196 protein-coding genes and 2 pseudogenes (2 of these 198 only partly in view) are annotated in these 230686 nt (G+C 42.7%); 105 read left to right on the top strand and 93 right to left on the bottom strand.

What is annotated here, in order from left to right; translation table 11 throughout:
• The 5 genes from PPIS_RS22330 to PPIS_RS22310 all read right to left on the bottom strand — a co-directional run.
• On the bottom strand, positions 1–2159 hold the 5' portion of the coding sequence (locus PPIS_RS22330; protein ID WP_010377938.1) for a TonB-dependent receptor domain-containing protein. 223 nt of this gene lie to the left of the window's left edge; the window shows 2159 of its 2382 coding nt (coding positions 1–2159); the start codon lies at positions 2157–2159; its stop codon lies beyond the left edge, outside the window.
• Between the two features lie 383 nt (positions 2160–2542).
• Positions 2543–4288, bottom strand: a complete 1746-nt coding sequence (locus PPIS_RS22325) for a methyl-accepting chemotaxis protein (RefSeq protein WP_010377936.1) — start codon at positions 4286–4288, stop codon at positions 2543–2545.
• A 394-nt stretch (positions 4289–4682) separates the two neighbouring features.
• Positions 4683–6059 (bottom strand): glycerophosphodiester phosphodiesterase family protein, encoded by a 1377-nt coding sequence (locus PPIS_RS22320; RefSeq protein WP_010377934.1) that lies wholly within the window; start codon positions 6057–6059, stop codon positions 4683–4685.
• A gap of 425 nt (positions 6060–6484) precedes the next feature.
• Positions 6485–7087: a CHRD domain-containing protein gene (locus tag PPIS_RS22315; RefSeq protein WP_338053376.1), complete on the bottom strand. Its 603-nt coding sequence runs from the start codon at positions 7085–7087 to the stop codon at positions 6485–6487.
• 15 nt (positions 7088–7102) lie between these two features.
• Complete coding sequence (locus tag PPIS_RS22310; RefSeq protein WP_010377931.1) at positions 7103–8764, bottom strand: CHRD domain-containing protein; 1662 nt, start codon at positions 8762–8764, stop codon at positions 7103–7105.
• Between the two features lie 318 nt (positions 8765–9082).
• Here PPIS_RS22310 and PPIS_RS22305 point away from each other — a divergent pair, with 318 nt between their 5' ends.
• Positions 9083–10921, top strand: a complete 1839-nt coding sequence (locus PPIS_RS22305) for a choice-of-anchor I family protein (RefSeq protein WP_010377930.1) — start codon at positions 9083–9085, stop codon at positions 10919–10921.
• Positions 10922–11604: 683 nt separating this feature from the next.
• Here PPIS_RS22305 and PPIS_RS25665 read toward each other — a convergent pair.
• Positions 11605–12903 (bottom strand): annotated as a pseudogene (locus PPIS_RS25665) (methyl-accepting chemotaxis protein).
• Positions 12904–13094: 191 nt separating this feature from the next.
• Positions 13095–15002: a M6 family metalloprotease domain-containing protein gene (locus tag PPIS_RS22290; protein ID WP_010377924.1), complete on the bottom strand. Its 1908-nt coding sequence runs from the start codon at positions 15000–15002 to the stop codon at positions 13095–13097.
• 508 nt (positions 15003–15510) lie between these two features.
• Between PPIS_RS22290 and nudB the strand changes: the two genes are divergently transcribed.
• The 16 genes from nudB (at position 15511) to PPIS_RS22195 (ending at position 36162) form a co-directional block, all read left to right on the top strand.
• Positions 15511–15951, top strand: coding sequence for a dihydroneopterin triphosphate diphosphatase (nudB, locus tag PPIS_RS22275; RefSeq protein WP_010377920.1), 441 nt, complete (start codon positions 15511–15513; stop codon positions 15949–15951).
• Between the two features lie 7 nt (positions 15952–15958).
• Positions 15959–17080 (top strand): alanine racemase, encoded by a 1122-nt coding sequence (locus PPIS_RS22270; protein ID WP_010377918.1) that lies wholly within the window; start codon positions 15959–15961, stop codon positions 17078–17080.
• A 142-nt stretch (positions 17081–17222) separates the two neighbouring features.
• The gene (locus tag PPIS_RS22265) at positions 17223–18173 is read left to right on the top strand and encodes an SPFH domain-containing protein (RefSeq protein ID WP_010377916.1); all 951 of its coding nucleotides are present in this window, start codon (positions 17223–17225) and stop codon (positions 18171–18173) included.
• Between the two features lie 5 nt (positions 18174–18178).
• Positions 18179–18631, top strand: a complete 453-nt coding sequence (locus PPIS_RS22260; RefSeq protein WP_017218224.1) for an NfeD family protein — start codon at positions 18179–18181, stop codon at positions 18629–18631.
• Positions 18632–18858: 227 nt separating this feature from the next.
• Positions 18859–19545, top strand: a complete 687-nt coding sequence (locus PPIS_RS22255; RefSeq protein ID WP_010377912.1) for an ABC transporter ATP-binding protein — start codon at positions 18859–18861, stop codon at positions 19543–19545.
• The gene (locus PPIS_RS22250; RefSeq protein ID WP_010377910.1) at positions 19527–20477 is read left to right on the top strand and encodes an HlyD family secretion protein; all 951 of its coding nucleotides are present in this window, start codon (positions 19527–19529) and stop codon (positions 20475–20477) included. Before PPIS_RS22255 ends, PPIS_RS22250 begins: the two co-directional genes overlap by 19 nt.
• A complete protein-coding gene (locus PPIS_RS22245) occupies positions 20467–21621 on the top strand; it encodes an efflux RND transporter periplasmic adaptor subunit (protein ID WP_010377908.1) in 1155 nt (384 codons plus the stop codon). Before PPIS_RS22250 ends, PPIS_RS22245 begins: the two co-directional genes overlap by 11 nt.
• Positions 21618–22808 carry an efflux RND transporter periplasmic adaptor subunit gene (locus PPIS_RS22240; protein ID WP_010377906.1) on the top strand — a complete coding sequence of 397 codons (1191 nt, stop codon included), beginning with the start codon at positions 21618–21620 and terminating at the stop codon, positions 22806–22808. The genes PPIS_RS22245 and PPIS_RS22240 overlap by 4 nt, the downstream gene beginning before the upstream one ends.
• A complete protein-coding gene (locus tag PPIS_RS22235) occupies positions 22808–24043 on the top strand; it encodes an ABC transporter permease (protein WP_010377904.1) in 1236 nt (411 codons plus the stop codon). The genes PPIS_RS22240 and PPIS_RS22235 overlap by 1 nt, the downstream gene beginning before the upstream one ends.
• Positions 24044–24549: 506 nt before the next feature.
• Positions 24550–25086, top strand: coding sequence for a hypothetical protein (locus PPIS_RS22230; protein WP_010377903.1), 537 nt, complete (start codon positions 24550–24552; stop codon positions 25084–25086).
• 507 nt (positions 25087–25593) lie between these two features.
• Positions 25594–29271 carry a PKD domain-containing protein gene (locus PPIS_RS22220; protein WP_010377899.1) on the top strand — a complete coding sequence of 1226 codons (3678 nt, stop codon included), beginning with the start codon at positions 25594–25596 and terminating at the stop codon, positions 29269–29271.
• 10 nt (positions 29272–29281) lie between these two features.
• Positions 29282–31228: a Hint domain-containing protein gene (locus tag PPIS_RS22215; protein WP_010377897.1), complete on the top strand. Its 1947-nt coding sequence runs from the start codon at positions 29282–29284 to the stop codon at positions 31226–31228.
• A 56-nt stretch (positions 31229–31284) separates the two neighbouring features.
• Positions 31285–32532 (top strand): hypothetical protein, encoded by a 1248-nt coding sequence (locus PPIS_RS22210; RefSeq protein ID WP_010377895.1) that lies wholly within the window; start codon positions 31285–31287, stop codon positions 32530–32532.
• A gap of 11 nt (positions 32533–32543) precedes the next feature.
• Entirely contained in the window at positions 32544–33383 is an 840-nt protein-coding gene (locus PPIS_RS22205; RefSeq protein ID WP_010377893.1) for a GEVED domain-containing protein, read from the top strand.
• A gap of 11 nt (positions 33384–33394) precedes the next feature.
• Positions 33395–34903 carry a hypothetical protein gene (locus tag PPIS_RS22200; protein ID WP_010377891.1) on the top strand — a complete coding sequence of 503 codons (1509 nt, stop codon included), beginning with the start codon at positions 33395–33397 and terminating at the stop codon, positions 34901–34903.
• Between the two features lie 122 nt (positions 34904–35025).
• A complete protein-coding gene (locus PPIS_RS22195) occupies positions 35026–36162 on the top strand; it encodes a hypothetical protein (protein WP_017218233.1) in 1137 nt (378 codons plus the stop codon).
• Between the two features lie 152 nt (positions 36163–36314).
• Here the strand turns inward: PPIS_RS22195 and PPIS_RS22190 are convergent, their stop codons facing one another.
• Both PPIS_RS22190 and PPIS_RS22185 read right to left on the bottom strand, forming a co-directional pair.
• Complete coding sequence (locus PPIS_RS22190) at positions 36315–37121, bottom strand: hypothetical protein (RefSeq protein WP_010377887.1); 807 nt, start codon at positions 37119–37121, stop codon at positions 36315–36317.
• Positions 37122–37306: 185 nt separating this feature from the next.
• Positions 37307–38200 carry a LysR family transcriptional regulator gene (locus PPIS_RS22185; protein ID WP_010377885.1) on the bottom strand — a complete coding sequence of 298 codons (894 nt, stop codon included), beginning with the start codon at positions 38198–38200 and terminating at the stop codon, positions 37307–37309.
• A 334-nt stretch (positions 38201–38534) separates the two neighbouring features.
• Here PPIS_RS22185 and PPIS_RS22180 point away from each other — a divergent pair, with 334 nt between their 5' ends.
• The 3 genes from PPIS_RS22180 to PPIS_RS22170 all read left to right on the top strand — a co-directional run bounded on the left by PPIS_RS22180 (position 38535) and on the right by PPIS_RS22170 (position 42293).
• Complete coding sequence (locus PPIS_RS22180) at positions 38535–41201, top strand: PKD domain-containing protein (RefSeq protein WP_010377883.1); 2667 nt, start codon at positions 38535–38537, stop codon at positions 41199–41201.
• 177 nt (positions 41202–41378) lie between these two features.
• Positions 41379–41915, top strand: coding sequence for a YaeQ family protein (locus PPIS_RS22175; RefSeq protein WP_010377881.1), 537 nt, complete (start codon positions 41379–41381; stop codon positions 41913–41915).
• 177 nt (positions 41916–42092) lie between these two features.
• Positions 42093–42293 (top strand): hypothetical protein, encoded by a 201-nt coding sequence (locus tag PPIS_RS22170; RefSeq protein WP_010377879.1) that lies wholly within the window; start codon positions 42093–42095, stop codon positions 42291–42293.
• 87 nt (positions 42294–42380) lie between these two features.
• Here PPIS_RS22170 and PPIS_RS22165 read toward each other — a convergent pair whose 3' ends face one another.
• From PPIS_RS22165 to PPIS_RS22145, 5 genes are all read right to left on the bottom strand, one after another.
• Positions 42381–43670: a hypothetical protein gene (locus PPIS_RS22165; RefSeq protein ID WP_010377877.1), complete on the bottom strand. Its 1290-nt coding sequence runs from the start codon at positions 43668–43670 to the stop codon at positions 42381–42383.
• Between the two features lie 12 nt (positions 43671–43682).
• Positions 43683–44177: a hypothetical protein gene (locus PPIS_RS22160; RefSeq protein WP_010377876.1), complete on the bottom strand. Its 495-nt coding sequence runs from the start codon at positions 44175–44177 to the stop codon at positions 43683–43685.
• A gap of 565 nt (positions 44178–44742) precedes the next feature.
• The gene (locus PPIS_RS22155) at positions 44743–47220 is read right to left on the bottom strand and encodes a M4 family metallopeptidase (protein ID WP_010377874.1); all 2478 of its coding nucleotides are present in this window, start codon (positions 47218–47220) and stop codon (positions 44743–44745) included.
• A 122-nt stretch (positions 47221–47342) separates the two neighbouring features.
• Positions 47343–49988, bottom strand: coding sequence for a glycosyl hydrolase family 18 protein (locus PPIS_RS22150; protein ID WP_010377871.1), 2646 nt, complete (start codon positions 49986–49988; stop codon positions 47343–47345).
• A gap of 18 nt (positions 49989–50006) precedes the next feature.
• Positions 50007–51581, bottom strand: coding sequence for a lytic polysaccharide monooxygenase (locus tag PPIS_RS22145; protein ID WP_010377869.1), 1575 nt, complete (start codon positions 51579–51581; stop codon positions 50007–50009).
• 640 nt (positions 51582–52221) lie between these two features.
• On the opposite strand from PPIS_RS22145, the gene PPIS_RS22140 reads away from it, so the two are divergent.
• The gene (locus PPIS_RS22140) at positions 52222–52710 is read left to right on the top strand and encodes a DM13 domain-containing protein (protein WP_019647569.1); all 489 of its coding nucleotides are present in this window, start codon (positions 52222–52224) and stop codon (positions 52708–52710) included.
• Between the two features lie 50 nt (positions 52711–52760).
• Here PPIS_RS22140 and PPIS_RS22135 read toward each other — a convergent pair whose 3' ends face one another.
• From PPIS_RS22135 to ahpC, 3 genes are all read right to left on the bottom strand, one after another.
• Positions 52761–53030 (bottom strand): DUF4177 domain-containing protein, encoded by a 270-nt coding sequence (locus PPIS_RS22135; RefSeq protein ID WP_248694216.1) that lies wholly within the window; start codon positions 53028–53030, stop codon positions 52761–52763.
• A 539-nt stretch (positions 53031–53569) separates the two neighbouring features.
• Complete coding sequence (gene ahpF, locus PPIS_RS22130; RefSeq protein WP_010377861.1) at positions 53570–55138, bottom strand: alkyl hydroperoxide reductase subunit F; 1569 nt, start codon at positions 55136–55138, stop codon at positions 53570–53572.
• A 105-nt stretch (positions 55139–55243) separates the two neighbouring features.
• Positions 55244–55813: an alkyl hydroperoxide reductase subunit C gene (ahpC, locus tag PPIS_RS22125; RefSeq protein ID WP_010377859.1), complete on the bottom strand. Its 570-nt coding sequence runs from the start codon at positions 55811–55813 to the stop codon at positions 55244–55246.
• Between the two features lie 229 nt (positions 55814–56042).
• Between ahpC and PPIS_RS22120 the strand changes: the two genes are divergently transcribed.
• The 3 genes from PPIS_RS22120 to PPIS_RS22110 all read left to right on the top strand — a co-directional run bounded on the left by PPIS_RS22120 (position 56043) and on the right by PPIS_RS22110 (position 58632).
• The gene (locus PPIS_RS22120) at positions 56043–56465 is read left to right on the top strand and encodes a DUF3429 domain-containing protein (protein WP_010377857.1); all 423 of its coding nucleotides are present in this window, start codon (positions 56043–56045) and stop codon (positions 56463–56465) included.
• A gap of 130 nt (positions 56466–56595) precedes the next feature.
• Complete coding sequence (locus PPIS_RS22115) at positions 56596–57375, top strand: GGDEF domain-containing protein (protein WP_017218245.1); 780 nt, start codon at positions 56596–56598, stop codon at positions 57373–57375.
• Between the two features lie 174 nt (positions 57376–57549).
• Positions 57550–58632 (top strand): methyl-accepting chemotaxis protein, encoded by a 1083-nt coding sequence (locus PPIS_RS22110; protein ID WP_010377853.1) that lies wholly within the window; start codon positions 57550–57552, stop codon positions 58630–58632.
• Positions 58633–58734: 102 nt separating this feature from the next.
• Here the strand turns inward: PPIS_RS22110 and PPIS_RS22105 are convergent, their stop codons facing one another.
• From PPIS_RS22105 to PPIS_RS22065, 9 genes are all read right to left on the bottom strand, one after another.
• Positions 58735–59199, bottom strand: coding sequence for a YrhA family protein (locus tag PPIS_RS22105; protein WP_169922905.1), 465 nt, complete (start codon positions 59197–59199; stop codon positions 58735–58737).
• A 172-nt stretch (positions 59200–59371) separates the two neighbouring features.
• Positions 59372–60058, bottom strand: a complete 687-nt coding sequence (locus tag PPIS_RS22100; protein WP_010377850.1) for a GAD-like domain-containing protein — start codon at positions 60056–60058, stop codon at positions 59372–59374.
• Positions 60059–60083: 25 nt separating this feature from the next.
• Entirely contained in the window at positions 60084–60764 is a 681-nt protein-coding gene (locus PPIS_RS22095; RefSeq protein ID WP_010377848.1) for a polymorphic toxin type 15 domain-containing protein, read from the bottom strand.
• A gap of 526 nt (positions 60765–61290) precedes the next feature.
• Positions 61291–62145 carry an immunity 49 family protein gene (locus PPIS_RS22090; protein WP_010377846.1) on the bottom strand — a complete coding sequence of 285 codons (855 nt, stop codon included), beginning with the start codon at positions 62143–62145 and terminating at the stop codon, positions 61291–61293.
• Between the two features lie 18 nt (positions 62146–62163).
• Positions 62164–64041 carry a hypothetical protein gene (locus PPIS_RS22085; protein ID WP_096040907.1) on the bottom strand — a complete coding sequence of 626 codons (1878 nt, stop codon included), beginning with the start codon at positions 64039–64041 and terminating at the stop codon, positions 62164–62166.
• Positions 64042–64156: 115 nt separating this feature from the next.
• The gene (locus PPIS_RS22080) at positions 64157–65908 is read right to left on the bottom strand and encodes a contractile injection system protein, VgrG/Pvc8 family (RefSeq protein WP_096040906.1); all 1752 of its coding nucleotides are present in this window, start codon (positions 65906–65908) and stop codon (positions 64157–64159) included.
• A 294-nt stretch (positions 65909–66202) separates the two neighbouring features.
• The gene (locus PPIS_RS22075; RefSeq protein WP_010379345.1) at positions 66203–66778 is read right to left on the bottom strand and encodes a hypothetical protein; all 576 of its coding nucleotides are present in this window, start codon (positions 66776–66778) and stop codon (positions 66203–66205) included.
• Positions 66775–67062, bottom strand: a complete 288-nt coding sequence (locus tag PPIS_RS22070; RefSeq protein WP_010379347.1) for a hypothetical protein — start codon at positions 67060–67062, stop codon at positions 66775–66777. The genes PPIS_RS22075 and PPIS_RS22070 overlap by 4 nt, the downstream gene beginning before the upstream one ends.
• Positions 67063–67166: 104 nt before the next feature.
• Positions 67167–67382, bottom strand: a complete 216-nt coding sequence (locus tag PPIS_RS22065; protein WP_010379348.1) for a helix-turn-helix transcriptional regulator — start codon at positions 67380–67382, stop codon at positions 67167–67169.
• Between the two features lie 255 nt (positions 67383–67637).
• Between PPIS_RS22065 and PPIS_RS22060 the strand changes: the two genes are divergently transcribed.
• From PPIS_RS22060 to PPIS_RS22045, 3 genes are all read left to right on the top strand, one after another.
• The gene (locus PPIS_RS22060; RefSeq protein WP_010379352.1) at positions 67638–67991 is read left to right on the top strand and encodes a hypothetical protein; all 354 of its coding nucleotides are present in this window, start codon (positions 67638–67640) and stop codon (positions 67989–67991) included.
• A 297-nt stretch (positions 67992–68288) separates the two neighbouring features.
• The gene (locus tag PPIS_RS22050) at positions 68289–69089 is read left to right on the top strand and encodes a Rossmann-like fold-containing protein (protein ID WP_010379355.1); all 801 of its coding nucleotides are present in this window, start codon (positions 68289–68291) and stop codon (positions 69087–69089) included.
• Between the two features lie 167 nt (positions 69090–69256).
• The gene (locus tag PPIS_RS22045) at positions 69257–70105 is read left to right on the top strand and encodes an EamA family transporter (protein ID WP_010379358.1); all 849 of its coding nucleotides are present in this window, start codon (positions 69257–69259) and stop codon (positions 70103–70105) included.
• Between the two features lie 81 nt (positions 70106–70186).
• On the opposite strand, the gene PPIS_RS22040 is transcribed toward PPIS_RS22045, so the two are convergent.
• Positions 70187–72670: a S9 family peptidase gene (locus PPIS_RS22040; protein ID WP_010379360.1), complete on the bottom strand. Its 2484-nt coding sequence runs from the start codon at positions 72668–72670 to the stop codon at positions 70187–70189.
• A 137-nt stretch (positions 72671–72807) separates the two neighbouring features.
• Between PPIS_RS22040 and PPIS_RS22035 the strand changes: the two genes are divergently transcribed.
• The 5 genes from PPIS_RS22035 to PPIS_RS22010 all read left to right on the top strand — a co-directional run bounded on the left by PPIS_RS22035 (position 72808) and on the right by PPIS_RS22010 (position 81082).
• Entirely contained in the window at positions 72808–73818 is a 1011-nt protein-coding gene (locus PPIS_RS22035; RefSeq protein ID WP_010379361.1) for a LacI family DNA-binding transcriptional regulator, read from the top strand.
• Positions 73819–74157: 339 nt separating this feature from the next.
• A complete protein-coding gene (locus tag PPIS_RS22030) occupies positions 74158–75384 on the top strand; it encodes a threonine/serine exporter family protein (RefSeq protein ID WP_010379364.1) in 1227 nt (408 codons plus the stop codon).
• 443 nt (positions 75385–75827) lie between these two features.
• Positions 75828–78404: a TonB-dependent receptor gene (locus tag PPIS_RS22020; protein WP_010379367.1), complete on the top strand. Its 2577-nt coding sequence runs from the start codon at positions 75828–75830 to the stop codon at positions 78402–78404.
• Between the two features lie 257 nt (positions 78405–78661).
• On the top strand, positions 78662–79990 hold the full coding sequence (locus PPIS_RS22015; protein ID WP_010379369.1) for a TonB family protein: 1329 nt from the start codon (positions 78662–78664) through the stop codon (positions 79988–79990).
• Positions 79991–80071: 81 nt separating this feature from the next.
• On the top strand, positions 80072–81082 hold the full coding sequence (locus PPIS_RS22010) for an IS110 family RNA-guided transposase (RefSeq protein WP_039956069.1): 1011 nt from the start codon (positions 80072–80074) through the stop codon (positions 81080–81082).
• Positions 81083–81559: 477 nt separating this feature from the next.
• On the opposite strand, the gene PPIS_RS22005 is transcribed toward PPIS_RS22010, so the two are convergent.
• Positions 81560–83665, bottom strand: a complete 2106-nt coding sequence (locus tag PPIS_RS22005) for a winged helix-turn-helix domain-containing protein (RefSeq protein WP_010379310.1) — start codon at positions 83663–83665, stop codon at positions 81560–81562.
• Positions 83666–83764: 99 nt separating this feature from the next.
• Between PPIS_RS22005 and PPIS_RS22000 the strand changes: the two genes are divergently transcribed.
• Entirely contained in the window at positions 83765–86365 is a 2601-nt protein-coding gene (locus PPIS_RS22000) for a TonB-dependent receptor (protein WP_010379312.1), read from the top strand.
• On the opposite strand, the gene PPIS_RS21995 is transcribed toward PPIS_RS22000, so the two are convergent.
• Positions 86348–87253, bottom strand: coding sequence for a LysR family transcriptional regulator (locus tag PPIS_RS21995; protein ID WP_010379313.1), 906 nt, complete (start codon positions 87251–87253; stop codon positions 86348–86350). The two genes, PPIS_RS22000 and PPIS_RS21995, sit on opposite strands and share 18 nt — an antisense overlap.
• A gap of 96 nt (positions 87254–87349) precedes the next feature.
• Between PPIS_RS21995 and PPIS_RS21990 the strand changes: the two genes are divergently transcribed.
• From PPIS_RS21990 to PPIS_RS21975, 4 genes are all read left to right on the top strand, one after another.
• Positions 87350–87655 carry a hypothetical protein gene (locus tag PPIS_RS21990; protein ID WP_010379315.1) on the top strand — a complete coding sequence of 102 codons (306 nt, stop codon included), beginning with the start codon at positions 87350–87352 and terminating at the stop codon, positions 87653–87655.
• 134 nt (positions 87656–87789) lie between these two features.
• Positions 87790–89844, top strand: a complete 2055-nt coding sequence (locus tag PPIS_RS21985; RefSeq protein WP_010379317.1) for a S9 family peptidase — start codon at positions 87790–87792, stop codon at positions 89842–89844.
• 55 nt (positions 89845–89899) lie between these two features.
• A complete protein-coding gene (locus PPIS_RS21980; RefSeq protein ID WP_010379320.1) occupies positions 89900–90445 on the top strand; it encodes a GNAT family N-acetyltransferase in 546 nt (181 codons plus the stop codon).
• A gap of 229 nt (positions 90446–90674) precedes the next feature.
• Positions 90675–91595: an acetoacetate decarboxylase family protein gene (locus PPIS_RS21975; RefSeq protein ID WP_010379321.1), complete on the top strand. Its 921-nt coding sequence runs from the start codon at positions 90675–90677 to the stop codon at positions 91593–91595.
• Positions 91596–91639: 44 nt separating this feature from the next.
• Here the strand turns inward: PPIS_RS21975 and PPIS_RS21970 are convergent, their stop codons facing one another.
• From PPIS_RS21970 to PPIS_RS21965, 3 genes are all read right to left on the bottom strand, one after another.
• Positions 91640–91891: a TIGR03643 family protein gene (locus PPIS_RS21970; protein WP_010379323.1), complete on the bottom strand. Its 252-nt coding sequence runs from the start codon at positions 91889–91891 to the stop codon at positions 91640–91642.
• A 60-nt stretch (positions 91892–91951) separates the two neighbouring features.
• Positions 91952–92110 (bottom strand): glycine zipper domain-containing protein, encoded by a 159-nt coding sequence (locus PPIS_RS25220; RefSeq protein WP_019647622.1) that lies wholly within the window; start codon positions 92108–92110, stop codon positions 91952–91954.
• 78 nt (positions 92111–92188) lie between these two features.
• Positions 92189–93070 carry a LysR family transcriptional regulator gene (locus PPIS_RS21965; protein WP_010379325.1) on the bottom strand — a complete coding sequence of 294 codons (882 nt, stop codon included), beginning with the start codon at positions 93068–93070 and terminating at the stop codon, positions 92189–92191.
• A gap of 124 nt (positions 93071–93194) precedes the next feature.
• Between PPIS_RS21965 and PPIS_RS21960 the strand changes: the two genes are divergently transcribed.
• The 4 genes from PPIS_RS21960 to PPIS_RS21945 all read left to right on the top strand — a co-directional run bounded on the left by PPIS_RS21960 (position 93195) and on the right by PPIS_RS21945 (position 95110).
• A complete protein-coding gene (locus PPIS_RS21960) occupies positions 93195–93809 on the top strand; it encodes a glutathione S-transferase family protein (RefSeq protein WP_010379327.1) in 615 nt (204 codons plus the stop codon).
• Positions 93810–93816: 7 nt separating this feature from the next.
• Positions 93817–94185, top strand: coding sequence for a nuclear transport factor 2 family protein (locus tag PPIS_RS21955; protein WP_010379328.1), 369 nt, complete (start codon positions 93817–93819; stop codon positions 94183–94185).
• A gap of 10 nt (positions 94186–94195) precedes the next feature.
• A complete protein-coding gene (locus tag PPIS_RS21950) occupies positions 94196–94408 on the top strand; it encodes a tautomerase family protein (protein ID WP_010379330.1) in 213 nt (70 codons plus the stop codon).
• Between the two features lie 255 nt (positions 94409–94663).
• A complete protein-coding gene (locus PPIS_RS21945) occupies positions 94664–95110 on the top strand; it encodes an Hsp20 family protein (RefSeq protein ID WP_010379331.1) in 447 nt (148 codons plus the stop codon).
• Between the two features lie 338 nt (positions 95111–95448).
• Here PPIS_RS21945 and PPIS_RS21940 read toward each other — a convergent pair whose 3' ends face one another.
• On the bottom strand, positions 95449–95877 hold the full coding sequence (locus tag PPIS_RS21940) for a MarR family winged helix-turn-helix transcriptional regulator (protein ID WP_010379333.1): 429 nt from the start codon (positions 95875–95877) through the stop codon (positions 95449–95451).
• Between the two features lie 94 nt (positions 95878–95971).
• On the opposite strand from PPIS_RS21940, the gene PPIS_RS21935 reads away from it, so the two are divergent.
• Both PPIS_RS21935 and PPIS_RS21930 read left to right on the top strand, forming a co-directional pair.
• Entirely contained in the window at positions 95972–96415 is a 444-nt protein-coding gene (locus PPIS_RS21935; RefSeq protein WP_010379335.1) for a DUF2798 domain-containing protein, read from the top strand.
• Positions 96416–96429: 14 nt separating this feature from the next.
• On the top strand, positions 96430–96867 hold the full coding sequence (locus tag PPIS_RS21930; protein WP_010379337.1) for a cupin domain-containing protein: 438 nt from the start codon (positions 96430–96432) through the stop codon (positions 96865–96867).
• Between the two features lie 304 nt (positions 96868–97171).
• Here the strand turns inward: PPIS_RS21930 and PPIS_RS21925 are convergent, their stop codons facing one another.
• From PPIS_RS21925 to PPIS_RS21895, 7 genes are all read right to left on the bottom strand, one after another.
• On the bottom strand, positions 97172–98518 hold the full coding sequence (locus PPIS_RS21925) for an IS1182 family transposase (protein WP_096040876.1): 1347 nt from the start codon (positions 98516–98518) through the stop codon (positions 97172–97174).
• Between the two features lie 406 nt (positions 98519–98924).
• Positions 98925–99146, bottom strand: coding sequence for an EF-hand domain-containing protein (locus tag PPIS_RS21920; protein ID WP_010369611.1), 222 nt, complete (start codon positions 99144–99146; stop codon positions 98925–98927).
• A 57-nt stretch (positions 99147–99203) separates the two neighbouring features.
• The gene (locus tag PPIS_RS21915; protein WP_010369614.1) at positions 99204–99425 is read right to left on the bottom strand and encodes an EF-hand domain-containing protein; all 222 of its coding nucleotides are present in this window, start codon (positions 99423–99425) and stop codon (positions 99204–99206) included.
• Between the two features lie 58 nt (positions 99426–99483).
• On the bottom strand, positions 99484–99705 hold the full coding sequence (locus tag PPIS_RS21910; protein ID WP_010369616.1) for an EF-hand domain-containing protein: 222 nt from the start codon (positions 99703–99705) through the stop codon (positions 99484–99486).
• Between the two features lie 57 nt (positions 99706–99762).
• Positions 99763–99984: an EF-hand domain-containing protein gene (locus tag PPIS_RS21905; protein WP_010369617.1), complete on the bottom strand. Its 222-nt coding sequence runs from the start codon at positions 99982–99984 to the stop codon at positions 99763–99765.
• Positions 99985–100049: 65 nt separating this feature from the next.
• Positions 100050–100271 (bottom strand): EF-hand domain-containing protein, encoded by a 222-nt coding sequence (locus tag PPIS_RS21900; protein WP_010369618.1) that lies wholly within the window; start codon positions 100269–100271, stop codon positions 100050–100052.
• A gap of 43 nt (positions 100272–100314) precedes the next feature.
• Entirely contained in the window at positions 100315–100536 is a 222-nt protein-coding gene (locus tag PPIS_RS21895; protein ID WP_010369619.1) for an EF-hand domain-containing protein, read from the bottom strand.
• 374 nt (positions 100537–100910) lie between these two features.
• Here PPIS_RS21895 and PPIS_RS21890 point away from each other — a divergent pair, with 374 nt between their 5' ends.
• The 9 genes from PPIS_RS21890 (at position 100911) to cspE (ending at position 111464) form a co-directional block, all read left to right on the top strand.
• Positions 100911–102281, top strand: a complete 1371-nt coding sequence (locus PPIS_RS21890; protein ID WP_010369620.1) for a sensor histidine kinase — start codon at positions 100911–100913, stop codon at positions 102279–102281.
• A complete protein-coding gene (locus PPIS_RS21885) occupies positions 102278–102814 on the top strand; it encodes a hypothetical protein (protein ID WP_010369621.1) in 537 nt (178 codons plus the stop codon). Before PPIS_RS21890 ends, PPIS_RS21885 begins: the two co-directional genes overlap by 4 nt.
• Positions 102811–104127 carry a sigma-54-dependent transcriptional regulator gene (locus PPIS_RS21880; protein WP_010369622.1) on the top strand — a complete coding sequence of 439 codons (1317 nt, stop codon included), beginning with the start codon at positions 102811–102813 and terminating at the stop codon, positions 104125–104127. The genes PPIS_RS21885 and PPIS_RS21880 overlap by 4 nt, the downstream gene beginning before the upstream one ends.
• Positions 104128–104322: 195 nt before the next feature.
• Complete coding sequence (locus PPIS_RS21875; RefSeq protein ID WP_010369623.1) at positions 104323–106275, top strand: methyl-accepting chemotaxis protein; 1953 nt, start codon at positions 104323–104325, stop codon at positions 106273–106275.
• A 115-nt stretch (positions 106276–106390) separates the two neighbouring features.
• Complete coding sequence (locus PPIS_RS21870; protein WP_010369624.1) at positions 106391–108559, top strand: S9 family peptidase; 2169 nt, start codon at positions 106391–106393, stop codon at positions 108557–108559.
• Positions 108560–108846: 287 nt separating this feature from the next.
• Positions 108847–109644 carry a substrate-binding periplasmic protein gene (locus tag PPIS_RS21865; protein WP_010369626.1) on the top strand — a complete coding sequence of 266 codons (798 nt, stop codon included), beginning with the start codon at positions 108847–108849 and terminating at the stop codon, positions 109642–109644.
• 182 nt (positions 109645–109826) lie between these two features.
• On the top strand, positions 109827–110195 hold the full coding sequence (locus PPIS_RS21860) for a hypothetical protein (RefSeq protein WP_019647290.1): 369 nt from the start codon (positions 109827–109829) through the stop codon (positions 110193–110195).
• Positions 110196–110254: 59 nt separating this feature from the next.
• The gene (locus PPIS_RS21855) at positions 110255–110836 is read left to right on the top strand and encodes a hypothetical protein (RefSeq protein WP_010369629.1); all 582 of its coding nucleotides are present in this window, start codon (positions 110255–110257) and stop codon (positions 110834–110836) included.
• Positions 110837–111251: 415 nt separating this feature from the next.
• A complete protein-coding gene (cspE, locus tag PPIS_RS21850; RefSeq protein WP_010369631.1) occupies positions 111252–111464 on the top strand; it encodes a transcription antiterminator/RNA stability regulator CspE in 213 nt (70 codons plus the stop codon).
• Between the two features lie 57 nt (positions 111465–111521).
• Here the strand turns inward: cspE and PPIS_RS21845 are convergent, their stop codons facing one another.
• The 6 genes from PPIS_RS21845 to PPIS_RS21820 form a co-directional block, all read right to left on the bottom strand.
• Positions 111522–112856 carry a magnesium transporter gene (locus PPIS_RS21845; protein ID WP_010369634.1) on the bottom strand — a complete coding sequence of 445 codons (1335 nt, stop codon included), beginning with the start codon at positions 112854–112856 and terminating at the stop codon, positions 111522–111524.
• A 3-nt stretch (positions 112857–112859) separates the two neighbouring features.
• Positions 112860–113681 carry a magnesium transporter MgtE N-terminal domain-containing protein gene (locus PPIS_RS21840; RefSeq protein ID WP_010369637.1) on the bottom strand — a complete coding sequence of 274 codons (822 nt, stop codon included), beginning with the start codon at positions 113679–113681 and terminating at the stop codon, positions 112860–112862.
• Between the two features lie 9 nt (positions 113682–113690).
• Positions 113691–114548, bottom strand: a complete 858-nt coding sequence (locus tag PPIS_RS21835) for a mechanosensitive ion channel family protein (protein WP_010369641.1) — start codon at positions 114546–114548, stop codon at positions 113691–113693.
• A gap of 216 nt (positions 114549–114764) precedes the next feature.
• Positions 114765–115229, bottom strand: a complete 465-nt coding sequence (locus tag PPIS_RS21830) for a pyridoxamine 5'-phosphate oxidase family protein (RefSeq protein ID WP_010369644.1) — start codon at positions 115227–115229, stop codon at positions 114765–114767.
• A 62-nt stretch (positions 115230–115291) separates the two neighbouring features.
• Positions 115292–115846, bottom strand: a complete 555-nt coding sequence (locus tag PPIS_RS21825; protein ID WP_010369647.1) for a type 1 glutamine amidotransferase domain-containing protein — start codon at positions 115844–115846, stop codon at positions 115292–115294.
• 179 nt (positions 115847–116025) lie between these two features.
• Positions 116026–118029 (bottom strand): alpha-amylase, encoded by a 2004-nt coding sequence (locus tag PPIS_RS21820; protein WP_010369650.1) that lies wholly within the window; start codon positions 118027–118029, stop codon positions 116026–116028.
• A 265-nt stretch (positions 118030–118294) separates the two neighbouring features.
• Between PPIS_RS21820 and PPIS_RS21815 the strand changes: the two genes are divergently transcribed.
• Together PPIS_RS21815 and PPIS_RS21810 are read left to right on the top strand one after the other, a co-directional pair.
• Positions 118295–119254, top strand: a complete 960-nt coding sequence (locus PPIS_RS21815; protein ID WP_010369653.1) for an MBL fold metallo-hydrolase — start codon at positions 118295–118297, stop codon at positions 119252–119254.
• 393 nt (positions 119255–119647) lie between these two features.
• Positions 119648–126802, top strand: a complete 7155-nt coding sequence (locus tag PPIS_RS21810) for an Ig-like domain-containing protein (protein WP_010369656.1) — start codon at positions 119648–119650, stop codon at positions 126800–126802.
• 102 nt (positions 126803–126904) lie between these two features.
• On the opposite strand, the gene PPIS_RS21805 is transcribed toward PPIS_RS21810, so the two are convergent.
• The gene (locus PPIS_RS21805; RefSeq protein ID WP_021032516.1) at positions 126905–127639 is read right to left on the bottom strand and encodes a substrate-binding periplasmic protein; all 735 of its coding nucleotides are present in this window, start codon (positions 127637–127639) and stop codon (positions 126905–126907) included.
• 297 nt (positions 127640–127936) lie between these two features.
• On the opposite strand from PPIS_RS21805, the gene PPIS_RS21800 reads away from it, so the two are divergent.
• The gene (locus tag PPIS_RS21800) at positions 127937–130543 is read left to right on the top strand and encodes an ExeM/NucH family extracellular endonuclease (RefSeq protein WP_010369663.1); all 2607 of its coding nucleotides are present in this window, start codon (positions 127937–127939) and stop codon (positions 130541–130543) included.
• A 253-nt stretch (positions 130544–130796) separates the two neighbouring features.
• On the opposite strand, the gene PPIS_RS21795 is transcribed toward PPIS_RS21800, so the two are convergent.
• From PPIS_RS21795 to PPIS_RS21785, 3 genes are all read right to left on the bottom strand, one after another.
• Positions 130797–130976 carry a hypothetical protein gene (locus tag PPIS_RS21795; RefSeq protein ID WP_019647291.1) on the bottom strand — a complete coding sequence of 60 codons (180 nt, stop codon included), beginning with the start codon at positions 130974–130976 and terminating at the stop codon, positions 130797–130799.
• Positions 130977–131106: 130 nt separating this feature from the next.
• A complete protein-coding gene (locus tag PPIS_RS21790; protein WP_276324804.1) occupies positions 131107–131655 on the bottom strand; it encodes a GrpB family protein in 549 nt (182 codons plus the stop codon).
• A gap of 650 nt (positions 131656–132305) precedes the next feature.
• Positions 132306–132731 (bottom strand): GNAT family N-acetyltransferase, encoded by a 426-nt coding sequence (locus tag PPIS_RS21785; RefSeq protein ID WP_010369669.1) that lies wholly within the window; start codon positions 132729–132731, stop codon positions 132306–132308.
• A gap of 360 nt (positions 132732–133091) precedes the next feature.
• Here PPIS_RS21785 and PPIS_RS21780 point away from each other — a divergent pair, with 360 nt between their 5' ends.
• A complete protein-coding gene (locus tag PPIS_RS21780) occupies positions 133092–134009 on the top strand; it encodes a DUF6236 family protein (RefSeq protein ID WP_010369671.1) in 918 nt (305 codons plus the stop codon).
• Positions 134010–134217: 208 nt separating this feature from the next.
• Here the strand turns inward: PPIS_RS21780 and PPIS_RS21775 are convergent, their stop codons facing one another.
• The 4 genes from PPIS_RS21775 to PPIS_RS21760 form a co-directional block, all read right to left on the bottom strand.
• Positions 134218–134682 carry a GNAT family N-acetyltransferase gene (locus PPIS_RS21775; RefSeq protein ID WP_010369675.1) on the bottom strand — a complete coding sequence of 155 codons (465 nt, stop codon included), beginning with the start codon at positions 134680–134682 and terminating at the stop codon, positions 134218–134220.
• 63 nt (positions 134683–134745) lie between these two features.
• Positions 134746–135216 (bottom strand): energy transducer TonB, encoded by a 471-nt coding sequence (locus PPIS_RS21770; RefSeq protein ID WP_010369678.1) that lies wholly within the window; start codon positions 135214–135216, stop codon positions 134746–134748.
• 152 nt (positions 135217–135368) lie between these two features.
• On the bottom strand, positions 135369–135896 hold the full coding sequence (locus tag PPIS_RS21765; RefSeq protein WP_081629140.1) for a GNAT family N-acetyltransferase: 528 nt from the start codon (positions 135894–135896) through the stop codon (positions 135369–135371).
• 83 nt (positions 135897–135979) lie between these two features.
• On the bottom strand, positions 135980–137146 hold the full coding sequence (locus PPIS_RS21760) for an MFS transporter (RefSeq protein ID WP_010369683.1): 1167 nt from the start codon (positions 137144–137146) through the stop codon (positions 135980–135982).
• A 100-nt stretch (positions 137147–137246) separates the two neighbouring features.
• Between PPIS_RS21760 and PPIS_RS21755 the strand changes: the two genes are divergently transcribed.
• Entirely contained in the window at positions 137247–138134 is an 888-nt protein-coding gene (locus PPIS_RS21755; protein WP_010369685.1) for a LysR family transcriptional regulator, read from the top strand.
• 166 nt (positions 138135–138300) lie between these two features.
• Positions 138301–140592 (top strand): InlB B-repeat-containing protein, encoded by a 2292-nt coding sequence (locus PPIS_RS21750; protein WP_010369688.1) that lies wholly within the window; start codon positions 138301–138303, stop codon positions 140590–140592.
• A 331-nt stretch (positions 140593–140923) separates the two neighbouring features.
• On the opposite strand, the gene PPIS_RS21745 is transcribed toward PPIS_RS21750, so the two are convergent.
• Positions 140924–141562, bottom strand: coding sequence for a LysE family translocator (locus PPIS_RS21745; RefSeq protein WP_010369690.1), 639 nt, complete (start codon positions 141560–141562; stop codon positions 140924–140926).
• A gap of 93 nt (positions 141563–141655) precedes the next feature.
• Between PPIS_RS21745 and PPIS_RS21740 the strand changes: the two genes are divergently transcribed.
• From PPIS_RS21740 to PPIS_RS21730, 3 genes are all read left to right on the top strand, one after another.
• Positions 141656–142522 (top strand): LysR family transcriptional regulator, encoded by an 867-nt coding sequence (locus PPIS_RS21740; RefSeq protein WP_010369692.1) that lies wholly within the window; start codon positions 141656–141658, stop codon positions 142520–142522.
• Between the two features lie 591 nt (positions 142523–143113).
• Positions 143114–144253 (top strand): S8 family serine peptidase, encoded by a 1140-nt coding sequence (locus tag PPIS_RS21735; RefSeq protein ID WP_010369694.1) that lies wholly within the window; start codon positions 143114–143116, stop codon positions 144251–144253.
• Between the two features lie 161 nt (positions 144254–144414).
• Entirely contained in the window at positions 144415–145104 is a 690-nt protein-coding gene (locus PPIS_RS21730; protein WP_010369698.1) for a DUF4386 family protein, read from the top strand.
• 59 nt (positions 145105–145163) lie between these two features.
• Here the strand turns inward: PPIS_RS21730 and PPIS_RS21725 are convergent, their stop codons facing one another.
• From PPIS_RS21725 to pdxR, 3 genes are read right to left on the bottom strand one after another with little or no spacing between them, the layout of a single operon-like run.
• Complete coding sequence (locus tag PPIS_RS21725) at positions 145164–145568, bottom strand: lysozyme inhibitor LprI family protein (RefSeq protein ID WP_010369699.1); 405 nt, start codon at positions 145566–145568, stop codon at positions 145164–145166.
• Positions 145569–145585: 17 nt separating this feature from the next.
• Positions 145586–145903, bottom strand: a complete 318-nt coding sequence (locus tag PPIS_RS21720) for an RNA-binding protein (protein ID WP_010369704.1) — start codon at positions 145901–145903, stop codon at positions 145586–145588.
• Positions 145896–147353 (bottom strand): MocR-like pyridoxine biosynthesis transcription factor PdxR, encoded by a 1458-nt coding sequence (pdxR, locus tag PPIS_RS21715; RefSeq protein WP_010369707.1) that lies wholly within the window; start codon positions 147351–147353, stop codon positions 145896–145898. The genes PPIS_RS21720 and pdxR overlap by 8 nt, the downstream gene beginning before the upstream one ends.
• A gap of 96 nt (positions 147354–147449) precedes the next feature.
• Between pdxR and PPIS_RS21710 the strand changes: the two genes are divergently transcribed.
• The 5 genes from PPIS_RS21710 (at position 147450) to PPIS_RS21690 (ending at position 151773) form a co-directional block, all read left to right on the top strand.
• Complete coding sequence (locus PPIS_RS21710) at positions 147450–148025, top strand: GNAT family N-acetyltransferase (protein ID WP_010369709.1); 576 nt, start codon at positions 147450–147452, stop codon at positions 148023–148025.
• The gene (locus PPIS_RS21705; RefSeq protein ID WP_010369711.1) at positions 148022–148603 is read left to right on the top strand and encodes an FMN-binding negative transcriptional regulator; all 582 of its coding nucleotides are present in this window, start codon (positions 148022–148024) and stop codon (positions 148601–148603) included. The genes PPIS_RS21710 and PPIS_RS21705 overlap by 4 nt, the downstream gene beginning before the upstream one ends.
• A 148-nt stretch (positions 148604–148751) precedes the next feature.
• Entirely contained in the window at positions 148752–149216 is a 465-nt protein-coding gene (locus PPIS_RS21700; RefSeq protein WP_010369714.1) for a hypothetical protein, read from the top strand.
• A 245-nt stretch (positions 149217–149461) separates the two neighbouring features.
• Positions 149462–150475 (top strand): DUF5924 family protein, encoded by a 1014-nt coding sequence (locus PPIS_RS21695; protein WP_021032517.1) that lies wholly within the window; start codon positions 149462–149464, stop codon positions 150473–150475.
• Positions 150476–150840: 365 nt separating this feature from the next.
• On the top strand, positions 150841–151773 hold the full coding sequence (locus PPIS_RS21690) for an alpha/beta fold hydrolase (protein WP_010369720.1): 933 nt from the start codon (positions 150841–150843) through the stop codon (positions 151771–151773).
• A 387-nt stretch (positions 151774–152160) separates the two neighbouring features.
• On the opposite strand, the gene PPIS_RS21685 is transcribed toward PPIS_RS21690, so the two are convergent.
• Positions 152161–152577 (bottom strand): VOC family protein, encoded by a 417-nt coding sequence (locus PPIS_RS21685; RefSeq protein ID WP_010369723.1) that lies wholly within the window; start codon positions 152575–152577, stop codon positions 152161–152163.
• A 279-nt stretch (positions 152578–152856) separates the two neighbouring features.
• On the opposite strand from PPIS_RS21685, the gene PPIS_RS21680 reads away from it, so the two are divergent.
• Positions 152857–153423, top strand: coding sequence for a CGNR zinc finger domain-containing protein (locus PPIS_RS21680; RefSeq protein ID WP_010369726.1), 567 nt, complete (start codon positions 152857–152859; stop codon positions 153421–153423).
• A gap of 172 nt (positions 153424–153595) precedes the next feature.
• On the opposite strand, the gene PPIS_RS21675 is transcribed toward PPIS_RS21680, so the two are convergent.
• Positions 153596–154177, bottom strand: a complete 582-nt coding sequence (locus PPIS_RS21675) for a TetR/AcrR family transcriptional regulator (RefSeq protein ID WP_010369729.1) — start codon at positions 154175–154177, stop codon at positions 153596–153598.
• A 168-nt stretch (positions 154178–154345) separates the two neighbouring features.
• On the opposite strand from PPIS_RS21675, the gene PPIS_RS21670 reads away from it, so the two are divergent.
• A complete protein-coding gene (locus PPIS_RS21670) occupies positions 154346–154750 on the top strand; it encodes a RidA family protein (RefSeq protein ID WP_010369732.1) in 405 nt (134 codons plus the stop codon).
• Between the two features lie 212 nt (positions 154751–154962).
• On the opposite strand, the gene PPIS_RS21665 is transcribed toward PPIS_RS21670, so the two are convergent.
• From PPIS_RS21665 to PPIS_RS21655, 3 genes are all read right to left on the bottom strand, one after another.
• Positions 154963–155262, bottom strand: coding sequence for an antibiotic biosynthesis monooxygenase family protein (locus PPIS_RS21665; protein ID WP_010369735.1), 300 nt, complete (start codon positions 155260–155262; stop codon positions 154963–154965).
• A 27-nt stretch (positions 155263–155289) separates the two neighbouring features.
• The gene (locus PPIS_RS21660) at positions 155290–156252 is read right to left on the bottom strand and encodes a zinc-dependent alcohol dehydrogenase family protein (RefSeq protein WP_010369737.1); all 963 of its coding nucleotides are present in this window, start codon (positions 156250–156252) and stop codon (positions 155290–155292) included.
• Between the two features lie 88 nt (positions 156253–156340).
• Positions 156341–156643, bottom strand: coding sequence for an ArsR/SmtB family transcription factor (locus PPIS_RS21655; RefSeq protein ID WP_010369740.1), 303 nt, complete (start codon positions 156641–156643; stop codon positions 156341–156343).
• Positions 156644–156907: 264 nt separating this feature from the next.
• On the opposite strand from PPIS_RS21655, the gene PPIS_RS21650 reads away from it, so the two are divergent.
• Complete coding sequence (locus PPIS_RS21650; protein WP_010369743.1) at positions 156908–157351, top strand: DUF2000 domain-containing protein; 444 nt, start codon at positions 156908–156910, stop codon at positions 157349–157351.
• A 538-nt stretch (positions 157352–157889) separates the two neighbouring features.
• Here PPIS_RS21650 and PPIS_RS21645 read toward each other — a convergent pair.
• Genes PPIS_RS21645 through PPIS_RS21635 form a run of 3 tightly spaced genes read right to left on the bottom strand, consistent with a single transcriptional unit; the run spans position 157890 to position 163276 of the window.
• Positions 157890–159659, bottom strand: coding sequence for an FAD-binding oxidoreductase (locus PPIS_RS21645; RefSeq protein ID WP_010369746.1), 1770 nt, complete (start codon positions 159657–159659; stop codon positions 157890–157892).
• Complete coding sequence (locus PPIS_RS21640) at positions 159652–161415, bottom strand: alpha-keto acid decarboxylase family protein (protein WP_010369749.1); 1764 nt, start codon at positions 161413–161415, stop codon at positions 159652–159654. Before PPIS_RS21640 ends, PPIS_RS21645 begins: the two co-directional genes overlap by 8 nt.
• Positions 161402–163276, bottom strand: a complete 1875-nt coding sequence (locus tag PPIS_RS21635) for a flavin monoamine oxidase family protein (protein ID WP_010369752.1) — start codon at positions 163274–163276, stop codon at positions 161402–161404. The genes PPIS_RS21640 and PPIS_RS21635 overlap by 14 nt, the downstream gene beginning before the upstream one ends.
• A 634-nt stretch (positions 163277–163910) precedes the next feature.
• Here PPIS_RS21635 and PPIS_RS21630 point away from each other — a divergent pair.
• The 3 genes from PPIS_RS21630 to PPIS_RS21620 are packed head-to-tail and all read left to right on the top strand — an operon-like array spanning position 163911 to position 167383.
• On the top strand, positions 163911–164771 hold the full coding sequence (locus PPIS_RS21630; protein WP_010369754.1) for a hypothetical protein: 861 nt from the start codon (positions 163911–163913) through the stop codon (positions 164769–164771).
• 58 nt (positions 164772–164829) lie between these two features.
• Positions 164830–166038, top strand: coding sequence for a cysteine desulfurase family protein (locus tag PPIS_RS21625; RefSeq protein WP_010369756.1), 1209 nt, complete (start codon positions 164830–164832; stop codon positions 166036–166038).
• 49 nt (positions 166039–166087) lie between these two features.
• The gene (locus PPIS_RS21620; RefSeq protein WP_010369758.1) at positions 166088–167383 is read left to right on the top strand and encodes a pyridoxal phosphate-dependent aminotransferase; all 1296 of its coding nucleotides are present in this window, start codon (positions 166088–166090) and stop codon (positions 167381–167383) included.
• Between the two features lie 78 nt (positions 167384–167461).
• Here the strand turns inward: PPIS_RS21620 and cueR are convergent, their stop codons facing one another.
• On the bottom strand, positions 167462–167872 hold the full coding sequence (cueR, locus tag PPIS_RS21615) for a Cu(I)-responsive transcriptional regulator (protein ID WP_010369762.1): 411 nt from the start codon (positions 167870–167872) through the stop codon (positions 167462–167464).
• Between the two features lie 5 nt (positions 167873–167877).
• Complete coding sequence (locus PPIS_RS21610; RefSeq protein WP_010369765.1) at positions 167878–170256, bottom strand: heavy metal translocating P-type ATPase; 2379 nt, start codon at positions 170254–170256, stop codon at positions 167878–167880.
• Between the two features lie 172 nt (positions 170257–170428).
• Between PPIS_RS21610 and PPIS_RS21605 the strand changes: the two genes are divergently transcribed.
• Positions 170429–170644: a heavy-metal-associated domain-containing protein gene (locus tag PPIS_RS21605; protein WP_223192138.1), complete on the top strand. Its 216-nt coding sequence runs from the start codon at positions 170429–170431 to the stop codon at positions 170642–170644.
• 91 nt (positions 170645–170735) lie between these two features.
• Here the strand turns inward: PPIS_RS21605 and PPIS_RS21600 are convergent, their stop codons facing one another.
• Complete coding sequence (locus PPIS_RS21600; RefSeq protein WP_010369771.1) at positions 170736–172682, bottom strand: diguanylate cyclase; 1947 nt, start codon at positions 172680–172682, stop codon at positions 170736–170738.
• 311 nt (positions 172683–172993) lie between these two features.
• Between PPIS_RS21600 and PPIS_RS21595 the strand changes: the two genes are divergently transcribed.
• The 5 genes from PPIS_RS21595 (at position 172994) to PPIS_RS21575 (ending at position 180504) form a co-directional block, all read left to right on the top strand.
• Positions 172994–174019 (top strand): DUF4150 domain-containing protein, encoded by a 1026-nt coding sequence (locus tag PPIS_RS21595; RefSeq protein WP_010369773.1) that lies wholly within the window; start codon positions 172994–172996, stop codon positions 174017–174019.
• Entirely contained in the window at positions 174016–177783 is a 3768-nt protein-coding gene (locus PPIS_RS21590) for a hypothetical protein (protein ID WP_010369775.1), read from the top strand. The genes PPIS_RS21595 and PPIS_RS21590 overlap by 4 nt, the downstream gene beginning before the upstream one ends.
• 152 nt (positions 177784–177935) lie before the next feature.
• Positions 177936–178883: a hypothetical protein gene (locus PPIS_RS21585; RefSeq protein ID WP_010369777.1), complete on the top strand. Its 948-nt coding sequence runs from the start codon at positions 177936–177938 to the stop codon at positions 178881–178883.
• A gap of 10 nt (positions 178884–178893) precedes the next feature.
• Positions 178894–179868, top strand: coding sequence for a hypothetical protein (locus PPIS_RS21580; protein ID WP_249031271.1), 975 nt, complete (start codon positions 178894–178896; stop codon positions 179866–179868).
• Between the two features lie 33 nt (positions 179869–179901).
• Positions 179902–180504 carry a hypothetical protein gene (locus tag PPIS_RS21575; protein ID WP_010369781.1) on the top strand — a complete coding sequence of 201 codons (603 nt, stop codon included), beginning with the start codon at positions 179902–179904 and terminating at the stop codon, positions 180502–180504.
• A 76-nt stretch (positions 180505–180580) separates the two neighbouring features.
• On the opposite strand, the gene PPIS_RS21570 is transcribed toward PPIS_RS21575, so the two are convergent.
• From PPIS_RS21570 to PPIS_RS21560, 3 genes are all read right to left on the bottom strand, one after another.
• Positions 180581–181987 carry a hypothetical protein gene (locus PPIS_RS21570; RefSeq protein WP_010369786.1) on the bottom strand — a complete coding sequence of 469 codons (1407 nt, stop codon included), beginning with the start codon at positions 181985–181987 and terminating at the stop codon, positions 180581–180583.
• 139 nt (positions 181988–182126) lie between these two features.
• Entirely contained in the window at positions 182127–183386 is a 1260-nt protein-coding gene (locus tag PPIS_RS21565; protein WP_019647294.1) for a metallophosphoesterase, read from the bottom strand.
• Between the two features lie 172 nt (positions 183387–183558).
• A complete protein-coding gene (locus PPIS_RS21560) occupies positions 183559–186348 on the bottom strand; it encodes a TonB-dependent receptor (protein WP_010369791.1) in 2790 nt (929 codons plus the stop codon).
• A gap of 349 nt (positions 186349–186697) precedes the next feature.
• On the opposite strand from PPIS_RS21560, the gene PPIS_RS21555 reads away from it, so the two are divergent.
• From PPIS_RS21555 to PPIS_RS21490, 14 genes are all read left to right on the top strand, one after another.
• Positions 186698–187606 (top strand): GGDEF domain-containing protein, encoded by a 909-nt coding sequence (locus PPIS_RS21555; protein WP_010369794.1) that lies wholly within the window; start codon positions 186698–186700, stop codon positions 187604–187606.
• Complete coding sequence (locus PPIS_RS21550) at positions 187606–188598, top strand: helix-turn-helix domain-containing protein (RefSeq protein ID WP_010369798.1); 993 nt, start codon at positions 187606–187608, stop codon at positions 188596–188598. The genes PPIS_RS21555 and PPIS_RS21550 overlap by 1 nt, the downstream gene beginning before the upstream one ends.
• A gap of 396 nt (positions 188599–188994) precedes the next feature.
• Positions 188995–189444 (top strand): BufA2 family periplasmic bufferin-type metallophore, encoded by a 450-nt coding sequence (gene bufA2 / locus PPIS_RS21545; RefSeq protein ID WP_010369800.1) that lies wholly within the window; start codon positions 188995–188997, stop codon positions 189442–189444.
• An 85-nt stretch (positions 189445–189529) separates the two neighbouring features.
• Entirely contained in the window at positions 189530–190360 is an 831-nt protein-coding gene (gene bufB / locus PPIS_RS21540) for an MNIO family bufferin maturase (RefSeq protein ID WP_010369803.1), read from the top strand.
• Complete coding sequence (locus PPIS_RS21535) at positions 190353–191138, top strand: HvfC/BufC N-terminal domain-containing protein (protein WP_010369805.1); 786 nt, start codon at positions 190353–190355, stop codon at positions 191136–191138. Before bufB ends, PPIS_RS21535 begins: the two co-directional genes overlap by 8 nt.
• 770 nt (positions 191139–191908) lie before the next feature.
• A complete protein-coding gene (locus tag PPIS_RS21530) occupies positions 191909–193774 on the top strand; it encodes a S8 family serine peptidase (RefSeq protein WP_010369807.1) in 1866 nt (621 codons plus the stop codon).
• 93 nt (positions 193775–193867) lie between these two features.
• A complete protein-coding gene (locus PPIS_RS21525) occupies positions 193868–194710 on the top strand; it encodes a helix-turn-helix transcriptional regulator (RefSeq protein WP_010369810.1) in 843 nt (280 codons plus the stop codon).
• Positions 194711–194774: 64 nt separating this feature from the next.
• On the top strand, positions 194775–196880 hold the full coding sequence (locus PPIS_RS21520) for a TonB-dependent siderophore receptor (RefSeq protein ID WP_010369812.1): 2106 nt from the start codon (positions 194775–194777) through the stop codon (positions 196878–196880).
• 151 nt (positions 196881–197031) lie between these two features.
• Entirely contained in the window at positions 197032–198165 is a 1134-nt protein-coding gene (locus tag PPIS_RS21515) for a PepSY-associated TM helix domain-containing protein (RefSeq protein WP_010369814.1), read from the top strand.
• A gap of 63 nt (positions 198166–198228) precedes the next feature.
• On the top strand, positions 198229–198945 hold the full coding sequence (locus PPIS_RS21510; RefSeq protein WP_010369817.1) for an aspartate/glutamate racemase family protein: 717 nt from the start codon (positions 198229–198231) through the stop codon (positions 198943–198945).
• A gap of 375 nt (positions 198946–199320) precedes the next feature.
• The gene (locus PPIS_RS21505; protein WP_010369821.1) at positions 199321–199545 is read left to right on the top strand and encodes a DUF4177 domain-containing protein; all 225 of its coding nucleotides are present in this window, start codon (positions 199321–199323) and stop codon (positions 199543–199545) included.
• Entirely contained in the window at positions 199538–199762 is a 225-nt protein-coding gene (yidD, locus tag PPIS_RS21500; protein WP_010369825.1) for a membrane protein insertion efficiency factor YidD, read from the top strand. The genes PPIS_RS21505 and yidD overlap by 8 nt, the downstream gene beginning before the upstream one ends.
• 19 nt (positions 199763–199781) lie before the next feature.
• On the top strand, positions 199782–200168 hold the full coding sequence (locus PPIS_RS21495; RefSeq protein WP_010369828.1) for a TM2 domain-containing protein: 387 nt from the start codon (positions 199782–199784) through the stop codon (positions 200166–200168).
• The gene (locus tag PPIS_RS21490) at positions 200131–200904 is read left to right on the top strand and encodes a M48 family metallopeptidase (RefSeq protein ID WP_010369831.1); all 774 of its coding nucleotides are present in this window, start codon (positions 200131–200133) and stop codon (positions 200902–200904) included. The genes PPIS_RS21495 and PPIS_RS21490 overlap by 38 nt, the downstream gene beginning before the upstream one ends.
• A gap of 12 nt (positions 200905–200916) precedes the next feature.
• On the opposite strand, the gene PPIS_RS21485 is transcribed toward PPIS_RS21490, so the two are convergent.
• Together PPIS_RS21485 and PPIS_RS21480 are read right to left on the bottom strand one after the other, a co-directional pair.
• On the bottom strand, positions 200917–201198 hold the full coding sequence (locus PPIS_RS21485; protein ID WP_276324805.1) for an NBR1-Ig-like domain-containing protein: 282 nt from the start codon (positions 201196–201198) through the stop codon (positions 200917–200919).
• A 3-nt stretch (positions 201199–201201) separates the two neighbouring features.
• The gene (locus PPIS_RS21480; RefSeq protein ID WP_010369836.1) at positions 201202–201624 is read right to left on the bottom strand and encodes a hypothetical protein; all 423 of its coding nucleotides are present in this window, start codon (positions 201622–201624) and stop codon (positions 201202–201204) included.
• Between the two features lie 249 nt (positions 201625–201873).
• Between PPIS_RS21480 and PPIS_RS21475 the strand changes: the two genes are divergently transcribed.
• The gene (locus PPIS_RS21475; RefSeq protein ID WP_010369837.1) at positions 201874–202749 is read left to right on the top strand and encodes a CHAP domain-containing protein; all 876 of its coding nucleotides are present in this window, start codon (positions 201874–201876) and stop codon (positions 202747–202749) included.
• A gap of 69 nt (positions 202750–202818) precedes the next feature.
• On the opposite strand, the gene PPIS_RS21470 is transcribed toward PPIS_RS21475, so the two are convergent.
• Together PPIS_RS21470 and PPIS_RS21465 are read right to left on the bottom strand one after the other, a co-directional pair.
• On the bottom strand, positions 202819–203973 hold the full coding sequence (locus tag PPIS_RS21470) for an iron-containing alcohol dehydrogenase (RefSeq protein ID WP_010369839.1): 1155 nt from the start codon (positions 203971–203973) through the stop codon (positions 202819–202821).
• Positions 203974–203983: 10 nt separating this feature from the next.
• Positions 203984–204847: a type 1 glutamine amidotransferase domain-containing protein gene (locus tag PPIS_RS21465; protein ID WP_010369840.1), complete on the bottom strand. Its 864-nt coding sequence runs from the start codon at positions 204845–204847 to the stop codon at positions 203984–203986.
• A gap of 110 nt (positions 204848–204957) precedes the next feature.
• Between PPIS_RS21465 and PPIS_RS21460 the strand changes: the two genes are divergently transcribed.
• Together PPIS_RS21460 and PPIS_RS21455 are read left to right on the top strand one after the other, a co-directional pair.
• On the top strand, positions 204958–205857 hold the full coding sequence (locus PPIS_RS21460; protein WP_010369842.1) for a LysR family transcriptional regulator: 900 nt from the start codon (positions 204958–204960) through the stop codon (positions 205855–205857).
• Positions 205858–205945: 88 nt separating this feature from the next.
• On the top strand, positions 205946–206179 hold the full coding sequence (locus PPIS_RS21455; protein ID WP_010369844.1) for a hypothetical protein: 234 nt from the start codon (positions 205946–205948) through the stop codon (positions 206177–206179).
• Between the two features lie 146 nt (positions 206180–206325).
• Here PPIS_RS21455 and PPIS_RS21450 read toward each other — a convergent pair whose 3' ends face one another.
• Positions 206326–206826 (bottom strand): DUF7000 family protein, encoded by a 501-nt coding sequence (locus PPIS_RS21450; protein ID WP_010369845.1) that lies wholly within the window; start codon positions 206824–206826, stop codon positions 206326–206328.
• A 212-nt stretch (positions 206827–207038) separates the two neighbouring features.
• Between PPIS_RS21450 and PPIS_RS25215 the strand changes: the two genes are divergently transcribed.
• Together PPIS_RS25215 and PPIS_RS21445 are read left to right on the top strand one after the other, a co-directional pair.
• Positions 207039–207194 (top strand): hypothetical protein, encoded by a 156-nt coding sequence (locus PPIS_RS25215; RefSeq protein ID WP_019647296.1) that lies wholly within the window; start codon positions 207039–207041, stop codon positions 207192–207194.
• Positions 207184–207771 carry a Fic/DOC family protein gene (locus PPIS_RS21445; protein ID WP_010369848.1) on the top strand — a complete coding sequence of 196 codons (588 nt, stop codon included), beginning with the start codon at positions 207184–207186 and terminating at the stop codon, positions 207769–207771. The genes PPIS_RS25215 and PPIS_RS21445 overlap by 11 nt, the downstream gene beginning before the upstream one ends.
• Before the next feature lie 71 nt (positions 207772–207842).
• Here the strand turns inward: PPIS_RS21445 and PPIS_RS21440 are convergent, their stop codons facing one another.
• From PPIS_RS21440 to PPIS_RS21415, 6 genes and pseudogenes are all read right to left on the bottom strand, one after another.
• Entirely contained in the window at positions 207843–208724 is an 882-nt protein-coding gene (locus tag PPIS_RS21440; protein ID WP_010369851.1) for a helix-turn-helix domain-containing protein, read from the bottom strand.
• A gap of 40 nt (positions 208725–208764) precedes the next feature.
• Positions 208765–209628, bottom strand: coding sequence for a helix-turn-helix domain-containing protein (locus tag PPIS_RS21435; protein ID WP_010369854.1), 864 nt, complete (start codon positions 209626–209628; stop codon positions 208765–208767).
• Between the two features lie 44 nt (positions 209629–209672).
• Positions 209673–210536, bottom strand: a complete 864-nt coding sequence (locus PPIS_RS21430) for a helix-turn-helix domain-containing protein (protein ID WP_010369857.1) — start codon at positions 210534–210536, stop codon at positions 209673–209675.
• 255 nt (positions 210537–210791) lie between these two features.
• On the bottom strand, positions 210792–211412 hold the full coding sequence (locus tag PPIS_RS21425) for a hypothetical protein (RefSeq protein WP_010369860.1): 621 nt from the start codon (positions 211410–211412) through the stop codon (positions 210792–210794).
• Between the two features lie 177 nt (positions 211413–211589).
• Positions 211590–211862: pseudogene (locus tag PPIS_RS21420) on the bottom strand (helix-turn-helix domain-containing protein); the annotation flags it as partial.
• A gap of 272 nt (positions 211863–212134) precedes the next feature.
• On the bottom strand, positions 212135–213010 hold the full coding sequence (locus tag PPIS_RS21415) for a helix-turn-helix domain-containing protein (RefSeq protein WP_010369864.1): 876 nt from the start codon (positions 213008–213010) through the stop codon (positions 212135–212137).
• A gap of 390 nt (positions 213011–213400) precedes the next feature.
• Between PPIS_RS21415 and PPIS_RS21410 the strand changes: the two genes are divergently transcribed.
• The 4 genes from PPIS_RS21410 to corA all read left to right on the top strand — a co-directional run bounded on the left by PPIS_RS21410 (position 213401) and on the right by corA (position 216418).
• Entirely contained in the window at positions 213401–214261 is an 861-nt protein-coding gene (locus PPIS_RS21410; RefSeq protein WP_010369867.1) for an alpha/beta fold hydrolase, read from the top strand.
• A gap of 3 nt (positions 214262–214264) precedes the next feature.
• Entirely contained in the window at positions 214265–214888 is a 624-nt protein-coding gene (locus tag PPIS_RS21405; RefSeq protein ID WP_010369870.1) for a TetR/AcrR family transcriptional regulator, read from the top strand.
• Positions 214885–215376, top strand: a complete 492-nt coding sequence (locus tag PPIS_RS21400; RefSeq protein WP_010369873.1) for a GNAT family N-acetyltransferase — start codon at positions 214885–214887, stop codon at positions 215374–215376. The genes PPIS_RS21405 and PPIS_RS21400 overlap by 4 nt, the downstream gene beginning before the upstream one ends.
• Before the next feature lie 85 nt (positions 215377–215461).
• A complete protein-coding gene (gene corA, locus PPIS_RS21395) occupies positions 215462–216418 on the top strand; it encodes a magnesium/cobalt transporter CorA (RefSeq protein WP_010369875.1) in 957 nt (318 codons plus the stop codon).
• 12 nt (positions 216419–216430) lie between these two features.
• On the opposite strand, the gene PPIS_RS21390 is transcribed toward corA, so the two are convergent.
• Both PPIS_RS21390 and PPIS_RS21385 read right to left on the bottom strand, forming a co-directional pair.
• The gene (locus PPIS_RS21390; protein ID WP_010369877.1) at positions 216431–216883 is read right to left on the bottom strand and encodes a GNAT family N-acetyltransferase; all 453 of its coding nucleotides are present in this window, start codon (positions 216881–216883) and stop codon (positions 216431–216433) included.
• Positions 216884–216983: 100 nt separating this feature from the next.
• Positions 216984–218315 carry a YncE family protein gene (locus PPIS_RS21385; RefSeq protein ID WP_249031270.1) on the bottom strand — a complete coding sequence of 444 codons (1332 nt, stop codon included), beginning with the start codon at positions 218313–218315 and terminating at the stop codon, positions 216984–216986.
• Positions 218316–218631: 316 nt separating this feature from the next.
• On the opposite strand from PPIS_RS21385, the gene PPIS_RS21380 reads away from it, so the two are divergent.
• Complete coding sequence (locus tag PPIS_RS21380; RefSeq protein ID WP_010369883.1) at positions 218632–219237, top strand: LysE family translocator; 606 nt, start codon at positions 218632–218634, stop codon at positions 219235–219237.
• A gap of 45 nt (positions 219238–219282) precedes the next feature.
• Here the strand turns inward: PPIS_RS21380 and PPIS_RS21375 are convergent, their stop codons facing one another.
• A complete protein-coding gene (locus PPIS_RS21375) occupies positions 219283–219441 on the bottom strand; it encodes a YqaE/Pmp3 family membrane protein (RefSeq protein WP_010369885.1) in 159 nt (52 codons plus the stop codon).
• 102 nt (positions 219442–219543) lie between these two features.
• Here PPIS_RS21375 and PPIS_RS21370 point away from each other — a divergent pair, with 102 nt between their 5' ends.
• Complete coding sequence (locus PPIS_RS21370) at positions 219544–219984, top strand: MgtC/SapB family protein (protein ID WP_010369887.1); 441 nt, start codon at positions 219544–219546, stop codon at positions 219982–219984.
• 2 nt (positions 219985–219986) lie between these two features.
• On the opposite strand, the gene PPIS_RS21365 is transcribed toward PPIS_RS21370, so the two are convergent.
• The 3 genes from PPIS_RS21365 to PPIS_RS21355 form a co-directional block, all read right to left on the bottom strand.
• Positions 219987–220223 (bottom strand): hypothetical protein, encoded by a 237-nt coding sequence (locus PPIS_RS21365; protein ID WP_010369889.1) that lies wholly within the window; start codon positions 220221–220223, stop codon positions 219987–219989.
• Positions 220224–220375: 152 nt separating this feature from the next.
• Complete coding sequence (locus PPIS_RS21360) at positions 220376–222082, bottom strand: alkaline phosphatase D family protein (RefSeq protein WP_010369890.1); 1707 nt, start codon at positions 222080–222082, stop codon at positions 220376–220378.
• 168 nt (positions 222083–222250) lie between these two features.
• The gene (locus tag PPIS_RS21355) at positions 222251–223153 is read right to left on the bottom strand and encodes a LysR substrate-binding domain-containing protein (RefSeq protein WP_010369893.1); all 903 of its coding nucleotides are present in this window, start codon (positions 223151–223153) and stop codon (positions 222251–222253) included.
• Positions 223154–223650: 497 nt separating this feature from the next.
• Between PPIS_RS21355 and PPIS_RS21350 the strand changes: the two genes are divergently transcribed.
• Both PPIS_RS21350 and PPIS_RS21345 read left to right on the top strand, forming a co-directional pair.
• Positions 223651–226239 carry a M1 family metallopeptidase gene (locus PPIS_RS21350; RefSeq protein ID WP_010369898.1) on the top strand — a complete coding sequence of 863 codons (2589 nt, stop codon included), beginning with the start codon at positions 223651–223653 and terminating at the stop codon, positions 226237–226239.
• Positions 226240–226302: 63 nt separating this feature from the next.
• Complete coding sequence (locus tag PPIS_RS21345) at positions 226303–227049, top strand: alpha/beta hydrolase (RefSeq protein WP_010369900.1); 747 nt, start codon at positions 226303–226305, stop codon at positions 227047–227049.
• A gap of 71 nt (positions 227050–227120) precedes the next feature.
• On the opposite strand, the gene PPIS_RS21340 is transcribed toward PPIS_RS21345, so the two are convergent.
• The 4 genes from PPIS_RS21340 to PPIS_RS21325 form a co-directional block, all read right to left on the bottom strand.
• Positions 227121–227603, bottom strand: coding sequence for a DoxX family protein (locus PPIS_RS21340; protein WP_010369905.1), 483 nt, complete (start codon positions 227601–227603; stop codon positions 227121–227123).
• A gap of 63 nt (positions 227604–227666) precedes the next feature.
• Entirely contained in the window at positions 227667–227864 is a 198-nt protein-coding gene (locus PPIS_RS25780) for a hypothetical protein (protein WP_010369908.1), read from the bottom strand.
• Positions 227865–228042: 178 nt separating this feature from the next.
• Complete coding sequence (locus tag PPIS_RS21330; RefSeq protein WP_010369911.1) at positions 228043–230055, bottom strand: methyl-accepting chemotaxis protein; 2013 nt, start codon at positions 230053–230055, stop codon at positions 228043–228045.
• A protein-coding gene (locus tag PPIS_RS21325; protein ID WP_010369914.1) for a HAMP domain-containing protein crosses the window boundary here: on the bottom strand, positions 230056–230686 show its 3' portion. 122 nt of this gene lie beyond the right edge of the window; only the last 631 of its 753 coding nucleotides appear in the window; the start codon falls outside the window, past its right edge; its stop codon occupies positions 230056–230058.

Raw genomic sequence — 230686 nt, 5'->3', positions numbered from 1 at the left:
GCACCTAAGTGCAGTAGGTTGTAGTTTTTGTAGTACATGGCTTTGTCTAGGTTATTGTCCCAGCCACGGTAACGATCGGAGCGCATTTCAGCATTTAGCGTTAGTGAGAACTCGTCTGTTACTTGCCAGTTTACCGTGGCATTTGCCATGTGCTCAGCGGTATTGGTTAGTGGTTGACCTTCTTGAGGGCCACTCTTTTGCTCGCTGTCAGTCCAGGTGTAGTTTGCGTAAAGTGAAACCGCATCCGTGAACTGGTAACGGCCTGCAAGCTCAATACCTTGGATCTCAACTTTGTCGATATTGATTTTTTGGCTATAAGTATCGTAACCAAGCTCGTCGTATACGCCCAAATTCACGCATGGTTTTGCACCATTGGTTGCAGAGCAGCTCTTGATGGTGTCACCACGGGCGATTTTATCGTCAAACTCCGTTGAGAAGTAAGTGATATTAAAATTGTGGTTCTCTGTTGGGTGTGTCCAATACAATGCAACTTCGTTGTTTACGCTGGTTTCTGGTTCAAGATCTGGGTTACCTGCAAACGGTGACGTACCTTGACCACCAAAGCCGGTGATACCGTTGTATAAGTCAGTCGTTTGTGGCGTTTTATAACCCGTGCTGATCCCGCCTTTTACTGTCCAATCGTCAGACAGCTCGTATACACCATATAGACGCGGAGAAAGTTGGCTACCAAATACATCGTGGTTATCGTGACGGACACCCACTGTAACTGTTAGCGGATCGCTTAAGTGCCAGTTATCTTCTACAAATAGCGAGTACATTTGGTGTTTCTGAACGCCTTGATCAACGCCAGACTCCATACCAAATACGCCATCTTGCAATTCACCGTCAACCCACTGGCCGCCCACAACAAAAACATGATCGCCAAGTAAGTCGTCAACTGGAATATCCACTCGCGCGTCTAGCGTATATTGGTTACTGTTCAGTGTACGCTTTGGACGTGGTAAGAATGTGCTTTCAGCAAGCGCTTTACGTTCTGCTTCTTCCATATCGGCATATTTACCACTGCCATCGTACATGGCTTGTAGTAGTTTACGCTCTGTAACAGAAAGCGGCATAGTACGGCCATTGTTATCGGTATCAACAAACGCCAATGACACAAAGGTTTCAATATCACCAAACGTACCTTGATGCGTTAGTGACCACCAGCTTCTATCAAATTCTTGATCCGCCGCATAACCTGCGCGTGGATTTACTACACCGCGACGGTCTTGCCAGATTGATTCGATGTTGTCTTTGGTGCCAAGCGGATAGGTAATTTTGCCCGACTCAACGTCGTAGTTTGGTGTATTATCGTACTCTTGATTTGAGATATCGTAGTCAAAAGTAACAGTGTGGTTGTCGTTTGGCGTAAATACAAACGTCGCACCAAGTTGCGTATTAGTGTTATCAACCGTTCTACCACCACTACCAAAACCAAGTTCACGATGATGCTGCTCACCATTTGGATCGATTGCAGGTGAAAACTCAGGGTTTGAAGCTTGACGCTCATAAATGCTACCGCGAGCAGAAAAGTTGAGTAAACCTTTAACTAAAGGCCCATAGATACTGAAGTCAGTGGTAATGTCATCACCAAACTGGTCGTTTGTTTGTAGGCTTCGGCCAAAATCGATGCTGCCGGTCCATTCATCTACTGACTTTTTAGTAATAATGTTGATTACGCCGCCCATCGCATCTGCGCCGTAAAGTGTAGAGGCTGGCCCCCTAATGACTTCAATACGCTCAATGGCACTTTTAGGTGGAATATGGTTAAACGCGTTACCACCAAAGTTATTTGGGTAGATATCACCGTGATTGTTTTGACGCTTACCGTCAATAAGTAGCAGCGTATATTCACCTGTTAAACCGCGCATACTCACGCTGCCTTGGCCGGTTTTATCTCGAGTTGTGCCAATGTCCACGCCTTCTTGGTACTTCACGGCATCAAGCAAAGTCGTATAGGACTGAGCTTGAATGTCTTCAGCAGTGATCACTGAAATACTCGCTGGTGCTTCTGGTATTTTTTGCTCAAAGCCGGTCGCAGTTACCACGATGCGCTCCATATCCGGCTGCGCTTTTACCGAATCAGCAAAAGCAACTGGACTAAGGGCAGAAAGCACCAAAGCAGAAAGTACACCACGTTTAAAAGGCGTGTTTGTCATTGTTAATATCCCAAAATTTATTGCATTAAAGTAAATTTTGGCGCGTACTCTAAATGGAAACTGAACAAAAGTCAAAAATATTGATAATTAATCTCATTTGTATTTTGATCTAAATGATATTTAAGGGAAGTTGTAGATTTATTGATTTTTCTTGGTTCTACTCATGGAGAGATCGCCGCGTAAAGCGGCGGTCATTAGAGATAGAAGTGCGGGTAAACCCACACCTACCAAATCCCCCCCTTGGTAGGAGCTGCTTTATGCAGCGATAATTAGAGATAAAATCGTGGAGTAAATCCGCTCCTACGACATATTCCCCCTTGGTGGGAGCCGCTTCACGCGGCGATCAGTAGAAAAAGATCACCGCGTGAAACACTTCCTACATGCTAAACAGTAAACTCCCTTGCATTGTCGTTGAGGCGATGACTGGTTTGCTCTAACTGCTCAACAATGGCCATAAACTCATTCATCCGCTTAATCGCTTCTTTAGAGATATCGCTCAGGCCATTGATATTAGTGTTAATGTCTTCTGTCACCGATAACTGCTCCTGTGAAGCGGTGGCAACACCTTGAGTCAAGTCTTTGATTTTGCTCACCGCTTCAAAGATGCTATCAAGCACTTCGGAAGATACCATCACCTGCTCTTCCGTCGCTTGCACTTGGTGCTGGCTTTGCTGAATGGCGGTATTCGCACTCCCCGCTTTGGTTTGCAGCTGGTTGATAATATCGCGAATTTCTTCGGTGGACTTTTGGGTTCTTTGTGCAAGGGTCCTTACTTCATCTGCAACAACAGCAAAACCGCGGCCTTGCTCTCCCGCCCTTGCCGCTTCGATGGCAGCATTTAATGCAAGCAGGTTAGTTTGCTCTGCAATAGCTTGGATCACGCTCACTACATTTGACACTTGATCACTTTGCTCAGTCAACTCAGAGATAATATTCGCGGTTTCGTCAAAGCGCACTGACAAATCACTAAATTGCTGGCTGGTTTGCGACATCACTTCCATCCCCCGCTGTGCTTCAAGTTCAACCTGATTTGCATAATCTGCTGTACTCACGGTACTGGACGTGACCTCATTGAGTGTTGCGGTCATTTCTTCCGCAGCCGTAGCGATGGTTTCAAGACGGGCGTTTTGTTCTTCGCTTATCTCCTTATTACTGCGAATAAAGTGCGCCACTTCTTTGGAAGATTGTGACATCGCGCCACCCGCTGAGCCGATATTCGTGACTGTATTTTTAAAGCTATTGAGCATACGGTTTACGATATTGGCCACCGCTTTAATCTCAGTTGCGCCGCTTTCGTCTACCGTTTTTCTAAGATCGTTTGAACTGCCTATCTCTTCAAAAGTTCTACCAAGTAACTCTATCGGTTTCACAATACGACGACGAACTAAATACACACCGAATAAACTAAAACATACGGTTATGACTAACATCACCATCGCCCACAAAACATAAGACTCTACAGCACTGTGAGCTTGCACAACATTTTGTTTGGTACGACTTTCAAGTTCCGTAAAAAACGATTCAACTGGTTTCATGATGTTGGCTTTATAGCGATGATAATCATCACTGTGAGTAAGCTTAACCGCTTTGTTCAAATCAGGCTCGCCTTGGATGGTGTAATTTCCTGAACTATCTTTAAACTTACCTTTTACGGCATTCATGGCTTCGACTTCTAATGCGACGAGGCCATCGGAATTGGCTTGCGCCTCACTTAAATAGTTGAGCTCCTTTTGGCTAAAGCCCGCCGCTTTCATGGCATCGAGTAATACTTCTCGCTGACCGTCTGGTTTTGGTTTCTCACCATAGTTAAGCACCAGATCCCAATAAATTTTATGGTAACCTTCAGGTCTTGGCTTTTCACCATTACGAATTGCTAATACATCCATATACATCTTTTCGTATTTATCGTTGCCAGTTACCGCATAGGTTCTGCCCAATCGCGTTAAATCGTCGGAGCTTTGTCTTAGTTCATCGGCCAGTTGATAGGCTTTATAACGGTTGTCCGCCATTTGTTCAAAATCAAGCAAAGCGTTGTACATGTTAACAACCAATAATGTAACGATGACGACAAAAACAATAATGCCACCAAAGATAGTGGTCATGAGGATACGGATAGAGTTTAACTTCATGATTCTAGCCTTTATTAAAGCGTTCACAATAAAGACTAGTGCAGAGGGTGAGATTCTTCTAGCATAGAATTAGGAACAAACGGAGTTGACATAATAACAGTGAAAACCAAATCAAAAGATCGCGGGGTGAACCCGCTCCTACCATATACTCAAACTCGTGGTGGGAGCCGCTTTAGGCGGCGATCATTAGAGACAAGATCGCGGGGGAAACCCGCTCCGACCATATACTCAAACCCTTGGTGGGAACCGCTTTACGCTGCGATCATTAGGAAAAAGATCGCGGAGTAAATCCGCTCCTACCATATACTCAAAATCGTGGTGGGAGCCGCTTTAGGCGGCGATTATTAGAAAAAAGATCGCGGGGTGAACCCGCTCCTACCACAATTAACACCGCTTAAATACTGGCAGGCATACCCATGCAACTTGCATAGTAGGTGGTCGTTGCTGGCCAATCAGAGAATACGCCAAGTACGCCAACTTCTTTGGCCAATACATCTAGCACTTTAAAGGTATCACCATCATTATCTATCATCGCCGCACCCGACAGACTGCCGTTGATGCTTTGATAGTACCAGCCACCACCGCTGGCTAAGTGACCAGAGCGCTCTAATGTCCAAGTGATGATCCCAAGCCCTGCTGCTTTTGCAGCTTTGGCATAAGGTGAAGGTACTATTTTCCCCCCTTCTTCGGTTAATAACATCCAAAGAGGCGGTGCGATAATGTTAACACCATCCGCTGCAAGCTCCTCCATTGTTGGCGACAATAGCTCCGGGTTATGCACGATTTGCTCTGCTGATACCATGGTTTCATTGTCTACTGCTTGCGCTTCGTATCTGTCGTCCAAATACACTGCCTGTGCGCCAAACTCTGGATTTTCTTTTATCCAATAGATGACATCGTCACGATTAAATGACTGTGCCCATACATTTTTTGGATCTACATTTGCGGCTTTGTATTCGTCGATCATTTTTTGTGCGTAGGCTTCTTGTGTAAAACCGTCGAAAGGCATCGCGACAGACGGAGTCTTCAGCTCTGGCGTCATTTTCACGCCTAAACTTTTAAATAACTCAATACTCTGGGCATGGGTCATTAAAGTGCCACGGCTCGCATATAAATCGGTGCGCCAATTTGCCGTGCCATCCATATATTCCTCTACGGTTGTCGCCATTGAGTTCGCGGCATCCATTTTACCTTTTAATGTCTTAAACTCAGCCAAAGTAATGTCGCTGGTACAACACTTAGCTTGGGCTGCAATTCCATTTTCAGGATCGCCTGGTACAAATGGTGTTGTACATTTTTGGCCTAAATCCGTTGCTAAAATATTTGTTGTTGTGTGTAAATCACATTGTGAGTGGCGACAAACCAGCTCTTTGTCTTTAGTAAAGGCAACGTCACACTCTAAAATCCCAGCACCCATTTTAGCGGCCGCAATATAAGATTCTTTGGTGTGTTCAGGAAACTGCATTGGCGCACCACGGTGTCCAATTGAAAAGTCTGTTTTATAAAAAGGTCCGTTAGCACACTGCTCAAGCTTGGTTTTGAGTGCACCTTCTTCCATATCTTGAATTAAGAAATCAGGACGTGTACCCACTTGCATGGCACTTGCGCTACCTGCAGGCACCTCCACAATTACCGGAACTTCAACGACTTTTACTTCAGTCTCCGTTGTGATCACCGGCTTTTCAACCTGTACAACCTCCACAGAGTCATCATCACATGCACACAGTAATAATGTAGCTATGATCGCAGAACAAACGCTTATCTTATTCATTGTAATACCATTATTATTTTAAAGAAGGCTTACGCTAGACGCTTTGCATTACGATTACAGGAACAAATCATGATTTTTTGGTTACATCTTTTTAACTAAATATAACTCCCCTGACTGAATAATGGTTGTGTAACTTGAATATAAAGAAAAAGAGTCTGCACTTAACAGACTCTTTGATGCGATATAATTATCTAAGCGATTAATTAATGCCTTTCTAGCAGCCAGTTTTAGCGCTAACTGCGTTGAATTCACTTCCAATAGCCAGCTATTGGTGCGTAAATTCGCCTTGCCTACAGGATGTAGGTACCTTAGCGAGAGCAGGACGCGGAAGCGGTGTTTTCCCTAAAACTCTCTGGCTAGAGAAGGGAAAACTAAGTTGTTCTTTAGAAACAATGAGTTGGAACATTCCTTATCCAAACCTCAGGTTAATTAACTATTTGGCCTCTTAACTCACCACTTGGATTTGCTGGTGTATGCACATTCACGTAGTGACCACCGCCTGCCAGAATCGCAAATATTTCCGCTGTCAATGCTGCATTGGCCGGAGCCATCCAGCGATTGGCATCACTACTATCTTGCATTAACGTTAGTAAAACAGGGCCGTTTTCACCAGCAATGCCTGTATGTATATGCGCAGCCGTTGCATCGGCAACACCTGAGGTGAGGACTTGTAATTCAAGGTTGAAGCCGTTTCGATTTACCAAAGCATATCCACTACCAGTGGCTGTGGTTGTAACGGCTGGGACTTCTTGCTCGCCACTCAATGGAAACGCAACCAAAGTGTAGTTGTCAGTGAGGATCTGACCACGAAGTTCACCACTCACATTTGCTGGTGTATGCACATTAACATAGTGACCACCCGATGCGAGCACTGCAAAAATCTCAGCGTTGATCATGGTGTTGTCTGGGGTCATCCACACATTCATATCATCGGTGCTTTGCTCAAGGCCAACTAAAACATCACCATTCATGCCGATCCGGCCAGTATGAATATGTGCCGCAGTTGCATCCTCAACACCCATTGTCACTACGCGAAGTTCAACTTAATAATCGTTCATGTTAACCAATGCGTAGCCATCCCCTGACGCCATTGTCGATACTGCAGGAACCTCTTGCTGACCTGAAAGCGCAAATGTAGCGAGCGCATATTTGCTGGTAAGAATTTGGCCACGTAGCTCACCATTGGGACTGCTAGGAGTATGGACATTAACATAGTGGCCACCCGATGCGAGCACTGCAAAAATCTCAGCATTGATCATGGTGTTGTCTGGCGTCATCCATACATTCATATTATCGGTGCTTTGCTCAAGGCCCACTAAAACATCACCATTCATGCCGATCCGGCCAGTATGAATATGTGCCGCCGTTGCATCTTCAACACCCATTGTCACAATACGAAGTTCAACTTCATAGTCGTTTGTGTTAACCAGTGCATAGCCGTCCCCTGACGCCATTGTCGATACTGCAGGAACCTCTTGCTGTCCTGATAGCGAAAATGTAGCGAGTGCATAATTGCTGGTAAGAATTTGGCCACGTAGCTCACCACTGGGATTGCTAGGTGTATGGACGTTAACATAGTGACCACCTGATGCGAGCACCGCAAAAATCTCGGCATTGATCATGGTGTTGTCTGGGGTCATCCACACATTCATATCATCGGTGCTTTGCTCAAGGCCAACTAAAACATCACCATTCATGCCGATCCGACCGGTATGAATATGTGCCGCCGTTGCATCTTCAACACCGTTAGTGACAACTCTGAGCTCTACTTCATAAGTATCAGTGTTAACAATGGCATAGCCATCACCAGATGCCATTGTTGCTACTGCTGGCACTTCCTGTTTGCCGGATAAGTCAAATGTAGCAACCGCGTAATTGTCCGCCAGAATTTGGCCGCGGATCTCACCATTTGGTAGCTCTGGCGTGTGTACATTGACGTAGTGTCCGCCCGAGAGCAAAACATTCAACGTCGCTTCGTCGATCATCGTGTCATCAGGCGTTACCCAGTCTGTCATTACTTCGTCGTCCTGCTCTAACACCACAAGTACATCGCCGTTCATACCAATGCGGCCAGTGTGAATATGTGCAGCAGTGGCATCATCAACGCCCATAGTGACCGCGCGAAGGTAGAGCTCGCCATCGGTGCTGTCGTATGACGCATAACCATACCCCATAGCACTACTTTCATTCATTGGCACCTGTTGTGAGCCATCTAATTTGAACGTGATCACGCTTACCGTGTCAGGCACAATCTGAGCGCGTAACTCGCCGCTTGGAAAGGCTTCGGTGTGTAGATTAATATACCAATCACCGTCCAGCATATCGTCAATTAGATCCTCAGACAGATCTGTGATTGGAATACTCACCTTATTGTCATCCGATGCTTCAAAGGCGAATGCCACATCGCCATTCGCACCTAAATCGCCATCGTGAATATGTGCAGCACTAAAACCTTCGACATTGCTGTAGTCGAGTGTTGCTCTAAATTGCATCAGATTTTCATCAAGCTCAACTGTTGCAAAAGCGGTTTGCATTGACGTATTCATCGGTACTTCTTGCTTTCCTGATAACATCAATTCAAAGGTCTTAGTCGCTGAAAACTCTTGGACTGGCGGCGGTGGCGGAGGTGTAACCGTATCGTTATCGTCGTTATCGCTACATGCCATAAGAAGCATGAGGCTGGCACTTACTATAAACTTTTTCATTATACTCATCCTGTAGACTCGGTTAAAAAGAATGACTTTTGTCACCCATAGCTAACCCTTACGAACAGGTTTGAATAAAAGTTCATCAAATTTGCAAAATTATTGTATATATTTTGTCTGTACCTAATTGCACCAATCGCAATTCCAATTTTTGCCTGAGCATCCATTTATACCGATGATACTAACGCTTGAATGGCATTACATTCAGCTCAGTGATATCAATGAATTTCTCACAATAATTGTGAAACCTCATTGCCATATAAGAGTCATATTTTTGTGATTAAGTAGCTGCTTTAACAATAATAATCAGGATATTTTATGTTTAAGCACTCACTTATCGCGCTCTCTTTGCTTTCTCTTCTCACTGGCTGTTCACTTGATGGTGACGATGGCGCCACGGGTTCGCAAGGGCAACAAGGCGTTGCCGGACAAGATGGTAACGATGGTCAAAATGGTACAAATGGCTCCGACGGCCAAGATGGAGCAAACGGAACCGATGGCACTAACGCCAATAGCGTGCTTGAAATAAGCCTTGTGGGACGCGCAGTGCTTAATGCAGAAAGCCCTGAAGGCGCCGCAGAAATTGTCGCTTACCAAGCATCCAAAAAATGGATATATGCCATTAATAGTTCAGGCAGTGCCGCTGTGGTTGAAGTTATTCCAGCAACCAGCTTTGATACGGCCGCTCTGGTCAAAAATAATGAAGGTGTTATTACCGCTACAAATTTAACATCAGCCATGACCATCAACTTAAACGACAATACACCCGGCGACGCAAACAGTATTGCAGTTGACGAAAACAACCAACTACTGGCAGTTGCAATGGCTGCCAAGACTACAGGTGACGCAGGACTAATCGCTTTTTATGATATCTCAGGTGCAACTCCGGCCTTTGTTAAAAATGTAACGGCGGGTGCACTACCTGATATGGTTACCTTTACTCATGATGGCAGCAAGGTCGTGGTCGCAAATGAAGGGGAACCCGCAGGTGACTACAGCGTTGATCCTGAAGGTAGCATCAGCATTATCAACATTACAAACGGCATAGTTGCAAATACAGCAACACAATTAAACTTTAGCGCATTTAACACCAAGCAAGCTGAGCTAGAAGCTCAAGGCATTGTCTTCGCCAATCCAACTGGTCGCACTATCAATGGCAAACTTATTAATACGACAGTTGCGATGGATTTAGAACCGGAATATGCCACCATCTCTAAAGACAACCGCTTCGCTTATGTTTCAATCCAAGAAAACAACGCACTCGCTATCGTAGATCTCAGTGACAATAGCCTTAATTTAGTCGGTTTGGGATTCAAAGACTGGGCTAATTACACCATGGATGCGTCGGATAAAGATAAAAAGATCAATTTTAAAAAGTACCCCGGTCTTTACGGCATGTATCAGCCTGACACTATCTCTAGCTACACGTGGAAAGGCGCGAACTTTATTGTCTCTGCCAATGAAGGTGATGGTAGAGAATACTTTTTTGATGCTGCCGATGAAGCTGACTGTACCGCGAAAGGTGGCCTAGATTACGATAAAGACGATGGTTGTTTAGCGTACATTGATGAGAGCCGTGCCGAAGATCTTACCTTAGCAAGCAACTTTACTTATCTTAATAATGACGATGACGACATTGGTCGCCTTAAAGTCACAACGGTGAAAGGCGATGAAAATAATGACGGCCAATATGAAGCGCTGTACACCTATGGTGCACGTTCATTCACCATTTGGGATAGCAACGGCCTTGTGGTGTTCGACTCTGGCGATCAAATCGAGCGGATCACAGCCTCCGTACATGGCGCACAATTTAACAATGATGAAGACACCAATGAAGGCGATACGCGATCTGATGCAAAAGGCCCAGAGCCGGAAGCACTAGCGCTAGGTCAAATTGGTGAACGCACTTTTGCATTCGTTGGCTTAGAGCGTATGGGTAGTATCGTGGTTTACGATATCACCAACCCTTACGATGTTAAGTTTGAAGATTATTTTTACAACCGCGGATTAGTTGAAGATGCCGAAATCAGTGGCGACTTAGCCCCAGAGGGCATGGCATTTATTCCTGCCGACAAAAGTGCAACTGGCGAAGCCTTATTGGTGATCGGTAATGAAATTTCCGGTTCAGTTGCGGTATGGCAAATCGCTGAAAAATAAAGCATTCACATTAGTCGCTGTGGGAGGCGCTCTATGCGCCGATCTTGATGAAAAGATCGCGGGGTGAACCCGCTCCTACCACATATTTAATCCCTTGGTGGGAGGCGCTTTTCGCGGTGATTATTGGGAAAAAGATCGCGGGGTGAACCCGCTTATATGGACTCCTCCAATTGTACAAGCCACTTTTAGCATTATTAGTGTGATTGCGTGCTTATATCCGGGCTCTTGATGAGGTGCTACCTCGGCCTCTTTGATGTATTCGCGCCCTTGTGCCTTCTCTCATAGGTTCGCGTTTCATTGACTTATTAAATTTGAGTTTATTGCCTTTCAGCTGTGCCACCTGGAAAATGTTTTTTGCCAAGTCGATAGCAATTAAATTAGACTGTGTCATGTATGGACTCCTTATTTGGTAAAAGTGTTTTGCAATATCTTTATACCGTACTCTCCCGTTAAGGGGGAGGAGTCCATACATCTCCCACAACATATTCAAGCCCTTGGTGGGAGGTGCTTTACGCGCGATTATTGGGGAAAGCTCGCGGGGTGAACCCGCTCCTACACCATATTCAAGCTCTGGGTGGGAGCCGCTTTATGCGGCGATTTTGATGAAATGATCGCGGGGTGAATCCGCTCCTACACCATATTCAAGCTCTGGGTGGGAGCCGCTTTACGCGGCGATCTTTAGGTTATTCTGACAATCCTTTAACCGTATTTGTGAGGTTTTCTGCGCCTTGCTTTATTTCATTCATCACTTTATTCACTTCATCGATTTATGCAAGACCAAGGGCGGTGCTTTCAGACACTGTATTCATCAGTGCGGTGGCTTCTTTAGTTAACACTTCGTTCTGATTGACCACATCATTGATTTCGTTAGTCGACTGCGAAGTACGTGCTGCCAAGCTTCTTACTTCATCGGCTACCACCGCAAACCCTCTTCCCTGCTCACCCGCTCTGGCGGCTTCTATCGCTGCATTTAACGCAAGTAAGTTAGTTTGCTCTGCAATCGCGCTGATGGTAGACACAATTGCCGAAATCCCTTTTGACTGTTCATTAAGCTGTGCTATTGCGGCCATTGCACTTTGCACTTGATTAGAAATAAGCCCTGAGGTACTAACAGACTCTTGCAACAGTAAACTCGCACGGGCCGCTATTTGCTCAGTTTGCTCTGATGTCACCTGCGCAACTTCGGCAGCTTGTGCGACTCGATGCGCTTTTTGCACCCGCGCCGTGATATTTGTTGCAAACTTTATCACTTTAACGACTTTGCCGTGTTCATCAAAAATAGGGTTATACGTGGCTTCAATCCAAATATCTTCGCCATGTTTACCTAAGCGATGAAAGCGACCACTTTTATGCTGTCCTTTTGCCAGCTCTTGCCAAAAATGTGGCTGCTCTTTATAAAAGCTATCGTCACAGAAAATTCGATGATGCTGATCTTTAATCTCACTGAGTTTATAGCCCACAGTTGCGGTGAAATTTGGATTCGCATCTAAAATAACGCCCTCAGGTGTAAACTCTATGGTTGCCATGGATTTATTGAGTGCGTTAGCTATCGCTTCTTGTGCCGTTATGGTGAGTTTTTCTGCTGTGATGTCATTCGCAATTTTAACAATACGGGTGACTTTGCCATTTTCTTCAACCGGAAAATAGGTAGCGTCAAGCCAAACCACGTCACCTGTTTTGGTAAAGCGCTCAAAATTACCAAACTGAGCTTGGCCACGCTTAAGGCTTGCCCAGAAACTGCGATATTCCGAAGAATTTACGTAGTCCTTGTGGCAAAAAATACGATGGTGCTGTCCTATCACTTCAGCCTCGGTGTAACCCACAACAGCAAGAAAATGTCGATTGACTGCTGCTATTTGACCATCGGGTGTAAATTCAATTTTTGCGACCGCTTCATCAATCGCAGAAAGTAATGCCCGAGCACGGTTGAGTTCAGCGGTCAAATTTTCAACTTCTTGATTTGGCTTTCGAAAAAAGTTCATAAGCTATTCCGTAACAAACAATATGCATGACTGCATTATTATCATAGTTTTGGTAATAAAGTATGAATTATAGATAAGAAAGTGGAGTTTGGCGTTCTAACATACGCACCAAAACAAGCCGCGCGCCTACCACACAAGCAACGCGACTTGGCATTATATCAATTATATTGACTAACCAGTGCTTTGGATAACTACTTCTGTAACGTTAGACGGTAGTCACCCGCACCGCTATATGAGTAAACCAAAATGCGGTAATAACCTGAATTTGCCGTATAGTTAATTGACTCTTGTGAGGTTGGCGTCTCCGAAATAGCAACTTGTTGCCATGTACCACCTTGCCAAGCTTCGAGTTTCAAGTCGAAGTCTGCGTTCGCTGGTCCCTCTAAAGTAAGTGCTATTGTGCCACCGCTGTACTGAAACCAACTGCCGTCAGGTTGTATGGCTTGTTGCTTGTCTGCTAAGTATCCAGTGTAAACATCTCCCGGTGGTGGTGGGGTTGTACTACCGCTTACGGTAAATTGGATCTCTGCAGCGGGATCAGAAATATTGCTGATGGACAAGCCAGAGTCGCTTCCATTCCACCATAGCGCATTCGTCCCTTTGCTACTCAACGCATTCGGCAGTGTGGCGCTAAACTCTCCTGCCACATCAAATAAATCGCCATTATCCCCACGGTTGCGACCATTTTCAGGATCTCGTTTGGCATCACCATGCTCCATTTGGATATATGGATACCATTCATTCGAGTTATTGCCGGCAGAATCAACGTGCCAAATAGCCAAACCTGAATCGAGTTGCTCTGAGTTTTGTCCCGATTGATGAATAGCCTCAATGTAAAATGCTTCATTTGTATTGCTTGGGTTGGTCCATTTATATGAGCTATTAGCGCCCGAAATATGACTGAGCCTTCCCGTTGGGGCATTGGCATTTACGGCTGGATTAAGTTCAGTTACCGTATCCCAACCAGCTATGGCCCTGAAGTGTGCGACAGGTGGCGTCGGCTTAAAACGGTTGGAAGCACCAATCGCGCCAAACCCCATAACGCCAAAACTTGCGACTGAGCCCTCTGAGCTTCCGTCATAATCATAAAGATCAGGCCAATTTGTGATTAAGTGACCAGACTCATGTACAAAGGTGCCAATTGCAAGGCTATTTCCCATATCAGTGATTTGATAGCGATCGGTACACACGCTGTCAGCACAAAAACGAGGACTGAGTCTTGCCATATGTGGCCACAGACCTTTAGACCATGCACTATCAGAGTTACCAGCATAAAAAATATTTAACCCACGGATCTGCCCACTACTATTTGTAGTAAGCGAACTAAAATCAAATCCCTGTTGAAATTCAAGCCAATTTAGCGCTTCTTTTATGAGTTCTTGCGAGCGTACTGTTGAGCTTAATGCGCTATCCGCATAATACGCTTTGTTTTTCTTTGCGGTGTAATAAGCCGTTACTGTATTGGTATAATCAAGCTTGCCTCCAGAGACCGACGAAAAATACCCTCTTACTGACTGCGCGTTACCAAATTCAGTGTAATTTTGGTCATTTAAAAAACGCTCAACTTGCGCTTTTGTGATAGTGCCGCGCTCATCAGGGAAATCAATGATGATAGTTAACCCTTTTACTTGCCCGCTGATCTCAGCATTCAACGCCATTGCATTATCACTACGCTCAAACTGATGCGTATGTATCAAGTCGACTGATGTTTGGTTTTGACCCAGCATTACCTGCTGCGCTGCTTTTACCTTTTTTGCAATAGCAGTAGAGGATAACCCTTGCTGCATAGCATCTACTGAGTGACGTTGAATGCCCCGCTTACTGCGTTTGGTCACAAGCTTACCTGTTGATATAAGCTGCTCCCCATCGACTGACACCTGTGCGTAAGCCATGCCTTTGAGCGAGGCATCATACACCACAAGCTCGCCGTCAGGGGTACGCTGCTGTGCAAAGTACGTATTACCATTAAGAATAAGAGTGATCACCTCACCACTTGGTTGAGTAAATTGATACTGTTCATTTTTATAAGGTATAGCCGCGTTTACTGCGACACTGGTTGCCAATAATGACGTTGCGATAATTGCTGATGTTAATTTCATTTTTCCTTTCCTAGGTTACATGTTATACAACTCATTAACATACAGAATGGATACAAAATTGCAACAACCATCAGACCATTAAAGGTACAAAACTTATCAACCAGATAAATAACAAATAGTTACACCGGTTGTAATTCCATCATTTTAGAAGCTTTATATTTCAAAGTGAGCAAAAAAAATCCGTTTAAACTATTTTTTTCAATTTTTAGTTTACAAGTACTAAACATTACATTAGCATTGGTCTCGTTCCTTTGGGGCTGCACCTTTTTACCTGCGTATCTAGGCGTGCCTAAAGTCACAATTGAACTCCCGAGAAGTAGAGCTTGCCGACTGGGATGTTGGCATTATTGGGATTTCCTTGGCACAGCTTGTTGCTATTGGAGTTTTTATGCAGGCCAGATGGCCTGCTTTTTTTTGTCCAAAATTCGCCATCTACGCTTTATACCAATTGCCGAGTGCAACTCAACTGGTTAAACTCAAAGCACATGTTCCTGATTTGATGTAATCCATGTCGGCACTACGTAAACCTGTTTCGGTATTGGTCGTAATATACAACGAGCATAATGAGTTTTTGCTATTACAAAGAGCAGACGATAAACACTTTTGGCAATCAGTCACTGGGGGAGTAGATCCCGGTGAAACTCCAATCACTACCGCGTATCGAGAGTTAAAAGAAGAGACCGGTATTGACGCCGCGGCGCTTGGGATCACCATCCACTCGCATAATAAAACAAATCAATACACTATAAGACCGCAGTGGCGCCATCGGTATGAGCCGGGTGTTACCATAAACACTGAGCATGTTTTTAGTATCCAAGTACCGTCAGGGATCAGTGTGGTACTTGCTGATGATGAACATACAGACTTTATTTGGCTTAACAAAACACACGCTTGTGAACGCGTCTGGTCCCCAAGCAATCGACAGGAAATAGAACTCATAGGAGTATGATTGAGCTATGTTTACGACATTAGGATCTTTACAAACACCATGTTTAGTTGTTGATAAAATTGCTTTTTTACATAACCTTTCGCGTATGGAAAAGCATCTTGATGCTTTTAATGTGGCCCTTCGCCCACATTTGAAAACGGTAAAATCCATTGCAGCCGCAAGCTATATTTTGGCCGACAAACAAGCGGGATGTACGGTTTCCACTCTAAAAGAGGCAGAAACATTTGCAGCACAAGGTTACACCAATATCACCTATGCGGTAGGGATCACAGAAGATAAGCTACAACGCGTTCTTGCCCTAATCAACCAAGGTGTCAATCTAACCATACTGCTAGACAGTATGGAACAAGCCATGCTTGTCTCTCAATTTTGCTCGGAAAATGAGTGCACGATTCCTTGCTTGATAGAAATAGACTGCGACGGACATCGCGCAGGACTGCACCCTAAAAACAAAGAAATCGTGACCATCGCAACCATACTGGAAAGCAGTGGTTTATATCGGGGTTTACTAACGCATGCCGGTGGCTCATACGCGTGTAGCACAGCTGAGCAACTAATACAGTTTGCTGAGAAAGAGCGCTTAGCCGTTGTGACTGCTGCATCCATGCTGGAAGAGGCTGGGATCACAACAACAATGCTGAGTATTGGCTCTACCCCAACGGCACTGTCAACGCAAAACCTCGATGGGATCACTGAAGTGCGAGCTGGGGTCTATACATTCTTCGACCTTGTGATGGCTGGTGTCGGCATATGTGACATCGAAGATATTGCACTAAGCGTGCTAACGCGTGTCACTGGTATCAAACGTAGTGAAAATAAGCTCTTTATAGATGCAGGCTGGATGGCGCTTTCAAGAGACAGAGGTACCGCGAGTCAAGCGTTTGATTGTGGCTATGGCCTCGTTTGTGACCAAGAAGGTAATTTGTTGCCTGGACTCAAAGTAACCTCAGCAAATCAAGAGCATGGCATTATTGAATGTGAACCCGGTTTCACCTTACCAGACATGAAACATGGTGACCTACTACGTATTTTACCGAATCATGCATGTGCAACAGCCGCTCAGCACTCGGGCTATCATGTGTTAAGTCATGATGACATCGAGTTTTGGCCAAGATTTGGGGGGTGGTAGTTTTTACCTTACAGCCTTCAACAATACAAACCCGACACTCTCAAGCATAAAGTAAATTTACCAATGGTAATTCACAAATCATTCATCTATATTGGGAACATGCATTTGATGCGAACAATTCTTATGTAGTAGGAGAGCTAACATGGATCCAGTCACACTTATTTTTGATTACCTTTTTACCATTCAAGCGTTTTTATTGATTTTCGTTATTGTGGTACTAAAAGGGAGTATCAAATTTGTCCCGCAGAACCGTGCGTGGATTATTGAACGCTTCGGTAAATATCAGTCCACTAAAGAAGCTGGCCTTAACTTTATTCTGCCATTTATCGACCGCGTAGCCTCCGATAGAAGCTTAAAGGAGCAAGCCGTTGATGTGCCATCTCAGTCAGCCATAACCAAAGACAATATTTCATTGATTGTTGATGGTGTACTTTATTTTAGAGTTTTAGATCCGTATAAAGCGACTTACGGTGTTGACGATTATATCTTCGCGGTAACTCAGCTCGCGCAAACCACCATGCGTAGCGAACTGGGAAAAATGGAGTTGGATAAGACCTTTGAAGAGCGAGATTTACTTAATACCAACATCGTCGCTGCGATCAACTCAGCTTCTGATCCGTGGGGCATTCAAGTACTGCGCTACGAGATTAAAGACATTGTACCACCAAACTCAGTAATGGAAGCAATGGAAGCACAAATGAAGGCTGAGCGTGTGAAACGAGCTCAAATATTAGAGTCGGAGGGTGACCGTCAAGCCGCAATCAATGTCGCGGAAGGTAAAAAGCAAGCACAAGTGCTTGCAGCTGAAGCCGAAAAAGCAGAGCAGATCCTAAGAGCTGAAGGTGAAGCGAAAGCGATTATTGCCGTTGCAGACGCACAAGCCGAAGCCCTTCGTAAAGTCGGTGAAGCTGCAAATACCGAAGAAGGTCAAAAAGCTATTCAGCTTGACTTAGCAACAAAAGCCATTGCAGCAAAAGAAGCTATAGCCAAAGAATCTTCTGTGGTATTACTACCAGACAATGGCACAGATGCAAGTTCGCTTGTGGCACAAGGCATGTCTATTATTAATACATTAAATAAAAAGCAAGGGTAATGCCTATGGCCTTTTTACTTGAGCATTTAGCACAAACCTTAGTAGTACTAGGAATTGCTTGCCTAATTGTTGAGGTTGCGGTGCTTGGTTTTGCGACCTTTGTACTGTTCTTTTTAGGTTTGTCGCTGGTGATCAGCGGCGGCCTAATGTACGCAGGTATGCTCGACCAAACTTGGCTGACCGCACTTTGGTTTAATGCGTTAGTCACGACATTACTGGCTGTGTTTTTATGGAAGCCACTAAGACGCATGCAAGACGTCACCGACAATAAAGAAGTAACCAGTGATTTTGCTGAGCTTACCTTTACGCTAGAAAAGGATTTGAATGCAGATAGTCGTATTTTTCATACCTATTCTGGTATTGCGTGGCAACTAAAAAGTAAACAACCTATTACAGCAGGAACACAAGTCAAAGTGGTTAAAAAAGAGGTTGGAGCGTTTTGGGTAGAGCCTAATTAAGCAAATTGGTATAACCTTGCGAACAAAGTGCCTAGCAGCCAATTTTGTTAGGCACTTTCAGTAATCCTCAGTATTCAGAAACAACTTTTTACCTTATTCGCTTTTCGTCTAATACCTTCTCGGTTTACTCTATCCTGCACAACAGTTACACTCAAATTTAGGTACAAGGTTAAACACCTCTAAACCAAAAATAAAATATAATAAAAAACAAGGGATTATAATCTACAATGATTCGGGTCGAAAACTTAAGCCGAGTATACGGAAGCGGAGAGACACAAGTGCATGCACTAAAATCAGTTTCTCTAGAAGTAATGGAAGGTGAATTTGTCGCAGTAATGGGGTCTTCTGGCTCTGGAAAGTCTACATTAATGAATATACTTGGCTGCTTAGACTCTCCAACCTCCGGCTCTTACTATCTTGCTAATCAAGAAATTCAGGCCGTTGAAGATGAGGCCTTATCACAAATTAGAAATCAAAAAATTGGCTTTATCTTTCAAACATTCCACCTACTTACTCGCCTGACCGCGCTGGAAAATGTCATCTTACCGCTAAGGTATACCGAGACTTCTCCATCAGAGGCAAAAAGTCGCGGACTTGCCATGCTAAAAAAAGTAGGTCTTGATAGCAGAGCACATCACAAACCCTTCGAAATGTCTGGCGGACAACGCCAACGTGTTGCCATTGCACGGGCACTCATTAATGAGCCAAAAGTCATTTTTGCCGATGAACCAACTGGTAACTTAGATAGTAAAACCTCGCATGAGATCATGGAATTACTATGTCAGCTACACCAACAAGGCCACACCATCGTAATGGTAACGCATGAAGACGATATTGCAGCATATGCCGAGCGTATCATCAGAATGAAAGATGGTGAGAAAGTGGAGGATAGCCAATGCGCAGCTATATTATAAGCATCGCCCTACTCACCTCTTTGCAGGCTTTTGCCAAACCAATTATCGTCTCGGGTGTTATTAAAGCAGGTGAAACTCAGATCTTTCACGCGCCGATGAGCGACTCGTGGAAAATTCAAATTCAATGGATGCTGCCCGAGGGTGAAGTTGCTAATGAGGGTGACATCGTCGTCGTCTATGATTCCGGCTCTATCGCGACCTCAATCGACCAAGATAAAGTGGCGCTCGATGCTGCAAAAGATGAGTACAAACGAATTGAGCAAGACGGCGCCCAAAAGATACTCGAAGCTCAGTTTCAGTTGAAAAAAACCATTTTGCTCGTCGAAAGAGCCAAAATAGATGCTAGCGTGCCAAAAGCCAATATCAGCACCTACGACTACGAGCAACACCAGCTGACGTTAGAAAAAGCGATTATCGAAAACCATAAAGCCGAAATCAGTTTAAGCAAGGCCGAAACTGAAGCAAAGGCAAATACTCAGAAACAGCAACTGGAGATAAGGCGGTTAGAAGCAAGTCTCACGCACAACCAAGAGCAGCTCGAGAAAATGAGTCTAACGGCTAGTAATAGCGGCCCTATTCTGTATGCTGATCACCCTTGGAATGGCAACAAGTTATTTGCTGGCGCAACTGTACAACCGGGTTGGAAAGTAGCAGAAATCCCTTCTACAGCGGGTCTGTATCTAGAAGCATGGATCCATGAAGTAGATGCTATTGGTATTAAGGAGGGTCAAACTGCCGATTTAAAGTTTGACGCCTTTCGCTCCTCATCAACGCCTAGTACGCTCACTGAGCTATCAACACAACCTGAAAAGCGCCAAGACTGGGGCCAAGGCATGTATTACCGAGCTAAGTTCACATTCAACACCGATTTGCCACTACTACCGGGCATGAGCGGAAGCATAACTTTGCCAGGAGAGAAAAATGAAAGTTAAGTTACTGGCAGTCATCATTCCACTCTATTTACTAGGCTGCAGTCAGGCCCCCAGCGATATACATATCGTTAAGGCACAGCCAATCACTATCACAGTAGAAGCGAATGGTGAATTGGAATCAAAAAGCCGAGCGTTGATAGCCCCTCCTTCAATCAAGCGTATGTGGCAATACAAAATAAAACAGTTAATGCCTGAAAATACCACGGTTCAAAAAGGCCAAACTGTTGTTTCATTTGACGATCAAACCGTTAGAGATCGCTTAATGGAATACAATTCGAAGCTAAGCCAAGCGCAAAAAGAACTGGAAAATAAGCAAGCTCAAGTCGAGAAGCAAGAAGAAGAATACAAACTCGCACTCGCTGAAGCGCAAATGAACTTCGATAAGGCAAAACGCCGCGCAGAGATCATAGATAACTCACGCTCAGACAATGACCGAAAGAAGGCGCAAATCGATTTCACCATTGCAACCAATGATTTAGAGCTTGCCCGCAGTAAACTCGCCTTTCACCTAAACAACAAAGAGCTGAGTATCCAAATGGCAAGAAGCAAGGTTGCGCGAACGGATGCTGAAGTAAAAGAGCTAAAACGTGATATAGAGCGTTTACAAGTAAAAGCGCCAATGGATGGGTTAGTTGCATATCGAGCAAACTGGGAAGGTGAAAAGCCCAGTGTTGGCGAGTCCATGCAATTTGGTCAACCTGTTGTTGAGCTATCAGTTATTGAGCAAATGCAAGTAAAAGCACAAATTAAAGAAGCCGATTTTGGACGGATTACATTGGGGCAAAAGGTCAAAGTTACCATAGACAGCGCCGACGGTTATGTTATCGGCGGAACACTCGTTGAAATAGGAAAAGCTTTTAGAGAAAAGTCGCATCAAGATAAAAGCCGCATTGTTGATGCTATTATTGAGCTGGACAAAGTCGATCCCGAAAAGCTGCGGCCAGGCTTGAGTGCTCGTGTAGAAATAATGACAGCACAACTTGATAACGCCTTAACCGTGCCATTGAGCGCCTTAAAACAAAGTGCGGGTAAAGTGCTTGTAAACACAAACAGCGGAGAGAAAGAGGTAACCGTCTCTTATACCACACCGACACTTGCCGTGATTTCTTCTGGAATTAGTCAAGGCGTGGAGGTAAAGCTATGAGAAAAACATTACTCGCAGTTATTGTCTCACTATGGTTACTTGGCTGCCAAGAAGCACCTGAGCAGCCAGCGCAACTCCTATATACCGTAGAGTCAAAGCCATTTTCGATTACTGTGGATGCAGAGGGAGAATTACAAGCCGCAAGTGAAACTGTTATATCCGCCCCAACCTCAGCAAGAGGGGCTCAGACCCTCGCATGGATCATGCCTGAGTACACTCAGGTGAAAAAAGGCGATATTATTGCACGCTTCGATGGTAGCCAATTAGAAAGACGAAAACGCTTTAGTGAATTCGACAAAGGCAAAGTCGCACAAGATATCACAGTCACCGATAGTGATTTAACCACGAGAAAGTCCCATTTGGATAGCGACAAAGTTATCGTCAGTGAAGAGAAACACTTTGCCGAGACCTTTTCAGTTGACGATGAACGGATCCGCTCAAAGCTCGACATTTTAGATCAAATGCAAAATGTTGAATATCTCAATGCAAAAGAGGCTTATTTTGGCTGGCAGACAGAGCAGTTTTCATCTTCAGCTCTTGGAGAAATGGAACTGTTAAAACTGCAATCAAAACAGCATGAAAGCAAAATTGCGATGTACAACGCAAACTTAGCAGGTCTTGAAGTAATCGCGCCACACGATGGCTTACTTACCCTCAGTGCCGATTGGCGTGGAGAGAAACCCAAATCAGGCCAAGCGCTATGGCCTGGGCAAAAGATCGGGGGGTTACCAGATATTTCATCTCTGCAAGCTAAGCTTTTCGTTCATGAAAAAGAAGCGCTTGGCCTTGCGATTGGCCAAAAGGTTATGTTTACCCTGCTCTCCAATAGCGATGAGCGCTTTGATGGTAAAGTCACAAAAGTATCACCTTACCCACAATCTATTCGCCGCGGAGATCCACAAAAATACTATGAGATCATAGCGAGCCTTGATGAGACTCCAGCCCACTTTAAACCTGGTAATAAGGTGCTTGCTACGGTATTTGTCCAAGAAAATAAACAAGCGTTACTCGTGCCTAAACATAGCGTGATCAATGATAACAACGCATTTTTTGTTCAAGTTAAAGACGGTAGCCAGTTTAAACGCGTAAAAGTGGAATTAGGCCAAAGCAACCTAAGCCATACTGAAGTACTGGCAGGCTTATCTCCCAAGCAACAAATTGCACTCGTCGCGAATAAGGAACTGTAATGAAATATTTGGATTTATTTACCGATGCCATTGTGCAATTAAAGCAGCATAAGCTCAGAACCTTATTGACCTTGCTCGGGATGATTTTTGGTGTGGGTGCCGTTATTGCCATGTTAAACATCGGTGAAGGTGCAGAACGCGAAGCGCTTAAAATGATCGATTCGATGGGGATCAATAATGTTATTGTCAGCGCCAAAGACATTGAAGAAAATGACCTAAAAGAACAACGAAAACACTCGCAAGGTCTTAATCTATTAGACGGCCAAGTGATTGTCGACGCCCTGCCATTTGTGACCGACTTTTCGGCTGAGCGACTGGTGGATACCTACCAGATATTTAGCGAATTCGGCAGCTTTGAAGGCGAAGCCGCAGGCGTAACAGCAAACTATTTTAGTCTTGCGCATTATGAACTCGCGGCTGGTCGCCTACTAAATACTGAAGATAGCAAGGAATATAGGCAGGTTGCATTACTCGGCGCAAATACCGCAAAAACCCTATTTCCCCTCGGGAGCGCTGTTGGGCAACAAGTAAAAATTAACCATTTATGGTTTGAGGTTGTTGGCATTTTGCAAGCACCGCACCTGAACAAAAAGGAGTTTCAAGGCGTTGCTCTAGGTGGTGAACAAAGCCGTATTTTTGTTCCGCTAACAACCGCCATCCATCGCTTTAATAAAGGACTACTTGAGCCAGAGGTTACCGAACTAAAACTTGCCATCGACAAATCTCAGAGTCCAATTTTGGCATCTCAAGCTATCACTAACATATTAACCAATCGCCATAGCGATATTGATGACTATAGGCTAACCATTCCCGCAGCTTTGCTTGCTCAGCAAAAACAAACACAGGCTATTTTTAATATGGTCATGTCTTGCGTTGCTGGTATATCGCTCCTTGTTGGTGGTATTGGTATTATGAATATCATGCTCGCAACCGTACTTGAACGAACCAAAGAAATTGGCTTATTACGCGCAATAGGCGCCACTCGGAAAAATATTCAAGTCCAGTTTATTACAGAGAGCTTTACCATCTCGATATTAGGCGGACTACTCGGTGTGGTGTTTGGTATTTTACTTTCAGAGATAATTGCATTTTACTCAAATTGGGCGGTATCTTGGTCTCTAAGTGCTATTTTCCTATCTTTTAGTATTTGTGCTTTAGTCGGTTTAACATTTGGGGTATATCCGGCCATTAAGGCTTCAAAGCTAGACCCAATCGAAGCACTGCAAAGTGACTAACCAATAAAGGAGGCACTAACACCTTCTTCATATTTCAAGTCTAATATACTTTTTCGCATGCTGTTCAATGACTAGAGTCATTAACTACCCAGAACTCGGGATAACAACTTGTTCTCTAGCAGCCGTTATCCCTTACTACTGCGTTAAATTTGCTTGCAATAGGCCAGCTATTGACGCACAAATTTGCCTTGTATTAAGAAATAACTCCTGGCTAGAGTGATATTATGCTTTTGAACTTAGTGATTTTAGTGGATTAACTTACTTCTTATCCCGAATTCAGGTTAACTAGCATGCTTTTTGTTGGACTTTTTTTCGCCACAAGGTAAACTTTTATGCGATTTAAATCAAAAATAACTGGAAGCATTGTATGAGCAAAGAATGCTCGTATTGCTTTGTGTTAGTTTTACAGCTTAGTAAGTCTTTGAATATGTTACTTACTAAGCATTGAAGAAAGCAGCTAACATTAAGTAAAAATGCTGATGCGAATGGAACTTCAAGGACAAATAATGAAAAAAGTAACACTTATCGCACTTTCACTTATCTCTCTTACCGCATGTAAAAGTAATGATATCAATCGTGTAGTTAACGACGGTGTAGACGGCGCCATTAATGGTATTTTTGGCAGTTCAGGGACCGTCGTTTCAGCAACTGGTAGTGGCTCAAGTAACGATTATTCAGTCGAAAAAGAAGACGTATGGCCTCATCAAGCAACGAAAACGGCTCGAGACTATGGCTCATTGGCATTTGTGAAAACGGCAAAGAATCCAAGTGGTAAAACCAGACTTAAGTTTAATGAATGCAAACATCCGCGAATTGGAAAAATAAGGTGTGAAGGCTATCTATACGAAGTTTCACCAGAGGGCTGGTTGGTCAAAGGCGATACAATTCACTTTGGCACACGCCATTACTCTGACATTGTTATTCCAGCTGGCCAATACTATATAAAGATAAAAGGTGAAGATGTAGGTAAAAAAGTCTATGCGACAGGAACTATTGAGATATCGCCCTTTGTTACTAACTACATTAATGTAACCGTTCAATAAAGATCACAAAAAGTACCTAGTGCTTATAAAACAGCTAGGTACTTTTTACCAGACCAATTTCCTCTTTAATCAAGCAACCCAAAACAACGCTTCTTATTCATTTTATTTCATCAATATTATGCAAAAGCTCCTAATAACGGAACAAACAGCAAAGCTGCCAGCATTAAAATTTACCTTACATTATAAAATGATGACTACCTCCCCTAGCGTATTAGCTGCTCTTAGTTTTTTATAAGCTCTAAAAAAATTTAGATTTATTCAACAATAATAATTAGTTAGATAAAAATAACAAAAAATAAAACCTCCTCCTAAATTCCCAACGAAAACATAAGGTTAGTAAATTGTTTATTTTTTGTTATTTATTTATTTAAAATTTTTTATTACTTTAGAGTTTGTGCTCAAAGTAATAGCACTAATAATCAGCCGCACTCATTCGCTCTTTTATCTCATGTATTGAGTAGTTGCGTTTTAGTGGGAAGGAATCTTCAAAATAATTATGGAGTTAACATGCAAGGGTTAAAGTCTCTGTGCGTTTTAGCATCAGCGATAAGTATGTATTGTCACGGCGCTGAACGCGTCTCTTTATTCAATGACACGCAGAAAATTGCGCCAGCTTTACAACAAAAACAATCCACATTTGGTGATGATTCTAATCAAAACTATCTACTCACGCTGAAAACATTTGCAGCGCAATACACAGGTCACACGCTTACATTTCACCAAAGCCAAGTAGGTCAAACGAAGCAAAGCCATACCATAACTCAAAAGTACCAGAATATTCCAATCTGGAATCATGACCTTGTTGTGCTGACAGACGAAAATGGCGCTGTTGAGCAAGTTTATGGTGATCTCATTATTGACGTCGCTAAAGATATACCCACGCTCGCTCCTGTTTCTGAAGCACAACTTAGCGCGACTTTAGACTCAGTCATTTCTCAGTTTACCAGTGAACGCCCTAGAATTTTTAGACGTTCATCAGCAGAAGAAGTAATTTATATAGATGCTCATGGCAAAGCCCGACACGCTGCCAAGCTTACTTTTTTCACCGATTTTAAGTCTGGTCCTTTTAAGCCACAAAGGATCCTTGCTTTTGTAGATTTAATAACAAACGAGCTTATCAGCCAATCAGATGTATTGCAGCGCGTTGTGTATGAAGGCGGAAGCGGACCATCTGGTAATGACAAGGTTTCACGCCCAGATTATCAACAAGCAGATTACGTTTCCTACCCACCAAAGACCTTTGTTGTCGCCATGGAAACTGATGCTCAGCAAACTAACTGCTTGTTTGATGCAAAAAACGTTGAGACCAGAAACTACAATCACGGTACCGCGCAAGTTAATACGCCTTATAGCTATAACTGCTCAGATTCAACTCGCAATGACTATAAAGAATATCACGGCGCTCGCTCTGCCTTAAATGATGCTCATCATCATGGACAAACAGCAAGCTTGATGTTCGAGGCTTATCTTGGACATAAACCCTACTTTAATAAAAAGATAATTCAAAATGTCCATTACGGTCTAAACATGGATCAGGCATTTTATGAAAATGGCGAGGTCTATTTTGGTGATGGTGACTACCTCTTCTACCCTATGGTTTCCTTGGATGTAGTCGCCCATGAAATCGCTCACGGTTTTACCGAAGAGTATGGCTCAAATACGCCAAAATCAATGCTGACAGGTCAAGCTCGTGCCATCAATGAAGCCTTTTCTGATATGGCGGGTGAAGCAGCTGAATTCTTCTACTCTGGCGCGAATGATTGGAAAAGTAATCACGAAACGTTCCGCCTTGATGATGCACTGCGTTATTTCAAAACTCCTACGCTAGATGGAAATTCGATTGATCATGTTGAGGACTATGACGACTCAGTCACTTCTCACCATGGCGCAGGCGTATTTAACAAAGCTTTTTATTACCTCACGACTGCTGATCTAGACAACGAAACCTCACCGTGGAATACAAAGTACGCCTTTATCTTGTTTGCTAACGCAAATAAAAACTGCTGGACCAGCAATAGTACTTATCTTACTGGTGCTGATTGTGTAATGAGACAAACTCACACGGTAACTGATCAGCTGACTCAAGATGGCGTTAAAAAGCAAGATGGTAGCAACTGGCAAGCTACTGATTTACAAAACCACGTACGTAAGGCATTTGCACAAGTCGGTATAGGTTTGAAGGTAGACCGTGGACTCGAGAGTGAACTTGGCTTTGATCGTCAATTCTTAGCTTTTGACTTTAAGAACTTAACCCGCCGTGACGGCCAGCAAGTTTCGGCTAGTAACAGCGAAGGCTGGCAATGGCAGTGGAATTTTGGTGATGGAAGTGCACAAAGTAGCGCCTTTGAGCCTACACACAACTATACTACTGCGGGCGAATACAATGTTGAACTGACCGCCATCGCCCCCTCTGGTCAGTCTGATACTTTTATGCTGCCTATTGAAGTTTTTGACGACTATTGCCCCGCGCAAGGCATCAATCATAGCAAGTACTACTTATCATCAGTTTCGTTGAACAGCTACAAAAACGATTCTACATCAAGCAATTATAGCGACTACTCACATGATGTAGTCGAAGTTAAGGATGGTAAAGCACTCAATGTAACGCTAACCGCAGCACCCCACCCAGATACTCAAGACAAGACAAAGAACTTTTATGTCTGGTTAGACAAAGATAATGATGGCTTATTTCATAAGACGGAAGAACTCGCACTTTTTGGCAGCAGTAAAACGCAATTGACTGGCGAGATCTCATTGAGTGGTGAGCTAAACCAAAGCTACCGCCTTCGAACTATGGTGTCATTTGGTTTAGTGAAATCCGCGTGTGGCGACATGTCTTGGGGTGAAGTTGAAGACTACACAGTGAAGCTCATTGAAAACACAGATCCTGTTGATTTAAGGATCAGCACAAGCCAAGGTGTCAATCAGATTAGCTTTGAAAACAATACTGTCGATGCACGTGTTAAACGTTGGCATTGGAAATTTGGCGATGGCACAACCAGTAGTGAAAAGTCGCCTATTCACCAATATGCGCAATCTGGCAACTATGCGGTCGAACTAAAAGCATATGACAGATTCAACAAGATAATTGGAAGCTGGAACAAACAAGTTCAGTTTAACACCACTATCACGGCAAGGTTCACACCTCGTAAATCCGGTAGTACTGTTTATGTAGATACAAATCAGAGTGTTATCCCTAAAGGTAGCACAATACAGTGGCAATTTGGAGATGGTGTCACGTCCTCGGTAAGAGACACTCAGCACACCTATCAAGCCGATGGCGAGTACACGATCACACTCACAATTAATCATGCTGATGGCACACAATCTACCACTGAAACAGTGAAAATTGGCGAGACGAGCTTTACGCCTGATGTGAGCTACACGGTAAGCGAACAAGCAGACGGTACGTTTAAGGTCAGCTTCAGTAATACCACCACAAAACCTGATAATGCTGCAAGATACCCAGATGTAACATTGGAATGGAACTTTGGAGATGGCTCAACACTTACGCAAACTGGTAATTTTGGCCAAGACACCGAACACACCTATCAAGCCGCAGGTAACTTTAGCGCAAGCCTAACTATTAGTTACAACAAACCTATTTGGGATGATTGGGGAAGCCGAGTTACAGGTACCAAAAATATGCTGCTAGAGCTTAAATCAACACAACCTGTTGAATATTGCACGGCTGTAGGTCTGACCGATTATGAACACATCAGTAACGTGACTTTCAATCAAGATGGTCCATTTAGCAATGCACAGCAACCTGGTGTCGTTAATCCTAACAATCCAATTAAGCTCTATGCCACACAGAATAATACTTATCGTATTGAGGCAGGTTATGCAGGCAATGAAGCCTTCGCTGAAAACTACCACATCTGGATAGATTTAAACGGCGACGGTCAATTTGGCGATGGCGATTGGAGAAACAACAAATCAGAGTTGCTGGTTATGGATTTTGACCAAACTAACCAAGACTACGGTAAAGGCTATGTTGAGGGTGAATTTAGCATTCCAAGCAATAAGCTGTCACAACCTGTCACAACGACTCGAATGAGAATTTTGCAGTATTACGGATTTAGCAGAGTGAATAGTATCGATCCTTGCTCTGACTATAGCAGTGCCGCGACCTCGGGGAGCGGAGAAATTGAAGACTACCTTGTAGAAATCTATAAGAATTAAGGAAAATAAAATGAAAAAACTAAACAAAAAGGTGCTCATGCCGCTTGCAATCGCGTTAGCAGTCAGCAATGCGGTTGCTGCTAGCAACAGTGTTAATGAACAACCAACTACCACGGCGTCGAAACAGAAGTCTGGGCCTGCTGCAACCCAGGGTATTGCAGTAACTCAGCCAGACCAATTCGGGATCCGTAAACTCGATATGTCCAATCCGCAGCACTATCAATTGGCGAAGTCACGCTTAATAAAAGCAAACCGTATTGAGAGCGAGTTCCCACAGCTACACAAAACGCTAGATGTAGCAAAAGGACAGCACTTATCAGCCAAAATGAATATGACCACCTCTGAAGTGCCGCCAGTTAGTGAAACTGAAGTGGATATCATTAAAGAAGCACATTTCTTCTTGGATATGAACTTAGCTATTTCGTCTGATACAAACGAGCCTTATCTCATTGTACGTGCAAAAAGCTCACGCTTTGGTGGTACAAAGGCGACCTACATCGACTTGTTGTTAGAAGATGCAAATGGTAATCAGCTTGCGCCTTTAGGTTCTACATTTAATGTACTAGATGGTAAAGACACACTTGCAACTTCGACTATTTCACTGAAGTCATTGAAAGCAAACTTTCCCAACCTAGATATCATTTACGCAAGTTCATACGTTGAACTAGAGCAAGAAGATGGCACTATCAGTACGACGATGAAGTACACTGAATACCCGTTCTCATGGGAGCACTTTGAAGCGCTGTATGGCTCTGCTACACCAGCTGCAAAAGGTGAGGCTTCTGCACTTAACGTAGGGATCAGCTCATCTTTGGATACACGTCCGAAGTATAATGCGACTGCGCCAATCGATAAAAACAACGACGCGGTTATTAAAATCTGTTTAAACCGTAGTCATACTGACTGTGATTACGCAGCAGATCAATACCGTGAACCGAATGAAATTACCGATGTAAATATCCCATTCAACGGCGAGTTACGTGTTCCTCACGAAATCACTGAAATCTATCCAACTGTAGGCGATTTGCCAAACGGTATAGATGAACCAACGAATATCTATCTACAAGAAGGTATCTATGGCGGCGCGACAAAGCAAAGCTATAAAGGGCTCGAAAACGCGGTTAAGCAATTTTCCGATTACTTGGAGTTCGAAGTTGATACAGTAAACCAAGAGTCGATTATCCGTTGGAATATTCCACGTTCTGAGGGCCGTTTTGGTAATGCCAAACTGTTCTCAAACATCGCTGAAGCAAACTGGTATATGACCTTTGCTGTTAAAGGTTATCCGTACTTTAAGAAAGGACGTGGTGGTGCCGTTGCATTCCAAGTTTCACTAACGTCAGAAACATCAACGCGTTTTGGTAACTTCTATAGTGAAGTATTACCTATGATGAAGTTAGGTTATAGCTGTCTAGCTACAGGCACAATGATCACCATGGCCGATGGCAAACAACTTGCTATTGAAGACATTGCGAAAGGCGATTTGGTATTAGGTGCACTTGCTTCGAATACCCAAGTTAAAGAACCAATGCAAGTTATTGATGTGTCGGTTGGGATTGAAGCTATCAAGATGTATCGCGTAAAAGGCGCAGATGGCTCTGATATCTTAACTACCGAGACTCACCCAATTTCGACCTCAAATAAAGGAATTATTTGGGCGAAAGAGCTAAAAGTTGGCGATCGTATCTTAACTGAGAATGGATCGGTGCTGGTAACAAGCGTGACTAAAGAGAAGTATCGCGACAAGATTTATAACCTAAAACTTGCTCCAACAGCAGATTCTAAACTAGCTGAGTCACGTAACTTTGCCATGTTTGCTAATGGTATGGCGGTAGGCGATCTTGCTACACAAGATGAGTTTAACTACAAAGATCAGGACGTACGCATGTCAGAAGAAGAGATCCTCCAACGTCTTCCTGAAAAGTGGAAAACAGACTACATCAACAGCCTGAACTAATCGCTGCTTCTGGCCTCTCCTATTGAGGGGCCATACTTCTCAGTAAGGAATTCAACATGAAATTTATATATTCTCCATTGGCACGTGCCATGGGGGTAATGGGACTTTTTGCCTGCAGTTTTTCAGCTACTGCTGATCAAATTGCTAATCCAGAGTTCACTACCCAAGCAAATAACTCTGATTTAGACTCAGTGACACTCGGTACTGCTTACCATAGTGAAAAAGAAGGTTTTTATGCACTGCAAAGTGTGCTTGGCCGAGTTGATGAAACCTATGGCAATACCGAAATGGATTTTGTCGTTGGTGTAGATATGAGCTATAGCCAACTATCTAGTATGCTAGATGGTAATTTAGGCGCTGCACTTGATGTTCCAGTCATAAAAGTTGGCGTTGGCGCAAGCTACGCAAAACAAAACGCCGCAGATAACTACACTGGCACTTACACCCTATTTCTCTCCTTAAAACCAAAAAAACGGCTGTTAGTTGCGGATCCTCAAACCGGGTTTAAACCTACACAAGCTGCGCTTGATTTGGTCAATGCTAACCCTGGAGATAAATTCAATAATATTGGTAATGAGTTTGTATCAGCGATTGAGTACGGCTCTCAAGTTATGATCAACCTCAAGTTCCAATATAAAAATGACGAAGACAAAGTCAAATGGGGGGGTCAGCTTGGTGTGGACTGGGCGGGTAAAGTCAGTGTCAGTGGTAAACTGCAAAAAGTAGACGAAAATGTGAAGCGTAACATCAAAATTACCGTTTCTGCGCTACAGCTTGGTGGTGATCCAACTGAACTATTGAAGGTGATCCCCAATCAGCTCGTCAACTGTACGATGGAAAACCCAACACCATGCTTTGATGTGTTTAAAAACAGTATCGATTACATCAAAACTAACTACGTTACTCAGTTTGATACCTTAGATAAATACAACGTTGGTCGAGTCTTAACACAAAGTTATACCGACTCTGGACCAAGCCTATCTCCCTTAGTACCTGATGATGTCTATCCTGCCAAAAGCATCTTGACTAAGTTGGCTTTGAAAAACATGAGTGATGATTGGGTACAGGCAATTCTCGACAATCGTCGTGCCGATAACCTACTCAATTACTACGCCAGTGAGCTGAATAACTCACATCGAACTGCATTAGAAACCATTCGCGATAATGCGCTCTTTAACTCATTTATTCTGGCAGACGCCGTTGATTATTGTAAGCGTAATCCAATTGGTAATTACTGTCGCGATAGAGAGCTACAGACTCGTGGCCGCGTTCATCAGTATGACCGTAAATGGCTAGAATTATAAGGAATAAGACTATGTTAAAAGTCATGCTAACCAGCACATTAATTGCCTCATTCGCTGCGACAGTAGCACCATCAGCGCAGGCAAATACGACTTTATTTGAATCTCGAGATGTACTTACGCCACAGCAAGCGTTAGGACGCTTTCAATGGTTGGAAAAGTGCTACCCAGGGTTGTTGGTTGAAGTCTCTGATAATATCTTTGATCCCACAACTCCCATTCCAAATGATGAGAAAATAGCAAATCTTAAAAAAGTAATGCTATACAAAAATAGTACCCTCAGGACTGATGCAAAATACCTTACCTTTGGAGATGAAGACAATGCGAATCCAAAGAACTGGTTTGCGGGTAAATCACCAACGACTTCTTGTTTGCAGATCCCATCAGATTATCGCATAAGCGCGGTGATGGTTACACCTGCAATGCCGAACTACTGCGCCACTAAGTCTCGTGAACGTGCCTATGAGTTTATCCAATCAGTCAAGTTTTCTAATCTTGAAAACACCAGTAGCAACACCTTTTACAGTAACTATGTTGGTGATACTGCGAAAATATATGCCGATAGAAGCTACCAGTTAACGTTAACCCCAGGATTTAGTAGTGCAGAAACATACCCGGAAACTTGGCATGTGTTTATTGACTGGAACCAAGATGGTGATTTTAACGATACAAAAGAAACCTTATTCGCAGGTGTTTCAGAACAAGCCGTTCAGGTAGAAATTACACCGCCAACGGGCGCTAAAAAGGGCATGACGAAAATGCGCGTTACCATGGATTACTTGGGTGGCAGCAATGACGCATGTAAAGAAGTAGACTCCGGAGAGGTAGAAGATTACCTCCTTTACGTGAAGTAATAGGTGGCAACATGAACTTATACAAACAGACTATCGCGGCACTTATTGCCGGCACTACACCTTTCGCATTCGCAGATTCCAATTTTGTCAACGAAGCGGAATTAATGCAAAAAGCACAAAATGTGAATACCTTTCAAAGCGAAATTCCTGGATTGATGAACGATCACATTGTACTAGGTACGGCTTATAACAGCGACCAAAAACGCTTTTTGAATGTTCAAACTGTCGCAGGGGAAACAATTGAGACTCTCGGTAATACCCGAGTGCAATTTGAACTAGTAAACAATGGCAGCTATGACGAAGTACTCCGTCAACTCAACGGTAATGTTGATGTTGATGTTGGTTTTCCAGTCATTCGTGTCAAAGCTGGCGGTCACTTAGCCAAAGAAATGTCCTCGACTGAGTTTTCTAATACTTATACTTTCCAAGCATCATTAACACCGAAAAAGCGTGTACTTATGCCAGCGGATGCCAACATTGGTTACACCTTGACCCCGTCAGGTAATACGTTAGCGAATGAATATCAAAGTAAACTAATGAGCATGGCAGGCGATGGATTTATCAGTGAGATTGAATACGGTGCACAGCTACTCATTAACATGAAAATTGAATACTTAAGTGAGCAGCACAAAAGTGAAATTGGCGGTTACTTAGGGGTAAGTTACGGTGCTGGTAATATTGGCATTAGCGTCGATGGTAAGCTTAATTATATCGACGAAGACCTTAAGAAAAGTGTGCGCATTACCGTCAGAGCTTTACAAAAAGGCGGTGATCCTAAACAGCTTCTCAGCATAATCCCTAACAATATTATCACCTGTTCACTCGATAACTACGAGCCTTGCTTTACTTTATTTGAGCAAGCGGTGAACTATGCGAAAAACGACTTTGGTAATCAGTTTAATGCGCTATCTGATTACAACGTAGTGCGTTACAAGGCAACGCCTTACGAGATCAGCTCACAAGATGTACGTCGTTTAGATTCAGGTAATAAAGATATTCGCTTTGAAACCACTTACCGTACTTTATGGCTTGAAGATCAATTCAAAAAGTCGGTTAATCATGAACACCGTGCGCGTGGTGTACTTGCGCAATACGCTAGTTGGATGACGGATGTACAACGTCAAAAAGCAGAAGGCGTACAAGAAGCCGCTTACAACAATGCATGGATTTATGAGCAATATGCTCGAGTTTGTCGCGATAATCCTTATGGTACAGCTTGTACAGATGCGTGGAACGATTATCTAAATACCTGTAGTGGTAGTGGTGTCGGCTGCATACAAAACTACACGCTTGCCGATCTGAATATACCAGCTGATAACATGACGCAATACTTCAAATGTGAAAATGCCCGAGAAGCAACAGCAAACTTTGGTGTTGAAGAAAATCATGTATCACTTGGGTTTAGACAGTTGGGCTGGGCGCCTTCCTTTGTTGATGCAAATGACCCAGCTGCGGGCGTGATGGTTTGGCTACCATGTAAATCAGCCCTACCAACCTATGGAACCGCTTTTGAAAATTAGTGAGTAGTAAAAACGCTAAGACTCAATTAGTCCAATTGAGGCGTGGCAAGTAATAAACAATCGCACATTGAATTATTACTTCTTCGCCTCTCCCACAGTAAACCATCTACAGGAATTTATGTATGCACTTAAGAACCATATTAATAGTGCTCTGTGGCCTGTTAAGCTTTTATGCAAATGCACATACCTATTACTCTTTAAATACTGAGCATGAACAACTCGGGCAGGGATTTGAACAGGAATTAGGCATACCGCTTGAATCGTGCCTCGATGGTCAGTGGCAATTTCAGGGTGGTAGCATGGGCGACTTGGCTTATCGTGGCGATTTTGACTCCGACACCATGATCAATACCATTACAGGTAGTGTAAAGGCTGGTATCAACTTAGTTATTTTTGGTGGCTCAGCCAAATTTTCCATGCGCAGGAAAGTAACCAAAAATAGAAATTCAGCAGCCTCGGCGGTCGAGTTAACCTATGAAAAAGGAAGTTATAACTTTGAAAATCGAACCACCAAACCCGCTTTTGTCGAGCTGCTCAGTACAGATCCGACTCAGGTAAGAAACCGCTGTGGTGACAGCTTCATCCACAATATCAAACTTGGTTCTCGTATCTATGTTACCGCTAAACTCCATTTTAAAGATCGCACAAAATACGAATGGTTTCAGACCAAAATCAAAGTGAAATTTCTTTTTTTCAGTAAAACTTTTACTAAAACCAAAGTATTTCAAGAGGCAACCAAAGATGCCGTCTATACGATTCAGGTGAATACCGATGGGGGTATGACGCCAGAACTCGCTAGACTCAGTAAAAATGGCACCATGCACTGCAAAACCGATAATCTAACTCCCTGTATTACTTACGCCGACAATTTATTTAGCTATTTACTAGACGGTGGAGAGTATGTCGACGACCTTAAAGACGAACATTTAAACGTTTTAAAGTACGAAGTCGAAAGCTATGAAGACTCTGGCCATTATGACCTCGCCTATGCTGGTCACACCGCACTATCTAACCGCTATATTGCACTGTCTGCCAGACTCAGAAGTTATCAAGATTTAGTTTATGACGAAATAGAAAGGTTGAGTGCATTTAAAGCTGTGTCTGAAGACCCGCTTGAAATCGAACAGCTTACAGCTCGTATTTCCGCCCGTAATACGCAGCGCATCGGACTCGAGCAAGCTGGCGAATACTGTGCGACACTGCCCGGTACTACCCTTTGTGAAAATCGTATAGAATCCGCAATCGCAAACGTTGACTAGGCGACTTCAGGAAAAGGAGCGCGCTAGCACACGCCCTTAACCCGTTGTCCTTACCACTCTATTCTCCAACCAATGAGGCTATATAGCCTCGCTTCTTTTATGGCGCAATTAAGCGTCACCTCAAAAAGCGCTGTGGAACCGCTGAGGTATTCTTAATCTAATAATGTTGGCGTCTCCGACGTAAAATCAATCCATGCATTAGTGCCTAAGAGTTCAGCACCCACCACACTCGGATCTTCATATCGCATGACGAAATTTTTTGGCCCGTGCGCGTAGGCCACTACTAAGCCATATTCAGAGTCCAAAAAGCCTCCGTGTGGAACAAGTCCTGGGTAGCTAATACGCCATGCATTACTGTGATTACTTACCTGTCCTAACGTTAGCTTACCGATCACGTTATCTGGTAGTAAAAAGAACCACGTCCATGGGCCACCTGATACAATCGTCATCACTTCATCGATGCCGACGCCATTTTCAGCGCTGTTGACATGTAGTTTCCCAAACTTTTCTTGTAGATATGACTTAACTTCGCTGCTCATCGCTTTCATGTCGTATATCTTAGGATAAGGTGCAACGCCTATCTCTGAAGTAGATAGAAATCCGCCACGATGCATTTCCGGTTGACGCCCGGCTTGCTTGATTTCGTTTAGTAGCTCACCTCGGTGTAAAGAAAATAACGACAGTAACTGCATGCTTTCTTGTTCGTTAATTGCCCTTTTCTTGGATACCTCCAGAATAGGCCGAGCCTCTTCTGGAATATTCACGGTGCTCACCCTCACTCCGACACGACGTAATACTTTATTTACCTGCGCAATCCCCTTCGACGCTGCTCTGCCATCACTATACGACAGTATAAGCTGCCCTTCGCTCTGGGTGGCATTGGCGACACAGCTTGATAGGGGCAATACCGAAACAAGCGCAACAAGCGCAACAAGCACCAAATTAGAAAACTTCTTCATATTAATTTCTCCTCAAACAATTAGACAAGTAAGGCAAAACCATCACTGTCGAGCCTATTTTCCAAGTCTAAATATTAATTATGAGTAGAAAAACATAGTTACAGTAAACAAATTAAACACTGTGAGTATACAATAAAACAGCAGCGTACGCGCATACTATGTGGCGTTTAGACTAAATATCTGAGTCATTCATATTTTAAGTAGGAAGTTAAGAAATCAATGAATACACGCACTTTTTGTGACTGCGCTTTATGATAGGGATAAACCGCGTAGAGCGCATGGGGACTGATTTTCCAATCCGGTAACAACGGTAGTAATTCACCAGAGTTTATTTCTTTGGCAACAAATACTTCTGGAAGGATCATGATTCCGATCCCAGCTAATGCAGCTTGTTTTAAAGCCAAACCGTTATTAACGGAATAGTTACTCTTTTGAATATTGACAACTTGCGTGTCGTCCTCACGCGAAAATGTCCACCTAGTTGCTGAAGAAGATAGACTATAAACCAAGCAATTATGCAATATCAGTTGTTGAGGACTTGTAGGTGTACCATATTGTGTTAAGTACGATGGAGAAGCGCAAAGAACGCGATCCATAGTACTTAGTTTTCTGGACCTAAGCGTGGAGTCTGTTAGTGCTTGTCCTCCACGTATTGCGATATCAATCCCTTGTTCAACCAAGTCGATATACTGGTCGTTCATGACAACTTCTACCGATATTTCGGGGTACTGTTTCATAAATTCACAAATGGCTGGATTTAACATTAATATGCTTACCGACATTGGAATATTGATCCTTAAAAGCCCTGAAAGTTGCTGCGAAGACTCTATGATAGAAAGATCAGCGCTAGCCCATTCATCCAAAATAGTCCTGACGTGGTCATAGTATTGCTGTCCGCTCTCAGTTACATGCATCTTACGCGTGGTTCTATGAATAAGAGGGCTTTTTAAATACGCCTCAAGTTCATTGATATTTTTACTTATCGCGGCCTTTGATAACGACAAATCATCGGCCGCCGCGCTAAAGCTTCCAAGCTCGACAACGCGCCTAAATACCGTAATTGCTTTTAGCTTATCCATATACTTATCCTAATTTTATGGCCTTCAGTTAGTGCGCTTCATGGCACTTTGACATAAGCCTATCGAGAGATAAAGCCGCCGATTCAAAAATAATAAGCACTATTCTCATTGGAGATCGACGACTTATTCGCACATCTTCAGGAATGCTAACTAGTAGCGATAAAAATTTAGCCGACGCTAAGTTTCACAGGTCTTAGTAATATATCTACTTAATAATTATCCACATGATAATCAAAAAAGACCTACTTATTTGTTAGTGTAATTATTGGAAACTAGTTTCTAAATAACGTACACTCCCACGCCCAATGATTATTCAATAAAATAAGATATCAAGATGATTAAAAGCGCTATATACAAAGGAATCGTAGCCTCATTACTCACCTCCACTTTAGCAGCTTGCGGCGGTAGTGGCGGTGACAAAGGCGATACACCAGTCACATCAAAAAATAAAGCACCAGTAATTGCGACTATAGCACCAATTACTGTGATGGAAAGAGACTCAATCACAGCCGTTGCGACCGTAACTGATGAAGATGGTGCGATTGAAACTTTGCTTTGGGAGCAGACAGCAGGTACAACTGTTGAGCTAACAAACAACACTAGCGAAACGCTCGAATTTCGTGCGCCTGACATCAATGAAGCGACCACGCTAACATTTAAGCTAACCGCGACAGACGACAAAGGGGCCTCAAGCTCACAAGAGTTAACTGTCAATCTAAGTGCGTACGCTCCACTCTCAAGCTTAACGATTTCAGACGCGGCGCTCGCGCAATGTTTATCCGATACACATCAAGATGTGGGTATTTCAGTTGTTGATTGTACAGACTACCCAGTCGCAACGTTAGAGGGGCTATCAGGTATTAGCGGCTTATCAACCGTGTCTATTAAAAACGCAGAATTGAATAATCTCGACGAGTTAGCTCAAATTTCTCCGCTCACCGTGTTAAAGCTCGATAACGCATTTGCCGCAGCTCAGAACAGCTCGAATAATGATGCACGTTTAGAACAAATTAATAAGCTCAACAAACTTGAGTCTTTGTCTATTATTGAAAACAAAGAAGATAGTTCAGGCAAACGCCTAGCGTTCCAGATACTAGATCTATCAGGCTTTACGCAGCTTCAGACGCTTGAAATAGAAAACTATAGTAGTCAATATGAAACTATGCAGCTCAGTGAACTTCCAAGTGATAAGCTCACCCGTTTGACCCTACGTTCTCTAAGCATTGATGATAAAAGTACCCTAAAACGCTTTAGTAACTTGCAGAGTTTATCTTTGACATACATACAAGATCTGGACTCGCTGTCATTTTTAAGCGCCATACCTAACCTCACAGCATTAACACTTAATAATATCGAAGCCGCTGATTCAACAGCAATAGAAGCCAAAACAAATCTGACAACACTCGTACTCAGCAGAACACGGATTGAAGATTTCTCATTCTTAGAAAAATTTAGTGAGTTGGAAAAACTAGGTCTTAGTACTTATTATAGCAATGTTGAGTTTGATATTGCGGACATCAGTAGTAATGCGAAGCTAACCTCTCTGTCATTAAACAATTTAAGTGTTGATAATGTCAGTGAGCTATCAACCTTTACGGAGCTGCAATCTTTGTCTTTGGAGGAATTAAACCTTTCTTCTCTGAGCTTTTTGCAATCGATGCCGCAGCTAACATCATTAAAGCTTAATAGCCTGTATAACATTAATGATTTAGGTTGGCTAAGTTTCACACCAAACCTAACCGAATTGTACATTCGTGAATTGGATAATAACGCGGATTTTAGCGCATTGTCTGAGCTTAAAAATATGCGCGACCTCACCGTCGACAGCGATTACTCAAACTTTGCACTAGATACGTTAAGTAAAATGCAAGCATTAGAAACACTTAACCTAGAAGTTAGTTTATTTGAAGCTTCAAGTGAAACAACATTTCCAAGCTTAAAAACACTAAACGTGAAGGGCAGCAGCTATTCAAACATGGTGAACTTGACTAACTTCCCCGCGCTCGAATCAGTTGAGTTATCAAAAGGTCACTATTATGATAATGAAGAGAAAATCACAACTCTCGATTCTCTAGGTTCAAACTCGAGCCTGAAATCGATCAAGCTCAGCGGCTTTAAAGAGCTAGAAGATATCACTCAGATATCTCAATTTGAAAACTTAGAAACTCTGTTTATTAACTACTCTCTAGCGGCTGACATCTCTGGCATCGCATCATTAAACAAATTGAAGTCATTAACATTAAGCAACTTTTCTACGTTTTTTAGAGCAGACATGCTTGCCAGTTTAAACAATCTGGAAAGACTTGAAATACAAAGTAGTGCCATTTATTGTGATGATCAGGAGCTATTAAAATCTCTCGATGGTGTAACAACAAATCTTTCTAACTCTAACTGTATTAAGAAGCCGGTCGATTTGAGCTTAATTACCGATGAAGCATTTAAGGAATGTATTGAAAATCGAAGATACCAAGATGCTGTGCGTAATACCTCACTCTCTTGCGATGCCTCAGCAATTGAATCATTAAATGGAATTACACAGTTTGAAGCAATTAAGACTTTAACACTGGATGGCTCAGTTAACAGTTCGTTGTTACGAGATCCTAGCTTAGCTCAGCTCCACACCTTACAGAATCTAGACATCTATAGACTCACAGGTGAACTAACGGCTAAAGCTACACTTCCTCAATCATTGACCTCCTTTGAGTTAAATACAAATAGCCAAACCGTATATGACTTCGCGCTTTTTGGCTTGCCTACTACCTTAATTTATTTGGACTTGGATAGAACCAAGCTGAAAAACTATGGTGCAATTAAAAATTACGCCGAACTTACCCGTTTAGAGTTGAACTATAGCAACATTTCAGATCTGTCACCGCTATTCGATTTGACCAATCTGGAATATTTAAGTTTATATGGAAACCCAAATATCGACTGTGCTCAAGTAAGCAAACTACAAGAGTCGTTACCCAATATTTGGCATATTTCGACTAGCTGTAATTAATATTAACGCTAAGCATTAAGTTACTCAAATAAACACAGTCTCATTGCGAGGCTGTGTTTTGTTTCTGGTTTATTCTTTCTACACCACATTTCTTTTACAATAGCATTCTGTAAATTTTTATCTCATTCCTAGGCTTAAAATCCGCTATACTAGCGCAAAAATTATTTAAGAAAATTTATGGCGCTCAAATCCACCATCATTAAAGCCCAACTATCACTCAGTGATATGGACAGACATGTTTACCAAGACTTTAATTTAACACTAGCTCAGCACCCCTCTGAAAACGAACAACGGTTAATGATCCGTTTACTTGCCTATGCACTAAATACCTGTGAAGGACTGGAGTTTACCAAAGGCTTATGCGCTGACGATGAACCTGAACTATGGGTTAAGAATTACAGCGAAGAGATTGAACTTTGGGTTGAACTAGGACTGCCTGATGAAAAACGCCTTAAAAAAGCGTGTAATAAATCAAAACAAGTGATCCTCTATACTTATGGCGAAAATAATCAGGCAATTTGGTGGCAAAAACACCAGCCTAAATTATACGACTTTAAAAATCTAAGTATTTTCGGCTTGGATTATAGCGCGACTCAGGCTTTAGCTCAGTTAGCAGAACGAAGTATCAAGCTCACTATTACCATTCAAGATGGCGAAGTATGGGTAAGTTCTGATAGCGCAAATATTGAAATCAAACCAAGACAGTTAATGTAAACCAAACGGCGACATTACTGAATAGCTTTACATCGACGTCACTAATGTCCTGACACGAGAAAGCATTCTATTGACTTAGATATCTTTTTGGGTAAATTATAGCGTTGAAGTTAGTTAATCATAATTACATTGATTTTTAACTTCTTATTTATAATTATAAAACTAAAGGAATTAGCAATGAAACTTAAGCTAAAAAAGCAACAGGTCAAAAATCTTTCTCTAAGTAACAAACATATCAACCTAGACATGACGCCAAAGATCCAAGGTGCAGGTAAAAATCCGACATTTTTTCCATGCGAAACAGGATTATGTGGTACACAAATGACTGTTGACTACGGTTTCACATGTCAATGGGACTGTGGTACAACGATTTGCTAATGTTGAAATCAAACCACAACAGTTAATGTAATTTGTGATTACGTAGTAAGTGTTGTAGCCAACCAAAGGTGGCTACAACGTATTTACCTACAACCGAGATGCGGCATCGTTTAGCAAATCAGAATAGGCAGAATCTGCACCTATTCGTTTGGCCTCTGCTCGCAAGTCATTGCTAATTCTTGCTCGGGTAAATTCATCAGTTAATAATTCATTTAGCTGATACGGTGAACGACTTATCAAAATCGCTTGCTCAAGTGGGCTTTTAGCTGCATTAATCTGTTGTGTATATATGCTCTCACTAGAGCGTTGAGCCGATGCACTCAATTTTGCCATCGCAATTGACAAATCTGAATACAGCTTTACAGCATCGTAATCAAATTCAGCACTGTCGATGTCCATCACGGGAAGATCTCGTGCCAAAAATGCATTCACCGTTTGCTTAAACTCATGCGGAGCCTCATTCATAAACTCATCTATTCTGATAATATTAAAGAGATCTTGCCTTAGCGACTCTCGCTCTACCTTTTGTGACGGCTCATTATTAAGAGTTTGAATATATTGCGGCAAAAATTCAGTCCTTGATTGAGGGTTAGCTAATGCGAGGCGATTATAAATTCCAGCTTTTGTTGCTCTGATAGCATCATTTGATACGTTATTAGATTTATTTTCTGATATCACAAACTGGTCATCTATCAGTAGTTTGGCTTTCTCAAAAGGAAGATGACCAACAACAGCCTCAAGAATTGAAAAGCCTAATGCAGGATCTTCCACATTGGCTAGCTGACCACTAATTACATCGAGTAATTGCTGCTTTACTTCTGATAAATGCATGGCAGAAACTTTCGCCTCTTCTCCATTAACCAGTAAGATAGTCTCAAGTACATTTAGTAAGCCAAATTTTGCCCGCTCTGATGCACTTTCGAATAGCGAAATTAACTCATTGGACAGCTCAATAGGAGCCAACGTACTCACATACTCAAGCACATACAAGCCTTGCTCTGATTCCACGCCTAACTGCTGTACCATATTCCACAATATACTTATTTTATCTTTTCTTGATATATTCGGATCTTTTAATAGCTCTATTAGCTCAGCTTCAAAATCAAGCATAGCCTTTGTACCAAAACTATTCTTCAATGTTAAAGTAAGCGTATCTGCTAACTCTAACATTTTATTATTTTCTTTATCTGTTAATTTAACATCCATATCATAAAAATCTGGAAGTGTAGCTATGAGCTCGGACTGGCTAATAAAAGGAACGGTCTCATTATTTTCTGCAGTTTTTTTTACTTCCTTTTCTGCTGTGGATACAAAATAAATGACAACCAAAAAAACAGCTAATAAAGATAATGCTACATATTTTGCAATTAGTTTCATATCCACCTCGAATTATCTAGTGCTTGGGAAGCTATTATAAAGATTTCTCGGAGTGAAAACGGTAACTAAATTCTCGCCAGTAACCTTTTTGTATGAGTAGTTCACAAAAGTATCACAACGGAACTTTACCTTCACTTTTACAAAACTACCATTTTTATATACCCATTTACCTTCTGTATATTGTGCAGTGATTGTATATTCTGGATCAAAGCTACGTTGTGCCCACCCAGCTTCAACGATTTCCCCATGCCTAGTACCCCGACCGTACTTTGCGCCCCAGTATGAGGAAGCACCTTTAAAGCTACTCAGCGTGTTTTTGTGAATGACAGTGTTATCATTCAATACTTCAAGTACTTTTGAACCGTCCCAGATCCCAACGTGCCCAGCCCAACCTAGGCCTGAAATTGATAGATCTCGAGCAACAACATCACCTACACTCGTTGGATTGCCAGCAAAAGCTGTTGTACTTATAGCGAATAATAATGCACCAGTAGATAAAACTTTCATGAAATTTCCTTTTAATTAAAAACCAACATAATAATAACATTAAAAACAGAAAATTCAACCAAACCTAAAAAATATAAAAACCACGAAAAGCACACAATAACCTACAAATGGCAAAAATGAAAATAACACAACAACAAATACAAAAACCAATAAAACTACAACATTGAATTATTGAATAAAACCAAAAAACATTAAAGATTGAAAAAATTAATCCACAATATAAATTTAAATAAAAACACTCAACATAGCTTCTTTCATCTGAGCTTGGTTAAAAGCTTAGGGACTGTTTATTCTGTGCGGTTGGACGGAATAACAACAGCTGAAGTGCAAGTTGTTATTCCGAATTCAAATTGTTTAGCTACTTATAACAGCCAATTTTAGCGCTCAATACGTTGAATTGCCTTCCTATAGCCAGCTATTGGTGTGTAAATCCACCTTGCTAGCATTAGAAGCCTTAGTAAGAGCAGATAGCGGTGTTCCCCCTAAAACTCATTGGTGAGACAAGGGGATGATAAAATCAACAAAGGACAAAAGGAGCTAGCTCACCGCTTATCTACGCTTCTGTTTAGTCGCACTTTTGAAGTTTTTTCCATACCGCCCATTGAGAGGAATACTGAGTTGGATTCTGGTTACGTGTCCACCACTTCGCTTCGAATAAAAAGCCTCCATAGTTTACTCTCTCACCTTTATGGTACACATTGGAAGCCTTCCAAGGCTCAGCTTTACAGTTTGGCTTAGGCTCTTTTACAGGATCTACAACTACAATACGCCTTGAAATATACTTTGACTTTGCTCCTCTATCGTCAGTCGCAACAGCACTAATTATGTAGCTCCCAGTTAAGTTAGGAACATAATTAAACGCGTATGGTGCACTATGGAGTTCGGTTAATAGCGTATCGTTCACTTTTACAGTGACTGTATCGATCTTACTATCTCTATCAGTGGCAGATAATTGTATGTCGATTGCCTTCCCAATCTCTATAACATACCCATCTGTAGGTTTGATAAAATCAAGCGTTGGTGGCTGATTTTCATTAACACTTCCATCATCAGATGTTCCACCACAGGCGACTCCTTTTTTCCAAACACCCCAAGTGCCCGACTTTAAAGGATTTTGATAACGGTTCCACCATCGAGCAGTATATTCGAAGCCCGCCAGTGCAACCTTATCACCTTTAACGTAAACGCTATTTTCTTGCCAAGCAGGTGTTGTGCAATCGTCAGGGTTGACGACGCTGAATTGACGAAGTTCAGTTTTAGCTGTCGCGCCCTCATTATCAGTAACCTGTGCTGAGAAAGTATATTTACCTGCTTGTTCTGCATTCCAAGTCAATTGCCATGGTGCTTGAGTCACACTACCAATAATTTGATCATTGACCTCAAAAGTAACTCGAGTAACCTCACCAAATTCGTCTTGTGCATTTGCACTTAATACAACTTCACTGCCAATTACATGCTGACTCTGATCAGCTGGTGCGCTGAGCTGAATGGTCGGTGTTTTGTTATTTAGACACGTGTAAACACCAACTTGTGAAAACGCTTCACCAATTGCCGCCGTGTCATACCCCAACGACCTAGCCGCTTTGGTTACACCACAGCCGAGTGCATCAAAGTCATCGTTGTAAACCCAGTAAAATCGATTGGCTTCTACCATCACAGCAAAGGCTTTACGCACATTCCAACCAGGGCTATTAGATAGTAGATAAAACGCACGGTTAAACACGCCTGAGCTATAGTGGACATCTAATCCTAATGTATATTGATCAGCATGATCAATTGAGCGACCATCTTTACTTGGTTTATCAAAATACCTCAATGCACCATGATGACGTTTAAGAATATCTTTACCTAGCTGCCAGTCAACGATGCATGAACCATCAGAGTTCTGATTTAAATAACACTCCAATGCTTCGCCCGCCATATCAGAAAATGACTCATTGACGCCACCTGAATGACCTTGGTACACCAATTTTGATGTGTTCCAAGTAAAGCCATGTGCTACCTCATGCGCAGTTACATTCGTCGATACTAGTGGATGCACAACGCTGTTACCATCCCCAAACGTGACTTCTCTGCCATTCCAAGAAGCATTGGCGTAGTTATCGCCATAATGGATTCGCATCACCAGCTTATGAGGAAGAATCTGGTTTATGCCGTACCAATTTGCGAACATCTCTTGTGTCATCCGACCCAAATATAAAGCATCATTGAGCGGCGCATAAGCCCCATTTATAAACTTATGATTGTTCTCGCCACAACGAAACTCATAAGCACTGGTATTGGTCGTTCCATGCTGCATATCAATGACTTTGATTTTGTCATCTTCCATCCGACATTGGCCGTTTGCCAGCGCCGCCACCTTAATTGCAGGGCGGTCAACGCCATACTCAACTCTACCAATCTTTTCATTCCCTCCTGGACCTGTCATCAGCGCAGTACTGTGATTAATGGTGTCGTGGTGTGACAATATATCCCCAGTGTGACCATCAATAATGTACTCTGGACGAGTGCTTCCGTGTCTATCTTCAATTAGCAAAGTAACCAAATACGCAAGCTTTACAGCACTTCCATGCGGATACACAATTAGCTCAATGTCCTGCTCCCTAGGCTCGATACTTTTACTTGTATGTGATTTAGCGATGCTCAATGCTGACGCTTCATCAAGCGAGGGGGTAACTTCTGTGAGTGTTAAGCCAGTGATAACTCGACCCGAAATATCGACAATCTTATGCGCAGGTTGCAGCCAGCCGAAAGTGGTTTGACTGGTATCGTGATGTGTAACTATTTCACCGCCATATACTCGAAGACCTTTGTAGTATTGGCTGCGGCGTTGATGTTTACCACCGGCAGCAACGCTATGTGTTTCAAATGCTAGACCAGTATCTGTTTGCGCCGTTCTAAACAAGCTATTGTCGTTATTTAATTGTTCTATCAATGCAGTCGATAGCATTTCGTTGTTATTTAATGAAACACTTTGTTGAGCAAACGCGCTCGTAGTAAAGCTTGCTACCATAGCAAGGGTAATTGGGGTTAGTCTTTTCATTTACTGCTTACTTCTTACTTCTTTAATGTTTATCACTTTGCTATATCTAATTTTCTGCGATAAGCGAAGGATGTGATCACTGGCAGCAATACCTGCCAGTAATTTGTTAGAGGAGCTTTGGATTACAGCTTACGCCACACAGAATTAGTGCTAGGTTGCTGGCCACGAGTCCACCAGCGCGCCTGATAAGTCTCACCAGCGAAGATGACTTTATCACCACCTGTGTATACTAGGTCACTGCGCCACGCTCGAATAGTACCGTCGTCAGGAATGATTTCTTGCCACACACCGCCTTTACTTGGCAAGGCTCCGCGCGTCCACCAACGAGCTTTGTATTGCACCCCTTGGTACCAAACCACATCACCACCAACGTAGACGGCATTTACATCCCACGTAGTTTTACCCGGCTCAGTCGGTGGCTCAACTGGGTCCGTCGAGGTGGTATCGTTCACTGTGATGTTAAATGGGCGTGTTACTTCATTTACGCCATCGCTCACCGTCACTTTACCTGTAATATGTTGCGTCTTTTCTACCTGAGATGCGGTAAGTGTTACACTAGCACCATTGCCAACCACAGTATGGCCGGGAACATTCCAAGTATAACTAAGCGGCTTACCTTCAGGATCACTAGCAGTCACGCGTAGCGTTACCTGCTGACCTTCGTCAAGTACCACATCGTTAATACCTGTAACTTCTGGGGCTTTATTCTCGGCAACCGCAGCTTTCACATTTACTTTGAGCTGACGATTGACCGTATGTTTGCCGTCCGTTACTGCAAGCGTTACCGTGTACACAGCGTCCTGCGTTACGCTAGGCGTCGCAATGGTAACGCGGTTTTGCTCTGTCGTTAACGTTAACGCCGCATCACCTGACCAAGTATAAGAAAGCGCTTTACCTTCAGGGTCAGTGGCTGTTGCCTCCACTAGCACTGATTCTCCTGCCACTACGTTTACTTCACTCGCAAGTGTCACCGTTGGCGCATTATTAACAGGCGGCGGTGGCATATCTCCCGCTAAACCTTCATGCATCGCATTGAGAATGTCACCGTTGTCTGCATCAATTTCCCACGCAAATATACCGCCAAGGTTATGCTGAAGAATATATTGGCCTTTTGCACGAACTGAGCGTGGGCTATCGTAGGTTACCAATGTGCCTTTACTCTTATTCCAAACGTACGCGGCCTGTGCTTGTTCATCGTAACCCACTTCAAATCCATTCACGCCTTGTTCGTTGTCACCAATCATATACTTTTTCAAGCCTTTATAATCAATAACGCCAGCTTCCCAGACACCCTGTGCGGTTGTACCTTTCAACTTGCCATTCGCAGGGGCCGTCATCGGGTTGCCTGCAACGGCTGCGTTTTGTGGATACACTCCTTCCCAGCCACGACCATACATGGCCGCGCCAACAACTAGCTTTTCACTAGGTACGCCTTGAGCCAGTAACAGCTGGATAGCGTTATCCATCGTATAAGCTGGGCCTTTGCGTGGCTTGCCATTTTCATCGACACCACTGCCATTACAGGCTTCATTGCTTAAATGCGAACCACAATAGATCCCAGTTTGGTGACCCGTGACATTGTTCCAACCACCGTGGAAGTCATACGTCATGGCAAAGATATAGTCCATGTACTCGGCAGCACGTTGGTAATCTACGTCTTCGATTTTGTCCCAACCTGTACCAATTGCTGAGGTCAATTCGTATTCTCGGCCTGTTTGCGCTTCAAGCTCATCTAGCATGGCGCGAAGTTCTTTCATTAAGGTGATATACACTTCACCATCGTTGGCTGAGCCAAGGTTTGGATTCGCACCATCTCCACCAGGGAACTCCCAGTCAATGTCAATACCGTCATAGAACTTCCAAGTAGTGAGGAATTCGCGCATTGAATTGACAAAGGTGTCGCGGTTGGCTTTGCTATCAAAATCAAAGAAAGGATCAGATAGCGTCCAGCCACCCACTGACGGTAAGATTTTCAAGTCTGGGTTACGCTGTTTCAATGCCATTAATTGCGCATAGGTACCACGGATAGGATCTTTGCTATCAACTCCCGGTAGCGCCTTCTGTACCGCTGCCCATGGGTCGTGGATCACCACTTCATAATCATTAGAGCCACCACAGGCTAACTTCAGCGCGCGTAGGCTATTGCCATTTTCGATTTCACCCAACGACTCATTCGGTCCACAAATCGGAATAAAACCATAAAGCAAGTGTGTCAGGTTATCCGCTGGGATTTGGGTCACATCGAATTGACGACCATAAATACCCCATTCCACAAAGTAAGCGCCAACCACCTTGTTTGGATCAGTATTAAATTGCTTATTGTTGGGGTTTACATTGAGTTTCAGTGGCGCTAAATGCCCACCATCGGTATCCGCGATTACAATCGGCTTTGCCGCTGATGTGGCGCATCCTGTTGCATCACAAAGTTGAATAGTTAACTGATGACGGCCTGAGCGCGTGTAAGGAAATCGGATCACGCCCGATTTAGAGCCTGCGGCAAGCACCCCTTCGTTAACCAAGTTATCATCGAAAAACACCTTGTAGTGGTCGCCGCCCTTGCCAGACCAAGCGTTCCATTCAATCTCTATATCAACCACCTCTTTGGCTTGAATTAACTGTTTGTATGAACCGCGGCCATAGATATTTACATCAACAAATGAATAGCTTTGCGGCTTCCAGGTAATGCTTGGTGTTGACGGCGCTGCTTGCACTGCACTTGACGCAATAGCTGCCGCGACAGCAAGAGATGATGAGAGTAATTTAAACATTGATACTTCCTCGTTTTATTATAATTTTTTCCACACTGAGTGCTTGTCTGGTTGTTGACCTTTGGTCCACCAGCGCGCTTGATATTCAACGCCTTGATAACTCACCCTGTCGCCGCCGGTATATGCCTTATTAGCATTCCATGTGTTACTTGCATCGGACTTGTCGACCAGCTCCCACGCATCACTTTGGTCGGGCTTTTGACCTTTTACCCACCATTTAGCACGATAGCTTTTGCCCTGATACACTGCGGTATCACCAGCGGTATAAACTTGATCGGCACGCCATGTATCACCATTTGGTGGTGCGGTTTGGTTAGTCACCGTGATGGTAAAACTAACGGTTTTCTCAAACGTGCCATCAGAAACGGTTACTTGCCCCTGATAGTCGGTATTTTGCTGAACCTCAGGCGCTGCCAACGTGATAGTTGCACCGCTACCGCTATAGCTCAATGGTGCAGGGATCTGCCATGCAAAGGTGAGTGGATCTTTGTCATCATCAAACGCATGAACATGAAGTGATGTGCTTGAGCCTTCTTTTAGCGTGATATTGGCGGGGGTATGAACCACAGGGGCACGGTTTTGAGGCTTAGCTAAAATTGAAAGGTTAAAAGTGTACTGAGGATCACTAACAAACAGCTGATTAGCAGCGAGTTGCGCAGCATCAAATACAATATTGCCGTCACTTTGTTGTACGCCAATTTGCAGCGTATTCGCATAATTATTGTTAAGTGTGCTGGCAAATTGCACAGCCCAATGATTGATATTACTTTGTGTTATCGACAGTTTTTCTTGTACCAACTCTTGGCCATCACCATCAAAAACACGTAGCCATACCGTATCGCCTACATTGGCCAGTTGACCCTGTTTGATAAAAAAGCCAGCAGACGTCCAACTTACTGGCTCAGTCGGTGTAGTATCTCGTACTATCGTGACGTCGCTACAATTGTAAAAACCTTCACCTACAACATCATCACGCTGCCAACGCGTATATAAGATAGCATCTCCGCTAAATTTACTCGGCACCGCAACCTGCATTTCATAATAGCGTTTACCGTCTGGTGCGACGAAGAAGTCTACATTGCCATACTCTTGTACTAGCTCTAAATCTTGCCACGCTAGAGGCGTTGACTGAATATCCGCTTCCGGTTTAGTAAGATAAAACTGCCAAAAGCTCGGGTTATGAGGCGTCGTTGCACGAAATCTAACTTTAATTTGGTTTTGAGCATCTGGCGTTATCGCGGTTCTTTGCCACTCACTCGATGCGATATTCATGCCCGCTTTGTTTCTGTCGCCACCCGCACAAAGTTGTCCATTAGGAACAGCAGCTTGTACCGCTTGCAGATTAAAATAATCAGGAACATTCGCTGCAAACTCATGCTTTTGAATAAACTGCACATGCTCAGATGCCAGGTAAGCTGCTCGACATGCCGCGTTTGGGATATTGCTTCCATCTTTTGGCCACCAAAATCCGCCCTGCTCCTCACAAATCGCTTGCCTTGCCTTTGGACTATCCATATAACCATGTGCAAATGCGTTCGATGCTGCCATGCCAAGTGCCATGGTAATACTGACTGTTAACATAGAGTTTTTCATTTTCTTCTACTCGTATTAGAGAAGTGACCGCCGCCACTTCGATTAAGATTAGAACGGGCGAGAATCTATTGTTGCTTGTCACACGAAATTCAGTCTTGCCCAGCGCACTAAGATTTTACTCGTTGATAAACACAACTTATCTTGGTCACGCCACTGTACTTCGGCAGTAAAAAACAACGCTGTCATTTTTTAACAACTAATAAGCTATTGCACGTCCATGGCATGCTCGCCTTTATTTTTGTAAAAAAAAAGTATCCAAGTTAATTTTATTGTGAGCATCAACTCGAATTCGAGGCATTTTACTCAAGCAAAAGTCAATAACAATAGATGAGATTATTAATTACATTCAGTACTTTATGATTGATTTAAAAAATACCTTTACGCCATAATTCAGGCCTAAACACCTGTTTAATTTGACTATTACAATAACCAAAACAATTGAAATACTTTATTCTCTAATAATTTACAATTAGAAGACGCTACTCTGTGTAAAGTTTTATCTACATTGGGTACTAAATTACATTTAATAAAAACACTTTATTCTTATCAAAAAAATTAAAAACAACCCTTTTTACTCAGTCTATTTTACTACTAGAGCCTTATAATTTGGCTATACTTTGACTTTACTGCTTACTTGGAAATGATTTTGCGAACGCTATTTACGTTACTGTTGCTCATTGTGGTGTTTATCACAGGGTTTATTATGGGTGTGTACACTTTGCCTATAATGACGCAACCTCCGGCGGCTAGTCACACAGAGATACTGGCGATCAGTAACGCCGCAACATACAAAGGCCAATTTAAGAAGGAGCTTAAAGATTCAGACGTATTACACTACGCTACCGGTGAGATTTATTTTACGGATAACCACATTGCATTTGTGGGTGAGATAGCCCCAGGACCAGACTATCGGCTTTACCTCGCCAAAACATTTATTGAGACAGAAGCCGACTTTAAAGCACAAAAACACACCATGGTGGAAATTGCTAACATAAACCAATTTTCGCAGTTCGTGCTGCCCAAGTATCGCCAAGTTGATCTGACCCAGTTTCAGAGCGTGATTATTTGGTGTGAGCATTTTGAGCAGTTTATATCGGCAGCGTCATTACAACGCATGGATAGTAACTAGATCTGAAGTGATGGTGCGACAGGTAAACAAACGAGCCAACACTAGCTCTGTTATGCTGTCTCTCGTTCCAAAATAACAACCATGGAATCAGATTCACCAAAGCCTGATGCAGGAATAACAACCTGTTTTAATTGCCAGCCATTTTGCCCTTCAGCATTTAATAGCGACTGCACGTCTGGTGTCCCTGATTTAAAAAAGCGCAATTTAAATGGTAATTCAACTGTTTTATATTCATATTTTTTCATCACTCCAGCCTCCTTAAGAGTAAGACTCGTATAATCTAAATTAAAAGTGGCAGCTAGTGCCTTCTGAGTTTCCATGGAAGCACTCGCCTCTCTTTCGACCCTCTGAATGGTTCTTTTGCTTAAACCAGAAGCACCAGCTAACTACTCTTGGGTCCACCCCTTGAGCATCCTTTGCCTGATTATCAAAGCGGCATCAATTTTCATTTTTTACACTTATATCTATTCCCTAGCGTTAACTAAGTAATACCCTAAAAACATGAAGTTTAAAACGCCAAATAAGTGAAAGCTTGGCGACAGAAAGGCGACAGCACAGACAATTCAAAGCTTTTTTTGCTTTATAGAGAGCCCAAAGACACACTACACTTTGGAGTAGAAGCTGCTTCACGCAGCGATCTTGTGTTTCTTCACCGGAAGATAATCCACTCTGCTAGGCTAGTAACCTCTCGCCGGATAAACCGCCATCCACAAGTCACTATACAATTTGGAGTAGGAGATGCTTTACGCAGCGATAAGTCTTAGAAACCTAAGCCAAAAAAAGCCACACTGTTGAAGTGTGGCTTGGGAGCATTGCATGGGTGTATTGTTGCAATGATTCTTTCCAGTAATGCGAGAAGTTAAGCAGCTTGCTCGTCGTCTTGTCCTAACCGAATTAGGTAATCAAAAGCGCCTAAACTTGCTGTCGCTCCACCACCCATCGCAATTATGATTTGCTTAAACGGTGTGGTGGTTGCATCGCCTGCGGCGTGAACGCCCGCTAGACTAGTCGCACCTTTGCTATCAATTTCGATTTCGCCAAAGCGGCTAAGTGCAACTTCACTCGACTTTAACCATTCAGTATTTGGTACAAGCCCAATTTGTACAAAAATGCCGGCCAATGGTAATGAATGCGATCCGCCGCTCACTCTATCTGTGTAGTTCAAACCCGTTACTTTATTGCCGTCACCAACTACTTCGGTGGTTTGTGCGTTTTTAATAATGGTAACGTTATCAAGACTTTTCGCCTTTTTGATCAGAACTTCGTCAGCTCTGAGCGTATCGGCAAATTCTAATACCGTGACGTGTTCAACGATATTTGCTAAGTCGATAGCCGCTTCAATACCCGAGTTACCGCCACCAATGACTGCAACAGGTTTCCCCTTAAATAATGGACCGTCACAGTGCGGGCAATATGCTACACCTCTACCCTTGTACTCGGTTTCGCCGGGTACATTCATGCTTCTCCATCGTGCACCTGTTGCCAAGACTAGAGATTTGGCCCTTAATACCGCACCGCTTTCAAGTGTGATATCAATGGTTTCACCTTTGTTAATTGCCGCTGCACGCTGGTTCTTCATCACATCAACGCCATACTGGTTAACATGCTCTTCTAACTGTGCAACCAACTTTGGACCTTCGGTTTTTTGCACTGAGATAAAGTTCTCAATGCCCAAAGTATCGGTAACTTGGCCGCCAAAACGCTCCGCAACTACCCCTGTATTTAGCCCTTTACGAGCAGCATAGATAGCAGCTGATGCACCAGCTGGGCCGCCACCTACAACGAGCACGTCAAACACGTCTTTCTCGTTAAGTAGAGCCGCTTGTTTTTCACCAGCTTTACTATCCAATTTGAGTAGTATATCGCTCAGGCTCACTGCGCCTTGGCTAAATTGTTCACCATTTAAGTACACGGTTGGCACGGCCATGATGTTGCGTGATCCCACTTCTTCTTGGAACAAAGCGCCATCAATCATAGTGGTGGTAATATTTGGGTTAACAGCCGCCATGAGATTCAAGGCCTGTACGACTTGCGGACAAGTTTGGCAACTCAGTGAAATGTAAACCTCAAAGTTCAATGCGTTATCTATATTCCCGATCAGTTCCAAATCGTCTGCCGATGCTTTAGTGGCATGGCCACCTGAATGCAATAATGCAAGTACCAAGCTGGTAAACTCATGTCCCATAGGCACACCGGCAAACGTAATTTCGCTCTTTGTTTCAACGCCACGCACCACCATTTGTGGGATACGTTCACCTTCACTTGATTCAGATAAAGTAATTTTATCGCTCAAGGACGCTAAGTCTTGTGCTAACCCTTTTAGCTCTTGCGATTTTTTACTGTCATCAACAGTAATGACGAGTTCAATCGGACGTTGTAGAGAGCTAAAGTGGCTTTGTAGTTGAGTTTTAATTTGGTTGTCTAACATATAAGGTAACCCTCTGCAGAAACTACAGTAAAAATTCGCAAAAACGATGAATTTGATTCATCTTGACGGTTGAGATGGGAGTGCATGCAGCACTCCCCTGACAAATTAGATTTTGCCAACTAGGTCTAGTGAAGGCGCTAGTGTTTCTTCACCTGGCTGCCAAGATGCCGGGCAGACTTCACCATCGTGAGATGCGATGTATTGAGCAGCTTGTACTTTACGTACTAGCTCTTTAGCACTACGACCAATACCTAGGTCATGCGTTTCGATAACTTTGATTTCGCCCTCTGGGTTGATAACAAAAGTACCGCGAAGTGCCAGACCTTCTTCCTCGATCATCACACCGAAGTTACGAGTAATACGGCCAGTTGGGTCACCAATCATTGGGAATTGAATTTTCTTAATGGTGTCTGACGCATCGTGCCATGCTTTGTGCGTGAAGTGCGTGTCTGTCGATACAGAGTAAACTTCTACACCCATTTCTTGTAGCTGTGCGTAGTAGTCAGCTAAGTCGCCAAGCTCTGTTGGACATACAAAAGTGAAATCCGCTGGGTAAAAGAATACGATTGACCATTTACCTAGTAGGTCTTGCTCAGAAACTTCTACGAAGTCGCCACCATGGTATGCAGTTGCGTTGAATGGTTGAATTTTAGTATTGATTAATGAAGTGCTCATCGCTTTCCTCACTGTTGTTTAGTTTAAAATAATGTTGGCGATTACTGTTCGCCTTGGCTTGAGTACAAAGATAAAGGGAAGTGATGATTAAATAAAATGGATTGTTTGAATCACTGTAATCGGAAAAACCGATAATTCACTTTTAAATGATCAACTAATTCAGCATAAGAGTATAAAAATAAGATAATTACGGTATGATCCCAGCAATTAACTACAGCAGAGCGTGACTATGCACCCGTACTTCAATCATATTCAACTTGGTTACTTTGGCTTCGTTCCCTTTTTGGCTTGTATCGCGTGGACGCTAATGACAGGTGTATCAAGTGACGTGCTTCATGCTTTTCAGTTTTACAGTCTGGGGATTCTAGCTTTTATGGCCGGAAGTTTATGGCGTGCAGGTGAGCAAACCAACAAACAAGCGATACTGGCCGTGATTGTCGTGATCCCATACCCCTTACTTAGTATTGCAGCACCACAATGGTTGCTTCTCTATCTAGCTATCGCATATTGGCTTGTATATTTTATAGAGCGCAGTTCGTCTCGCTGGAGTGACTATCATAAAGACTATCAAAAAATGCGAACAATACTGACTTCTCTCGTTTTTGTTAGTCATCTATTTATGATTGCTCAAGCACTTGAGTTAAACGCATAAGCGGCTTGCTTCTTAAGCTCAATTAACTATAACTAAAGATAACTGAAGCACCAGAAGCCAAAGTATTTTGATCAAAAGCGCGTTACCTCCCTTAGTTATATGGATAGCTATCATCTTTTTTGGTGGCTACATGTACTATATTGGTCACTACGAATACGAGAGCTACGAAGAGTTGTTCTGGTTCGGCATTTCTTTCACTTTATTCAATTTGATCACCAGAGAAATCGCTAATCCGTTCTTACGCCTTGCCCTACTTGTGTATTGTGCGGGCCTACTCCTTGATATTATTGATAATTTTACCGACGGTTTTTCCATTCCTTTACTTAATTTTGACACCTCTTTGAAAAATATCGGTTTTTTACTCATCAGCTTTGGTTTTTACTGCATGATCACCAATAAAAGAGCCAGCATTACAGAGCTAAAAAAAGAAGTAGAGAGAAGAAGGTTGTTAGAGGAGCGGATGCGCTATGAAGCTAACCATGATGCGATGACGGGTGTGGGCAGTCGTCGCGCATGTTTTGAAGGCTTGCAAACACATCGCTTTGATAATCAATGGCTACTCTACCTCGATTTGGATAATTTTAAGCAGGTGAATGACAACTATGGCCATCATATTGGCGACGAGGTTTTGATTAAGTTTACCCAGAATATGAAAGATTACTTTGGCTTAGACTACAGCTTTCGTATCGGGGGAGACGAATTTATTGCCTATATTAATGCGGTGCTTCCGGATACAGACGAAGTAAGAGCGGCATTATTAAAAGGATTACACGATTACAAAATTAACGTGAGTATTGGAATGGTCAAAGTTGACCCAGCTAAACAAGCTGATCTCATCATCCACGAAGCCGATGAGCATATGTATGGCGATAAACGCGGTAAATCACTCAGATCTAGTGCTAGAGGGTAACACCATAACACAGTTTTATTGATTCAATTTCAATGATGCTCAGCGCACCAAAATCCAACCACAATTCTACGCTAACTTCTCTAAATTTATAGCTTTTTTAAAACCTAAAGAGGTAGCACTATTTTCCAATGATTGCTAAGCTTGCGTTAATATCAAGTTACAAGGGAAAATAACGTGTTTGCAAAACTATTTACAAACAATGAAACCCAACAGGCCTTATTAGCCGCGCAACAAGAGATTGCCAGTTTAAAACATGCGAATGCGCAATTAATTGCTGAAAATGAGTCATTAAAACAAGAAGTTGTAAGCTCACAAGCTGCGCTCAATGATAATACTGACAATCAACTACTGCAGTGTGCATTGACCGGATTAAGCCAAGTGCAAGGGATCCGCGAAACTGTTCTTGCAAGCTTTATGAGTATTGAAGAAGAAAGCCATTCAATTGAGCAAGTAAACTCCGCCTTTTCTAAATCTGAAACCGCATTGCGTAAAATACTCGCGGGAATGGAGCAGCTCGGTGGCAATATGGACAGAATGACCACCAATATTTCCGGCCTATCACAAATGGCCGATAGCATTAATACCTTTGTTACAACGATTTCAAAAATTTCAGATCAAACTAATCTGTTAGCGCTTAATGCTGCTATTGAAGCAGCCCGAGCGGGTGAAGCTGGCCGTGGCTTTTCGGTTGTCGCCGATGAGGTACGTGCACTGGCAACCAACACCAACGAGTCCGCCAACGAAGTCTCCGATCTGGTCAAAAAGATCATCGATACGACTCATACAACCGTGAGTGCCGTGGAAGAAATTCAAGCGTCTAATATCACCCTATCTGACAGTATTGGACACTTAAACGATGAATACGAAGGGATTGTAAGTTGTTGTGATTCAATGAAAGACACCATTTTGGTTTCTACCACCCAAACTTTTATCCAGACAGTAAAGCTCGATCATGTCGTTTGGAAAGGAGACGTATACAACGTTATTATTGGCAATAGCCATAAAAATATCAGCGACTTTGCCGATCATACAATGTGCCGCTTAGGTAAGTGGTTTAGTGGCGATGGCGCCCAAAAGTTTGGCGGTCACAACGCGTTTAAACGCCTAGAAGCTCCGCATAAAGAAGTCCATAGAGCCGGTGTAGAAGCAATGAAAAAGTTTAAAGCAGGCGATTCTCAAGGCGCAGTAAAACAGCTTAACCAAATGGAACATGCCAGCGTTGAAGTAATGGACTTACTCGACCAACTAGGGCATTGATAAAAAGCACTACAGGGCTTCTCAATTTACCCGCTTAACACGTAGACTGGCAGTCACCGATTGAAGCGGGTAACTTTTCATGTAATCCTGAGTTGGTATGCATTATTCAAACACACAACTCTCCTCAATTAATGCAAGTAACGCTTCTTCAAACGTTTCATACTCATCAATTATTTCCCAAGTAACTCTATCTATGACAGCATAGAGTCGGGTGTTCAAATTGAAAACTACACGCCTCATGTTTTCATCAGCATATGCAATAAATTGCTTCAGGGAGCACTCTTCATAAAATGATTCATTGGCTTCAATTATACCTGGTAGATAAATTGGACTTTCGATGGTGTTTGCACCATACACGTTTAAACCATTTACAGAAAAACCATTTGAAATTTTTAATAATTCTATAAACTGGTCTGATATTTTCCTCTTAAACAATCTTAATGAGTTTTCTTGCAGCTTTATAAGTTGTTTCTCAGTTGCAGGAGGAAGTAAAAAACCTTCTTGGTATTGCGATTCTTCTATTTTGTTTTTCTGTTCGATCAAATTGATTAGTACGCTCATCATCATCTCACTTAGGATAAACCAAGCCTTCGGGAATTGGCCAATCGACGTTTATTGTTTCATAGTGCGTCATTTTTAAAACGAAAGCAGCAAAAGAAATTTGGTGAGGAGTGTAGGCTAGGAAGATGATTGAACCTAGCCTTGCAACATCTATGTATTTAACGGACTTAAAAAAGTGCTATTGGTTATGGGGTAATTGATTAGATAGCGCAACGATATCGGCCATAACACGCTTCTCTCCAAGGTCTGCTAAGAAAGCTAAATGTTCCGTGGCTTTTACCTTTTGGAGATTCTCAAGCTTAGGTTCGCCACCAAGGGCAAGAGCTGGCACAAAGCCATAGATTTCTCCATTTTCTAGAGGACCTAACTTCTCCAAAGCTCGTTCAAATAAAAGCCTATCATCAAGGTCTTTCTCATCAACAAGGTCCTTTGACATCGTAGCAAAAAATAACTCTATACATCGTTCAGAGCCAAACTTATTAAGGTCTTCAGTTTTGTTGGTAGGTAAAATCATTGCATAACCTGGGTTGATTTTAATACTTTGACCCGATGTTTCACCCCAAATAAACATTCGACCAAAAGCTCCAATTGCGATTACGTGGTACTTATCAACCCCTCGTAATTGTCTCTCTTCGAACTCAGTACCGCGCAACCAATACGCTAAAGCTTCTTCATACTCTTTTGGATTTACGGTCCAGAATATGCCTTTCCCCCAACTGGAAAAGCCATACTCTAGCCAGTAGTCGAGTAATTTTTTGGGTAATTTATCATGATAAAAGTCCAAAACCTCCTGTGAGGTTTCAATTGAGTGGGTAGCCGGCCCAAAACCTTTATAGTTATAAAAATTGTCAAAAAACTTATTCATTATTTGCACCTATGTAGGTTCATATTTAACTTTGTATCGGGACCAAGTGTAGAGAGTGCTTTTTTGCCTCAATATCCATTATTTCAACTCGACTCGATGTAGTCTTCATACCGTTGTCGTCAAAGCCGTTATTATTCCATTGCGCGCCAATAGATTGGTTCACACTTGCATCCCCTAATTCAACGACCTCATCTAATCCGCCCGCTATCATATCAGGGTTATGTAGCGCATGAAGGGTTTTCATATCTTTACTCGCGAGCTGCTTGGCTTGCTTGATGGCTTCATCTCCAAAATACTCACCGCTATTATTAAGCTTTTCCTCGTACTTTAAAATAAGTTCGTTCTTAAAGTCTTCTCTTGCTTTCTTTTGTGCTTTCCCAGTTCCTTTTCGTCCAATCTTTTTAAAAGCGTCGCGATTATCAAGGTATTCTTTTACTGTCATGTTATTAAGCCCTTTCATTTGGCCTTCTAACTGTCGGTCGTATTCTTGTACAGTGCCTTTATCGTTCTTCTTAAAGCAAGCTACTTTATGTTGCGGCATACGTTTTATTGCTGCCCCCGGCAACTCATTCCCTTTTGGTGGTTCCAATTCATCGGCTTTGGCTTTGGTGGGCTTGTCGGTGACGCCTCGAATTGGTGATTGGCCTTGATATTCATCCAGTGCTTTATTAACTCGCTGTCCGATTTCTTGGGCGGCTTGTTGCATATGCTGGTCGATTTTGGGGTGACGTCGTCTAGGCGTTTTACTGTGGCTTGCATGCCTTCGATGGCGGCGTCTGGAAGTAGTAGGTCGTAGTGCCAACTGGTAGACATGTCATCAAGTGAGTCGCGTAGGCCTTTGACGATGTTTTTTACTTCCGTGGCGGATTGTTTTCCTAGGTCTTGCCAGTTGATGTCTCTTAGGTATTTAACTGGGTCGCCTTTGCCGAGCTTGCGTAGTACGGCAAGCGCAGCCGAGAGGGATTCTCCAGTATTTTTTTAGATAACCTTACTTATGGTTGTGGTATGTCTTGGGCCTTTATTTGTGACTTCGTCTTACCATTACATACCATCTCAATAAAGCAGTTGAAAGTTAGCTACCTCAGCTTCTCTAATTAAAAATGTACATGAAAGCAACAGAAGAAATTTGATGAGAAATGTAGGCTAGGAGGATAATTGAACCTAGCCTTGCAACATCTATGTTGTTAAAGAGTGTGGTTTAGCAAATTAGACATCTTTTTAATTTAACTTAATCATTTTGGTGGGTTAGGGTTTACCAACCAATCAGGTATATAGCCATTTTCTGTGGTCAAGTCGTAACCTTTAATGTCTTTTGCTAATGAAGCCATGGCAGTGAGAGGTATTGAAATAGCTCCGTCTAACGAGTACCTTCGGTCATCAGTGTTATAGTATTCATTATGCAGGGCGCTAGCACTCTCTACTGCCTGGTTGTATTCCGTTCCACTATCATCGGTAAATATACCAAGAATCACAGACACTATTGGCCATTCTAAGCGACTTGAATAAAGGTATACGTCGTCTTCACTACAGTCATTTGGATCACTGGCGATTAACGCTTTTTCTATCGCTTGGTTTAAATCTGCACTGGGTGTAAAAATAGCTTTGAGCAAATCAACATATGCAAAATCAAAAGGCAAGAGCTGCTCTGAATATTTGGCTGATTTAAAAACTGAGTTATCTACAGTTATTAAGTAATCAATCGCAGTTTGATTTCGAGTGATAATGGCGCAGAACAGCGCTTTTTGCCAATTAAATATGTTTGCATATTGTGGAGATAGCTGCCCAGATAGTTCAATTACTTCGTTATCATAGGCAAATTTGAATATGCTATCAGGGCTTTCATTAAATTGGAAAATAGCAAGCTTCAGCTGTAAGGCTCTTGCAATGTAATGCCATGCTTTGTCGCTACCTGGACTTTCGAGAACTTCAAGAGGGAACATCTCTTCTAAATTTAACGACGCGAATGTAGATAACGTATGACAGCCATTTTTTTGAAGTGTTTCTAAAAAAATACTATTACTTTTCTCATATAGCTTATTCGCTCTGTCGTACGTTCGCTTTGCGTAACTATAGTGATTTTTAACCATTTATTTTAACGCTCCAACTTACCTTATAATATCAAACTCTGTTATGTCTATCACTTCGACAAGTCCGTTGTCTCGAACTCTTTGTTGCACACCTATATAATCTATGCTTTCTGTTAGCTTTGATGATTTATAAGCGTCTATCATATCTTCAAGTTGTTCAACTTGATTTGTAAATACTTCATGTTTGTCAGATCCAAAATTGGGGCTATCTAGATACTCTCTTAATTTATCTTCGTAATTCTTGAAAATAGAGTCCATGTATTCTCTTGAGCCCTGCTGAGCTCTACGCTTTCCGGCCATTCGACTCCCCCAAGTTGCGCTACCACCTTTGGCTTCAATAACTAGGAGTCTACCGTCTTCGGTTTGATATAATTGGTCAAATTGTCCTTGCTTACCATCTGTGAGTAACTTTGATCTCAGTGGTGTTGCTCCTGGGTAATTTTGTTCTACGAAGATCCGGGCGGCTTCTTCACCCAGCTCTTCACTGGCTGCACGCATATCTTTATATGCTGCTTTAAGGTGCTCTGCATTACCAGACTTTAATGCGGCATCGCGTTTGGCGATGGCTTGATTTCTTTGTGCTTCTAGCGTCCTAAGCTTTTGTTTTGCCGCTGGAGTGAGTGACTTGTGGTCAACCTTCAAGCGTTGCAAGACTTTATTAGGTGTATCAATTCTATTCGAGGCGAAAACAATTTGGCCGTCAACATACTGCAATTGGTCACTGACCGTTTGGTTTCGCCTTGTTATATACGGTTTTCCATCTCGTAATGCAACCCGGTAATTATTCTTTACATGCTCTGGTGCATCACTTAAAAAGTCATCCAATAATATTTGAACATGCGTCCTAGGGTTAACTTTTAATGCAACTGAGGCGGGTGCGACAGACTCAATTCTTTTAACGTCGTCAATGTCGGTTTCGACCTTTGGGAGCCGGTCTAGTTGTACTTTTTCAGTTGTACCCGAGCGAGTGTAATTTAAGCGTTTTAACTTGGTGGCTTGAGTGAGCTTTTCCAATGCGCGGGTTGCTTTAACAAAGTAATTGGATTTAGCGATAGCAGAAACCACTGCACCACTACCAAAGGTGGCAAGGGCAAGCAGTATTTCAAACGACAAGCGACCTGCCATTCTGGTACGTTCAACACTGGAATGGGCATTAAAGTAACGTGCTGGAAAGTTTGCAAGTAAAGTACGCGCTTCTTCATCTTCTGCAATTATAACTAATGTTTCAAACGCTTCAACGATGCCATTAATGGACTCTGAGGCAGTTGACATAATTTGCTGTAACTCTGCCCGCATAGCTTCCACATCGCCAGTTGCGAGGTGGCCCAAAATACGGAAAGTTGCTGCGCCAACATCATAAATTGCCCCTGCTGTGCCTTCGACTAAATCTGCAACTCCCGTTACAATGCTTTCTCCTTGCTGATAAAGCCCGTATAAGAAAGCACCGCTATAGATAAGTCCTTGCATCCCAAGATTTTCGTCATCAATCAGGCGCTCTTGAATGTCAGCTTGCTTGCGGATTTCTGCAACCATTTGGTCAAGGGCCGTGCGAAGCTCTTGGCGTAACGAGACAATCTTCTCTTCGTCCTCGCCGATGTAACTCACGGTATAATTCCCAGCAGGCACATCAATGATTTCTGCAGTACCGCGACTAAGCTGGCCGGTGTATTTTTTGCCGTTATCCATCACGACTTCGTAATCAATGTCTTCTACTGGTGTGCCGTCGCTATAAAAATACGAAAGGTCAATGGTTTTATCAGCAAGTGATGCCGTACCATCAGCGGTTAACGACAAGCGTTGATTTGCTGCTATCTGCGCTATTTGCGGTACACTCGGCATAGTGGCGCTTTGTTTACCACCAATATCTTGCTCCATGCTGCCGTCAAACACGGTCATGGCTTTGCCTTTTAAGGTCAGTAACTTGTCTGCAAAGATGTTGACGTTACCACTTGAGTCAATGCTGATTTCACTGCCGCCATTGGCAAGAGTGAGGTTGCCAGAGCCACTGCCTTTAATCGTGATATTGCCTTGGCTTTGAATGATTTGACTTCCCGCCGGGGCGGTGATGGTGAGGTTGTTGTCTGCCTTGAGGTTCTATTTGATTGGCGGTGACGTCTAGGTTGGTTGCTGCATCGGCAATGACTGACTTTTTACTCTCCAGTGCCAGTTGTTGTTTGGCGCTGGCAATAAAGGTTTTATTGGTGAGTAGTCGGATTGCACTTTTAACACTGCCAAGTTGGATGTCTTTGGCTGCAAAAATGTTCATCGCACCAAGTTGTGCAAGCCAGTGAATATAAGGCTGCTTTTTATCCCCATGTAACACCAAGTGCTGGTTGCCCGCTAAGGTTTGCAACACAATATGCGGGGTATTTGGGGTGTCATCAAACATCAACAGGTTTTGGCCGCGAGAGCACAACACGTTTTGGGCGTTATTGGCGCTGGTAACAACCGACGGTTGGGTGTCGTTAAGGGCAAAGCCTAACAGGTAACTTTGGTCTGGGTCGTTGTTCATGCAACCGATGAGCACATTACTGTCTGGCAGCAGTGGAAAATGTAACCCCGTCGGCTGCTTTTGGCCGCGACAGGCATATTGTGTGAGGCGCTTGACCGACTCGGTCACCTGACTATCAAAATGTACTTGCGTGGCATATTGCCCTTGTGTATCGACATGAGGATTGGCCTTTGACCCTGACAGCGAACGTACCGTGGCGGTAAACACCATCGGTTTTGGGCTATGCTCTGGGGGCGCGATACGTATTGGCTCACCCCGTGGTACACAAACCGACTCGCTATGATATGCAACTTGCTTAGGGTCATTGGCACTGCCTTGCTTATAAATCTGTTTACTGCGAATACAGGTATAATCGCCACCTTTCGCTGTGCCCAATTTACCATTTAACGAAAACGAATAACCAGCATTGGCTTCGGCTACGTTTCCTACCAGCGTGACTTCATTTTTACCTTGTTGATAGGCAAGCTCGAGATTGCCGGTGCGCTCAAATTGCTCAGCGGGATTTTGTGCCGCAGGCTCAAAATAGCTGCGCTGCGCCGAGCTGACCGAGGTTGGCGGATGGGCATTCATGTGCACTTGTGAGCCACCCATTTTAAAACGATGGCGGCTTTGGCACTGCGTAAACCCAACAAAGCCGGTTTCATGTTCGTGAACCAGACCATCTTTATCCGTTACCGACAGCAAGCCTCGCTCAATATAGGGGCTTGCAAGATTCCCCTCGGCAATCACTATCGACTCAATAAAATCATGGCATTCAAACCAATAAATTAAGCCGTACTTTGCTAAGAGTCGGGTGAAAAAGGTGTAGTCGTTTTCTAGCGCTTGTACGCACTGCGGTAGCGTGGGTAAATCTTTAGTGACTCGCCATTTTATCCGGTCTTGTGAATAGCCGGCTTTTTGTATCAGCTTATTGAGGACAGACTGAACATTGGCTTGTACAAAGATTTGGCTTTTTTCTGTTTGCTTAAGTAATTCAAGGCGAGGCTTTAAGACCACCTCTGCACCACAGGTGTGCTCAGACACAAAACCAGATTGGATATCAAACAAAGTCCCAGTGAAATATGTTGATATTGCATCTGGTGACTCAATTTCAAACGTGAGCATATTGCCGACGAGTAACTCATCAGCTAGGTCAAATTGGGATTCTAGGTTCGCTTTGAGTAAAAAGCCGCTATTGATACAGGTCGTGAGTTCAAAATCGACGACATGTACAGGATGGTTAGTATCATACACCACAATCCTTGTTTGCATTTTTTATGTCCACTGTTGTTGGTTAAAGCTGTTCCACCAATACGCGGTACTATTTCCTTAGTACTCGTGATCGGCTACTTCTAATACTTTATCATGTATATAAATCAATCTACACCCAAACTTTACTCTTTTCTCTCAGGTAGGTCAGGACTAGTTACTCCACCGCCTGCTGCTCCTGTTATTTTTTTAGCTATATCATTGGGTAACAATATCATGAGAATTCTCCAATTTTAATAAAAGTAACCTCTGCACGTTATGTGATAGTACAAAGCCAATTCACTCCGAGCCATGCTTTCACATTGAGCTGCTGCGACTTGTAGAGTCACGACGAGGATAAAAACCACGATAAGCATCAATGACTAGTGAAAATACAACCAGCACGGAAAGAATAGTGAGTATGTGCATCAAACTTGGATACGCGTTATAGATAAATATTGGGTTAAAGTCAGTTAGCTTTCTGAACCCTCGCTCTATAAGGGACGCAGTTTGAATGAGAGCTGCACTTGCTAAAATGAGTATGTAAGTGAGCTCATTTGGTGTTAGGGAAAAGTCTTTTGCGCTTTTTTGTGCAAAGCGACTGATAAAGCTTAAATTGAACTGCGCTATATAGTTTGCAATCTGTTTGCGTTTTATGATGAGCGCCATCAAAAGCAAATTTTGCGTCGCCATTATAAAGTAAAACCATCCGCCCAACTTTAAAGCAGGTTCATACAGTGCAATGTCTAATGTGCGTGCAAATAAAATATTGACTGCTAACCACTGAACATTAGGGCTGTCTTTACTTAGAAAGACTGAAATTATCAAAACCACCCAAATCGAAATATTGATTAGGTGGTTATTTTCCATTATGACTTGATATAACGTACTCATGTTTTCTCGTTGCTAGATTTAAAGTAAGGCGTTTGTATCGCACCTTCCACTTGTTGAGGATCAACTTGACCGCCTCCACCACCTGCTACACCGCCAGAGCCTGTAATTAGCCGCAAGTACTTGTGAGAAATGACTTGTACTACAGAAGTCGCTATATTGTCTCTTCCTTGTCTAGGGTTAATTTGAGCACCATCACCGACCACACCACTCGAACCGATAATACTGCCTAAGTGCTCGCCAGGAAGTAATTGTTTTGAAATGTAATTAGTTTCTTTTTTATACACTTTGTATTCCTTATGTTAATAACATTTGTATACATAGTGTAACAACCTTGATTGCAAATTGCGCTATTTAATCGAGGTTGGTATCGGTATCACCAAGTTCATCATTACTGCTTTTTTTTTCGCTTTGGTAGTAAAGACTTGGGGTTCAATCCACAAACAATGTACATTCTAATTACTTGGTTTAAATCCGGTGTTGTCAGGCCGCTCTCCCAGTTGTAGATGGTTTGTTTTGAAACGCCCATCTTCTTTGCAAACTGAATTACAGAGTATCCTGCGGCAAACCTCAGTTGCTGTACTAAACTGCTTGCTTTAATTGTCATTTATCTTTTCCTTAGGGTACTCCATTAATATTCTTTTACTAACAATGACAACGCTATAGTCCTGCCTGAGCCTTGTTTGTGTGTTTTGTGTTAAACAAATGAAACGGTCAAGTGTAAAAATCTGAAACAGTCTAAGCTTTTGGACTCATACCTTTGTAAGATCTGACACTTGAAGTAACGCACACTGAAAAAGCAATGCGTTACGCACATCACGTTCCTTTTTGGCATTTTCAGCATATTAAAAAGGACAGCAACATGAGAAAACGTAAGACTGAAACGTTTGAAACAAGCATGACGCAAATTGGTGAGATAGAAAGCTCAATTGATTTAAGCACCATGAAGCTACGCGTTGAGACTCAAAACGCAATCGAAATTACATCCTTCCGATTACTCATCTATATTTTATCTGGAAAGTGTTCTTTTTTTAGTCTCTCTGGACTGCATCAAGATACTAAGTGCCCATTATGTGCGTTAGCGTATCGCCAACGTGAGCAAAAAGGTACACAACGAAAACTTATTGCTGACAAGCAAAACGGACAGATAAACCAACGATCCAAACCGCACAAAATGCTATGGCAGGCACAAGACTGGGGGAAGTATTTAGAGTGACTTTGCGTACGTTTGACCGCCTACGCACTTTCGGCCCTCAAGTGGATCAAACCATTACCTATGCTTCGCCCCGCCATCTTTACAATTTCAACGTTATGTTTAGTAAGGGGAGCAATTACACTGCCGCTAGCCATAGTTTCCCCTGAAAAAACCACCAGTTTTGCAATTGTGGCTGGAGGAATTTGGTTTTTGGCTGGTGTATTCTGTCTAGTTGGTTTTAAACTAATAAAAGGGCCAATTGCTACAAGATAATAGCCGGATTTGATAAACTCCTCCTTTTACCGATTAGACAGCTCCATGATACTCGATAAAAACTGGCGTATTCTTACCGTTGGCGATGGCGATTTAAGCTTTTCATATTCATTAGCAAAACATTTTGCTCCAGCACATCTTACTGCCAGTGTGTACGATAGTGAAAGTGAACTTAAGCATAAATATCAAGATAATGCTTTTGATAAGCTGCATGATTTAGGAGTTAATGTAGTGACTCAATTTGATGTCACTGAGGCGTATTGTTGGCAAAATGTGCCGTCGCATGCCTTTGATGCAGTTATTTTTCAATTTCCTCTCATTCCTGCATTTGGTTCGTTTGAAAGCTTCCAAAACCAGACCTTGAGCGTTAACAGTCTCAATCGGAAATTGCTGCGAGAATTCTTAATAAACGCAGCGGCTTATGCACTTGACCCAAATGGCGCTCAGCTCGGGATCATTACCTCAAAGGACGTAAAGCCCTATATTGAGTGGAATCTAGAAGGCAGCCTTGTCAACGGACTTGAACAATATTACCTCGGCCAATCTCGATTTGAGATTTCACAGTTCCCAGAGTATCAAATTCGCAATGTCGACCGTGATAAACACGTAAAAGACACCAGCGGTATTAGCTATTACTGGTCTGTTAACCCAGCTCACGCCATCAAAGAAAAGCTCAAAGTACCTGATTATTTGGGTGATAATTACTGCACTATCTGTAGGGCAGGCCCTTTTATCAATGACAGCGATAAGCTCGCACACTTGGATTCGAAAAAGCATAAAAATATGCAAAGGCATGAAAGTGCTTGGCTTAACTACCTGAGTACACAAGCAAAATTGGAACGATAATAAAAAGAAAACATTGAAAATAAAAAGTAACCAAATCAATAAATAACCATTTCAAAAATCAAGAAAGGCATAAAATATACAAAAGTAATTGAGCCATTATTTAGACACGATTAGACTAGCCTTATATCGCCATTTTTAAGCTTGTTATTTATCTTATTGGGGTCTCAATGCCACTACTTAGCCGCGACTTTGTCATTGCGATTTTATGCCTACTTTGCGCTATGGTCACCATTCAATCCGGTGCCTCTATTGCCAAGCAGTTATTTCCATTTGTGGGGCCCGAGGGTACCACAGCATATCGCCTTGGATTTTCAGCTCTTATTTTATGCTTGGTGTTCAAACCTTGGCGTCATATACCGACAAACTGGCGACCACTCATCGTTTATGGCCTATGCTTGGGCGGCATGAACATCACCTTTTACTATGCCATTGAGCGTATCCCTATTGGCATTGGTGTGGCATTAGAGTTTACCGGGCCGCTCGCCGTAGCACTGTTTTCATCTAAACGGAAACGTGATTATTTGTGGGTTGCATTTGCTATTTTGGGGATCTTGCTATTGTTACCAGATCTTGGCGATGTCAATGGTTTAGACCCTGTCGGTGTTGCTTTAGCCTTGGTTGCTGGCGCTTGTTGGGCAGGATATATTCTCTACGGTAAACGCTCAGGCAATGAAAGCTCCGGCGGGGTGACTGTGGCAATCGGCATGACGGTTGCTGCCCTTGCTATCGTACCGTTTGGCGTGGTGTCACAAGGTGCTGCATTGCTTGATTGGTCACTGATCCCATTAGGTATCGCGATTGGTTTATTATCCAGCGCCCTGCCTTATAGCCTAGAAATGGTAGCGCTTCGAAAAATGCCCGCACAAGGATTTAGTATTTTAATGAGCGTTGAACCTGCGGTTGCGGCGTTGGCTGGCTTTTTAATTCTCGGAGAGTTGCTGACTGTTTGGCAATGGCTTGCCATTTTTATGGTAATTACCGCTTCCGTCGGCAGTTCAGTATCCAGTAAAGAGTAGGTAGCTTAAGTTTCGTCTAACTGAATATGGTAAATAGAGGGAGTAGATTTACTATACTCCCTCTACTGTATCGATTTATTGTTAGTTAACTGTCGCTTCCGTTGCAACCGGGATCATTTCATCTGTTGACGTGTCTTCAGGGATTGCTTCTTCTTTCTCAGGGAACAGATACTTTTCAAGCCACTGCTCTTGCTCCCAAAGTACATGTAAAATACTTTCTCGTGCTTTATAGCCATGGCCTTCTTCTGGCAGCATCACCAGCCTTGCATTGCCACCTAAGCCATTCATTGCAGCAAACATACGTTTAGATTGCATAGGAAAAGTACCTGAGTTTGGATCTTCCTCTCCATGGATCATCAACATAGGTTCGTTGATTTTTTCCGCGTGAAAGAAAGGAGACATAGAGGCATAGACGTTTTGCGCTTCCCAGAAATTACGCGGCTCCCCCTGAAAACCAAATGGCGTCAAGGTGCGATTATAAGCCCCGCTTCGCGCAATGCCAGTGGCAAATAAATCACTATGGGCAAGTAAGTTAGCCACCATAAACGCCCCATACGAATGCCCTGCAATCGCAATGCGCTTAGGATCTGCTATACCTTTTTCTACTAAGGTATCAACAGCTGCCTTTGCACTCGCGACCAATTGCTGCCTAAATGTATCATTAGGTTGCGTATCACCAGTCCCCACAATCGGCATCGTCGGATCATCAAAAACAGCAATACCTTTTGCTAAATACGGCATTGGTCCCCAATAGCCAATATATGGGAATTGATAAGGCGATTCACGTACCTGCGAGGCAACAGCTTTATCTTTAAATTCGAGCGGATAAGCCCACATCAACACAGGTATACGACCTTTTGATGGGTCATAATCAGTAGGAAGATAAAGATTACCGGATAGCTCAACGCCATCATCACGTTTGTACTTGATTTGCTCTTTTACAACGCCTTTAAATGCGGGATAAGGGTGCGCAAACTTAGTTAGCTGCTCCAATGTATCAAACTGTAAGTCTCGGACAAAAAAGTTAGGTTGCTCTTGGCGTGACTCACGCACGGTAATAAAGCGCATCCCTTCGTCATCTAACATCGCACGCACTCTTTCGTAATAAGGTTCGCTCGACTGCCAAATACGAGTTGAAGTATTGGTTTTTACGTCATAACGATCTAAAAAAGGAATGTTGCCTTTCTCAGATGCACCGTTGCCCGTTAAAAACAAATACCTGCCTCCAACTAGCTTCAATACTCTTGAACCTAAATCACTATTTTCATATACAAAGTTGCCAGGATCTTTGTATGCATCATTAGCACTGCGCTCTGAAAACACCACGCGATTTTGCTCTGGATTACGCGGAGAAAATACAGAAGAACGAACACTGCGATCGGCAAAGCGCCATTCATTCAAAATCGCAACATTGTTATCGGCCCACTCAACACTCGAAAAACGACGCTCTACTTTTGCGAAAAGTTCAGGTTCCTTTTTGAATGGCGAACTAATCGTGTAAAGGTGGTCATGATAGTCAACCTCCACACTCATATCCCCACCATCTTGCGCTTCGGCCCATATCAGTGTCGCACCATGGTCGTCACGCCATTGGATCTTTCGAGGCCCTTCTCTCACGCTATCAAAGCCCGCAGGCAGTGCGTCGGCTAGCGGTTGTCTTGCAACTTCAAATAATGGATAGCCACGCATTCCCCACACTTGCCATACCGCTGGAAAACGGCTGTAAGGCACTTGGAATGAGAAGGGATCTGCCATCATACCAACCACTAGATTGGTAGAGTCTGGCGAAACAGAGAAATGTTTAAGATACGTTGGATTACCAATTTGCTGCGCGCTGGCATTCAGATTTAGCTTAATTAACTGCCCCTCAGAATAAAACTTAAATAGCTGAATATCATAGGGACTAGACAATAAATTCTGATAAGTGCGTGTTGATGCTTTTTTGCCAGATGTGGTTTGTATTATTGGCGTTAGGCTAGATTTATCTTTTGCGCTTGGCTGTTTGCCATGATTAATAGCAATATTTGCGATAATTGCAGTACTGTCTGGCAACCACTGGTATGGCGTTGAAGTCACCACGCCATTTAAAGTTGATTGAGTGAGCTGTTTAAGGTTGCGCTGCTCAATATCGTAAGCCCAAAGCGTAGCACTATTTTCTTGTTCAAGAATAAACGCGAGATAGCGGCTATCTGCACTCCAACTTGGCGACTTGATCTTGCCTTTAGGTAGACCTGTCACCTTAATTAAGGCACCGGTTGCGACATGTTTAAACTCAATAGAGCTATATTGGCGGCTGGAGGTCCGCATAAAGGTTTGCGGGTTGAACTTTATCCCCGCAAGCGCTTGCTCTGGCTGCCCAAGCTCTTCGAGCGTAAGCACCCTATTGCGCTGTAACAATGCCAACCAATTGCCGTTTGCACTCAATTTAGATGTAGGGATCAATGGTGCATCAACAAGCTTTGCCAGCTCTGGAGAAGGTGTCATGTAGCCTTGCTCTTGTGCACATACCGTATATGATACGGTAGTCATTAATATGATAAATGTGATTTGTTTTAATAATTTCACTGTATTTACCTATCTTCGGCGTTTAACGAATGATCATATAACGATTATCGGGAAATGTGCAGAGATTTGCGATTTAATGCGATGAAAACTTGATGTACACTTAGTCACTTAACCAGCCATAATTGATACGAATTAGCATGAACAACGATAAAAAACTCGCTAAGGTTACCATTTTTGATGTTGCCGAAGAGGCACAAGTTTCTAAATCAACAGTATCCCTTGTCCTAACGCATAGCGATAAAGTCAGCGATAAAAGCAAAGAGAAAGTACTAAAAGCCATCGAAAAGCTGGGGTATGTTTATAATCGCGACGCAGCAGCGCTACGTAGTAAAAAGTCTAATCTTGTTGCGGTTGTTATCAACGACTTAACTAACCCGTACTCTGCTCAGCTTGCTGTTGGATTAGAAAAGCATATTTACGCATTAGGTATGGTGCCTATGCTGGTAAATACAGGCGAAGACTTTAATCGCCAACGCCAAGTGGTTAACACACTTAAAGAATACAACGTTTGTGCTTTTGTTATGGTGCCTGCACCAAGTACTCCACGAGAGTGGCTGGACCAATTGGCTGACTCTGGATTTCCAGTTATTACTATTATGCGTGAAGTGGCCTTCGCGAAAGCCCCCTGTATTCTACCTGACAATAAAAAAGGGACTCACCTAGCAACGACTCACCTCATTGAGCAAGGCATAAAAGACATTGCTTTTCTCGGTGGTACTCCCGAAATCTCAGATTACCATGAGCGACTGTCAGGTTTCCAAAGCGCTCTAAAACTCAACGGATTAAATGAAGCGCAACCCGCAATCGCAGCTCCAACCAATCGTCAAGGGGGCCGGGAAGCGTTTAATACACTCATCGCCGACCATAAAGAGATAAAAGCTATCGTTTGCTTTAGTGACGTCATTGCATACGGTGCAATTGAAGCCATGCGCGAACACGGGCTGGTACCTGGTGAAGACATCAAAGTTGTCGGTTTTGACGACTTGCAAGACTCCCAGCTGATGAAGCCCGCATTAACGAGTGTCAGAATTGATGCCGACGACATCGGTAAGCGGACATGCCATACACTGTCCGAAATTTTAAACAAATCACAACCTGCCGTTAGAACCTTGGTGGATGTTTCATTACAGATCAGAGAATCATCGTAACTCTTAGCATTTAGCAATGAATGTAGCGCTATGACCTGTTTATAAAAAATGCAAATATTTGCGGCCAAAACTATAGACATTACTGAGAATCTGGATAGAATTCGCAGCAATCTTGGCCGCCAAATTTACCTATGAAAATAGTCTGTTGCGAATATCAAATTCGTGTGTAAAAACATAACTAAAATCTAGTAAAAGCAATGATATGTACCTTACTAGCAGCGCGTACCCATGATGAGCTCAGTTTGATTTTTTTAATTTCAAACACCATACTTTTTTAACATTTTCGCCAATTTACTGCATTCAGTAGAATTGGTATTACATATTTAAGGTTCTCTTTCGTTGAATAACGCAACCTTTACAGAGAAACGCCGCTTTATTGTGAAGTTAGGCAAAATGCTTCACAAATACGGTACCCCTGCCTATCGACTCGAAGCACACTTAATGGAAGTAGCCACTCACTTAGGGTTAAAGTCTTCCTTTGTCATGTCTCCGACGTCTGTCACTTTTGTGATTTGGACCGAAGGTCATGAAGAAGAATATACCCATGTGGCACGTGTTGACCCTGGCGACCATGATTTAGGTTCATTGGCAGATACGGATGACGTCGCAACACGCGTGTTATCTGGTGAGCTTTCGATCCAAGAAGCCGAGCTATGCCTTGAAGCCATTTTGCACGCTAAGCCCCCTTATAATAAGTTAATGACGGGTCTCGCATTTGCAACTTCAGGCGGTGCGTTTGCAATGCTGATGGGGACTAGCTGGAATGACATATGGTGGTCGGCGCTATTATCGCTTGTGGTCTACTTATTCGTGCTTTGGGCTAGCATTTCCAAACGTGTAACACATATGCTTGAACCTTTGGTCGCCATCGTATCAGCGGTTGCTGCTTGTGCAGTATCTGTGTACATTGACCCACAGATCAACATCCGTTTGGTGGTACTTTCGGCCATAATCGTGTTTATACCGGGCTTGGCGCTGGCGCTTGGGTTTGCTGAATTATCGGCTCGTCATCTAGTGTCAGGCACCGCAAGAGTCATGGACTCTATTATGTTGCTTTTTAAGCTCTACTTCGGTGCATTTTTGGGGATCAGTTTAGGGTTTGCGTTTTTTGGTCAAGTTGATTTTATACAACCATCACCATTACCACGTTGGACGGCTTGGCTTGCAGTGCTATTACTTTGTAGCAGCCTAGTTATTATCTTTAGAACAAAGTTACGCCATGCAAGTTGGTCACTCGCATCAGGCTTTATCGCCTACGCAGCCAGTATCAGTTCTGCTGTTTACTTTGATTATGCGCTTGGTACTTTTGTGGGTGCATTTGCAGTGGGAGTTTTTAGTAATATATTTAACCGTGTGGTAAATGCCCCTGCGTCCATTGTGGCAATGCAAGGTTTAATTGTGTTAGTACCTGGTTCTAAAACCTATATTGGACTTAATTCACTGATCGAAGGCCAAAGCTTTGTTCATGCGGATCATATTGGCCAACAAACCTTCTTAATATTTATGTCTCTTATCGCTGGCCTTATCTTCTCAAACGTTGTGCTGCCACCCAAAAAGAGCTTATAACGCACAAAAAGAACTGGAAAGTCGCCTTTCCAGTTCTTTGCAGTTGTGAATGTTAACAAAAAACAAAGTGAAATCACTCCAGTAAACTTAACTTGAACCGAAAACCACCGAGAAAAAATTATTTTATATCTATAAATTTCAATAAAATAAGAAAATACAAAGTAAAAGACCTCCAAATTCATAACTATTCATTTCAATTCAAGATTTAACAAACCCCGCTGGTGTTTAATCTTTCTCGAGGTCAACCTCTCAATCACAAGTAATACCAATTGTCTTAATTAAGTGGTCTATTTTGAGGCGAGAAAATCTTGTCGATAACAAGGCAAAAATTTTGCTATTTAGTTGCTCTAAATAAGAAATTTTTAACGCTGTTAGCGTCAGATTTACTCCTTCAAACTGAGCAAGTATTAAGGCTAATTGGTATATGCACTCAAGGGGAATTTATGTTTCGCAATAATAAGAAAAAACTAACTGTATTAATCAGCCAATCTTTGCTCGGCTCGGTACTTTTTGCACCGGGTCTAGCACTCGCTGAAGAAAACAACAATCAAGAAGCAGCTAAAAATGGTGAAGTTGAAGTTATTCAAGTCAGAGGGATCCGTGGCAGCGTTGTTCAATCACTCAATACAAAAAGATACTCTGACGCCATTGTCGATGCAGTAACCGCCGAGGACATTGGTAAATTTCCAGATCAAAACGTTGCCGAATCACTACAACGAATTACCGGTGTTTCAATCACGCGTAGTTTTGGTGAAGGTGAGCGCGTTAGCATTCGAGGCACAGGTGAAAGCCAAAACCGGACCTTATTGAATGGTCAAGCCGTTGGCTCAGCGGATTGGTGGACTAACTCAGCCGCGAGCCGTGGTTTTAACTATACAATGTTACCCTCTGAAATCATTTCAGGGCTTGAAGTGTACAAATCACCAGAAGCCGATATTGACGAAGGCTCTATTGGTGGAACCGTGATTGTTAGAACACGTAAGCCGCTTGATTTAGAAGCAAATAAAATCGCAGGTTCAATTATCGCACAGCACAGCGAGGTGTCAGGTGAAACCGACCCGCAACTTTCCGCTATGTACAACTTTAAGACCGATGATGAATCTTTTGGCGCTTTAATTTCTGTCGTGCGCCAAGAACGTAACTTGCGTCGTGATGGTATTGAAGCATGGTCTTGGACCTATCGTGATATCACACTTGAAGACGGTACCGTCGTCGACAATGTCTACAGCCCTGGCGGTGGCGGCTCTGCAATGTTCTCACAGCAGCGCGTGCGCACGGGTATAAACCTCGCCTTGCAATATCGTCCAAGTGAAAATATGGACATTGTATTCAATGCGTTAGACTCTACGCTTGAAGCCGATAATGAAAACCAAAACTTCCTGTGGTTACCCGGTTACGGCGGCTCACAATATACTGACATTACCGTTATCGACCACCCCGTAGTTGGCAAGATGGCCGTCGGCGGTACACTTGGCTTATCACCAGATGGTAATAACATTCTGGATGAGACCAAAGTACGTAACTCTGAGCTCAAAACCAAATCGTACGACTTAAAAGTTGAACATCAAGGGCAACTTTGGGAATCTTCGTATCACTTAGGTTACACAGAAGGTTCGGGTGGTTCACAAGCGGATCGCTCCGTTGGTTGGGAAGGCAACTATGTTCACAGCTTTGATGCGTCACAAGAGGAAGACGTAAAAACCAGTTATGCCGCCGATCCAAACGATGGTGATAAATGGAATTTAGGCTTTTTACGTTATGACAGCAATGATGTGAAAGATGATGAAACTTATTTTCAAGCCGATTTTAAACGCCCAATTGATGTCGCTATCTTTAACCAAATCAAGATAGGCTTTAAATATCGTGATCACAGTCGTTTTAATACCAAACACACAACGGATAATCGTACCGACTTAAACTGGAGTCTGGCTGATTACTCCAAAGCCATGCCTTCTGATTACCTTTCAGGTATAGGCTCGGCAGGCACAACGCGCAGCTATGCAATCACTGATTCAGACAAAATACGCCAAGAAGGTGATGCGCTGGGTTGGAATTACCGAGTATTGAAGGCCAGTACTTTCGATATCAATGAAAAAATTACCGCAGGCTACATTAAAGCGAATCTGGATGCAGATGGTCTACGCGGTAATTTAGGTGTAAGACTTGTAAATACCAAACAAACCTCATCCGCGTTTGCAGGTGAGTCAGGTTCTGAGGTTTGGACAACGGAAGAAAAGGACTACTTCGACATTCTTCCAAGCATTAACTTGGCAATTGACTTAGATGACGATTTATTAATGCGTTTTTCTGCGGCACGAGTTATGTCTCGCCCAGATTACGCCGATATGACCGCATCAACCTCATACAACCTAGAAACACAAACCGGCACTGGCGGTAACCCTGACATCGACCCATATAGAGCGACGCAGTTTGATACCGGTATCGAGTGGTACTTTAGCGACGCAGGTCTGTTTTCTGCGGTATTTTTCTACAAAGATATTCAGTCGTTTATCGAGAGCCAACCGGCACTTGAAACTCACGAAGGTAAAGAGGTACTGATCAGCCGTCCAGTTAATGGTAAAGCGGGTCGTATTCAAGGTCTGGAAGTCGGTTATCAACAAGAATTGTACGAAGGTTTTGGCGTTGCCGCTAACTATACCTATGTAGATGGTGAAGCCAAAGATGATGAAGGTAACGACATCACCATCCCAGGCAACTCTGAGCATACCGTTAACTTGAGTTCTTATTATGAAAACGAATTCATTAGTGCCCGTATCTCATACAACTTCAGAACAGGGTATGATACAGGTCGCGACTGGCCAGGATACATTGACGATTATGGTCAAGTAGATGCCAACCTTACCTATAACTACAACGAGAATGTGGCATTTATTCTTGAGGCCATCAACTTGACGGATGAACATACATTTAGCTATCAGGAAAAGGGAGTTGAGCAAGCACTAACGGGTGTCTATGCCGATGGAAGGCGCTTTAGCGCGGGGGTTAGATTTAACTTCTAACACCGAATAGCGAATGAAACTTTTACCACTAAATCTGGTCTTATTAGTCGTAAAGACATAGTTTCAGACTCGAATTAAGTCGCTTCCAAGCTAACACAGGTTCGACTTAGTAAACTCCCTGCCCGGAGTTCCAAAAAGCTGATAGCGTTTGCTATCAGCTTTTATTATTTAAATTTCCCTTATATTGTGGTTATATAGCCTATTAAAAATGACCATAGCAACCCCAAAGAGCAGTCCGAGGATGAGTAATCAATAAAATGCGCAACAATCTCATTTCTGGGCTTATTTTTTCATTTTTTCTGAGTATAAGTTGGCAGACAAAAGCCGATCTTTATGATGCTACCCTCGCCTATCAGAATGAAGAATTCACTCTTGCATTTTCTGAATTCAATCGCCTAGCTCAGTTAGGTAATGCAGACGCCATGTATAATCTTGGGGTGATGTATTTGTACGGTCAAGGAACCGAACAAAGTGCCGCAAATGCCTTTGCTTGGTTTTCATTGGCTAAAGAATTCGGTATTGCTGAAGCCTTTCAAACTGCGCAACTCGTTTTGCAACAGTCCGACGACCAAAGTGGCTTAAAGGATTTCGTAACACTTCAAAAAAATCGTTTAGCAGACACCTACTTACTTGATTCAACCCTTGCCCGGCTCAAACAACCCAATATCGTTTCTACGCCGAGTAAAACTCATGATGTATTACCTGACTACCCTGATGAGGCCGTACGGCAAGGGGTTGAGGGCTGGGTTTGGTTAGAGTTTGATATCGACCAAAGCGGTAAGGCAACCAATATTGAGGTTGTTGATAGCTATCCCAAGCATATATTCACCGCTAGCCTGTTAAATGCGGTAGAGAAGTGGCGCTATAGTGGTCCAAAACAAGCACACACCTTGATTTACCATTTTGCGACATATAAAGGCGAGCAATATCGCGAAACCTTAGCCATTCAAAAGAAGGCCTACGAAAAACAGCTAAGGAAGAATATTGACGCTGCAGAGCGTGGTGTGGCGCAAGTACAATACTATATTGCTAACTGGTTGAGTATGAAAGATTACAACGCGTATCAGCTGCTGCGTTATCACTGGCGCTCTGAAGAGCCGGTAAATGAGCTGTATTTAGCCGCAGCCAAAAATGGCTTGGACTTGGCACAATATCGCTTAGCAACTCAGCTTATCAATGTGGGAGAGCATCAACTTAGTGTACTTTGGCTAGAACACGCAGCACAGACCATGGATATCGCAAAATATCGCTTAGCGCGATCACTGCTTACAAAGGGAGAGCAGCAGGATGCTCCACGTGCGCTACAAGTACTTATAGAGGCCTCGAATAATGGCCATTTGCGCTCCACTCTTTTATTAGCAAACACTTATTTAACTCGTCTCAACGACAAAACTCAGGCCAAGACTTGGCTCCGCCATGGTCTCACCATCGATCCCGAACACCCTGAACTGCTGCTACTGTCTGCCAAACTTACAGATAATCAAGTAGAGGCCAAGAAGCTTGCCTCACAAGCATTGAAGTCGGCATCACAGCGCAATTGGAGTAGTAAAGCAATACGCTTATTCCAGCAAAAACTAGCTAACTAACCTGATGTAATGGTCTCCTCCCACACTCGGCATCGGTGTGCCATGATTGAATTGCAAACAATCGAAATGGGAGAAGACCAAATGCAGATTACAACAATCAGTATCGACATCGCAAAAAATATTTTTCATTTTATTGGATGTAACCTATCCAATAAGATTGTAGTAAAGAAAGCTATTAAACGTCGTCAACTACTGACTTATTTGGCACAAATGCCAAATTGTAAATTAGTCATGGAAGCGTGTGGAACCTCTAATTATTGGGGTCGTGAAATTAGCCAATTAGGTTTTCAAGTTGAGCTCATACCACCACAACACGTGAAGCCATTTTTGACGGGGAATAAAAATGATTACAACGATGCGTATGCAATTTTAATTGCATCACAGCAGGCACATATTCGCTCAGTTCCAGTGAAAACATTAGAGCAGCAAGATAGTCAAACAATCCATAAAGTGAGAGAGCTTGCAATTGGTCAACGAACAGCACTGAGTAATCAAATTCGAGGTTTGCTACTTGAGTACGGCATTGCCATTACTAAAGGTATCGAAAATGTTCGCAAAGAAGTGGCTGCTTTGTTAGGTGAGGAGCGAGTATTGACCGCGAGCTTTAAACAAGTGCTTAGCCAACTCTATAAACTCCTACAAGTGCTTGATGAAAGTATTGAAACGTACAATCAACAGATAAAAGAGCAAGTTAAAAACAATGAGATATGCGTCAATTTACAGAGTATTCCGGGCATAGGGCCAATAGTTGCAAGTAGTTACTTTAACGAAGTGGGGAATGGTAGTGGTTATACAAAAGGGCGAGATGTTTCAGCCTCATTAGGTCTCGTGCCCAAGCAACGTAGTACGGGTGGAAAATCAGTTTTGCTCGGGATAAGTAAGCGTGGTAATCGATATTTGAGATGTTTACTTATTCAAGGGGCGAAATCGGTTGTATCGAGAGCAAAGTATAAAACAGACCAACTGAGTCTTTGGATAAATCGACTTGTACAAACGCGAGGGCATAATAAAGCCTGTGTCGCTTATGCCAATAAAATGGCTAGAGTGGCCTGGGCAATTACAGTATCAAAAGAGGCATATCAAGCAAGATAAGTAGATTTCTTTCACCGAATTGCGAAAGTGACTGAAGTAGATGACATAACAGGTCAAACCGGCATATTGAAAACCTGTCGAGCTCAGGGGTAGCTAAATACCGATAACCTGATTAGGGCAATATGCGCGATTTACATCTAGGTCAGAGTTTCAAATAAAACTCATTAACAGACCGTATATATGACAGCAATCCTGTCCCTGTTATTTACTAAAGAAACCTTGCAATAAGGGAGGAGACCATATATGAGCTGCGGATAATTAATGCCTTTCTAGCAGCCAGTTTTAGCGCTAACTGCGTTGAATTCACTTCCAATAGCCAGCTATTGGTGCGTAAATTCGCCTTGTTTTCCCTAAAACTCTCTGGCTAGACAAGGAAAAAACTAAGTTGTGCTTTAGCAACAATGAGTTGGAACATTCCTTATCCAAACCTCAGGTTAACTAACTGTACCCAACCTGAGCTTCGAAAAATTGATATCTTCATCGGTCACCGTACTCCAGTAATACTATGTCACTTTCATAGTTGTTGATCCGATTGAATATGACCTGACTGCCATCAAAGCTTGCTAGTACCTGTAACTCGGTAAACCCCGCATAAAGGTGTAACCCAATTGGTTGAATTTCTTCGACCTTGTTTTCACTACTTAAATAGCGATAAAGCACCAATTGGTGACCTCGTTTCAGTACAAAATAAACCCCGTCTCGGTATACTGCTGGCTGGTAAAGAGATAAAGACCCACGTAACTGCTCTACATCAATTGTTTCAGTCAGCGCAGCAACTAGGTATTCCCTAACTTGTTCTTTGTACCCCACAAAGCTTGAGTTCTTCTGGGTCAGGGATAAATCAGACGAATGAGTCACCAGAGGTTGTTGCTCACTGCGCCCTTGAGATACGGTAAATTGCCATGCCTGCCATTTGGCTTCTGTCGAGAGCTTCGCTCGATAATACAGGTTTCTTCCATCCTGTGACCAATGCAAGTCAGCAACTTCTGCAAAGTTATCAACTACTTTTTTCACTTCTTTAGTAAAAGAGCTTATTAAATACACTTTATGCGACTTTGATAATACGGCGAGATATTCGTTATTAGGCGACAGCAAGAGCAAAATAGGCACTTCTCCCAGCGGCATCGTACCAAGCAAACTCGATGTTGGCCGAAAAGCATGTTTATGCCACAGCTCAAATTGTGGCGCATCATTATTTTTGGCTGTCACCGAAGCATATACAAAATGTGCGCCATCATCAGACAAAGCGGCAAGTAGATCCATCCTTGCGGGCGACGTCAACTGCTTTTGCTGTGCTTCGCTATGTGCATCTACAGCGAGCTGATAAAAGTTAATTTCAGCCACGCCCTCAGTGTGTGCCGAAGCACGCAAATGCGTATTAACATCAATCTCAGATATCGAACCAAATCCGGAGTATATCAACTGCTGCTCACGACCTTTTAGTACACTCAAGTTTTGTTTGCCGATAATAACCGTATCGTCCTCATAACCATGACTCAATGCCGAAAAAGATTGCTTGGAAAGTGTGGTAGTTTGCCTTTCAGGGTCCCCAAGTTGCCCCAGATTAAGCCGATAAACGCCCTGCTCTTTTACCTGATACAACAGCGCTTGTTGGTTAACTTGATAATGAGTTACATCGCGAATAGGCAACGCCGTAGTGTTGAGCACTTTAGGATGATTATCCGCAAAAGTGACCGCTACAGATTGCAAATAGGTCCCACCTTTATCCCAAGACTTAGTGATAAAATGACCCGCTCGATATTCAAGCCAAGGCGCTGAGTCTTGTGCGCTATTACAGCTGCCAAGCACGCTATCGCGCGCTAGTCGCCACATTTCTATTGGACCTTTAACGTGTAACGCCCGTACTTCACATGAAACCGGATCCGAGCGCGAATAAATCAGCCAGTTACCATCTAAAGACCAACTTGCCGACTCTTCACTATAACCGCTGCTTTTTATCGTATGGGTTGTTTTGGTCTCAAGATCATAGACCGCCAAATCAAATTGATCGGCTCCCTCAGCTAAATAGCTGTAAGCTAAATAGTTACCATTTGGAGAAAAGCGCACAAAGACTTCTGCACCCGGCGAGGATGTGATCCGAGTTGCAGTGACGGGCAGCTGTTGCAATTCATTTTGCCACTGCTTAGCAATAAAAACGCCAAGCAAAGTCACCACAAAACCCATAAAAAACCCGAGCAGCGCAAATTGTGCGCCACGCCCACGAGACAGCTCCTCTACTTGCTCAAGTAGCGTCGGGGCTTTTTCAATTTGTGCAATACATTGATAACCTAGGCGTGGTACCGTTTTAATTATTTTTGGCTCGTTTGAACTGTCACCAAGCTGCTTACGTAGCTGTACCACCAGCTGGCTAACAGAGTTATCACTGACAATAGTACCGGGCCATACGATATCTAAGATGGCGTCTCTGGTAACAACCTGTCCCTTGTTAGCAATCAATAGACGCAATAATGCCGCATGCTTCGCTTCGATGCTTCTCCAAGAACCGTCAACACACACAGATAAATTACTCAGGTCGACAAGTATCTCATTGATTAAAAAACGTTTATCTAAGTTTTCAACCATCAACTACTAAAAATTTGTAAAACTATGGTTAGGCTCGTAATAAAAGCGTATTATGAGTATCAACTAAAGGTAACTTACTCGTATTATAAGTTGAGCACAATGTCAGAATTTCTCATCCGAACAGTTTCTTGTAGCGCATTCTTTATCACAGCTGCAAGTTATGCCGTTGAGCAAAATCAGACAGCTGAAAATACCATAGAACGCATCGAAATCCGTGCCTTCCATGACAGCGTTGTCAAGTCTCTCAGTAATAAACGCCACAATCAACAAGTTTCAGATACGATCAGTGCTGAAGACATAGGTAAGTTTCCAGATAAAAACGTGGCAGAGGCGCTGCAACGGATCACCGGTATCTCACTCTCTCGAGCACAAGGTGAAGGTGAACGGATTGGCGTGCGAGGCACAACCCCCGAGCAAAATAGGACCTATTTGAATGGTCAATATCTCGCCTCCGCTGACTGGTGGATCTCAAGTCAGCCAAGCCGTGGCTTTAATTTTACTTTATTACCCAGTGAAATAGTCTCTAGCCTTGAGGTGTTCAAAACACCACAAGCTATGCAGGATGAAGGGTCATTAGGTGGTGCAATCAATATAAAAACCCGCGATCCTCTGCTTACGTCTTCAGGCTATGGCGTTGTAACGGCCCAGTTCCAATACAGTGACTTGAGCGATAAACTCGACCCACAATTATCTGCAATTTATAACTACCATAGCGAAAGTGGCGACTATGCTGTGCTTTTTACTGCAACACGGCGAGATCGCAGTCTCAGACGCGACGGCTTAGAATCTTGGGGATGGCACGATAGGACGTTATACCAAGGTGATGATGATACTTGGTACGCCACCCAGCAGACCCCACAAGATAAAAGCCAGACGTTATGGTTTCCTGGAGGTGGGGGTTCGGCGATTTTTCAGCAGCAAAGAGAGTTGCAGGCTTATACAGTCAATGCCGCGTTTCAGCTTTCCCCACGACTTAGGTTAAATAGTCACTTACTTTATTCTCACCTAAACGCAGACAACAACAATCAAAACTTTCTCTGGCAAAGTGCAAAGTCTATTGACCTAGGCGGCGGGGTAACCGATTTACAAGTACAAGATGGTACTTTGGTGAGCGCCAACTATTTACCCACAGCAGCGCCGTTCAATACCAGCATGGAAGCCATTTGGCGAGACTCGCAGATCAGCACCAAAAGTGCCCATCTAGACTTGGTCTATGATGGCATTTATTGGTCGAGCCAGTTTCAAGTGGGCCTAAGCCACGGCTCAGGTGGCACCAAAGAAGACGTCACGTCACAGTTTTCTGCTAATACCCGTTTTCACGTTGATACGTCAATGCGAAAAAATATCGTCGCAAGTTATGGGACTTCACCGTTAGATGCGGCGAGTTGGTTTATCACCGAAGCTCGAAATGACAGCCAAGATGGCAAAGATAAATCATACTTCGCGCAAGCCGATTTTGCGTACGATATCGACTTTAAACAGGTCGACGCGATTAAATTTGGCATTAAACTCAAGGATCATCAACGGGACTTTTTGCGCTATCGCTCCAAAGATGGAGGGCTTGATGGTTTAGCCGGCGAGCTTGGCACTACACTGGCCGCCTATCCGAGCACTTTTGTGGATGATTATTTGCGCGGCGTAGGTAGTGCAAACACCTTAAAAAACTACAGTTATGCCGATATTACGCTGCTCGCCAAAGACTTCGGTACGCTCAATTTTGAACAAGAGATAGAAAAGGCCAGTCGTTTTCATATTACAGAAAAAACCGCCGCCGCTTACGGTCAAATGCAACTCGCTGGTGAATCCTATGCAGCCAACATTGGGGTACGGGTGGTCAAAACCTTTCAAGACTCTGCCGCATTTAAACGTGTCGCCTCCCCCATCGAAGCGCCCGACAGCTATGTTTGGCATGAAGAATCTCGGGATTACATCGATATTCTACCCAGCGCCAATATCAAGTTTGATTTAAGCGAGAGTCTAGTTGGCCGTTTTTCCGTTGCGCGCGTCATGTCACGAGCGCAATTTCACCACCTTATGCCCTCAACCAATTACAACGTGACCCAAGCTCAAGGACAAGGTGGTAACGCCAGCCTAGATCCATATAGAGCGGCGCAGTTTGATGCCAGCCTTGAGTGGTACTTTGACGATGCCGGACTCGCCTCAATCGCCTTATTTAATAAGGATGTGGAGTCTTTTATTGAGTTTGAGCGGAAACTTGAGCGTCACGAAGGCATTTTGATGTCTATCGATAGACCCAGTAATGGCGCTGGCGGCAGTATCCGTGGCGTTGAACTAAGCTACCAGCAGACACTTGCGTACGGATTTGGGTTAATCGCCAATTACACCTACGTTGATGGCGAACGTGACAACGCTGACGTTGGCTTACAGGACAAAGTGCCAGGCACCTCAAAACACAGCGCTAATCTCACCGCTTACTACGAGAACCACCAATTTAGCGCACGGCTTAGCTATAATTATCGAACCCAGTTTGCCACCGGTGTAGGAGAGACCATGATGGATAATTACGGCCAATTAGACGGCAGCCTCACGGTGAAATTAAGTGATAACCTTGATGCGCAATTTGAGTTTATTAATTTAACCGACGAACAAATCTATACCTATGATCGCAATGAGTACGCACCAACAGGGGTATATGTGAATGGTCGGCGCTACTACGCGGGGTTAAGATACCAATTCTGATTTGCATGATAATTGCGCCTGTACAAACCCTAAGAATAGGTCCAGCTTTGCAGAATGCTCTCGTTTCACTTTATATATGGCATGCAAAGTAACTTCGGGTCTATTTTGCTCGGGGAACAGTTCAACCAAAGCGCCCGAATCGATATCTCGTTGGCAGAAATAAGACGGTAGCATGGCAATCCCCAATCCTGCCAACACCGCCTCTCGAATGTGAAAGCGACTGTTCGCTATCAAATTACCTTGCAGAGCATAACTTCGAGCTCCGTCATGCCAACTATCTTCAACATGATTAAGTTTAGATAACAACATGTTATGCCGACTCAGTTCGCTCAATTGCTCGGGCTTCCCGTGCGTGGCCAAATAGCTCGGCGTGGCTACAAAAGTCGAGTTTATATTGATTAATTTCAAAACATAAAATTGACTGTCTTTGAGTGCAGCAGACAGCCTAAAAGCCACATCAATCTCATCTTCGATAAGATCCTGATTTGCTGCGGTAAACATCAGCTCTAACTTTATTTGCGGATAGCGCTTTTGAAAATCGATACAAATTTGGCTCAGTAGCATACGCCCTATCGTATTTGGAAAGGTTATTTTTAGGTGACCAGATTGATGCACTCCAACCTGTTCGACTTCTTCTTCCAAATCGCGTAGCGCGCGAAGGATCTTTTTCCCTTTTTCGTACACCAACTTACCGGCATCAGATAATGCGAGTTTACGGGTTGTTCGATTTAAAAGTACTTGTCCATAAGACGACTCTAGCTGAGCTATCGATTTACTCACCGCTGATGTCGTGGTACCGAGCTGCTCTGCAGCTCGGCTGAAGGAGTGCTGCTCAGCGACACAACATAATATTTTAAGTAAGTGAAGTTTATCGTATTCCTTTCTCATTATTTCCTCTTGGGAAAAAGTCTTTACACCAAATGAATATATATTAACTAAAAATAAAAAGTAAACTTAACTCAAAAGAAAATAAAGGACATCAACATGATCACCACGTCGTGCCACTGCGGCCAGATCCACTATCGTATTTTCACCACGACAACAGCCAACGAAATATGCGCTGGTGTGCAGTTTATTCAGGCTCATGGTCTTATCGAAAATCCCTGTAAATCTCTCGAACGATTTGTGGTGCCGCATTCGAAAGCTCAAACCATTCAAGAGCATGGTTTTTGCAAACACTGTGGTGCTTCTATCTACATCATGGATGACAAAGGCAACATTTCGTATGCACTTAATCACCTTATGCCGTTTCAGGCTGATTATTCAGGCGTGCTGAATTTTGGCCTATAAAAGATAGCTGCTTCACTTTATCAGGCTTAACCGACAATTAATCGCAAACATTGGTTTTTATTCTGGTGACAAGTAGAATGCCTAAAAACTTCATCTTGAAGTTACAACAAGTGAATGAAAATTTAGGATAAATAATGAAACTACTTAAGTCTGCTTTGGCTTTAGCAATGGGCTTCACCAGTGCTGCAAGCCTCGCAAGCGATACCATCACTATTGAAGACATCCCAAAGATCCAATCGGTAAGCTCAACGTCGGTGAGTCCTGACGGCGAACTCGTTGCTTTTACTCGCTCTGTACCGCGCGAGCTTTACGTTGACCAAAATGGTTCGAATTACAGTGAACTTTATGTGATTGACGACGAAGGTGTAGAGCGCCCATTTATCACCGGTAAAGTGAGCATCTCAAGCATCTCTTGGTCGGCCGACGGTCAGTTCATTTATTTCCTAACCAAGAAAAAAGAAGACAAGCAACGCGCCCTTTATCGCATCGCGGTAAACGGTGGGGAAGCACAGAAAGTGCTTTCACTAAAAGGAACTGGGATCTCGGCTTATAGCCTAAGTCCTGATGGCAAACAGGTTGCGATCCTTGCAATGCCAGCTGCCGATAAGTCAGAAAAAGAGCTGAAAAAGCTTGGTTTTATGGCTGAAGTGTATGAACTGGGTTTAAAAAACAAACAGCTTCATATCATTGATCTTACAGCATCAGAAAAACCGCTGACTCCAGCGGCACTGAACATCGAAGGCTATGTTAGTGAAATCAACTGGGCTGACGATGCCTCTAAATTACTGGTAAAAACCCAGCCAACAGCGCTTATTGATGACAAGTATATGAAGTCACAATGGCATGTACTTGATGCGAAAACACAACAAATTACCACGTCATTCAAAACAGAAGGTAAGCTTGGTACCGCAGAGTTTTCTCACGATGGTAAATACATCGCTATTTTAGGCGCTGAAGACAAGCACGACCCGGCAACTGGTCGCTTGTACCTTGCCGATGCACAAAGCGGCAAAGTAGAAGAGTGGATCCCAAACTTTATGGGTCACATCGGTGATTTTGAGTGGTCAAACCGTAAGAACCAGCTGACTTTTGTCGCAAACGTCGGCGCTGAAAGTTTTGTTGGCCAAATTAAAGTTGGCTCAAACAAATACAAGAAACTTATCAAAGAAGGTAAGTTTATCGCATCGAATCTATCAATCTCTGATTCAGACAAAACCATTGCCCTACGTGCGAATACAGCTAAGCACCCAAATGAAGTGTTTGTGATCCGCTCAAGCAAGGCAACTCGTCTATCAAACTCAAACCCGTGGTTAGACAACAAACGTTTTGCAAAACAAGAGGCTATTAACTTCAAAGCCCGCGATGGTGTTGAAATTGGTGGCGTATTAATTTATCCACTTGATTATCAAGAAGGTACGCGTTATCCACTGATCATGTCAGTGCACGGTGGTCCTGAAAGCCACGATAAGAATGGCTGGCTCACGAGCTATTCAGATCCAGGTCAAATGGGCGCAGCACGCGGCTATGCGGTATTCTATCCAAACTACCGTGGTTCGACAGGTAAAGGCGTTGATTACTCAAAACTTGGCCAAGGCGACTACGCAGGTAAAGAGTTTGACGACTTAGTAGATATGAAAGAATACCTAGTCAATACCGGTTTAGTAGACACCAAGCGTGTTGGTATTACTGGTGGCTCTTACGGCGGTTATGCCTCTGCTTGGGGTGCTACAAAACTAACTGAACACTTTGCGGCAAGCGTGATGTTTGTTGGGGTAACTAACCAACTATCTAAGTTTGGTACTACCGATATCTCAAACGAAATGTACCTAGTGCACGCTCGCTCTTACCCTTGGGATAAATGGCAGTGGTACCTAGAGCGCAGTCCGATTTACTGGGCTGGTCAATCAAAGACGCCATTACTAATTATGCATGGTAAAGATGACCCGCGTGTACACCCAGCACAATCTATGGAGCTATATCGCTATATGAAAGTGCAAGGTAAAGACGTACGTCTAGTTTACTATCCAGGCGAAGGTCACGGTAACCGCAAAGCAGCGGCTCAATATGACTACAGCTTGCGCTTGATGCGCTGGATGGACAACTACCTAATCGAAGGCAAAAAAGACATGCCAGATTATGAAATTGACCACGCGGCGAAGCTAAAAGCCGTTAAAGACGCGAATAAATAAGTAAGCAAGCTTAGGGGCGCTAATTTGCGCCCTTTTTTATCAAGGAAAAAAGATATTGCATTTAACTACAATCAAACTCGACACAGAGCGATTCACACTTAGACCCCTAACTTTACAAGATGCCGAAGCACTATTTGCCATATTCTCGGACGCAGGCGTCATGCGCTATTGGAACACGCCACCTTGGGAATGCCTTGACGATGCAACGCAATTTATCAAGCAATCACACGAAGACTTGACTACGCAACAAGCGATCACACTGGCCATTGTTTCAAAAATTGATGAAGCATTAATTGGCAAGTGTTTACTATTTAGCTGGGATAAAGAGTCACGTCGCGCCGAAATTGGCTTTGGTATTGCCAAATCTCACTGGGGACAAGGTGTCATTCAAGAAGCAGGCTCTGCACTCATTGACTATGCTTTTTCAACACTACAGTTAAGGCGTATTGAAGCAGAGATTGATCCCGCTAATACCGGCTCAGCCAAAGTACTGGCAAAACTTGGGTTTACTAAAGAAGGTCACTTACGTGCTCGCTGGGAAATTGCTGGCGAAGTTTCAGACTCTGCACTATATGGCTTACTTGCAAGCGATGTAAACTAACCAAACTAATAGCCTTTTCCCTAAATTAAATTAGCTACTTAATCACTTTAAATCAGCGACATACTTAATGTCGCTTTGAGAGCTAACCACCAATATACTCTATCAACTAAAGCACTTTGATTTTTCACACTCCGCTGTTAACATAACATCCCTAAAAAGGAAACAATTACTCAACTTGTCTTGAATTAGACAATCTACTTTGTTGATCTCACTACTTAAGGAAAGCAAAATGATAAAAAATGCAGTCGTGCTAGGACTCATCTTTAGCGCCCACACTCTCGCCTTTGACCTCGAAAATACATACCCAACCACTGAAATAAAATACTTGGATGACGGCACTGAAATCTCTGTCCCTTTTCATGTCAAGGGAGAAGCAACCAGTGCAGTCCTCGGTTTAGTTAATGCAAAACGAGCAAAACGATTTTTATGGAATGACGGTTGGAAAGTTGTTACGCCAAAATGTGATGGCAAAAGCTCCGGAAAAGGTATTGCGGCTTTTTACACTCAAAAAATCACAGAAAGTCCAGCAGGAGCATACAACGAAACGGTCGCGACGTTTTTTATTCAACGCAGAAATGCGCCAGATCTCGATTTACCTTGTCCAAGCGACCTGAACTCCCTTGAAGCACAGGTAAACTATGCAATGGCTGCATTTACAACTATCAATACTGCCAATGCTGAAAAGCAGTCGATGGGGCTCCCTCACGACTACGCCTCATTCAACTTTCATTTGATGCTGGACAATGCGAAAGCGGTTGAGGCCGGTGAAATATGGGGTTACCCCAAACAATTGGCCCAAGTTGACATCACCCTAAGTGAAAATACACATCGTCTTGAGCTGGCCAAGAAAAATGGTAAGCCTTTGCTCAGTGCTGAATATCAGCGCAAAATTGGCACAAACACGCCACTGTACTCAGTCGGTGACAATGTTGTGCCCAGCTTTAACCTTCCCGATGAGTCTAAGATCCCTCAACTCAGTGGCGTATTGACCTCAGCTAGCGGCTGGATCTTGCCTTTCGTTGGTAAGTTTACGATTCACTCACCAAAAAGTGTCACCACGCGATTTTTACGCAAAACGCAGTTTACTCCTATCGCGGTATTAGAATTCACTAACGTTGAAGGCGTTGCGCTACCACTTTACGATAGGTAACCTTCATTAGTATAGGCAGAGGCTTAACGGCCTCTGCATTTTAATTACCTTTGCTTGTATTGCGTTTTGCAGTATCCGCGATTTACCGCTTTGCTTCTAAGTTTAATATGCTTTGTATTACGGCCATTTACTCGTTGCCGCCATAGCCTAAAACTACTAGATTTTAGGCTACAACGCATCAACTTGATCACGTCAGGCTCGCTAAGCTCAAACTGTCGCTCGATAGCTTCAAATGGCGTCCTATCTTCCCACGCCATTTCAATGATCCTGGAAATTTCTGAGTCACTAAATTGCACTTGCTTAATCTTGTTGTGTTCTAATCAGAATCACACATACGCCCCGAGTGCCAAAATAGATTAAAAATACTTACGGCCAATCAATATTCCCATAGCAATACCGATAGGCAAGGTGTACATGATTTGCCCTGATGCAACGCCCACGGCTGTGCCTATTCCCGCGCCGATAGCGAGCCCCAGACCTATTTTTCGATTGGCATTTTGTTTATCACATTTCATTGATTGTTCCATCATCTAAACCAATAGTTAATGTGGCAAAGTAATGAAGTAATGTAAACCACCTTATTTGCTTAACAATCAGTGCCCTTCACGCTTAAACCAAGCCTGTAAAAACTCGATACATTGAAGTACTGCGGCTGGCACAAATTGGCGTGCGGGATACAGTGCATATAAGGCTAGAGTTGGCTTGTCAGCGTGCTGTAATATACTAACTACCTCGCCCTTTTCAAGTGCTTCTCTACAGGCAAATTCAGGTAAAATTCCTATTCCCAAATGGCTTTTAATTGCCTGTAACATAAAAAGGACATTGTTCACTTTAAGAGAGCCTTTTATTCGCACACCTTCGTCTAATGGCCATAAGTTCTTGCGTTTTGAATAGCTGTATTCAAAACAATTATGATAAATTAAATCTTGTGCTGATTCGATTGCAGGGTGACTAGCTAAATATTGTGGTGAGGCGCATACATGATAATTAAATTGAGTAATTTCTTTACCTATATAACTTGAGTCGAACGGGCGACTGGAAGCCCGAAAACCTAAATCGAACCCCTGTTCAACTAAGTCGATATCCTCATCCCCTAAATGTATTTCAAGATCGACATCGGGATACGCTTGCATAAAGTCGGCGAACATTGCTGCCAAGTCAGTGATCCCAAGCACCATTGGCACATTCACTTTTAGCTTGCCTTTTGGTGCTTGCTGCGACTCCTGTATGAAGGTATCTGCATCCTCTAACTTATTGAGAATATCCCTAGCACGTTGTAAATAGCCTTCTCCAACATGCGTGAGCTGTAAATTGCGCGTGGTGCGATGTATAAGCCGCGCACCAAGCTCAGCTTCTAGTCGGCTGATCTCCTTACTGATCATGGATTTGGACGTATTATATTGCTCTGCAACACGAGTAAAACTGCGTACTTCAGCCAGTTTTACAAACATTTCTATCGCTCGTAGCTTGTTCATACTTTCCTTGATTATTGTTTCCACTATGTGAACTCTCGGTTCTCATTGTAGCTATATATAAAACAGCATCTAATTTATACACTGAGCTTGTCTTTTAGCCAAGAAGCAAATAAGGAAAACCATTATGTATACGTTATATTACCTACCAGGTGCTTGTGCGCTAGCAACGCAAGTCATATTAAGAGAACTAAGACAACCCTTCGAACTGGTTGACAAACGCGGTGTTGATAACTTTTTAGCCATTAACCCAACAGGTAAAATCCCAGTTCTTAATGATGGCGAAAACAGCTTAGTAGAAGGAGCTGCAATCTTACTTTATCTACTCAATAAACACGAAAATAACCTTCTTCCTCAAGCTGATGTTTTTCAAAAGCAAAAAGCGATAGAAAACATTCTGTTTGCTAATGCTACGATGCACCCGGCTTACAATCGTCTGTTTTTTGCCACAGGTGCGATTGCTGACGAGCATGCACGCCAGCCATTTTTAGAAGCGGCAGCAGTTGCCATCAACGAATTATGGGTGTTAGTCGAGAAAAAATTAGCGCAGCAAGCATTTTTAGGCGGCGATCAGGTGTCCACTGCGGATATCATGCTGGCTGTATATGCGCGTTGGGGCGCCTATTTTCCAGTCGACATTGTCATTCCAGAAAAGGTCAGCAAAATGTTAGCTGAAGTTGAGGCAAGACCCAGCTTTATCGCCTCGATAGCAGCTGAACAAGCACACAGTACAGACGCATGAGCTTAATATGACTAAGCCTATTTTCAAACCACAGGATTTAGACAAAGTAACTGCAGTTATTCAACAATATTTTGAAGGGCTACACCAAGGAGATATTAAAAAGTTGGATCCGATTTTCCACGCTGACGCGGTGCTCAAAGCTCCAGGAATGAGGCGCACCAAATCACAGTGGCTAGATTTGGTCTCATCTCGACAAACGCCCGAAAGCCAAAGCGCTGCTTTTAATTACCGTATTTTGTCGGTGGATGTTGTAAACCATCAAGCAATGGTCAAGCTGTATTGCCCACTATTTGAACATCACTATATCGACTTTATCGGTTTACTTAAGGAAGATGAACAATGGCGTATCGTCAACAAAATGTATGATGATCTGTAGGAGATAATCGATGCCTATCATCAATATTAAAATCACAAAGGAAGGCGTTACACCTGCTCAGAAGCAAGCCTTAATAAAAGGTGCAACTCAGCTTATGGTGGATGTCCTTGATAAAGCGCCACAAGTTACTTTTGTTGTCATAGAGGAAGTTGAAACTGACGACTGGGGAATAGGGTTTGATCAAGTCTCTATGTTGCGGCAGCAAAACTTAAGTCCTAAATAACGCACTAAAAAGAGGCATCAAATGGTGCTTCTTCACCTGCAAAGACAATTTTCTTGAAAAAGAATCTTATAAAATTCAGGTAAATAAAAACTTTTTTAAAAAAGTTTCTTGAAAAGTATTTGCCTCGTCCATAGATAGTATTGTGAGGACGCCGACAGGGTCCCAACCCAAACTAAGTAAATGTTTTATATGCTATTTATTGGCTTTAATTGAAGCAATAAATAGCTTAATTATCGCTTTATGAGGATACAAATTATGCGTACAGTAGACCTATCTCCACTTTATCGTTCATTCATCGGTTTTGACCATTTAGCACAGTTAATGGATGCAGCATCACGCAACGAAAAGCAACCAAGCTTTCCGCCATATAACATCGAAGCTACCGGTGAAGACAAATACCAAATTACCATGGCTGTTGCCGGATTTACCGAGCAAGAGCTTAGCCTTGAGTCAGAAAACAATACTCTGACAGTCAAAGGCGAAAAGCAAAACAAAGAAGACAAAGCTGAGCGCAAATTTATCCATCAAGGCATCGCAGAGCGTAACTTTGAGCGTAAATTCCAACTTGGCGATCACGTCAAGGTGATTGGCGCAGGACTTGAAAACGGCCTGTTAGTCATTGACCTTGAGCGCGAGATTCCAGAAGCACTCAAGCCAAGAAAGATTGAAATTGGCAAAGGCAATCTCATCGAAAATAAATAATCGATTGAGGTCACTTCCCCCTGTTTTTACATGATGTCACGTTTCCAAGTCGCCCTCGGGCGACTTTTTTGTTTTGAGTTGCTAGTTTACCCATTTTATAGCGTTGAGTAGGTTTTAAGCTAGCAGCGTTAAACTCAGTTCCAACCGCCAGCTCAATTCGCCTTGCCTACAAAGTGTGGGCGCCTTAGTGCGAGCAAGAAGCGCAGTTATCTCCAAAGCGTTCTGAACAGCAAACTGGTATCTATAAGTAATTTGGGGTCGCTCCCACTGGCGTTCATCTCAAGACATCCAACATACAATTCATAATAAAACACCGATAACAACAGTTAAGCCAACATCTATGGTTCTCTTGTCAAATTAGCTGTCATGCTCACCGCAATATTGTTAAATACTTCTACTTGTTCGTGAGATAGGCCAGTACACATTTTTTGTATCAACTCAGCCTCTATGACAAGCATTCGTTTCAATATCGCTTTGCCATCCTTTGTTAAACCTAAAAAATGGCTTCGAGTATCATTTGGATTTTTTGTCTTTTCTATTAACCCCTTCTTTGACATCTCTTTAATCAATCTCGCTAATTGACTTTTATCTCTATCCATTAGTTCTGACATCAGAGCAGCTGTACAGTTTTCTGTTCTATTAATTAGATGAAGCGACTGAATTTCCATCGGTACCACATCAATCCCCTGCTCTCTAACTGCTTTTAAAACTAGAGATTTAAACTTAAAGGTTAATGCTAAAAAGCTATCTGGAAGTTCTCTGTTCAAAATCCACTCCTTTATTGGTTGACATTATCAACAATAACAGCTAACCTTCACAGAATCAATAGTTGACAATATCAACCTTAATTAAGAGGCGATTATGAATTTAGTTAAAAAGGTACTTGTTGCGGTCCCTATGGTAGTCACATTGGTGGGTATATTAACTTTCGTGATGACCTATCAAAATATAGGGTTTACCAACCGGTTTGTTGAGCAATGGCTGACCTCTACTTTATTGTCTGCCACAACTATTGCTCCAATTGGTTTTGTCATGGTTATGGTAATCTCAAAGGTTGCTGAATCACTGATGCCAAACACAGCAAAGATCATTAAAAATACTGTGATTGGTATATCAATGGCCATTATCATGGAAGGAATTATGGCCGCGGTTACAACTATTAATAATGTCCCTTACAGATCCATGAGTGAATTTATCAACACTTGGTTTCATGCATTTACCATCGCGCTGCCTGTCGGGTTGTTAATTTCAGTTTTTATGACATTGACTGTGAAGCCTCGCCTTGAACGATTTATGGCTAGCTGAAAAAGAAGCTTGTTATGAGATACAAATACATTAAAGCTAATAGCGCAGAAACTCATCGTCTTGTTGGTGGAGAAATAACATCACTACTTGTTACGGGAGAAGATACCAACAATAGAGTCTCAATATTTGATAGCCTGATACCACAAGGCAATGCCGCACCTTGGCACTACCATGAAATAGATGATGAAATTTTCTATATCATCCACGGCTCTATAGAATTTGGTGTTGAAAATGAGGTTATTACTGCAGATAAAGGTGACTTACTTGTGGCTGGTCCTAATGTTAAGAGGCGCTTTAAAGCGTTGACCGATAGCCATTTACTTGTCATAAATTTACCTTCAGGACCGTCGGAAAATTTTATTCGAGATATCGCAAGGTTGTCAGATGGAACAGCCTTGAGTAAACAAGACAGACTTAAGTTTGCCAAAAAGTACAAAATTCATTTTTGTTAGCTTGCGCTGCCACAACTAATGATTGAAAAATATCAACTTTAAGTGCTATCCACAGAGTTACATTTAACACCTTACAAAAATCAATACACTCAAAACAAAAAAAGCTTGGCTATCAAGCCAAGCTTTGCAGATTGATGATAAACCCCGCTTTTTTAAGCGGGGTTTATTTTTCCCAGTTGTTGGAGCAGTTTTCTCTGCCGTAAGTTTCAGCGTTGGTTTTTTGTGTTGGCTAGGATAATTATTGTGATTTGGTGTGTCCAAGATCGTTTTGAGGGCTTTTAGGGGGAGTTTTCGAGGTTTTTTGCTAGTGTGCAGCCATGAGCGCCATTTTCTTCATATTTTGACATGCCGCTGCTAACAAGCACTGCGCGGTCACTTTTGACAGACCTCTATATCTGCAGTAGCGATGTCCATGATGTTGTTTCGCATCAGCGAAGCTTCTTTCCACCGTTTCGGCTCGTCGTCGATAGAGCTTTTTACCCCAGTCGCTCAGCCTAATCGCATTGGCGTTTTCTACGCTCGATTGCCAAACATGCCGCGTTATAACTTTGGTTTGATTTTTACTGGCTGTACATTGATTTCTGACTGGACAGCGTCCACATTTGCTCGGGTCGGAATGATAGTGACGATAGCCTGTTCGGCTTGTTGTTTTGTAGATTAGAGTTTCACCTTGCGGGCACAGGTAAGTATCTGTATCGGCTTGATATTGATACTCACGTTTGGCGAAGTAGCCTTTCTTTTTATTTGGTCTTCGATACCCCAGCACGCCAACTAATTGCCTTTCTTCCAGATTGTGGCATACCGCGGCGGTAAAATAGCCTGCATCTAGCCCAACCGCGATAGGGTTGAGTGCAAAGGTATCGAGCGCTCTGTCGAGTCGACTGATAATAGGTTGTGAGTCATGGACATTGCCTGCGGTGGCGTGTGTATCAACAATAATGCCGTGTTTACCATCCACAATTCGATGGTCTAGATAGAAGAACCCTTTTGGCTTTTCATCCCGTACCATAAACCCGCTATCTGGGTCGGTGCGGCTGACTTTGGTTGGTTTTGTGCAAGTTGTTTCTTCCTTACACTTCAGGGGCTTTTTTCCTTCATCCTCCCGGTCTTGCAGTACTGCTTCGTTCAATTGCTCTACATACACTGAAGGACTGACTTTTAAGTCTTCTATGTCATAGCGCTTTTTATTGGCATTGGCTTTGAGGTGTGTACTGTCAGCAAATAAGCTATAGCCACCTATGAGTTTTTGTTTCATCGCTTGGCGGACAATGTTATCGAAGATGGATTGATAAATATTGCTGTCTTTAAAGCGCTTTATGCGGTTTTGGCTTAGCGTCGAGTGGTGGATGACATCTTCAGTTAGTCCCATACCTAAAAACCAACGATATGCGACATTGACTTGGATTTCCTTAATCAAGCGACGCTCGCTTTGAATGCCAAACAGGTATCCAAGAAATAAAATCTTGAACATTCGCACTGGGTCAACCGCTGGGCGACCATTGTTTTTACAGTAGAGATGGGCGACTTCATCGCGGATGAATTCGAAATCAATCGCAAGGTCAATCAGGCGAACTAAATGGTCTTTTGGAACCAATTGGTCGATAGCGACCATTTCTAGTTCATATTGCTGAGGGGTTTTGTCTTTAAGCATGGTGAACTCCCTAAACTCACTACGCTTATTAGATCAAAGGGCTAGATCTGTGTCCAGCCCTTTTTCAACAGTCTGAAAAGCTTGGCTATCAAGCCAAGCTTTGGGTGCGGTGCGAATAACCGCCTTACTCTTACCGACTATGATCCTTCACTTTACTTCCCTAATGACATCCAAACTCTCAATTTGGAGCTCAAAGATTCTGATAGCGATGCCTCGCTGTAAGTATTCCTTTATACCAGTTTGTTTAAACTTGCCCGAAAAAAGGCGCTTAGTTGAACAAATCAGTAATGTTGCCAAGTAACTCAACAATAATCATAATCTTTGAACTCTATTCCCTGCTCCCTGACATCAGTTCCTTTTCCTCTGTCACTCCTTTGCGCAGGTAAATTTACTTCTCCAGCTCTAATTAGCCTTTAAAGTTTGCGAATTCTGTTTCGCTTAGCTCGCCGTCTGCATCAACGTCTAGCTCTTTAAATTGCTCAGCAAGTGCAGTATGCGCTTGCGCTTCACTCATGCTGATTGTGCCGCTTTGATCTGTATCTAGCGCAGCGAAGTCTTCACCCGCCATTGCGTTAACAGAAGCAAAAGATAAACCGGTGATTGATAGTGCAATTAGTACATTTTTCATCATTTATTCCTCAAAAATTTAAATACGGTTCGTTTCGTGAAATTGGAGAGCTAATACTTAGCCTTTGAAATTTGCGAATTCTGTTTCGCTTAGCTCGCCATTTGCATCAACGTCTAGCGCTTTAAATTGCTCTGCAAGTGCAGTATGCGCTTGTGCTTCACTCATGCTGATTGTGCCGCTTTGATCTGTATCTAGCGCAGCGAAGTCTTCACTCGCCATTGCATTAACAGACGCGAAAGATAAACCTGAGATTGATAGTGCAATTAGTACGTTTTTCATCATTTATTCCTCAAAAAATGTAAATACTGTTCGTTTCGTGAAATTGGAGGGCTACTGTTTAGCCTTTAAAGTTTGCGAATTCTGTTTCGCTTAGCTCGCCATTTGCATCAGCGTCTAATTCTTTAAATTGCTCTGCAAGCGCCGTGTGTGCTTGTGCTTCGCTCATGCTGATTGTGCCGCTTTGATCTGTGTCTAGCGCCGCAAAGTCTTCACCCGCCATTGCATTAACAGACGCGAAAGATAAACCTGTGATTGATAGTGCAATTAGTACGTTTTTCATCATTTATTCCTCAAAAATTTAAATACTGCTCGTTTCATGAAACTGGAAGGCTATTACTTAGCCTTTGAAATTTGCGAATTCTGATCCACTTAACTCGCCGTCAGCGTTACCGTCTAGCTGAGTGAATTGCTCAACAAGATTTGGATTTACTTTCGCTTCGCTCATGCTAATTGTGCCACTACCATCGGCATCATATTTGGCAAAGTCGTCACCAGCCATTGCATTAACGGATGCCATTGACAGGCCAGCAAGGGATACTGCTACTAGTAGATTTTTCATCATATTCTCCTTAAAATTCAGTCTTGGCGGAGAGTCCGAAGACTCACCGATACCAAACTTTCAAATTAGCCTTCAAAGTGCTCGTACTCTGACTCGCTCAGCTCGCCGTTACCGTCAACGTCAAGTGTCTTAAATTGCTCAACTAACTTAGGGTTGACCTGCGCCTCACTCATACTGATTGTGCCGCTGCCATCAGTGTCGTACTTTTCGAAGTCGTCCATCGCCATTGCCGATGCTGAAACCAATGTCATACCTGTAATTGAAAGTGCTGCTAGTAAATTTTTCATGATCTTCTCCTTAACGATTAAAGTGATGTGATAACTCGGCAAATTAACCTTCGTAGTTATCAAATTCTGCTTGGCTTAGTTGACCATCTTGGTCAGCATCTAGCTCATTAAATTGAGCAAGAAGGCCTTCATCTGCTTTTGCTTCTTCAATAGAGATGTAACCGTCACCATTCATGTCTAATTTGTCGAAATCCGTGTTTGCGTGTGCACCTACTGATGCCAAAGTCATTACTGCTGCTGATACTGCGATTGCTAGATTTTTCATCGTGCTTTCCTCATAAGATTAAAAACTAAATTCTGTGTTAAACGTTTTGCTATTAAAGCAAAAAACTGATTTTGCATTTGTTTTTGCGTTTCGTTTTTCGCTTTCGAGATAACTATTCCAACTTTGATGCCAATATTGAAAAAACACCGTTTATCAACAAGTTAAGAAAAACCACTTAAAAAGATTAAGGTTGGATTAAGGCTGACTGTTGCTAAATGGCAACAGTTAAAAAAGCGAAAAATAAAAAGTCTTTATTTTTCTTAAAGTTAGATTGTCGCAGCTTTGCAACAGGTAAATTTTGGGGTAGAAAATTTTGCAAATCTCGCAACACCATTTGATTGAAATTTGTGCACCCTTTTAAAGGATTTAGCATCGTGAAAAAAATTTTTTCTCAGTCATTACAAAAACAGGCACTTATTGCCATGTTTATTGGTGTGCTTCCAATACTCACACTGACTTTGTGGTACGCCCAAGCACTGTCCAAAAACCAACAAAAAACACAGGATATTTATAATAAAAATCAAAAACTTATTCTTGAGTACAATTTTGTAAAAGCAGATATCAGCGCGCTTGAAAAAGCGCTGCAAAATAATCAGCTACTACAAAGTGAAACACTGCAAGAAAGCATCGAGCAGAAGTGGCAGAACACCAAAAAACGCATTCAATTATTAAAAATAAACCTACCCGATTCGCTGTTTGTTGCTAAATGGCGACAGTTCGCTCCTGATGAGATCAATGCCACTTCAAAAGCTGAAGAATTTCAACAATTGGTTAAGGTGCTTAATCAATTCGAGGAAAGCTTTCAACAAACACTTAATAAACGCTTATCTGATCAAGAAGCCCATTTCGTGCAGCTGCAAACATGGTTTATGTTTGGTCTCGTTATCTTGCTACCCACCCTTATCGTGATCAGTATCTTTTTGATCAACCGGATTTGTCAGCAGCTTAATCAGGTAGAATCTGCGGTATCTGAGGTAGGTAAAGGTAATTTCGATAAGTCGGTTGAACTCTCTGGCAGTCATGAATTGCAGCAATTGGGTGACAGGTTAAATTGGTTAAGGCTCGAACTTAAGCGTATTCAACAACAAAAGGAAACCTTCTTGCGCCATGTTACTCATGAGCTTAAAACCCCTTTGGCATCGCTAAACGAAGGAAGCAGCTTATTAAATAGTGGACTACTTGGAGATGTTAATCCAAAACAACAACGTATTCTCATCATTATGGAAAACTCTGTTGCAAAGCTTGGATCATTGATCGATGATTTGCTCAGCTATAGTGCGGCCAGTCACCCTGATAGCCTACATCACGACGCCGAAATGAACCTTATCCAAGAAGAAGTCTCAAAGCATCTTAGCGATAAGCTAGGAAAGACTGATGTGATAGTGAATTGGCAAAATCATGATGACCTAAAAGTACCTTATCTTCCGTGCAAATTAGTGTTAACTCAGTTAGTGAGCAATGCCATCGATCACGCTAAAAGCAATGTCACTATTTCAATTGAAGAAAAAAATGGCGAAGTATTGTTGATAGTCTGTGACGACGGTGATGGCATCGACATCAATGAAGCCGATTCATTATTCCAGCCATTTGTTCGTGGTGAGAAAAATAAAAATAATAATGGCAGTGGCTTAGGTTTAGCTATTGTCTCTGAGTGTGTGAAGCAATTAAAAGGCTATGTGAAATGGCTATCAGTAGAATCTGGCGCCAGTATTCAAGTCGCCTTTCCAAAAAGGGATCCAAAATGAAATACATCGCATTAAGTATCACGCTATTTTTGCTCGGTGGTTGTGCCACAACGGAGCAAAACGTCGAGCAAACAAAGCAGTTTATTGGCCCTGTAAAAACAGAAACCAGCGCTAAGTTTGTGCCTTTAGCTGAAGTGATCAAAGCCTTAGTCAGCCAATGCGCCAAAAAACATAACGTGACATTTAACGATTACTATAAAGGTGCGCTGCACTTACAGGGCTTTATTCACACCTATTGCGGTACAGACTCAACCACCAAGCAACTTAAAGCCATTGAAGAAGTAAAGCTACAAGATTATTGGCCAGACGATTACAACATTTGGTTTGAATCGCTGGCTTGGCATACTCAAAGCCTTCGTGAGCAAAAAATCAGTAATTATTACTCTGACAATAAGGCGCAACAACATCAAGAGCAATTATTACAAACCCAAAAACAGCTTGCCGAGCTAAAACAAAAGCTTGCCGACATAGAAAAACAACGTTTAGAAACCGATCTTTCTGAAAACCCATCACTTGAGGAGGATTCACTATGAGTCAAACACAACAAGGCGCAAAGTTACTTTTAGTGGATGACGATACGTCTTTAACTGAGCTACTGGCAATGCGTTTAGAAAGCCACGGCTACGAAGTTGAAGTAGCTCATCGTGGTACACAAGCGTTAAATATCCTCAAGCAAATGCCTATCGACTTGGTCATTACTGATTTGAAAATGGCGCACATGAATGGCTTTGAACTTAATGAGCAAATAAAAAAGTATTACACTGGCATGCCCGTTGTGATGATGACCGCTCACGGCTCAATTCCTGACGCTGTTGACGCCATGCAGCAAGGCTTTGTGAGCTTTTTAACCAAGCCCATTGACTCTCAGCAAATGCTCGATGTCATCAATGAGGCGCTTGCAGGAAAAGTGAGAACCGCACAAACTTCGGATCCAAATAACTTCCATGGGTTGTTATTCCAAAGTGCCGCCATGCGTCAATTGGTACAACAAATTCAAGCACTTGCCAGCAGTAATGCAAACATTCTCATCCAAGGCGAGAGTGGTACCGGTAAAGAAGTGACGGCAAAAGCAATCCATTTGGCCAGTAACCAAGCGCAAGGTCCGTTTATTGCGATTAACTGTGGCGCAATGCCCGCTCACCTGCTGGAGTCTGAGCTATTCGGCCATAAAAAAGGCGCGTTTACCGGCGCAGTGAGCGACAAAGAAGGTTTAGTACAAGCAGCGGATGGTGGCACCCTATTCCTCGACGAAATTGGTGATATGCCGCTTGATTTGCAAGTTAAGCTACTGCGTGTTTTACAAGAGCGAACCGTTCGTCCTGTGGGTGGCCAAACTGAGCATAAGGTCAATGTTCGTTTTGTCTCTGCAAGCCATAAGAACATTCAAAGCGCCGTTGCCGAAAAGCAATTTCGTGAAGATTTATACTATCGATTAAACGTAGTGTCTGTTGAAATCCCAAGCTTAAGAGAGCGATTGGAAGATATTCCACTACTTGCATCACGCTTCTTAAGTGCACTTAGCGATGGCGAAAAGCAATTTAACCAACAAAGTATTATGCATTTGTTGAATTATCATTGGCCGGGCAACATCCGTCAGCTCCATAATATTGTGGAGCACTGTGTTGCTATTACGCCAGGTAAAATGATCACTGAAGATATCGTACAAAAAGCCCTGCCTAAGGATAAAGAGCAGAATGCGTTTACAGGATTAAATGAGGCGAAACGCCAGTTCGAGTATGACTACATCCAAAAAGTACTGGCACTTTGCGAAGGGAATGTGTCGGAAGCTGCAAAACTTGCACAACGCAATCGCTCTGATTTTTACAAATTACTTAAAAAAACATGAGATCCAGTGCTAAACCTATTAGAGGGGTAACATTAGTTTTAATTTCTGAAGCACGTTGCTTGGTCAAATTTACCACGGCAAAGAGCTTGTTATACGGACTTGAACGAGCCACGCCCGTGGCTCAAGTTTGCCCCGAGAATATGCGCTCCTCCTAGGAGCATAATAAAAACACTCGGATAGTTAAGGGTTGTCTGTATGAAAATGCGCAAAAAGCTCATTATTAGCTTTGTTCTCACTGTGATCATTCCTATTTTAGCGATTTCTGTGGTCAGCATTTCTCAGACCAAAAGTGACTCTCTCGATAAATTCCTTGATGCTTCTGGCAATGAGATAAGACAAGCCGAACAGTCTTTTGTACTGTTTTTTGAGCAGATGAAGAAAAATGCTCGCTTCCTCGCCGAGTCCAAGGCCGTGCAACAAGTGGGTCAAGACACCACCACTTATTTTGGTGCAGAGAAACCAATGACTCCGCTACAGAACGGTCAAACAGAAGCCAATATTTTTGAGCTTTACCGCGCATTTGGACAAACCCACGAAGAATTATTGTTTGTATATCTTGGCACTGGATCTGGTGGTTTTATTCAGTATCCTGCGGAGCCCCTTGGCGATTACGATCCAAGAAAACGCCCTTGGTATCAAAATGCCTCTAAAGATCCCAGCAAAGTTATCCTTACTGAGCCTTATCAAGGAGTAACAGGACAAGCCATGGTTTCTGTTGCCACAGGTATAAAACGTGACGGCAAAGTAATTGGCGTACAATCATTAGACGTAACGCTTGCTACACTGACCGATATCGTTAGCAATATTCGTCTTGGGGAGTCAGGATATTTAATCCTTCTTGATGCCGAAGGCACTGTACTTGCCGATCCTAAAAATAAAAATCATAACTTTAAACACATTAAAGATCTCACCAGCCCACTTTACAAGGCCATTCGCAGCGCCACAAACGAACCCTACCTCACTATTGAAACTGATAACAAGACCTATGATGCTAAGATTTATCGCTCTGACACACTCGGTTGGCAATTTATCGCGGTGATCGATGAAGATGAAATCTTAGCTTCAGCTTACGATATGACGATTAGTATCACTATTATCGCAGTCATCATGGTGATTTTATTTATTATTATTGCAATCACACTTGCCAATAAAATAGTTGAACCTATTGAAATGGTGTCTGATGGTTTAAAAGAAATAGCACAAGGTGAAGGCAACCTTTCCAAACGTTTAAAAGTCATCACCAATGATGAAATTGGAGAGCTGGCCGCGTGGTTCAATAAATTCTTGGACTCAATTAACTCGCTCGTAAAAGATATTCAAAGCAATGCCTCAACATTGAATGATGCTGCATTAGGGTCACAAAAGAGTATCAATGATATCCGTAATCAATGCCATGCGCAGGCTGAAGACTCCGCCAGTGCTACCACAACCACTGAAACCGTAGAACAACTTGCCACTGAAATAAGTGAAAGCTGCGGTCATACTTTGGAGGATGTTGTCACTGCGGACGGACACGCACAGCGTGGTAACAGCACAATAGAAAGTACAGTATCGCAGGTTGCGAGGCTTAATCACTCGTTGGCTGAATCCGCCAACGCCATGAACCAGCTCGAAAGTGAAAGCCAAGATATCACTAATATTTTGGGCGTGATCCGTTCTATCGCAGAGCAAACTAACCTTTTAGCGTTAAATGCAGCGATTGAGGCTGCCCGTGCAGGTGAACAAGGTCGGGGCTTTGCGGTGGTTGCTGATGAAGTAAGAACCCTTGCGCAGCGCTCACATGACGCCACGCAGGAAATAGAGCAAGTGTTAACCAATCTTATCGCCCAAACGAGGACGGTATCAGCCCAAATGACGTCAAGCGTAAGCGAGTCAGAGACGACTATCAAACAATCACAAAGCGCGCAGCAAGCATTTACTGATATCGCGCAGGCAGTATCAAGAATTAAAACTTCGGTTTCAAATATAGCATCACAAGCTTCATTACAAGGAGAAAATGCAGGCCACACTAGACGTTTGATTGACTCGGTGGATGTTTCTGTACGACAAGTCGGAGAAGAAACAGCCGCATTAAATGCAGGCGCTGACCAATTAGTTAGCTTAGCCAAAGACTTAGAGCGTTTGGTTGGCCGCTTTGATATTGACTGAATAGAAAAATAATATCTTGTTTTTCGCAATTGTTACAAAATATCGTCTCAATTAGTTGTCCTCATAATAAGAACTAGTTAGACTCGATAAATTGATTTATTACAGAAGAATAAAAATGAAGAAATTTAAATTTACATTAGTAGCAGCATCTTTGCTTGCTGTACTCGGTTGTCAAGAAGCGCCGTCACAACACACAAAGTCTGAAGTCACAGCTGAGCAATCCACAGCGGTAACTGCACCTGTAGCTGAAAAGATCCCACACAAAACCACCATTCACGGTCAAGAACTTGTTGATAATTATCACTGGCTACGTGACGATACCAGAAGTGACGAAAAGGTGTTGTCACACTTAAACAAAGAAAATGCCTATACCGACAGTAAGCTCGTAAACACAGAGCAACTACAACAGACCTTATTTGACGAAATTAAAAACAGAGTGGTCAAAGATGACCGCAGCGTGCCAATATTAAACGGCAGTTATTATTATTTTAGTGCCACTGAAGGTGACAAAGAATACTTCACTTATTACCGCAGCGAACATCAAGATGGTAAAAATGCAGAAGCTATTTTTGATGCGAATATCCGCGCTGAAGGTCAAAACTATTATGGTGTCGGTGGTCTTTCCATTTCAACCAACGAAAACCTGTTAGCTTTTGCTGAAGATACATTAAGCCGTCGAATTTATACGATTCGAATCAAAGATTTAACGACAGGTAAGTTATTGGACGATACGATTGAAGGCGCTTCGGGTCCTATCGTTTGGGCAAATGACAACAAAACTATCTATTACATCAAAAAAGATCCGGTTACTTTGCTTGGTTATCAAGTGTTCCGCCATACTCTAGGCACAGCACAAAGCACAGATGAATTAATTTACGAAGAAAAAGATAACAGCTATTACACGTATATCTCAAAGAGTAAAGACAAGAGCAAAATATACATTCACCATTCAAGTACCGAGGCGTCAGGTGTATCTTTACTCGACGCTGATAATGTAAAAGCAACTCCTGAGCGCTTTATTCCAAGAGAAAGTGGTCACGAATATAGCATTGCTAAACTTGGCGACTGGTATTACATCCACACCAATAAAGATGCCGTAAACTTTAAGCTGATGCGCGTTAAAGCCAGTGATGCAAGTGACGTTTCAAAATGGCAAACCGTTGTACCACACAATGCCGATGCAAAACTAGATAGCTTTGAACTATTTAATCAGCACCTAGTTTACGAAACGCGTGAAAATGGCCTTAGCCAAATCACTGTATTAAATTTAGATAATAACGAAAGCAAGCGTTTAACCTTTAATGACCCGGCTTACGCCGTTTATTTAACTAGTAACGAAAACCTAGATGCAAATGCGGTAAGAATTGGTTATCAGAGTATGACGACCCCGGCTTCTGTGTATGATGTCGACCTTGCTAGTTTGGACAAAACATTATTAAAGCAAGACAAAGTATTGGGCGACTTTGCACCTGAAAACTACCAATCTGAACGTATTTTTATCACCGCACGTGACGGCATAAAAGTACCGGTTTCAATTGTTTATCGTAAAGATAAGTTTAAGCAAGATGGTTCAAACCCGTTATTACAATATGGTTATGGTTCATACGGTTCTAATGTTGAGCCAACCTTTTCAATAAGCCGATTAAGCCTTTTAGATCGTGGTTTTGTCTATGCTATTGCACACATTCGTGGTTCAGAAACGCTTGGCCGTCCTTGGTATGATAATGGCAAAAAGTTAAACAAAAAGAACACCTTTAACGACTTTGTTGATGTCACTAAAGCACTCGTTGAGCAAAAGTATGGGGATGCTTCACGTATTTATGCCAGAGGTGGCAGCGCAGGTGGCCTATTGATGGGTGCAGTCATTAACCAAGCGCCAGAGTTGTACGATGGTGTACATGCGGCAGTTCCATTTGTAGACGTGATCAATACCATGCTTGACGAAACGCTACCGCTAACTACAAATGAGTACGACGAATGGGGCAACCCAAATGAGAAGACGTATTTTGATTACATGCTGTCTTACTCACCTTACGACCAAGTTAAAGCCCAAGCATATCCAAACCTGCTTGTAACCACGGGTTTGCATGATTCTCAGGTGCAGTACTTCGAGCCTGCGAAATGGGTCGCTAAGCTACGCGAATATAAAACAGACGATAATCTACTGCTGCTAAAAACTGATATGGAAGCAGGCCACGGTGGTGCGTCTGGTCGCTTTAAGCGTATCCACGATGTCGCATTAAGTTATAGTTTCTTTATCGCACTCGCTGAAAATAAACTGTAGTCATCGGTCGTATCATACAAGGAGGCTTCAGCCTCCTTTGATTGCTCTTGCCCAACTATTCAACTGACTTTCTTTAGTACACATTTTCCCTAAAAAGATCTAAATATACTTTAGCAGTGTCAATACCTAAGTGCGTCAATCTAAGCATTGATGAAGCATATTAAATACATAAATATTGGGAATTTTTAGCCCAAGTTCTCCATAACACAAGTTTAGTACCCTCTCCTAACAAACTAGCTATTTGTTGGCTATATTTAAAAAATGACTACTCCGTACATAAGTGAAAAATGAATTTATTTCGCTTTGTTTTTATTTGCTGCTGTATCTCTCTGCCGCTTTTATCTAACGCTGCTCCCCATAAACCTGAATACTCAGCACCTATTAAAGTAACCATTTTGGTCGACGATGCTTACCCACCCTATAGTTATCAAATTAACGGCGAGCTTTATGGCATCTATGTCGATATAGTGAAGCAAGCTGCGCGTTTGCTGAGTCATGAATATCAAGTTAACTTGCAAGCGGTACCTTGGAAGCGAGGTGTTTCCTCTATGGCATCCGGTGATGCAATGGCGTTAATGCCACCTTATATTCATATCAAAAAACGCCCCTATATCTGGCCGTATTCAATTCCTCTTCAAGAAGAGGTGGTGGTTGCCTTTTGCAATCAGGGGATCACGTTAAAAAACTTGCCTCATGTAAAACCAGAAAGAGTGCTTAATATTGGTATTAATGCCGGTTATATCATCTTAGATGAAAGCCTAATGGAAGCGCAAAAACAAGGACTTATTCAACTTTGGGAAAACAAAAGCACACGTTCAAATATCGAAAAGCTCGCACGTGGGCGCGTTGATTGTTACGTTAATGATCGCCTTTCCACGTTACTTGGTATTAATAAAATGTCACAGATAACACCAAGTTTAAACACCAGTAATATTGTTGAAGATAAAATAGTAATGCGTCGCACTGCCCACATTGGGTACTTAAAAGGATTTGAAGAAAAATATCCATTTAAACAAGATTTTATCCTAAAGATGGATGCAGCATTGAGGCAGGTAATAGACAACGCAGCAGCGGCAGAAGAGTAAGCCGTTCGTAAAAAAGGAATTCAGATTAAAATTCAAGTTTAATTAAGTATTTATCCATGCATTATATGCTCCTCTTTGTTAAATGTATCATTTATAAGGACGTAAAAATGAACAAAGAGAAGTCGGCTAAAAATACTGTAAGCGCATTTTACAAAGGAGTCTGCAGCCATTGGAGTGTAACAATGAAGTTATTATTATCAATTGTACTTTTTGCGCTATTACCCACCCCTAGCTATGCAGAAAGCTGGCCTAAACCACAATGCCAAGGCGAGCCATACTGGCTTGAATTTAGTACAGTGAAGCTCTGCATCCCCAAGCAAAACGTTACTCATCTCAATATTCTTCATTCAGAGTTACCCTCGTTCACCGTTACAACTGAGCATGGTGAAGTCATTTTTCAGATACAAACGGCTGAGAATATTACCGGCGGTCTACATAGTAAGTATGAGCTTTTTATCTTTAACAAATCTAGCCAACACATACTGCATATTGGTGGGCAATTTGATAGTGTTGAAGCTAAAACACTATTAGCTCAGTTCCGTTTACCATGACTGAATGATAGAGAAAACTATTAAAAATATAATAATTACAAAATAAACAAGGATTTACTATGCGATACCTTACAGCAATAGGGACTTTTTTATTAGCTGCTTACTCTATCTATCTGAATACGGTAATCTCAGACTTAGAGTTTGAGCGAGATAATTTGGAGGAGCGTATCGCAGCTCTCTCCAGCAACATTAAAGCTTCCGACAATTTAAAGCCACACCTCCAAGAAGTAGCTATCAGCAAGCCAAAGCCTAATGGTAAGTTTGCGGATGAGAATAGCACTAACCAATATACTGAAATCAAAACACCTAAAGAAAGTGAGGAAAGAACAATCACGCCTTCGAATGATAAGGGCTTTAACGAACAATCTGTAGACGAAACTTGGGCATTCGAATTTTCCGATCAAATTCATTACTTTTTCATGGAAAACAACATTCTAAACAAGCTACGCGTAACTAATATTGACTGCCGTGAAACGGCCTGTCGAGTGGATATATATATCAATAAAGATGAACCAATCGAAACCGCAACGGCTATTGGTAAAATATTTGGGAGCGATAAACGCTGGCAAGATCACCCCTTCTACTTTAATTCAACGCCTGAAGATGGGGTGATCCAAGTTGAAATCAACAGATACAAATAGTTAGAAGTTTGGAAGCGTTATCTCTCAGCGCTTCCGAGCAAATAGGTATTCGTTAAGATAGCTCTAAGCGAAGTCTTGTACAACCGTAGATTTTAAACACGCAAGGCTAGAAAACACATGTTTCAAATTCGTCCATCCTAATCAACGTGACACCAATAAATCCGCTCAAAATTCACTTTTGCTCACTTTTTAAACAAAAAGTTGCAAACTTCATTGGACAGCGCCTTAAGAACGCTATACTATATGCAGGCTTTAGATACTTAGAGCACTTACTACTGCTGCACTGTTTTTTCTTGATACTCTTTTTTTTAAAAAGTCGTTTATAGATATACCAATGCGTTACTAGCTAAGTTTTATCTATCGCTTTATCGGTGATTTTCACCACATATTTAATTTTTTGAAAAAGGTTTCAATTATGTCTAACACAGTAAACGGCACAGTTAAGTGGTTCAACGAAGAGAAAGGTTTTGGTTTCATCACTCAAGAAAACGGCGGTAAAGACGTATTCGTACATTTCCGCGCTATCGTTTCTGACGGTTTCAAAACTTTAACTGAAGGCCAATCAGTGTCTTTCACAGTTGAAGAAGGCCAGAAAGGTCCTCAAGCAAGCAACGTAGTAGTTAACTAATACGTATTGCTCAGAGCTAGTGCCTGCACTAGCTCTACGAATTTCCTCATTCCTCACTTAGCCTTTCGGCAACATATCTGACAGCAACAACGCAATCCCCAAAAATGACATAAAACCCGCTATATCTGTAATTGTCGTAAGTACAATTGATGAAGATTGCGCAGGATCGAGTCCAAATTTTTTCAATGCAATTGGTACAATAGCGCCTGAGCTTCCCGCAATGACAAGAGACGATATCATCGCCAGCGCAATAACAAGTGCAAGACCGAGTGATTGACTCCACAAATATACGCCAATGCCACAAGTAACCGCTATTGCTATGCCATTTAACAGCCCAACCATCATTTCTTTTAGCATCACCTGATACCAGTGTCGCGTTGAAATTTCTCGTAGTGTTAAGCCTCGCATCGTTACAGCCAAAGCTTGAGCCCCTGCGTTACCCGACTGCCCAGCTGCTACTGGCAGCAAAATAGCTAAAGCGGTAACTTGAGCAATCAATCCCTCAAATGCCCCCACGACGGCAGCGGCTGCAAATGCGGTTAACAAGTTAATTTGTAACCACGGAAGCCGTTTCTTTACTGCAAACCAACTACTTGATAGGGCTTTTTCGTCTTTACTTGCACCTACCATGGTCTGCATATCACTTGCTAAATCTTCTTTGGTTGACTGATAGGCATCAAAAAATCGGATCTGCCCAACTAGCTGTTGCTGCGCATCAAGTACTGGAATTGCTCGCACTTTGTGCCCTTCAAACGCTTCCACGACCTGATCTTTATGATCCATCACATTTAGCGTGACTCGGATCGGCGTCGCAACTTGCATTAGGGTTTTACTTGAGGAGCTTCCCACTAAGGTATTGAGTGTTGTCTCGCCCACTAAATCCTGCTGTTCGTTTAATACGTAGATAACGTCTGGCACTTTTCCGTCTAATCGTTTCAGTTGCGCGAGCACTTCACGTAGTGTTGTATCTGAGTAAAACGCTTGCACTTTTTTGTTCATCATTCTCGCAGCGGTATTTTCAGGAAAAACCAGCAACTCACTGAGTTCATCCGCTATGGTTGAATGCTGCTCCTTCAATTTAGCAAGTAGCACCTGCAGCGCTTCCTGCGACTGTTTATTCAGTAGCCCAACCGCAATATGACTATCTAGGCTCGCAATAAACTGCGCTTGATAATCCACCGGAAATTGCTGGAAAATTTGTTCAGCGGCTCCCGGCGGCAAATATTTCCATAAACGATAAATGATATGTTGTGCCTGCTGCTGTAATAATTCAGCAGCTTCGTCAGGAGGTAAAGTGCCAAGAAGCTGCGCACTTTTGAGCGGAAACTTATTTAAAAACTCATCACTGAGCTGCTCTACCGCTGAATCTAATGTATCTTTTGCTGCGCTCATCGCTTATTTCCCCTTGACCTTAACTGGCACCAATGTATCTAACATGCTGGCAAATGAACTGGTGTAGGCATCTAATAAATCTAAAGATTCGCTTGGCTTATCTTGTGTTTCATCCATTCTGCCAAGTGCACTTCTTACTCTGTGATGTGGCAACACGCCAATAAAATCACCACTTCGATTGGCAACTGCAACCTGATCTTGTTGCGCCCAAACTGGCGATTTCAATGCACTATGCAACTCGGTATAACCACTTAGAGAAACAACGTGAGTATCCATCAAATCTGCAATTTTCTGTTGTGGCGCTTTTCGAAGTAAATGTGTTAGTGACAACTGACCCACCACATGGCGATGCTGATTTACCACATAAACGAGCGCAAACCCGATATAGTCACGTTTTTTTAAGCGCAGTAGTGACTCCTCAACTGTCATAGTTTCTTCAAGAATTAATACATCCGTTTCAACCCATGCGCCCACGGTATAATCTGGGTAGCTAATTAACATCTTACAGAGTGTTTGTCGTCTTACTGAAATGAGATTAAGAAAACGTGCAAGTTCTTCCTCCTGTAAATGCCTTAAGATAGCAGCAATATCAGCCAACTTCATTTTGCCAAGCCATCTCGCAATATCCACATCCGTTTGCGTTATCAGAATTTCCGCTGCACTGCGGGGCTGCATGACTTTAAGCACGTTTAAAGCAACTTCATTTGGTAACGTTTTTAGTAACTCGGCAGCCACATCTGGTGTTTGCAAAGAAAGTAAGCGCGCGGCGCCTGCTGGCTCCTCTTGTAAAAAGTGTTGCGCAATTTTGAGGTTTAATGCTGACATAGAGCCTCCCTACTGCTTACTTGAATGGCTGTGTGTCGCGGTAATATGTGCCGATTCTTTTAAAAATTGCCTTGCCGGTACTAGGGTTCTCCCTTTTTGGGTTTCAATCACTAACATCGTTGCTGTGATTTCGGTGAGCGTGCCTGAAACGCCTGCAATTTCAATTTGATCGTTAATTCGACAGTGACGCAGCGCTTGTTTTGCCGCGACGGTATTTGCGATCAACTCTCGACTCCCAAGGCCAAAGGCCAATGCAACTCCTGCACACAATACGCCTGTCAGCACCACCACCATATTGGTCACAAATTGAATATTGATCCCTAATTGCTCAATACCGATTACCGTTGCGGTAAATAGGATAGCGAGTTTGGCTATGTTACCCGCAACTTCGACTCGCGCAAACCCAACTGACTGCGCTCCGGCTCTTGCCATGGCACTGGCCAAATTACCAAGCAGATAACCACCAACGATAATAAATATACCAGCGAGTAGATTTGGTAAGTAACTAAGTAGCGAGGAGATCCAATCACTGAAGAAGTTTAAGCCAAGGCTGGACGTGGCTGCTGCGATAAAAAACATCATCGTGACCCAAAACACGGTTTTCCCTATTAATCGAGCGTGTTTTAGATTTAGCTGAAGCGTTTGTTCAGTTTGCACTCGTTGGCTCAAGCCCGCCAGTGCGCGATTGCAAAGCTTAAATAACGAAATAGTCAGTTTGCTCAATAGCCACGCCACTATCCATCCGACGAGCAGCATAAGTGCCGCGCCCAATAGTTGCGGTGTATGAGTAACAAGTTGATTGATTAATTGCTCGTAACTGGCAGATAAGGCCTGTTGCCAATTATCAAAGGTATCCCCGGTGGCCATGTACACTCCTGAATTAGCTGAAACAACTTACTTTTAAATCAATACATTCATTGTTATCACAGTGTTAGCCGTTGTCCAGAGAATTCCCCAAAGTCCTAAATATTTAAACTACCAACAATACATTTGGGAACATTTTCATGTAAGTGGAAGCAATGAAGACGCAAAAACAAGTACCGTCTTTGCGCCCTAGTTGTTTCTTTATATTGGGTGATATAGCTACCTAAAGCGGATGGTTTCTCGCTCACCCATTTCTTCCGGTTCCACATTTTTGCCCACGGCTAGTTTTAATAAGCCGCTCAAGTCGGGGCTAACATGCCAAATTTCAGCATCATCCAGTTCAAAACGGAGCATGATAAGCTCGGGGTCATCTTTACCCTTTTCAAACCAGCTCTCGGCCTGTCTTGACCAATGAGCATCAAGTACGTCTTGTCGTGTTTCTTCAATTAAGTGTCCGCGAATACAAGCAAATACATTGTGCCCTTTACTGGAAAATTGTGCTGTTGCTTTGCCACACTTAGCAATACGATTTGTTTTACTGGTAAAAAACCAAAACTCGCCGTTGGCATCTTTATCCAACTGTGCTCGCATTGGCTCATGGTGATTATTGTCATCACTCAAACCAATCATCACATTGGGGCTGCTGTCTAGCGCTTCCCAAAAAGTTTTCTTTATGTCTGACATTATCTTCTCCTTATTTATACCAATTAGCGTCTGCTTGAAACGGCACAAACCCACTCTTTCAATTAATTGATAGTATCTTGTTGCAGAGCCTCAATAATTGCTTCATTAAAAGCATCAAGATCATTTGGATTGCGACTTGTGATCAAGTTGTCGTCTACCGCAACTTTAAGGTCAATCCAGTCTGCGCCTGCATTTTTAAGATCGGTTTTGATACTTGGGAAAGAGGTAAGCGTTTTTCCCTCCACCAACTGGGCTTCGATTAACAGCCAAGGGCCGTGGCATATCGCTGCAATTGGACGCTTATTACCAAACTGTGAAAAGGCTTGAATAAATTTAACCGCCGATTTTTCCTGCCTTAGTCTGTCAGGGTTGAATAACCCGCCTGGTAAAACGAGCCCCGCATATTTACTGGGTTTGGCTTCACCCAAGGTTAAATCAACGGCGACTTTCTCACCCCAATGGTCTTCATCCCAAGCGGTAATATCTCCCTTTTTTAATGAAATGATATCAACATTAAATCCAGCGCTTTCAAGCGCCTGCTTAGGTTTAATCAGCTCACTTTGTTCGAACCCGTCAGTGGCTAAGATCGCGACTGAAATATTGTCTGACTCCGTCATCATTCTCTCCTTCAATACGTTGCTGGTGTAGAGGTAGGTGCGGATACTTATGCAGAATCAATACCATCATATAACCTTATGATATATATAAACATTAAAGATTAATGTATTGATTGGATGTAATCTTTACAGAACTGAGGAATGTAAATCTGGACTAGGTTAGCCCTAGTCCATCTTTATTATAATGAAGAGATAGAGACTGAGTTTGTGCCAAACTCAAACACGTTCAATTTTCCGCATTGAGCAAAGTGATTATTGCTCGCGTATGGCGTGTCTTGTTGGTTAATATCCCCTTCCCAACCTTGACCATTTTTGACGAATGCTTTTACTTCAAACCAACCGTTGAATGTTTTGCTACAGTCCATTTCTACTTCCAGCAACCAGTAATGTGCTCCCCATTGATTGAGTGACATGACGCCAAAACCATCGCTGTCGTAACGTTTTTCCACGCCCCAGTTAGCAGGCCAAATATTGGTTGTCCAATCCAGCGGACTCCCTTGGGCATCACTAGACTGCCCAGTTTCAGCCGCTAGCCAATCCAATCTGGTATCAGCCACTTTCCAAGCCGAAGTTGTCATGTTTCGCATGTTCAAATGCTTGATAGGTAAAGAGCAAAGAATAGGATTGGCGCTACAATCAATCCCGCGCTGCAATGCTGCGGCATGATCAAGGCCACCTCGAACGAACATATCCTGGCCAGATTGAGTTTCTGCTTTAATAAAGACTAATGTGCGTTGCCAATCACCAATCTCTGGTGGTGTTGCCAGTTTACTTTGATGATGAATGGCTAAGGCATCCATAGCAGCTAAATTAATTTGTGCGTAACCATTGGTATCAACTTCGATGCTTCTACCCGCGCAGTTTTCTTGGCCGATACCTCCACTTAGCACATCACAATAGGTTCCGGCAGAAAGCCCCGTTTGCAGGCTTTGGACCATACTAGAAGATTCGCGGTTAATGGCGACAAAGCCTAAATCACCTCGAGAAAATGCAATTTGGTTATTACCATTGTCCCACCAATTTGCCACCGTCCAATTGCCATTAGTATGATTTCTAAACTGCATTGCACCTGCAATCATTGGGCGACGATGCTCACACTGCCATAATTGACTGGTGCAATTGAGGTTACCATTTTGATGAACAGGCACCGAAGGGCCACCAGCATCAGTGTCGCCATTAAATTCGTAGCTCGACATCACTTTAGGATAACCATAAGGATATGCCAGCATAAATACATTCTCTAAATCATACAGTTTACCATCATGAAAGGTAACGATGGATCCTGCTCCACCATGGCCGCGTTGGTTGTCATGGTTGTCTGTAAATACCACGGCTTTATAACTTGGCATCATACCCCAAGCTTCGCCAAAGCTTTTTAACCAAGCCAACTTGCCTTGCTTAAATGTCTCGCTCAGTTTAATGCTGTATTTAAACTCGGTGACTAAACCATTTTGATGATATTCCGAAGCAGAAACCGCCTCGCCTCCTTGATCAATCACCTCTTGGAAAACGACCGCTGGTTGATTTAACTTGGCTAACACATCACCAATATCGCTTGCAGGCATGTGCTTGCTTGCATCCAACCTAAACCCTGCCACGCCCAGAGACTGTAAATCGTTCAAAAAGCCCGCGAGGGTATTTTGTACGTAGCTCGCATCGGTGTCTAAATCATGAAGCCCTACGAGTTCGCAGTGCTGTACTCGCCATGCATTATTACCGTAGTCTTCAGGGTTTATTGCACAGGTTTCATGAAAATCTTGTGGACCATAGATAGGATATTGTTTGTTGCCAAAAGTGTTACCCGCAACTCCGGTCCCGCTGCCATGAGCCATGTGGTTTATAACGGCATCAACATAGATATCTACTCCGGCAGATTTACACCTCGCGACCATATCGGCAAATTCGGCTCGATTGCCACTACGACTCGCAATCTCATAACTGACTGGCTGATAACGAGTCCACCATTGATCCCCTGTAATATGCTCATTGGGTGGTGATACTTGCACTGCCGCGTATCCATTTGGCCCCAAAAATGTTTCACATTCCGTAGCAACATCTGGCCAAGACCATTCGAATAAATGAACGAATGTTGTTGGGTCGCCTTCAGCGGCATGTGCTGGTGTAACGCAACTGGATGTTAACAACACTCCCGCTGCAATTTGGTTTAGTTTTATATTTTTCATTATTGCGCCTCTTATTTACACAAGATTAACAATATAGAATTCCTAGCTAAACAATCTATTGAATACGTATGCATAAGATCATCGATGTTCGACTGCTGAACGATAATTTGAGGCTTTAAAAAGCGAGTTTAATAAGGTGACACGCTTGCTTACACTTTAAGCAGCGTAAGCGCTTGAACTCAGTTTGGAGAAAATGTAGTTTCAATTGGTCTTTGAAGTAGACAGCTTCAAGCACTGATATAAATAATAACAATATGGATAAACGATGCTAAATCGAATCAAATCAGGGCTCATGATTGTTGGGCTCTTCTGTGCTCACGTCAGTGCACAATCTCAATCACTTGAGTTAGAAGCCGTTTCGGTCTCAAAGAATGTCTATAGCGTAATATCTCCTTTTTATGGCAGACCAACAGTTGAAAATAAAGGGTGGAATTCAAACAGTCATTTTATTATTACGACTCAAGGTGTGTTAGTGTTCGATTCTGGTTCATCCGAGCACATTGGTAACGCTATTATCGCAGCAATTAAACGTGTAACTGAACAGCCAATTCGCTGGGTAGTCAACTCTCATAGCCATGCCGATCATTGGCTTGGTAATGCCGCTTTTGCAAAGCTCGGTGCAGAGCTTATCTCCACCTCTTTGTCCGCTGAGACGATGAAAAGCGATGGACCGGTTGATGTTAAGGCATTTTTTAATATGACTAAAGGCGCAACTGGTGAGAGCACACTCGTCATCCCTACCTCAATCATTTTACATCAACAAACCCGTACTTTTGGTGATACTGAAGTTGAATTTGTATTCGCCAACGATGGCCATTCGCCAGGTGATGTTATGCTTTGGCTACCCAAACAACGCATTCTAATTGGTGGTGACGTAGTAAACTCCAACTTTATGCCCATCATGACACCTAGAGGTAACATTACCCAGCTCATTTCGGTACTCAAAGAAGTGGAGCAATTAAGCCCTCTCCTCGTACTAACCGGACACGGGGAAAATACCTCGGTGAAATCAGTTTCTAGAGATATTCAATTTTTAACTTATGCCTCGAATGCAGTACATGAAGCACTAGTAAAAGGTACAACGCCAGCAAAGATACAAGAATCATTACAAGCTACATTGCGTACAAAGTTCGGTAAAGCGTATCAAGATTTTGATACCAGTATTTCGTACCTATTGGAAATGATGATTGATAAACAGCGGCTTCAGTTTTCTCCAATAACATAAATATAACAACAGAGGAAGTTGATGTAGCTTTGAAAGTAACAACACAGCCAGCCTCCTCTAGTCAAAAATGAACGCCAACCCAATAATTGACATTAACAAAACGAACGATATTAAACCCGACCAATTAATAACTTTATTCATCAAATTACATTGAAATATTGTTAATAAATTTGTTCTATTAAATTTTTACGAAAAAAAAACAATTGCAAAAATAAAAACAAAAATCCTATAAGTCCCTGCTTTAGGTGACGGTTTTTAATAACTGTCGATACTAGGCTTCAAAACATCAACTACACTCAAATGACATCTTTGTATAAAAAACCCACAAAGATGTCATTCAAAGCAGTTCTATTAATGTTATCAACCTAGTAACTGAAACACTCAGGGGTCACTATGATTACACAGCGCTCACTTTTAAGCCGTGTTCGTAAGATTGTCTCTAACAACTGCATAGCTGGCAGTATATTTTTCGCCTTAACCTCATCCGCATTTGCACTCGAAAATTGGAAGAAAGTCGAACGACTCACGCCATCAGATGAAGTGACAAATGCTGATGAACTGGTCTTTAAAGTCACGTTTGTTAATGCACATACCGTTGCACCAACTGCCAGTGACTTTACGATACTAGGTGATGAGAAAGACACTGACAACAACACAACTGTTGACACAGGTAGTAAAACAACCGCATCAGTCACACAAGTCACCGTCGACTCGGGTAATAGCTCGATTTACCATGTTACGCTCTCTGGAGGTGACCTTGCCAGCTACAATGGTGTTGTCTCGTTGTTACCGGCGAGTAACCGTATTAAACCTGAAGTATTTGAGGCCTACTATGTTAGTAATGGCACAACGTTGCCTGCTTCAGATAAACTCATGGTATTTGACTACGCCGACCAAACAAGCGAATTGAGTAATGGTAACTTTGGTGCAACTGCAGCAGAAGCCAGAGCGAATGCTGATGCAATGTGCAAAAGTAAATTTATACGCAAGCATAGCCGTTTAAACAATATAATTGATAGTTCAGCGCCAACCGCTGTAAGTAATGGACCCGTCAACGCACACGCAGTTATGTCATTCACTGCATCAGATGATATTGCCAGCCTTGACACCAATTACAGTATGCCTAGTGTCAATGTCTATAATAGCGGGGGCGTTAAGCTTGCTGACACTAACTGGGATGACTTTGTCAACGGCACACTTAGCGCTCTTAATAGTAATGTGTTCAGCACCCCGTCCGACATACTAGAAAATTCCGGAAACGTAAAATACTTTTGGAGCTTTTCAGAATCCAATGGCACTCTAAGTACCGCAAGCAACTGCTCAGGAGGTACTTCATCCTCAAGTAGCGTCAAAGGAATAGTCAATCAAAATGGCAGCTGGTATGCATTAATTGGTAGTATCCCCTGTAATAACGCTATCAACTTTATCTGTGTTGCATGGCATGAGTCAGCCTATCTAGACGCTAATATCTCCAACACAGCTCCTACAATTAGCAATTTACCAACAAGTTTTACTGTGACAGAAGATGTCGCGACAACGATTGATCTCTCTGCAGTAACGTTAGCTGATGGAGAAGATGACAACTTAACAGTCACCTTAGCGCTGGACAGCGGCACCATCGCAAGCACTGATGGCAATGGTACAGTGAGCAGCGTCACAATAGCTGGAAGTGGTACCGCAAGTATGACATTAAGTGGGTCGGCGGCTGCGCTTAATACCTACCTCGATGTGACGACTAAACTCAACATTACCACGGCAGCAGACGCTACAACGGCGATGACGCTTACGGTTACGCCGAATGATGGTACCGTTGATGGTAGTGCCGCAACCAGCACAGTAAACGTCACGGCAGTCAACGATAAGCCAACCTTTACTTCTACAGCGGTCACTGCATCAACTGAGGATTCAGTATACAAATATTCAGTGACAACTAGCGACCCAGACAAAGACGCAGTCACCGTTTCCGTCTCGGCTAGTACTCCGCTTCCTAGCTGGTTAAGCTTAAACACAAGCACAGAGGCAACGGTGTCGACCCTTGCAGGTCAAAGTTCGGGCTATGCAGATGGTACAGGCACTGCCGCCTCGTTTAAATCGCCGTATGACTTGGTAACCGACAGTAACGGTAACGTGTACGTCGCTGACTATGGTAACCATGTTATCCGTAAAATAACCCCTGAAGGGGTAGTAACGACACTAGCTGGTTCTGGAAGTGCAGGCTCTGACGACGGAACAGGAAGCGCAGCTTCGTTTAACTTCCCCAAAGCCGTTACGCTAGATTCATCTGGTAATGTTTACGTTGCAGATTCTTCTAACAATAATATTCGTAAAGTTACGCCAGCAGGTGTAGTAACGACCTTTGCTGGTAGCGGCACCTACGGTAGCGATGATGGAACGGGTACGGCCGCAACCTTCGCAGCACCAACTGGGATTACTATTGACAGCAACGGGAATCTTTATGTCGTAGAGACAAACCCTCATATTGTTCGTAAAATTACACCTGCAGGCGTCGTAACTACATTTGCAGGTAGTAAAAATTCGTCGGGATTTACGGACGCAACGGGAACATCTGCAACATTCAACTTCCCTTATAATGGTGGCAGTAATAGCAATAACGACCTATTTATTGCTGACCGCAACAATCACGCTATTCGTAAAGTCACCTCGGCAAGTGTTGTAACCACTTTTGCAGGCACAGGCTCTGCAGGTTCAACAAACGGTACAGGAACGCAAGCAAGCTTTAATAAACCTTATGATGTGGCCGCAGATAGCGCAGATAACCTTTATGTAACCGAGCAAGCTGCACACACCATTCGTAAAATCACCAGTACTGGAGTGGTAACAACCTATGCAGGAAGCGCAGGGGCTTCAGGAAATACCGACGGCCTAGTAAGTGTGGCACGCTTTAGTCAACCCTATGGTATTGCGGTTGACAGTAATGACGTTGTGTACGTTGCAGATACAGGTAACCATCGTATTCGAAAGATATCACCTGCTGAAACGACCTTAACAGGTACACCGACCAACGACGATGTTGGCGATCACTATATTTGTTTAATTGTTTCCGACGGTACTGAGACTAGTGAGCAATGCTTCACCATTACGGTTACAAACGTTAATGATGCGCCCGTTGTCGCAACGAATACGGGTTTAACGCTTGATGTAGGCACAACGATAAACATCACGAATTCTGCTCTGTCTGCAAGCGATGTGGATGATAGCGGTACAGGTTTAACGTATACGGTAACTACCTTACCAAGCCACGGAAGCCTCTTTGTAGATGCCAACAGTAATGACAGCTTAGACAGCGGTGAAGCACTCGGCAGCAATGGTACATTCACACAAGCTGATATTGAGAGTGGTAATCTCTTTTATACCCACGACGACTCTCAAAATGCGAGTGACAGTTTTGTCTTTTCACTAGAGGATGGCTTAGAAGACGGTGTTACCGCTATAACCAATCAAACCTTTAGCTTTGTAGTTGAGCTAAATAAAGCACCGGTTATCAGCGGTACCCCAGCGGCGACCGTTAACGAAAATGTTGCATATAGCTTTACACCTACTGCGACTGACGAAGATAACGACACCTTAACATTTAGCATCACAAATAAACCAAGCTGGGCAACTTTTAGTACCTCAACTGGTAGTTTAACGGGAACACCTAGTTATACCGATGCTGGTGCATACAATGGTATTGTTATTACAGTGAGTGATGGTACAGCCAGCGATACCTTAAATTTTGATATTACTGTCGTCAATGTAAACCGTACACCAAGTATTAGTGGAACACCAGCGACCAGCGTTAATGAAAATAGTAGTTATAGCTTTACTCCAACCGCCTCTGATCCTGATGGAGATACGCTTACTTTCAGTATTACCAATAAGCCAAGTTGGGCTACCTTCAGTACCAGCACAGGAGCCCTGAGCGGCACGCCAAGTTTTACTGACGCAGGTGACTACAGCGGTATTGTAATAACGGCCAGCGATGGCAGCGCAACACAAACGCTAAGCTTTAATATTAATGTTGTAAATGTGAATCGGGCACCATCTATCAGTGGTACTCCGTCTACTTCGGTACTTGAAGGTGGTGTTTATAATTTCACACCAACGGCAAGCGACCCTGATAATGACAACCTGAGTTTTTCCATTACTAATCAGCCAAGTTGGGTATCATTTAGTTCGACGACTGGAGCACTAACGGGAATTCCAGACTTCGATCAGTCGGGTACTTACAGTGGTATTGTCATCACGGTAAGTGATGGTAGTGCAACTCAAAACCTGACATTTTCTATCACCGTAAACGATGTGAATCGAGCTCCCACAATAAGTGGAACACCTGCTTCTACGGTAAATGAAGGAGTAGTTTATAGCTTTACCCCAAGTGCTTCCGATGAGGATAATGATAATCTTACCTTTAGCATTACCAATGCACCTGATTGGTCAACATTCAGTAGTACAACGGGTACACTAACTGGTACTCCTACCTTTAATGATGGTGGTGAGCAATACAACATCACAATCAATGTCAGTGATGGTAATGAAAGCGCAAACCTTAACTTCACACTAAGCGTGGTCAACATCAATCGCTTGCCAACTATCAGTGGTACACCCGGTGTGAAAGTCACTGTCGGGGAAACCTATAGTTTTATACCAGCAGCAACAGATGAAGATGAGGACACGCTAAACTTTACGATCACGAATAAGCCAAGCTGGGCAATATTCTCAGCATCAACCGGTGAACTCTCTGGTACACCATCAGAGACAGATATTGGTACGACTAGCGGTATTCAAATCAGCGTTAGTGATGGCACTGACAATGCGAGTTTACCAGCATTTAACCTTGAAGTGGTTGCTGAAAACACAGCGCCAACGGGTGAGAACCTCTCGCTCAGCGTTAAAGAAGATACTTCTTTGACTATTCTGCCGACGTTACAAGATGCCGAAGATGATACCTTAACGCTGACAATTGGTAGTCAGCCGACAAATGGTTCATTAACCAGCAGTGGTACAGGCTGGGTATATCAACCAGGAGCTGACTTCAATGGTGACGATAGCTTTACGTATTCAGTGAGCGATGGAGAGCTACAAAGTGATAGCTATACCGTTACATTAACTATCACAGCTGTAAATGATTTGCCTATTGCCAATAACGATAACTTCCAACTTGATGGTAGTGCCAACAATACGTTCACCCTGAATGTGTTAGCCAATGATACCGATGTTGATGGTGATACCCTTATTATTGAAGGCGTCAAGGCAAGTTTAGGCAGCGCAAGCGTAGTCGACAATGCACTACAGTACACCGCTCCAAGTAACTTCGCAGGCGCTGTTACTCTGAATTACGCTATTCGTGATGGTCATGGTGGTCGAGCTAAGGCAAGTGCGCTGTTAGAAATAAGTGGTGCAGTCAATGGTGAACCTCCTGTTGTCACCGCCCCAGCCGATCTAGAAGTTAATGCTACAGGCCTATTCACCAAAGTGAACTTGGGTACTGCGACAGCACTCAATAGCAGCGGTGAGCCTTTACCTGTTACGCTAACAGAAGGTAAAACCATTTTTGCACCGGGAGTACATAACGTCTACTGGCAAGCAACAGATGCAAACGGTAATTTAGGAACCGATCAACAGCTGTTGAGAGTTAATCCGCTAGTGTCGTTGAGTAAAGATAGAACCATTGCTGAAGGCGCTAAGATAGACATTCAAGTGCTACTAAATGGCCCTGCTCCACAATATCCAGTAACAGTCGATTATACCGTAACAGGTAGCGCAATATCTGGTGTGGATCATGACTTGAGTAGCGGCTCGGTGACAATAAACTCGGGCACGAAAGCCAACATTTCAATTCAAACTGTTGCAGATGGGGAGTTTGAGGGTGATGAAACGATCACGGTCAGCTTGAATAGCGGTGTTAATCTTGGCGCAAAACGAGAAACCACTATTACTGTGAGTGAACAAAATATTGCGCCTGAAGTCTCGCTAGTTGTGACTCAGAATGACCAAAACCGGCTAACCGTTAGCCAAGATGAAGGAACTGTATCTGTCGTTGCAACGGTAAGTGATCCAAATGTTGGTGATACTGTGGCGAGCACATGGAAAGTAACGGGCATGACTTCCGATCAATATACGGAAGATACACTGCAACTGAGCTTTAACCCGCAGGATCTACAACCAGGCACTTACAAGGTGACACACACAGCAACAGACTCAAGTAGTGCACAAGATAGTGATAGCGTATTTATCCAAGTGACCCAATCATTGCAGCAATTATCTGATACGGAAGATACCGATGGCGATCTCATCCCTGACAGCCAAGAAGGTTATGCCGATGACGACGGTGACGGGATCCCTGATTTCCAAGATGCGATCACCGAGTGTAATGTTATGCCTCAAGAAGTGGTTACACAGGATGGCTTCTTAGTTGAAGGTAACCCTGGAGTCTGTTTACGTAAGGGCGAGTTTACCGCGAGTGGTGAAACTGGTGGCCTACTGATGACAGATGACGAGGGTAACTCACAACTGGGCAGCGATGATGATGCGCAAATCACTGGCGGCTTGTTTGACTTTATCGCTTATGGATTACCTAAAGCAGGTCAAGTGTATCAATTAGTGATGCCACAACGCCTACCTATCCCAAGAGATGCCGTTTACCGTAAGTTTAAAGCATCATCAGGCCTTTGGGTGAACTTTGTAGAAGACGCAAATAACCTTGTCTTTAGTGCAGAAGGTGAACCTGGCATTTGTCCTCCTCCAGGAGATGAAAATTGGTCACCAGGACTGACTGAAGGACATTGGTGTGTGCAACTTCAGATAGAAGATGGTGGTATCAATGATGACGATGGAGAAGCAAATGGCAGTATCGTAGACCCAGGTGGTGTGGGTGTACTACTCTCAAATAATCAGATGCCTGTAGCCCTAGACGATTCAATTAGTATGAAGTGGAACACCAATATTACTATTGACGTTTTAGCGAATGACACTGATGCTGATGGAGATATGCTTACCATAGCAAATGCGTCAGCCAGTTTTGGCGAAGTACAGATCAATTCAGATAATACCCTGTACTACACACCAAACGCAGGATATATAGGAGTAGATACTCTGAATTACGCCATAACTGATGGTAATGGAGGAACCGCGGGAGCGAGCGTAGTAATTACTGTAGTTGCCAATACGGCTCCCATAACGGTTTCCGATGTTGCAACGGTTGTTTCAGGAAAGCCAATTACCATTAATGTGCTAGCAAACGACAGTGATAGCGATGGCGATACGCTGCAAGTAACTGAAGCAACAGCACAGCACGGTAGTGTCGCAGTTAATGCCGATTACAGCTTAACCTATAAGTCAAATGCTGGGTTTGTTGGCAGTGAAACCGTTACCTACACAATCACAGATGGTGAGGCAAGTGTCCAAGGTAGTGTGAATATTACTGTCAACAAAGCACCTACCGATACCGTCACGAACAAGAGTGATGGCGGTAGTATGCCATTATGGTTGATTTGGGTCTGTCTGGCACTTGCTGTAGTTCGCCGTTGGCAAGCTACTGTGCGTTAACAGGTTAACAACCTCACGATAAGGGGTGATGAAGTTAAGCTTCATCACCCCTTCTTTTTGCGATAAAACACAGTACTAACAGAAGCGAGTATGCTAGTTTATTCACTCATCTAAATGATACTTTTTAAGTGTTGCCTGATAAATACCATTCGTCTTAAGTTGTATCAAACCTTTATTGAACAACTCAATTATTTCTACTGCATTCGGATAAGATTTGCTAACGCCAATATGGAGCGGCCATTGTGCTATGGTCGGTTGATGTACTTTGAAGCTGTGAAATTCAGCGTGTTGAGATTGTAAATACACAAAAGCAAGCTCGTCGCTAACTACAGCATCTACTCGCGCTTTATTGAGAAGCGACAAACAGGAAGTCAGGTTTGTGAGCTTTTCTAGGCGAATTTGTGGGATCTGAGCGAGTGCAATTTCAGAACGAAAGCCCCGAATAGCACATACACTTAGTCCTTTAAGATCGTCCAACTCTTTAAAATGAATGGTTGGCTCTGTACGTGAAATAAGTACCAGCCTATTACTGTAATAAGCATTGCTAAAAATAAAGCGTTCATCGCGACTTTCAGAACGCCATAAAGCGGGGATCATATCGACCTGCCCTTTTTCAACCATTCGCATGGCACGACTGAATGGCATAATGAGCATTTCAAAATCTTGATTCTCGGCCTTAAATGCCGCGCGAACTAAATCAACAGTAAAACCGGAATGTTCGTTAATGACGTAGGGAGGCCAAACATTATGTGCTCCCACTATGGCATCATTTGCCGATGATGTGCATGACAGGGCAATAAACAGAAGGCATGACTGTTTTACACTCTTTATCGCCATGTTTACGCACTCCCGCCTTCACTTTCAAACTAAGTTGACTGGCAACTTTGCTACAAATACTTGCTCCGATCCTAATTGAGTATAGCGCAACCGTTGCATCTCGAAATATACACATAATTGCTCACAGGCAACGTTTGAATATGGCATAAAATTCAACGACTTTTGTCCTTCAACACACAATTTAGTGTAAACCAATGTAAACAAACAGTGAAGTTTAATTGAATTGTCATCAATAGCGCTTAAAATACTGCGTCCGAATAAAAATTCGGATAATTCTAATACACGGGAAAATAAAAAATGATTAAAAAATCTATCCTAGCTTCAGCTATTGCATTAGCTTGCCTAAATGCACAAGCAGAGGTGATTATCTCTGAGTATGTTGAAGGTAGCAGTTATAACAAAGCCATTGAGCTCTACAATGGTAGTGACGAAGCTGTCGATCTAACTGGTTACTCAGTCAATTTTTTCTTTAATGGCGCAACAGAAGCTCGCACGAATATAGAACTAAGTGGTAAACTTGCAGCTAAATCAACTTATGTTATTGCTCATGCTGACTCCGCAGCAGAGATCATCGCAAAGGCACAGTTAACAAACACAAGTAGCTGGTTTAATGGTGATGACGCCGTTACGCTTACGCGCAATGGTGCAGTTGTTGATAGCCTAGGTCAGGTTGGTGTCGACCCAGGTAGTGAATGGATTGATGGCGATATTAGAACAAAAGATAAAACGCTTGTCAGAGATCCTGCAATAACCACTGGCCGCACCGATGCAACTTCTGCATTTGTTGGCGCTGGACAATGGCTTGCACTTGCTAAAGACGATTTTAGCAACCTAGGTATCCACATTAATGGCGGTGACGTACCTGAGCCAGAGCCTGTTATCTGTGGCGAAAATAATACCTTGATCAGTGCCATTCAGGGCGCAGGCGATGCAAGCCCATTAGCTGGAGAGACGGTTGAAGTTCAAGCTGTTGTCACTGCAAGCCTGCAATCAGATGCAGGGCTTGGCGGCTTCTTCATTCAAGAAGAAAGCACTGACTATGATGCTGATAGTAATACGTCCGAAGGTATTTTTGTCGTATATACTGCAACACCAGTAAGCACAGGCGATGTGGTTAAATTACGTGGTAAAGTTGAAGAGAAGTATGGTCAAACTCAACTTATTAACGTCGACGCAATTGAGCTATGCGGTTCTGCAACGGCTTCAGCAACTACCGTTACTTTACCTGCAGAGAATGGTCTTGAAGCCTACGAAGGCATGTTGGTTTCGATTTCAAATGAGTTGGTCGTTAACGATACATACGGACTTGCACGTTACGGCGAAGTACGCTTAGGTACTGAACGTTTGTATCAAAGCACTCAAGTAGCAACTCCTGGTGATGCAGCAAACCAGCTAGAAGCAGAGAACAAGCGCAAAGAAATTTTACTTGATGATGGTTCATCAGTACAAAACCCTGAGGTTATTCCTTACCCATCACCCACACTTGATGCCTATAACACCTTACGACTGGGCGATTCTGTGACGGGCCTTGAGGGTGTAATGGGATATGGTTATAGCCAATACCGTATTCACCCAACACCAACACCAAACTTTGTTCATACTAATCTACGTACAGAAGCACCTCAGGTAGAAGTGCGTGGAGATTTACGTATTGCTAGCTTCAACGTATTAAACTACTTCAATGGTGATGGTCAAGGTGCAGGCTTCCCAACGTCACGTGGTGCAGACAATCTAGAAGAGTTTGAACGTCAAAAAGCAAAAACGGTTGCCGCAATTTCAGCGCTCGATGCCGATATCATCGGTCTACTTGAAGTAGAAAATGACGGCTTTGGTGAGTTTAGTGCGATTGCCGACCTCGTTAACGCTTTAAATGCAGTAGACTCTGCTAACACTTATGCATTTGTAAACCTTAATGTTGACCAAGTGGGTGGGGATGCAATTACATCCGGTATCATCTATCGTAGTAACAAGGTAGCTGAAGTAGGCACGCCAGCATTTACCGAAGCAGTACCATTTGATTACGGTAACCGCCCTCCTGTCGTACAAACTTTCAAAGAGGCAAACGGTGAAGAAATCTTCACTGTGGTAATGGCCCATTTACGCTCTAAAGGCAGTTGTTCAAAAGCTGAGGGCTTAGATCAAGACCAAAATGATGGTCAGGGTTGTTGGAACCAAACTCGAGTCACAGCGGTTAATACCCTAGCGACTTGGCTTGGCACAAATCCGACGGGAGTTGCAGAAGATGATGTGATTATTCTAGGTGACATGAACGCGTACGCTCAGGAAGATCCAATCAACACCTATGTCGAGAATGGTTATGCCAACATCAAGCAAACGCTTCATGGCAATAGCTTAGATTATTCATACGTGTATCAAGGACGTATCGGTAGCCTAGATCACGCCTTTGCTTCAAACACGATGATGGAAAAAGTAAAGTCAGTAACGGATTGGCATATCAATGCTGACGAACCCGTTGCGCTAGATTACAACACTGAGTACAAGTCAGATACTCACAAAGCGAGTCTTTATGCGGCGCACGCTTATCGCGCATCGGATCATGACCCAGTAGTTATCGACCTTAACCTTGCTAAAGAGCCGACAATTATTGAAGGCGAGTTTACAGGCCTTGCAGGTTGGTTCTGGTGGCAACATCGCTCAATCGAGCTACCAGCGGGCTTTGATAAACTAGAAGTATCAATCACAGGTCAAGGCGAAGCAGACTTATATGTGCGCCATAAGAAAATGCCAAACTTCTTCAAGTACGACTGTCGTCCATACCTTTGGGGGAGTGAAGAAAGCTGTGTATTTGACGAGCCTGCGGAAGGTAAATGGAATTTCCGCCTGCGCGGCTTATTCCCTTACTACAATGTAACTATCAAATATAAAGCAACAAAAGCGAATTAAAGTAATAACCATGGTAAAGGGAAGCAATTAGCTTCCCTTTCTTTTAAGATTAATTAACCTGAGGTTTGGATAAGGAATGTTCCAACTCATTGTTGCTAAAGCACAACTTAGTTTTTTCCTTGTCTAGCCAGAGAGTTTTAGGGAAAACAAGGCGAATTTACGCACCAATAGCTGGCTATTGGAAGTGAATTCAACGCAGTTAACGCTAAAACTGGCTGCTAGAAAGGCATTAATTATCCGCAGTTCAGGTTAATTAGCATAAACCTATTTTTGTGCAGGTCTGCGTGCGTATAGGGCATTCTTGTGCGTTAGTGATCAAAGGGGGCTGGATTGTTGTATCACCACCGGCAATCATCGGTGTATATTTGTTATTAAGTGCCTTACTATTTACCGAAAGTTCTACAAGCTTACTTTTCTTGAGCTTAATTTTCATTTTTATATTCCTTATCAATGATTTTTTGATTTGCCAATCGACTTAAATAACTCATTCAAGAGACTGGTACTTTGAAGCTATCAGCTTACTCATACTTGGTAAAGTAACACGGGGTGAATTTCAACCACCGTTAAGCTAATACCCGGCTAATAAAAGGCCATTTTTGTTGAGTATATTGCTCACGATCATCTTTGTATTGTTGCGCTAATCTTTGCTTTAACGCACAGTACTCAGCTCTTAAATCTGATGACGCTCTTAATTTATCCCTAAAAGAAATGCGCTCTTGCCAAAGTGCACTATCGAAGGGAACAAGATGTAAGTGATGAGTTCTAAACTCAGGCGTTGGTTTGCAAAACCAGTGCATTACGTCAGCTTTATAGGGGTAATAACAATAACCGTGTTGAGTGAGCACTTGGATGGCTTCTTTTGACGCTATTAGCGACTTAACACCCACCATAATATTTATCACCGGCTTAGCAACCATACCAACCACCGCTGTACTACCCACATGCTCAATACCACCTTCAACCCAGGGGCAAAGCAAAGGCGCTAATCTTAGCTTTTCATCTTGGAACATCCGTTGCCAATCTTGATTATATTTAGAAAGTGAAATAGCTTGGTCTGCTATTGAAAGGAAGGTCCTGTAATTGCTTTCGATTTGGTTTTGAACAGTATACAACTAAAGCAAAGCTATAATCATCACTACCACATAAACGCCGCGATAAATGCACTATTGAAGTATGGGCTAACACAGACACTCACCATAATTTGCATTTATATTATGGTGAGTGTCTGCTATCTGCTTGTCTAGTAAAGCAGCACACAGGCCGTAAAGATTCGATACGTGGTAAGTGAATTCGGGCCAGCTTTGACGGTGGGTTCAGGGCAGAGCTTATCTTCGATTAATGGTCATTAACGAAGTATGCTCTCACCCTGGATGAGTCTGCAGCCGTACTGTTGACCACCACAATTATATCCGTATTTATCATGCCTTTTTTCTTTGGATGAAGTATTAATTTTTTAACCTTAGAAGTGCTAGCTCCTAAGGAATTATAGTCGCGTCATGAAAAGAAAAGAGAACCGATTTAAAGCAACTCAATTACAATAGATTAAGCTGCTTTACTTGTTTGTATAGAATCATCAGGTTACTTAGTTGATTCTGAAAAACTCGGATTTTCAAAAATGCCATAAAAGCCGACTGATGTCGGCTTCCCCTGCTAATTTTAGCATTCGGCTCTACTGCTTAAAATGACACTTTTATAGTTGGAGTGAGAACTATCCTGCCACAGAAGCGCCTGATAGGTGCTCAGCCCCAAATATCATTAATTTTTATTCTGATAAAACAAATTCTTTCAATTGTTCGTCTGATCTAGGGAAAATATAGGCGGAACGTTGCTTTTTCCAGCCTAACTTCTCGTAAAACCCACTTTTACCAGGAGCAGCGGTGAGCATCGTTGTTAAGTATGAGCTCAAGTTTTTTTCTAATTCATTTAAAATATTAGCTCCAACTCTTCTTCCTTGATATTCAGGGTGAATTACCAAATCTACAATCCAAGCATAAAAGCAACCATCATCCACTGTTCTACCTAAACCGATTAAATTATCTCCATCATAGGCAAAATATTTAAATGTGCTATCCGTGAATGCTTTGCACAGTTGCTCAGGGCTGCGTTTTTCCCAACCAACAGATTCAAACAATTCACTTACTTTTTTCCAATCTATGTTTTTAGTTGAGCTAGAATATCGAATTTTCATAACTTAATCCTTTTAAGTGTATTTTGAATTTTATAATACCTTATGTGATTGGTTAATAAAGTTATTTTTGGTTTATGTGTGATATCTTTTGCTGGTAAAGAGGCCAGGGTGAGAGCATACTTCGTTAATGACTAACCCTGAGACCCACCATAATTTGTATCTATGCTTTGGTGGGTGTCTGCTATTTGATTGTACACATTTAGATCATTGTAACGTAACTTCAATGCTGGTAAGTACTTCCTAAATTTGCTATCAATAGTCATGGGACAAAAACGAGACAGATTGCTGTAGAAAAACGACCCAATCGCTCTATATTAAATTGTTATAACACAGTTGGAAATTGGAGATACACGAAATATTATGGAAAGAGGTGTTATAGCTGCGCCAATGAGCTTTAAGTTTCATATGGTTGGCTTTAGTGTGGGTAGTGCAATTACCCCAGAAATGATCCGCTATTACTTGTTGTATTGGGATAAGCTTATTGTTCCGGACAATAATTTGGTTTCATTTGGAATACCTGACGAACAAGACTTACTAGGTAGCGGTAAGTTGTATAGACCTAGATCTCAATTAGTCGGCTCATTTCACGACCAGCAAATAGCTCGAGCTATAATAGAAGAACAATGTAAAATTGCAGAAATGTTCTACAAGGACAGTACTACGGATTGGGTGTTACACCAGCACAACGCTGAACAAATATTTTTAACAGAGAAAACATCTAGTTTTAAAAATACACTTAGAATAAACCTAGCTAATGCACTGCCAGTACCAACTGCAGACGTAAATATTAATGACATTCTTGAGTTTAAAGAGCGTCGTTCATCGGAATTAAAAGCCTTACACGAAGCTCTTGATGGCATATATGTAGAAATACTAAATTCACCGGATGAGTCGCTGGCAGGGAAAATGACTGTTTCAAATCTGAGTGATTCCATTAATAATCTGGATAGAGTTAGTAAAGAGCGTTTTGGGTTCTTCAACAAATTTTCCGTGGAGCCCCAATACTCATTAAACTTTAAAGATATTATTAATTACTCAGCAGGCGGTGGTCTTATGGGATTGGGAGCTAAAGTTGCACCAACGATCGCTGCCGCAGGTCAAACCGTTGATATATTAACTGGATATACAGTTCCAGTAGCTACTTTAGTTGGAACTGCCGCTGGTTTTTTATCGGGTCTTAAGGTTGATATCAAGCCTACAAAGTCACCTATACATGAAGACAATAAGCATTTGTCATATCTAGTTAAAGCTTCCGAAATCGGTGTTGTTTCACTGTAGCTATAGCCGTGAAAATGCGTTATAACAAAGTTGTAAACGCGGACATTCGGCTCTAAATTGCTTCTGTCCAAATACAAGTTGGATGAACGTCCGTTATCGCAATTGGATTTAAAATAATAAGTTGCTGTTGAACGATCTAGTTTTGCACATATGAGACAGTCGGATTTTATTAAGCCTTATACCTGAGCGTACAATCTAGCTTGTTTAACTAAACTACTGTTTTGCTCATCACCACCACATCAACGCCTCGGTAATTGACGTTTTCGAGCGGTTGCCAGCCGAGTTTCCGATAAAGTCCACCTTCTGGGTGTTCCGTTTGTAAATATAACGTTTTGACACCGAATTTAATGGCAAGTCGCTCCGCTTCTTTGACTAAGCGTGACGCTAGTTTATTTCCACGATAGGGCTTGTCCACATATACACCACCAATCCAGTGCTCTTTATCTGTGTAGATGCTCATTTCATGAAATTTAAGCTGCACGACTCCTGCGATTGTGTCGCCATCAAGTGCAACGATTACACAAGGAATGGCTGACTCGTTAAGGTAGTCTAAAAGCTTTTGCTCAAAACGCTCTACAGAAGCCTCTTCAACAATGCTCCCCCACTCGTCAAAGTACCACTTAGCAATAATTGGTATCAGCGCTTTGTGCTGCGCTAAAAGTTCAAATTCCATTTTAATTGCCTCAAATCATAAAAGCGCGGATACGTTCGCGCGCTATGCAGTAAAACGCTACGCTTAACGCCCCGGAATGGAGGTGAATTTACAGTTTCGCTTTGCTTCATCCAAATTTTTTTGCCCTTGAATTACAAAATAATCAAGCTTCGCATCGATTAATATAGCCTGACGCGCAGGGTTACTATCATCGGGGTTCCAACGCCACTTTTTAATAGCCTGAAGTGCGCTGATATCAAAAACGCCCTCGGGATAACTGCTGGTGATTTTATAGCTTCCCACTCTCCCATCTGGGGTTATACCTAACGTCAAAGAAACACATCCCGATATCCCATCTTTGGCCGCCTCTATTGGATATATGGGTTCTATCCGGCGTTTTTGAATCCAATAACCATCCGCTTGAGTTTTGATGGGTAAATGTCGCATATCTACATAGCGAATATGTTTTAGCTCTTCAGCTGTTAACGGTACAGAAGTGTTACTAGTTTGACATCCAGAGAGTAACAGCAACGCCAGGAAGGTTATTCTTTTCATGTCACGTTTAGTCCTTTAAAATCAAGCACTGTAATTAGTTCCCTTTTACAGGTCAAGCTTCATAAACTAAAGTTAATTTCTATTTAACTGGAAGTTTAGATAAGGAGAGAGCCAACTCATTGTTTTAAAATAACTTTTAATCATTTTCTTATCTAGCAACTCTGACTATTTAATTGATAGACATAGATATCATGCTTTTCACCGCCTATATCCAAAAAGGCTTTTAGACGGTTTTTGCGTTTCATCCCTAGCTTCAGCATCAACCGCTGCGATTGTTGATTGCCTACAGCGCATATGGCCTGAATGGTATCTACAGAAAGACTTTGAAAAGCCTCCTTTATCAGTGCTGTTGCGGCTTCTTCCCCATAACCCTTGCCAATTTCGGCCTCAGCTAATCGGAAGCCAATCTCACCGACCCTTTTTCCTGCATCTACATATTTAAAAACGAGTTCACCAATAAGTTGAGCTTGTGGTTTTTTAACGATCGCAAGGATCAAGCGCTCATCGACCGCACCTTTCCAAGGTTGGCAAGCTTGAATTAGCCTCTCTTTTGCCGACTCGAGTGTGGCAGGCGCACCGATATATTTTGACGTATTTGGGTTTTTCCGATGGCTGTAAACCGCATCTAAGTCATCCATTGTCATTCGCCTTATGGATAAACGCTCTGTTTCAAACTGCATTGTTATTTTTCCCTACCCTAAGATCACATACATAGCCACCAGTCTCATAGATGAACGCTATGTCTCAGAAGCGCTGCATTCTATTACTCTTTACAAACCGGCATAAGGACAGTGCGTAAATGCCGCCAGGTTATAAACAGTAACAGCGCACAACCAAAAACGAGTGCCGCGAGTGACTCGACGCCACTTAGTAGCCATCTGTTGACCAGCCATGCCACGCAAGAAAAAAATAACAGCTCAACCGCGCCGACTAGCGCATTTGCTGTTCCTGCTTTCTCTGGATGTAAAACGCCAATAAGGTGCATGTAGCTTGGAAAATAAGCGCCAAATACAAACATAATCGCAGCATAAGCAAGCAAAACAGCAAGCGCACTACCACTTGCAAATAGCAGCAATAACACGCTGACAACGAGCGCCGGCCAAGTCCAAATCACGATATCCAAATAAGTGCGCTTGCGCTGCAATACCTTAGTTAATATTGACCCTATGAGTAAACCAAACATGGGGATCATCATCGCCTGACCTATTGCGTTGGCTTCCAAGCCAAACTGCCGTGCCAATAAAAACGGCAGATACAGTTGAATGGTGAGATACAAAAAAGTAGGCAACCATTTGAGCGACGCGAGGGAAATAAACGAGCGATTTAGCAATAGATTTTGATATTCATTAAAGAGCGCTTTTGGCCGTAACGACATAGTAATTTTACTGCTCTGCTGCATAGTTTTATAGCCATAAATCAGTATCAAAATATAGTAAGCGAACGCAAACCATGACATCCCCTGCCACCCTACCCAACAAGATAAAACGCCAGCTAAAAAAGGGCTGCAAATAGCAGTAACACTCACCGACATTGATAGCGTCGCCATCGCGCTTTTAAGTTCACTACCTGATAATCTAGCAGCAAGAAGCGTTCGACCAATTAACACCGGCGACGCAGCACCAATGCCTTGCAACACTCGACCGATAAAAAATACCTCGGCGCTAGATGCAATAGAACAAAAAACCGTCCCTAACAGCAAAATACCCAGCCCACTAAAAAATAAAGGTCTATCACCAAACTTATCTCGTAGCGGCCCAACCAGCAGTTGCGCAGCTCCTAGTGTAGTGAAATAGCTAATTACTGCTGCTTGTCCTTGACTAGGCGTAAGCTGTAAGGAATCCGTGATATTAGGTAAAACAGGAATGTAAATTTGGCTTGCGAGCTGAGAGCAAGACATCAGCAAAACAGCTAAAAACACAACTTGAAACACGTCAACCCCCTTGAATTTACAGAGGATGATTTTATCGAGCTTTTAATATCCAAAAAACAAGGTAATAATAAAAACACTTATTCTTGCTAGGAAATAATTAATGGATTGGCTAACCGGAGTGCGGAGTTTTAGCAAAGTTGTAGAGTTTGGCAGTTTTACTCGTGCCGCAGATGAAGAGGGGGTTTCAGCGTCTGCAGTGAGCAAGCGAATTGACTGGCTAGAACAACAACTTGGCTTAACGCTATTTATTCGTACCACTCGCCAAGTCAATCTCACTGAGGCTGGGGAGCACTTCTTACCGAAGGCTTCTCTATGGCTAGCGCAGTTTGAATGTTTAACTGATCACGGACAAGCACTGAATCAAGCGCCATCTGGTAGCTTAAAAATCGCTTCAACACTCGCGGTAGGCAGCACCATTTTAATGCCAAATATCGCCTCATTTTTAGCCAAATATCCCAAATTAAAAATTCACCTTAATGTCATCGCCCCTGGCGCACACCCAGATCTTACTCACGATTTAGTGATCACACGCTACTATGAAGCTTTTGACTCAGCCTCTCATAAAGGCAGCCGACTCATTGATTATCAAATGCAGATCTTTGGTGCTCCTCACTATCTCAAACAACATGAGCCTATCAAGTCCCTTGATGATCTGCGCCAACATAAAATGTTGTTAAGCAGTTATTACCACAAACTAGGCGGGATTATTTTAGAAAATGGCGATGTCTTCCAGTTTGACAACTATAACTTTGTCTCTGATCAACTCGACGCTATGCTGACAGCAGCAGTACAAGGTTTGGGACTGGTATTTATTGCGCCTAGCTATGTGAAAAGGGAGCTCGACCAAGGTTTACTCATACCTGTATTACCTGAAGTAAAATCCGAAACAAAACAATTATGGGCGTATTACCCCAAGACAAACTACACCCCCTATAAAACCCAACTTTTTATCGAACACCTTAAAAATCACCTTAACTCAACAAAGTAGAGAAGATTGGCTTTCACATATGTTCACAATTTAAGTACAAAAAAGCCTCTAAAGATTTAGAGCCCTATGGTAATTTAGGGTGTTTACTCAATTTTGTAGTGCTAAAAGGTACTAACCGAGCATTTCGCTAAATAGTGCTATACACAATGACTTTAAAGGACTAACAATGAGTTTTAATCTCTTTAAGAAAACCACACTGGCAACGCTAGTCTCTGGGCTAGTAGCAATGAATGCGCAAGCGAGCCAACCGCTTAGTTTAGATACCATCACTAACCCAAAAATAGATTGTGATACAAAAATTGAATTACTAATGGCAAATGCTGAAAATGGCAAAAGTGACAATTTATTGCCCGCCGAGTCTATGTTGGATGTACTCAATACCCACTGCTACCAAGAACAAAAAACTACAACTGATACCGAACGAAACCCACCAGAGTTAAGATCAATCCACTTAACCTCCAACTCAGTTAACGTCAACGACGGTGACAAAACCGTTGATATTACATTAAGGTTTTATGATGAAAGCGGTGTAAAAGGCACACGCGTTTATTTATCGCCTCCGACAGGATTTAGTTGGGGTGACAATAAATCAGCTGCCGCCGCGAATTGGCAGAAAACAGACGAGCCGGGGGTTTACGAAAGTAAGGTCAGTTTCACTTTTACCGATGCCGACGTTAATGGTAAATGGTTTTTAACCCTAGGTCATATACTTGACGTAAACAACGCTGTCCGATTTTGGCTACGCGAGAGTGAAATTGAAGCTGCGGGCTTTAACCCACATATCATCGTCGCGAATGATAAAGTCTCTGAGGGCGTTAACCCTGAAATAAAATCTATTACGATTTCAGACACTGAAGTTAATGTAAATACAGGCGATAAAACGGTTAATATAGCCGTAGAAGCTTATGACCAATCAACAATGTCTAAAGGTGTAATTAGGGTTTCGCCACCTAGCCAGTATAAATCACTTGCGATAAAACAGGCTGAGTCATCTGATTGGCAAGAAACGGATGTCGAAGGAGTTTATCGTTCGAATTACTCTTTTACCTTTACCAATAAAGATCTACCAGGTGAATGGTTTGTTGCCTCTGCGATGCTCACTGATAGCAATGGAAATATGGGCGCTTACAATCGAGGCCACTTTAATCAGCTCGGTCTACCTTCCGTTATTACGGTTAAAAATCAAACCGAACTAGATATTGTACCACCAAGTATCGACCATATTGCTTTCTCATCAAACCAGCTAAACTCAACGAATGGTGAGCAAAACGTTACTTTAACCGTCACGGCTTCAGATATATCTGGCATCGCCAAAGGTTACTATTCTCTCAGGGCACCGGAAGGCTCCGAGGCAAAAGATAAACTCTTCACCATAGAACAGTGGCAACAAGGCAGTGATCAGAATGCGTTTGTTGGCACTACAAGCCTAAATTTCAGCAATGATGACTTGCAAAAAGGTCAAGGTGTCTGGCAGTTAGATGCCAACATTCAAATAGATTCTGCTGGCATTTATAGCCAAGGAGCGAAAGCCCGAGAATTAACAACGTTAGGCGCCACGCCTTATATCTTTGTTGATGAAGAGCTGATCAGTGAAATCTCAGTGAAGAATATAACGGGAGCAACACAGGTAAAAACGGGAGCAAGCAACCAAGTTACGCTAGAAATAACTGAAAACACATTGTCCAGTTTACCGCGCCTATTTGATCTCTACCTTGATGCTGACGCCGCAGTCAAATTGGATTTCCATTCTATAGATCAAGGATATACAGTTAACTGCATCGACCTGAGTAACAGTCGCTTCTGTAGTTTTTCTGGCGCGTCTGATATTAAATCTGTTCAAGTTTCATTTACTGTAACGCCAAGCGAAGCTGACGTGTTTGCACCAACTGTTCGCTTTTCATCAGAAGCCCCTGAATTAGACTACACAGACAACAAAGTCACATTTCAGGTAACAGGCTATGAACCACAGCAATTTAGTGTCGTGTTTAAGAACTGGGATGGAAGCGTGCTTTCTACTCAAACTATTGAAGAAAATAGTGCTGCAACGGCTCCTCAAGTTCCGTCTCGGGAAGGTTATACATTTACAGGCTGGAATACCGACTTTAATGATGTCAATCAAGATCTTACCATTACGGCACAATTTGAGATTAACAAGTATCAAGTGAAGTTTGTGGATTGGAATGACACCGTCATCAAAGCAGCAGAAATTGCTCATGGACAAGCAGCAACGCCGCCCACTGAGCCAAAACGAGATGGTTATACATTTACCGGTTGGGATCTAGCTTTTGACCAAGTCACCAGTGAGCTGGTTGTAAAAGCACAGTACAAAGCGAACTCAACGCCAACGACGACCGATAAGGAGGATAAAGGCGGTTCAGGTGGTGCGTTCGGCTACTTGTTTATTCTACTGAGTAGCGTCATGGTTGCAATTAGACGCAGAACATTACGCTCGCGCTAACTGGAAAACATCTTAAGGGAAGAATAGACTCAACCAAGTAGCCGATTGAGTCTATTCTATTTAGCTATAGCAGTGTGATTACCAAGAGATACTGACGGTATAAGTACCAAGCGATTTTGACGTAATCACACTATCAATGTTACCTTCATTCTACAAAGCGGCCGTTCATCCAACCATTTCTGGCCCATTTTAATTTAACGTAATTACTCAATAGCAGATCGTAGTATAGAAATCACCGTACATTTCCTTATGACTGATAGCTATGGAGTGGTGTTTGAAAGCTCACCAACTTTTTTCGTTTCTTTGTTCAGCGTGGCATGGAAGCTTTGCTTTACGAGCTTGTTGAGTTCGTGAACGCTAGAGTTGCCCCAAAGACTACAAGTCCGACACCGCAGGTTTGATTAACTCTGTTTCCAACTCTTTGAAAAACAGATAATACTTTTTCAGAAGTGACAAGAAATGCGATCAAACAGAACCACAAGATATGTAATACAGAAATGTATAGCCCATAAATCAACGCAAAGTATGAACTATTATCATTGTGCGGGGAGATAAGCTGACTAAATATACTTAGAAAAAACAGCATTGTCTTTGGATTCAGCATATTACAAAGAAAACCCTGTGTAAAATATTTGCGTGCGTTGTCATTCTGCAGCGATATCGATACAGTCTTGCAATCAAATTTAAGTTTTGAACAAAAGATGCCTGTAATCCCTAAGTAAATCAAGTAGGCTGAACCCGCGTATTTAATCATGCTAAACAATATTATGTTCTGTGATAATAAGTGACCAATTCCCAATATTGAGTAAGTAATATGAATACAGACACCTATCCCGATACCAAGTCCGGTCAATAACCCGGCTTTCCTTCCATTGTTAATACTGTTTTTTAACACCAAAACAAAGTCAGCGCCGGGACTTACAACGATTAACAATCCCAAAACTATATAGCTTGTTATCTCCACATTCATTCTCTAATATTGTCGATTTAGGATTATTGTAAGTATTTTTTTAGCCAGATATAATCGAAAAAAACGCATAAATTATGTGAGAAAAAATCACAGATGAGACACCTTAAAGCCTTTCATGTTTTTCATATCGCCGCAGAGTCTTCCAGCTATAGTGTGACGGCAGATAAGCTTCACATAACTCATGGAGCAGTGAGTAAGCAGATTAAATTATTAGAAACTTACCTTTCTCTGCCACTGTTTTACAAAAAAGGCCGGGGAATGGTGCTTACCCCAGATGGAGAGTTACTTAAGCAATATACCAATGTGGCTTTTGATGCATTAGATCAAGGTATTATTAAGTTAAGAAGTACCAAAAATAATTATCTTGAAATATCATGCGAGCCTACATTAACCATGCGCTGGCTTATGCCCAGACTTTCGGACTATTACAACCTATCTGGAACTGATATAAGGTTATCTACTGCTGGGGGCCCTATCACGCTAGGAGAAGCTGGCTTGTCGATGGCAATTCGTCGAGATGACTTTGATATACCCTCAGATTATGTAGTACAAAAGTTAGTTGAAGAATGGGTCGGTCCTGTTTGTTCTAAAGAGTACTGGAATAAAGTTCAACATGATTATTCGAATATAACCCTGCTTCACAGTAAGACACGCCCAAGCGCATGGAACAATTGGTTGATGAAATCAAACAATGGAATTCATCTAAACAAGTCTAATCAATCATTTGATCATTTTTACTTCTGTCTACAGGCAGCCGCAGATGGACTTGGAGCTGCAATTGGCTCATACCCTCTAGTTGCAGATGATTTGACTAATGGAAGGCTGGTTGCACCTTTCGGCTTTATTTTATCGGGGCATAATTACGTATTACTGCGGCAATCAAGCGAATTAGGAACGAAAGATGAGCACTTTCAGCATTGGCTTAAAAATAAGCTTTCTAAGTGTGTACCTGACAATTAGGAGTTTTCCATCTTCGATTCAGACAGAGCAGGCTAAGATGCTTGCGCGACTGCGCTTGTCTGCTGTAACCAACCTTTCTTGCAAAGAGCCCTTTAATCGCACTATTTTCTAGGCTGGCTTCAGCATACATTTTTTTGAGCTTAAGGTTTTCTTCTACAAGCTTTTTAACATCAGAAGCCTCCGTAACACCATACTTCTACTTCCAGTTGTAAAACATACCATTGCTAATGCCGTGTTTACGACATACGCCCTCACTTTCATAACTGAGTCAGCTTCTTTTAGCACAGCAATGATCTTTGATTCGGTAAACGTGATTTTTTATAAATTAGTCTCCGCTTTAATGATTGCAGAAAACTCCAATTATGGATGTCTCATTTTATAGAAAGGTGACAATACAACACTCCAATACAGCGCATAAACTCAACTTGATTGGATAAGTTAAAATCAAAATACTACTCATTTATGCACCTAAATAGGAAAAAGTAGATATTTTTTTCGTTCCACCTTTGACAATTATTAATATACAGCTAACTTTGTTACCAACCTGTTTCAAAGGTTAATTTTAAAATAATTATAAATAGGAACAATAAGATGAAAAAAACACTACTTACTTTGTCTATCATGTCGACGTTTGGTGCTACTACAGTTTTTGCACAAGATGCAACGTATCAAGGCGCAGCCGTGGATGCGGAAATTGCGAATACCTGCATCGTGCGTTTTAAAGATGATGTTTCAAAGTTTGATGTTGAAGGTAAAGCGCGTGGCATGGTCGCAAAAGCGAATGCACAAGCGAAACATGTCTATAAAAACACCATTAAAGGCATGGCCGTGAACATGAGCTGTGACAAAGCTAAATCTGCGTTTGCAGGAAATAGCGATGTGATGCGCTTTACTCCCGATGGTAAAGTGTATGCAAGCCCAGCAAAGGCAAAGGGAAAACCAGGTGGTGGTGGTAACCCACAAACAACACCTTGGAGTGTAACGCGTGTTGGTGGTCCTGTGAATGGCAACGGTTATACCGCTTGGGTTATTGATACTGGTATCGACTTAGATCATCAAGATTTGAACGTTGACGCAAGCCGCGGTTTCTCTGCATTTTCTAGCGGTAGAAATGCAGGCATGGACGACGGCAACGGCCACGGCACACACGTTGCGGGTACGATTGGCGCGCTCGATAACGGTATTGATGTAGTGGGTGTTGCAGCTGGCACCACTGTCGTTCCAGTAAAAGTGTTAGATGCTCGCGGCTCAGGCAGCTGGTCAGGTGTTTTAGCTGGTGTCGATCACGTTGCGGTCAATGCAAGTCCTGGCGACTGCGCAAATATGAGCTTGGGTGGCGGCTTCAACCAAGAACTAAATGATGCCGTTGAAAGCGCAGCGCAACAATCAGGTGCTTTCTTTGTGGTAGCCGCTGGTAACGAAAGCCAGCATGCGGCAAATGTATCTCCAGCTAGTGCGTCACACAACCGCGTATTCACTATTTCAGCGACCGACTCAAATGACCGTTTTGCAAGCTTTTCAAATTATGGCAACCCACCTGTAGACTATGCAGCTCCTGGTGTTGGCATTTTATCACTTAAAAATGGTGGCGGAACAACGACGATGTCAGGCACTTCAATGGCTTCACCTGCCGCCTGTGCTGTGATCATGATGCGAAATGGTAACCCAGGTACTGATGGCAAAGCATCAAACGATCCTGATGGCAATGCCGATAGCATCGTTCATCTTTAATATAACTTGGAGAGCACCTAAAGGTGCTCTTCTCCTCTCCCGAATCCCCTTCCCTGCTCAATAAACTATTGTTACAAATAAACACGCCCAATTCTGGAGCTGATGCTTAATATGTTGCTAAACTGAGGACAACAATAATAATCAAATTTACTGGAATCGCTATGTCATTACAAAAATGGGGAGGCGTCGCCGCACTCACAGAAGCCGCGACTTATTTATTTGGCTTTGTATTATTTTTTGGGGTTTTGGACTCAAGTGAGCACAATACGCCAGCGCTTTATCTAGATTTCTTTGTGCAAAATCGCGATACCTTTTTTCTTGGTTATATCGTGATTGGGATTATTTTCAGTTTTGCTTTGATTGTGTTGGTGCAGGCAATTCATCAACGCTTTAACACCATGTCACCTGACTGGATGAAGTTTGCAATCGTTGTTGGCTATATTTGGGCGGCGATTGTCCTTGCCAGTACTATGATTTTTTTAACCAGCATTGAAGCGATTGCAAAATTTTATGAGATGGATCCTTCGCTTGCATTAACGATCAATCGCACCATTTCGATAGTGGTAGATGCGCTTGGCGGTGGCATTGAATTGGTTGGCGCGATTTGGGTACTTACAATCAGTTGCGTCGGTCTCAAACATAAAATATTTAGCCCACTGCTTCATTATTGGGGTTTGCTTGTGAGTCTAGCTGGGATTTTAACTTTATTTTCAGGTTTATCTTACCTTGCCAAAAACCCATTTTTTGAGGTTACTACGGCTATATTTGGTCTTGGACAAATCCTATGGTTTATAGGATTAGGCGTGATGCTATTGAGGAATAAGACACCATCAGAGGTTGCTCCCGACTAAGTTAAGGCACAACCACTGCTGAAATAATATCCCCAAAAGTGATCGCCAAAGCCTAGCGTTTACTCAGGTTCTGGTAATACTGGTGGAGTGCTATCCATATAAGTCAAAAAGTTAGCCCAAAGTGTATGGGTTCTGGTTTTAACTAATTCCTTACGACACTCGAGCGCCATCACACCGCGAATAGTGCCTTCTCGCCATTGGGTATATACCGCGCCGCAGTGTGCATCGAAGTAGTTTTGCCACGCCAACTGCGAGGCTTTTATCGCTTCCACCAGTTGCTCATCAAAAGCATTATGTTCAAGGCTTTTTTGGTAGTAACGTTCAAGTGCTTCGGTTCGCGCGTTAAGCTCGCTCATTGCACACTCGTTGATGTCTATGGTTGAGATAGGGTTTTCACACACATCTCCTCCCACCAACGCGATTTGGCAATTTAATAAAAACAATACAGCCGCAATTAGTTTCATGGTATTTCCTTTTGCGTTTAACCTTTAATGAGTTTCAACATATTACCGATGGAGTCGAGGTTAATTCCCCCCATCAGCTCTGGATTATTCAACGCGTAGAGGTAATCCTCTATTAAGGTGCAATCAATCTCGTCACGCAGTTCAACAAACCCAGCCCAATTTTCGAGGTCATCTTCGTCAATTTCACCGCTGAGATATTTTGCTAATACCACACTTAACATCGCCTTGCTGATAGCGAGCGATACTGCGCTGTTATCGTTCAATAGTATATCTAACGCCTGCGCTTTGTGTGGGCCGAATGTAACAAATTCGGCCAGTGCTTGTTGCTTATTCATGATTTTTCTCCAGCTCTGCGACCAAAGCAAATAACTCACTCAGCCCAGCTTGCTGTTGCTCGACTTCTTGCGCCGCAAAGCCTAAGCGAATATGACTTAAACTACTAGCCTTATCGAGAGTAAATTCAGGCTCACATTGTACGTAAATCCCTTTTTCAAGCGCTTTTTCAGATAATTTCGAGACGTCGCGTTTGCTGTTTACCCAATACGCCATACCGCCTTGTGGAATTTCAAAGTCGATATCTAACTTAGCTTTAAGCTCGCTTAGGTGCTGCGCCATCGCGTGATGGCGTACTTGATAGGATTTGGTCATGCGGCGTAAATGGCGCTCAAACCCGCCCTCTTCCATCCAGTAAGCCACAGCCAACTGGGTAAGCGCATCATTTTTGTGATTAAGTAGCTGCTTACGTGCTACCAATTGCGCAAGCACATCTGTCCGCGCACTCATATAGCCCACACGAGCACCGGCAAACATGATTTTTGAGAAGGTGGAAATATAAATCACTATACCACTTGGATCGCTTGCCGCCATCGGCTGTAACGGCGGGCAAAGATAATGAAACTCATGGTCGTAATCGTCTTCAATAATAAACACGCCATACTGCTGGCACAGCTGATAAATCGCCATTCGCCTCGGTACGGATAACGTGACAGTCGTAGGGTATTGATGTAGCGGTGTTAAATACAGCAGCTTCACCTTGTTTTGTTCAAGGCAGCGCGCCAAGGCCTCCACTTTAATGCCTTCTGCGTCTTGGGCTAATGCAAAAACTTCAGCGCCCGCATTGGTAAAGGCGTGCCGAGCAGGTGGATAACCAAGCATCTCGATGGCAACACCATCACCAGGGTTAATAAATGTATTTGCCACCAAAGAAAGCGCTTCTTGGGAGCCATTACAAATCAGTAAATCATCACATACTAGCCCCCTTGCTCGGCGCAAATATGCCTGAATTTGGGATTTCAGTAACTCGCACCCCGCAATGTCTGAATAGTGAAAATGACTGACATTGGTTTTGCGACACGCCTTTACCAAAAACCGCTTAAACTCATCATAGGGAAAGGCATGAAGATCTGGTAAGCCTCCTGCAAAACTATAGCGGTAGGCTTTACGCTTAGTGCTGCTTACTGGAGTCAGTCTTTTAGCAAATTGCGGTACGATTTGTGGTGTAGAAGGCACTTTAGTGTCTATCTGTTGGCTACTGAAAATAGGTAGTTCAGTATTGACTCGATAGCCGCTACGCTCTTTGACCACCAGCCAGCCTTCAGCTACCAAGTTTTGTAGCGCATTCATCACCGTATGCCGATTCATACCATGTAACTCAGCCAGCTTTCGGGCCGAAGGAAGTTTGTCACCGGGTGTGAGTTTACCCTCAGTAATGGCGCAGCGTAAAACATCTGCTAAGCGTTTATGTTTAGCATCTTGAGACTGTGTTTTTGGGCTAATAGAAATCAAAACTGGTCTAATTAAATTATTAAATCTGGTTGTTTTATATCAACCAAAATCAGCGCAATATGCAAGCATTAAAAACACAGAATGAATGGAATATTGATGCTTTCAAAACAAACGCTAGAATCCAATCGCGTTAAGCTCACCCCACTTGAAGCAGCGCATTTACCTGAGTTATTGGCTCGAGGCAAAAAAGCCGAGATCTGGAAATGGGTATTTAACAATTATTGTCGCGATCAAAAAACAATAGAGCAATGGTTTTACGGTTCAGCGCAGTTTGACGAAAGCGAACAACTTGTTGTTGCAATCATCGATAAAGACTCAGGTAAACTGGCTGGTAATAGCCGCTTGTTTAGACTTGATAAACTCAACCTAAGTGCCGAGATCGGCCATACTTTTATTGGTACTGAATTTCAACGCACGCATGTTAATACCCACGCCAAATACCTGTTGCTCAAATATACCTTTGAGGCGATTGGACTAGTACGTGTGCAATTTCAAACGCATGAATTTAACCATAAGTCTCGTAATGCCATCGCACGTCTCGGTGCCCATTTTGAAGGATTGTCGTTAAAAGATAGGCGCCTGCCCGACGGAAGTTACCGTAATACAGCACGATTCGCCATCACCGACGAGATGTGGCCTGAAGTGAAAGCGAGGTTGGAGGAAAAGTTATGAGCTACCCTAGAAACTACTACGTTGAAAGCAATCCAAACATACTCAGCTCTGTGATCACAAAACACCCGCTGGCCACGCTGACGGTGATACAGGAAGGCAAGATAAACACCGTTTTTGTACCGCTAACATTAAGTGATGATCATGCTTATTTTCTCGGACACGCTACAAAAGACAACCCAATTTTCCACGCGGACGGTATTATTCAAGCAGTTTTCCACTGTGAAGATTATTACCTTTCACCTGCGGTTATCCCTGACATTAAGCTCCCCACGTGGTTGTACGCAAATGTGATAGTTGAAGGTGAACTCGCGCTTATTGCTACTGATGATGAAAAATACGCGTCAATGCAAGCGCAAATAACGCATTTTGAGCAGTTTTCAAATAGTGATTGGCAGCTTGATAGCGTGCCTGCCAATCAACGCCAATCACTGTTTAACGCCATTAACTTTTTCAAGGTTAAAATCAATTCGATGCATGGCGCTTTTAAGTTAAGCCAAAACCAGTCGAGTGATATTCGCGCTAAAATCAAAACACATTTACAGCCGCTAAAACCTGCGATGTACAGCTTGCTTGTATAAATATAGTGACAAAAGTTTAATTTTTCGTTACCTTCCTCATGACGCAAGTCTACACGTCACGTTATCTTTCATTAAAGAGGCTTTGGACAAGAGCAAATTATGGAAGGTTTTAGCTACTTATTACAGACTTTATTTTAAGGAGAAAATAATGAAAGTATTACCTATTTTAGCATCACTACTCATCCTCAGTGGTTGCGCAACAATAGATTATTCTAAAATAGAATTAAGCACTGCATCACTGTCCAATCTGGAAGTTGAAGAAATTGGCAACTTACAGCAACGAAAACATGAAATTAAGATTTCTTTCGATTACGCCATTGAGAATTTCAGTCCAGAAAACAAGCTATATATTTGCTCAGTTTTATTTGCCAATATCGATGGGACATCCGTAACTAGCTTCAAAGGTACGAGCCACCCTTGCATTCTTAACGATACGACTGGAAGCGTTTCTATTACTTGGCCTACGCCTGTAGATAAAAGCCTTAATGCACCTAAAATGGTACTTTCTAGGCTGAAATATCCAATCGAGTATTTCGTTACTATCCATCAAAAAACAGGTAAAGACTCAAGCGAATTGATTGGCAAGTCTGAAACGCTAATCAGTAAACTATAAACCTCTAGACTGGGGTCAAAGCGCAACATGTCAATTTTGTACTCCAGCCAACCACTGTTTGCGTCAACGAAAAGCACTGGCTAATGGACTTTGTAATCACACTAAATATCTAGCTCATCTAACATCAAGAGCTGAAACCTCCCCTTGCGAATGCTAAATGTATGAATCTTTAGTACATTCAAGCTCATATTGCATTCATGATTAAGATGCTTCAATGGTAAAATCAGCAAGCAATTTCGATTTCCATGCGTTATTTCAAAAACCTAATAACAAAATTTATTTTGATGATGCAGAAGTGGCCGGGCCTGATGGCTGTGCTGGCTTTTTGTAGCGGTATCGCGAGCTTTATTTTAGTTGAACGGAAAGAGTCGTTTTCACAGATCATCGCTCTGCTTTTACTCACCAGTTGGCTGTGGCTTATTATTGATAACTGGCTTCGCGACCAAGTGGAGCAACGTTTTGGTATTGTGTTGTCACCCAACTTTATGCGCTTTGCCCTACAAATGGTGCAACAGGAAAGTCTATTCTTCGCACTACCTTTTTTCTTGGCTGCCACAACATGGAATCATCCACAGGCTGCATTTACCTGCTTAATTGCACTCTGCGCGTTTATCTCCGTTGTGGACCCGATATATTACAAAAAGCTAGCCCGGCACAATGTGCTGTTTATGGTATTCCATAATTTTGCCTTATTTGTTGTGATTTCAGTTACGCTTCCTATTTTACTTCATCTTACAACCGACCAAAGTATACAAATAGCGCTAGTCACCGCCATTATTCTTACCCTACCGAGTCTTGGCAATGTCATGCCACACGCAAGATGGTGGCGTTTTCCCTTATTGGCTCTGCTACTAAGTGCGCTTAGTACTGGCTTGTGGCAGCTACGTAGCTGGGTTCCCCCTGCGGCCTTACGACTCACCGACATAGCATTGGCTTATGAAGTTGATAGGCAGCAGCGAAAACCGATGAACAGTATCCAACACCTCGATACCCATTCGCTTCACAACCAAGGCTTGTATAGTTGGAGCGCGGTAAAAGCACCTCGGGGACTAAACGAAAAGATCTTTCACGTGTGGGTACACAACAAAAAAGTGGTCGACCGAATTCCGTTAAATATTAGCGGTGGACGTGAAGAAGGCTATCGTGCTTGGAGCCATAAAACCAACTTTCCCGCCGACTCAACAGGTAAATGGGAGGTGCACGTTGTCACCAATTCAGGACAACTGATTGGCCTAACAAAATTTACTGTTTCTCTTTAGGAATAGTTTTCTAATTTGCTTGGTTAGAAATTTAGTAGTTTTGGAAAAACATCTCATTGAAAACCCCCTATAAGCAATCAAGCCCTTCCTGTAATCACTCGTTAATATATACGGGAGTTCATAACCTCGTATCATCACATTTCATATTCTTTTTAACATTTAGGCAAGAAAGAACCCTTCCATGGTCAACGATTAAGGCTAAATAACACGGTCCAACTCTTTACCATACAAGAGATTTTGATCTAGAAAAACACGCTAGCTGTGTAGCATAAGCCCCATCAGTAACCATTAAATATAGACTTGACAGGTTACAAGCCCAAGTTGTAACCTTAAACTTCAAAATTTACTGGTTACAGGTTTATACAATGAACAAAAAAGTTATCTCAGCATCAATAATAGCTGCGGCTATGTCGCCATTAGTAGTAGGGGCAGTGCAAAGCGTTAGTTATGAATATGAACAGGTTGAGAATGTAAGAGTGTTTTATCGCGAAGTTGGAGATAAAAGCGCACCAACTATACTGATGTTGCATGGATTTGCTGCTTCTTCTTATATGTGGCGGGATGTAATGAATGCACTTTCTGGTGATTACCATCTAATTGCATTAGATTTACCTGCATTCGGATATACAAAAGTGCCTGCTGACAATAGTTATCAATATACTTTTGCAAACCTAACCAAAACTGTCGAAAAGTTTATTGAGCAAAAAGGCTTAACAACATTTGCATTAGCTGTTCATGATTATGGGGCACCTGTAGGGTGGCGAATAGCCACAACAAATCCAGAAAAAATCACAGCAATCATCTCTCAAAATGGAAACGCGTATGAAGAAGGCCTCGGAGCTGGGTGGAAGCCTATAAAAAAGTATTGGAAAGATCCATCAAGAGAAAACCGTATAGCCTTGAGTGATTTCCCAACTCCAGAATCAATCAAGTGGCAATACGAAGAGGGAGTAGATGATTTGAGTAAAATATCTCCTGATGGATATACACTCGAAGGCCATCATATAACAAAGGAAGGTATGTCTGATATTCAGCTAGATTTACTGCTAGACTATGCTTCTAATGTCGAGCAATATCCTCAATATCAAGCATACTTCCGAAAACATCAGCCACCAATTCTCGCGGTATGGGGTAAGAATGATCCATTTTTCTTACCTGAAGGAGCTACCGCATGGAAAAAAGATATCCCAAATGCAGAAGTGCATTTTTATGATACAGGGCACTTCGCTTTGGAAACTCATCAATCTGAAATCATTCCTGTTATTAAGCGCTTCTTAAACAAGAACCTCAACAAGTAGATGCTTACAAGTTCGATTAAAAGTTTTTACAACTACTTGATTGGTATTTAAACGAGTAGAGTCTGTATAGCACAGTTATTTAATGTAATTCGGGCGATACACTGTGGGGATACCAATCGGACGCAACCCTTTACTTTATTAACCTACGTGGCAATTGTTTGGTGGCACAAAGTGGACTTTAAGCATTAAGTGGCGGGTCAAGCACTGAGTTCCATTCACTCTAACGAGAAAAATTAAATAGCTAGAGAACTACCAACTCTAGCTACTGCATTTCTGGTATCAGTTTTTAAATATTTCTTAAAGCCCTGTGGCTACATCGAAGTGCCTTGGTTTGTAAATATATGAATAACCTCCCTCAAAGCCAAGGTATCGTTACCTCTTATTACCTCAGAAAGAAGGGGCAATATCTAACACCCAAATCACACCAAATTTATCCTTAACCATGCCATAAAGAGGAGACCAACCTGCAGAGGCTAGCTCATGAATGATATCAGCTCCTTCGCTAAGCTTCTCCCAATATCCTTTAATCTCTGATTCATCATTACCTCGTATAGATACGTAAAAAGGCCGGACTCCTCTATCTAGTGTGATACTAGATGGAACATCATATGCCATAATTTGAAACCCATCTTCACTCGTAACCTGCCCCCATAAAATCTGATCAGCTTCCAACTCCGACTGCACGATATTACCTTGTCTGTAGCTAATAGTGATTAACTCTCCGCCAAAGACTAACTTATAAAACGTCAAAGCCCCTCTAGCTTGGCCTCTAAAATTTAAATGTGTAACGCTAGTAATACTCATAAGGTTATCCTTTGTGTATGAAGTGCTGTGAGTATAACTAACACCGACTGACAGCTAATGGCAGTAACTATAGAGTTGGACACATGAAGTCACAGCATATTTAACTTTACTTCTCAGGCTGAGCTTTAATCACGTCGTTCAACATACTATCTAGTGAGCCAAGAATAAGCTCAGCAAAAAAAGCGACTTCTTATCACCGATAAGGTAGCAATTTGATGGTGACAGTGTTATCTGGTAACCTAAAATAACCTGAACAGTGGTTACATATAAGTCTCCGATATGAATCAACCTTACTTCCTAGCAAACAACTTAGTTTTAGATTTCATTAATAGTGAATATGGTACGTCTGACGAATATCATGATTACCTAAGCGATGATGAGAGTACGGTTGCGTGGCTAAAATCAGCAGGCTGTCTCCCCACAGATTATTCAGAAGTACCTCTAGGTATTAGTGAAAAGGCGAAAAAGTTACGAACGGTATCACGGGAAATGATCGATTCAGCTATTTCTGCTGTAGAGTACGATCCTGTGTTTCTTAACAACTTATTGGATAGAGGAAAACCTGCTGAATATATCGAATGGGATAACACCTCCAATAACTTCAAACGGATTAAACAGAGAAAAAACAATAATATTGAGAGCTTATTGGAGCCCATTGGAAACTCGTTAGCTACTTTACTGTGTAGTGAAGAAATAAGGTCCATTCGACAATGTGAAGCCCATGATTGTACGTTGGTATTTTTAGATAAAACAAAATCGCATCGTCGTCGCTGGTGTAGCATGTCTCTTTGCGGCAACAGAAAAAAAGTTGCAGCATTTCGCTCCAGAAAACAGCAGAGCGATTAAGCCTATGCTGGAGCTAGACCTAAGGAGCCGTGTCATTGCCAAAGGCCATTACTTGGCCACTAAACTAAAGTTGATATATAACTATAAGAGACACAAGCATATTTAGGCTTTGTAGCCTTAAATATGCTTGCACAGCCTCCTTTCAGCTTAGATTGTCGACTCTCTAGCTTTTTTATTTAAGTAATCCCGTTGAGAGCACTTTAAAAGCGGATATGGCTTTTGGTAGTACATCTTTGGGCTCTGAACTTGATGCAACCCAAAGAGCCGCATTTAATGCAGCTCCATTAAGTAGTCGAGACGCAGCTTCAGCATCTACTTGTTTAAGCACATCGTTTTCTATTAGTTGGTTTACTTTTTTCAGTGTCGAGTGAAGACATCCATCCTGGCTAGGCCACTGAGAGGGATCCCCTAAAAATGCTGGACCATCTAACAAGACTATACGCTGAACTTCAGGAATTAAGGCCATTTCAATATAGGCAACTCCCTCCGCTAAAAGTCCCTCCCATGCATCTTCAAATTTTTCACCTGCAGCTCTGGCCTTCAACGCCATTTCTGAATCGATTTGTTCAACTACCGCAGCTAAAAGCCCCTGCTTATCACCAAAATTATGATAGAGCGCTCCTCGAGTTAATCCCACACTAGCAGTAATTGTATCCATCGATGCTGCCGAAAAGCCCTTTTCTGTAAACGCCTGTCGCGCAGCTGCAATTAGTTTAGCTTTATTTTCAGCCATTTTTTCAATGCGTTTTTTCATTTCTTAATCACTTCTAATACAACGACTACTTTAAATTGACATACGATGCGTATGTCAATTAATATCACATACATTCCGTATATGAATCTAATTTTATCGGAATCCAACTAACTTAGATTGTGTTTTCACACTATCTATTCACATTACTTTCTTACAGAGATCATTCCTATGCTACAACGTAAAGCCATATTCCCCGAAGACTCTGAGCGTCATAAGTTATATGACGAACATGGTTACTCTGCTGCTATTCAATCTGGAGACCTGCTATTTGTGTCTGGCCAAGTTGGCAGTCGCCTTGATGGTAGCCCGGAACCTGACTTTAAGAAGCAAGTGGTCCTTGCTTTTAAAAACTTAACCAACGTACTCAAAGCAGCAGGTTGCGAGTTAAATGATATCGTCGATGTTACCACTTTTCACACTGACCCAGAAAATCAATTTGAAGCGATAATGGAAGTGAAAAAGGAGGTATTTCAGACGTTACCCTATCCTAATTGGACGGCAGTCGGTGTCAATTGGTTAGCTGGTTTCGACTTTGAGATCAAAGTCATCGCGAGAATACCCACCAAGGCATGACAAATTTATATCGGTGAAGTCATCGCTTTTAACTAAAGGGTGGTTGGTGAATGCGCAATATGCTAAAAGTTATCATTCTAAATGACAACTCTACACACTAATCAGACCAATATTCGAGCATGAATAAAAATGTCTATTAGACTGCAAGCGCACCTCAGTTCTGTATTCTGAGCCTATCTATGGTACGCTGGCAGCCGCCTTAGTTGCTGATTTTAAACTGCAGTGGACAGAGTGCTATAGTGAAGCACTTCAGGTTGCCTGTTAACAAATGGCATTAGTGCATTCAGAAAAATGTCATGCTCGCCACTAGGTTCAAAGATTTCAACATGATCTTCATAGCTACGCCATTCAACCATTAAACAAATGCAAGAAGGATTTTCGATTTCTTGGCTAATAACGTGAGATAGATAGCCTTCAGCCTTTTCAAGGTAAACTCTAACTTTCGTAAAAGACTCAAAGAATTTGTCTTGCACACTAGGTTCTACTTGAAAACGGGCAATTTCAATAACCATCAATATTCCTTAGCTTATTTGATTGAATTAAGAAATTACATCTATTGCGATTTTACCGCGTAGACCATTTGCTTTTTGCTCCAACCGAGCATGTGCAAGGCCTACCTCTGAAAGCATATATGTTGCGCCAATATGTGGTTTTAGTTGCCCCCTCTCTACCAGACTTGATAACTCATCTAGCTTTCCCCTATTTTGGCGCGTAAAAACAAAATGATAGCAGGCATTTCGTCCCCAAGCCTCTATCAGGTTTTGAGGTATATTGATATCGACAATACTGACGACTCGACCTAGCTGTGCCAAAACTAGTGGGCTCTTAGCAAGCGTATCTCCACCAACCGTATCCAATACGACATTTACACCGTTTCCATCAGTAGCTCGAAGCACAGCTTCAATATAATCACTTTGTTTATAATCAATAATAACATCCGCACCTAAGCTTCTTACAAAGTCAATATTGTGTGAAGACACAGTCGTTATGACTCGTGCCCCAGCAGCCTTTGCAACCTGAATGGCGATATGACCAACTCCTCCTGCTCCACCATGAATTAAGATTGATTCACCCACTTGCAAATTAGCTCGTGTTATAAGCGCCTCCCAGACAGTTCCGCCGACTAAACTGAGTGCCGCGGCTTCTTTATGACTTAAAGAGTATGGTTTAATTCCTACTATTGATTCGTTAGCAACATGGTATTCTGCATAGCTCCCCTGCCCAACGAAAATTTCAGGCGTGTACCACACTTCATCTCCAGGTTTAAAGGTAGTGACGCCATCACCAACGGCTTCAATGACACCTGATATGTCATGCCCAGTAACTGCAGGGAGTGATACATAGTCCTTGTAATCTCCACGCCTTACCTGGAAATCTAAGGGATTGACTGAGGTTGCATGAACCTTTACCAAAACCTGCCCGGCACCTACCGTAGGTTTGGGTAGTATAACTTCGCGAAAATTATCTATACCACCAAATGAATCTAAAACCATTGCTCGCATACTTTGCCTCTCATAATTATAAAATCACACATTCACATATTTATATATCTACATTTATAGATTTGCAGATTCAAAAAAAGAGCTGCAATTACAGCTCTTTACCAAGAATTTCAAGCAACAGCCTAATATTCTCTTCATTTCTCTTATAGTAAGTCCATCCACCCATTCGCTTGGAAGTAACAAGCCCCGCTCGTTGTAATGACGCCAAATACGTTGACGTCGTTGATTGGCTTAAGCCAACCCCCTCCTGAATACTACTAACACAAACCCCATCAACATTGACATCACCTTCATCCTGCGGCGGAAAGTGCTTTTCCGGCTCTCTAAGATTTTGGAGTATTGATAGCCTAGTCTGGTTACTTAACGCTTTAATTGCTTCTAATACATTCATGTGTACACTATACCTAGATATCTAAAAATATCAATATTCAACTATTGCTTAATTTTACTTGTCTCATCTTCCTGTCAGAATATATATTTTTGGTTTTCCGTCAAGGCAACGAAGTTAAGCTTTAAAGAAAATATTGCAATACCTTGATAATTAAATCAAAAGTCAATAGAAGCAGAAACTACTTTTCTACAGAAAGAGACTGAAAAGTAGTATTCTGAGCAGCGAGAAAGTAAGCTAAGGCTTTAATTTAACTCAAGGAAGTCTATGACTGATTTTTCCATTTTACCGGACGAAAACTCAAAGCGATTTGTTGCTGTGCTCAATAAAAAAGTTGAACTTGGTCGGCTTTTTAATGCGCTTGGCCATATGACCGCTGGGCTCATTGACCAAATTGGTAATACTGATGAGCTCTGCTTTTTACCGTATCAAGACAAAGATGGTGGTATTCACCCTTCGATTTCGCACTACCCATTTATTGTGCTTAAAGCAGATAACAGTAATAAAATCAGAAAAGTGCGAGCAGAGCTTGTGGCTCGTAACATCCCTTTTACCGACTTTACAGATACCATGATTGTTGGCACATCCGAACAGCAAGTAAGTGCAACCGCTGAAACATCAGAACAAGACTTAGAGTACTTTGGCATTTGCATGTTTGGCGATAGCGCGGAGCTTAAAGAATTTACTGGGAAATTCAGCTTGTTTAATTAGCTAAAATTCGGATAAGAAACAGCTAACCATTTGTTTTTAAAGTGACGTTAAATTATTCCCTTATCTAGCCAGAGTGTTTATTTAGGCGCACTAGGTTATTCAAAGTATCACCGCTTATTGGTCGTGTTGGCGACGGCGAACTTAATAAAAGCAACAAGATCGCTGTGTGAAACAGCTCCTACTGCGTAGCGTAAATACGCGTGTAGGTGGCGGTTTACCCACCGAGCGGTTTATGCTTTTCAACGAATTTTTGATGAAAAAAACCTCAGCTCTCGCCAGCCAAAAATTCAATATAAAAACAACCAGAACGCTGTGTAAAACAGCGCCTACTCGGTAGTGAAGTCATGCTTGTAGGAGGCGATTCACTCGCCGAGCAGTTTATGTTTTTCAACGAATTTTCGGTGAAGACCCCCTCCCTTCTCACCAGCCAAAAATCCAATATAAAAACAACCAGATCGCTGTGTAAAGCAGCTCCTACCTAAAGATGAAACCGAGCAAAAAGCCGATACTGGCTTTTTGCTCTTCACATTTAGCACTGTTAAATAATTGTCTTACGGGTTCTTAGGCGATTAAAGTTAACGTAAACCTCTTTACCACAGTCTAATTTAACTGTGAAACCCGAATACTCCTCTTTGATTTCAATGAGTTTTTCATAATTCTCTTGGAAGTAGGTCTTCGTCGGGATGGATGCGTCTTTAAAGCTGATAAACGCGCCGTATGCCCCTTCAATGGTGGTGTCGCGGCTAACGTCAATCCAATCAAGCGCACGGTTTACATAGCGGTATACTGGATTTGCTTGACCGAGGCGTTTGCTGTCGTAACTGCCGTCGTATTTTAACTCGGTATTCCACCAAGTTTGGTATTGAATGGTGTACTGCGCTGTAGTATACGGGAAGGCAACACGGTCTTTAGCCTCTTCTCGGGTGTCTTCAGCATAAAACTTACCCGCTATCGCACCTAAAGTGACATAACTAAATAGTCCAAGTGGGGCATTTTGTGCAAACAGTAAAGGCGATGTGAGTGAACGCAATAGCTCCAACTTGCCTTGTTCGGTAAGGCCAGACTCACGCACTAGCTTTGAGGTGATCTTGTGTGGCGCTGGGGCATCAAAATCTGGTGTAAATGGTTCACCATCAAGGCTTGCAGCTAGCGTTCCTTTTAACCCCAGTTTTTTGAGATTAGCCAAGGAGTTTCGTGACCAGTCAGACATCAATGCTTCGCTATAATTTTGCTTGGTGTCCGTACCCGTCACCTGCACTTTGGCTGTAGGGAAATACTGTTTAGCAAACTGAGTCAAAGCCGCTTCAGAGCCTTGCCAATAACCATACATAGTACTTGGATGCTTTAAGGTTTTTTCGTAACCAGGTGACTTTTCACATTCGCTAATATCCGGGATCGCGTTGATTTTTAGATTAGTACCAACTAATTGCTCAGTATTTGAGTCGTTAATTGCATTTTCCCACTGGCCAAGCAGTTGCCAGGTGGATAAGTCTGTAGAACCACAAGCCTCATTATTCCAGTTAATTTCAAAGCGATGGATTTCGTCAGGTAGCTCAAAAGCTTTGACTCTAAACTCTGTCACAATCCCATAACTTAACGCCCCGCCTCCGCGCAGTGCCCATAAAATCTCCTTATTTTCGGTTTCAGAGACTTCAACTCTTGAGCCATCTTGCAAAATAACAGTTGCACCAACGAGTGACTCACAGCACATCCCTTTTGCTCGCGTCCACGGGCCCCAACCACCGCCTTGAATATACCCAGCTAACCCAACCGTGGCGCAAGTGCCGTGCGGAATAGTTAACGGCGGAATATCCTTGTAACCAGATTCAGCAAGCTTTGGTACTAATTGATAGAACCGATAGCCCGAGCCAATATGTGCGATATAGTCATCGCCTTCTTTCTCAATGGAGAAGTCTTTTAAACCGCTTAAATCCAGTAGCACCACATCAGTGCCGCTGCACTCCCCTTCGTGATCATGACCGCCAGAGCGCACTCGAATGGGTAAGTTATAGGCTATCGCTTCTTGATAGGCGCGCATCACATCATCGGTGTTATTACACATCACAATCACCGAGGGCGAAAACTGAAATCGTGTGTTAAATATAAGCGCTTTAGCTTGATATTCTCTAAAGCGCTCCATCGAAGTATCACCCGTTGGCAATAACGTAAGTAACTGCTTTTCGGAAAAACCATGTTTGCTTTCTAACGCGAGTACAAATCCTTGTGTCGCGCGCCAATAGCGGTCGATACGCTTTTGTGCTTCTTCTAACTGAGAATCAGGGATTGGTTTATTGGATTGTTTAGGCATTGTTGTTTCCTTGCGCTGTGCTATTTCCACATGGACAGTCGTCCACTTTGTTACCCGTAATGGCTTCGGCGAGATCTTGTATCGCTGGTGCGAGATCTTTTTTATCAATATTGACTTTAATGAGGTACGGCTTACATGGGTTTTCATGAAGCGTAGCAAAAACACCATTTAGATCCGCGACGGTCTCTACATTCAAATATTCTACAAAATATGCATTCGCTAATGATTTATAGTCCCAACGATGCAGATCATCAAATGGTGCAAATGCCCCCGCAGGAGTAAACGCACAGATATCAACAAACGACTGCTCAATTGCATACACTTGGTTACTCATTACAAACACTGCAGTATTGAGTTTGTTATGACTAATGCTAGACAGTGTTTGGCACATCATCATAAACCCACCGTCGCCGGCAACCACAACACTACGTCGATTATCAGCCAAGGCTGTGCCAAGTGAGCAACCGGTTTCATGACCTAACGACCCCCAAGCTGCATCACTAATAAAGCGACTTTCTTCAATACCAGTTAAACGCGCCGCCATATAAAGCGAAGAGCTTTCACCTAAAATAAGGTTGAAGTCACGCACCTTTTGGCATTGGGCTAGCTGCTTTTGGTATGTGCAAAAGAAGTTTTCGTAGCTGATGGCATCGCAATCATGTACGGAACTATTCAAATAGGGATTTTCCGGCAACGAGCAATGCGCACGATGCTGCATCGGATAATGCTCAATATACACCGTTAAATCATCAATAAACTGTGCTAAATCGATACCACTAAAGCGCTCGCAGTTACCAATTCTTGCTTCACCCATATTCACGCGGATCAATTCGTTACCTTGCGTTTTTAACATGGTCAGGTAATCGTCGGTGAATATCGCTCCCAACGCTAAAATGCAATCTCGTTTGCTAACAAAATCAAACGTTTCAGGCCATGATGCTTCACCCGCATAGGTGCCAACAAACAACTCCTTCCCAAGCCCTTGCACCTCACTTAATACTGATTTGGCTAGCGTGGTCGTGGTATACGGAATATTGAGATTACAGAGTAAGTTCTCGACTTCCCTTTGTATGCCGAGCCGCGTAATCTCAATGCCTAACAATACCAGAGGTTTCTCAGCCTCTTTGAGTCGGTTGATTACTTTATCGAGTAAACTTGCCATCATCGCGGGATTAGAAGCCGGTCTTGGGATCACTAAATGGCCATCTGGTTTATCACACGCTGCGCCCCACACGTTTTGCCATGCCTCTAGATAAATAGGCCGCTTTTCACTCATGGCAAGGCGTAACGCATTATCAATAATCTCCGGAGCAGAAGCAGGATCCGAAAGAATTTCACTGGCAACAGTGACATTTTCAAACACCTTTTTATCTGCGCTATAGTCGCCGGTAGAGTGATGAAATAACACGCCTGTTTCTTCAATATCGACACGGTTTTCAGCCGATGGGCTTGCCGATATAACGACAACCGGATTACGCTCGACATAAGCGCCGGCGATGGCGTTTAATACACTGAACGTGCCAACGCCGTATTGCACAGACACCGCGCCAATACCTCGGTATCTTGCATATCCATCCGCCGCGTAGCCTGCACCCAGTTCGGTTACATCGCCTACTGCGTCAATACCAGGAAAGTTGTCCAGTGCGGTCATAAATTCTTGCACATAGTCACCAGGCACTTGAAACACCTTATCAAGGCCCAACTGCTTTAACCGCCACAGTAAATGGTCAGCAACCGTAAAATTAGCGGTACTCATGATTAATACCTCGATAGGCGAATTCAGTGACTTCGTCCAGGGTGTCTGAACTGGCATTTGGCTGCTGCGCTGAATGCTGACACGAGCAGCCACCTTTACGGCAATCTACTGGTAAGTAGTTGTGGTGTGACTCAAGCCACTGTTCATACTGTGCTTTGTCTTTAGATAACCACTTCGGTGTTGGTAAAGCAAAGAACTCAGCCAATGTTGATTCAGCCGTATTTAACGCTCCTTCAACCCAGCCTTGTTCATAGGAGTACGCTTCGCCAACAATATAGATTTCTTCACTCGCGACAGGGTGGCGCATTCTGCACATGATCTCATCGAGACGATAATTGGCTTTCCACTCATGCCAGCCACCGCCATAAGGGTCATCCCCCCACTCTTGGTAGATTGCAGAATAGGGCATTGGGAGCGCTTTTTGATTATGTAACGCTTGAATTTGGCGATGTGCCGCTTCAACCATCCCGGTGGTAATTTGATACTGGTTTTTAGGTACTATCTCGTTTTCGGTATAGCCTTGTGCCCCATAGGCTGGCATAAAGCCTGGGTAATGCTCGCCCTTTTCTAAACCTTTCCAGTAAGGGATAGTGCCAATATCATTGTAAGAAGCCATTAGCAGCGAGTTGGTATTAGGCTCACCATAGGTATGCTCTACTTTACATACCTGTTCGCCTTTTTCGTTGGTCTCGTATTCAAGGCATTCTTTTTGATCGCATTCCGTGCCCATGTAATAAGTTTGACGGATTGGTAAGTCAGTGACAGAGCGACCAGCAACAAGCCCCAAACTGCGCCACCAAGGTTGCTCGTAAGCCATAAACATCTTAATCGCTTTTTGGATAAGTACTGATGGAATGTTTTCTTTCAACCAAGGGTCGTCAAAGAACGGCGATTCAATCAGCTCAAGCGAGCGCCTTGGCATAGCCAAAATAAGCCGCTTCACTTTGATGCTATATGCTGGAGCATCTTTATCGACCACTTTTCCACCGCCATTCACTTGTGTTGGTTGAAAAGTGAGTTCATAACGATACTCGCCACAATCATGCAGCTCAATTTTTGCAAGTCGATGCAACATATTAACGCGCTTACAGCGATCCAGGCAGCCCGGTGCCGCTGCAAACTCTTCACATAGCTTCAGCGGTAACGCCTGAAAACCATCTTTGAGTGTTTTAAATACCGTATCATCACTATATTCAGTGGCAGGCAGCTGAGTAACCGCGCTGGCATTCGCCACATTAGCATCGTAGCCACCCGCTTCTTTCATAAAAAGATATGCTTCGTTACTCAACACATGCTCAAGCAAGTTCCAAAAGCCAAAGCGCCAGATTTCCTTGCCAAACACTTTGACTTTCATCTGCTCTGCAAGAGACATATCGGCAAATCCCGGGCAGATGAGGTTCATGACTTTAACTTGAAGATCTTCCGGTCCATAGCCTCGCTCTGTTTCTTCAAGCTTGTATGGGATTTTATCTGGACACTCGGCGAAATCACGATATCTAAAATATTGTCCGCGCAGGTAAAAGAGGTTGTTTTCACTGCCTGCTTCAGGAGGGCTTTCTGCATTTGAGGGGTATAACGGCAGCTTTGAGCCCATTGGGAAGTCTTTGGTTTGGAGTTTTAGCTCATCCACCAGCGTACTCACCATCACATGATCGTCAGGAATAAAGCGCATTCCACCAAGCTCAGCCACAACGTTGGGCAACCCCGGAAGCGTGCGACTGTACAAACGACCACCGATACGATCGCTATATTCAAATAAGCCTATGCGATGTGTATCACCAAGTTCTTGCTGAAGACGCCATGCACTATATACACCCGATACACCGCCACCCACAATGGCAATATCTAGTTCTTTATTCATTTTAATATGCTCCTTTAAGCTATTACTTTAAAAGCATATTTAAGGGTCGTGATTTTATCTATTACACCGAGTTACAAGAGATTACAGAGACATTACAGCAACTGCAAAAACCACTTTTCCCTAAACAAGCATAGATATGTAACCCAATGTTTTTAGCCAAAATGCTTAGCTAATCGCATTTATTTTGATTAACGCAAATGCCGTGCAAACGGCAATGACTCAACTCGGTGAAGAAATCGGCATAGTCCTACTGATTTCTTATTCCGCCTAAAAGATGTTTATTAATCAAACAAGTCACTTAGCATAATCTTGGTTTTCTTTTTCACCAATTGGCGCTGACTCGATTAAAACAATTGAAATGAAAGTTTCACAAAAAAACTTCTAAAAAACTCAATTTTTACGCAAACAAACATTGACCTTACCACCGTGGCAATCTTTACAGTTATTTAACTTGGCAGATTCATCCTTAAGGTGAAGTTGACTTTTTATTAACCTCACTTTGTTAGTAGGGCATGGAAATTAATTACTTCGTGCGTTACCGCTTTGGCACATGCTTGTCGGTAAACAAACTAATTAGGCCGTTACTCAAAGGTATTAAACACCTTTAACACAACTACAGATAGAGACTAACGAAATGAAATTAAAAGAAAAAATGGTTGGAAAAGTAGAGCAAAAACTCCTAGAGATGATCCGTATGGATGTCGCTGAACACTACCCTACTGTCTCCGCCTTTTATCTAGAAGGTGGGCATTTTGATCCGCGTTATTCCGCTACTGAATTCTCAATCGATTCAATGGTAAAGGTGTTAAATGTCGCGAACAACGCGATTTTAGAGCACAAGAAAAAACTTAAAGTGGTGCTTGGCGTGTTGATAGACGATCTGGGCTTACAGTGTGGTAGTGAATCTTGTGATATTTCTGCATCCCCAGCAATGACCACCGACAGTCAAGGACTTGCGCCATTACCTGACGAGCTAGAAGCCGTATTAAGTGATTACAGCATTGTAAAACGCGACCGCTTAGTGCTTCAGGGTGAGCGCAATTGTAAAAACCGTGGGATCCAATCTTTACGTAAAATCATCTCGCAAGATTTAGCAAGTTTCCCGCAATTGTCACTCGCAACGAGCAACGGTGTAACTAAAATTCTCTTCGAAAACAGTAAGGGAGTAGACATCGTTTTAGCTGAATCAAAAGATAAGGATATATGGACTGCAAAATGCCCGCTCATCATGGCGCAGCACTATAAAGACACTTACCAAAAAGCACTGAAAATGAATCCTCAAGCTGGGGTATTCCACATTATGGACTTCTCTGAAATGGATGACTTTCACAAAGTCGTAAACGGTACTGAAGTAGCGTTAGGACTTTTCCTACAAGATGAAAGCCTTGGCGACAATATTGTTAAGATCTCCAATATTTTCTTGTCTGACTTTGATATGGAAGATTATTCCATTAACACCCAAACCAGCACCCTAGCCGAAGCTTGCGAAGCGTAACGCACGCATTTATCCGCTTCAATTTGACTGTTGCCCCAATTTTATACGGAGATTTTTTATGTCACTCATTACAGCACTAGAGAGTAAGTCCACTACTGAAGCGTCGCTACGCTTTCCTATCTATTTAGATCATAACGCCACAACACCGTGCGACGAAGCTGTGTTACAAGCCATGTTACCTTACTTTTGCAACGACTTTGGTAATGCTGCAAGCATGTATGGTTTACATGGCTGGAACGCCCATAAAGCGGTCGAACAAGCGCGTGAAAAAATTGCAGATGCCCTTGGCGCACAACCTGAAAATTTTATCTTTACTTCTGGCGCGACTGAAAGCAACAACTTAGGTATCCGCGGCGTGTTTCGTGCTTGTAATCACAAAGGCAAGCACATTATTACTTCGTCGATTGAGCACCCGGCAACGCTTGCAACACTTAGAGATTTAGAACAGGAAGGCGCTCGCGTTTCTTATCTTGAGCCGTTACCAGATGGCAGCTTTGATATCGACGCAATGAAGGCCGCAATCACGCCTGAAACGATTTTAATCACCGTGATGTACGCAAATAACGAAATCGGCACTATTAATCCAATTGACGACATTGCCGTTATTGCACAGCAACATAGCATTCTATTTATGTCTGACGCCACACAAGCGCTAGGCAAGGTCGATATCAATCTTACCACTTGCCCTATTGATATTTTAACTTGCTCGGCACACAAAATTTATGGCCCTAAAGGGGTTGGCGGCCTGTATTTAAGACATCAGCATGGCAGTAGAGTGGTTGATATTAGACCGCAGATCACCGGTGGTGGAAGCGAGCAAGGGCTACGCGGTGGCACGTTAAATGTACCTGGCATTGTTGGTTTTGCCAAGGCAGTGGAACTTGCACAGCGAGAATTAAGAAATGGCGCAATTGACAAAGTTGAACAGCTAAGGGACAAGTTAGAAGATGGTTTATTGGAGCTACAACAGGTGCAAGTCAATGGCATAAGCGAAGAAAGACTCCCGCATGTTTGTAACGTCTCTTTTCATGACACCGACGGTAAAAAAATGCTGAGCTTATTAAAGAAAAGCATTTCGGTCAGTACTGGCTCAGCTTGTTCGTCAAGCAACCTATCGCCAAGCCACGTATTAACCGCACTTGGGCTATCGGATGAACTGGCACAGGCAACCATACGCTTTAGCCTAGGCAGGCATACTACAGAAGCCGAAATTGACTTCGCACTCAACAAGGTTAGAGAAGTCGCGGCGCTAACTTTACTCGTTTAAATATTACTAAATTATTCCAGAACAAATACTTAAGGAGAAAAATATAACAATGGAAAACTTATCGAATTTAGCCAATGCACTTGATTACTCAGACATTATTCACCTTGAGTTTTACGTGCAGGAGCAGCTTGCAAAGGGGAAAGAAATTTGTGATTTGATCATTGGAGATTTTGACACGCAACAATTTCCGATGCCCAACTACCTTACCGCACAGATCCAGCAAGCTTACGAGAACAAGCATAACGATTACCCCCCGCTTGAGGGGGTGTTATCACTTCGCGATGAAGTAGCAAAACAAACTAAAAAGCGCTTTAACGTCAGCTACAACCCAGACACAGAGATGCTGATCTCTGGCGGTGCAAGACCTTTGCTGTATTCTGCAATGCTCGCTACAGTGAGCGCAGATGACAAGGTGATCTACCCTGTTCCTTCTTGGAATAACATGTTTTACACCACCATGTGTGGTGGCAAGCACGTGCCAATTGAAACCAGCGAAGCAAATCAATTTTTACCTACAGCGGAACAGCTCCAAGCGCATATATCTGATGCGCGCCTTATCACCTTATGCTCACCACAAAATCCTAATGGCTCCATGTTTTCAAAGCAACAGCTCAGTGAAATCTGCGACATGGTTGTCGCAGAAAACGCGCGCCGCAGAGCGATAAACGCCAAACCACTCTATGTTATCTACGACCAAGTGTACTGGATGCTGACAATGCAAGAGGTTGAGCATTATCATCCGGCGTCGCTTTGCCCAGATATCAAGCCTTACTTAATAGTGGTTGATGCCGGCACCAAAGCTTTTGCCGCAACAGGTATTCGAGTTGGGTGGGCGACAGGCCCACACGAAGTGATAGCAAAAATGCAGGTGTTCCAAGAACATATAGGTGCAATGGCCCCGACGGCAGAGCAACTTGCCACTGCGGTGTTATTTCAAAATGAAGCCTACCTACAAAGTTATTTAGCCGGCTTTAAAGAAAAAATATTAGCCTCAATGGCGGTACTGCATCAGGGTGTTCAGGATATGAAAAGCGCAGGCATGGCAATCGATTCATTTATACCAAATGCCGGCATTTATATGACCTTGAAGATCGACGCCATCAATATGGAAACACCCGACGGAAACATACTCGAAAATGCAGTTCAAGTTAGTCGTTATTTAATTGATAGCGCAGGGTTAGCACTTGTGCCATTCGCCAGCTTTGGCTGTCGCTCTAAAGCGTCACAGCTTTGGTATCGCGCTGCCGTTTGCACTATTTCACCGAGTGAAATTGAAGCGGCGCTGCCAAGATTACAAAGTGCACTGCTCGCACTTACCCAGTCAAGACTATTACTTGAGGCTTAGCGCTATTCTGGACAACAAAAAAGCCAGTCTTCATTATTGAAGACTGGCTTTTTAACGTTTGCCTATTCTAACCTTCGGCTACTTTAGGCTATTTTGGCAAAGCCCATCTAAAATTGGACAGTTTGCATTTTCGTCACCACTACAGTTGTCCGACAGCTGTTTCAAGGTCTCACGCATTTGCTGAAGTTCATTGATTTTATGCTCAATCTCATTCAAATGATGCTGCGCTATCGATTTGACTTCACGGCTAGTACGGTCTGGGTTTTGTAACAAATCGAGTAAAGACTGGATCTGCGCAATAGGAAACCCCAGTTTTCGTGCTTGCTTTATCACACCTAGTAATTGTAATTGTTGCGAGTCGTACAGCCGGTAACCCGCTTCACTTCTTTTGCTGCACTTTAGTAGCCCGCTTGCCTCATAATGGCGGATCATTTTTGCAGAGAGTCCTGTACGCTGCGCGGCTTCACCGATTGTGATCAGTTTTTCCATGACGTTTACTCCTTTGGTTGCCAACGTTGCAATAACAACGCATTGCTAATGACTAGTAAACTACTGGCCGCCATCGCCGCACCTGCAAAAATAGGGTTAAGGTAACCCAGTGCTGCCAATGGAATGCCAATGGCATTAAAGATAAATGCCCAAAATAGATTTTGCTTGATTTTGCGATAGGTTAATTTTGCCATCGCTAAAGCAGATGCCACTAAGCTTGGCTCGCCACGCATCAGCGTCATTGCCGACGCGCTTACCGCCACTTCCGTACCGGTTGCCATTGCGATACCCAGATCAGCCTGTGCCAGCGCTGGGGCGTCATTGATCCCGTCGCCGACCATTACCACACAGTAACCTTGCTGTTGGGCATTAGCAATATACTCAGCTTTGTGCTCTGGCAGTACTTGCGCTTTATAATCGTCCAGCTCCAGCAATTTAGCATTGTACTGTGCACTACTTTGGCTGTCTCCGGTCAACATTGCAACTTTAATTCCTTGCTGCTTAAGCTGTTTGACCGCTGTATAGGCATGAGCTTTAAGCTCGTCAGTGAAGTAGAATAGTGCCAAAAACTCGCAACTCAGTTCACTATGTTGGCTCACTAACCAAGATAAAGAAGCGCCCGGTATTTCTTCTGGTAGCGCAGGCAAAGTTAAGCCTAACTCTTGCATCCAAAAACCGCTCCCCAAATAGACTGTTTTATCTTGGTATTGTGCTTTAACACCTCTACCCGCCACCACTTTAAAGTCGCTTACAGGAAGTAATGACAATTGCTTTTCTTGTGCCTTATTGACCACAGCCTTGGCAAGCGGGTGTTCGCTGTATTGCTGTAACGATGCCGCTAGCTGTAACACGTCGTTTTGATGATACGTAAAAGTGTGCATATTGCTAAGTTCAGGTTTGCCCACCGTAAGCGTGCCCGTTTTGTCAAAAATCACCATATCGATGGCAGTTGCTTGCTCCAGTGCACCAGCATCCTTTACTAAGATCCCATAACGCGCGGCAGTGCCTGTACCTGCCATAATCGCGGCAGGTGTTGCTAAACCAAGCGCACACGGGCAAGCAATAACAAGAACGGCCACTGCATTCAGAATACCTGTTGGCCAATCTCCAGTACTTAGCCCCCATGCAAAAAATGTAATGAGCGCTATTACCAATACAGCAGGTACAAATACCGCACTCACTTTATCCACCAACGCTTGCACTGGTGCTTTCGCGCCTTGTGCTTGCTCTACCAAGCGAATAATTTTGGCTAGGGTCGATTCCGCGCCAACACTGGTTGCATCCACTTCAAGCACGCCATCAAGATTCACCGAACCACCAGTAACTTTATCTGTTTGTGCTTTATAAACAGGGACACTTTCACCGCTGATAAGCGCTTCGTCTACCTGTGAGTGGCCTTCAACTACAACGCCGTCAACCGGTATACGCTCACCAGGTTTGATCAATAGTCGTTCGCCGCTTTTTACTGCCCCTGCAGGGACTTCTTGCCAGCTATTATCACGCCAGACCATAGCCGTTGTTGGCCTTAAGCTTTCAAGCGCTCTAAGGGCGCTGGTTGTACGCCGCTTGGCTCTGTGTTCAAGGTACTTACCCAGCAGTACCAAACTCAACACGGCACTGCTGCTTTCGAAGTATAAATGCGGAGCGCCATGCTCACCGCTGAATGTCCACCATAAATACACTGAAAGGCCATACGCTGCACTGGTGCCGATAGCCACCAGCAAATCCATATTCCCCGTCCCTGCTTTTATCGCTCCCCATCCGGCACGATAAAAACGCGCTCCAAAATAAAACTGAACAGGTGTTGCCAGTGCCCATTGCATCCATGCCGGAAGCATCCAGTTTTGGTTAAACAGCATGACAAACATGGGTAACACCATAGGTAGAGTGAGTGTCAGTGACGCCACTGCTGGGAACCAATCAGCGCGATAAAAGGGAGTTGCTGCCACTTGTTCGTTTGACTCATCCGAGCCTGCTTGTGGCTGCACCACGGTGTAACCGGCGTCGTTAAGCTTGGCTTCTATTTCAGCGAACGGTAACTCTGCCACTAAAGTTAAGGTTAGCTTTTCAGTCGCTAAATTGACCTCAGCTTTAATTACCTGCGGTAATGCTTGCGCCGCCTTTTCCACTCGGCTCACACAAGACGCACAAGTCATGCCTTTAACTTGATATTGCACTTCACTGGTATTGACCTTGTAGCCGGCATCTTTTACCGCACTCACCAACGCTGATACTTCCGCACTGCCCTCTACCGACACTGCTTCCATTGCTAAATTAACACTAGCACTGACAACGCCAGACACTTTCTCTAAGGCTTTCTCAACTCGGCCAACGCATGAGGCGCATGTCATGCCTGATACATTAAATTTTATTACCTTGTCCATTTCTATCTCCGCAAACGCGTTAATTCTCATTGTTGGACACTAACCCTTACCCTCATGGTAAGGTCAAACAAAATTGTTCATTCATCTAACAGAAGCTTATTGTTAAATAGTAGTTGACCTTACCATCAAGGGAAGCTTCACAGTGCAAGCTCTTTAATCCACAAAGGAAATAATGATGTTAAGACTAAGAGTAGAAAAAATGGTCTGCGGTCACTGCGTAAAAGCAATCACAGAAGCAATGCAAGCGGCTGATAGCCAAGCGCAAGTGAATGTCCGCCTCGATGATAAAATCGTTGAAATTTCAAGCACCAAAGGAGAAGACGACGTTATCGCTATTATTCGTAATGCAGGCTATAGCGCAGAACTCATCAACGAAAGCTTTGCCTAGCTCCCAGAAGTTATCAATCCAAGTCGACCCAAACCACTTTGCATTGGTAAAGTGGTTTGGCTTTAGTAGTAAGCAAAAAATAGCCTCTATACTAAAAAGAAACCTCGTGCTCAGCCATCACGACTCTGTCTCTACCCTGTTGTTTAGCTCGGTATAAACATTCGTCTGCGACTTTAAACGCGGCGTCGCTACCATTAAGACTTTCAATTATTAATTCTTCACTCACTCCGAATGAGGCTGTTACATAAAGCGTATTATCACCTATCTTAAATGGCTCACATCGTAGTGATTCAGCCATACCTTCAACAAACTCTTTAAAATTACCTCGCGATTTTAGCACCATGAGAAACTCTTCTCCGCCCCACCTTACAAACAGTTCCTGCGATTGGATAAACCGACTCAGGCGCATTGCTGCTATAGAGAGAACCACATCACCTTTATCATGCCCGTAACTATCATTAATTTGCTTGAAGTGATCAAGATCTATGATAACTAAACGATATGTAGCACTATCGTCCAATATACTTGGAGATTTTATTTCCTTTTGATATAGATGACGGTTGGCCGCACCGGTTAGCGGATCACTATAGCTTAGGTCATATAAGAGGCGGTTATCATTGCTCATACGTTTTGCTTTATAGCCGAGCCAAACTAGGATTATGGCTGCAATCGATAACCACAGCACTAAGAGTCTTAACCGCTGTTTATCAATCATTTGCTTAAGCTCCGAAAGCTTATTTTTTGCTATTAATAGATCTCTCTCTTGGGCAATTTGCTGGATCTCAAAAGCGTTGTTTAATGCGGCCAGCTCCCCAATCAACATTGATTTCTCTTGCGCATGCACCGTTTTTAACTCGGCGAGCGCGGCTTTAGATTGCCCAAGGCTTTCAAGAACTAATGAGAGAAAAAGTTGACTCTTAATCAGCCACCTCTGATGATTCAGTTTTGTAAACACTTCAATTGCATTATTTGTTAGGGAGTATGCCTCTTCCAACATATTGTTTTTAAAATAGGCTTGCCCTTGAACTAAAGCGCAAATCGCGTGCTGCTTTGGAAATTGACTCTCCAACATCAAATTCAGACACCCTTCTGCTTTATCGATAGCTTGCTCTATAGAATCTTCAGCCAGCAGTAGCCTTGCCTCATTTTTTAACAATACTGCTTTGTAGAAGTCACTCGTTTTCGGATTAACTAATCGCTGCGCCTGCTCAAGCTTATCTCGTGCTTTATCAATGTGACCTAAGTGAACGTGCGCAAAAGACTGGTTTAGTATAATGAGTAACATATAGTCAGGTTTATGCTCTGCAAAGTCTTCATACTGTTGTTCTGCTCGATTTAAATACACTAAGGCATTTTGCCATTGCTCTAGGTGAACATAAAGAAGCCCTAAGTTATTATTAAATAGCGCATTAAATTGGCTCTTGGGATATTTTTCAGCAAGTTTAATACCTTTTAAAAAGTATCGCAGTGCATTCGTTAACGAGTTCGTCGAGTTATATGCGACTCCAGCCGTATTGTAAATTTCTAACAGCAAGAATTCAGCGTTATCTTTTTCCGCAAGTTCAACACTTTGCTCGATCATTGTTAGTGCTTGCTGCAAGTTCCCGACCTGAATAGCTTGTTTAGCTTGTTCTTGTATGAGCCATGCGCTGAGCCAATGTAACTGGTTTTTATCCGCAAGCATTTGGAGGCTTTGCTGTGTATCCGATAACTTAACTTCGTCTTGAACAATCTGCGCAGCTCTCCGTTGGATCCACAAAATATAGACATGTTCAATTGTTTCTATCGTCTTACGCTGACGTCGCCACTGCTCAAGTTGAGCAAGTGCGGCGGATGGTTCTTTTTTTGTTAGTGCATAAATAGCTAGCAGCGGATGTTGTTGCTGTATTAGATTTAATTGAACTTCAGGAGATTGTTGATTTTCATCCGTCGCGTCAGAATTTTTATGAAACTGATGAAACCAAAAAGTATCTAGCGTTGCCAATGTGAGTAACAAAAGAAATAAAAGCAACAGTGCTAGAGGTACTTTTCTGTACATGTTTTACAAGCAATAGGGGGAAATTGCTTAAATTATACAATAATGTTCCGAGCTTGCCACACCATACCTCTACTGATGTAATAAGCTTACAGATACCACCACATAATAACCATTAAACACAGAAGGCATTGAGTGGATTATTCGTTCAAACTGGAGATCAAAAATTAATAATGCCCGGATACAGCTTACGTTAATAAATGCTCACAATAATGCCCACTTTGACAAAGCGCAGACAATGCGGAAAATTACGCCGTTTGTATTAGATAAAATCAATACAACTGCGACTAAAGGAATAATTTAAGGACAACTCAATGAGCTTTATCGGCGCCGGTGCAGGCAACGAAGCCCAGAGCATGCAATACAATGTTGACGCGCAAACTGCCAAATTACGAACCTCAGGTTCTGCTTCTTGGCGGCACAACAATCCAGCCTTACTGCCATTAAATATCAGTGCAAAGCGAAATCAAGCGCTTGGACAAGCCTATCGTATTGCGATATTTCCCGACCGTGCTGCGGGAGAGCAAGCCTTTTTAGAAGAGATCGAAAGAGCTAAATACGGCGATTTTACCTTAGGCCAAATGGTCAATGCGTTTATTCCTGACTACATCATCGACCCACCACAGTGGGATGAACAAAACCAAACGGCTGTTCTACCGCATATTGAGCCAATAACGGGGATGGATGTGAATCTGCCAATTAGCGACCCACAAGCATTCTTAGACTTGGTAACCCTTAAGCTGGGTTGGCAAGTAGGAACTGAGAGTGATGTTGCCAGAGATTTTGAAGCCGAAGCCAGACAAGCGTCTATCGTGTCAAACGCGAACGTTCTCATTAACGGCAGAACCGCTGTGCATAGTGGCAGCGGCGGAGTGTTAAGCACAGTAGACGTTTGTTTGACTAAGATAGGCAAAGTGGTTGTGCCTATTCCTTATGGCAACATCGCCCGCTCATCAGACGCTGCAAGCGTTGCCAGCTCAGTAAAAATTCAAGGTAACGGTGCGGCCAATATCAAATCTAACTTTTCAAAAAGTACGGGAGATCAACCTGGTAATAAAAAAGGTATCGCTAGCCGAACATTGGGTAAAAAAGCAGAGTTTCTGCAAGGCAGCTTTGATGTTTACATCGAGGGAAAACCGGCGGTTAGGCAGGGAGATTTAATGGTATCTAATAATAAAAATACGCCCCCTGCACCATTGAGCCAGCCCGGCGGTGCGACCCCTGCAGGCCTTGATGTAGTGCTTGGCGCAGAGCCATTAAACCAAGATGGTACGAATAAGATCAATATAAAAGTGTCGGGTAGTAGCAAACCTAGCGATGAAGAGGTGAAGATAGGATGAGCCACACTTTACCAACCAAAACCAATGCTAACAGTAATTTTAGAGAACTTGTTTTTGAGGGCTATGCAAGCATCAAAGAGGTGGTCTCTTTGATGCTCAAAGACACCTCGGTTGATGGCACAAAAGAAGGCTATTATAAGGTTCCCCTCTACACTTCAAACACGGTAGACCAACAAAGCAGTGATGCCGACATTGAGCTGGTACACATTTATCCATTTTTATACGACACGCCAGAACAACAACTACAATCAGCCTCTCCAGTAACCAGCGGATTTATCTATATTTATGTCGATGGCTATTTATGGCGTGAGCTACAAGTTATCGAACCTGAAGACTTTGACGCTCCGGCGCTATTCTCAGATGTGAATTTGTATTGGCAAAAAGGTTTTTTAAGTTGGAAAAAGTCGGCCAATAAGCCAAACTCACGACCGCAAGGCACGCGTGCAGCAACTTGTAAGCCAACCAGCAGTATTCTCGTTCCGCATAAACTAAATGGTAACGAAGTAAGCGTAGAAATCGCGTGGTCCGAAGTGCAGTGGTCGTGGGAACAAATCTTGTTGTTTGGCGGGTTTAATGAACAGGATCCGCGCTTAAATACCGGCACGCCACTCGCTGACGAAGAAAGACATTGCCCTGCCCCAGGAGATGCAGCAGCGCTCAGAGCACAGCGCATGACGAAGCTAGATAACTTAGGGCAATTTGCCACAGGCTATAACGACCAAGGCAAAGTAGTTAACACCCCCACACTTCATCAAAAACTGCACCTGCCAGAGCGCGATAAAATCGCCCAAGTGCCGATTTTTGACGGGATCCATGTGGCTCGAATGTATGTGGTGAAAATTCAAAATTTGCTGGTTGAAATTGAAGCGCTTATGAACCACCTCTCTGGTGTAAACAGCGAAACAGGTGAAATCGACTATCAGCAACGTAATAAATACGAGCTTGCAGTTTACATGCTGCAAACTTTCTATCTGCAAACGGACGCCGTTTTAGATAAAGACATAGAAATACAGTCATCTGGTGAAAAACTAGTCGAATCGGATGAAGACGCCATCGACTTTGCCAACAAACTTAAAGAATGGCGAACAGAATGCTTAGATGAAGAGGCCTTTTTTGAGTTTTTGCAGGAAAAAACATTTCGAGAACTTGCAGAAAATATAGCGGAGCTCACTGATGAACTCATTAACTTTCTCGATCAAGAATCGTTAGCCGCTGGATTTACCGAGTGCTTTAAAGATTATGCGCATCAAACTGACTTAAGGTTTTTTGAAGCCTATGACTTACTCACCGATTTATTTTTGGTTTTGAAGCCCCACCCGGCAGCACAAATAGCTCAAATTAACAGAGACAAAGAGTTTTGGCACACGCTAAGTAGCGGCCACCGAGGACAAGACTTTATTCTGCAATGTCTAGATCAACATCCAAGCAAACCAGGAAAAGAAATTGCGCAGTTTTTATTTCCAAAACCTACGGGAAATAAGCTAAGTGAATACGAAAAGCGTGACTTTAACCGCTTTGAGCTTAAGCTTGCGAGCGCAAAAATCGAAAAGATCCATAAACAAGAGGAATTAATAGATTGGAATGAAGGAGAACAATTAGGCAGGCGGCTTTCTCAGGTGGTTTTTGGTTTAGCCGTTAGTGTATTTGAGATCCCCGATATCGCCCATAAACTTTCGAGTCACAAAGGGACGTTAGGTCAACAAAAATCTGCGACACAAGCAGCCACAAACGCAACTAAACAGCAGTATGAACACACTCAAAAAGCATTGAAAGAGGCCGAACTTGCAAGAGATGAAGCGCTTGATGAGCTGACAAAAAAAGAAGCTGAGTATGAACAACGAAAGTCTGAACTATCGCGTTTGACTCCTGAAGAACATCAACTCAAAGCTGCAGAATTAGACGCAAAGATACAAGTTGAAAGAGCACGGTTACAACGCCTTGAGACCAAGTTTGCAACAGCAAAAGCGTCGGTTACACGAGCTCAAAAACAAGTTTCGACCTTCGTAAAGGTCAATAGTGCATGGCACAAATACCCTTTTGCAAAATTGATTGATGCAAAAGCGGATGTATTACAGCCACTGATGCGATTAGTAGATATCTCAACACCCGGGCACCTTGTTGAAGTTGAAATGAGGGTCTCCGATTATATAAATGGTAACTTTCCTAAAGGTTACATGCCGCTTGATCCCAAATCTCGCCAGCTTTCTGCCGAGAAGCAAGTGAAAGAATTAAATCAGGTGATACGAGCGAACAGAAAGCGAAATGTCAATATAAAATACGGAGGCGCCAGCCATAAGGTGTCTTTGGAAGATGTTTTGAACTTGAATAAACGCCTTGAACTCCTAACCCAATCGTTAGATAGAGCACAAACAACCACCTTTATTGAAAGTAAAGAGAAAGTCATTGCCTATTTGGTTAAAGCAACTGGCGCCGATTTGTCTGCTGAAGCCTCAGCTGCAAGGGCAAAACAAATTTATGACGACACGGTACAAAATGCAAAACACTATTCAACTGAGTTAGAAAACCAACACACCACTATCAAAAATCTCGCAGAGCGAACAGCAAACCTAGAGAAATGGCAAAATAAAGTTGTTACCGAGGCCGCATCCAGCCAGTCGCTAAAAAGAGGAATGGTGGGTATATTAGGCGCTTTATATATCTTTGAAATTGCAAATGTTAGGCAGGTTTTAATCAATTGGAATTTAGAATCCGACAGAAAGTTAGTTGATGCAGTCGGTGCCATGGCTGATGTAGCGGCAATACACCTAACAGTGCAGTCTGCTATAACTGATATGCGGTCAGGGCTACCAACTGTCAGGCAATATGCAGCCTTTGAACATCATAGGCGCATATTTGGAGATAGAAGCGCACAACAAAAATATGGGCCAGCCTTTTCGAGTAAAGCGTCGTTAATGAAATGGACGAGTAGATTAAATTTACTTGCCTCAGCATACAGTGCGACCATATCTGCTTTTGATGCTTACTATGCCTATAAGCGGGGCGATGTGTGGGCAACCACAGGAAACTTACTTGTGACAGCAGGTTTTGCGGGAATGGCCATTGATAGCCTACCTATGGTGTTGGCCAAATATTCTCGTGCTGCAGTTATGTTACAATTTGGCAGAGTGAGCATCTATGGTCTGATAGCGGTGCTTATAGGCTACGGTATTCTCTATTTAATCCATAAAGATCCGCTCAAAAACTGGTTAACCGTCTGCCCTTGGGGTAAAAATGCCTTTGAGGGTGGCGAAAAAAAGCTACTAGCAGACAACCCAACCTATTCTTGGCAGGCTCACCCAGAATATGCTCTGCATGCACTTTATAACGCGTTATTTGCCCCATCTATTATGGCTGAATCTCAAGTGATGCAGCTCAATACCTTTTCACGTGTTGCTGATAAAATATCAAAACGTGGTAAATTTCATATCGTAAACTTTAATATGCAGGTTCCCGGGCATATTCCTGCATCTCAACTGAGTTATTTAGACCTAGAGTTTGATATTAAGCCCGTTGCCTCTAATAAACCATGGCAATCATTGCTAAGTACTGCGGCAAAAGGGCAAGCCTCCACCGCAATCAATCACTTCTGGGAACATGTTAAAATTACCGTTAGCCCTCAGTTTACCGGGTTTCAGTTACAGTTCGACGAAACCGCGCTGTACCCTTATTTTGACAAGCTAAACTGCACAAAGTTAAAACTGCGTATGCGCTGTACAAAATACCCCCTTGGAAAAGGGCAAACCATTAGCCCAAACTCGAGTTAAGAGTTTAGGCTACCAGCTCCAGAGCGCGATCAAGATGGCAATATTTCAGAAGCTCGGCTTTGGAGTGAGCAAACCGTAGAGGTAGAGATCGATGATTATGGTTTAAGTGCAGCTGGGTTGCTACAAAGGCTATTAAACTAAAAGGCAAAATAATGAGAGAAAAATTAAATCTAAAAACCTTTACAGCCCTATCTGCTATTTTACTCAAAAACATAGTAAGTAAAGTGATGGAAACCGAGGTAGCGCCCAAAGCACCTAAAGAGATAAAAGAACATACAGAGGACAATTTACCACCCATTGATTTTGGTCGGCCGGTGGAAGAAACTCCGTTACTACCAATAGCAGACTCAGTACCAAGACGTAAAAAAGTAAAGGGGGGATTTGAGCGAGTACCTGTAAAGTTAAACAGCCGCTTCTTACTCGCGCAAAATAACCTAATGGCCTCCAGCAAAGATATTAAGCTGGTGAGTGTTGACCTTGATCGTATTGATAAGCTTTCGAATGCAGCTTTTGCTTATATGTCCTTAGTTTTTGCTGTTATGACATTCCTTTCGTATTTAAAAACTGCTGACACGAAATTACTTTGGATCGGCGGCGGGTTATGTACATTTTCGGCACTTGTGTTTACCCATATCTCTCATATAAAACGCACTTCAGCTGAAGTACTCCGTGTTGATTTCTTTCGCCATAGTGGCCTTGTTACCTTTCCCATTGGTAACAATGTTAGTACTTTTTCACTAGCGTTAGATGAGGTTGATTTGTATATCGGTAAAGTTTCCGCAGGTCGAGGGGTGCAGTTTAATATGGCCTATTTGGTGCCAAAGCGCTACCCCAAACACCTTCGCCATCAACCTATGTACCCTGTCGACTGGGAGCCAAGAGACTTAGAAGATAGCATGGAGCTGTGGAGTGAAATCCATCGTTTTATGGATAACACACAACCTATACCTACATCCTTTTACAAAGGCTGGCAAGAGGTAATCGAAAGCAGTGACTTTACGGAGCAAGATAAAATAATCATATTAGGCGAAGATTTAGTAAAACAAGCCCCTTTTTACGATTTAGAAAACAACCGCCCGTTAGACAAAGTGATTTGGTAGCAGTAAAACGATGAAAGCACACCACAAGGAAGTCAGCCCTCCCCATAACCGCATCCGGAAAAAAGTGATGGACTTACTCGCTTTAGGTCTGCAAAAAATAATAAGTAAGGTAATGGAAACCGAGGCAGCGCCCAAAGCACCTAAAGAGATAAAAGAACATACAGAAGACAATTTACCACCCATTGATTTTGGTCGGCCGGTGGAAGAGACTCCGTTACTACCAATAGCAGACTCTGTACCTAGGCGAAAAAAAATAAAAGGGGGGGTTGAGCGAGTACCTGTAAAGTTAAACAGCCGCTTCTTACTCGCGCAAAATAACCTAATGGCCTCCAGCAAAGATATTAAATTGATGAGTGTCGATTTTGATCGAATCGATAAACTTTCGAATGCAGCTTTTGCGTATATTGCTTTAGCTGGAGCTATTATTGCGGCGTGTTTTTATTTGGCTACACACGATCAATTTTTTGTTTGGAAGATAGCCGTTTTGCTTACGATCGCCATTCCTATTTTTATCCATGTTGGCTACGTAAAACGCACTTCAGCTGAAGTACTCCGTGTTGATTTTTTTCGCCATAGTGGCCTTGTTACCTTTCCCGTTGGTAACAATGTTAGTACCTTTTCGCTAGCGTTAGATGAGGTTGATTTATACATCGGTAAAGTTTCTGCAGGCAGAGGGGTGCAGTTTAATATGGCCTATTTGGTGCCAAAGCGCTACCCCAAACACCTTCGCCATCAACCTATGTACCCTGTCGACTGGGAGCCAAGAGACTTAGAAGATAGCATGGAGCTGTGGAGTGAAATCCATCGTTTTATGGATAACACACAACCTATACCTACATCCTTTTACAAAGGCTGGCAAGAGGTAATCGAAAGCGGTGACTTTACGGAGCAAGATAAAATAATCATATTAGGCGAAGATTTAGTAAAACAAGCCCCCTTTTACGACCTAAAAAATGACCGCCCACTAGATAAAGAGTTTTGGTAATACTCGAATTAATCTCTATAACAAGGAGTTTTTGTGATAATAAAAAAGTTAATTAAGAAATGCGTTGAGCATATTCTAGATGAAGGAACGCCCACTCGTGCAATCACTGATGTGAGTGTGCAAAATCAACAACCCAAATATGGTCAAGCTTATCAACAACAGCCGCAACAAGTAATACGGAATGGTCAGCAAGTTACCATTACAAGATCTCAAGTTTCAACAAAGCGAGAGCCCAACCCAGTCGCTGAATTTTTGATTAAAGCCATTGTTATTTTGATAGGCATATTTGCAGTTGGTGCTTTATGTTTCGATGCATATTATTTAAATAAACGAGGCGACAATGCAGCTGTCGGCTTAATGATGGCGGCCGTAGGTGTGATGTATGGGTATCACTTTATTATGGCAAAGCTTAGCGATTACACTCAGCTTGTAAAGACATCCCGTTTTGTAGGATGGGGCTTAAATATAGCAGGTACGTTTTATAGCCCGTTTATCTTTGCTGATTTGCTGTCTGACTTTCGCGGGCACTCAGAGGATCAAGTAGCCCTTATCATGGCTTTCATCAATATCGTTTTTATAGGACTTTTGTTCTTTCTAATGCAAAAGATAAAGCAACCCACAAAGCAAATTGATTAAACTCCTTGAAGTAGTAAGCCACCGCTAAAATCGGTGGCTTACTATTTTGAGCCTATGCGCATTCAAGAAACCTGATTTACTGACTATTTTTCATTAAATTCAAATAGTTATTGTAAATATGGCTTACTTGCATCGTTGATTTACCTGCACTTATACCATGGCAGCTGAAACAGTTAGCTGGTTTAATTTGTGGCTCGCTGCCAGTGACATCGCTGAAAGTTTGGGTATAAGTTTCCATAGTAATATTGGCAACCGCCAATGAGCCGCGTAACGCCTCGTTGGCTCCCTTACCCACGATATTGCCACTAATGCCATTTGCAAAATCGTAATCTTGCGTGCTCAGCCAGATTGATCCGGCGTAAAAGTAGTTACTCCAAACTGGATTCTTTTGTTCCAGTTTTACATTCACTAAGCTATTTAGTTCAGTAATATTATTGAAGTTAGTTTCATCTTGAGCTTGTTGTGTCTGACTCCCCACCAGCTCAGGGTTATTACCCGCTATATATGGATTGCCGTTTGGCACGCCGTACTGATATAAACGAAACGTGTTGGTCGTGGTTTCAGAAGCTGGATACGTTAAATGTGCATTTTGCACCTCAGTTCCGCCCCGATAAAATAGCAGATCGTGACTATTACTCACTACTTTATCTTGCTGTAAGTAAGCCGTGCTTTTCTTAAACTTTCCCTCAGAGCTGTAGTAATCTGGTGCACTCAATTTATGCTCGAACGTCGCCCAAATAAACTCTGGGTGATTTTCAACCACACCGACAACATGCATGCCAACGAGTGCTACTTCTCCCGTACCGCTATATTTATTGTCTTTTTGGTAAACCGCTTTACGAATATAAAAATGCTCAGCTAAATCAAACTTTGGATAGACTTGCTGCAGCGCTTTGACATCCATCCAAGCAACCTTTAACTCAACCGACCCCACAGCAAATTCAGCTTTACTATCTGCTTTTGGGTGGGAGGTTGCTGACTTCATATAAGTATCGTTAACGTGGATCGAATAATGTACGGGCGTCCCACCAAACTTGCTGTAAATAACACCATCTGATCCTGCTTGATTTATATCTTCAAGAATCAACACATTTGCGGGGCGAAGTCCGGTTGGATTTAATAAATCATTCCAAGGGGCAAAATAAGGTTTTAGCGCATTATCAACCTGCCAAAACCCAGAACCAAACATCAACAAGCCACCAGGAGCACGCTTGTCAGGCTGCGTTAAATAAAGAAACTTATTCCACGACCACTGATGAAAATCGCAGTTTGTCGAGAGATCTTTACCATTTTTAAATGCAAACGGACTATTTGCACCTTCAGGAGGGTTTGGCACAGGGCTGCCAAACCAATCGTTATTCGGTTTACAAGAAGTATCGTTCGAGTAAGCAAGCGCACTTGGCACAGCCAGTGTACTTGTAGCAAGCAATAATGACATTCCAAGTAATTGGAGTTTAGTGCGTGTAATTGATGACGGTAGCATGATGCTTTCCTTAAGATGTAAAACTCCTGTTAAATCTAGTTCATCAAAACGGAAGTTATCAATTACACACCATTACATTTAATCTGTATTTCACCCTTTTTAATTGCTTAAAACCGCATGTTTATCGCCTGCTGATCCGTTACTTACTGCGGTGAGCGAAGCTAAAGCTTTGCTCTGGCACCAGCTGACCGCTTAAATTGTTTGGTGTTGAGTAAAACGACACATTTAGCCTGTCTTTTTGGTTGTCTAATTCGATATGCGCAAAGCCCCAAGTAAAAGCTTTATTCCAGACTAGGTCGTACTCTGGGTAGCGCTTTTCTTGATAGTTAGCAAGCGGTGTATGCGTACCGCGCATTTTTGATGCGGCGCCGCTGATAATAAGTGGTAACTTAGGCTTTGTGTTTCCGGGGAGTACACGTGAGCAGTCGTCCGTTAACAGTTCCAAATCATGCTCATGGCCTGCGATATACGCATCCGCGTACTCACACAGTTCGGGTAAGATTAAGCGGCGTAATACGTGCGCTTCGTCATATTTGGTGCCACCAATCGACCAAAGTACATGGTGTCCATATACAATTTTCCATTTTGCGGTTGAGTTCTTAAGCCCATTTGCAAGCCAAGCCAATTGCCTGTGATCTTCCCCATTTACAGGTTGCTCGTGCTTTTCAATGTCTTCTACTTCGGCTTGTCCGCTTGCCAGTGCACTCGCCAATCCTTGTTCACTACCGTCCGGTTTTAGTGGAATTTCGTAATAATGCTGACCTGAGAGCAACATATTGGTATCGAGCACAAAAAACTCGACGTTATTGCCTTTCTCACCAAAGGTGTAGCTGTAATAACCTTTGCCATCCATATGGAAATTAGCTTGCTTAGCCATCCATTCGGTCTGTAATTTCACGCCGCGACGAGACGTCTTCCAATCGTGGTTGCCTAATGCTGAGTACACAACCAACTCTGGGTTTTGAATAAGTAGCGGCTTTAGCGGTCCTAAAATCAAGTCATCCATACGCTTTTGGTCGTCTTTGCCATCATTAGCCGCCGCACCATCAGGATAGATATTATCACCAAGCTGAATAGCAAAGTCGCATGGCTTTTTCTCACACAAAGAGGCCATTGCCTGCCCAACCACCAACGCACCGGTTTCCTCCGTTGCGGTTTCGGTTCCCGGATAAATATAGATAGGCGCATGATTAAACTCTTCGAGCGGGCGATGTTCTTCTAACCAATCCGCCTTTTCAGCAGCAATAAATTCAGCCTTATTTTTAGGCGATTTAATGTGCTTTGTTTTTGGATAATCTGGGTGATAGCCGCCATCACCAAAAGCCAGAAAGTTAATATTTTCCGCGGCCTGCGCTGTGCTACTAAGCGCGAATAGTAATGCTATTGATGTTATTTTCATTGTTACCGACACAGTGTTACCACTGCATCCTCCTGCATATAAATAAGGTGGGTGTCCTTTTAATACATCCTATACCTAAGACTCTAGCTCGATATGATGAGTGTCCTTTTAATACACCTTTTAAATAAATATAAGAAATGCTTTTACTTGGACACCCACCTTTACTGCTCTCTTAGAAGGACGTTACCGTTACTCCAAGCTCAAATGAACGACCATAAGTTTCGTATTGGTAGTTGTAACGAGTGTCGCCTTGATAAATACTCATCGGCTCGTCGGTTAAATTGATCGCGTTGAAATAAAGCTGAGTTTGCTCGGTATAAAAGTACTTCATGCTGAAATCGAGTTGCAGATGGTCGTCTTGGAAAACGCGCTGCTTGTTCTCTTCAAACAAAAAGCTTTTGCTCTTGTACGACGCACTTAACCTTGCGCTTATTTGGCTATTTTCATAACCAAACATCAGGTTGCCCACGGTGTCGGATTGATTTGGTAGATTGTCATCAGCGTCAATAAATGTACCATTAGCTGAGAGCATCAAACCGTTTTGAAAGTTCTTCGTGTACGCAAGCTCCACCCCTGTCAGTTCAGCGGCGCCGCCATTAACGCTTTGAATAACTTCTTTATAGCCTTGCCACTGACCGTTATCTTGCACCTCAGCTTTGGCAATAAAATTATCGATGTTTTTGTGAAAAACGCCTGCAGATAACACGCCTATCGCGCCGGGGTAATATTCTACGGAAAAGTCATAGTTTGTTGACTTGTATGGGTCTAAGTCTGGGTTTCCGACTTCGGCTTTACGCTCAATTTCAATTTCGCCATCATCTTCTGTGGTCTCTGTTTCTATAATTTGAAATGCTGCTGCATCTTCAAAGCTTGGACGCGCAAGAGTTTGTGTATAGGCAAAACGGGTGATCAGCTTATCGCTGATTTCATAGCGTAATGTTAAATTTGGTAATAAATGATCGTAGCTATCTTCAACTTGCCATTGGTTGATCTCGACGCGCTCAACGTCATTCACTTCATCATTAATGAGTTCAACGCGATTACCACTCGTTGCATAATCTGTGTCTTCGTATCTAAAGCCTGCAATAACATTGAGTTTATCAATGTCGACCGTCAGCATGGCGTAGAGCGCGGTGACGGTTTCTTCACTGGTGTATGAACGACCTTGTGTTTCAATGTCAGTTTCAAGCTGGTTTAGCTCAAGGGCACTGCGATTACTGTAGAAGTAGTCGCGGATCTGGCCGCGACTTAAACCCGGACCAAAGGCCCCAAGCTCATACTCAGGCTCATTGGCGGCAAAGTCTTTCGCCGTTAGGTCATCAAAGCCGCCGTCATATAGTTTGGCGTCAACGCGGTTAAACTTTTCACGGTCAGCATATTTACCACCAAATTTAATTTGCGCATTGTGACCAAGTAAAGTGAAGTCTTTAGTTAAGTCCAGTCTTAAGCTGGTATTTTCATCTTCACTTAGGTTGTTCTCCCAGACAATTTCATCGATTTCAAAATTGCTAAGCTGCTGGGAAGCTTCATCCGCTGCAAGCGTAGGTGTCTTACCATCCAGTACATACCCTAACGCAAAATCTTCTCCAGCAAATGAGGTATCCAAGCGATTTGGCTCGCTTTCATCTGATTTCGAGTAGCCAATACTGTATTCAATAAACCAATCCTGCACTAAGTTTTCGCCGCCTAAAACCACAGATAAAATGCTTTGCTCTTCATATCTGTCTTTGGTATCTCTATCCATTTCTGCACCTGAGAAATAGGCCGCATTTTGGCTTAGCTCATCGGCAAATACATCGCCTTTGTCAAACTTGTACTCATTGCGTTGACGAAATTCATCGTCAGAAAACTTGCTGTAGAGCGTGCGTAAGTAGTATTTGTTAAACCCTTTGTGATGCACATCAAGATTCAGTGCCGCTCCTAAACGCTCTCGCGTAATACGATAGTGGCGCTGCTCCATTTCCTCAGCACCAAAGAAGCTCGCTTCTTCTCCTGAGTTCACATCGTCCATTTCTAGTTCCATCCAGCCGCCGTCGGTTTCCATATTATGAGAACCAAACTCACGCTCAAACCAAGATACCGCCGTTGCAACCCCAACTTCCATCTCTTTGCCTGCGGTATAAATATCGGTGAAACTAAACGACGCTTTTGGGCTGGTCTCGCTCACCTGTTCATTGTGTGACGCTTGTAGAGTTACACTGTAGCTCTGCCCTTCTCGGTCAAAAGCACTGAGGCTTTTTACTTCGATGCTACCGCCCACAGCTGATGCGTCCATATCCGGTGTGACCGTTTTGCTCACCTCTAGGCTTTGCACCAATTCACTTGGGATGACATCCATCGCCACCGAGCGCACGCCCGCTTCAGGAGAAGGCACGTTGGCACCATTGATGGTCACGTTGTTGAGGTTTGGGTCGATCCCACGAATTGCCACAAAACGGCCTTCACCTTGATCTCGTTGAATAGAAAGTCCAGGCAGACGTTGCAGTGCTTCTGCTGCGTTTTGATCCGGCAACTGGCCGATGGAATCCGCGCTGACGATCGACTTAAGTGACAGGGCATTTTTTTGTCGGTTTAGTGCACCTGCTTGTCCGGCTCTTTGCCCTACAACAATAATATCGTCCATTTGGCCCGATTGAGAACCAAGCTGTATTTGAACATCGGTGACTTGATTATCAGTAATTGTAATGCTTTTTGTCACTGTTTCAGCGCCAAGATAACTTATCTCAAGCGTATAATTACCCGCCGGGAGATTGGTTGCCGTAAAGCGGCCATCTCGCTCAGAGATAAGGGTTCTGTCTAATTCTTTGATCACCACTTTTGCTCCTTGAAAGTGGCTCTTTTGCGATGCGGAACTAACTTGCCCTGTTAGGGTGTTAGCATTTGCAGCTGAGCTTAACGTCAGTCCAGCGCAGATCATCGCAACGGCAGAAAGCGTAAAGCTTGTCGGTAGATTTTTTTTCATTATTTGCTCGCACAGGTTAAGTAGAATTTTAGCGCCCCGCTAAAACGTCGCGGCTACCCTAGTGCGAAAACGTGACGCTTTTATTTCACTTGAGTGCGCTGCAGCCTATAACAGGGCGTTTATGCCGGCCGAACTCGTGAATTTGAGCCGATATGACCCCCTGCCTTTAGGACTTTGGCAACGATATTTAACCTGAACTCTGAATAACAATCGGTTTGCTAGCTGCTGTTATGCAAATGTGTTGCAGTTTTTGTCATAAAAACATCACCTTTACTGAGCTAAATTGACCCTATCAGCACCAAGCGCAAATTTTTACTATATCGCTCTACATTTTGACTAGACAACAAATATGAAACTTCAGCCTTTTTTACTTCATCAATCACGGTGGTTGCTACTAGTACTACTCACACTGGTTGCCATTACTATCACGGCCTATACCTCTGTATTGCGACCACTGTCGGACGTCAATTGGCTCGATAGCCTTGGTGAAGGTGGCCTCACGCTGATGACACTGATTTGGATAGCGGTGACCTTGCTCACTCGACCAAAAGGGCTCGTCACTAACCTACTGTTTGCAGGGTTGAGTGCCATGTATGTTTCTATGCTGTGGGATTTTTTAGATGAGATGGTGGTGTTCACGCCCCATTATTTAACCAGTTTTGAAGCGATCCCTGCTTGCTTTGGCATGGTGCTGATGAGTATTTCAGCCTATTACTGGTATAAAGAACAAAGCATATTCAATCAAACCTTAATGAAAAAAGAGCGTTTTTATCGTGACCACAGCATGACCGATTTTGTCACCGGCCTTTACAGCGTAGAGTATATGCAAAATCAAGTTCGCCACGAACAATCCCGCCTTGCCAATGGCAATAGCCCATTTTGCTTAACGCTATTCGATATATGTGATTTTGCCGCTTATTCTCGCCAGCATGGTATGCAAAAAAGTAATCAGTTACTGCGCGATATTGCCGATATGCTCTCTTTGAGCATGCGTGAGAGTGATCTGCTATGCCGTTTTGCAGCGGATAAATTTGTGGTCGTTCACCCGCAAACCAACCATATTCAAGCCCAAGCTTTTGCTAACCGTGCGGCCGAATTTATCGCCCGCCATGCCAACTATGATGATGGTGAAAACCAGCCGCAATATAGTGCAGTGAGATGGAGCTGTATCGAAGTTAATGATAAACACTGTGAATTTGAACCTCTGATAGCAGCGCTTGTGAGCGAGCTGAAACAGGCCAAGGTAGCTGCGGCTTAATGTCCTATTTTGAGTGCCAAACAAAACAACTTGCGAGTCGCTACTTTGCACTCCCCTTGGTGGAGTTGGCTTCCCAGCGCGGTGTACATGCAGACGTCATTTTGAAAGGCAGTAAGTTGTTTTATACCGATCTGCACGCTAATCCAACCTGCATTAGTTATGAGCAGTTTGAAACAATAGTAAGCAACCTTGTCAGTCAAGCGAGCTGTCAGGAAGTCAGTTTTATTTACGGCCAATACCTACTTAATACGCTAATCAGTCACCATGCCGAGCTGCTATTTAATTGCCACAACATACAGCAATTACTCAAAGTACTTCTGCTTAAAGGGTTGGATATATTACCTTTTTACCACGTTAGAAAATTCCAGACGGAAACAAGCTGCCATTTACTGTTTTCACCCGCCATTGCAGAAGGTAAGCCTGCGGTCACTCGATTTTTATGCGAAGCAATGGCAAGCCTTTGTTGTGGCTACCTTAAGTGGCGCAGCCCAGAAACCGCATTGACATTGCAGTTTCCGTATACAAAGCCAAAACAAGTCGCGCAATACCTGAGCCATATACACCTAGCTTACAGCTTTGATCACAGTGATTTTGCGGTTGTAATGAGTAACCAAGTTTTAGCGCAGCAACAAATTGGCACTTTTCCTTATTTAGTGGCTCGGCAGCTAAAGGCCTTGCCCTCACCACAGCGTGGATTTCTCGCCCAACTGCATCGCTTACAATTAAAATATCCTAAATATCATAGTGAGCAAATCGCCGAAATGATGGGCATGAGCGCTGCAACTTTCAAACGTAAACTCAAGCTACATCAGACTACTTTTATTAACGAAAAAGACAGACTGCATCGTCAACAAGCCTTGTTTTACGTGACCGAGCAAGGCTATTCCAATGAACAAATTGCAACCGCTTTAGAATTTAGCGACATCACTAATTTTCGCCGTGCATTTAAGCGCTGGACGGGATTAACGCCTTCCTATTTTCGTAAGATTTAACTTTATCCCCCATTTTTTCTTCTACACTGAAATGGATCTTGCGGTTACTAGGTCTTTTATAACGTGACTACGTTTCGATAATCCCAGGGGCTGCTTACCTTTGCTGTTTTATTTTTGTTCTTCTGAGTGAGTTTTGATCGCGGCGCTCGACTTGCCGCATAGTGGGCTAAGCTAAAGTTGAGCAACAAAGAACGAAGCACACTCAGGTGAACCCGAAGGGCAGCGCTTGATTGCCATTTCTACTGTGTTATCGCCAGACTTACATAGAACAACTATGCTACGCTGGCTCTGCCTTGTATAAATGGCAATCAAACTGCTGCAAAAACAAACTTGAAAGATAAGCAGCCCCTTGGCCGAAGCTAAGCACGTTAATAGATAACAAAGAGGATTAAAAAAATGAAAGCATTAACGGGCGCTGCAATGGCGATAATGGTAGCGGGTTTAGTGGGTTGTAATAGCACAGAAAACAATTCCACAAACGCACAAGCTGCGACAGCTGAAACAGATTTAGTGCATTGTTATGACGTCAATACTTGCGGCGGGCATAACGATTGTAAAACCGCGAGTAATGCCTGCTCAGGACAAGCTTCTTGCAAAGGCACTGGCTTTGTTGCCATGCCGAGTAAAGCGTGCAGTGATGTCGGTGGCAATCAAAAAGACGCATGGGTTGGTAGTGTCGCAAAGGCCGACCTTGTGCACTGCCACGATGTCAACGTTTGCGGAGGCCATAACGATTGTAAAACCGCAAGTAATGCTTGTGCGGGACACGCTTCTTGCAAAGGGACTGGATTTGTCAGCATGCCAGCAAAGGCCTGTGCTGATATTGGTGGCAAAGCGAAAAGCTAATAAGCTTTAACCTCGGCGCGTGTTTATCTATCAAGATTATTATTGCAATAGATAAACACGCACAATGCATTAAAAGAGCGCAATTATGTCAGTACCCTTTCTGGGCTTTGGTCTTGGCCTACGCACGTGTTATTTTGACGCTATTATCGACACCCGACCCCAAGTAGATTGGTTTGAGATTATCTCTGAAAATTACTTTGTCGACGGCGGCAAGCCTTGGTATTACCTCTCGCAGATTAAAGAACACTACCCCATTGTGATGCACGGAGTATCGATGTCGATAGGCAGTACTTCGCCCCTAGATATGAATTACCTTGCGCAACTTAAACGCACCATCGCACGGGTTGAACCCGAATGGGTGTCAGATCACCTCTGCTTTAGCAGCTTAGGCGAGTTTAATAGCCATGATTTATTGCCACTTCCCTACACTGAAGAAGCGCTGATACATCTCACCGCAAGAATCAATCAAGTACAAGATTACCTTGAGCGTCCAATGATCTTTGAAAATGTCTCAAGTTATTTAAACTACAAACAATCTGAACTGACAGAGTGGGCGTTTTTGAGCGAATTACACCAGCGTACCGGATGCCAGTTATTGCTCGACATCAACAATGTATATGTAAGCTCACGCAATCATCAATTCGACCCAATGACTTACCTAAACGCCATACCAACACAAGCGGTCGCACAAATTCACTTGGCTGGCCATAGCGATTTTGGGACACATATTGTTGATACGCATGACCAACCTATTTGCGAAGAGGTGTGGAGTTTGTATCGCCAATACACTCAAAACAGATCCCCTATTAACACCATGATTGAACGTGATGATAACTTTCCTGAACTCGCGGGATTATTACAAGAGCTGAACTTAGCCAAAGGAATAGCCCCTAGCAGTTGGAGAACATATGGCTGATCTCGCCGCGCTGCAACACGCCTTTATTGCAATGCTAAAAGGCGATGACAACCAATTAATAGCTGAAATTGAATATCAAAGCGGCCTAAATGTCGCACAACGTGCGCAAATATACACTAACGCTTACCACATCAGATTAAAAAAAGTGTTAGAACAAGATCATGAAATTCTTGGCTTTTATTTGGGTGATGCCCTGTTTGATGAGATGTTCTCGGGCTATCTAGAGCACTTTCCTTCGCGTTCGACCTCATTGCGCCAGTTTGGCGACGCGCTTCCTGAATATTTAAGTCAATTTGAGCCATTTAAGCTCTACCCTATTCTCACTGAAATCGCACAATTTGAACGTACATTACTCAGTGCATTTGACGCAGAAGATGCGCCTCAATTAGGACTTGTGCACCTACAAAAAATTGCAGCAGCACACTTTCCAAACTTGCAGTTTACTTTTCACCCCAGCGTTCACTTATTGGGATTTACACATAATGCGGTCGACAGCTGGCAAGCGTTAAAGAACAGTACACCGGTCCCTGAAGTGTCGACAAAACCAAACTACTGGATACTCGCCAGAGAGCGCGATATGCGCACTGGGTATCACTCGTTAACGGCAGCCGAATTTGCTTGTCTACAAAGCATGAAGAACGCGCTGCCGTTTAGTTTTGTCTGTGAATACGCAGCTGAGCAAAGTGATGATTTAGCACAAGGCACAGCAATGGTGATGCAGTTACTGCAAAAAGGGCTTAATTTGGGATGGTTTAGTGGCTTTAAAGTTGCTATATAACCTGAGCTGCGGATAATTAATGCCTTTCTAGCAGCCAGTTTTAGCGCTAACTGCGTTGAATTCACTTCCAATAGCCAGCTATTGGTGCGTAAATTCGCCTTGTTTTCCCTAAAACTCTCTGGCTAGACAAGGAAAAAACTAAGTTATTCTTTAGAAACAATGAGTTGGAACATTCCTTATCCAAACCTCAGGTTATATAACCGCGATATTCAACAAAGCGGCATGGAAAATGAGGATCAAAGAGAAGTTAAAGCTGTATCAACCAAGTTTAATAATAAGCATGGTTTTCACCTTGATTGGCATTGTCCTTGTTAACAATTCAAAAGTCAAAAACCAAGCTTAAATGTAAAGATAAATTAACAAAAAATCACATACCCTATACTTATTTGGAATTTTTCTAGCCTATTTATTCCTCTTACCCTGTCGCGTTACCCCTCCCTAAAATCAAAATTAACTAATTGTATTTATTTACAATATATAAAGAACAAGCATAAATCTCTCGCTTATTTGGTCAGCTAATCTATGCATTAAAAAACACATTGTAAATTTTTTTTATATTTTTTGTTTATTTTTTAAGCTTTACTTCTATCCTAGTGTAACCAGTCGAAATTATGTGCAATTTTTATTTAGCTGGCGTTGTTCATTATCTCAAAACAAACGCAATCAAGCGTTGAACTTTGGTGAATAACGCGTCTACAGCAGCTAGATAAGTTCATAACCTTGAGATTGGTAAACACAATTAAACAAAACAACATGCAAGGAACAACAAAATGCGTAAATTAAGTGCTATTAGTTTTGCAGTATTAGCGGGTTTGACTTCAGTCAACGCACAAGCCGCTAAAATACTTAGCGTAGAGTCAAACAAAGCAATCGATGATCAGTATATTGTGGTGTTCACAACACCTTCTGTTTTAAATGTCAAAGACAGTAAAGCGGTTGCAGCCTTCGCTAATAAGCAAGCTAAAGCGTTACAGAATAAACATAACGTAAGCATAACAAAAGAATTTGGTGGCGTGCTAAACGGTGTGGTGATTAATGCATCGGCAAAGCAACTAAAAGGTTTGCTTAATAACCCAAATATTGACTATATCGAACAAGACCAAGTGGTTACAGTGACCCCAGCTATCACAGCAAGCGGCGACCAAGCTAGTCCAACTTGGGGTCTAGATCGCGTAGATCAACGTAATCTACCGCTAAACTCAAACTACCATTATGATTTTGATGGAACTGGTGTAACGGCCTATGTTATCGATACGGGTGTTCGCATTAGTCATAATGAATTTGGTAACCGTGCATCACATGGTTATGACTTTGTTGATAATGACAATGATGCAACAGACTGTAACGGTCATGGTACCCATGTTGCAGGCACAATTGGTGGCGGTGAATATGGGGTAGCGAAAAACGTCAATATCGTTGGCGTAAGAGTATTGGGTTGTAACGGCTCGGGTTCATATTCAGGCGTTATCTCTGGTATCGATTGGGTTAAAAACAATGCATCAGGCCCATCTGTTGCTAACATGAGTTTGGGTGGTGGCGTTTCTCAAGCGGTTGATGACGCAGTAAATAACGCAGTTGCCTCAGGCGTTAGCTTTGTTGTTGCGGCGGGTAATGACAATAGCAATGCCTGTAATTACTCACCAGCACGTGCAGCCAATGCAATCACTGTGGGTTCAACCACAAGCAGCGATGCCCGTTCTAGTTTCTCAAACTATGGTAACTGTCTAGATATTTATGCACCGGGTTCAAGTATTACTTCTGCTTGGTATAACTCAGATACATCAACCAATACCATCAGCGGTACTTCGATGGCCGCACCGCACGTTGCGGGTGCTGTTGCGCTATATTTGGATGAAAACCCAAGTCTAAGCCCGTCACAAATTGATAGCTTGCTGAGCCAACGCTCATCAAAAGGTAAAGTCTCTAACCCACAAAGCGGTTCACCTAACGAGCTACTTTATACACTAGCTGATGGCACTGATCCGGACCCAGATCCAGATCCAATCACAGAGCTAGTTAATGGCCAAGGCGTCAGTGCATCTGGTGCATCTGGTCAGCAAACCTTCTATAAGCTGGTTGTTCCAGCAGGCGCTAGCGCACTGAACTTCTCACTTGCTGGTGGTACTGGCGATGCCGACCTGTATGTACAGCAAGGCTCTCAACCAACGCTGAATAGTTACGCTTGCCGCCCCTATCTGGATGGTAATAATGAATCATGCGATTTCACCAATCCGACTGCAGGTGATTGGTATGTGATGCTAAATGGTTACGCTGCGTATGCAAATGCGACCCTCACAGGTACTTACTCATCTGATCCAGGTGGCTGTGGTAGTAATTGCTTAGAAAATGGCATCCCAGTAAGTGGTCTAGCTGGTGCATCTGGCCAAGAGTTGCAATACACCATTGATGTTCCAGCAAATGTAACATTAACAGTTGCAAGCTCTGGCGGCTCTGGCGATGCAGACTTGTATGTTCGTAAAGGTGCGGCACCTACGACATCAACCTATGACTGTCGTCCGTTCTTAAATGGTAATAATGAATCTTGTAGTTTAAGTTCAGGTCAAGGTGCAACCTATTACATCAAGTTACGTGGCTACTCTAGCTTCTCAGGTGTAACACTTGTTGCAAGCTACTAATTAGCTTTATTACAAATAAATCTCATTTCGTTTGGGATTTATTGAAAAAACAAGTACAGTGGTGGCTCGTTTGAGCCGCCATTTTTGTTTTTAATGAGTATTGTATTAGATCTCTACAGCCAATTATTACATCAAGGGTTTTATGACCATGTGTCTGACGGTGAACTACACACCGAAGTGCCGCTCATCTGTAGTAGTATCTCGCAAGTAAAACTCGATGGTATTATTTACCATCGCACTGCGCAAACTGCGGCGATGATGCCTGAAAACTATGGTAGTTTGATCCTTATCTCTGAAGGAAATGGTTGGTGGCTGACTGAGCAATCCTTGCAGCGTGCGGATCTAACGCAGTTAATCTATCTTGAAGCAAATCAAAAACATGTATTTCACCTTCCGACACAATATCACGCCGTTAGCTTCAACTTTCCAATCAATTGGCTCGTATCTCGAACCGGCAAGCGGCTTTTGCATGGACAAGCGCTGACAATTCCCTCTGGTCTATCAACATTATTCAAAAGCGCCTTAACCGCCACAACGCTAAATTTAACAGCGGCAAAATGGCTTGAAGATGAAATTGTACTGCATCTAAGCGCTTGCCAGCCGACCCAATTACCAAGGTCGCCGCTGGCGGAGTTAAAACGGCTCATCTCTACACATGCAAGTGATGAAGCATTTTGTATCGACATGCTATGTGAGCATTCTGGCTGGTCAAAACGTTATATTCACAAACTCTTTGCCGCATCTGATCTGAGTGCCAGTGAATACCTGATCCGCACCAGACTCACTCACGCTTATTTTGAGTTACTCAATAGCTCTGCATCATTAAATCAAATTGCTATTGATAGCGGATTTAAAAATCAGGCGCACTTCAGCCGCCGTTTTAAGCAATTATTTTCTCTTTCACCCAAGCAAATTTCACAACGAGTGCACTCTTAGACAAAACTGAACCATACAAATATATATAATAAGAATCACTCTCATTATCCATAGTAGTAGAACAATGAAAATTAACACGCTCTATGCTGCAGTGTGCCTCTCACTGCTTTCTCAAACCACCAGCGCCAATGAAAGCCAAAAAGATGAGTTAGAAAGAATAGAAGTTCAGGGCAGCCAATACAAAAGTACCGGAACAAAGTCGTCTTTAGCACCAATCAATGCGCCCTTTTCTATTTCTCATATAGATCAAGACACATTGCAGCTACGCCAAGCTGACTCGGTCAATGCTGCGTTGCGCTATGTTTCTGGTATCACACCAGAGAGCCGCAGCACAGTCACCATTTTTGACCAATACACTATTCGCGGTTTTGAATCTTATCGAAATTATTACGATGGCCTAGAACTGCAATCCAATAATCTTTGGAATTTATATCCTCAAGTTGATGCCTTTGCCACCGAAACCATTGAGGTGCTAAAAGGTCCAGCGTCAGCACTTTATGGCTCAGCACCGCCAGGTGGAATGGTTAACCAAATCGCAAAGCTTGCCAATGGCACTGAGCAAACCCAGGTTCGCCTAAGACTCGGTAGCAGAGCGCTCAAAGAAATCGGCGTTGATCATGGAGGTGTGATCACCGATGAATTAAGCTATCGCGCCATTGCGCTATCAAGAACAAGTGATGGCCAGCAAAAAACAACGGAAGAAGAACGCACTGTATTTGCACCTTCACTGCGCTGGCAACCAAACCGTGATACGGCGTTAACTGCACAGCTTTATTACCAAGACGATCCCAAAACCATACCATCTACCCCCTTACATAGTGTTGGTACACTCACTCGTGCAAGTTACGGTTATCTAGATGCCGATGCATTTGCAGGCGATATCAATTGGTCTAATTTTGATAGAACAACGCTAATGGCAGGGCTAAAGCTGGAGCATAATTTATCCGACGATTGGTCTTTATTTGCCAACTGGCGTTACACCGATGCAGAAGGCCTGCAGCAAAATACCTACAACCAAAACTTAACTGCTGATAGCGACACCATACTTGCCCGTGCAGCATATAAAACCGATGAAACGCAACATGGCTATGTTTTAGACAACCAATTGTCTACTCACTTTACGGTTGGCGACTCATCACATCACTTGCTCTTGGGTTTTGAATACAAAACCTTAAGCTCAACCGTAGGGTATTGGGATACACTTGGGACAGGCACACCAAGTATTAATCTTGCAGCGCCCAACTATGCAGCGTTTGATGTCAGCGCTTTGCCACTTAACTTCTATACCGAAGCGCACGATATTGAACAAAGTAACCGTGCGTTTTACATCCAAGACGAAGTGACAATATCAGCGCTAACCCTCTTGGCTGGTCTTAGATACGATAGTTTCACCAGTGATGTTACTGCTGATAAAAACTACGCTGGCACCGAGTGGCAAACGGAATCAAATATTGATGACACCCAACTCACCGGAAGAATTGCCGCACTTTATCAGCTGGATTCTGGTTGGCGACCTTACGTGAGCTATAGTCAGTCATTTGAGCCCGTTGCAGGAGAAGATAGCGTAACTCAACAAGCCTTCAAGCCAACTGAAGCAGAACAATGGGAACTTGGCGTTAAATATCAATCTCGCGATACACAGCTAACATTTGCGCTATTCGATCTCACCAAGCAGAACGAAATCATTAACAGCAAAGACTTTGTCACGAAAACCCAAGCCGGTGAAATCCAGTCCAAAGGTATTGAGCTTGAGGCTTCTCACACCGTTAATGAACAAGTTGATGTGCAGTTCAATGCCACGCACCTGGACCAGAAAGTCACTAAAAATGAATTAGACCACGATTTAGTGGGGAAACGCTTAGTGTGGGTTGCAGATAACACTGCTTCGCTATGGTTAAACTATTACCCAAGCCTGTTGAGTGCACTTAAAGTCAGTGTTGGTGCTCGGTATGTTGGCGAGAGTTATGTTGGTAAATACAACTCAGATACCGTGCCATCCTATACCTTATTCGACATCGCCTTTGACTATGAACTCAGCGAGCAAGCCAGGATCACCTTTAGCATTAGTAACCTCAGTGACAAGCGATACGTTGGCGCATGCTATGACGAAAGCAACTGCTGGATGGGGGCTGAGCGCAAAGCCGATATTGGTCTCCACTATCGTTTTTAGTCTCTCACCTAAGAGAGCTTACGAAAGGATTTAAAGGGACGGATGATTTAAACGGACACCCACCTTAACGCTCCAGCAAGCATTGAGGTGGGTGTCCTTATTAATTCATCTCTTTATTCATTCTCATTTAGCTTTAACTCAAAGGAAAACAATGCGTAAAACACTATTTAAATGGCACAGTGCAATGGCATTAATCGCGATACTGCCGCTCGCCGTTATGTCAGTCACAGGTAGCATGTTGGTGTTTAAATTCGAGATAGATAGCCTATTACTTCCAAAGCAAGCGACATTGACTTATCAGGACCAAAACGTCCAACGTCAGCCCATGAATGCGCTCGTTAACTATGTCGCAGACACCCATCCAAATTATGAAATTGGTAGCTGGGAAATATTCGATGACGGCTACGAAGCTGATAGAGTCTATTTATTAAAGCATGGCACAGACACGTGGTTTAAAACGTATCTGGATCCGTACGCAGGCAAAATGCTAAGCGAGCCTGTGGGTATTCACAGCGACTTTACCGATTTTATTCTTCACCTACATTACACCTTACTACTCGATGATGTGAGTAAAACCTTTCCACACATGGGTGTCGTTATCGGTTTAGCTGTGGCTATACTTTTTACCTTGCTTGGTGTTTCCGGCTTAGTGATATACCGGCGCTTTTGGCGGCGATTCTTTAGCTTTAGGCGACAAGCTCCTCGGCTCGTCATGATGAGCGACCTACATAAGGTAATTGGCATTTGGAGTGCGCCAGTATTGCTCGCGCTCGGCATTACTGGCGTTTACTTTAATGCAGTGGAGTATTATCACGAGGCTTTTGAACACCAAGAAGATGAGCACCATATTGTCAGCCACGCAATGTTTAATCACTCATTAGATTTTGATGCCATGATGACCCAAAGCCATCGTGCGGTTAACGGACTTAAACCAACCTACTGGCTATTTCCATTTGAGCCAGAGCAAACCAACATTACCATTTTTGGTAGCGTTGCCGATGCCAACCCGTTCATTAGTAACTATGCAGCAACGGTTAGCTTTGACGCGCAATCTGGTAAACAAACCTTTGCCTACGATATTCGAACGGCGTCTACTGTAGACCGGGTAATCGACAGTTTTAGAAAACTTCACTTTGGCCACTTTGCAGGGCTTACCAGTAAAGTAATTTGGTGCATTATGGGACTCGCCCCCGTATTGCTTGGTTTTACTGGGTTATATTTATGGTGGCAAAGAAAGCGTAAAAAACTCAAGAGTAAGAAAAACCGTCAACTCGCCTTAAGCTGACGGTTCAAGTTTCGATCCAAATCCGTTATTGTCGTTATTATCAGCAAATAACGAGCAATCACTATGAAACAACTTGGGCTAATTGGCGGTATGAGTTGGGAGTCAACACAAAACTACTACCAGCTTATCAATCAAACCGTTAAAGCAAAGCTTGGCGGGCTACACAGTGCTAAGCTTTGCTTGTATAGCGTCGACTTTGCCGAAATTGCAGAGCTTCAAGCAGCTGGTGATTGGCAGAAAATGACCACCATTTTGGCAGGCGCTGCTACGTCGTTGAAGCTTGCAGGCTCAGATGCCATTGTGATCTGTACCAACACCATGCATAAAATTTCAGATGAAATTAGCGCAGCGTCAGGATTACCGGTACTGCATATTGCCGACGCAACCGCGAAGCGACTTAAAGACGACGGCGTAAAACGCATCGCACTATTAGGTACGAGGTTTACGATGCAGCAAGACTTTTATAAAGCACGATTGCAAGACCTTCACGGCATTGAGGTCATAACACCTGATGGGGACCAGCAAGCTTTGGTTCACGACATAATTTATGACGAATTATGTTGCGGTGAAGTCAACGCAAGCTCAAGGCAAACTTATCTAGACATCATCGATGCACTCTATCAACAAGGGGCTGAAGGGGTAATTTTAGGTTGCACAGAAATAGGTTTGCTCGTTCAACAAGTGCATACTCAAGTTCCTCTTTACGACACTACCAAGCTTCATGCTGAAGCCGTTGTAGAGTGGTCACTTGGGGTAACGTCTTGCTTTATTTATGAGTAATATCAAACTTTGTTGTAATTAAAAAAATAACAACGAAATCGCTATTGTCGCGATTACTTGGCTCCTATAGAATAAAATCTCACTTACTCTAGGGCCTGTTGACCTTTGCTGTTTGATTTTTGTTCTCCTGAGTGTGTTTTGATCGCGACGCTCGACTTGTCGCCTAGTAATCTAGGCAAAAGTTGAGCAACAATGAACAAAGCGCACTCAGGGGAACCCAAAGGGCAGCGCTTGATTGGCATTTCTACTGTGTTATCGCCTAACTTACATAGAATAACTATGCTACGCAGGCTCTGCCTTGTATAAATACCAATCAAACTGCTGCAAAAACAAACTTGAAAGGTCAACAGGCCCTAATTAAATCAGGGATGTATTATGACCCAATACGACGAATATAAAGTTATCCATGTAGTTGAAGGTGGCTGCGGCACACTATTACTTGGCTCAAGTGGATTACCGTTAAAAAAGCTTGAAGCAACTTTAAATATGGAAGCGCAAGATGGCTGGCAGCTTGTTTTCCAAGTTATCGAAAACAAACGTTTTATGCTGTTTTGGAGCCGCGAAGCCGTGATCTTAACACTTGGTCGTAAACGTGCTTAAACGCTTTGCTCTGTCTGCCATTCGCCGCTATCAAGCGAATGGTGGAGCAAAAGCCCACTTCAATATAAGTTGTAATTTTACGCCGTCATGTTCTGAATATACCTATCAAGCAATCGAAAAATACGGCTTCTTTAAAGGCGTGCGTATCGGCTTTTGCCGTATCAAGCGCTGCAATGACCCAGATTGTATTGAAATAAAGTCAGACCCCCTACCGTAACCTAATCCTAGGAGTTTGCATGGACGAAATAGCATTAAGAGAACAAGAAGAAGCGTTGAGGAACCAAGTTGCTCAGCTAAGTCCTGAAGCGCGCAAGCAGTACTACCAACTAGAAGAACAGCTAGTAAAAGATCCTGATACTTACGCCGTACTCAATTACTTCTTTGCCGCAGGTTTACATCACTTTTATCTGGGTAAAACAGCACGAGGTGTAATTAACCTCACCTTGATGCTCTTAGGGCTTGTATTTATTCTCTTTTATGGCTGGGTTCTGCTAATTTTAGTGTGTTTAATTGAGCTACCTCAGTTATTTAACAGCCAAAAAATAGTGAGAAAATACAACATCGATGTAATGCGAGAAGTACTAGATGAGCTCAAAGATACACAACAGAATCAAGCAATCTAAAGAAACGCAGTGGCTTTGGATTATAGCGGCCACGGTTGTGGTCGTTTTATTTAGTGGTTATCAGTTTTATACCAAAGGCGTGCCTTACTTCGCTAAAGAGATCTCGGCCTCATTGCCCAAACAAATCTACCAAATCATCGACGAAGGAAGCCTAAACGAGCTAGATAACTCGGAATTTTCTGAATCAAAATTAAGTGAAATCAAACAGCAAGAGACTCGCGCTTTATTTGTCTCATTGCTTGGCGCCAATGCATCGAGTGAACGTGAATTTAAACTTGAATTTAGGCAGTGGAAAGATAAAGCCAACGCCATGGCATTGGCCAATGGTACCATTGTGATCACCGATAACATGGTCGAACTAGCATCGACTCAGCAAGAGCTTAGCGCAGTGTTACTCCACGAGATTGGTCATGTCGAGCATAATCACGTAATGGAATCTCTTGTGAGCTCGTCTATCGTATTTGTCAGTTTGAGTGTCGTATTGGGTGACATCTCTGCGCTCTCAGATCTTATGATGCAGGGCGCAATGTTAGGCATCAACCAAAATTACTCTCAGCACGCTGAACTCGAGGCTGATTTGTACGCGCACAACAAGCTAATGACGCTGTATGGTAATAATGATGCGATGATCTCTATATTCGAAAAACTCGCCAAGGAAAGCGACGAACAGCATAGTTGGTTAAGCACACACCCAAGCTTTGAGCAACGCATCGAGCAGCTCAAACAAACCCCATGATCCTTAATGAATTTAATCATATGCTCTTTGTTGAATCTGCACGACTTGAACAATACTGTAAAGTCCACTGAGTGTTGGGTAAATTAGTTTTCCTCGATCGTCTACCATTTTCCAATCAGTTCTGCACGACCCTGGTAGCGATGGTGTTTTGAAGGTGACCTCTAAATCTATGACTTCTCCTGGTGCAGTTTCTGGGATAGGTATTCGATTTGGACTTTGACATAAGCCTTGTGAAGCAATCGTCATACGCTGTAAATAACGCCCTGACCACATCACCCCTCCACCATTTTTAATACGTCAAATTTTAACAAACTCAGTATTAACCGGTATTGCTGTCCCATCGGGAATTGTCACGTCTTTGACAAAGATCGGAATATCTTGGATTTCTGAATTCGTTGAATACCTAGACTCAACAACAAGTGGTTTAATATCTTCAAACAGATACGATAAAAGCAACACACTGAGGAAAATGATAGTGATCAAAGTGCGTTTCCAGGTAATCGCTTTATGGTTTTTGGTTACTTTGCCTGCATAATGTGGTGCCTCTTTTCTTACTGGGGACTTATTACATATTAAGTCCTCAAGCTCTTCCTCACTTACACTTAAAAGCTGAGCAAGATATTTACGAATATGCTCATTCAGAGGGCGCTTACCTGCCAATACTTTATAAAAGTGGGATTGGCTACATTGACAGTCGTAGATCACTTGTTTCATTTGCATGCTACGAGCTTTCGCACTTTGTCTTATTTTATCCTTTAAATTCGACACGCATCTAACACAAAAACAAAAATATAACACAATTATATCATATGTAACAAAAACACATAACCAACTGTTTTTAGTGGTTATAATTTTTCTTTATAACAACGACTCTTTCGGACAGATGCTCGGACACACAATTCCACGCTCTGCGAGAGTGTGATATGTCATGATATTTCTCGTTCAATTCAAACCGAAGGAATAACAGCTATGAAAAAAAGTCGGAATTTAAAGCAATCAATCTTGTTAGCCTCAATCGGATTTTTTGCATCGCAATCACAAGCAGTTGACTACTGCGGTGGACAAACCTCTATTAATAACCCTTTTCCTTGTTGTACATCTGCAGATGAAGTAGAAGGAAATTGCACTTGGTTCGCTTGGAAAAAAGCAAAAGATGTATGGGGTCACTCATTACAATTAAACGATTACCCCAGACATGCATATCGTTGGGATGTCGACTCTTATAAGGCCATCAATAAATCATCAGGCTATATTTACAGAAGAGAGCCCGCATTAAACAGTGTTGCTATCAGAGATAGTCGTAATGGAGATTACGGACATGTTGCTTGGGTGGCAAATATTGATGGTAACAATCTCACAGTGCAAGAACAAAACTGCGAGTCGAATAATCAGTATCCTAATGGCATAGTGCGTAATCGCAGTTTTTTTAATAATTATCTGCTAGGTATGCGAGTACAAGACTTTTGGGTGAGCGGACACAGAATAGCAGCCGATCCTGATGCAACAATATCTAGACCAAACTTTGACGCCCAATTTAAAGTTAAGAACATAACGAATAGTACCCCGTACCATTTTAGGCATATCGCTTTGGCAGTACATGACGCAAATGGTAACTTTTTGTTTAATATGAAGAAGTATGACTCTTCAAACCGTTCATCAGATGCTATTTATACATTGTCTGAGTTAAGTGACAATAATTATGCGCTATCGGGAGGGGAAATTTCTAGGAGCGCTCGCGCAGTTGCCTATTTCAATCAACCAGGACAATTTCGTGTTGTAGCGAAGATCAGGTGGATTGACAACTCTTGGACAGAAGTCGGACATCAAGATATCACTGTTGAGTAGCTAAATAACACCTATTGATATTAAAAAGAGCTGACTATAATCAATCAGCTCTTTTTTGATATATCTACATTACAACGCCAGCATTAAAATCTCTTTCGCCTTCGCTAAATCAATATCGCCGTGCTCACCTAATGCCGTCATGCCGTTCTTTTCTAGATTAGCGATAACTTCTTGTACTGCTTTTTCGTCTAATTGGTAATCAGCTAAACGTGTTTGCACCGCCATCGACTCAAAAAAGTCTTGAACTGCTTTTATCGTTTGGTCAATTTGCTGTGCTTCGTCTGCGACTGTAATACCAAATACACGCTCACCAAGTTGCTTGATTTTCTCGGCTTTTTTGTCTCGTTGCACATACATCACAGCAGGCAATACAATCGCAAGCGTTTGCGCGTGGTCAAGGTTATACAATGCCGTTAGCTCGTGACCAATCATATGCGTTGACCAATCCTGTGGTACGCCTTGACCAATAAGGCCATTTAGCGCCATAGTTGCAGACCACATCACGTTTGCCCTTACATCATAATTGTTAGGCTCGCTTAACGCCTTTGGCCCTTCGCTGATAAGCGTTTGTAAAATACCTTCTGCGAATCTGTCTTGCAGTGGCGCATTTACTGGATACGTTAAATACTGCTCAATCACGTGAACAAACGCATCCACTACCCCATTACTCACTTGGCGAGGCGGCAGTGAATAGGTGTATTCTGGGTCAAGTACCGCAAACTGCGGCTGCACTGTTGGTGACGAAAACGCACGCTTTTGCGAGGTTGCCTTTTTAGTAACCACTGAGTTGCCGTTACTCTCAGAGCCAGTCGCAGGTAAAGTAAGCACAGCACCAATCGGCAATGGGTTGCTAAAGCTTGCGCCTTTTACCAAAATGTCCCAAGGCTCACCGTCAAAATTAAAAGCTGCCGCCACAAACTTTGCGCCGTCAATCACACTGCCGCCACCAACCGCAAGAATAAAGTTCACATCATTTTGCTTTGCCGTCGCGACCGCTTGCATTAGCGTTTCGTATGTTGGGTTTGGCTCCACGCCACCAAATTCCACAACCTCAACACCTGTCAATGCGCTCATGGCTTGGTCGTATACGCCATTGTTTTTAATCGAACCACCGCCGTACAGTAGCAGCACCTTTGCAGCCTCTGGTAAACGTGAGGTGATTTCACTCATTTGGCCTTTACCAAAAAGAATTTCGGTTTGATTTTTAAATACAAAATTAAGCATGTTCAATTCCTTACTGTTTAATATTCGGTTCTTTCGCTAACATTTCTAGCAGCTTTTCTGCTAGTAATGTGTCTGAAAACGGGTTTTGCCCTGTAATTAGCTCTCTATCAACAACCACTTTTGGCTGCCATGCATTTGCAAACTGCATTTTTCCTCCAGCCTGAGACATAGCTGCTGCTGGGTAAAAGTTGAGCTTTTCGCCATTTAACGTGCTTTCAAATACTTGTTCTTCTGGGTTCGAAAATATCGTCATTTGATATCCGTCATAAATCCAGTTTTTCGCTTGAACAGGTGACGGTGTTGTTAAACTCTTATAATACGCTTTTGGTTCACTTTGTGCCGAAAGCAACGTAATCGGGCCATGGCAAATCGCGGCTGTTGGTTTATTCTCACGGTTAAAATGGCGCAAAATTTCACCCACCTGCGGATTATTCGCCAAATCAATTAACGGTGCGTGTCCGCCTGGAATAAATACCGCATCAAATTCGTCTAACCCCGCAGCAAGGATCTCGCTAAAACTTGCGGTATCATTAATATCTGGCAGGTTAGCAATAAATTTTTTGATGCTTTGTAATTTAGTCTCATCACCGCCAAAGTAATCAACCGTCACTGATTTTTGATCAACAGCAGGGGCATTGCCTTTTGGTGTTGCTAATACCAGTTTATATCCAGCATCCACCAATGCCTTTGCTGGGATCCCAAACTCATTGAGATAATAACCTGTTTCTATTGTCTCACCACTGGCAAGTTCCATCGAGGTTTCGCTCGAAAGTAACACTAACACCTCACCTTCACTTGCATGAGCGCTAAGCGTAAGTGCTGCACCCAATAACGATGACACCCAGCCCAACGTATTCACTATACCCTTTTTCATCCCGGCTCCTCATACCAGTTCAATATCGACAAGTTTAGGCGATTTGCGGATACAGGAGAATTCGGATAAATTGGTAGGAGCAATCAGAATATTTATGGCTCGAGTGTTTTATGTCTCATCTCACCCAACTAAAAACCTTTGTGGAAGTATACCGCTGCAAAAATATCACCAAGGCAGCGGCCAACTTGGGGATGTCGCAGCCAGCTGTCACTGCACATATTCAAACCATGGAAGCGGTAGTAGGAAAAGCCTTGTTTGAACGTCAAGCACGAGGTGTAAAGCCAACGCCAACAGCACATGACTTAGCGCTGCAGGTGTCTGGTCATATTGATATTTTAGAGCAGAAGATCACCTCAATTAGAGCGCGCTCCAATGCGGTGTTTGGCACACTAAATATTGCTGGCCCCGCGGAGTATTTAAGCTTTGTCTCCGGTCCACAAATCGCCAACTTATTGCAAGCGGGCAACATTAACGTGGTCCTTCATATTGGCAATAAAATTAACATTTTCGACGCACTAATAAACGACACCGCAGACATCGCCATTGCCGCCTCTGCGCCAGATCCCACAACCTTTGACTATCTCGTTCTAGACAAAGAGCAATTGTGGCTAGTGATGAACCGTTTAGAGGGCCGAGAAATTCAAGACAGCGATATTACCGCCGACTTACTCTCAAGCTATAACGTCGTCACGTACGATCAAGACTTACCTTTAGTAAGACAATACTTTGACCGTGTATTTAATGCGAGCTGCAACTCTAACGTCATCGCTATTTGTCCAGACATTAGAGCAATTGCTAACATTATTCGCTCTGGAATAGGTTACTCCGTCCTCCCCGATTATCTCTGCCGAGATCTCATAAAAGCAGGTGAACTGATCCAACTTGGCCCCGTAGGCCCTGAAAACAACATCTATTTGGTATGGAAAAAGGGCGCGTTAAAACACCCTCGCATTGCTTTTGCGAAAGATGTGATCTCCGCCTTTGCTAATATTAATTATCTTTCGAATTAAAAAGTTGTAAAAAAATTATTTTCCGCAGATTTCTGCTGAGAATTCCTGTTACTTTGCTGTAAATTAAAAGAGACGGGTTGGAACAACAATGGACTATCAAAGCCAATATCGTGACTTAACTATTTATTACGACGCACTAAAAAAAGCAACAAAGCAAAGTGAAGCGGTACCAGACACCACAGAAAAATGGCTGGCACTCGTAGAAACGACCTTATTTGAACTACAAGAGCTTGCCCATATGGAAAAAGCTTATATGCAAAAATCAAGAACGATGAATAACCTAATTGAGTTGGTGTACTCCAGTGCCCCAAGCATGGACTAGCAACTAAAGGTTATTGCTGTTGAGTTTTGCATTGACAAGAGTGCTACTACTAGCACTCTTTTTTTCGCTAGAAATAGAGTTAAAGTTTGAAAAGAAATTAGCAACTTAAGCTTTACGGCGCAGATAACCTGCGAAAAATCATAATATTATGTGTGCTGCTGATAGGCCTTCAATGTAGCAAATATCTCCTCAGACAGTTCTGCAAACACACCGTGGATCCGCTCAGATAGCGCTTTTACATTGTCGAAATCAGGGTCAGCAAGCATTAAAATTTCAAAGATTGACCACTCAGGCATTACATCTCGATTCACCCACCTAACCCCCTGTAACTTTGTCCAATAATCAATCTGAACATCTTTTGTTTGCCCAAGGAGCCAAAGTTCGAATCGCACCTCTTGATGGTTCAACACCACTGCCAATTTAAGTTTGTGCTTTTTAAGGTAATCGTTTTGTAGATAAAAGTATGTAAAGTCAATATATCCGTGTAACACGTTTGCGACTGTAAACTGGCCTTTATACTGCTTACTGAATTCAGCTCTGAGACTTTGAACAATAGAGACGAGATCCTTATAGGTTCTCTGCAGTTCGCCACTTGCAAATGCCATTTTATAGGCAAGAATTCGAGCACTAAGACTTTTATTAGACATGTTGTCCTCTGAGTTTTTTAGGCACATAGACAAAGTGACCCACACAGGAAGCTAGCTTTGCAAAGAGCCTAAGTCATCATTAATTGTCAAATGTCGAATGGTGCTTCATATACGCCAAGCTATGGTGTAAGTAAAAGAAGCGGGCTGTTTTGAACTATTGGCATAACTATAGTGCTAAGTTATACTTAAGAAGTCAAACAAGAGGTGTATTTATGGCTATTACTTCGGTGAAAAAAGCAAAAAATGTTCAAACATTTATACCTAAAATGAGCAACTTTGAAATAAGCGCTAAATACGAAGGTCTAAGCTTTAAAAAAGAGAGCGTGAGCAAATCAATTGCTGATTTAAAAGCAAAATATGCGAGATAAATACGGCGTTGCTCAGGATAGTTATTGTTATCCAAAATCTGACGTACTAGTTAATAAGCTTAATATTACAGATGCAAATGAGTTAGCGGAAGCTGAGCTAGCGTTTACCGCCTTTAGATATAGTAAATACTCTTCTAAAATCAAATCCCTCTACCAATTTAGTTTAAATCATTTACGACATCTCCACTGGTATTTATTTCAAGATGTATATGATTGGGCTGGTGAGATTAGAACTGTTGACATTTCCAAAGGAGAAACTCGGTTTTGTACTTGTTCACGAATCAATGTTGAAGTACAAAAGCAGTTCCAGCAAATTGAAACATTGGATATAAACGCAGCTAAACCAGAAATCTTAGCCCAGCTTGCGGATATCTACTGTGAATTAAATATTATTCATCCCTTTAGAGAGGGCAATGGTAGAACTCAACGTTTTTTCTTTGAAGAGCTACTATTTTTCTTAGGCTTTTCTGTCAATTGGCCAGACATATCAAAAGATGAATGGGTTCAAGCAAATATAGATGGCTATTACGGTAATTTAAATCCACTAAACACCATCCTAACACTCGCGACGAGATAGCTTACCCCATACGTTTAATGCCTGAATTGTAGCGAGTGCTAATCCACATACAGCACGATATGTTAACAGCCCTATTTTGGTGCTGACTCAAGATACCCAACTTGTAGCGGAGCATTTCTTCGAGCTATAAACCCGATATAAAGTACCGCGACACACAGCAACATAGGCACTGATTTCAAGTAAGCAAAATAGTCATAAAAGAAGGTTACTTCCCAGAACATCTTTGCGGTTTCTTCGTTTATACCTAAATGCTCCAGATTGCGCAGAAAGTTCTCCATTAACGCAAAAAAATCTATTAACGCTACTAAGGTCAAAACTAAGAAATGTAATGGCCCCTCCGCATAGTTTTTTTCAAACACAGAGGCACTTCTTCCTCGGGTAAGCAACACCGCAAAAGCCATCCGATGTTTTAGCAAAAAGAGTAATAAAAGGCTGAGCGAAAATTGAATGGTGAACGCACAGATATTCTTATGATATCCACTATCAAGAATTGGGAAAATAACATTTACCAGCGCATAAACAGCTACCGTTGAACACAAAAATACTACTACAAAGCAAAGCGTCAACAGCTGACTATTTTTGTCTTTGTAAGAGTAAAAGAACAAAACCAATAATAAGATAAATAAAGTAGATTCAAAAATAATTACGCCAAAAGCCGATCCCAAGATTAGCGTAAGAATACTGCCTTTGTCCTTCATATTGTCTGGATACAGTCGTGAGAGCGCTTCGGTATCATCTAAAATATCAGCGAGTTTGACTCTACATAAGTCAGCAAACTTCATTAACGTACCAAGCTTGAAGGAACTAACACCATTGAGATAGTTGTCTAGCGTTCGCATGCCAATCCCGAGGTGGCGGCATATATCTTCTCGTGACATCCCGCGTTTATGCTTGAGGCCCTTTATCAATAGCCCTATGCGCTGGCTTACTTCGTACTCTTCTGGCGTTTGCATCGACCTACCATTTCCTGAATCTAATAATTAATTATTGTTATTAAAAGTGTGATAGCTGCTGGTGGCTCTTCTTACGTGCGAGCAATCCAATATACAACAGAGTGATGCACAATAGTGTCGGAAAAGCTTTTAGATACGCAAAGTGGTCAAAAAAGAACGTAACTTCCCAGAATATTTTAGCAGCTTCCTCATCCACGCCTAGGCGCTCTAAATTACGAAGAAAGTTTTCCATCAATGCAAAGAAGTCTATAAACACTAACGTTATAGCTAAGAAATATAATGGCCCTTCCGCGTAATTTTTCTCGAATACCGAGGCTGATTTACCACGTGTGAAAAAAACTGAAAGTGACATTCGATACTTGAGCAGAAATAACAGCAGTAGGCTTGAGATTAACTGACCACCGTAGGCATAAATATTCTCGATGTAATAGCTTTCAACCACCGGAAAAACAATATTTTTTAAGTAAAATACAATTACTGCATCTAGTGAAAGCACAACAGCAAAAATCAAAGTTAGCGATAAGCTATTTTGATCTTCTTTACATAAATAAACTAAGACAAAAAGTAAAATACAGGTGATCGGCTCAAAAACTGTAGCACTTACTACCGTAGTCATTAGCAAGGCTAGAATACTCCCTTTGTCCTTCATATTGTCCGGATATAGTCGTGAGAGTGCTTCGGTATCATCTAAAATATCGGCAAGCTTGACTCTGCAGAGGTCAGCAAACTTCATTAACGTACCAAGCTTAAAAGAGCTAACGCCATTGAGGTAGTTGTCTAGCGTTCGCATGCCAATCCCGAGGTGGCGGCATATATCTTCTCGTGACATCCCGCGTTTATGCTTAAGACCCTTTATTAATAGCCCTATACGCTGGCTTACTTCGTACTCTTCTGGCGTTTGCATCGCCCACCATCTCCTTATTCCGTGATTTTCTTATCAACTTATTACTACGCGCTTTGGGGCTGCTGCGTATTTCTTTTCCGTGCGAGTATTCCTGCATAGAGGAGTACTAAACTGAGTAAGATCGGCGGGGCTTTAATGTATTCGTAATAATCATAAAAGAAAGTTAATTCCCAGAATGTTTTAGCGAAATCTTCATCCATACCGATATGCTCTAAGTTGCGAATAAAATTTTCTATCAATGCGCAAAAATCAATGAGCGCTATCATCATTGCTAGGAAGCACAGAGGTGCCTCGATAGGGTTTTTCTCAAAGACATCTTCAGACCTGCCTCGCGTGATAAATACAGCAAATTTCATTCTATATTTAAGTAAAATGAATAAAAGTAAACTTAAAGACAAGTTAGTTGAGAAAGCATAAATATTTTGATAGAAGACATTAGTAACCACGGGAAAAAGAACAAAATGCAGCCAGTAGTTAGCTACATTCGTTAACATATAAACAGTGACAAAAATTGCGACCATGCATTGACTGTTTTTGTCCTTATATGAATAGCAAAGCAGTCCAATTAATAAAAGTAAGAAAACCGACTCGAACAGCATAGCGGTTGTACCTAAGCCGAAAAGCAATGTTAGAATACTGCCCTTGTCCTTCATATTGTCAGGGTACAGTCGTGAGAGCGCTTCGGTATCATCTAAAATATCGGCAAGCTTGACTCTGCAGAGATCGGCAAACTTCATTAACGTACCAAGCTTAAAAGAGCTAACACCATTGAGGTAGTTGTCTAGCGTTCGCATGCCAATCCCGAGGTGGCGACATATATCTTCTCGCGACATCCCGCGTTTATGCTTAAGGCCCTTTATTAGTAATCCTATGCGCTGGCTTACTTCGTACTCTTCTGGCGTTTGCATCGCCCTACACTTCCCTTTAACCAAACCACAAAATTAACTCAAACATTACATTTTGTTTAATATAAAGACAAGTAAATGTTCAGGTCGATTGATGTATAAGTGGCACAAATTTCAAATAAGTAAGAGAAGTATATAAACTATACTTAGTTAGAAGAATAAAGCACTTGTATTCTCTCTAATTGTGGCAGGAGTTGAATATAAAATTTGGACGCAATATCTAAGAGATATTAGATACTGCGTTTATAAAGGATTTAGTTAACTTTGAGTTGGTTGCCTTTTAGTTCTAACTACTAAACCGACATACAACATCATGACACATAGGAGCATAGGAATGGCTTTCAAGTACTCAAAGTAATCGTAGAAGAAAGTAAACTCCCAAAAAATCTTTGCAGTTTCTTCAGGAACCCCTAAATGATCCAAATTACGAATAAAATTTTCCATTAGAGCAAAAAAATCTACTAGTGCAGCGATAATAACTAAGAGATACAGCGGTCCTTCCGCATAATTTTTTTCAAAAACTGTCGGGGACTTACCTCTTGTTAACAAAACTGCAATCGTCATTCTATGTCTTAAGAAAAACAGGAGCAATATGCTAAGCGACAATTGACTTCCGAAAGCAAACGTATTCTGCATAAAGCCTCCTGTCACCGCTGGGTATATAAAGTTTTCTAGTGTGTATACAACCCCGTACGATAAAATAAAAACGATTGCAAAGCACAATGTTAATAATTGACTGTTATCATCCTCTCGTGAAAAACAAACCAGTATTATCAACATCAAGGACATAACCAACTCGATAACAGTAGCGCTCATAGTCATAACTAAAGCCATTGCTACCAAACTGGTTAGTAGAGCTAACCTAAATAAACTTTTCATATATACTTACTCTCTAATTACTGGCTTCACTTAAACATCATCTAGGAGTCAGATTTAGTAGCTTCTGCCTCTACACCCCTAGGAGTCTCTCCTTTTGAAGTACCAATACCTCCGAAAATCTGTTTACACAATGAACGACTAAGGGCTATTTTTATTGGCTTTTTCTGTGCAGCCTTCATTGTTCTTTTCCTCATGTTTTTCTCCATACAGGCCAGAGAGCTTATCTGTATCTTCTAAAATATCTGATAACTTTACTTTACAGATTTCAGCAAACCGAAGCAATGTCCCAAGCTTAAAGGAGCTAGAGCCATTTAAATAGTTATCAAGGGTCCTGTCACCCACACCTAAACGCCGGTTAACCTCTTCTCGGGTCATCCCTTTTTTGCGCTTTAGCCCTAGTATCAATCGGCCGATACGTTGGCTTACCTCGTATTCTTCTGGCGTCTGCATCGCCCCACCATATCTCTCAATCACCCCAACCTAGTTAACCAAAAGTTTACATCCAGTTAAATATAAAGACAAGTAGATGACAGTACTATTTTTAGGTGCACACTCGCAAAACAACCCAAAACAGAAACAAATTTATCATTATATTTGAATTTTTGGTATCAATTGATTCAAGCAACCCTCGCTAAACCTGCTTATTTGTTGTTTTGCAGACCATTAAAATCAATAATTAAAAAACACACAAACTTCTCTATTTTTATGTGAAAATCTTCACATTATTGTGTAAGTGCAGCATTTGCTTTATTTAAAACCTGCTTACGGCGCGCTGTTATTCCTGCGTATAAAACAAACATACAGAGCAGATAAGGCACGGCCTTAATATAAGCAAAGTAATCATAAATAAAGGTCAGTTCCCAAAATGGTTTGGCAACTTCTTCATCTATACCTAAACGCTCTAGGTTACGGATAAAGTTTTCCATCAATGCGGCAAAATCAATCAAAGCTAACGTACATGCGAGTGCATAAAGCGGCGCATCTACTTGGTTCTTCTCAAAAATGCTGGCTGAATTCCCTTTGGTAAACCACGCACCTAAAAACATTCTGTATTTGATCATTAGCGCCAGCAGTAAACTCAGTAACAGTTGAGTTGCAAAAGCATAGATATTTTCAATGTAATAGCTTTCAATAGCTGGGAAGACGACATAATTCAACCAGTATGCAACAACGATTTCTAACGAAAAAGCAAATATAAAAATTGCAACAATGCTCTGACTATTCTTGTCATTACGCGCATAAAACGATAACAAAATAAGAAAAGCAAATAAGGTAAATTCAAGCACCATAACGCCGACAAAATAGCCCGTAAATAGCAAAAAGATATTGCCTTTGTCTTTAATATTCTCAGGATACAAGCGCTTCAGCGCGTCGGTATCATCCAAAATATCAGCCAGCTTTACCTTGCAAAGATCCGCAAACTTTAACAATGTCCCAAGTTTAAATGAGCTCACTCCGTTTAAGTAATTGTCTAACGTGCGCGAGCCTATACCTAAACGTTTACAGACATCTTCTCGGGTCATACCTCTGGTACGCTTTAACCCAAGTATTAACCTGCCTATCCGCTGGCTTACCTCATATTCCTCTGGTGTTTGCATCTGTCCACCATTGTTTTACGTTAGCTCCCTTGAAATTAACCCAAACATTACATTTAGTTAAATATAAAGACAAGCTTCTCTCGATAAATTGCAATGAAAAAACAATAAAACACTCAATACTTCACCAACTTTACGTAATTTGAAACATTTCCATCGTTTTTCACGTTTAACCGCTCTTTAAAGACAAACCTTATTGAGGGTATGCCCCTCATAGCCGTGAGTAATCCGCAGCCAGCGTTTTAAAAAGATCGCTGGGTAAACCAGCTCCTACGAGGAGGTGTATCGCAGGGTAAACCAGCTGCAATATTAAAAGGTGATTGTTATGCTTTACAAAAAAGTACAGTTGTTCTATTTTAATAAAAGTACAAGTGTTCTTTTTTAGAGGTCAGGATGAAATTCAGCTACTTTAACGACAAAGACGGCTCACTTATTACCAAGATAAGTCGGGGTGTCACAGGGCTTATGTGCACGCTTGCGCCACCTATTACTGCGAGGTTAGGCCAGGTACTACTGATGAGTCCGCATGGTAAGCGTCAGTATCAGTTTAAAAATAAAAAACCCAATGGTGAGTTCAATATTCTTACCTCACTTGGTCGCGTTCATGTAAACGTGTTTGGCCTTGGCCCGAAGACCGTCGTATTAAGTCATGGTTGGGCCGATAACAGTAGTTGCTTTGATAATTTGATCCCTGAACTCGTTGCGGCAGGGTTTTGTGTGGTGGCGATTGATCATGTTGGTCATGGACAATCTCATGGCAAGCAAGCCCATTTGCTGGCTTTTGTTGAAGCACTGGATACCCTGATTGAGAAGCTAGAAGCCGATCGCCATGATATTGTGGCTTTGGTAGGGCATTCTATGGGTGCTGTGGCGCTGATGAACTTACCGGATTATCGCCTAGAAAATCGCGTGGTTATTAATGTTGCAACTCCCGTGCAGTTTTTTGAGCTGATGTTTGAGCGCGTTGCGCGAGCGGGCATTTCTGAAAAAATGCTGCACCAAGTGTTAGGTGCTATCACCACAAGGTATGGCACGCATTGGCATTTGATCCGAGATAGATTCCACGACGGTGTACTTAAGTTTGAGCCGACATTTATTCACGATACCGAGGACCGATTTGCGCCATTTGAACACGTAGCGTCGCTTATCGCTGCCACTCCTGAGCGTTTAATCCAAACCTCAGGCCTTGGACATCGCCGCATTTTAGGCGATACTGGCGTTATTCAACGTATTACTCAAAGAATAACTGCATAAGTGATGAATAAAGGCGAGAGAACGAGACAAACCATTTTAGAGCAAGGTATGCGCTTTAGTAGCCAATATGGCTTGATAGAAGTCACTATTGGTTCTATGGCAAAGCTTTGTGGCTTGTCTCGCAGCGGGCTTATCTCGCATTTTGACAGTAAAGAAGATATGCAGTTGGCGATCCTCGATTACTGTGAAGATCAATTTATGCTGCATGTCGTCGCACCGGCACGACACCATGACCCCCTAGTACAACTCAAAATGCTCTTTTCTATTTGGGCCGACTGGACTCGTGAACTATTTAATGAGCCACATTCAACTTGTCCGTTTATCAAAGCGTTGGTTGAGTTTAATTGCCATACAGACAGTCCTATTCATACCAAAGTTACCGAGCAACATAACCGATTATTTAGCTATATTAAGCATAAAATTGTGCAAGGGATAGAAAGCGGTATTTTTCATCCTGAGCTTGATGCGCAGTGCGCGGCGTATGAGCTATACAACTTGTATCTAGGCCATGCGATAGCGAAAAATACGGTACTAACAGAACATGCCAGCGAGTTGTTTAAACGTAATATTGAGCACTTACTTGAAAGTTACCAAGCTGATCCAAAAACACGGAGCGTATCTGCATGATTGAAATAATCTCTACCCCAACCCGCGATATTGTTGAGCAGCTTACTGAGCTATACATCGCGACCTTTTCAGCGCCGCCACGTAATGAAGAAATAGACCAAGCAGCCATTCGCTTACTTATGGAAAAGGAAATCGAAGAAGGCGAAGTACGTGTTATTTTTGATGACTCAACAAAGCAACTTATAGGCAGTTTGTCGCTAGTGCCAATCGCGCATTTTAAAGATAAGGCGCGCTTTGATCTTACGTCAGGCCTATATATTTCGAACTTTATGGTTGATGCGAATATTCGCGGCAAAGGAATTGGCAAGCAATTACTGCAAGACACCTTAGCCGCTACTCGCCAACCTATCCACACTCGTTGTCGAGTAGATGCCTTAGCAGTGAATCATTTATTTCAGCACCATGGCTTTAAATTGATTGCTAATTACACAACAATCATGAATAGCTCGGTTGCGGCGCGTAATATCTACACCTATCAAGCTGAATAATCTGCGGATAATCCTTGGATTGTCATTGTTGATTAATACATTCACTCTTATACTTTGCCAAAGAGTCGTCGTGTAGAGTAATAAGATGCTGAGGTTTTTTTCGATTGAACACGGTGTAATTTCCGAAATGGAACCAAGCACCGACACCCCGATTGAAATAGCAATCAAAAACGCCCATTGGATATATACTATTAATCCCACTGAGGAGGAGCGAGTTACTCTGGCAAACACGCTAAATATTACCCTTCCTGGTGCGGATGACGTAGAGGAAATCGAAGCCTCTTCGCGCTGTTTTATCGACAGCGAAGGTCTGCATGTACACGCTTTGTTTATGTCTCCCAATGACGGGCGTTTTAATACGGTAACCGTGGCCTGCTTATTACAAAAGAACTGCTTGTTAACCATTCGTGATGACGAGCTTGCGGATTTTAGGTTGCTGCGACTGCGTGCGCGTAAAGGGCAAGTGGCGTGCGATAACCCAAAACAGCTGTTAGTGACTTTGTTCGACCAAAAAGTCGAAAACCATGCGGATATGCTTGAGGATATGCACCACCAGCTTGAAAAGCTCAGTGCCTATGTGCTTGAGGAAGAAGACTCAGATCTAGAAGAAGCCGTTAGTCGTATTTCAAGGCTAGAAGATGCCAACGGTAAAGTGCGCTTGTGTTTGATGGATACGCAGCGCAATATCTCGTTTTTAATGCGTCATGTGGGGGTGCAATCTGAGGAGCGAGAAACGCTACGGGAAGTCACACGAGATATCGAAACGCTAATGTCGCACTGCGCCTTTCTCTTCGATAAAGTGAATTTTTTGATGGATTCTACGCAGGGTTTTATCAATATCGAACAAAACCAAATTATTAAAACCTTCTCCATTGCCTCTGTCGTATTTTTGCCACCCACAGTGGTTGCCAGTGTGTATGGAATGAATTTTAATAATATGCCAGAGCTAAACTGGGCTTGGGGCTATCCTTTTGCCATTGCTATTATGCTGCTCTCTGGTTTTGCTCCTTATTTATTCTTTAAACACAAAGGTTGGCTGTGATTTTTGGTTAATCTAGCGGTGTAGCTTCATTTCCAGCAGGCAAGGTGTAAATCCCGCTTTTTCATAAGCACGAATTGCTGCGGCGTTACCACTGTATACATCAAGGTAAAAGTCGTTGACGTTTTGGGTTTTACACCAAGCGATTAAGTGCTCCATGATCTCTTGATTTAAACCTTTACCACGATGCTCCGGTGTTACATACATAAACCCAAGATAACCATGCTGCGTGTGCTGTAGCTGCTGTTTAGACGCCCTTATCTGCACATATCCTGTTGCCACTATTTGCTCTGACACTTCTCCAACAACCAATAAAGAATTCGAACCCGTGAGTAATTTTTCGAGATCATAGTATTTGGCGTCTTGCGATTTGATTGCTGCGTTATACGGACGCTCCGCTTCGATCACTTGCTGTTCTAAGTCTAGAAGTGTGGTTAAGTCGTTGATGGTGGCTGCTCTAATTTTCATATTTTTTTCCTTAAAAAAAGCCACCTTAGCTTAACTAAGGTGGCAAAGCCACTATCTACAGTGTTAAAAATTGTCAGGGACTACATGAGTTAGCTAAGTATTAATGGTCGTGAGACTCCTCTGCTGCAATACCAAGCCATACTAGTTTTTCTGGTACGTAATCTAGTTCAAACGTGTCTACTAGTTTGGCTTCTTCTAAATCAAACTTTTTGATTTGTTTTGCAATTGGATCGCTCACATATACCGCTTGCTCTGAATGAGAAAATGTAATTTGGAAGCCATGACCTTCTGGCATCGTAGTTAAATCAGCATCACTTACTTGTACTTCACCTGCGGCTTCAAAATGGTGCTCGCCATCATGCTCATGACCGGCAAAAATGCTGAGTTTACCTGCAGTATCCATCACCACAACATGCTCACCCGCAAAGCTAAATCCAAAACTAGCAATGCGATAGTTATCACTTACTTGCCATTCAAGCTTCTCGATATGGCCATGCTCTGGGTCAACCATCAGCACATCATTACCTGCTGATGCAATAAACTGCTCTGTATCATGGTGGCCTTTAAGGGTGCCAATTCGCTGTCCGTCAGCAAAGTAATCTGGATTGGCTAGTTTTACTGCACTAAAGCTTTCGCCTTGCTGAGTGATAAGCGCAACACCGTCACCGCAACCAAATGCCACTGCTTCTTCATTTTGTGCGCTGCCGTGAAGTGCAGGACAGCTTACGTTAAATACCTGCTCTTGATGAAAATGGTCACCATGCGCATGATACAAACCAATTTGCGAGGGTAGAGAAGTTTCAGTTTGAGGGTCTCTGATCGTGCTAATTAGAAATTCGCCTCTAGCTTGCGCCGCACCGTGCATGTAAGTGTCGTAATGTAATGCAGCAACTTCGCTTTGCTCGCCGCTAATATGCGCTTCACTAAACATTGCAGCACTGGCATTCTGTTGGCTGTCTTTGTCGCCATCAGAGAATACAGCAATACCCGACTCACCCACTGTAACGTGTGTTGGCTTCACTGATTCTAAATGGAACGAAGCAAGTGCAGGCGCCTCTTCATGAGTATGGTGATGGTCGCCATGCTCCTCTTCATATAAACCACCATCAATAAATTCTACTAAACCTTGGTCACGTTGTACCAAGACAGCAAAGCGGTGATTTTCAGAGCTATATACATATTTTGGATAGTGGGTAACACCAATTGAGTCGAGAAGCGATTTATCCGCCGTTGAGTACACATTCACAACGTTACTTTCAGCGCTAGTGACTAACAGGCGACCATTTACGTCTGCTATAGTATCTCCATGATCGTGATCATCATGACCATCGTTATCATTGCCATTATCTTGCGCTGGCGGGTCTACTTTTACGATTGTGTGTTCAGTTCCACCACATGCAGAAAGAAGAATTGCGGAAATGGCAACTGCCAAAAGTTTACCTTTTAATACCATGAGAGAGATCCTATTTTTATTTATGTTATACCATAACTTTAAATATGTTATCTTATAACAAATTTAAAAACAACACCTCGACTAATCACCTATTGACTATTTTACACACAAACCCAATAGTGAAGTATGAAATCCAATTGGCATTACCAGACAAAAGCCACACTCTAAATAACCTGAGCTGCGGATAATTAATGCCTTTCTAGCAGCAATGAGTTGGAACATTCCTTATCCAAACCTCAGGTTAAATAACAAATGCCTTGATGTAACACTCCGGCTATATAAAAAGGACTACTTAATGGACTATTTGGTTGCTATCACTTTATTTGCTATTGCGTCTTCCGTAACGCCAGGGCCAAACAATATTATGGTAATGACGTCTGGTGTTAATTTTGGCTTAAAGAGGAGCATTCCGCTGTTAAGCGGTATTTGTGTTGGCTTTTCGGTTATGCTTTTGCTGGTCGGCTTAGGTTTTGCGCGGCTATTTGAGCTATTTCCTAGTTTGCACTTTATTTTAAAGTGCATTGGCGTCATTTATCTTCTATATCTTGCTTACCTTGTCGCGATATCTTCACCCACAACTGATGCAGACTCAAACCCTCAACCTTTTTCGTTTTTAAAAGGCGCGCTATTTCAGTGGGTAAACGCAAAAGCATGGATTGTAGCAATAGGTGCTATTTCAACTTATACCTCCGCTGGCGCAGACTTTATGAGTCAAAATTTGATGATCACCATTGTCTTTCTGTTGGTGTCATTTCCTTGTGTTGGGATCTGGTTGGTGTTTGGTTCGTCGCTGAAACATGTATTAAAAAATGAGCAAAGCCTTAGATGGTTTAATTTTGTGATGGCTACATTACTTGTGCTTTCAGTAATGCCAATTGTGCTGGAGATCTTTGCAGGATAATCCCCTGCAAAGATTACCGTGTTATTGTTACTTGTTGTCCGCTTTTTACCGACGGGCAATCACCCACACTGCATGCACAATTCCTGGTATATAACCCAACAATGTAAGCAAAATATTTAACCAAAAAGCCCCGCCAAGACCGACTTGTAAGAATACACCAAGTGGTGGAAGCAGAATTGCAATGATGATCCTCAATAAATCCATTGTTCTCTCCTAAAAGTTATAGACGCTTTCATTCTGCATGGGTTATGCCAATTCAAAGGAATGCCTTTTGCATTAACCCAATAACAGTATAGGAGATAAAAAATGCCAGATTGGATTAATCTTGATTTAGCACTCATTTGGTATCACTTTTACCAAATTATTTTTGCGTTTTTACTTACATTACCTTTGGCTATTAATAGAGAAAGTAGTTCCGATAGCGCGGGGCTTAGAACGTTCCCATTAGTCGCTATTTCCTGTTGTGCTTTTATTTTAACAAGTATGGACGTCTTTGAATCACATGAAGCACAAGCAAGAGTAATGTACGGTGTCATTACTGGAATTGGCTTTATTGGTGGCGGCTCTATTGTGAAAAATGATAATTCCACACATGGTACAGCAACCGCTGCAGGTATTTGGTTAACCGGGGCAATAGGGATCTCAAGCGCATACCAACGATATGAAATCGCAATTGTATTAAGCGCGGTTGGGTTTTTGGTGTTTCGCTTACTAGAGCCTTATAAAAAACCTTCGAGCTCTCAATAGACTTACGTTGAACCTTTCGTTCTTTTGCTTGAGACTTGGCGCTTGAGCTCTAACTTTTCACCAAAGAAGTACTCGTAAGCTAAAATAGCGATAAAATAAAAGAATCCAAAAACGCTGATATCGATAAGCAATTTACCGAAGTCAAAGGGATCTTCGAATAAAAAATATTCAAAATCAGTAAGATAAAAAACTAATTTAGTCAAAAAAAGTGCGGGTAAAAGTGAAATAACAAATTTCAAATTAATGTCCTTTTAATTTGCCTGAGGTACTATCCGAAGTGCAGTTTACCTGCTTTCTTCCTAGATTGCACGCAATATACATTTTATTTCGATAGTTTACAAAGAGTTACTATCTTATTAGCTGAGCACTAAGCTCAGCTAATAACGAAACATCAAAACTTGATAATAGTTGAAACCGCTTCCTCGTTTGCCGTTTCAATAGACATTTTCAGTTCACGATTTTGCCAATCTATATCTATCAAGCCGTAGTTACTGCCCGATTTATTAATCAAATGGCGGTTAGATGTTGTTAACTTTGCGATGTCTTTGCTTATTGCACCAACTCGTCCGGTTGGAATACTGGCACCTGCTGGCGCACAGTTACCCCACTCACCTTCGATGCCTTTTTGGTTATCATCCACTTGGGTATAACACCAAGGCTTATCGTTGTCTCGCGTGATACAACCTTGGTAGGTTACACCTGCATATTTGAACGGTAACTGACATGCTTTGGCAAAATTGCCATCCCCTTTGTCATCTGCGTAAATCGGTAACCTTAATGGATTTTCGATATGATAAGGCCAGTTTTGACCAAACCCCGATGCCGTCACTTCGTAGACATTAACTGCTTGACCATACGCGCTGCTTGCTGGAATAGTTTTTTGCAAAAGCTCTCCCCAATGCTGATCGCCAGACAAAAACACAACGGCCTTAGTCTTACCTTCGTTCACTGATTTCTGTACCAACCTAAGCAAACGCTCTCTTTGCGCTGGCATTTCAGCCCAAGACTCATAACTAGTGCCAGACATATTTGTTTCTTCTAATGACGCGATGGCAGCATTAAATGTTTTGCCGTCTCCATAAGCACAGTAGTTAGTTTTACTTCTGCCTTGATGCAGCGGAGGCAGTACTTGAATGCCGCTTGCAATGAGCTTGATTTCTGATGGTTTTTGTAACTCTTGCTCAAGCCATTGCCACTGCGCCTCTCCCAATATGGTGCTACTTTCACCTTCACACGCACCGTAACTTGAAAAGGTTGGAGAGCGGAAGTAACGGGCATCCAATGTGATCACATGTGTGGTTTCGCCCGAGCCACCCAGCATTTTGGCTTCGTAAATACCAGCTTGACCGTTTAGTCTTGGGTCAGCCTTATCAACATCAAAGTGGCGTAAGTATTCTTTCTGTGCGTTTACTCTCTGTGGATAATGTTTGCCTTCATTGTTCCAACCAAAATCGTGGTCATCCCAAATCGCCATCACTGGGATCTTAGCCTCTAAAAACTTGCGATATTCACTATTGTTCTTTTTATCATCGTACTTCTGGCGCATCACTGCCATATCGGTGGTATCTGCGTAGATATTGTCCCCTAACCAAAGAAATAGGTCCGGTTGTTGACCAATTAGTTTAGCGAGCGCTTCGGGCATATCTCCTTTGGTTTTGAAACATGAGCCAAGTGCAACTCTATCTAATCGCTTACTTTGTAGCGGTTGAGTGTGAGCTAAAAGCGCTGGCGGCGCTTCTGGCTGGCATTCTTCCCAGCCGCCTTCTTCAATATAGCACCAAGGTGCGGTGTGATTTCGGGTTGTACAGCCATAAAATTTTTCACCCTGATACTCCGATGGCGTTTTACACGCTTTTCCGGTTACTGTTTTGAATTCTGGGATGGTTTCTGTTCTGACATGACCCCATGTTGCGCCTTCAATGCTTTGTTTTAAATAGCACCACTGCGAACCTGAATTATTTTTATCCGTCGTCCCTTGATACTGTGCGGCTAGATAGTTAAAAGTAGATTTACAAGACTCGTAGTGAACTTCAGGTTCTGCATTGGCGACGCTGCTCATGAGCATCAACACGGCTGGCGTGAGAGTATAAGTTTTCATCGTTTCCTCGGTATTTGAATGTTGGCATCCTTGCTAGTTTTCCTTGCGGGAACGGAGTCTAATTCGGCAATGTTAAATTTTAGTTTAATATTTATTTCAAGTTCACATTTACTTCCGCATTCATGAAATAATACGAAAGAAGCTCAATTAATGAGCCACAACTAGGCCTTATGGCAAGTGGTTAATAAGCCAATCAATAAATACTTGGATCCGAGCTCTTTTTGGTGAATAAGGATCAAATAACACATAGCGTTGCCATACCACAGGGTGAGGGATATCAAAAAGCTGCACAATAAGTCCAGCTTGTTGAAAGTCTAAAAATAGCTCTTTGGAGACGATTGCCACACCTTGGCCTTTAAGCGCCGCACTCAGTGCCATATCATTAGAAGAGACTCGAGTGTGTGGGCCTTTGGCACAAATACTTGAGCCGCATATCCCCTGAGACTCAAACCACTGCTCCCAGCTTACTTTGTCATCGTCGTGGTGGATAAGATTGCATCTTGCTAAATCGCTCGGAGATTCAATATGCAGCGCTTCTTTATAGCTTGGTGAGCAAACAGGATAGTTACTATCTTCCCCGAGATATAACTGCTCAAGTCCGGCTGGGCACGCTAACTCTCGCTTGGTAGAAAATCGGATCGCAACATCAATATGGTTTAAGCGAATATCTTCAAAGCGATTCGAGCCGAGCACACGAATTTGGATGTCATCATGAGACTCGTAAAACGAGCTTAGGTTAGGCATTAGCCATAAAGAGCAAAAAGACTGGGTTGACGTGATAGTCAAGCTACCGGCCAATTCTTGGGTTTGAATTTGATTTAATCCCCCAATAATGCGCTTAAACGCACTTTGAGTAGACATTAACAACACTTCGCCGGCTTCAGTTAAGTGCATATTGCGGCCTTTTCTTACAAAAAGCTTAACTGCAAGTGCATTTTCCAGTTGGCGCATTTGTTGACTTACTGCCGCTTGCGTAATGTTCAATTCGAGTGCAGCTTGAGTGTAACTTTGGAGCCGAGCTGCACTCTCAAAACAGCGTAGTGCACTTAAGTGCCTTAACCTCTTATCCATAAGCTCAACTTATATTAATTGTAATTAACTATCGTTGGTATCCTGCCATATTTTGACCCAAGATACAGTCATAAATTACTTAACCTGAACTCAGGTTACTCACTACGACGACAGGAGCAACAATGAATTATTGCAAACCAAAACCAAAGTCACAGTTATTACACTGGTTAAATATAATCGGAGCCTATCTGAAGTTAGAACACACAGTGAAACATAAGTAGTTTCAATATGTGGGAACATAATCAAGTACGGTGGAGCCTGTTACAATTTTTGTTACACAAAAAGTCGACTAGCCCACCGCTACAAATCATTGATATTAATTAACATTTTAAATATTGATCGGATAGTAAACCTTTATCCACACTCTTTTTGCAACAAGTTTTGTTAAAGTAAATGGAACATTGCGCTCATTATGTTTTGTTCACACCTAGTGACAACATACAGCACATTGATTAGCAATATAAACCAACAATAACAAATATGGACAAAGGATTTTTATGCTATCTAAATCTCTGATATGCAGTGCTATTTTACTAGCTACTAGCGCTTCTGTTGATGCCCAATCTAATGCTGAACTTCATCGTTTAGCCACCGTAGCTAAACCGATAGAACAAGCAGTCACATTTAACTTAGATCCATCTAAGGAGCGTTTTTCAGGACACACGACTATAAAACTTGAGGTGCTCAAAGCCACTCAGTTTATTGAGCTCAACGGTTTAGACTATGCGATCAACACTGCTGAGTTAGTCGGAAAAGCGTCGTGTGAGCTCAGAGATAAAATGCTCGAAACCGGTAAAGTGAGATTGAGTTGCGAAAAAACACTGCAACCGGGTCGCTACACGCTTACTATTGACTATACCGCCCCTTACAATCGCAACAGCGTCGGTCTCTATAAAACCATAGACAATGGCGTGCCTTACTTATTTACTCAGTTTCAGATGAGTGATGCAAGAAGAGCAATACCAACGTTTGATGAACCTGAGTATAAAATTCCATTTCAACTCACTATTACCGCCCCTGACGATCAAAAAGTATTCGCCAACACGCCTGTTTTAGAGACCAAAAAGTCAAATGGCATGACCACCCACTACTTCGACAAGACGCCGCCCCTTCCTTCTTATTTAGTTGCCTTGTCCGTTGGTCCATTCGAAGTACTTGATGTTAAAGGGATGTCGGTTCCAGGTAACATTATTACCCCACAAAAGAAATCAAATCTTGCCGCTTATTCCATCGAAAACACGCCAAAGATACTCAAAGCACTTGAAGACTATTTTGACTTACCCTATGTCTATAAAAAACTAGACCAAGTCGCAGTCCCTGAATTTCCGTTCGGAGCAATGGAGAATGCAGGCCTTGTGACTTACCGAGAAGACATATTACTTATCGATCCAGCAACGTCGACAAGACAAGCCCAAACTTCGCATGTAAACGTTATTGCTCATGAGCTTGCACACCAATGGTATGGTAATCTAGTTACGATGAAATGGTGGAATGATCTGTGGTTAAACGAAGCATTTGCCACTTGGATGGCTGCAAAGATCACATTACAGTTGTTTCCTGAGCTAGAGACAAATTTATCCTTATCTCAACACAGGGCCATGCCCTATGACGCTCAAGCAACTACCTCACCGATCCGCAAACCGGTTATTACAGAGTCTGACGTAACAGACGGTTTGGGACTTGCGTACAGCAAAGGTAGCGCGGTACTTTACATGGTTGAGCAGTGGCTTGGGGAAGCGGTATTCAAGCAAGGCATGCGCAATTATATCCGTAAATTTGCTCATAAGAATGCAGAAGCCAAAGATCTGTGGAATGAGCTGGGTAAAGTCTCTAATAAAGATGTTGCGACAGTGCTAGACTCATTTGTATCACAAGCTTCATTTCCGCTTTTGACGATTAAGTTAGATGGTCAGAATGCCACCTTATCCCAACAACGTTTTGTAATAAAAGGGCAAGAAGCGGCAGCACAAACTTGGCATATCCCCATCACACTGCGCTATGGTAAAGGTGACAAAACGGCCACTAAGACAATACTTCTAGACTCCAAGAAACAACAGATTAAATTAGACTTTGAGCCAGAGTGGATCTTACCAAACGACAATGCGACAGGTTATTACCGCTGGGATCTTTCTGAGTCTCAACTCGCAAGCCTAATATCACATGCCCCAAACAAGCTAAACGAGCGGGAGAGATTAGACTTACTAAGCAATGTTGACGCGCTGATGGAGTCTGGAAAAATAAACGCCAACGCGTTGATGTTAACGCTCAGTGAGTTTATTAACGACACTCATCCCAAGGTAGCAAAGGCCGCTCTTACTCAATTACTATCACAACATAAACAGTATGAAGACGATTCAAATAAGCTACTTTGGAAAAAGCTTTTTACGACTTATGTTGAGCCTGCGTTTTCTCGATATGGACTTGAGGCAAATGCAAATGAACCAGCTGCCACATCGGAAATACGTGCAGCATTGGTTAGAGCACTGGCTTTCGAGACCAAGCATCAAACCATTATTACGCATGCCAAAAAACAAGCGAGTTTATATTTAACGTCACCTGATATAGTTGACCCCTACTTGGCGAGAAGTTTCCTGCAAATAGCCGCTTACTACGGTGATGCTGAGCTGTTGAAGTCGTACAAAAAGGTTTTTGAAACTACTAATAACCCAACTCAACGTACTAATCTATTGCTTGCCATGGGTTATTTTGGTCCTCAAGAATTGCAACAACAAGTACTAGATTATGCCCTAAGCGAGCATGTAACTGCCTCCGACTTTAATTACATATTAAGCGGGAATGGTAAAGGCGATGAGCGAAAAGCGCTTTATCAAAAGTGGTTTTATCAGCACTTTGAGCGCTTAAAGGAACGCTTCCCTCCTTTTGCCAAGCCACAGCTACCTTTTTACCTATTTTCGTACTGTGACGCAGATGCGCTAAAACAAGCGCAGCAGTTTTTTGGGCCAATGCAAAACGAGATAGAAGGCTTAAGTAAATCACTTAAGCAACTGGAATTGGCAACAAATACCTGCATTATGCAAAAGCAAAGAGAGCTGGCTTCAGTTAACCAATTTTTGAATAATCTGTAAAAGACTCCAACCAGTTGTGGCGCTTTTGGCTTTTGCTGGGCGCCACTATTTTTTAGGATAAATATGTTACGTTCATTTTTATTATTGCTATGTCTACCATTCACCTTGGCCGCTGAAACCGTGATTGATCCCGCTCGTGATAGAGCAATTCCTGTAGAAATTCATCAACCATCCAATACCGATAACTGCTCAACTACAGCGCGTTGTCCCGTTGCACTGCTAAGCGCCGGTTATGGAGTCTCACATACCGAATATCAATTCTTAGTCAAGACGCTAAACCAAGCAGGATATTTGGTTATTACTGTAGGCCATGAGCTTGCAACTGATCCTCCTCTTTCCGTCGAAGGGAACTTATATGAAACACGCGCAGAAAACTGGCAACGGGGCGCTGATACGCTAGTGTTTATTCACGATTACTTTAAGCCAAAGTTCACCACCTTTGATTTTGAGCATGCCCTTTTAATTGGCCATTCTAATGGCGGTGACATTTCAGCATGGTTAATCAATCACGGCGCTATATTTGTAAACCAAATCATCACGCTAGATCATCGCAGAGTGCCATTACCGAGAAGCCTTGATGTAAAGGTATTGTCGATACGAGCAAGTGACTTTCCAGCGGACAAAGGAGTATTGCCAAGTCGTGCAGAAAAGCAAAAATATCAGGGTTGTGTTGTCACGATAGCGAATGCAAAACACAACGACATGACTGACGAAGGTCCGAGCTGGCTAACAGACAAAATAGCACAAATTTTGGCTGATCATTTAGCTGGAAAACCTTGCCTAGGGAATGAAAAAGTAAAAGACCAATAGTCGCAAAACACAGAGAGAAATGAGGAAATTTCACTCCTCTTTTTGTTTATATGTTCTATTTAAGCCGAGCTTTATTTAATTTCAGCCACTGGCATTGATAGCGGTTTTACACACATAAAATATGCCCAAGCAATCAATATGATTTGCAGTGGTGCTCTAATTAGCAAGTAAACTGGCCCCCACTGATGTCCTCCCAGGCCAACGCTGTTGAGCGCGGCATACACATTTGCAGGAAAAAACAGGATAAAAATGGCAATAGCCGCTTTCGCTGTAGGCAATTGATATTTAGGTATAAATAACAGAATCGCTACTACGAGTTCGATGACACCAGTGAAGTACACTAAAGGAAGCCTATACGGCACCCAACTAGGTAACATTTCTACCATTCCCTGTGCTTTTACGATATGGCCAATAAAAAAGAACATAAATGCGATACCGAGACCCCAACAAGCAAGCGTTGTTGTCTCTACCTGTACGCCTCTTACCTTTGAATAGATAATACCGAGTAATAACGGGCTGCAAAGTAACAGAATAATGATGATTGGTGTAACCATGGTTTATGCCTTATCCCTAAACATTGTTAGCGGCTAAAAAGCCACCAAGATTATCCAATCATGTCACGTGATGTTCCTAAAAACAATAAAATTAGCAACCGTATGTGCTAGGGCCTGTTGACCTTTGCTGTTTGATTTTTGTTCTTCTGAGTGTGTTTTGGTCGCGACGCTCGACTTGCCGCCTAGTAATCTAGGCAAAAGTTGAGCAACAATGAACAAAGCGCACTCAGATGAACCCAAAGGGCAGCGCTTGATTAGCATTTCTTCTGTGTTGCCCCACAAGGATGTGGGGTAAGGTGACTTTGCAGGAGCACAAAGTCTTTATCGCCAGACTTACATAGAATAACTATGCTACGCAGGCTCCGCCTTGTATAAATGGCAATTAAACTGCTGCAAAAACAAACTTGAAAGATCAACAGACCCTAGATTTTGCTGATCTTTAGCTCACCACTTTCATCAACTCCGCTTTAGTCTTGCCGATATCAAACTGCTCAACCATCTCTCGCAATTCATTGGCTTTACTCAACAATGACAGCCCCGATGCATTCGTCATCTCTACCAAAGTATTGTTTTGCTGCGTGATACCATCAATTTGCTTAATCGCTAGATTAATTTGCTCAATACCACTTGATTGTGTGTTGCAGGCCTCTGCGATAGTTTGCACTTGCGATGCAAGTCCATACACACTTTCCACGATGGTTTTTAGCGTCTCGCCGGATTCTGAGGCCAGCTTCGACCCTTGCTTCACTTTAATGTTACTGCTCCCCAGCAGCTCAGAAATGTCTTTTGAGGCGCTTGCACTGCGCAGCGCTAAATTTCTCACTTCTGAGGCAACGACCGCAAAACCTTTTCCTTTTTCTCCGGCTCTTGCAGCTTCAACAGAGGCGTTCAGCGCTAATAAGTTAGTTTGAAACGCAATAGAATCAATAACCTCAATGACGGTAAGTATTTCTTTAGCACTCTTACTAATTTCGGTCATTGCCTCAATCGTTGACTCAACTACCTTTCCACCTTGCTGTGCTTGCTGGTTCACTTCAATTGCCAACTGATTAGCCGATTGCGCATTACTGGCGTTTGAGTGCACGGTTTCGGTGATTTCACCAACTGATACCCGCGTTTCTTCAATAGATGCGGCTTGAGAAGAGGAGCGTTCACTTAACTCTTCGATGCCTGTGGTGATCTGCTGTACCGAAACTGTGATGGATTCAGCCATTGCTAATAACTTTTGCATCATATTAGCTAAGTTGCCAACACTGGTATTCACCGATTGTTTCAACAGCGCAAAATCACCCGCATAACTTTTTTCAACTTGGCGAGTTAAATTTCCCTGAGACAGCCCATCCATCACATTCATGCACTCCTTAAGTGGCGCTTCAATTGAGTCCAGCGTTTCATTCATGGCTGTAATTATGCTGGCGTATGCGCCATAATGATTGCTAGCGTCAGCTCTATGATGCAAGTCTCCTTCGCTGGCCGCTTCAGCAAGCTTTTCGGCATCGGTTAGCATCAATTTAATCGCACCGACACAAGCAAAGAGGCTTCGATAGATGCTATCAAACTCTCCTTTATAACCATCATTCGTTAAGGCGGGTAATTCTCCTTTTGCGATACTTTCTAGATATCCACTAGTAAGGGCTACGGGTTTAGAGACCGCATCAAGCGTTTCATTAACACCACGAATGATTTTCCGAAATTCCCCCTGATGCTTGGCTTCATCTGCGCGAGTAGAGAGCTCCCCTTCTCCTGCGGCGGCAACTAAGCTGTAAGTATCTTCAATAAGTAACGATAGTGATGAGGTGGCGCGCTTTAAGGCCATATGAATTTGCGCAAATTCGCCCTTAAACTCACCGTTAATCTGCTCGGGAATTTCTCCTTTTGAAAGCGAAGTAAGATATTGTTTTGTTTGGCTAATAGGTTGCTCAACAGCATCAAGTAGTTTGTTAAGTCCGCTGGCTATTAATTTCATAGAGCCAACGTATCCCTCAAGGTTTATACGTTCACTTAGTTTGCCATCGGAAGCTGACTTAATGAGCTGTTCAACCTGTCGCTCTGCACGTCTTGTCTGGCTTAAATTCTTAAATTCAAATACCGTACCTAACACCCTATCATTTTGATCGGAAACTGGGTTGGCGGTTACCGCAATGATTATGTCACCTACGCACCACTCCCACTCTAACTGACGTACTAATTGACCCGCAGCCTGATTCAGTGCTTTAGAGCTGTGAAGTAAAGCTTCGGGAATTGGATGATTAATGACTTCAGTCGGCACACTTAACGCAGTGCGGTAACGATCAAATAAAGAATCACATTGTGCATTTACGTAGATCACTTGATTACTGTCATCACATAACAGCACGGGCGCGGCCACGTTATTTAGCGCATAACGGATCCGTAAGTTTTCTTTTGCTTGTAGCTCTAACTTTTGAGTCGCATCAAGTAAGCTAGTTTGCATTTATCGTAAATTTGTCAGTAAGTTACCTATTTCATCGTCACTGTGTACAACGACTTCGTTGTCTAATCGACCACTCGCAATTGCCTTTGCCACATCAGATGCACGGCGGATTGGACGAGTGATTAAATGCTGCATATACCAAGTCAGTAATCCTAAAGTCACAAGCGCAACAACGATGAGTCCGAGGGTACTAAAAAAGATAAGTTGGTTTTTTGTCGCGACAATTTCACTCGTTCTCGTGTCTACTAACGCGTTAATTTGCTTATTAATTTCAAGTAAGTAAACACTTGCTTGGCGGTCTATTCCACTTACTGAAGCATCAGCAAGGCTAATATCAAAGCCTGAACTTTTGAATAGTTCCACCGCTTCACGATATTTTTGTCCTAAGGTGAGGTGTTCTTTTTGATATTCGCGCAACTTATTTTCTAGGGTAGTTGGTAACGTATAGGCTGAAACAATTGAACTGAGTTGCTTTTGCACCTCAGCTTCTTTGGTTTCAAATCTTGACCAATATTTATTTAGCTGGGCAGGATCGCTTCCTCTAATGAGTACATTTTTCCACTCTTGTACTTGGGTTTTGAAATCATCGAGCACTATGTTTATTTGCTCGCGAGCAGCCAATTCATTGTCT

Source organism: Pseudoalteromonas piscicida (assembly GCF_000238315.3).
GTDB lineage: Bacteria > Pseudomonadota > Gammaproteobacteria > Enterobacterales > Alteromonadaceae > Pseudoalteromonas > Pseudoalteromonas piscicida.
This window is presented reverse-complemented; position numbering and strand designations above follow the sequence as displayed.

Bases quoted from the DNA above. Each gene is read 5' to 3' on its own strand.
- PPIS_RS22325 (WP_010377936.1), bottom strand. From the start codon at position 4,288: ATGAAGTTAAACTCTATCCGTATCCTCATGACCACTATCTTTGGTGGC.
- PPIS_RS22320 (WP_010377934.1), bottom strand. From the start codon at position 6,059: ATGAATAAGATAAGCGTTTGTTCTGCGATCATAGCTACATTATTACTG.
- PPIS_RS22310 (WP_010377931.1), bottom strand. From the start codon at position 8,764: ATGAAAAAGTTTATAGTAAGTGCCAGCCTCATGCTTCTTATGGCATGT.
- PPIS_RS22305 (WP_010377930.1), top strand. From the start codon at position 9,083: ATGTTTAAGCACTCACTTATCGCGCTCTCTTTGCTTTCTCTTCTCACT.
- PPIS_RS22290 (WP_010377924.1), bottom strand. From the start codon at position 15,002: ATGAAATTAACATCAGCAATTATCGCAACGTCATTATTGGCAACCAGT.
- nudB (WP_010377920.1), top strand. From the start codon at position 15,511: ATGTCGGCACTACGTAAACCTGTTTCGGTATTGGTCGTAATATACAAC.
- PPIS_RS22270 (WP_010377918.1), top strand. From the start codon at position 15,959: ATGTTTACGACATTAGGATCTTTACAAACACCATGTTTAGTTGTTGAT.
- PPIS_RS22265 (WP_010377916.1), top strand. From the start codon at position 17,223: ATGGATCCAGTCACACTTATTTTTGATTACCTTTTTACCATTCAAGCG.
- PPIS_RS22260 (WP_017218224.1), top strand. From the start codon at position 18,179: ATGGCCTTTTTACTTGAGCATTTAGCACAAACCTTAGTAGTACTAGGA.
- PPIS_RS22255 (WP_010377912.1), top strand. From the start codon at position 18,859: ATGATTCGGGTCGAAAACTTAAGCCGAGTATACGGAAGCGGAGAGACA.
- PPIS_RS22250 (WP_010377910.1), top strand. From the start codon at position 19,527: ATGCGCAGCTATATTATAAGCATCGCCCTACTCACCTCTTTGCAGGCT.
- PPIS_RS22245 (WP_010377908.1), top strand. From the start codon at position 20,467: ATGAAAGTTAAGTTACTGGCAGTCATCATTCCACTCTATTTACTAGGC.
- PPIS_RS22240 (WP_010377906.1), top strand. From the start codon at position 21,618: ATGAGAAAAACATTACTCGCAGTTATTGTCTCACTATGGTTACTTGGC.
- PPIS_RS22235 (WP_010377904.1), top strand. From the start codon at position 22,808: ATGAAATATTTGGATTTATTTACCGATGCCATTGTGCAATTAAAGCAG.
- PPIS_RS22230 (WP_010377903.1), top strand. From the start codon at position 24,550: ATGAAAAAAGTAACACTTATCGCACTTTCACTTATCTCTCTTACCGCA.
- PPIS_RS22220 (WP_010377899.1), top strand. From the start codon at position 25,594: ATGCAAGGGTTAAAGTCTCTGTGCGTTTTAGCATCAGCGATAAGTATG.
- PPIS_RS22215 (WP_010377897.1), top strand. From the start codon at position 29,282: ATGAAAAAACTAAACAAAAAGGTGCTCATGCCGCTTGCAATCGCGTTA.
- PPIS_RS22210 (WP_010377895.1), top strand. From the start codon at position 31,285: ATGAAATTTATATATTCTCCATTGGCACGTGCCATGGGGGTAATGGGA.
- PPIS_RS22205 (WP_010377893.1), top strand. From the start codon at position 32,544: ATGTTAAAAGTCATGCTAACCAGCACATTAATTGCCTCATTCGCTGCG.
- PPIS_RS22200 (WP_010377891.1), top strand. From the start codon at position 33,395: ATGAACTTATACAAACAGACTATCGCGGCACTTATTGCCGGCACTACA.
- PPIS_RS22195 (WP_017218233.1), top strand. From the start codon at position 35,026: ATGCACTTAAGAACCATATTAATAGTGCTCTGTGGCCTGTTAAGCTTT.
- PPIS_RS22190 (WP_010377887.1), bottom strand. From the start codon at position 37,121: ATGAAGAAGTTTTCTAATTTGGTGCTTGTTGCGCTTGTTGCGCTTGTT.
- PPIS_RS22185 (WP_010377885.1), bottom strand. From the start codon at position 38,200: ATGGATAAGCTAAAAGCAATTACGGTATTTAGGCGCGTTGTCGAGCTT.
- PPIS_RS22180 (WP_010377883.1), top strand. From the start codon at position 38,535: ATGATTAAAAGCGCTATATACAAAGGAATCGTAGCCTCATTACTCACC.
- PPIS_RS22175 (WP_010377881.1), top strand. From the start codon at position 41,379: ATGGCGCTCAAATCCACCATCATTAAAGCCCAACTATCACTCAGTGAT.
- PPIS_RS22170 (WP_010377879.1), top strand. From the start codon at position 42,093: ATGAAACTTAAGCTAAAAAAGCAACAGGTCAAAAATCTTTCTCTAAGT.
- PPIS_RS22165 (WP_010377877.1), bottom strand. From the start codon at position 43,670: ATGAAACTAATTGCAAAATATGTAGCATTATCTTTATTAGCTGTTTTT.
- PPIS_RS22160 (WP_010377876.1), bottom strand. From the start codon at position 44,177: ATGAAAGTTTTATCTACTGGTGCATTATTATTCGCTATAAGTACAACA.
- PPIS_RS22155 (WP_010377874.1), bottom strand. From the start codon at position 47,220: ATGAAAAGACTAACCCCAATTACCCTTGCTATGGTAGCAAGCTTTACT.
- PPIS_RS22150 (WP_010377871.1), bottom strand. From the start codon at position 49,988: ATGTTTAAATTACTCTCATCATCTCTTGCTGTCGCGGCAGCTATTGCG.
- PPIS_RS22145 (WP_010377869.1), bottom strand. From the start codon at position 51,581: ATGAAAAACTCTATGTTAACAGTCAGTATTACCATGGCACTTGGCATG.
- PPIS_RS22140 (WP_019647569.1), top strand. From the start codon at position 52,222: ATGATTTTGCGAACGCTATTTACGTTACTGTTGCTCATTGTGGTGTTT.
- PPIS_RS22135 (WP_248694216.1), bottom strand. From the start codon at position 53,030: ATGGAAACTCAGAAGGCACTAGCTGCCACTTTTAATTTAGATTATACG.
- ahpF (WP_010377861.1), bottom strand. From the start codon at position 55,138: ATGTTAGACAACCAAATTAAAACTCAACTACAAAGCCACTTTAGCTCT.
- ahpC (WP_010377859.1), bottom strand. From the start codon at position 55,813: ATGAGCACTTCATTAATCAATACTAAAATTCAACCATTCAACGCAACT.
- PPIS_RS22120 (WP_010377857.1), top strand. From the start codon at position 56,043: ATGCACCCGTACTTCAATCATATTCAACTTGGTTACTTTGGCTTCGTT.
- PPIS_RS22115 (WP_017218245.1), top strand. From the start codon at position 56,596: ATGTACTATATTGGTCACTACGAATACGAGAGCTACGAAGAGTTGTTC.
- PPIS_RS22105 (WP_169922905.1), bottom strand. From the start codon at position 59,199: ATGATGATGAGCGTACTAATCAATTTGATCGAACAGAAAAACAAAATA.
- PPIS_RS22100 (WP_010377850.1), bottom strand. From the start codon at position 60,058: ATGAATAAGTTTTTTGACAATTTTTATAACTATAAAGGTTTTGGGCCG.
- PPIS_RS22095 (WP_010377848.1), bottom strand. From the start codon at position 60,764: ATGCAACAAGCCGCCCAAGAAATCGGACAGCGAGTTAATAAAGCACTG.
- PPIS_RS22090 (WP_010377846.1), bottom strand. From the start codon at position 62,145: ATGGTTAAAAATCACTATAGTTACGCAAAGCGAACGTACGACAGAGCG.
- PPIS_RS22085 (WP_096040907.1), bottom strand. From the start codon at position 64,041: ATGACCGTGTTTGACGGCAGCATGGAGCAAGATATTGGTGGTAAACAA.
- PPIS_RS22080 (WP_096040906.1), bottom strand. From the start codon at position 65,908: ATGCAAACAAGGATTGTGGTGTATGATACTAACCATCCTGTACATGTC.
- PPIS_RS22075 (WP_010379345.1), bottom strand. From the start codon at position 66,778: ATGAGTACGTTATATCAAGTCATAATGGAAAATAACCACCTAATCAAT.
- PPIS_RS22065 (WP_010379348.1), bottom strand. From the start codon at position 67,382: ATGACAATTAAAGCAAGCAGTTTAGTACAGCAACTGAGGTTTGCCGCA.
- PPIS_RS22060 (WP_010379352.1), top strand. From the start codon at position 67,638: ATGAGAAAACGTAAGACTGAAACGTTTGAAACAAGCATGACGCAAATT.
- PPIS_RS22050 (WP_010379355.1), top strand. From the start codon at position 68,289: ATGATACTCGATAAAAACTGGCGTATTCTTACCGTTGGCGATGGCGAT.
- PPIS_RS22045 (WP_010379358.1), top strand. From the start codon at position 69,257: ATGCCACTACTTAGCCGCGACTTTGTCATTGCGATTTTATGCCTACTT.
- PPIS_RS22035 (WP_010379361.1), top strand. From the start codon at position 72,808: ATGAACAACGATAAAAAACTCGCTAAGGTTACCATTTTTGATGTTGCC.
- PPIS_RS22020 (WP_010379367.1), top strand. From the start codon at position 75,828: ATGTTTCGCAATAATAAGAAAAAACTAACTGTATTAATCAGCCAATCT.
- PPIS_RS22015 (WP_010379369.1), top strand. From the start codon at position 78,662: ATGCGCAACAATCTCATTTCTGGGCTTATTTTTTCATTTTTTCTGAGT.
- PPIS_RS22010 (WP_039956069.1), top strand. From the start codon at position 80,072: ATGCAGATTACAACAATCAGTATCGACATCGCAAAAAATATTTTTCAT.
- PPIS_RS22005 (WP_010379310.1), bottom strand. From the start codon at position 83,665: ATGGTTGAAAACTTAGATAAACGTTTTTTAATCAATGAGATACTTGTC.
- PPIS_RS22000 (WP_010379312.1), top strand. From the start codon at position 83,765: ATGTCAGAATTTCTCATCCGAACAGTTTCTTGTAGCGCATTCTTTATC.
- PPIS_RS21995 (WP_010379313.1), bottom strand. From the start codon at position 87,253: ATGAGAAAGGAATACGATAAACTTCACTTACTTAAAATATTATGTTGT.
- PPIS_RS21990 (WP_010379315.1), top strand. From the start codon at position 87,350: ATGATCACCACGTCGTGCCACTGCGGCCAGATCCACTATCGTATTTTC.
- PPIS_RS21985 (WP_010379317.1), top strand. From the start codon at position 87,790: ATGAAACTACTTAAGTCTGCTTTGGCTTTAGCAATGGGCTTCACCAGT.
- PPIS_RS21975 (WP_010379321.1), top strand. From the start codon at position 90,675: ATGATAAAAAATGCAGTCGTGCTAGGACTCATCTTTAGCGCCCACACT.
- PPIS_RS25220 (WP_019647622.1), bottom strand. From the start codon at position 92,110: ATGAAATGTGATAAACAAAATGCCAATCGAAAAATAGGTCTGGGGCTC.
- PPIS_RS21965 (WP_010379325.1), bottom strand. From the start codon at position 93,070: ATGAACAAGCTACGAGCGATAGAAATGTTTGTAAAACTGGCTGAAGTA.
- PPIS_RS21960 (WP_010379327.1), top strand. From the start codon at position 93,195: ATGTATACGTTATATTACCTACCAGGTGCTTGTGCGCTAGCAACGCAA.
- PPIS_RS21955 (WP_010379328.1), top strand. From the start codon at position 93,817: ATGACTAAGCCTATTTTCAAACCACAGGATTTAGACAAAGTAACTGCA.
- PPIS_RS21950 (WP_010379330.1), top strand. From the start codon at position 94,196: ATGCCTATCATCAATATTAAAATCACAAAGGAAGGCGTTACACCTGCT.
- PPIS_RS21945 (WP_010379331.1), top strand. From the start codon at position 94,664: ATGCGTACAGTAGACCTATCTCCACTTTATCGTTCATTCATCGGTTTT.
- PPIS_RS21935 (WP_010379335.1), top strand. From the start codon at position 95,972: ATGAATTTAGTTAAAAAGGTACTTGTTGCGGTCCCTATGGTAGTCACA.
- PPIS_RS21930 (WP_010379337.1), top strand. From the start codon at position 96,430: ATGAGATACAAATACATTAAAGCTAATAGCGCAGAAACTCATCGTCTT.
- PPIS_RS21925 (WP_096040876.1), bottom strand. From the start codon at position 98,518: ATGCTTAAAGACAAAACCCCTCAGCAATATGAACTAGAAATGGTCGCT.
- PPIS_RS21920 (WP_010369611.1), bottom strand. From the start codon at position 99,146: ATGAAAAATGTACTAATTGCACTATCAATCACCGGTTTATCTTTTGCT.
- PPIS_RS21915 (WP_010369614.1), bottom strand. From the start codon at position 99,425: ATGAAAAACGTACTAATTGCACTATCAATCTCAGGTTTATCTTTCGCG.
- PPIS_RS21910 (WP_010369616.1), bottom strand. From the start codon at position 99,705: ATGAAAAACGTACTAATTGCACTATCAATCACAGGTTTATCTTTCGCG.
- PPIS_RS21905 (WP_010369617.1), bottom strand. From the start codon at position 99,984: ATGAAAAATCTACTAGTAGCAGTATCCCTTGCTGGCCTGTCAATGGCA.
- PPIS_RS21900 (WP_010369618.1), bottom strand. From the start codon at position 100,271: ATGAAAAATTTACTAGCAGCACTTTCAATTACAGGTATGACATTGGTT.
- PPIS_RS21895 (WP_010369619.1), bottom strand. From the start codon at position 100,536: ATGAAAAATCTAGCAATCGCAGTATCAGCAGCAGTAATGACTTTGGCA.
- PPIS_RS21885 (WP_010369621.1), top strand. From the start codon at position 102,278: ATGAAATACATCGCATTAAGTATCACGCTATTTTTGCTCGGTGGTTGT.
- PPIS_RS21880 (WP_010369622.1), top strand. From the start codon at position 102,811: ATGAGTCAAACACAACAAGGCGCAAAGTTACTTTTAGTGGATGACGAT.
- PPIS_RS21875 (WP_010369623.1), top strand. From the start codon at position 104,323: ATGAAAATGCGCAAAAAGCTCATTATTAGCTTTGTTCTCACTGTGATC.
- PPIS_RS21870 (WP_010369624.1), top strand. From the start codon at position 106,391: ATGAAGAAATTTAAATTTACATTAGTAGCAGCATCTTTGCTTGCTGTA.
- PPIS_RS21865 (WP_010369626.1), top strand. From the start codon at position 108,847: ATGAATTTATTTCGCTTTGTTTTTATTTGCTGCTGTATCTCTCTGCCG.
- PPIS_RS21860 (WP_019647290.1), top strand. From the start codon at position 109,827: ATGAAGTTATTATTATCAATTGTACTTTTTGCGCTATTACCCACCCCT.
- PPIS_RS21855 (WP_010369629.1), top strand. From the start codon at position 110,255: ATGCGATACCTTACAGCAATAGGGACTTTTTTATTAGCTGCTTACTCT.
- cspE (WP_010369631.1), top strand. From the start codon at position 111,252: ATGTCTAACACAGTAAACGGCACAGTTAAGTGGTTCAACGAAGAGAAA.
- PPIS_RS21845 (WP_010369634.1), bottom strand. From the start codon at position 112,856: ATGAGCGCAGCAAAAGATACATTAGATTCAGCGGTAGAGCAGCTCAGT.
- PPIS_RS21840 (WP_010369637.1), bottom strand. From the start codon at position 113,681: ATGTCAGCATTAAACCTCAAAATTGCGCAACACTTTTTACAAGAGGAG.
- PPIS_RS21835 (WP_010369641.1), bottom strand. From the start codon at position 114,548: ATGGCCACCGGGGATACCTTTGATAATTGGCAACAGGCCTTATCTGCC.
- PPIS_RS21830 (WP_010369644.1), bottom strand. From the start codon at position 115,229: ATGTCAGACATAAAGAAAACTTTTTGGGAAGCGCTAGACAGCAGCCCC.
- PPIS_RS21825 (WP_010369647.1), bottom strand. From the start codon at position 115,846: ATGACGGAGTCAGACAATATTTCAGTCGCGATCTTAGCCACTGACGGG.
- PPIS_RS21820 (WP_010369650.1), bottom strand. From the start codon at position 118,029: ATGAAAAATATAAAACTAAACCAAATTGCAGCGGGAGTGTTGTTAACA.
- PPIS_RS21815 (WP_010369653.1), top strand. From the start codon at position 118,295: ATGCTAAATCGAATCAAATCAGGGCTCATGATTGTTGGGCTCTTCTGT.
- PPIS_RS21810 (WP_010369656.1), top strand. From the start codon at position 119,648: ATGATTACACAGCGCTCACTTTTAAGCCGTGTTCGTAAGATTGTCTCT.
- PPIS_RS21805 (WP_021032516.1), bottom strand. From the start codon at position 127,639: ATGGCGATAAAGAGTGTAAAACAGTCATGCCTTCTGTTTATTGCCCTG.
- PPIS_RS21800 (WP_010369663.1), top strand. From the start codon at position 127,937: ATGATTAAAAAATCTATCCTAGCTTCAGCTATTGCATTAGCTTGCCTA.
- PPIS_RS21795 (WP_019647291.1), bottom strand. From the start codon at position 130,976: ATGAAAATTAAGCTCAAGAAAAGTAAGCTTGTAGAACTTTCGGTAAAT.
- PPIS_RS21785 (WP_010369669.1), bottom strand. From the start codon at position 132,731: ATGAAAATTCGATATTCTAGCTCAACTAAAAACATAGATTGGAAAAAA.
- PPIS_RS21780 (WP_010369671.1), top strand. From the start codon at position 133,092: ATGGAAAGAGGTGTTATAGCTGCGCCAATGAGCTTTAAGTTTCATATG.
- PPIS_RS21775 (WP_010369675.1), bottom strand. From the start codon at position 134,682: ATGGAATTTGAACTTTTAGCGCAGCACAAAGCGCTGATACCAATTATT.
- PPIS_RS21770 (WP_010369678.1), bottom strand. From the start codon at position 135,216: ATGAAAAGAATAACCTTCCTGGCGTTGCTGTTACTCTCTGGATGTCAA.
- PPIS_RS21765 (WP_081629140.1), bottom strand. From the start codon at position 135,896: ATGCAGTTTGAAACAGAGCGTTTATCCATAAGGCGAATGACAATGGAT.
- PPIS_RS21755 (WP_010369685.1), top strand. From the start codon at position 137,247: ATGGATTGGCTAACCGGAGTGCGGAGTTTTAGCAAAGTTGTAGAGTTT.
- PPIS_RS21750 (WP_010369688.1), top strand. From the start codon at position 138,301: ATGAGTTTTAATCTCTTTAAGAAAACCACACTGGCAACGCTAGTCTCT.
- PPIS_RS21745 (WP_010369690.1), bottom strand. From the start codon at position 141,562: ATGAATGTGGAGATAACAAGCTATATAGTTTTGGGATTGTTAATCGTT.
- PPIS_RS21740 (WP_010369692.1), top strand. From the start codon at position 141,656: ATGAGACACCTTAAAGCCTTTCATGTTTTTCATATCGCCGCAGAGTCT.
- PPIS_RS21735 (WP_010369694.1), top strand. From the start codon at position 143,114: ATGAAAAAAACACTACTTACTTTGTCTATCATGTCGACGTTTGGTGCT.
- PPIS_RS21730 (WP_010369698.1), top strand. From the start codon at position 144,415: ATGTCATTACAAAAATGGGGAGGCGTCGCCGCACTCACAGAAGCCGCG.
- PPIS_RS21725 (WP_010369699.1), bottom strand. From the start codon at position 145,568: ATGAAACTAATTGCGGCTGTATTGTTTTTATTAAATTGCCAAATCGCG.
- PPIS_RS21720 (WP_010369704.1), bottom strand. From the start codon at position 145,903: ATGAATAAGCAACAAGCACTGGCCGAATTTGTTACATTCGGCCCACAC.
- PPIS_RS21710 (WP_010369709.1), top strand. From the start codon at position 147,450: ATGCTTTCAAAACAAACGCTAGAATCCAATCGCGTTAAGCTCACCCCA.
- PPIS_RS21705 (WP_010369711.1), top strand. From the start codon at position 148,022: ATGAGCTACCCTAGAAACTACTACGTTGAAAGCAATCCAAACATACTC.
- PPIS_RS21700 (WP_010369714.1), top strand. From the start codon at position 148,752: ATGAAAGTATTACCTATTTTAGCATCACTACTCATCCTCAGTGGTTGC.
- PPIS_RS21695 (WP_021032517.1), top strand. From the start codon at position 149,462: ATGCGTTATTTCAAAAACCTAATAACAAAATTTATTTTGATGATGCAG.
- PPIS_RS21690 (WP_010369720.1), top strand. From the start codon at position 150,841: ATGAACAAAAAAGTTATCTCAGCATCAATAATAGCTGCGGCTATGTCG.
- PPIS_RS21685 (WP_010369723.1), bottom strand. From the start codon at position 152,577: ATGAGTATTACTAGCGTTACACATTTAAATTTTAGAGGCCAAGCTAGA.
- PPIS_RS21680 (WP_010369726.1), top strand. From the start codon at position 152,857: ATGAATCAACCTTACTTCCTAGCAAACAACTTAGTTTTAGATTTCATT.
- PPIS_RS21675 (WP_010369729.1), bottom strand. From the start codon at position 154,177: ATGAAAAAACGCATTGAAAAAATGGCTGAAAATAAAGCTAAACTAATT.
- PPIS_RS21670 (WP_010369732.1), top strand. From the start codon at position 154,346: ATGCTACAACGTAAAGCCATATTCCCCGAAGACTCTGAGCGTCATAAG.
- PPIS_RS21665 (WP_010369735.1), bottom strand. From the start codon at position 155,262: ATGGTTATTGAAATTGCCCGTTTTCAAGTAGAACCTAGTGTGCAAGAC.
- PPIS_RS21660 (WP_010369737.1), bottom strand. From the start codon at position 156,252: ATGCGAGCAATGGTTTTAGATTCATTTGGTGGTATAGATAATTTTCGC.
- PPIS_RS21655 (WP_010369740.1), bottom strand. From the start codon at position 156,643: ATGAATGTATTAGAAGCAATTAAAGCGTTAAGTAACCAGACTAGGCTA.
- PPIS_RS21650 (WP_010369743.1), top strand. From the start codon at position 156,908: ATGACTGATTTTTCCATTTTACCGGACGAAAACTCAAAGCGATTTGTT.
- PPIS_RS21645 (WP_010369746.1), bottom strand. From the start codon at position 159,659: ATGCCTAAACAATCCAATAAACCAATCCCTGATTCTCAGTTAGAAGAA.
- PPIS_RS21640 (WP_010369749.1), bottom strand. From the start codon at position 161,415: ATGAGTACCGCTAATTTTACGGTTGCTGACCATTTACTGTGGCGGTTA.
- PPIS_RS21635 (WP_010369752.1), bottom strand. From the start codon at position 163,276: ATGAATAAAGAACTAGATATTGCCATTGTGGGTGGCGGTGTATCGGGT.
- PPIS_RS21630 (WP_010369754.1), top strand. From the start codon at position 163,911: ATGAAATTAAAAGAAAAAATGGTTGGAAAAGTAGAGCAAAAACTCCTA.
- PPIS_RS21625 (WP_010369756.1), top strand. From the start codon at position 164,830: ATGTCACTCATTACAGCACTAGAGAGTAAGTCCACTACTGAAGCGTCG.
- PPIS_RS21620 (WP_010369758.1), top strand. From the start codon at position 166,088: ATGGAAAACTTATCGAATTTAGCCAATGCACTTGATTACTCAGACATT.
- cueR (WP_010369762.1), bottom strand. From the start codon at position 167,872: ATGGAAAAACTGATCACAATCGGTGAAGCCGCGCAGCGTACAGGACTC.
- PPIS_RS21610 (WP_010369765.1), bottom strand. From the start codon at position 170,256: ATGGACAAGGTAATAAAATTTAATGTATCAGGCATGACATGCGCCTCA.
- PPIS_RS21605 (WP_223192138.1), top strand. From the start codon at position 170,429: ATGATGTTAAGACTAAGAGTAGAAAAAATGGTCTGCGGTCACTGCGTA.
- PPIS_RS21600 (WP_010369771.1), bottom strand. From the start codon at position 172,682: ATGTACAGAAAAGTACCTCTAGCACTGTTGCTTTTATTTCTTTTGTTA.
- PPIS_RS21595 (WP_010369773.1), top strand. From the start codon at position 172,994: ATGAGCTTTATCGGCGCCGGTGCAGGCAACGAAGCCCAGAGCATGCAA.
- PPIS_RS21590 (WP_010369775.1), top strand. From the start codon at position 174,016: ATGAGCCACACTTTACCAACCAAAACCAATGCTAACAGTAATTTTAGA.
- PPIS_RS21585 (WP_010369777.1), top strand. From the start codon at position 177,936: ATGAGAGAAAAATTAAATCTAAAAACCTTTACAGCCCTATCTGCTATT.
- PPIS_RS21580 (WP_249031271.1), top strand. From the start codon at position 178,894: ATGAAAGCACACCACAAGGAAGTCAGCCCTCCCCATAACCGCATCCGG.
- PPIS_RS21570 (WP_010369786.1), bottom strand. From the start codon at position 181,987: ATGCTACCGTCATCAATTACACGCACTAAACTCCAATTACTTGGAATG.
- PPIS_RS21565 (WP_019647294.1), bottom strand. From the start codon at position 183,386: ATGAAAATAACATCAATAGCATTACTATTCGCGCTTAGTAGCACAGCG.
- PPIS_RS21560 (WP_010369791.1), bottom strand. From the start codon at position 186,348: ATGAAAAAAAATCTACCGACAAGCTTTACGCTTTCTGCCGTTGCGATG.
- PPIS_RS21555 (WP_010369794.1), top strand. From the start codon at position 186,698: ATGAAACTTCAGCCTTTTTTACTTCATCAATCACGGTGGTTGCTACTA.
- PPIS_RS21550 (WP_010369798.1), top strand. From the start codon at position 187,606: ATGTCCTATTTTGAGTGCCAAACAAAACAACTTGCGAGTCGCTACTTT.
- bufA2 (WP_010369800.1), top strand. From the start codon at position 188,995: ATGAAAGCATTAACGGGCGCTGCAATGGCGATAATGGTAGCGGGTTTA.
- bufB (WP_010369803.1), top strand. From the start codon at position 189,530: ATGTCAGTACCCTTTCTGGGCTTTGGTCTTGGCCTACGCACGTGTTAT.
- PPIS_RS21535 (WP_010369805.1), top strand. From the start codon at position 190,353: ATGGCTGATCTCGCCGCGCTGCAACACGCCTTTATTGCAATGCTAAAA.
- PPIS_RS21530 (WP_010369807.1), top strand. From the start codon at position 191,909: ATGCGTAAATTAAGTGCTATTAGTTTTGCAGTATTAGCGGGTTTGACT.
- PPIS_RS21525 (WP_010369810.1), top strand. From the start codon at position 193,868: ATGAGTATTGTATTAGATCTCTACAGCCAATTATTACATCAAGGGTTT.
- PPIS_RS21520 (WP_010369812.1), top strand. From the start codon at position 194,775: ATGAAAATTAACACGCTCTATGCTGCAGTGTGCCTCTCACTGCTTTCT.
- PPIS_RS21515 (WP_010369814.1), top strand. From the start codon at position 197,032: ATGCGTAAAACACTATTTAAATGGCACAGTGCAATGGCATTAATCGCG.
- PPIS_RS21510 (WP_010369817.1), top strand. From the start codon at position 198,229: ATGAAACAACTTGGGCTAATTGGCGGTATGAGTTGGGAGTCAACACAA.
- PPIS_RS21505 (WP_010369821.1), top strand. From the start codon at position 199,321: ATGACCCAATACGACGAATATAAAGTTATCCATGTAGTTGAAGGTGGC.
- PPIS_RS21495 (WP_010369828.1), top strand. From the start codon at position 199,782: ATGGACGAAATAGCATTAAGAGAACAAGAAGAAGCGTTGAGGAACCAA.
- PPIS_RS21490 (WP_010369831.1), top strand. From the start codon at position 200,131: ATGAGCTCAAAGATACACAACAGAATCAAGCAATCTAAAGAAACGCAG.
- PPIS_RS21480 (WP_010369836.1), bottom strand. From the start codon at position 201,624: ATGCAAATGAAACAAGTGATCTACGACTGTCAATGTAGCCAATCCCAC.
- PPIS_RS21475 (WP_010369837.1), top strand. From the start codon at position 201,874: ATGAAAAAAAGTCGGAATTTAAAGCAATCAATCTTGTTAGCCTCAATC.
- PPIS_RS21470 (WP_010369839.1), bottom strand. From the start codon at position 203,973: ATGCTTAATTTTGTATTTAAAAATCAAACCGAAATTCTTTTTGGTAAA.
- PPIS_RS21465 (WP_010369840.1), bottom strand. From the start codon at position 204,847: ATGAAAAAGGGTATAGTGAATACGTTGGGCTGGGTGTCATCGTTATTG.
- PPIS_RS21460 (WP_010369842.1), top strand. From the start codon at position 204,958: ATGTCTCATCTCACCCAACTAAAAACCTTTGTGGAAGTATACCGCTGC.
- PPIS_RS21455 (WP_010369844.1), top strand. From the start codon at position 205,946: ATGGACTATCAAAGCCAATATCGTGACTTAACTATTTATTACGACGCA.
- PPIS_RS21450 (WP_010369845.1), bottom strand. From the start codon at position 206,826: ATGTCTAATAAAAGTCTTAGTGCTCGAATTCTTGCCTATAAAATGGCA.
- PPIS_RS25215 (WP_019647296.1), top strand. From the start codon at position 207,039: ATGGCTATTACTTCGGTGAAAAAAGCAAAAAATGTTCAAACATTTATA.
- PPIS_RS21445 (WP_010369848.1), top strand. From the start codon at position 207,184: ATGCGAGATAAATACGGCGTTGCTCAGGATAGTTATTGTTATCCAAAA.
- PPIS_RS21440 (WP_010369851.1), bottom strand. From the start codon at position 208,724: ATGCAAACGCCAGAAGAGTACGAAGTAAGCCAGCGCATAGGGCTATTG.
- PPIS_RS21435 (WP_010369854.1), bottom strand. From the start codon at position 209,628: ATGCAAACGCCAGAAGAGTACGAAGTAAGCCAGCGTATAGGGCTATTA.
- PPIS_RS21430 (WP_010369857.1), bottom strand. From the start codon at position 210,536: ATGCAAACGCCAGAAGAGTACGAAGTAAGCCAGCGCATAGGATTACTA.
- PPIS_RS21425 (WP_010369860.1), bottom strand. From the start codon at position 211,412: ATGAAAAGTTTATTTAGGTTAGCTCTACTAACCAGTTTGGTAGCAATG.
- PPIS_RS21415 (WP_010369864.1), bottom strand. From the start codon at position 213,010: ATGCAAACACCAGAGGAATATGAGGTAAGCCAGCGGATAGGCAGGTTA.
- PPIS_RS21410 (WP_010369867.1), top strand. From the start codon at position 213,401: ATGAAATTCAGCTACTTTAACGACAAAGACGGCTCACTTATTACCAAG.
- PPIS_RS21405 (WP_010369870.1), top strand. From the start codon at position 214,265: ATGAATAAAGGCGAGAGAACGAGACAAACCATTTTAGAGCAAGGTATG.
- PPIS_RS21400 (WP_010369873.1), top strand. From the start codon at position 214,885: ATGATTGAAATAATCTCTACCCCAACCCGCGATATTGTTGAGCAGCTT.
- corA (WP_010369875.1), top strand. From the start codon at position 215,462: ATGCTGAGGTTTTTTTCGATTGAACACGGTGTAATTTCCGAAATGGAA.
- PPIS_RS21390 (WP_010369877.1), bottom strand. From the start codon at position 216,883: ATGAAAATTAGAGCAGCCACCATCAACGACTTAACCACACTTCTAGAC.
- PPIS_RS21380 (WP_010369883.1), top strand. From the start codon at position 218,632: ATGGACTATTTGGTTGCTATCACTTTATTTGCTATTGCGTCTTCCGTA.
- PPIS_RS21375 (WP_010369885.1), bottom strand. From the start codon at position 219,441: ATGGATTTATTGAGGATCATCATTGCAATTCTGCTTCCACCACTTGGT.
- PPIS_RS21370 (WP_010369887.1), top strand. From the start codon at position 219,544: ATGCCAGATTGGATTAATCTTGATTTAGCACTCATTTGGTATCACTTT.
- PPIS_RS21360 (WP_010369890.1), bottom strand. From the start codon at position 222,082: ATGAAAACTTATACTCTCACGCCAGCCGTGTTGATGCTCATGAGCAGC.
- PPIS_RS21355 (WP_010369893.1), bottom strand. From the start codon at position 223,153: ATGGATAAGAGGTTAAGGCACTTAAGTGCACTACGCTGTTTTGAGAGT.
- PPIS_RS21350 (WP_010369898.1), top strand. From the start codon at position 223,651: ATGCTATCTAAATCTCTGATATGCAGTGCTATTTTACTAGCTACTAGC.
- PPIS_RS21345 (WP_010369900.1), top strand. From the start codon at position 226,303: ATGTTACGTTCATTTTTATTATTGCTATGTCTACCATTCACCTTGGCC.
- PPIS_RS21340 (WP_010369905.1), bottom strand. From the start codon at position 227,603: ATGGTTACACCAATCATCATTATTCTGTTACTTTGCAGCCCGTTATTA.
- PPIS_RS25780 (WP_010369908.1), bottom strand. From the start codon at position 227,864: ATGCTAATCAAGCGCTGCCCTTTGGGTTCATCTGAGTGCGCTTTGTTC.
- PPIS_RS21330 (WP_010369911.1), bottom strand. From the start codon at position 230,055: ATGCAAACTAGCTTACTTGATGCGACTCAAAAGTTAGAGCTACAAGCA.